This window comes from Flammeovirga sp. AWQ4_249 (genome assembly GCF_056161045.1).
Genome location: NZ_JBSWYJ010000002.1, coordinates 57,672 through 288,357, shown reverse-complemented (window position 1 = coordinate 288,357; position 230,686 = coordinate 57,672). Strand labels below are relative to the sequence as shown.

The following is a 230,686-nucleotide window of genomic DNA, read 5'->3' as shown; positions in this document are numbered from 1 at the left end:
GTTATTGAAAGTTAGTATCCATTGGCTACCTACTTTTTTAAGTTGCCAATCTTGATTATCCATATCGCTGTCCCAACCTCTAAATGAGCCAGTAACCACCACTTTATTTGGATGTTTGTCATATATGTTTTCATCAAAAATAAAGGAAACTTCATCACTGAAAATTGCATAGCCTTGGTTGACTTGCTGACCAGTAAATGATTGTCCAAAACTGAAGTTGGATAGAATCAAAAATAGGAATAGAAAAATGTACTTATTCATTTTCATGTAATTAGTGAAATTGTAACAGGTTAAAGTTAATTGAATTGCAGGATAAATAATGTGGATTATGAATTGTTAAAATCAAAAAAAACATCGCAACCGAGTGCATAGTTTTATTTTGTGAATTTTTAAAATTTAGAATATTAAAATTCTTATTGATCAATAACATAAATGATTTCAGAATTGTTCCTTTTTTTCTAAAATGAAAAAAGACTCAAGTTATAAAACTTGAGCCTCTTGATAGACAGGTTTAACCATATATATTATCCTAATCAATTTATATTTTTTAAGCACCAAACATTTCCTGTCTCAATTGTGCTTTTATTTTCTCTTTTAATTTAAGGTAAGACTTAAACTGTTTTTTTGTCAATACACCTTTTAATTCGTTCTCCTTCGCATCTTCAATAGCATTTATTTTATTCAATTTTGCCAATCCACTCATTGAAGAAGCTTTTGAAATTTTTTCAATTTTTTGAGCGTTCTCTAAATTGATAGCTTGTACAGCAGGAATTTGATCATCAGAAAGTTTCAATACATCTTTCATTTGATCTGTTAGAAAAGTAGCTCTATCTTCTGGAGTAGGAGCTGGAGCTGTATTCTGTGCAAATGCGGCAGTTATTGACAATCCGATGAGAAGGATAAGTGTACTGAATTTTTTCATGAGTTTGTTATTTTGTGTTTCCTAACTATTCTCTATAACGGTCTTTTGATGGGAAAAGAATTTTTGATAGTGTTTACTTCGTTTCATTTTTTGACTAGATAAACGAGGATACTTCTATTAATAAGTTTAGATTTTTTTGGACTTCTTTTTTCTTTTTTGGATAGTACAATCTTTTTTTTGACAGAATATGTATATTCATTACAAACAAAATATATTATGATCACAGATGTTTTAGAGCATTGGAATAAATACTTTAAAGGAAAGATTCACAACGATCAATTGACGTTTGATAATGATATTGGTAATGGCCGTATCGATAGCTTTCAACTGACCGAAAAACTACAACTTTTTAGAACTTTTATCACTTTAAAACAAGAAGTAATTGGTCAAGCTTTACGTTATGAAGATGATGATCAATATGTGACTATAATGTTAGCAGATACTTGTGCTATATTTTTTGAAGCCAAAGAAAACATAAAGTTGAAAGAAGGTGCTTTGATTGGTAATGATAAGACCAATTTACCTTGGCGGTTACCAGCAAAACAAAGTACAAGACTTGTGACATTAAGAGTTCAGAAAAATTACTTTGATAAGATGGTAGAAAGAAGTGAACATCTGAAATCTGCTTTCCCTATAGATCATCCATTCCTTGTCTTTGAAGAGATGAGTCATATTATGAAAGGGACTTACTATCGTATATTAGAAATTCAAGATTCTCCTTATCATCGAGAACTAATTTACTCTTGTGGTTCTTATCTGTTTCATCTTCTATTTGAACAAATGTCATTAAAGGCAAAAGTTAAAGATGAAGGAAAATCAACTTTAAATGTGCAAGGTGTTTTTTTAGCAAGGAATATTATTAATGAAAAAAATGGAGTAGGTGTAAGTATTGAATTTCTATCAAGAGAATGTGGGATTAGTAAAAGTCATCTAAGAGCTAATTTCAGTAAGGCATTCGGCATATCTATGTATCAATATATTTTGGGAGTAAAATTAGCAGAAGCAAAAAAGAGAATATTAAAAGGTGATAAATCTTTATCAAGAATTGCAATAGATATGGAATTTTCTAGTAGTAGTCATTTTACTACTTCTTTTAAAAGAGCTTATGGAATAACCCCAAAAGAATTCCAAAAACAAACCAAATAATGATTTAAAATGTTATAAATATATCATGCTTCACCTCAGTAATCATACTGTTGTGAGGTTTTTTATTTTATAAATTTCATCACAGCAAAATGTATAAATTTTTCATAAGAATATGAAAAGTACTTTCCCAAAAACGATCGTTTGATTAACCATGACATTTAAAAAAAATAGTATGAAACGCACACAAATATTAATCTCATCATTACTAGTATCCAGTTTTTTTATGGGTTGTGATGAAAAGAAAAACACTACAAATACACAAGATGATTTTAAAGAAATCTCTTCAAAATATAATACTAAGGTTCCTGAAGATATTTTGACACCTAATAAGGTTTCTACAAGTATTGGAGAATTAGAGTACCATGATGGAATGCCCTCTGATGCAACTGTTCAAAAATTGTATGACAATTTAGATCATCTAAGAGGGGTGGAGACTTTCTTAAACGGTATCCCTGCCGCTTCTCTAGAAACATTTAGAAGGGGCGTTGCCAGTGTTGGATCTGACGATTATTATAAAGTGGGCATCTTCGAAGATATGATGGGTTCGGATGCTTTCTTCTTAACAGGAAATACAAGTACGGTTTATGCCTCTGTCTTTTTAGATTTAAAGAAAGATGGACCTATAGTCATCGAAGTACCTGCAGGCTGTGGCCCCGGTACCGTCGATGATGCCTTTTTCCGTTATGTAATTGACTTGGGAATGCCCGGCCCTGATAGAGGAAAAGGTGGAAAATACCTGATTCTACCTCCAGATTATAAAGGAGATGTTCCTTCTGAAGGTTATTATGTGGCGAAGTCCAGAAGTTATGTAAACTGGGTAATTCTTAGAGGTTTTTTAGTAGATGGAAAGCCTGATTATTCTAGAGATATGTTTAAAAATGGATTAAAAGTTTACCCATTAGGTAAAAAAGACGTATCTCCAGAAATGGAGTTCATCAATATGTCTGACAAGAAATTTAATACCATTCATGCTAACGATTACCATTTTTATGAAGAGTTGAATGCTGTAATTCAGAGAGAACCTGTCTCTATGTTAGATCCTGAATTAAGAGGGATTTTCTCAAGTATTGGTATTGAAAAAGGGAAAGCGTTTGCTCCTGATGCACACAAAAAAGAAATTTTGACTGATGCTGTAAAAGTAGCCAATGGAACAGCACGTGCCTTAGCTTTTAGCTCAAGAGATAAAGAAGCAAAAGTGTATGAAAATTCGAATTGGGAAAAAGGATTTATAGGTGGAAATTATCAATGGTTAAAAGACAACGGTAATGGAGGTCGTAACCTTGATGCACGTTCTCGTTTCTTCTACATTGCTACAGTAAATACTCCTGCGATGACTTGGAAATTAGAAGGAATAGGTTCTCAATATGCTATAGCAAGTAAAGATAAGAACAACAAATACTTTGATGGAGGAAAAAACTATACGTTAACACTACCAGCAAATGTGCCTGCTAAAAACTTCTGGTCAGTATGTGTTTATGACCCACAAACAAGATCAGAGTTACAAACAGGGCAAGAATTTCCAAGTATTAATAGCCAACGTTCTCCATTGAAGCAAAACGAAGATGGTTCTTACACTTTATACTTTGGTCCTAAAGCACCAAAAGGAATGGAATCCAATTGGATTCAAACAGTTCCAGGAAAAGGATGGTTCACTATCCTACGTTTATACGGACCGCTAAAACCTTGGTTTGATCACACATGGAAGCCAGGTGAGATTACTCCAACAAAATAATTATCCAATTTTAAAATAAGCTTACTAACATGCAATCTTTCAATCTTCAAAAATCCTATGCTTCTTTTTGCGAAGATATAGGTATAGCATCCACGAACTCAGGTTTAACGACTTTAGAATTTAAAGGGCAAGATCCAGTTCTCCCAACAAAATTAAGATTTGGTTCTATTTATGGAATTCCTGCAGCAGCTACAGCAGCACAAGTGGCAGATATATGGAAAATACGAACAGGAGAAACTCAAAATGTAGAAGTAGATATTGAACAAGCCGCACACATGGTGGCAGATATCCCTTACAGTACATTAAATGGAGAACCCTATCACACAAGATTTGCCTTAGTACCAGGAAAATACAAGACTCCTTATGTGTTACAGTTTTTTCCTACCAAAGACCATAAACTTTTTGTTCCCGTTGGTTTTTACCCCAATATGGAAAGAAAATGGAGTGAGTTTTTGGGAGTGCTAGCCACACATGAAGCTGTTGCCGAAGCCATAAAAAAATGGAATGCTGAAGATTTACAAGAAGCATGTAATAAAGTGGGATTAGTGGGTAGTTATGTGCGTACGAAAGAAGAATGGTATGCTACCGATGCAGGGAAAGCACTGATGGAGCAACCTGTAGCCAAAATCACAAAAATCGCAGAAGGTGAACCAATTGCTTGGTCAGAAAATCCTAAACGTCCGCTTAGTGGTATCAAAGTGTTAGGAGATACACATGAGATCGCAGGGCCTATCATCGCAAGATCTTTAGCAGGGCAGGGTGCGGATAGTTTACAAGTAACAGACCCTATGGAATATTGGCATCAAAGTGTCTACCTTCAATGTGCTCAAGGCGTAAGACAAGCTTCAATTGATTTATCAAAAGAGGAAGATAAAGCGACTTTTCATGCCCTAGCGAAAGAAGCGGATGTTTTTGTGGAGAATTATAGAACGACAGGGAAAACAGCACAAGAAAATTTCACCCCTGAAGTTTTAACAAAAAACCACAAAGGCTTGATATATGTAAAAGTACATGGCATTTCTTATGATGGAATGCCTTGGACGGATAGAGGATGCTTTGACCCATTAGCCATTCCAATGACAGGCGTTGCCGCTTTAGAAGGTACAGTCGAAGAGCCAAAATTTCCAGTTGGCGATTTCTTATGTGATAATATGACAGGATTAATTGCTGTTCCTGCAGTATTAGAAGCTCTAAAAAGAAGAGCTACAGAAGGAGGATCGTACATGGTGGAAGTATCACTGGCCAAAACGGCAATGTGGGCAATGGATTTAGGCACTTTTGATAAAACTCCTGAAGACCTTCCTAAAGTGGAAATCAAGAAAATGAAAATCGAGGGAAATTTAGGAACAATGATTCGTCCAGCTTCAGCAGTAAAATACAGTAGCACTGAAGATCAGTGGGAACAAGGAATAAGCTATAGAGGAGCCGATAAGGCCGAATGGCTATAGTTTTAAGGAAAAAATCTTATAAATTTCATAATTGTTTAAAAGTGCTCAATTAATTTCTTCGGAAATCGATTGGGTACTTTTTTTATTTGAGTGAATACATTTAACTTATTTGTTTTATAGGTCACATTTGGTAAAACACATCATTTGATGAAAACAATACAGGTTACAAAAGGACAGATCATACAAAGAAAAGGTGAGCGGAATACGAAAGTATATAAAGTGATTTCAGGCTTACTTAGAAGTTATGTGATTGATGAAAAAGGGAAGGAACATATTTTTATGTTTGCACCAGAAAATTGGAACATAGCAGATAGTGAAGTGCCAGAAGAACCCTGTGAGTTATACATTGATGCCTTAGAAAATTCTGAAGTATTGGTCTTGGATAAAGATCCCTCTAAGGATGGTATTGAAATAGGTCAATTGCTAAAAAGGATACTTATGATGCAAAAAAGAATAATATCACTTATGTCTTATACTGCTTACGAACGTTACGAACAATTTATCACTACTTACCCCAACATTGTCCAAAGAGTACCTCAAAGAATGATCGCCTCCTTTTTAGGTGTCACCCCTGAAGCATTAAGCAAAGTGAAGTCAGAACATCGAAAAAAATTAAACTCTTAATCTAGATTAATGCTTTTCCTTTTTGAGTCCCTGATATTTGTATCATTATCAAAACTTAAAAACACAAAAGATATGAACATTATCGTTACAGGCGGTCACTCAGGAATGGGATTAGAGTTAACAAAGAAGTTATTAGCTGAAGGAAATAAAGTAGGGATTATTGTTAGAAGTGAGCAAAGAAAAGCAGAAGCTCAAAAACTCTTCAATAGTACTGATAAGATAGAGATCTTTATTGCTGATTTAAGTGATAGAAATGAGATTGATAAAGTGGCTACAGAGATTAATGATCAATGGGATCATTTAGATGGTATTTTTAATAATGCTGGTTTGTTATTAGATCAATTATACCTTTCAAAATACGATAATGAGTTACAGTTAGAAGTGAATGGAATTAGCCCTTACCTTTTAACTAAAGCATTAAAACCTTCATTGGATAAAGCAGAAAAACCATTTGTGGTGAATACTGCAACTGGCGGATTAAATAATAAAAAAGAGATTGATATTCCTGCTTTCAAAAAGCCAGAGAAGTTTGTGAAATTAACGGGTTCATACATGGACTCTAAATTGATGCTAGTTTTATTGATGAATCATTTGGATAAAGCATGGGAGAATGTACGCTTCGTAAGTGTTAACCCAGGTGCTATAAAAACAAAAATGACAGCCGGTGATGGAATGCCTTTCTGGTTGAGACCTATCAGAAACTTATTCTTTATGTCTCCAAAAAGAGGTGCTCAAAGTTTATACAATGCCGCCTTTGCTAAGAAATATGTAGGCAGTGGTCTGTTTATCAGTGAAGGGAGCATCAAACCAATGAAATATGAAATTAGTGAGGGTGAGATAGCAGAATTATTAAATTAATGTATCCCTTTTTATATATATGAAATAGCCATTCTATTACAATGTAGAGTGGCTATTATATTAATATTAAATGATTTTGAAAGTTATTGTCTTCTATTATATTAAAAACTCATTATTCGACCGTTTAGTTAGTTATAAGAAACTATTTAGATGGTCTTTTTTTGTTAGTAATTTCTTTAATAACTTCTGAACTTTCTAATATTTTATTTGAATTCAAAGCATGAACAATTATTGGATTAATTAAAAATGAAGCATTGGATCGTTAGACAATAAGAAAATGTATTAAGTATTCTTTTTGGTCAATAACTTGAAAGATATTACATAAAAACTTAATTGTCAATGATTTAACAGTTCATTGTGATTTTTTATTTATATTTGTATAATCATCAAAAAATCTAATTTCACATACCTTTATTATCTAAAAAATCTCATTATACCAATAAATAAAATACATAATCCGATTATTAATTACATACATCTATTAACACTCTTATTAACATACCCAAGGAATCAAAACTATATTAACAATTGAGCTTTTGCTTCAAAATGTTCAATTTAAAAACCTAATTATGAAACTCATTACTACTCGAATTTTTATTCTGATCTGTTTCTGTTTATATCAGAACTTTGATACGATCGCCCAACCCACTTTAAAAGCATCAGATTTAATTGTTATTGGAAGAAATACTGATGGAGATGATGGTTTTGCCTTAGCTGCATTAGCTGATATACCTGCAAATTCTGTCATTTTTATAACTGATGAAGGTTTTGATACAAACGGTTTTACATTTGATGGCAGTGAAGATGTTTTTAAATGGACTATTGGCTCAACAAAAATTAATGCAGGTACAATTATTCGGTTTACTAATGCTTCTACAACTTCATTAACCCTGATAGATACAAACCATGGAACAATAACACATTCAAATGGATCATCTGATATGAATCTTTTAGCAGGAGACCAATTATTCATATACCAAACAAATAATAATTCATATAACGGAACAATGCAAAAATTAAATACCACTAATGGAAACATTGAAGGTGGGTTAATTTATGCATTCAATGCTGATAATTCAACTCCAAGTAGTTATGGATGGCTTTCTCAAGGTAATCATACTTCTGCTACATCTCAGTTTCCCATTCCGTTAAATTATATATTAACTACATATGATGGTACAGGATCAGCAAGTTTTGCTAATGGTAATGGGATGTTAACAGTAGGTCCCTTAAAAAATGATATTCCAGATGAGAAAGACAATTATATATATGACGGTCCAACTACAGCAGCTTCAAAAACTGATTGGATGATAAGAATTCATACCACATCGAACTGGTTAGGTAGTGATACTGAAGAATATGATCTTACGAGTGGTTCTTTATCAAATGACTTTTCTATAATCACAGCTGACAACACACCACCAACAATAAAAACGAACGACACACTTTATGTTGTTTATGGTAGTGAATCAAAATATCATGGTTGGCTCCAAGCAACAGATACCGCTTCTGCTGATTCTCTAATAACTTACAATTTAGTAAGTAATCTATCCTATGGTCACTTCGTTAATGTGGATGATGCTTCAACATCAATTCAAAGTTTCACTCAACAACAACTAGATGAAAATAAAATAATTTACATCACAGACACCATAAAAAGTGAGACTGAAGAGTTCCAATTTACAATTACAGATGAAAATGGAAATACATCAGATTCTCTTGATTTTGTTATTAAAATTTATCATAATCCAATTGTAAATATTATATCAGAAATAACAATCAATGAAGGTGATTCAGTAATTCTTTCTACAACTCACTTCAACGTAAGTGATTTTGATTCACCTGATGATTCAATTACTTTTTATTCACCTTTCGCTAGTCATGGCCAAATTACTTATTCAGTTCCCAATCCTGGTATTATGCATGTTCCTTACAATGATGTTTTAAATAACCAATTTAAATACATACACAATGGAAGTAATACTACAGTAGATTCAGTAGCTATTGCTCCATACGATCATACAGCAGGAACCCTTTCAGATCCAGACTCTGTTAAGTTGGAAAGAACTAGAGCATTTCATGATTTTAATTCTCTTATTTATGTAAAAATTAATATTAATCCTGTTGATGATGATTCTCCAACTCCATCCATAAATACAGGCGTAACAATCAATGAAAATGATACAATAAACATCACCACATCACATCTGTCATATTCTGATTCAGATACCGACAGTACTTTATTAACTTATACAATTACTACTTCACCGGAAAACGGATACTTTGCTCTTGCTAATGACCTAAGTGCAAGTATTTCAAGTTTTACCCAACAAAATTTAATAGACGGAAACTTGTATTACATCAATAATGATGATGCAGCAATTAGTGATTCCATTATTTTTAATGTCTCAGATACCGCATCCAATACATTAGCAAATCAATCTTTCAATATCGAAGTAAATCTAGTAAATGATCTCCCAATAGTGACAACCAATGAAACAGTCACTATAGATGAAGGGGACACTATTCTCATTACTACTGATATATTAAATTTTAGTGATGCAGATTATAATAATGATTCTTTATTTTTCTTTTCTATGATAGGAACAGACAATGGTAAATTTGTCTATGAAGATCTAGAAGAATATAATAATCAAACCCTAAATACTGGTATTCCTTTAAATGAAACATCCCCAATTCCATTTTTTTACTTAAGTTGGATTAAAGAGGGTAAAATACGATACATTCATGATCATAGTAATACAATAACTGATTCAATAGAATTTACCATTATAGATAATATTAATATCGAAGTTTTCTTTGATTCTATGATGAGCGACGATTCTGATTATTTGGAAAACACGTATGGTAATTATTCGTTTAGTGTATTCTCTGTTAATATTAATCCTATTGATGATGATACTCCTACTCCATCCATAAATACAGGTGTTACAATCAATGAAAATGATACAATAAACATCACCACATCACATCTGTCATATTCTGATTCAGATACCGACAGTACTTTATTAACTTATACTATTACTACTTCACCGGAAAACGGATACTTTGCTCTTGCTAATGACCTAAGTGCGAGTATTTCGAGTTTTACTCAACAAAATTTAGAGGATGGAAACTTGTATTACATTAATAATGATGATACAGCAATAAGTGATTCAATTATTTTTAATGTCTCAGATACTGCATCGAATACATTAGCCAACCAATCTTTTAATATTCAAATAAATCCCGTCAATGATCACCCAATAGTGACAACCAATGAAACAATCACTATAGATGAAGGGGATACTATTCTCATCACTACTGATATATTAAATTTTAGTGATGCAGACTATAATAATGATTCTTTATTTTTCTTTTCTATGATAGGAACAGACAATGGTAAGTTTGTTTATGAAGATATGAACGAATTTAATAATCAAACTCTTAATGCTGGTCCCGGTTTTAATGAAACATCCCCAATTCCATTTTTTTACTTAAGTTGGATTAAAGAGGGTAAAATACGATACATTCATGACCATAGTAATACAGCAACTGATTCAATATATTTTACCATTATAGATAATATTAATATCGAAGTTCTCTTTGATTCTATGATGAGCGATTCTGATTATTTGGAAAACACGTATGGTAATTATTCGTTTAGTGTATTCTCTGTTAATATTAATCCTGTTGATGATGATACTCCAACTCCATCCATAAATACAGGAGTTACAATCAATGAAAATGATACAATAAACATCACCACATCACATCTGTCATATTCTGATTCAGATACCGACAGTACTTTATTAACTTATACTATTACTACTTCACCGGAAAACGGGTACTTTGCTCTTGCTAACGACCTAAGTGCGAGTATTTCGAGTTTTACTCAACAAAATTTAGAGGATGGAAACTTGTATTACATTAATAATGATGATACAGCAATAAGTGATTCAATTATTTTTAATGTCTCAGATACTGCATCGAATACGTTAGCCAACCAATCTTTTAATATTCAAATAAATCCTATAAATGATCTCCCAATAGTGACAACCAATGAAACAATCACTATAGATGAAGGGGATACTATTCTCATCACTACTGATATATTAAATTTTAGTGATGCAGACTATAATAATGATTCTTTATTTTTCTTTTCTATGATAGGAACAGACAATGGTAAGTTTGTTTATGAAGATATGAACGAATTTAATAATCAAACTCTTAATGCTGGTCCCGGTTTTAATGAAACATCCCCAATTCCATTTTTTTACTTAAGTTGGATTAAAGAGGGTAAAATACGATACATTCATGACCATAGTAATACAGCAACTGATTCAATATATTTTACCATTATAGATAATATTAATATCGAAGTTTTCTTTGATTCTATGATGAGCAACGATTCTGATTATTTGGAAAACACGTATGGTAATTATTCGTTTAGTGTATTCTCTGTTAATATTAATCCTATTGATGATGATACTCCAACTCCATCCATAAATACAGGTGTAACAATCAATGAAAATGATACAATAAACATTACCACTTCTCATCTGTCATATTCTGATTCAGATACCGACAGTACTTTATTAACTTATACTATTACTACTTCACCGGAAAACGGGTACTTTGCTCTTGCTAATGACCTAAGTGCGAGTATTTCGAGTTTTACTCAACAAAATTTAGAGGATGGAAACTTGTATTACATTAATAATGATGATACAGCAATAAGTGATTCAATTATTTTTAATGTCTCAGATACTGCATCGAATACGTTAGCCAACCAATCTTTTAATATTCAAATAAATCCTATAAATGATCTCCCAATAGTGACAACCAATGAAACAGTTACTATAGATGAAGGAGCATCAATAACTTTAAATAATACATATATTGATGCTGACGACCCAGATAATAATAACAATGCATTATTGTATTGGGTAATGACTCCTCCGGAACATGGAGAGCTTATATATCTTCAAGTTAGATCTGAAAAAATTAATAATGAGCGAATTAATGAAGGATTTAGACCTTATTTAAGTTTTCACCAATCGGACCTTCAACTTGATTTAATTCGATATGTTCATGATGGTAGTAATTCAGAACTTGACTCGATAGTTTTTCATGTTTTAGATAAAAGTACCTTAAATGGAGATCAATATTCTGAAGTAGAGGATGCATACATGGAATCTACTCGATATGTATTATACTTTAATATTAATCCTATTGATGATGATTTACCTTCAATCATATCTAATAATGATGTAATCGTGAATTTTAACGAATCAGCAATAATCACCAATAGTATATTAAATGCCAATGATACAGAAAGTGAAAATCATTTGTTGAGATTTGAAATCACTACACCTCCAAATTATGGACATATAGAAAATGTAGATAATGAAGGAACAAATATTACTTCTTTTACGCAACAACAATTAATTGATAACAAAATCCGATATGAACATGACGGTACAGACAATTTAATAGATTCATTAATTTTTAAAGTAATAGATCTTGCATCTAATGAATTAATTGATCAAGTATTACATTTTACAATAAATAGTCCTACCAGTATTAATAGTTCTATTTTAGATGACATAAACTATTATCCTAACCCAGTTAGTAACACATTAAATATCAAATTTAATGAAATAATTACTGGTGAGATAATGGTATACACTTTAGATAATAGAAAAGTAGTACATGATAGCTTTATAAAAAAGAATCAGGTATCTATTGGATTAGAAGGCTTTAATAAAGGTTTTTATCTAATAGCTATTAATTCTGAAAAGGGTCAACATAGTTTTAAGGTCTTAAAAGATTAGAAATCTTCTATAATTATAAAAAAGAGGCTATCTCATAAAAACAAAAATGACAGCCGGTGGCGGAATGTCATTCTGGTTGAGACCTATCAGAAACTTATTCTTTATGTCTTCGAAAAGAGGTGCTCAAAGTTTATACAATGCCGCCTTTGCTAAGAAATATGTAGGCAGTGGTTTGTTTATCAGTGAGGGGAGCATCAAACTAATGAAATATAAAATAAAGGAAAGTGAGATAGCAGAATTATTAAATTAATGTATCCCTTTTTATATATGATCTAGCCATTCTATTACAATGTAGAGTGGCTATTTTATTAATATAAGTTATTGATATTAAATGATTTTTGATATAACATTGTGCAATCGTACCTTGCGGCTATTACTTAAACACTCAAGATATTATCCATGCGATTCTACCTTTTATCAATCATTATAGCTTTACAAACAGCTTTTACATTTAGCGTATATGCAGAAAATATACCTTCTAAAAAAGGAACTGTAAAGGGAATTATTATAGATCAAGACCTTAATGAAGCAGTGGGGTATGCCACCGTTTCTATCATAAAAAAAACAGACAACAGTATTGCTGGCGGTGGTCTAACAGATGATAACGGAAAATTTATTATCAAAGATGTGGACTATGGAATTTATGATTTACAAGTTCAATTTGTAGGTTATACCACCAAAAATATAGAAGTCAATGTCAACAACTCAACCATCGAATTAGGTAAAATTCTAATTGCTCAGAATGTGGAACAATTGGATGAAGTGGTTGTAAAAAGCCAAAAGCTAAATATCACAAGAAGTATTGACAAGAATGTGGTCAATGTGAGTGATGCTTTAATTGCTGATGGAAATTCGGTCACTGATGTTTTACAAACGGTACCTGAAGTGGGCATTGGAACAAACGGACAAATCAGTCTTAGAGGGGAAAGTAATGTTAGAATACTAATTGATGGTAAACCTACACAGATCGACCCATCTCTGTTATTCCAATCTTTACCTGCCAGCTCAATTGATAAAATTGAAATCATCACCAACCCTTCTGCTAAATATGATCCAGATGGATTATCAGGGATCATTAATGTCATTACAAAGAAAAATGAACTTCAAGGGTTTAATGGTAATGTTAATTTGGCGTTAGGAACAAATGAGAAATATACAGGTTATTTAGGATTGAATTATCGTTTTAATAAATTCAATATCTTCTCACAAACGACATACAGCAGTAATAAATTTGACAATCAACAGAGTCGTAAACGAACATATGATGACCCTACTATTCCGTCATTTGATCAGGAAGGAGAGTCGATTAATGATGGCATGTATGCAACTCAGAAAATAGGAACAGATTATTTCTTAGATTCTACAAATACAATTACTTTTTATTATGAAAAGTGGACCTATCAAGGTGGTACTGAGAATTATTTTAAGAATAATTATAGTCTCAATGATGTAATCACTAATACTCAGAATGAAAGAAGTGGTAATTACAATGAATCTTACGGAAATAACTTTAGCTTAAACCATCGTAAAGAGTTTAAAAAAGGGGTATTAGAGACGGATTTATTTTATGGAAATATTGACTCTGAAATGCCTAATTATTCTATTATAGATGATGCTGGTGAAACGACAACGAATAACCTTTACGATTCATATTGGCATTATTTCTCAGGAAAAATAGATTACTCTCATACCATAGATGAACATTCTTCTTACGAGGTTGGGTATAGAAATGAATATATCCATGCGGATATTGATTTGAGCAATACTTATGGAGGAAATACAGAGGCTTATAACTATAATTATTCTCAGATGATTAATGCCCTATATGGTTCGTATTCTCGAACATTTGGGAACTTTTCAATGAAGCTGGGATTAAGAGCAGAAAGTGCAAATATTAATGGTACTTTAAGGCAAGATAGCAAAGCAGATACAACATACACTATTGACTACCAAAGCTTATTTCCAACAGTTCATTTAAAACAAAAATTGAATGATTTTCAAACCATTGGTTTAAGTTATAGCCGAAGAGTAAACCGTCCAGAGATATTATATACGGTACCTATGGTGACACAATCTAATTCATCTACAGTAACCGTAGGTAATCCAGATTTACAGCCTTCATATACAAATTCAATCAGTATGGATCATAATTTCAATAAGAACAAATTAGGGTTGAATTCAAGTATTTATGTTAGACATAGTACAGACATTGTACGTACAGTATCAGAGTATGATAAAGAACAGGACGTAACAATTTATACGTATGATAATATAGGAACATCAATTACAGCAGGTGCTTCTATTTCGGCTAATTATGCTATTACAGATTGGTGGTCAGTAGATGCTAATGTTAATTTATATTACTTACAGATTCAGGATGAAAATGAAGATTTTAAAATTCCTGATGAAGCAAAACCCATTAATTGGAGTGCAAAGTTAAATACTCAATTTACCTTACCAAAAGACTTCAGTATTCAAGTGATGGGAAGATATGCAGGGCAGCAATATGATGCACAAAACATTATGCAACCTACTTACGGTTTGAATCTTGCAGTGAAAAAGTCAGTCTTAAAAAAGAAAGGAAGTGTATCGTTTAAAGTGGATGATATTATCAATTCAGGTATCACAAATACGGTATATGGAAAGGGCTTCCAAGAGGAGACTTATTTCTTGCAAGAAAGACCTATTTATAGATTCTCATTCTCGTATGCATTTGGAGGTAAATATCAAGGAAGAACAGAAAGAAAACTTTACGGTCAGTAAATAAAATATTATTTATTCTGCCTCATCGCACTCGGTGACATCCCAAAGGCAGCAATGCAACTTTTGGAGAAATGACTGATATCTGTAAAGTTATAATCATAGGCTATTTCTCCAAAAGGTGTATCTGTTTCTACAATCAACTTTCGTATCATCGCTAACCTTTCCTTTTTATAAAAATTGTAGATAGTAGTACCTACTAACTCTTTAAAAAGTAAGGTGAGTTTGTTGACATTCAAACCGTATTCCTTACTCAACTCTTTTAGTACAGGTTTCTCTTTTAAGTTCTGGGTAATATTATCTCTAATTTGATAGATAGCCTCTATATCTTTATGATGAAAAAACTTCTTGTCTTCATCATCTACCTTCAATGCTTTTAAAGAACTATGGAAAAGGATTTCTAACTCTTTAAACTTTAGTTTAATCCAATCTTCACTGTATTTATCTTCTACTTGATCTCTAACTTCTTTTCGGAATGAATTGTGCCAAGCGATAAAAGTATCGTTTCCCGTATAATAGAGATTATCTCCATAACTGTCTATTTTTTTGATCAATTCATCAGACAAACGGTCTTTATTGAAAGAAAGGGCTACTTGATAATTTTCTACATCTTCTTTCAAATTGTAAATCACATGATCACCCTTTTTTAGTATAACATACCCGTTCGGTAAACTCAACTTTAAATCTTTTTGATTCTCTTTTTTGATTACAAAATCCCTAGTGAAAAAGCGGACGATATAATCAAATTGTGTATTCTGAATGGAATCAATACTATAGTCAACTTTAGGAAGGCAACGCACTGCTAATACTCTAAAATCAGGCTTTTCATAAATAAACCAATTGGCATTATTGCTTTCAACATCTACCGAAAATTCATATTCATTGATTTTGGTCCCTTTTAAAGTTCGAATAAGGTAATCGAAGGATTTTTCGTCGGGGTTATAGCGTAATTTTTGGTCAAACATGAATTGATTTTTTATTGAGTTACTTATTAAATATAATCAATAATGCTTATTCAGATGGGTTTTTCACATTCAAAAAATAAATTTTCTACCTAAGGCTCTTTATTTTTTACAAACTACTACAAGCTTTTCATTCAGACCTTTGTTGTATCATATTTCTCAAAAAATCTATTGATCCATGAATGAACGAAAATTAAAAGAAGCTTTTAAAGTAGCATTGGCAATGGTGATTGCTTATGGTATCTCAATGCAATACAATTGGTTTGAACCTGCTTGGGCAGGGATTGGAATATCCATGGTTGCCTTGCCTAATTTAAGTATCAAACAATCCTATCGAAGAGGATTATTACGTTGGGCGGGTACAATTATAGGAGGTATAGCAGGGTTAATCATTTTAGCTTTAGCTCCTCAAAATCGATTTTTATTTATGCTGTTGATCTCTCTATGGGTTGCTGTAACTATTTATTTTATTTCAGCAGATAAGAAGCATGGATTTACTTGGAATGTCATGGGTTTTACAGCTGTAATGATTGTAATGGCTGGGGCTTCTAATTCTGAAAATGCATTTGAACATGCTATGTATAGAATTATGGAAGATGTGTTAGGAGTAGGAATATATACTTTAATTTCTTTTTTAATTTGGCCCGACTTAGATAATAAAGAGAAGAATAGTTCTACCACAAAAAGTCATAAAATCCCTTTGGATAGAGACTATTTACAGGTGGCTCTTTTTGGGTTTGTAGCTACACTTGGTGGATTCTTAATTTGGCTATTTATTAATCCTCCAGGCCATAGCTCTTGGTACTTATATCCCGCTATTTTTGCCATGGCATTAAGTGGAACACCTCAACTGAAAAGTAAGTCTTTGCTGAAATATATTTTTGTCATTAATGCGACAAACTTCTTTATTTATACATTGTTATTGCCATCACTTTCTAGCTTTTATACCTTAGGGATTTTCCTCTTTGTATATGTATTTATTTCTCATTACTTGTATGCAGGGTTTGCCTATGTATTTGCTTCTTTTGCTTTACTTCAATTAGGCATTACAAATACTCAACCTGCCTATAATTTTGAAGCATTTATCAACACCGAACTATTTATGTTTTTTGCTGTATTTTGGATGATTGTCGTTTCTCATATTTTAAGGTCATCCAGACCTGAGAAAGAAGTGATAGCAAAAGTACATCAGATAATGAAAAGTGGAGCTTACTTAATAGCCAAAAACAATGAAGAAGTAAAGTCTTATCAAATTTTTCAAAAGGTTGGTTTATTCTTAGCTAGGCGAGATGTGGAGGTTTTACCTGATAGGTTGATACAATGGATTAATGCAATTGATTTTGATCTTTTTACAGGAGTTGATAAGAATTCTTTACTCAAATTAAGTGAGACCTTAAAAGTTTATGCTCATCATATGATTGATGATTCTAGTATAATCACCGATAAATTTGAGATGGAAAATGATCGTATTTATCAACAAATCAAAGATGAATATGATCAGGTGAATTGGAGTGAATTAAAAGAGGAACGATTTCAGTAAAAAGGCTATAGTTCTCATGGTTATGCTGATAAAAAATAAGAGTCGTATAATCTAATATACGACTCTTATTCATGCTTAATTACTTCTATTTGTTATTGCACTTCTAACATTAAAGCAGAAGTTCCATCAATTGTAATTACACCTGAAGAAAGATCAATTTCTTCTCCCGTTAAAATATTCTTCGCTGAAGTTGCTCCTTTAATCATTTCAAAGAAACGATCTAATTTCACTTCAGTTTTTTCTGTATTCTTATTGAAAATAGACATTACTTTTTTGTCATCATCATATCTGAACATCACATAAGTTTCATCTTGAGGATAGTAATGAACTAATTTGCCATTTTGTAATGCTGGAGTATTTTTTCTGTAGTGCGTAAGTGTTTTGATAAATTTCAATGCATCTTTTTGTTGATCATTAAGACCTTCACCTTTGAATACATTTACTTCATCACCTTCCCATCCACCTGGCATATCAATTCTTAATCCGCCGTGGTCGCCAGGGTTTTCAGGGTATGACATTGTAATCTCTGTACCATAATATACTTGAGGAATACCTCTTAATGTATATAAGTAAACCATCGCCATTTTATATAGATCGTAGTTTTGATTTACTTGGTCGTAAATACGAGCCATATCATGGTTGTCCATGAATGTTACTAAATTAAATGCATCTGTATATAAGAAATCATTCGCTAGCATTTCATAAGCAGCTCCGAAACTATCTTTCCATTGCTCTTCAGGAGTTATAGTTAATGATTTTACGAAAGCTTCTTGGTTAGGGAAGTCCATCATTGACGGCATGTAGCACTTATAACCATCTTTGTTATTTTGACCAACTTGCCATCTTGCTACAATCGCTGGGTTTACTGTCCACTCTTCACCTACAATATTGAAGTTTGGATATTCTTCCATGATGCTTCTAGACCAATCACTCATAAAATCAGCATCAGGATATGAGAATGTATCTTGACGAATTCCTTGTAAACCTGCATACTCAATCCACCAAATAGAATTTTGAATTAAATACTTCGCCAACAAAGGATTTGATTGGTTTAAGTCAGGCATTCTATATACGAACCATCCATCACTGAATGCTTTTTTCTCAGACTCTGTAGAGTAAGGATCCGCTAAAGAGAATCTGTTGTGGTTTGTATATGGCTTTTCTTCTTTGTCTGCATGATGATACCAATCTGCTGTTGGTAAATCTTCTGACCACCAATGGTATAAACCTGCATGATTCTCTACTTGGTCCATAATGATCTTGAGACCTCTTTTGTTGGCTTCTTCAACTAACCTTAAGTAGTCTTCATTTGTACCGTATCTAGCATCAACTTTATAGTAGTCAGTGATCGCATAACCATGGTAAGAATATTCTTTTTGATTACTTTCTAAAACGGGACAAATCCAAACTGATGTGAAACCTAAATCTTGGATATAATCTAAGTTGTCTATAATACCTTGTAAATCACCTCCATGACGTTTTCCATTATCAGAACGGTCAGTATCTTCATACATACCTTCAATATGATCATTTTCAGGGATGCTATTTGCAAAACGATCAGGTGAAATCAAATACATGATATCTTTATTAGAGAAACCTTCTCTTTGTGCTGAATTCTCTTTTCTAGCTTTTAATTCATAATCGTAAGTAAAAACTACTTTTCCTTTTCTTTTGAATTCGATAGGGAATTTACCTGCTTCTACCTCTTTATCTAACGTAAGGTTTAAAAACAGATAATTAGGATTTTCAACACGGATAATTTGTTCTATTGTCACCCCTTCATAAGAAAGAGATGGCGTAAGATCTGTAATATTTTCACCATGTACTAAAACTTGAAGCTCTGGATTAACCATGCCAGCCCACCAAAATGCAGGTTCAACACGATCGATTAAAACTTTTCCTTTAGCATGGGTAAATTGAAGCATTGAAATACACATTAAGAGTGTAAGTACTATATTTTTCTTGTTCATATTAAAATAATTTTAATTTCTATATAAATAATGTATTACCTTTTTTAAGGGGTGTTTTGATGTTAAATTCCACGATCACCGCTAAATGTTTTCTTCATCACAGGATGATTCTCTAACGGTAAAGGAGTACAGAAATGAATGTCTTTAAAAAGTGCATCTGATTGCTGTTGGATGGCTACTTTATTATTATCAATTCCTACATTTCCTGTTTTATCATTCAGTTGGTAACTGAGTTTATTTCCCTCATCTTTTAAAACTAATATGTCTCCTTTTTCAATATTTAAGTTGAGGTCTTGGAATTCGTTAATACGGATAATTACATCTCCTGAAATATTATTAAAGGTGTAATTGTATTCCTTTTCTTTTTCAAGAAAAACACCATCTATAAAGCCATCACCTACGAAAACTTTATACTCTAAATCGCCAACTTCTTGAGGTATATGTGGTGTGATCGTTATCTTTTTATTAATCATATCAGGTTGAATACCTAAAAAGGATTGATACCAAACTCTTAGTTGTTCAGCATTAGACCAAGCCTGTAAATAGGTACCTGTTAGCTTAGGCCAATTTTGACCTTTTCTAGGATAGCAATCCATATTTTCGCCCAATCCACCAACTACACCCATAGTCATGGCTTGGTGATTCATATTTTTGAATAATTGATATGCCACATCTTTTTGACCAGCCTCTATCATTCTTTGCATTGCTATACCATTAAGCCAAAGCCAAATTGTTCCGTTATGGTAACCTTCATCTTTATGGTAGTTCTCCCAACTGTGATGGAAAGGGTGAAAATTAGGATCATGACGATCTAAAGAAGAAACTCCCCATGGGTAGACTAACTCTTCCCAACATACTTTGGTGGCATTTAATTTTAAAGATTCATCATTTACTAAATCATAACTAAATAATTGATTAGGTCTGATTTTGTAATCAGCTTGATTCTTCTGATCTAAACGGTCAGCAATATAATTGTGCTTAGTATCAATGAAATCTTGATTGAAATTTTTATGAACATTTGCCGCAATTTTTTTCCATTTATCTTCACTTTCTTGATCTCCAATTACCTGAGCAAAGTAGATTCCTGAAGAAAGCTGTTTGTACCATAATGCTTGAATATCATTGGCTCTAGAACCTCTTGGCGAATAAGAAAGTTTGTCATAATTTCTTTTTGCATCCATCCAAGTTTCATGATCATCATGTAACAGATATCCTTTTTCATCAGTCCAATTTTCTATTGCTCCATCAATACTTCTTTTCACAACAGGGTATAATTCATTAATGAGAGATTTATCTCCTGAGTAGCGAACAAAATCATATAATTCTCCAATGAAACGAGGTGTACCGTCTGTGGTATGATAATCAATACTGCTTGGGTTAACAATGTTAGGAACCCTTCCGAAGAATTTCGAATTAGGGTCTTTTTGTTGATATTCAGAAAAAGACTTAAGTATATTTTTAGCCCAATCAAACTGACCTGTCACTAAAACAGCACCTGGCATTGAAATAAATTCATCTCTACCCCAGTACTCATTAAACCAAGGTAAGCCTGCATAAATACCATATCCCTGTTGCTCTGAAACTAGCTGATCCATTGTTATCACCATCCAATTCATAGCATTATTAAAATCCTTATTAGATGATTGAAGGAATGCATTTTCGGTCAATAGTTTTTCCATTCTAGAAATTCTATTCTTTTTCCATTGTTCACCATGTTGAACAGCATCGGTTAGTAGTTTTGTAGCCTCCGTTTTTGAATCACCAACCGCAATAAAAAATCCATCATTATCTTTCGACAAGATCATTTTGCCTTTGACATCCAAGTTGGATTTATTCTTATCCATAACAGCAATTACTTTCTCACCTTCCATAGAAGTATAGTAGGCAATTTGATTCGTATTGCTTTCCAGTAGAGTGATATCACCTTTTAACTCAAGACCGATGGAAGTATTTGCATTTTGCACATCAACTTCAAGTAGATTGACAAAATCATGCATCCAAAAAGTCTCTTGAATACCATTTGAATAAGCACGTATCATTTTATAAGGAAAAACATCAACGTTACTATTTTTGATATCAATTTTTTGATCTCCTTCTAGTAATTGGTATCCATGAAATATTCGTTTCTGAGCGATATTCATACCTGCAAAAAACGTAAACTCTTCATGGTTATTATCATGTGATTGAGTGTAGAAATAAGCAGATTTCTTATTGCAAAATGAAATTTCCCTATTTTCATTTTCTGTAACCTGCACCTTCATATCATCTAATAATGAACTTTTAGGCTCATTATATTCAGTCTGCTGAGTGCAACTTGTGAAGAAAATAATTATGGATAAATAGAAGATATTTTTCATACTTTTTGTGATTTGATTTATCACAAAAAGACGACGTATTCATTATAAAAGCAAAAGTTTTGGACAAAGGTCGATTCTATAAGGATGAAGGTTCATAAAATGAATTTGGTCCTTACAGACCTTTCCTTTATCCATAAAAATTGTCTTTAGGAAATTAAATTAATATCATAGTAATTGGGATCATAAACGAATGAAAATAATGAAGATAACGTCACAAGATAAATTTCAATTTTTGAACAATAGTATATTGCAACACTGCTTCTATTGGGTGGTCTATATTCTTTTTTTCTCTTTGGCTTTTGGTGCTTCCAATGAAAATGTTTCCAATACATTTTTAGTCCAACTGATTTATCTTCCTCCTAAAATTTTATTGGTTTATTTTTTTATTGATTACCTATTTCCTAAATATTTATACACTTCAAAATTTCTCACTTTTTCATTATGGGCAAGTGTAGCGTTAGTAATAACAGCAATCATTCATCGCTACACGGATAATTATTATGTATTGGATAACTACTTACCCTTCTTCCAAAAATATCCAATATTTGATGTTACTCAAATTGTAAGTAATCTGGTGGGTTTGGGGTCTGTCTTAGCAATACCTTGTACTATAAGGATAATGCAATATTTATCACAGGTACAACAGCGAGAACAATTATTAGCGAAAGAGAAAGCAGAGGCCGAGTTACTCTTTTTGAAAAATCAAATTAACCCTCATTTCTTATTCAATACACTGAATAGCTTGTATGCTATGATATTAAAAAAATCAGATCAATCGCTTTCTATGGTCTTAAAGCTATCGGAACTATTAAGGTATTTATTGTATGAAAGTAATGCTATGACTGTTCCGCTTCGGAAAGAAATAAAATGTATTCAAAATTTTATAGAATTAGAAAAAATCAGATATGGCAAAAGGGTAGAAGTGAGTACTTTGCTTCCTGAAGAAAATATAGACTTTTTGATTGCTCCCAATCTTCTACTGCCTTTTATAGAGAATAGTTTTAAGCATAGCACAAAAGAAATAAATGAAACAGCATGGATTAGTATTTCTTTAAAAATTAATGAGAATAAGTTGACTTTTTTTGTGGAAAATAATATCCCTAAAAACACAGAAAAATATGCTAAAGAAGTAGGTGGAATAGGTTTAGAGAATGTGAAAAAAAGACTTGAATTATTATATTCACAAAACTTCCAACTTGATATTGTAAATGATCAAGAAACATTTTCTGTTCAACTAGAAATTATATTATGAAAGAAATAAAATGCCTTATTGTTGATGATGAACCTTTAGCCATTGACATCATAGAAAGTTATATCGATCGATTAGATTTTATGAAAGTAATAGGGAAGTGTTCAAATGGTGTAGAAGCACTTTCATTTCTTACAAATAACGAGGAGGTAGACCTGATCTTTTTAGATATTCAAATGCCTGGCTTAAACGGATTACAATTGTTTCGAAGCTTGAAAAACCCTCCTAAAGTAGTATTTACAACCGCCTATGAAGAATTTGCTGTTGAAGGTTTTGAATTGGAAGCATTAGACTACCTGATTAAGCCCATCCCTTTTGACCGTTTCATGGTTTCTGTCAATAGATTTCTGAAGAAACAAGAAAAGACAATAGTTACAAAAGAACCGAATAATCTACCCGAATTTATCTTTGTAAAGTCGGATAAAAAGATGGTGAAAGTAATTATTTCTGAAATTACATACCTTGAAAGTTTAAGAAATTACGTCATCATACATACTACAAAAGGAGAAGAAATAGCTACTCTAAATACTATCGGTAATATTGAAACCAAACTACCTGAAAGTAAATTTATCCGTTTTCATCGCTCTTACATTATCGCCCTAAACTATATAGATAGCTATTCCAATGCATTTATTACAATAGATAACAAAGATCTTCCTATTGGTCGAAATTATAAAGAGGAGGTTTTGAATTTCTTGAATAATCATCTTATTGACTAATTAAAGTATTCATCCTATCTATACATGTGATAGAGGGAAATTAATACCAAGAATAAAGATATTTCAATAAAGATCATACAGCCTTTTATTAGGCTGTATAATTTTAATTTGGTATTACTTAAGAAAATTTTGTAATCACAGTATCAGGTATATTCTTTAAATCTACCATAATAAGTCCATCAAGACAATTATTAAAATTAGGATCTATATTATACCCAATCATCTTACCATTCAATTTAATATATTGACGGATAAGCACGGGCATTTTAAATTTTTTTGAATCAATATCCATTAATAGTTTGTCAAATTCATTAATATCGAAATTTTCTTTGTTTATGATGTTTTCTATGTAGTGTTCGATGTTAGAAGTTATTCGATATTTTTTTCTAGGTTTAACTAAGCGAGATAAATCTTCATCAAAGAAATATTTAAAAGAGTAATAAATAATAGCATCTTTAGAAACATCTGAATAGTCATTACTGATACTAACAGGTCCAAACATATATCTATATTGAGGATTTCTTTTTAAGAAAATATGAATGCCTTTCCATAAAAAAAATAAAGGAAAAGCTTCTTTTTGCTTTTCTTCAATCACAAAAGATCTTCCTAATTCAATACTCTGTTTTAATAAAGGCTTTAACTCCTTTTTAAATTTAAAGAGAGTATTAGTATAGAATCCAGATTTACCTACATGATTAATAATTTCATTACCTTTTCCAACACGATATGCTCCTATTACCATTTCAAGATCTCTGTCCCAAATAAATAAGTGATGATAATATTCATCAAATTTATCTAAATCGATCATTCTATTAGTACCTTCTCCTACTGCTCGAAATGTTTTTTCTCTTAGTCTACCTATCTCTAATAATAAATAAGGGATATTTTCAGGAGGGGTAATAAAAATATCATATTTATTTTTGGAGAATAACAGATTAGACTCATCAAGTTCCTCTATCTCATTTTTGAGTATTTCTTTTGGAATTACTGGAAAAATAGTTTCAGGAGTTTCCTTTCTCTTTTTATTTGGTTTTAGAAATTTTGGTCTTTTTAATCCCTCACCAAGCATATAAGTTTTATTTCTCAAAAAATCACCTAGATCAGTGATTGTTTCATATTTTTGATACTCTTTAGGTGTTACAGGCTGTCCTATTCTTATCTTAATAATGTTGCCTTTTTTCTTTAAGAATTCATTAGGTAATTGAAAAGTTCGAAGTAAAGGGTGTAATTTTCCTAAAAGATGAAAAAACCAGCTATTAGCACCATGAAAATAAATTGGAATAACAGGTACATTTGCCATTTTAATTAAGCGTAGTGATGATTTCGACCATGGCTTATCTTCAATTCTTTTGTTCGAATTATAGAAAGTGGATACCTCTCCAGCTGGAAATAAACCTATAGCATCTCCTTTATCTAATCTTTCCAATACTTTAGTAGTAGCATTCATTGATTTTTTACTGATGGGATCAACACCAATAAAAGAGTTTCTAAAAGGTTTTAAAATTTCTAAATAATGATTAGCAGTTACTTTGAAATCTGGACGTATTTTTTTTACTAAATGAAGAAGAAGTAAGCCATCAAGTAAGCCATAAGGGTGATTTGAAATACTTATAAAAGCACCTTTAAGAGGGATTTTTTTTAAATCTTCATCACTTATTTCAAAAGATATATTTAGTGATTTTAAACCTTCCTCAATAAGTTCCATTCCTTCATAATTGGAAATTTTTTTGTATATCCTATTTAATTCTGAAAGCCCTAAGGCTTTCATGACTAACTCAGTTATCATTTGGTTAGTCCCTAATTCTTGCATTACCTTATTTGTAGGTATAATTTCAGTTTCTACCATTTTTTTTTTTTCAAAGTTAGTCTTCTAATGTTATCTCATTTTTATAAAAAAATAAAATCATTTTTAAACATAAATGAACATTGGGTTACTTCTGCAATAATGTATTCACCTTTAGTTTAACATTAGTTATTAGTACTCAACAGTATTTACTAGTTATGTTCTTTGGAACGGGAATGCTTAATAGAATTCTTATTTTTTTAAAAGGGAATTAAAGTTAAATAATACATAACTTTTGAGAGGTAAAATAAAATACTTGAAAATTCAGGGATAAAAAAAACTATTCTTTTAGAGTCGTTGAATTTTTGTAGAATTGATCAAAAAGGATCGTATGAGGTAAAGTTATGATTGATATAATAATAAAAAAGTATATAATTATTTCCACCCAATTGTTAGGCTGAATCCAATATAAAAGGAATAATAACCCTATGATGGCAATTATGCTAAAGGCTGAAAGGTCAATAATAAATTTTTTAATAGAATACTTTTTCTTTTTCAATTTCATCCAATCAAACTGATGCTTTAAGGTATTTAGGGAATGAAATAAGACAAAATATAATGTAAAGGCCACAAGAAAGGGTAAAACCGAATAAATACTGCAGATTAAAAAAATGAAGCCAATTAGGTAAGATGCCTCTTTTAAGTGGATTACTTTTTTGTGTAAGAGTAAAAGTAAATGCAACAATGCCATAAGAACAATACTCAAAACCAAAAGATTTTTGAAACTATCTGAAAGAATAATTTTTTGGCCCGTGACAATGAATAAAGTTGCTTTTACCTCTTCAAATGATAAAAGCAATGGTAGGAAAAGAATAATAAATCCCCATACCATAGATTCGATAGGTGTTTTGACTTTGATATTTCTGTTTTCCAAGAGTTCTTGTCCAAAGTGATACGCACTCATGATTAGAAAAAAAAGCATTGCTTTAAAGGGAGCAACCATCCACCAAATAATATATCCTATTGCAATCATCACGTAGGTGAAAACGTATTTTTTTATAGAAATGGTAACGTTTAATGTTGAATGAATTTTGTGGTCGATAGCCCCATGTGGAATACCAAATAGTATAATACAGAGTAAACAGATAATATTACAATAATGAATATTAGGTTGAAAAACATTCATCACAATACAAACGAAAAGGATAAATGAAAATTTAGCTATCGAGTATTTTTTTTTCATTGATTTAAGGTAAAAAGAGGAGGTTTTAATTTCCTCCTCTTGATTAGTTGTTAAGCATTTGCTGTTTTATTTTTACTATTTATAGCTAAACTGTATATCACTAAACCAAAGCCTATTTTATTAATGGCATCACCTATATTATAAATGATATCCATTGATTCTAAGGGTAATATTCCACTTAATAAGCCTCCAGGAATTGCCATATATCCGATTGGATAGATTGCCCATCCCACAAAAATAAACCAAGTTAAGGTGTTGAAAGCTTTCTGTAATATAGGGTCGTTTGATTTTCTAGCTAATGCTTTGGCAGAACCAAACCATACCTCATAAAAAATGCCTACATACCCTAAGGTTGAAATTGCACCCCATATTGCACTTGAATCACGGTACACTGTTTCTCCAAGATATCCGGTGACCAGCATCCAAACAGAATAAGCAATCATTTTCCAGAGTAAACCTATTTTTGCTCCAAATGATTTAAGAATAAGATAAAACTCCACACACATCAGAGGTACCGTTAATATCCAATCAATATATCTAAACTCTGTTGGTGAAGTACCATTGGCAACCCAATAATCTCTCATGTAATAATAATGGACTGCGGCGATAAACGTTATCAACCCGAAACAAGTAATGATGTTTTCCACTTGCCTTCTACATTATTCATTTCTAAAAAGAAGAAAACAGTAGAAGCTAACATTGCCATACTTCCTATAAAGAAAGTGAAACCTACGTAGTCTCCAGGTTGTAAAGTTGCTAATAAAGTATTCATAATGTACAATTTATATTACTGAAGTTAGTATGCATTTATAACTGTAAAATTCTTATTTCGTTTAACTTAATATATTTCTTAGTTAAACAAAACATATGATTTATGTAGAAAAGTACAATTTATTTTTTTGAGTGTATTTAATTCTATTGCTTTCAAAATCTTAATTTTTTACAAATTGAAATTTATTTTTTACAAACACTTACCTCTGCTTTTTAAAGACCTTTGTGGCACATAATTACTCAGAAACACAAAACACAAAACACAAAATGAAAAATCTATTCATCTCAGTAATGCTGCTCATCGGCTTAATTAGTAATACTTATGGTCAAAATGTATTTGTTGGATCTAAACATACAACTATAGATAGTTTGGAATACATATTTCCTGCAATGGCACAAAAAATTAAAAGAGCAGGTCATCAAGTACCAATGCCTACAGGGTTTATGTTTAATTATGTATCACAAAAATCGAGTGTGATATTAGATAATTTCCAAATGGGTTTAGATCCTAATAATATGATTCCTGTTGATGTTGTAAAATTTTCACCTGCTGTATCAGAAACGATGGCCTATAATGTAAGATTAGACTTATGGGTATTACCATTTTTGAATGTGTATGGTAACTATGCTTATTCAACTTCAGCAAGTACAATACAGATTGAAGACCCCTTAAATTTCCCTGTAAATACCACTCCTGAAACACATAGTTATGGTTTTGGGTTTACAACAGCTTACGGTTGGAACAATTGGTTTTTAGCAGCAAATTTCAACTTCACATGGTCAGAAAGCCAAGCTTTAGTAAATAATACGACTTCTGAAATTATCTCAGTCCGTTTTGGTCGTAATGTAAAAGTTGGTAAGCATGGACATCTTGCTCCTTCCATTGGTGTTCAATTCCAAAACATGACACCTTATTCGTTAGGCACAATCAAAACAGCAAACATCGCTAAGTTTTTGGACAATGATGCAGTGAACTCTGCCAAAGATAATTTACATCAACATTATGATGATTGGTTAAATCAGCTTCCTTATGGGCAACAGAAAATTGTAAATGAAATCATGGGAAATGTGCAATCAAAAGTAGAAGGTATTGAGGTACCAGAAAAGATTTATTACTCTTTTGATAAGTACAAGCAAAGTAAGTTTGCGGGTATCGTAGGTATCTCATATTTCTATAAAAATAAACACATGTTTAGAGTAGAAACAGCCTATGGAAAGGGGTATTATAACCTTATGTTCTCTTACAATTATCGTTTTGGATTAATGAAAAAAAAACAAAGAGGGCTTTAAGGAATAATTAGGTAGCCAATAATATAAATAACAATAAAATGAAATTAAAAGAAATTACTACTCCTCAATGGATGTTAGATCTATTTAAAGCTATAGATCAGTTGGATTTTTCAGAAGATAAAGGTTTTAAAATCTTTGACAGTGATGTAGAAATGCATTTTGCGAATGATCAGGTGAAAGGACTTGAAAATGTAAAAAGTTATTTCAAAAAAATAGATGAGCCCTTTATTACAAAGCATTATGTCGATCAAGTTTTTAACCTCGGAAAGGTGTACATCATGATAGGATCAGCGGTTTTAACTTCTAAAAATGATACGAACAACAAACCTATAGAAGTTACTCCTTTACTGAACATTCTTTGGCTCAATGACCATGGGAAATTAGAGAGATACACAGTAGATGTTTCTCCATCATTAATCAAAAATATATAATTCAAATCAATCATATTTAATCTATTCAAAAATGAAAAACAATCAAAAAAACATTATCGATTTAATTAGTGACGCATTACAAATACAACCTAATTATGATCAAATTGAAATTATCCAATCTCGTACATTTTTAAGAGAAAAATTAAGTGTTACAGATTTTACAACAGCTGTGATTTCAGCATTAGGTGTGACGATTGATAAACTTGCACAATTGAGAGGGATGTCTCCTCAAAAAATTACTGTAGATAGAAGATTAGCGGCATTAAGTATTAATGGAGGACTTTATAATTACATTAATGGAAATTTAGTGCAAGGTGGAGAAATCGAAGTACCAGTAAATGGTTTCTTTCAAGATAAAAATGGTAAGTGGATGTGTTTAAATGGTGCTTATCCTCATCTTCGAGATGGTATTTTGAAGTACTTTAATGTTCCTCATGATCAAGAAGCATTGATTGAAGCCATTTCAAAACATGATATTTCTCAAATCGAAAAAGACTTTGAAGAAAAAGGTTTGTGTATGGCACCAATGATGACTAAAGAAGAATGGTCTGCTCATCCACAAGGTCAAGAGATGGAGAAGCATCCAATTATCATGATGGATAAAAAAGGAGAAGGTCAAAAAGGAATTCTTCCAGAAATGAAATACAGACCATTAGAAGGAGTAAAGGTAATTGATGTTACTCATGTGGTGGCCGGACCTTGGTCGACAAGAGTATTAGCAGATCATGGAGCGGATGTGATTTCTGTGAGAAATGGCAGCTTTCCTTTCTTATATCCAGCAATTTTTGATGAAAGCTGGGGCAAAAAGCAAGTCTTCTTAAACTTTGCTATTCAAAAAGAGAAAGAACGTTTTATTGAATTAATTAAAACAGCTGATGTCTTAGTTTGGGGTTACGGACCGGGTTCGTTAGATCGTTTAGGGTTGTCAGTTGAAGCGTTGAAAGAGATTAACCCAAATCTGATTTTGACAAATATTTCAGCGTATGGTCCTACAGGTCCTTGGAGAAATAGAAAAGGATGGGAGCAACTTTCACAGACACATTCAGGAATGGTGGAAGTAGCTTCAGAAGGAAGAGATCAAAAACATTTGGTAGGAGCTTTACCTTTAGATTATAATACTGGAAACCTGGCAGCAATCGGAACAATAGGTGCATTAATTCAGCGTCAAATTCATGGTGGTTTTTATGAAGTAAATGCAATGTTGGCAAAAACAGCCATGGAAATCACTAAGTTATCTTTTGAAGAAGAAGAGGTTTTAGGTGTTTCAATGGATGATATGAAAAAGTATTTGATCGATCAGAAAATAGACGATAGAACAATTTTCACAAGATTACAATCTCCACTTTCATTAGAAAAGACACCTTCTTTTTGTGCTTTTGGACCTTCTATAAACGGTACGGATGATGCATGGGAAGTTGAATGGGCAAAGGAAGTTGTAGAAACTAAACCGTCACATTATCCTTCCTTAATTGTAGACCGAGGATTATCCCCATTTGTTTTATTAGGCTATGGCCATGAAGATATTATGTTAAGACCTGAAACTGTATAATGATGTCAATTTTAAAGAAAGTAGAAACTTTACCTGATTGGGTAAAAGAATTATTCACAGCAATAGATCATAAAGAATTTGAAAAATTACCTCACTATTTTTCTTCAGAATTTGTTTTACACTTTTCTCATTACACCCTAAAAGGAGTAGAAAAAGCCATCCATTTTGTGGGAACTTTTGATAAAGGTTTACCAAGTTATGAACACAATATGGAAGAGGTTTGGGTATCAGATGAGCTGATCATGTTTGGCGGAACATTAAAAGTGACTTTAGAAGATGGAACTTCTATCAGTACCCCATTTTGGAATCGATTTTATATCGAAGAAGGTAAGGAACAGTTCAAGGAGGCATACGCGATGTTTAGTATTGCCGCTTTTCCTGAACGTTTTTGGAAAGGTTTATCCCTGTAATTAGTGTATATATAAATAATGAAAACACTCTTCTACATATTAGAATGAGTGTTTTCATTTTTGAATGCCATATGAAATGATTCTCAAAATCTTTCATCATACATCATTGTTTTGTTAATTTCCTCTGTATGTTGAATAGCCGAAAGGCGATAGAGTAATTGGTACATGATAATGAGTATTTTCCCTGATTTCAAAAATGACTTCAATAAATGGGTAGAATGATTCCACATTCATTGCATCAAAATAGGGAGTTGTTTTAAAAGTCAATTTATAAATACCATTTTGATTCTTTTTTTCACTTTTCGATAAGAAATCCTTTACCCTCCCATGGTCATCTGTTTTCTTGTGATCAACCTCTTTCCATGTATTGTCTTTATTCAACTTTGAAAGTACGATTTCTACCCCTTTTGCCGGAGCACCAGTGGTGATATCTAAAATATGACTAGATAATAAGTATTGATCATTTTGGCCATAAGACAAAAAAGGTAGTAAGCTGAATAAAAGAATGATTATTTTTTTCATAAATGATGAGTTAAAAAATTAAGTAAAGATTTACAACCAAGGTAATATTAAATTGTTTCACAATCCCTATGAATTATTCATCCACTTTCTAATATTTAACTATGTTTAAGGTTTATTCAAGTTAACAAATAGTATAAGTAATCTTAAGTGATACTACCAATCTTATCATTAATTCATTATTGTGTATATGCAATAAAGTTGCATTTGCATTATATAATTGCGACATTGTCGCAATAAATTAAAAACTATGAATAATAAATTACCTGTAACCGTTTTAAGTGGGTTTCTTGGCGCTGGAAAAACAACTTTATTGAATCATATTTTACACAACAAAGAAGGTTTGAAAGTAGCCGTCATTGTAAATGATATGAGTGAGGTAAATGTTGATGCTGAATTAGTTAAATCAGAAAACACCCTTTCTCGAACAGAAGAAAAACTTGTTGAAATGAGTAATGGCTGTATCTGTTGTACACTACGTGAGGATTTAATGGTAGAGGTAGAGCGATTAGCTAAGGAAAATCGTTTTGATTATTTACTCATTGAAAGTACAGGGATTAGTGAACCTGTTCCTGTAGCTCAGACTTTTTCTTTTGTAGATGAAGAAAACGGAATTGACCTTTCAAGATTCAGTTACATTGATACAATGGTAACGGTTATAGATGCTTTTAATTTCTTCAAAGATTTTGGTAGTCCAGAAAGATTAGTAGATCGAGAATTGACTGATATTGATGGAGATTACAGAACAATAGTCAATTTACTTACCGATCAAGTTGAGTTTGCGAATGTTATTCTGTTAAATAAAACAGACTTAGTAACAGAAGAACATCTTGGTCTATTGAAAGCATCGATTCAAAAGTTAAACCCTTCTGCTAAAATAATTGAATCTACATATAGTAAAGTCGAACCATCAGAGATTTTAAATACAGGTTTATTCAATTTTGAAGAAGCAGAACAAAGTGCAGGTTGGATTGAAGAGCTTAATAAAGAAGAACATACTCCCGAAACAGAAGAGTATGGAATTTCTTCTTTTGTATTTCGTAATGAAAAACCATTTGACCCTGATCGCTTTTGGAAATATATTCAATTTATGTTCCCAACATCTATCATCCGTAGTAAAGGTTTATTTTGGATTGCTTCTCGTCCTGATCAAGCCTTGGTTTGGAGTCAAGCTGGAGGATCTTTGAAAGCAGATAGTGCAGGAGTATGGTGGAGTAGTATGCACCATGAAAAGCGAATGAATTATTTAGCTTTCATAGAAAATAAAGAAATGATAGAATCCAATTGGGATGATACATTTGGTGATCGTAAAAACGAAATAGTTTTTATTGGTCAAGACTTAGACGAAGTCCAAATTAGAAAAGATTTGGAGGAATGTTTAGCCACTGATGAAGAATTAAAAACAATGCGTTGGAAACTCGGCTATGAAGATGATTGGCCAGTGGAAGAAGCTTATTCTTTATAAAAATATAATGATTGAGAAAATAAACCACTCCGCTTTTAGTGGAGTGGTTTTTCTATTTTGAAGTGTATTGTAAACTGATTACTGAATCAATTTCTTTTTTCCAGTTTTAAAATCTTTGGTGATTTTCATATGGTCATACACTTCACCTAGTACAGTATAAGCAGTATATATTAATGTATTTTCGTCTATTGAAATGACTTGATAGAATTGTGTATTTTCTCCAGATTCATCCAATTCATATCCATCTACTTTGTATTCCTTCATCTGCTTCGTATCCAATTCATATTGTTTTGGACCACTTACTGAAGTAACATATACAGTTTGTAAGTCTTCTGTATTTTCTGTAGTTCTTACAGGAACATGACCTCTAGCATAGGTATGATCATGACCGTTCAAAACTAAATCCACATTATATTTATCCAGAAGTGGTTTCCAATGGTCTCTAGCAAATTGAAAATTACGTCCCTTGGCAGGAGCAAAAACAGAATGATGGCAAACCATAATATTCCATTTTGCCTGAGATTCCTTTAATTGTTTCTCAATATAACTTGTTTGTTCTTCCAACTTGTTAGTAGAATTAAGAACAATAATTCTTACATCTTGATAGTCGATGGTATACACTGTTTCATGTAACTCTGGACTTAATTCTTTCTCGATAGGCAATGTAAATTGAGGCTTCCATTGAATAGAAAGTTGTTTTGGTTCGCCGTCTTTTATAGGTCTAAATTCATGATTACCTACAGCAGGAATAGCAGTCCATTGACTATGAATAAAACCACCTGCTTTGTACCATTCTGCCCATTCTACATCTCTATGTGCTCTATTGATTAAATCCCCTGCATGTATTACGAAAGAAGCATTTGGTGCCGTTTGGTAAGCTTGTCGAATAACTCTAGACCAATGTTCTAACACATCATTTTGAGCATCACCGAAGTATACAAATTGAGTAGGAGAATATGATTTTTTAGCCGTTTTAAATTGAATCCACTCAGACCAATGTTCATTCCCATCACCAACTCTATACACATACAAAGTATTTGGCTTTAGGTCCGTGAACGTAGCACTATGGTAGTTGACCATTAGAGAAGCATTGCCTTTGTATTCTCCTAAATCGAAGGGTTCTGTAATTGCTTCAACATTTTCCGCTTTATCCTTAAATTTTGAATTTACGGTGGCAACAGCAATCTGAGCATATCCTTTTTTGATTGTATTGTCAGTGCGCCATGTTACGGCTCTACTTGTGGCTGGGTCACCATTAAAAGTGAGAATAATTCGGTCTGGATCTTTGCTTGGCATTTCCCAATGATGCAAACCTTTATGATGATCATGATCGTGAGAATGTTGAGCATAAACATTGAAACAGGTCAATAAAAATACCCATAAAGTAGTATAGAATTTCATGTTGTAGTTGTTTGTTTCTTCGTTTAAAATTAAAATGGATTTTTTATGTTACTAAAAAATCCATTTTAATTAATCTTTAATTATTTCAATTCAAATTGAACAATTATAGGGTTGTGATCAGAAACAAGTTCATTCTTTGTTTCTAATATATTGGTTTGAATACTTTTATCGTTTGCTAGATCAGGAGAGACTAAGATATGATCAATCTGTTCGGGTTCACCCTTATAATTATAAGTCCATCTCACATCGAAATTTTTGAAGTATTCACTTCTTCCTGTTTGAATAAGCTCTTGGTAAATATCATTAAAACCTCTGATAGTATATACCGTTGGGCTTTTCTTCTGAGAATTGAAATCCCCTGCTACTATCACATTTCTACCTTTGTTTAATTGTTTGATAATAGATCTTCTTGCGATTTGAGCTTGAGCGATTCTTTTTGCATCACTTTCAAATCCACCACGTTCACTTTTTAGGTGTAAAACGAAAATATCAACTTCTTTACTATCAATTGTTGCTGTTACTTTCAATCCTTTACTTATGCTCGTTTCATATTCATCATCACCGTCTAATTCTTCAAGATAGATTGAAGTTCCTTCAATTTGTGACCAAACCTCTTTTAGTGGATATTTTGATAAAATAGCAACATGTTGTCCTGTATATGTATCTAATGAATTACATACTTCAGAATACTTGTACTCTACATCTATCTTTGTCAATTCGGAGAGGAGGACATCGACATCTTCTCGAGTGCCTACTTCAGTTAAAGTGATGATGTCAGCATTCATTTCCTTGATAAATTGAGCAACATGAGCAGAAGCCTCTTTTAGTTTCTCTGTTCTATATTTATCATCTTCCCATTGTTTCTGATCCTTTTTGTCTGCATCTTTCATGTAGTAAGGAAAGCCAAATTTCATATGCACTTTTTTCTTATTTAGAAATTCAGCATTGAAAGTAGCGATACTTACTTTTTGTGCATGAGTAGTATTAAAAAGTAAAAAGAAGAGTATCGAAAGAGGTAAAAATTGTTTCATGGTTTATACAATTGAATGATTGATTTTAATGATTTGAATATACTATTTATTATTTAAATAGCTCTTTTATGAAGTAAAATAGAGATGTTTAATTGATAGGAAGCAGTACTTACTTATTGTAACAATTATTTTTTGAATGAAATGATTTTTTTCGATTTAATTTTGAAGTGTTATTGATCCAATTGCCCAAAAGAATAAGTATTGCACCTAAAATATAATTGAGCGTGATGATTTCATGATAGAAGAATACCCCAACTAAAAAGATAATGGGTAATCGTAGGTAATCAATGATGAGTACAGAACTTACCTCATCTGTTTTTATAGCTTGGGTTAAAGTGAAATGAGCAGAAATCGCTGCAATTCCCATTATAATAAGTAATATAATTTCTCTAAAATTTGGCACTACAAAGTCTTGAATAGCGAATATAAATGAGAGGGGTAGTTGGACTAAACACATCATAAAAACAATCTGAAGTGCACTGTACTTTACAGAAAGCTTTTTTGTGAAAGCATGTGCAATTGCATAACTTATAGCTGAACCAAGTACATAGAAGGTATTTTCATTAATGGTATTAAAACTTGGGTTGATAATTAGTAAAATCCCAATGAAACTAACTAAAATACTGATTCCTTTTTTGAGTGTAAATCTTTCATTAAGAAATTTCTCTAAAAGAAATAGGATTTAATTTTTTTCTGAAAAATATAACTAGAAAACTAATTCCTACTATAGATCTAAAAAATGTAATCTCAAAAGGATTGATACTTTGACCAATTTCTTTTATTGTAATGGCCATCGTACTAAAGCAGACAACTGCTAATAGCATCCATTGAGTGGCAGATAATTTCATATATATGTTTTTGTATTTGCTGCGAATGTACCATTAAAATTATTAGATCATAGACATTATAGATTTTGATCACTATTAATCTAAATTTATTTTTTAATTATTTATGATATCATCCATTAAAGGACTCTTTGTAATCCTCGAATACAATCTTTCATACTACATATATTCATAGTATTTTATAGAGAAATAGTACTCAATAATGCCCACCCAAAAGTGTCAATTATAAAAAAGGTAAAAACTAAAATTAAGCATTGTAAAATACCCTAATCATTATCAGAACTTTTAAAATAGAATTCATTTATGACCACTTATAAATTCCATAAAAAAAGGCACGACAATTATTTACAATATTATGTTGATATTTTTAAAGCAGTTCCCATAGATGAAAATTTCTTGAAAATAGATAATGAAAACCTTAAAGGACATGCATTTATTTATGAAATAGATGATATGAGAATAGTGATGCTTGATTATCATGCAAGTAATGATTTTTCTATTTATATAGAACATGATGAAAGCCATGATTATTCTATTCATTGTTTTCCATATACTTATCTATATACCAATGAAAAGAGTGAAACAACAGAACTTACAATTCCTTTGGGAGTTCTTCACTTACAGCAAAATGAAATAATTCATGCTGAAATAAAAGCAGGTTATCATGTACAAACCGTTAGTTTATATTTTAGTAAAAAAAATATTTCAGAACATATTAACGGTATTTTTAATCATATAAAAAAATTTAAAGTAGAGGTAGGAGATTCAAATTATATTCAATGGAGAGATAATTTCTTCAACAATTCAAAAGAAGACTTTCATGAGGAATTATATAATGAATGGACAAAATTAAAATTGTTAGAACTTTTCACTATTCTAAAAAATATGATCATTGATAACGATCTAAAAAAAGATTTAGAAACGAATTTTCATGATTATGAAATTGATATCGCAGCTTCTATCAAAAAAATGATTGATAGTGATACAAATTTTAAACCTAATGTTAAAGAATTAGCAGCTGCTTATAATATAAAACAACCAAAACTAAATGAAGTATTTAAGGTGACTTATGGATTATCAATATTCCAATATTATAAGAAAAATAGAATGATAAAAGCGAAAGGTATGGTGAGAAATACGAATAAAACCTTTGGTGAAATCGCGAAGGAATTAAATTTTACAGATATCAATCATTTCTCCAAAAGTTTCATAGAAATGTATGATATGACGCCCACAGATTATAGAAATTCATTAAAGAAATAATATGAATAAGCTAAAGTTTCATAGAGATCGTGGTAAATTAAATTACAAAGAATTTATTGCCAAAAACTTTGGAGGTGAAATAGTTTCAGATCATTTAATTAAGATTGATGATCATACTGCAACAGGTGAAGTATTTGTTCTCGAAAAACCTCAATTAAGAGTTGTCATTTTAGATTATGTCATGCACAGAGATTTAGAAGTTGATTTAATGCATGAAGATATTTATGATTATACATTACATTGTTACCCCGTAAAATGTGAGTATAAAAGAGGTGAGGGGCTTGAAACGACAGCATTAGATATTCCACATGGCTTTGTCATTAATCAAAAGGAAGATATTCTGACGGTAAAGATGGAAGAAAATGATAAGGCTCAATCCGTCATCTTTAGTTTCAAAAATGAATTAATCTCTAATGAAATCATTGAGGTATTAACGAAGATTGATCGTTTTGCTATTAATATAGGTGATAATCGTTTTATAAAGTGGCATAAAACATTCTACAATACTAAGAAAGAACCTTTTAGTGAAGATTTATATAATCAATGGGTTACATATAAAGTACATGAACTCTTTATTTATATTCAACACATTATTTATAGTAATGCACATGACAATAAAAATAAAGCATATCATGATTTTGAGATTGATATAGCCATGAAAATAAAAGAGAAAATTGATCAGGAAAAAAACTTTAAACCCGTTTTAAAAACACTTGCTTTTGAGTACGGAATCAATTCTACAAAACTTGGTGTCGTTTTTAAATTTATTACAGGACATACGATCTATCAATATTACAAACTAGCTCGTATTTTAGATGTAAAGGAGCAGATTACACATACTCAAAAATCCTTTAGTGAAATTGCCTATGAAATGGGATATACAGATGTAAATCATTTATCAAAAGAAATAAAAAAAGCATTTAATGTGAGCCCAACTGAATTACGAAAATCTAGTCAAAATAATGTATGAAAAGGTTTCATTTTGCTAAAAATAGAACGGAAAATTATCAAAAACATATTATTGATAACTTTGGAGGGGAAATTATTAATGAAAACCTCATAAGAGTCGATAGCGATGTCGCGAAGGGTGAAATAATGACCTTCATGAAAGAAGGCAAACGATTGATAGTATTAAATTATATAGCAAAATGTGAGATTGAATCTACAGTCGAACATGAAGATAAGTTTGACTATTCTTTACGATGTTATGGAGCAGGTAAAATCACTTTGCAAAATGAGAATGAATCCATAAAACTAAACTTTCCATTAGGCTTTATTATTAGCAAGAAGAAAGATATTCTAACACTTAATTTTGAAAAAAATCAAGCAGTACAATCTGTTTTTTTCTTTTTTAAAAAATCAGCATTACCCAGTGATATCCTTGAAGTTATTGAGAAACAAAAGAAATTTTCATTCAACCTTGGAGATCAAAGATTTATTCGATGGAAAAAGAGTTTTTTTGTAAAAAATAATCTTTTTATCAATGATGCTTTATATACTGATTGGGTGAAATATAAACTTCGGGAATTATTCGTAATCATAAAAAATATTATTCTTACCAATGCATCGGAACAGGAGAATAAAACCTATCATGATTATGAAATAACAGTAATTATGAAAATCAAAAAAAGAATAGATGAGGAGGAAGATTATAAACCTAATATTAAAGAATTAACCATTGAATATGGAATTAATAAGACGAAAATTAATGCTGTTTTTAGATTTGTTCATGGAGAAACTATATACCAATATTACAAAAAATCGAGAGTTTTCAAGGCGAAAGAATTAGTCAAGAATACTTTAAAAAGCTTATCAGAAATTGCTGATGCAATGGGGTATACTGACACTAATCATATGGCAAAAGATTTTAATAAACATTTTAAGGTTAATCCTACAGATTTAAGAAATACACAAAAGTAATGGATTAATTTACATTTCTCTTTGCTCTTTTTACCGCAAATTAGTTTTCTCATGTGTGATATTTGTAATGCACATATATTACAAACAAAACATGATGAAAATGAAAAATTCATTGCTGCTTAACAAATTCTTCCAAGACAATAACATCGAATATATTTTCGGAAACCCTGGTACTACAGAAACACCTTTTATGAATGCTTTAAACCAGAATAAAAAGGTGAAATATATACTAGGTTTACAAGAAAATTCAGTGATTGGTATTGCAGCAGGCTATGGTTTAGCTAGTAATAAAATACCTTTTGTCAATGTACATACTTATCCTGGCTTGGCGAATTCTATGACAAATATATACACGGCTTTCCAATCAAAAATTCCAATGCTTATCACCGCAGGGCAGCAACATAGAAAACATCTAGCAATAACACCTGTTCTTTCGGGACCGCTAACAACATTAGCGAATACTGCAACAAAATCAGCAAGGGAAATTCATTTTGAAGGTGATTTTCAATATGAATTGCAAAGAGCCTATAACACTGCACAAAAAGCACCGCAAGGACCTACTTTTGTGAGTATTCCAATGGATACTATTGAAGCTCAAATAGGAGATTATAGAAGATTATCACCGCTTCATAATCAGGTAAAATCAACGGTAGATAAAGAAGAATTGAGAGATTGGCTATCGAGTGAAAAAAGCCAATTCAATAAGGTTGGGATAATAGTAGATGGAGTGGCAACAGAAGCAAGTAGTGAGATTATGAAATTTTCTGAATACTTAAATGCTGATGTTTTTACAACACCTTTCCCTGTGAAAATTGCAGTTCCAACAAATCATTATTTGTATAAAGGTGGATTATCAGCATTAGCAAATGAACAAAAGAATACTTTAGCATCTTATGATTTGATCGTTATTATAGGTGATGCACTAGATCATTTTTTGTTCGATGGAATGAATAGTATTCCTGAAGGAAAAAAGGTTATTCAAATTAATAATTCAAATGAAAATGTGGGAGAAAACTATCCTGTTTTATCGACTATCATAGGTGATTTTAATGCTATTTTTAAGACATTGAATGTAATTTTGGAAGAGGAGAAATGGATGAAAAAAGTAGAGGTAATTAAACATCAAAATGAACATAGCCGTCAGTTAGCAAAAGATCGAGAAGCAGTACTAAATAGAGCCGATGATAAATTTGAATTAGATAAAATAACTTATACTATTTTAGATCATCTGGAGAAAGATACCACACTTGTTTTGGAAGCAAGTTCTTATGAGGGAAAACTAGAACAATTAATCAAAAGGAAAGTAGTAGGGAAAACGATAACAGCCCCAAAAGGAGGAGGACTTGGTTGGGCAATGCCTGTAGCAATAGGTGCTAGTTTAGCAACTCAAAAACACAGTGTGTGTTTTGTTGGAGATGGTGGATTTCAATATGCTGTACAAGCGATTTATACGGCAAAAAAATACAAAATACCAGTAATCTTTATCGTCTTAAATAATGAAGCTTATGAAGTACTCAAAGAACTTTGGAAGGTACAATTTCCTGATTCTCATGCTGAAGATTATAAGGAATTAGATTTAAAACCTGAGATTGATATTCTTGGTATTTCTAAAGGTTATGGAGCGTTAACCTTTGAACCAAAAGATATTGAAACATTAAAATTTATGTTGGATGAAGCTCTTTTACACCAAGGTCCTTCAGTGATTAATATTAAGCTATAAAAAGATAAACCCCACAAATAACATCGTGGGGTTTCGTTAATTTATCGAATTAAGATTTTTTTTACTGTGATGACCTCGTTCTGTTTCATTCTCAAATAATAAATTCCTTTCCTTAAAGTAGGAACTATCCAGGACTTTCGATAGGTATCTTCTTCAATCGTAAATGAGTCTAATTTTTGACCTAAGCCATTTAGAAATTGAACTTCAATTGTAGATTGCTGAGGATTACTTAATGCTATCGTTAAAGTATTTCCACTATTTAAAGGGTTTGGAAAAATGGTATATTCTAAGGAAGAATTTGTTTGAAAATTAACCTTTTGAGGATCAAAATAAGTAGTCGTACCATCTAAATCTATTTGTACTAATCTATAATAACTTTCTCCTTGGAAAGGATTTGTATCTGAATATTGATAATCAATTCTAACATTGGAATTACCTGTTCCTTTAATTTTTTCAAGGAATTGCCATTGCTTACCATCTATAGATCGTTCTATTTCAAAATAATCATTATTGATTTCCGTAGCTGTTGCCCAATTTAGAAGAACTTCTTCATCTTTTAGTTTGGCTGAAAATTCAATGAGTTCTACAGGTAAATTAAAGAAGGCATAATCGGTATCTTGAGGTACATAGAGTAAAGCAGTTTGTCCTGGGTTTTGGTCAAATTCTTCAATTCTTAATGCCCCAATATAGGTATACTCTGTATCTTCTTCTCTTTTTGCTTTCAGGATAATTTTACCTTCATTATCCGGGTAAACAAGATCAGAAGAATAAAGATTTAAATTGCCAAATAAATGCCCTGTAGTTCCTAAAGCAGCACCTGTTGTTTGTAACTCACCATTTATCGTATTGCTACCTTCAAAAGAATATTCCGTAATTCTTTCATCATTGACACTGCCTCTTGTTGCAAAAACATTAAAGCGATAACCTTTAGTAACATCAAGATTAGAAATTTCAATAACTACAGAATCTTGTCCTCCATGAACATCAAAACTTGCCGCGAAAGCATAATCTTTTGTAGCACTTTCAATGGCCAAACTACTTAACCCATCAGAAAGTAAAGGATCTGATAAACCTCCATTGGATCCAAATCCTCCTTTTGTCATTTCAATACTATAAAATGAAGGAAGGTTATCAATAGAATTTAAATTAAGTGCAGAGTTAGAAGTAGAAATATTATTCCAATAGCTTCCATTTACATCAGGGCTAGCCGTTTGCTCTACTGTACCAAAATCTACTAAAAACTCTTGTGATGCATTCACAGAAACATACTCTTCCATTTCCAAAGCGTTGATCATTGATTGTCCATTAATATCATTTGAAGAAATGGTTAGATTTATTTCTCCACTTGCATTAGGAGTAATGTAATCAGAATATTGAGCTTCAAGATTAGCTCCTTCAGCAACACTAGAACTCATTATCGAAAAAGTAGAGGTATTCTCACCTACAAAACTAAATTGATTCGTCTGATCTACATTAATATTTCTCGAAGAAAAAACTTTAAAACGATAGGAGTTACTAGTAGTTAAATTAGAAAAGGTCATGGTGAAATCAGGAGGAGCAGCACCACCTCCACCACTTCTGAAAGAATAATCCGAAGTGGCATTGTTTTCAGCTAAGTTGTTGGTATAATAAGTTGTTGAAGCATCACTGATTGCACCAGCAGCCGAATTACCCCAACCTGAAGTAACGGCTAATTGATAACCCGATGATCCATTTTCTGAATCAACCATATCATTAATGGGTTGATAGGAGTAATTTTTATTGTTCCAATAGTTACCACTAGCATCAGGAGAGGTCATTTCAGTATTTCCAAAATCAACCAAGAATGTTTTGTTTACCGTATTTGGACTATACTCTATCAATCTACAAGATCCGACATAACAGAATATAGTAGATGTAGAAGTAACGGTAATATTACCATCTCGGTCAGGAGATAGAGCGTCTAGTGTCAGTAGACCAATATTACCATTTAAATGACCAGATACACCAATATTTAAACCAGAAGTTTGTAGCTGTCCATCTACATTTGTCGCACCATTCACACTGTATAAGGTTGTTCTGCTTTCGCTACTATTACGGGTAGCAAAAATCTGTAATCTATATTTTTTATTGATATCTAAATTCGAAAAGTTGAAGTCCACAGAATTGGAGGAATTTTGATAGAAGTAATCTCTAGTAGCATTATCCTCTGTCATATTTCCTAATTCAGTAGTTAAAGACGCATCTGCCAAAGCCCCTGCATTGATAAATACACCACCACCAATACCATCTGTATTATTTCCTCTTAATCCACTTGTAGCTTCTATTGAAAAACCAGAAGTAACCCCAGTGGCACTTACCAAAGTATAAGATGTATTCAGTTCTTCTACATTCGTCCAATTACCTGTGGATAAGTGGGCATTTCCAAAATCAATTAGAAACTCCTGTGAATATTCATAGCCCGAAGGTACTTGAGCATAACATCTAGTATTTAAATATGAGATAAGCGAAAGAAATAATACAATAGCTGATATTAGTATACTTCTATTATAAGTAAACAATGACTTCATTTCATAGTAGTTTTGATAGTAGAAAAAAAGAGGTTTATAAATAGCTGATTTATAGTATTGTAAAGTTAGTTGGTGAGTAGTTTTAGCTAGTGGATTTTTTTGATGAATAGGTGGAAATTTATTCACTCTATTGTTGATAACTTTTCGATTTAAAGTATTTTGGTGTAAAAATGTATTGAATTCGTTGAATTTTGGGACAAAAAAAGCTCATGACACTTAAATCATGAGCTTAGATGGTTTATTGTTAAGAGCAATCAAAACTATTCTGTTTCAATCGCCATTTCAGTTCTAAGGATAAATTTTTCAACAACCTCTGCGACGCCATCATCATTATTTGAAGCAACAATGGCATTTGCTCTATCTCTCAATTCTGGAGTTACATTGTCTACCCAAACGCCGAGACCAGCATATTCTACCATTGAAAGGTCATTTCCAGCATTTCCAACAGCGATAATTTGTTCTCTTTTGATACCAGTTGTTTCTGCAAGGCGAGCAAGTGTAGCGGCTTTATCAATACCAGTTTGTGTTACTTCTAGGAAGAAGGGTTTTGAAATTGAAATACTCAATTCTGGAAAAGCTGTTTCTACTAAAGGTTTGAATTCTTGTAATCTTGAAGGTTCGTTTAACATAATACATTTTACGGCTTCAAAATCTACTGCTTTTTGGAAATCTTCCACTTGCTTGAACTCCATCTTCGTGATATCCACTTCCACTTGAATGTATTTTGAATTGGTTTCACTAATGATGCTATCAGAAGTATAAGTGATAATATCTAAATTATTTTCTCTTGCATAATTAGATAAAGCATGAATATTATCAACCGATAAACTTTGAGAGAATACAATACTCTCATCAGCCATATCTATCAACGTACCGCCATTATAAGAAATGATATATGAACCGTACTTATCTAGTTCCAAATCTCTTGCGAATTCAAGCATAGCAGGTGTAGGTCTTCCAGAAGCAAGTACCACTTTTATACCTTCATCCTGAGCTTTCATCAGCATTTCTTTATTTCTATCAGAGATGATATGATCGTCATTTAACAATGTATCGTCCATATCAAGGACTAGCATTTTATATCCTAAATTCATGGTATTTTGTAGTTGATTTAATCTCAATTAGCCTACATAAATACGTGAGAAGAATGGAAAAAAGCGTTAACAGATGAAAATGTTCGTTATTAATATTTTATACCATTAAGAGAAGAGTCGTTGTTATTCCATATTTTCGATTAATTACTTTTTTTCATATTGGGATAATTTACCAATATTAATCCCAAAATAATTACTCCAAAACCTATAAAATGACCCATTGAAAAATTATCGCCTTTGATGATAATACCTAACGTAATACCAATAGCAGGAACAAGATAGTTCGTTAAACTAGTAAAAGTAGAACCTGAATTTCTTACTAAAAAAAGGTACATATAGTAGACAATTCCAGAGGCAAAACTCCCAAGAATAATAAGTTCAATCCATAAGGTAGAATCAATGGCACTAAAGTGATTAGAAGTGAATGTTAAAGGTAAAATAATGATTGAAGATGAGATCAATATGGCTCTAGTAAATCGTAAAGAAGAAATGTCTGTAGGAATTTTTGACATTAAGATTAATGCCAATGAAAAACTGAATGCACCAATGAGAATGAAGACAATTGACAAAATATCCATTGCTCCTGAAGTCATAAGATCTTGATAGACCAAAACAATTAAACCTACAAAACCGACAAGAATACCAATTAATTCTATCGCTTGAATTTTTCGCTTGTTAATAATACGTTCCAAGACAATTGTCATCAATGGAATACCTGCCATCAAAACTGAAGTCACAGCACTAGAGACTTCTTGTTGACCATACCCATTCAAAATGAAAGGGACTACACTTTCACAAAAAGTAAGACCAATTAAAAGGATAAATAACTTTTTATTCCACTTGATTTTAGGTTCATTAATTTTGGGTAGACGCAGAATCAAGGTAAGTGTAAGACAACCGAAAAGTACTCTATAGAATGCTAATTCAAAAGGAGAAATAATTTGTAGTGCATCATCATTCAAAACAAATTGACTACCCCAGATTACAGCAATTAAAAACAGTAAAAGAAATTTCATAGATTGAGTACATTGATCTTAAATTGATAACAAAAGAGGGGTTTATAAAATCATAGTATCTTTAAATAATGGAATTTTTCATTTGTAGAATTAAAAAGGAGCCTATTATTTTCTTAATTCAGAAGGAGTTAATTTATAGGCGCTTTTTATATTTTTAGAGAAGTGATATACATCTGTATAGCCATATTCATATGCAATTTCTGTAAATGTTTTCTGAGTATTAATGATGTCATGATAAGCGGCTAGTAAACGAGCATCTTTATAGTATTGATAGACTGTTTGTCCAAAGAATTCTTTGAAAATATGTCCCATTTTTTGGTTGTTCAGTCCATATTTTTTTGATAATTGATTAATACTAGGTATTTGAGTAAGGTTACTAATGATTTCTTCTTGAATCTTGTATGCAGCTTCTATTTCATAATCTGTATAAATAGCTTTTTCTTCTTTACTTACATCTCTCAGAAGAATATTTCTAAGAAGGAAAAAAAGTTCATTAGTTTTTGTCTCAAGCCAATTTTCCTGACTTCATCAACTATTTTATCATAAGAGAAAATAGAATTTTTCCATTGATGTAGCAAGGTATCTCCAGCATAAACAAAGTAATTTTTTATGTTTTTGAAAGGTTCAAATAGATGAAGGTTTATTTCATCTTCATTAAAAAATAAATGAACTCTTTGTACATGTGCTTCCTTTGTATCATGGATATAAATAGTAGCTTCTTTATTCTTTTTTAAAAGAAAACCATTCGACGTTTTAAACGAAAATTGTTCTTGATTAGTCGAAATAAAATGAACTTCTTCACTAAATAAATGACAAGAGGTTTCAAAGTTTGGATTAGAGAAAACTTGGAGTTTGAAGTTTTTTTTTAAGTAAGAATCCAAAACCACCATAGAAAAGAATTTTGTTTAAATAACTAAAAACGTTGAGTCTAATAAATCATTTTCAACATATATTTTATGATCATTTTCTATAGGGACATCATAGTATTCCGAAATAAGTTTAAGGTATCCACCTTCAGGGTAGCCATTTATATCCAATGCAAACATATCCATTTCTAAAAATACTGAGTCTTGACCATTTTAAAATAAAAATAAAAATATAAGTATTGTCCAAAATGTTATCTTTCAAATAGTATTCTTTGATTAGTGAGATGTTAATAATTGGATTATTTTATCTACGACATGTAATGTATTGGTAATTATTTATTTCAATTATAAACTTTCTAATGAATTAAATTTTAGTGTCAAAAAAGAGATTAAATGTGATGTAATTTTTATTAATTTATAGCTATACTTTATCTAAAAACCTAGAAGCCAATTTGTTAAAAAGACCCACAAAAGAAGCCATAAAAGTGGCCTTATCCCTAGTAATTGCTTATGGTATAGCAATGAGTCAGGATTGGTATAAACCCGCTTGGGCAGGGTTTACGGTGACAATTATTGCTATACCTATGTATAGCATTGAACAGTCATTAAAAAAATCAGGATTAAGACTCATGGGGACTGTACCAGGGAGTATTTTAGGGTTAATAATGATTGTGATTGCTCCTCAAAATCGATTTCTTTTCATCGCAATAATTATGATCATCATGTTTTTTTGTACTTACATGATGTTGATTGATAAAAAAAGAAATTATGTCTGGAATGTAATTGGTTTTACAATGCTGATTATCTCGAGTGTTGGAGTAGGAGGAGGTGCTTCATCTGCCGTTTTTAATAATGCAATGTTTAGAATATTAGAGACATTGACGGGTATTTTGGTGTATTCAGCGGTTTCTTTTTTGGTATGGCCCAATAAAAAAGAACATTCTAGTCAAGAAGCATTAGTGGACGTATTGACCATATTTTCCTCTATTTTTAATTATCAAACGGGTTCTTTACAATCAAAGGATATCTTACTTTCAAACTATAAACGAATTGCCCAACTCAGTGATAAAATAAAATACTTCGAAAAGGAAATTGAAGAAGATATTTTTGAAGAGGTGATCCAAAAAAAGAATAAAGAAGAATGGAAGACATTAGTAACTTTATTTGAGAAAATGTCTTTTGCTGTGATGAACATCAACATTCTTAGAAAAGATATTTATCAAAATAACGATACGTTAGTAGAAGAAGATATCCAATATTTATTTACTCTGATAAAAGGTAAAGTAGATCGTATCATTTCTTATTATAAAGAGGGGATCATACCACCGAAAAGTATCTCTGCGATTAATTTATCAGCCCATCAAAACAAGCTTTCAGACTTGGACAAACAATACCTCAAGGGGATAAATTATGAATTTCATCATCTTCAATCCTTATTGGATGATATTAGAGATTGTATAAGAAATATCAAGGATCCTTCTCATTCCAAAAAAGCCATCAAAATAGCTAAAGAGCCTTATTTTAAATGGAATCGATTTGCTTTAAGAAAATCATTTTATGTTGCTTTATCCACGTTAAGTGGCTTTTTGCTATGGATTTATTTTGATCCGCCGGGACATCATCAATGGTATGTGATGGTGGGGTTAAATACCATGATGATTGCCAATATGCCTACTAGTAAACCACGAAATTATTTGCCTCCAGTGTATATAATGATCGTAGGCATCTCTATTATTTATTGTTTTATTTTGCCTCAATTGGATGGTTTTATTGGCTTAGCGATTGTACTTTTTATCTATACTTATTGTCAACATAGATACATGAAAGGGCGAGCCTATATCACAGCCTCAATTGGTCTGATGGCTATAGGAATTTCTATCCATCAGACCTATGATTTTGAAAAGTTAGTCAATGGTTTTGTATTTGATGTGATGTACATGATGTGGCTTATTGTTACAGGTTATTTAATAGATATCACAAGGCTTGAGAAAAAGTATTTGAACTATTTGAGACAATTTTTTAAGAGTGCTCATTATCTTTTTGAAAAGAGTGCTACGAGTCAAAATTCAATTCGAAAAAGGATAGCTATTGAAGATATAAAAGTGATTCCTAATCATTTAAAAAACCTTCAGAAGAGTATAGATTATGCATATTATGATAAAGTAAATAAAGATCAGTTAGAGGAATTGACCGTTTTAGTTTTTAGAATCTCTTATCGTTTGCATTTAATCTTAGAGCAAGAAGTAGATGAACAAAACAGTAAAGCAGATCGTCAAGTCATTGCCTTAATTAAAAATGTAAATACGCAACTGTTAGACCTTTCATTAGGTAAGAATTATGATATTGATAAAATAAAAAAATCGATAAGTGAAATTTATGAAGAAAGAGAGAAAGGTCAGGCAACGTCTTCTTTCGATTTTATCAATAGCTTTAATACATTTTACCAAGCCTTGCATTCTTACTATTTATTAAAGAAAACAATTCCTTTGTCTCAATTAGAAGAAGAAAAATTTTCATAAAAATGAAACTTATAGACTACAGAATATAAGTTTTCGAATCTAATTGAATAGGAATAATAATCATATCAATAACATTGATTATTTTATTTTATAACCCAAAACTAAAACCCTGAAAAATGCCCCATGAAGTAAGTATTGGTGATGTATTTATACCAAGAATATTATTGTCATTTGTGATGGCCTTACTTCTTTCTCAATACACTAGTAAGGTTTTAAATAAATATCGCTTATCGAAATATTTTATTTATACCCCAATCATTTACATGTGTTTCCTTACCATTTATACCATATGGATTGATGAACTATTGGGTATGCTTTAATAAGACTATAGGTATATGAAAAATAAAAAATATATTATCTCTGTCTCCATTCTACTCATTGCTCTCCTTTCGTTAGCTTTTAGATATTATGATTATATCATTCATCCATGGACGAGAAATGGACAGGTACATGCCAATATTATTCAAGTGACACCAAGAGTTTCAGGACCCATTGTGAGAATTTTGGTAAAGGAAAATCAGTTTGTCAATGCGGGTGATGTACTGTTTGAGATTGATCCGAGAACGTATCAAGTCGCTTTAGATAAAGCCAAGGCAAACCTAAATAATACAGGAAATAGTGTCAATGCATTGGAGCAACAAATACGTGTAGCCAAGGCAGAAGTGTATGTGGCAAAAGCGGAAGTGAATTCTGCGGAGGCTTCCATTGAAGAGATTAAAGCAGAGATTCCAAAGTTTAAATTTGAGTTTGAAAGGCAAGAGAAAGCATTGAAAAAAGGAGCAACTTCTAAGCATGATTATGATGCTTCAAAAAGTAATTATGAAGTCATACAACAGCAACTACGAGAAGCAGAAATTGACCTCCTCCAAGCAAAAGTAAATGTAGAAAAAGCCAAAGCAAAATTAGATGAAGAAATAGCTTCTTTGGGGAAAAGTGGACAGGAAAATGCCCTTTTTAGAGCAGCATTAGCTTCTGTAGAGGAAGCAGAATTAAACCTTGAATTCACAAAAGTTACCGCTCCTGTAGATGGGTATATCACGAATTTAAATTTACGTTTGGGAAGTCATACCGTCACCAATCAACCTGCTTTGGCATTGATAGATATCAGTAGCTATTGGGTGTATGGTTTCTTTAGAGAAAACAATATTGAAAATATACAGAAAGATAATTCCGCAGTCGTAACCCTCATGTCCCATGATGATACGCCAATTAAAGGCTATGTGGAGAGTATAGGATGGGGGATTTCACAAACAGATGGCAGTACAGGACATAATTTATTACCGTCTATTGCTCCAACTTTTGAATGGATCAGATTAGCACAACGCATTCCTATCAGAATTAAATTATTGGATCTTCCTGAAAATATAAAATTGAGGGTAGGACAAACGGCAAGTGTATTGGTCAAAACAGATCAGCAGGTGAGTGATGATCATGAAAATGTAGTTTCTGCTCCCATTTTTTTAAGGTAATGTTGTAATATGAAAAAGAGTTTATTGTTGATTATTGCATTTTCAATTTCATACTATGTCAATGCACAAAATAAAGCTTATTTGGATTCAATTCCTGATCATTGGGAAGTAGATACTACTACAATTTCCTTTGTAGATGATGTTTCCAATTGGTGGACTATTTTTGATGATCCTGTTTTGAATGAATTGTTGGAAGAAACAGTACGGAAAAACCTGAATATTAAAATTGCCATTCAAAGAATTGAACAAGGAAGATTACTATACAAACAAAGTAAGGCGTACTATTTTCCATATTTAGCTTTTGACATATCGACCCTTTATCAAAACAATACACCGGCATCAACAACTGATACAAATAATACGGATATTCATTACGATACTGATATCACAATGAATTGGGAAATTGATGTTTTTGGGCGAATTCGAAAGAATGTAAAAGTAGCTCAGTATTCTTATGAACAAGCACAAGAAGATCAGAAAAATGTAATGTTAAGTATGTTAGGCGATGTGTCTTCTGCATATATGCGATTACGTACCTATCAGAATCAAATCATCGTTACCGAACAAAATATTGAAGCACAAGAAAGGGCTTTAAGAATAGCTCAAAATCAATATGAAACAGGAATGAAATCTCAATTAGATGTTTATCAATCAGAGTCCATTTTATATACTACACGTTCTTCTATCAATACATTACAAGCTCAAGTCATTAATGAAATAAACCTTATTCAAGTCTATTTAGGGCAGTTCCCTCAAGGAATATTAAATGCTTTAAATCAACCCAAAGAACTTCCTGATATTCCAGATAAAATGCAGACTTTATTACCCGTTGATGTAGTTCAGCAACGACCTGATATTCGTTCTGTAGAAAAGTCATTAATGGGAATGATAGCTAGAGAAGAATTGGCCAATGCTCAGATGTTACCCGTTTTGGCTATCACCGGACAAATTGGTTTTAGCACTTACAATTCTTCTGATTGGTTTAATTCAGAATCCATGAATTACTTTATAGGTCCAACATTAAGTTGGGATATCTTTCAGGGATTATACAAAAGAAGAAATAAACAGGTAGCTCATGTACAGTTTCAACAAGTGCAGTTGAATTATCAGAATACGGTATTAATTGCCATGCAAGAGGTACAAAATAGTCTGACAAATATTAAAGAGTTGAAAGCATCTTATCAATGGATTGACAAAAGTGTAACGTCCTCCACAAATGCATTTAATCTATCTTTAGATCAATATGAACAAGGCATGATTGACTATCAACCTGTCATCAATTCACAACAATCTTTGCTGAGTGTCCAAAATAAACAAGTGCAGACAAAAGGAAACTTGTTGGGACAGATAGTAGGGTTATACCAAGCACTTGGTGGAAATTGGGTAGAGTAACTTTATATTAATTTATAAAAATCATTTAATAACCAATGAAAAAGCTACTATTAATTAAATACTTACCAAAAGGTGAAAACTCAAATACTAAAGTTCTTTTAGATCACTTTTTACATAAAGCTACAGGAGTTGAGGTCAATGTCATTAATTTATTAGAAGATATACCTGGTTATTTTTCTGAAAGTTCAATGAATGCCTATATCAAAAGAAATTATATGGGACAAAAATTGCCAGAAAAAGAAGTGAATCTTTTAAAAGACATGGATCGTCATACACAACAATTATTAGATCATGATTATATCGTGGTTTGTGCTCCAATGCATAACTTTGGTGTACCCGCAGCTATAAAAGCTTGGATTGATCATGTTGTCGTAAACGGAGTGACTTTTGGAAAGAAAGCGGATGGAACTCCTGCGAAATATCCTGAAAAGAAATGCTTAGGAATTTTTACAAGTGGAGGAAATTGGACGAAAGATTTAGCAACACCTGAGTATCCTAATTGGGATCTCTTTTCTCTGACATTAAAAATCAATTTCTCCTTTATGGGCTTTGGAGCCGTAGAAGTCATCTCCTCAGCAACAAATCCAGCTTTGCCTGTAGAAGAGAACTATGTTAAAGCAAAAGGTGAATTGGACGAAATTATAGATAAATGGCAATTGAAATAATCAAAAAAGACCTCCTTGCCATAGCTTTCAAGGAGGTCTTTTCATTTATGACTTTTTGATCAAATCAGTGATCTGTTCTTCACTAACTTTATAACCGTAAACACCATTCAGTACACCGATGGTATTGTCATGTAATTCTTGATTAAGTGCTGCAGTCCCTTCATCTACAATATACATTGTGAATCCTTTGTCTGCGCCATCTCTAACCGCAGTAGCAATACATTCGTTGGTAAGGACGCCTACAGTAACCAATTGATCGACTCCCAAGTTTCTAAGTACATATTCAATGTTAGTACTATTGAAAACACCAGAAGCAGTTTTACTGATCACAATTTCATCTCCTTTTGGGGCTACTTGTGGCATAATCTCAGCCGCTTTAGAACCTTTTGGAACATGGCAACCGATACGTTTATGTTCTAAACTTCGATCTCTTCCATCTGAGGTTAAAGCCTCAATTCTAGCGTGGATTACCTCTAAACCTTCTGCTCTGAAAAGTTCTTGTAAACGATTGACAGAAGGAAAAACTTTTTCATCTAAGCGATCAAAATAATAAGCATGATCTTCTCTTTTGGCATCTTTAAAGAAACCATATCCGATCGCTGCATCATGATATTGAATATCAATACATAACAAAGCTACTCGTTTTTTATCTAAAGTAGGAAGGTTTTGACCTTCGTACATATCTTCAATAGGATTTTCCATTATCTCTTAATTTACATTGGTCCTAACTGCATCCACGTAGCAATAGCCATGAATATCCAACATACTACATAAGCTAAGACAACATACTTGAATATATATTTTAACCATACTCCATAAGGAACTCTACATAGTCCAAGCATGGCGATCAAACCACCTAAAGTAGGGGTAAATATGTTAGTAATACCATCACCAATTTGGAAAGCTAAAATTGTACATTGTCGTGTTAAACCTACTGTATCACCTACAGGAATCATAATAGGAAGTGTCACTAATGCTTGACCACTACCACCAGGGATAAAGATATTGGTGATCGACTGTGTTACTGTCATCACTATAGAAGAAAGTATAGTCGGAAGTGATTCTAAAATACCAATAAAACTATAAGCAATTGTATCACTAATATGACCAGCATCCATTACTACTTTTAGTCCTTGTGCTGCACCAATTAATATGGCAGCCAATGCACAGGTTTCAAAAGATTTAGACATCACTTGACTTATATCATCAATAGTCATTCGAGAAATCAGACCACTAATAATGGCAATGATGATGAAAATTGCTGAGATTTCATTGATGTACCAACCAAAATTGAATACACCAAAAAGCATCACTAATAATCCACCTAAGAATACTCCCAATACAATTTTATCACGAGTAGACGTTTTATATTCTTCTAAGGGTTTGGATAATTCTAAACCTTTTGTATTCAAATCTTGTCCTAAGCCATCATCAGGATTGGCTAATATTTTTTTGAAATAACGAATGTTATAATATACCAATACTGATAATAGCGTAAATACCATTATACTTCTAAAACCCCAACCTGAAAAAAGTGGCATTTCAGCAATCTTGTGTCCAACACCAACTGTATAAGGATTGAATGGAGCCAAGCCAAAACCTACAGAAATACCACCTACTGCCATACCGGCACCAAGGACGGCATCACCGCCAATCGCTAAACTCACAATTACTGCAATAGGGGCAAGTGCAATGTTATTTTCATACCCAACGAAAATTCCTAGTAAACCGTACATGTAAGTCATCATTGCAACAATTAGGTATTTTCTTTCAAGACCTAATTTTTTGACAAATGAACCTACTACATCTTCTAGCATACCATTCTTTTCGAAAATACCGAACATACCGGCACTGGCAAAAACGATAAATACAATATCTGCAATTTCCTGAAAACCAATACCTATGGCAATTACCGTTTCAAAAAGATTGACAGGTGTTTGCTCAATTCTATGATATGTACCATTGACAACTCTTTCAGCACCATCAATTAATTCACGGTCAAAAGCTCCTGCAGGTACAATATAAGTAAGTGCACAAGCACCAATGAGCATGAAAAATAAAATCGCTAATGGATGAGGGATTTTATCTATCCATGAAGCGTGTTTAACTTCAGACATATTTTAATTAGTTTTTAGGCTTTATATGTTTTGATGAAATCGACAACCACTTGGCAAGCGATTTCTAAATCTTCTTCTGTAACAGATTCTAATGGATTATGGCTAATACCATCTTTACATCTTACGAATAACATTCCCATATCTGTAATGTTTTTCATCTCCTGTGCATCATGACCAGCTCCACTAGGGAATGTATAGACACGTTGACCAGTGTTGGCTACACTATGTTGTAAGCTTGAGATAATATTTTCACTACAAGTTGTAGGAGGTGCTTCATTCGTATTTTCTAAAGTATAAGTTAATCCTCTTTTTTCACAGATTGTCTTTAAGATTTCATCAAACTTCTTGACAGAGTTATGTATTAATTCATTATCCAATGAACGAATATCCATTGTGATTTTTGTTTCTCCTGGTATCACATTGATTGAACCTGGAAGGAATTGACTAATACCAAATGTAGCAACGATGTCTTTGATACTTTCGATGTAATGTGTGAATTCTACCATCGCTTCTGATGCTCCAACACCTGCATCTTTACGAAGTGGCATAGGTACAGTACCGGCATGTCCAGCCATACCTTTAATGTTAATATTATATCGATGTGAACCTTGAATTGCATTTACAACACCCACAGCTAGATCTTCATGTTGAAGTACTGGACCTTGTTCGATATGTACTTCTAAGTACCCTACAACATCGTCTTTTAATTTATCCTCATCGATTTTATCAGGATCAAGACCAAATGCTTTTAATTCATCTTTTAAAGGTACTCCATCTTCACTCAAACGGTTTAATAATTCCTTAGGGAAAGTACCTGCAAGTACTTTTGAGCCTAGATATGTAGTTGCAAAACGGACTCCTTCCTCATCACCAAAAGAAACTATTTTTACATTGTATTCTAATTCTTCATTATTTTCAATGAGATATTTTAATGAGATTAATGGAAGAATAACGCCTAATGCACCATCATATTTTCCACCATTACGAACCGTATCGTGATGTGAACCCAGAACTAAAGTTTTGTTTGTTTTCTTAGGATTAACGTACGTACCAATCATATTTCCGATGTTATCTACTTCAACTTCGAGACCAATATCTTTCATCAATTTTCCAAGATATTCATAAGCTGCCTTATGTTCAGGAGTGAGATAAAGTCGTGTGACACCAGGTCCTTCTAATGAAAACTGTGATAATTCTTCTAATACTTGGTATGTTTCTTTTCCTAGGTTCATATGAGTACATTTATATATTTACGTTTAAGACTGAGAATGATCTTAAATCGTTCGTGTTTCAAAAAAAATAACATTTAAAATGGAATACGGTAAAACTTGAGAAATAGATGATAAACGAGGTGTTGATAAAAGGAATTTAACAGTTATAAATTGAAATCTAAATAAAGTAGATGAATATTAATAGCTATTGAGGCGTTCCTTTTTTATCACTTTGCCTTGTTATTTTTTTCTAATTTTTTTCGGCGTTCTTCTCTATGATTATAATAGTATTCTATATATTCTTTAGGTGTTACATTGTATTTTTTCTTAAAGGCTTGAGAGAAATGACTTGCACTTGAGAAACCGAGTTCCAAAGCAACAAATGATATAGAATTGTTGGGATCAGTTAATAACTCCTTTGACTTCTGTAACCTAAAATCTTGATAATAAGTCATGATTGATATACCGAATGTTTGACGGAATAGATTACGCAAACGACTTTCACTTAATCCTACTTCCTTAGAAATATCATCTATACTAATGGGTTTATCGTAGGCATTATTGACCAAACTTTGAGCTTTTAAAGTAGCTTGTATATTAAAATTATACCTTCCAGAAACTTCGATCTCTTCTCTATTTTCCATTGAAATAAAAAAGTTTGTAATCAGTACTCTAGAAATTACAGAGATGTATTCTTTCTCATAATATTCTCCTTTTTTGATATCAAATAACTCATTGATTATCCATCGTGAATTGATAGGTATTTCTTCATAAAAAAAGATATCTTGATCTAAATTCATGAATTTTTTCAGCTTAGGAGATTTATTGACAAATTCTAAATATAAAGCTTCAGATAACCTAACTTCAACAATACGCAATGCTACATTTTGCTCAAATGTAGCTGCATACCCCAAATTTGTATTTGTACAATACACACCATGAGCATATTTATTGAACTTCTCTAATTCTGTTAATTCATCTAATTCTGTAGAGGTTGAAAAATTGTCATTGTCAGGTACAATAAAAGTGAGTCTTACAAAAGGAAGCTTCACAATTTCAAAGTCCTGAAATTGTATCTGTTCTTTGAGATTTAAATCAAGACGCAAAAGATCATAGTCTTCAAACTCATTCGCTTCAAGTACACCTTCTGCAATGTTATTTTTAATCGTTAAGGTATCTCCTTTGGGTTTTGTATTAAGCTGAATACCCCAATTTTCTAAAGATCTATTTAAAAACTCTCTATCCATAAATTCTGTTATCGATTACTATTTTTAAATTGCTTAGGGGTTTGCTTGAAGTATTTTTTAAATGCTTGTGAGAAGTGAGCAGAACTAGAAAAGCCAAAATCCATGGCAATTTGAGACATTGTTTTATCTGTTTGTAACAATACTTCTTGAGATTTTGTTAATCTTAATTTTAAGTGATAGCTATAAATCGATTCTCCAAAAGCTTCTTTAAATAGTACTCTTAATCGACTTTCACTTAATCCTACTTCTTTACATATTTCTTCTATACTTACTTGTTGTTTAATATTTTGTTCTAAAATCTGATAGGTTTCTAAAATTGGTTGAATAAGGTTTTTTTGATCATCATCCTTTCTTTTCTTTACTTTTCTTCGTGCAACTTTTATCATGAACTGTATCAATAAACCTGAAGAAATATTATAAATTCGATCAAGATCATACGTATTGTCTCCTTTGATATTAATAATTTCAGTTGTAAACCAACGTAGATGAGGATCCAAATCTTCAAATATTAAAAATTCCCTTTCAAGGTTAAATAATATTTTAGTGCTTTCGTATTGATCAATTAACGTTTTGAAATACTTCTTATCAACTCTAATAGCAACAAATTTATGTTCTATATTTTGTGTATATGTCCACTCTAAATCTCCATCAAGATGAATGGAGATGATACCAAAAGACTGGTATAGTTTATTGCGTACAACAGATTCTCCAGAGAGATTTCTTACGTGTCCAGGATTAGAAAATGAGATATTTACAAAAGGTAAATTAATAAGAGAGGACGTTTTGAAATGCACCTTCTTTTTTAGCATAAAGTCAAATACCATGATATGGAATTTATCATCGAATTGATATCCTTTTATTTCTCCTTTCCCATTTTCATTATCAAAATAAAGTCTTTGATCCTCTATTGTACCATTTACATTTTGACACCAAAACTCTAATGTTTGATTGATAATACTGTAATCCATTGATCTATTTTTATTCTATTATTTCAATAACACAATTGAAGGTCTTAGTTTCAAACTGATCCTTAAAATATTCAATAACTAATTAGATAATGTCTAATAATCAAAGAATCAATCTATTTTCTATGAACAATCTTTTTGAGGTGTTCGGTGTAGTATTCTATAAATTCTTTTGGTGTAATACTAAATTTTTTCTTGAAAACTTGAGCAAAATGACTAGTACTATTAAATCCTAAATCTAAAGCTACATTTGAAATAGATACATTCGGTTCACATAGCATTTCTTTTGATTTTTGTAGTCGATAATCTTGATAATAGTTCATGATACTAATCCCAAATGTTTGTCGAAATAAACTTCTCAATCGACTTTCACTCAATCCTACCTCTTTACAAATGTCATCCATACTTAGTACTTTGTTATAGGCATTATTTACCAACTTTTGGGCTTTTAGTGTAGTAGTAATATTGAAGCTATATCGACTTGGTTCATCTATAACTTGTCGATTGTCCATTGACATAAAAAAGTTAGTGATCAATGCTCTTCCAACATTTTCTACTCTTTCATTTCTGTAAAATTCTTCTTTTGTTAAGTCATAAAAATAATTAATACCACAACGAAAAATAATATTGATTTCTTCATAAAAGAAAATAGGGTTGTCCAAAGACATAATTCCTTTAAGAACTGTAGACTTGTTGACTAAATGATTAAAATATTGATTAGATAACCTAATTTCGATAATCCTGACATGTGCCCCTTTTTCAAAATCTGCAGAATAACCAATGTTAGAATTACTACAGTAGGCTCCATATGCATATTTGTTGTATTTCTCTAATTCATATTTTTCATCTAATTCAAGGTCTCTTTGATTATAATCTTGTGTAGGAACTATTAAGGTTAAACGTACAAATGGTAGAATTTCAAAATCCTGATCTTCTAATTTGAAATCCTTTTTTAGATGCATATCTATTTTAATCACCTCTTGTGATCGAATTATCAATATCAAAATAAATACCTTCAGTATCTACATTGATCATTCTTCCCCAATTTTTAATTGATTTTTCTAAATAGGTTCTATTCATACTTATGAGGTGATAAATAACTACGATTTGTGCTCCATTTTGAATGCTTTTGGAGTTTGTTTAAAGTACTTTTTAAAAGCTAATGAATAGTGGGCTGAACTAGAAAAAACTAAAATCCATTGCTACTTGAGAAATAGTTTTATTTCCTTTTAATATGGAATCTTTTGATTTATTGAGTCTTAATTTTAAATGAAAACCATATATAGTATCTCCATATGTTTCCTTGAATAATACTCTTAGTCGACTCTGACTCAATCCCACTCCACTTCTTTACATATTTCTTCTATAGAAATGGATTGATTTAAGTTTTTTTCGAGTAATTGATATGTCTTGATAATAGGCTCAATATGAACTCCTTCCTTTTCGGTTATCTTTGAAATTTTACGCTTTGCAATATTTGCAAAAAAATGAATAGATAGTCCAACAGAAAGATTGATATACCTTTATCCATGGTATGGGTTTGATTTTTTGACACGAAATAACACAATGATAAACCATTTCATTACAGGGTCAAAATCCTCAAAAATAATAAACTCTTTATCAAGATTTAGCAATGCTCGAGTACTATTATATTGAGTAGAATATTCTTTAAACTTCTCTTTTTCAACTCTTAATGCGACAAACTTATGATGCACACTTTTAGTATACGACCATTCCAGTTGCCCATTTATGTGAAAACAGATTATCCCAAATGATTTGTATAAAATGTTATCAACAAATTGATCATGAGCTAATCGCCTTATATTTCCTGGGTTTGCAATAAAAATATTGATGTAGGATCGATCAGTAAAACCATCAGAAATAAATTTTAGGTCTTTATGTAGGATAAAGTCAAATGTAACTAATTGAAAATATTTTGTGACCTGAATACCTTCTATTCTACCTTTTCCATTTTCATTATCAAAAGTCAATACTTCACCATCAATAGATCCATTCCAAAAATGAAGGGCATTATGTATAATACTTATATCCATAAAGACATTTTATCGTTAACACAGTAATTTTATCAAACTTTTTTGGTTCTTCAAATCCAGCAATGAATTGTTCAAAAGAATCTTTAGATAGTAGATACAAAAACATTACGATACTTTTTTACATGAAAGAATAACTAAAATTTAGGTTGATTTTTTATAAAGTTTCAAGGAACCGCCATAATCTGACACGTACCACTTCATAAATGAAACGCTAAATTCACTTTATGGAACGACTGTAATTAAACTAAAGTGTAATATTGAATCATCAGCCAAAAGAGGACTAACTAAAACGATTACCTAGAACTGACTTTTACTTAAATATTACAGTATGAAAATGAAAATTACTAAATGCCTATTGATGCTATTTATAGTATTTACTACAGGAATCAATACGCTTTTTGCTCAGACTGATTTCCGTGAGGAAACAATCTATTTCTTGATGACCACACGTTTTTTTGATGGAGACCCAGGTAATAATGTCCCAAATGAGTGGAGTTCGTATAACCCAGATCCAGAGATCAATCCTGCAATTACAGATCCTAATGATGTAACATGGAAAGGTGACTTTAAAGGTTTGATAGAGAAGTTGGATTACATTCAAGATTTAGGATTTACAGCGATTTGGATTACGCCAATTGTACAAAACTGGAGTCCATTAGATTACCACGGATATCATGCCTATGATTTTACAAAAGTGGATCCCCGACTAGAATCTCCAGGTGCAACTTTCCAAGATTTAATCAATGAAGTACATGCACGAGATATGAAAATCGTATTGGATGTAGTCACAAATCATGCAGGACGTTTTGGTATTAAAGGCTTAGCTGAAATAAAATATAACACGGATACTTCTGCAGTTTGGGGACAGGATTTGAATGGTAATCCATTACAACCTAACCCCAACTGGGAGTATGACGGTATGACACCAAATCCTGATGATGGATTGATATGGAGTAGAGCAAATATTCCTACTCTACCAGCACCATATAATGATAACCTAAAAAATCACAATTGGCCCTCTACTATTTCTTATGTCAATACTACTGACCCAGAATGGTATCATCAAAGTGGCAATGGCTTCGCTCAAGGATGGGATGATACAGAAAACCTATACAATAGAGCATTGGCAGGGGATACACCAGATTTGAATACTAGTAGCCCAGTTGTCAGAGAATATCTGGTCAATGCTTATAAGACATTTATTGAAATGGGAGTCGATGCATTCCGTTGGGATACAATCAAGCATATGTCAAAAGAAGATGTACTTTATTTTTTAGATGCTTTTAAAGCCATCAATCCTGATTTATTTGTTTTTGGTGAAGTAGCACAAAAGCGTCATGAATTACATAGTATTGAAGAAATAAACCCTCACTGGTATACTTGGAGAGGAGCAACAAATGCTTCGGAACCATCAGGAATGGCAGTGATAGATTTTTATGCTGAAGCAAGTTTTCATGGACCTTTTGAATATGGAGAAGGCTTTGGAGGGGTAAAAGCGGCAGCTCGTTATGATCATTTATACGCAGATCCTTCTACTAACTTATTATGGTTAGATAACCATGACTTTGGTCCTAATAATGACTGGAACAAACGTTATGGAGGAACAGATGAAAACCTTGCAGCATGTATGAACTTTATGTTTACATGGAGAGGAATTCCCATTGTTTATTATGGAACGGAAATGCGTTTCATGTCAGGTGCTTTTGCAGATATTCATGATGCTGAAGGAATAAAAAAATCAATCAATGAAACAGGTAGAGCTTATTATGGTGATGTAATGGATCAAGCACCAAGCCATAAAATCTATCAACATATCAAGAAACTTAATGCCATGAGATCAGCTATCCCAGCGCTTCAAAAAGGAGAGTGGAGGTGGAATGGTGATAATGGTGGCAATGGTGTTGGCTATGTGCGCGTTTATGGTGAAAGTGAAGTAGCTGTTGGTTTAGCAAAAGATGGTTCAGCTACCTTCAATTTCACTGGTTTAACAAATGGTGTGTATCGTGATGCGGTAACAGGAGCTGAAACAGTAGTATCAAATGGTACTTTAAATTGTACAGTAGAGTCAGGCTCTGCAGCAATATTTGTACTTAATGGTCCAGGAATGATCGGTGGCAATGGCGTAGGTTTTTTCCAAGCAGGAGAAGGCGGTCCAAGTCTTCCTTTTGTTAGTGCTTCTCCAGCACCACGTCGTTATGATAATCCAGTTGAAGTTAATCTTTCGGCTTCTCTTGGTGCAGGAGGCCCCTATACTATTTATTATACAACTGACGGTTCACAACCGAATGGATCAAGTGCTCAATATAACAATACAAAAATCTCAATAACTGAGGATACAGACATTAAAGCGTACGCTGTAGATACAGATGGTAATACCTCTTCTGTAACAACCTTCTCTTACAGAATTGGGGAAGTGGAAGGTCTTGATGTTTATTTCAAAAAACCTTCCAATTGGAATAATGTCAATGTACATTATTGGCAAGAAACACCAGCAGGAACATTAACGCCAAGTACATGGCCTGGTCCAAATATGACACTATACGAAGGAGATTGGTACAAGTATACTTTTGAAGATACAGAAAGTGTCAATCTACTTTTCAGTGATAATGGAAGCAACAAAACAATAGATCTTTCAAGAAACTCAAATGGATGGTTTGATGGTAATACATGGCATAATGAATGCCCTGATTGTGAAGTTGTACAACCTTCAGCTCCAACTCTTATGTTATCACAATCTGGAAATCAAGTGGAAGCATCAGCGACTGAAAATGGTGTGATTTATTATACTTTAGATGGAACTACACCTACACCAAATGATACAATGTATTCGGGTACTGTATTATTGACTGGGACAGCAGGAGAAACAGTAACTTTTAAAGCAATTGCGGTTAATGAAGTAGGGAGTTCATCTGTTGAATTAGTAAGCTATACAATTCCAGAACCTGTTGAAGGTGGTATGACAGTTTATTTTAAAGCAGGTTGTAGTAATCCTAGTATTTATTATTGGAATGTTCAGAACGGAGCGATGACAACTTCATGGCCTGGAGAATCAATGGTTGCTTCAACAGCTTATCCAGGGTTCTATGAATATACGATTGATGGAACTTGTACAAACCTAATTTTACTATGTGGAGATACAAAAATCACTGGTGATGAAATGAATGTTTGCGGTGATGTGTGGTACGACAATGGATGGATTAATGAACCTGTCAACACTCCTGATACAACACCACCAACGGTATCTATTTCACCCGATGGAAGTAATTTTATTGGATCAGGAAATATTTCAATTCAAGCCTCAGATGATAGAGGAGGAGCAGTAACTATTTATTATACAATAGATGGATCTACACCAACTACAGCATCCTCTTCGGGTATAAACAATGTTTCTTTGACCATTTCAGAAAATACTACGGTGACAGCTATGGCTGTAGATGAAGCAGGAAATGAATCAACAGTTACAACTGCTAGTTTTACTGTATCAGAACCTTCAGGAGGCTTTACAGTTTATGTGAAAGGATATTCAACAATTTACCATTGGAATGCTTCTCCTTCAGGAAGCCAAGCGAATGCTTCTTGGCCGGGAGTCAGTATGACCAGTAATAATGGATGGTATATGTTTACATTCCCCGAAGCTGTACAATCATCGAATATTATATTTAGTAATAATGGAGGTGGACAAACAGCTGATCTTTCAAGAGATCGTGAGGGATGGTTTAAAGATGGACAATGGTATGATACGAATCCAGAAGAGAACCAACCTCAACCAACAGGTCTAACGATTCATTTAAAATCAACATGGACTAATCCTAAATTACATTACTGGAATGCTTCGGATGGAAGTAGTAGTAATTGGCCGGGAGTCAATATGCAAAATGATGGCAATGGTTGGTATAGCTATACAATACCGAATGCAAATTCTACCAATTTATTATTCCATGACGGAAATGGTAATCAAACTTCAGATCTTTCACGTTCAGGAAATGGATGGTACATGGATGGTCAATGGTATGATGAAAATCCAGAATCTAGTGGATCTCGATTGATAAACGAATCATTAAATATAGAAAAAGATATAACACTATATCCAACTTTAGTTGATCATCATTTTGTCTTGAGAGTAAGTACAGAAACGGATCAAAATTTAAGGATTGATTTATATAATCTGAATGGAAAATCGATGATGCCTACTCAAAATAAACCTATCAAAGCAGGTAGAAGAGAAATCATTATTGATCATTTAGATCTGGCTTCAGGCATGTATTTAGTCAATATTATGATTGGAGATCAAAGAGTGATTAAAAAGATAATCAAAAAATAGAGTGTAAACAGTTTAAATGACAAAAGCCCGTGAGGACATTTCTTCACGGGCTAATTTTTTACCCATATATCATTCTAGTAAAGTAGATTTTTTATGAATTCAATTCTACATAATGGAGTATAGACGCTAAACCTAATTTACTTTTACTTTCTTATGAATTTGATGTGATAGATGATGTCCAATTATTGAAAGTAGCCCTCCAAATAAAAAGAGACCTAAAATCTTTGCGAAAATATCTGGATGTTGTACAGTGGAAGGTGTTAATGAATAAATAACAGGCCCAATGACCATGAGCATTCTGAAGTAAAAACTTTTGCTAGGAAATCTAAATGAACAATACATTAGTATTCCAAAAAGAACGCCAATGACAAGTATATAGAGGTAAGGAGAAATGAAACTTGAAGTATGATTTCCTATCCATTTAGTAATAAAAACGCCTAAAGTTGACAAGAAAACAACTCTTATCGTCATCATGATATCTTTCATAGGATTTTTATGAATACTAGTGGCTCCAATTAAAATAGTAAGCATAGTTGCCGCTCCTTGGAACAACTTATCATTGACATAAATATAAATTAATAGAAATAATAAATAAGAAAATACTCCTCTAAGAAAGAACTGTAAATGAGTGACTTCCTCTATTTTACGTTCTTTTTGCTCTGGAAATGCAACATGTTTTCTAAAATACAAATAAGCTATAGTTGGTAAAATTACTGCAATACATCCCAAAATTGTTTCACCAATCCTTTGTGCAATTCCTAATTTTAAATGACTACTATCTGCATTAATGAAATTGCCTAAACCAAAGATGCCTATGGTAATGATGATAATAAAGAAGAAGTAGAAATGTTGCTTATACTTGATGGACAAATGCCCTGTGCCTAAGACCAACGAAACTAATGCAGCATAATAAATAAAAGGATTTTCTATAAATGAGATACTTATCAACATTATAGCTCCTACAACTGTCGCCAAGACTCTATGTATGCTTTTTTGAATGAAATGCGATTTTGTAGGTGAAAATATTAAAGGTAAAGTTAATAATCCCCACTCAGGATGTGGTAATTGGAAATAATATTGAATTACGAGCAAGGTAATTACAATGAAAATATACAGTAGACTTAGAGATTTATATTCTTTATTCATATTGATTCAATGTTGATGTTTTACAAAAGTACCTAACTATCAAATCTTTAAATGGTAAATAAAATTAGAACTGTGGTAAAAAACGCTAAAATTGTTCATTTGGCTAATATATGTTCGTAAGTGAACATTAGTTAATATTATTAAACGAATTGATATTAACTTATGATATTGGTAATCAGCTTTTTATGAAATTATGGCATAACTATGGAATTACTATTGGCATATTAACTAGTGTTCAAATTAATTACATTTACCAAGATGAAAACTTTACTTACTACTCTTATTGTATCGTTATTGACTTTAAACGTTTTTGCTGTTAATCCTTTAGATGGATTAAAAAGTGATGAAGCTTCAAAATTAGCTGCAATTGTAAAGAAAGCAGACAAAAACGATTGGAAGACTTACATGAAAGCAGCTCAATTGTCAATCAATTGGGATACAGATCTTGAGATGGCGAAAGAGTGGATCGATCACGCACATTCTATAAGTGTAAATCCTCATACATTGGAAGTTATGGGAGATTATTATCTCAAGGTGGGTAATGTTGAAAAAGCTTATGCAACATATCAAGAAGCTTTATTAATTGATATTACTAAAGTAGATATGAAGACTAAGGCTAGATTACAGAGAAAACTTATGGTTTATGCTCAAGAATTAAAATAACTTTTCGATTTTTATCAGTTCCCTTTTCCAAGTTTCTGGAAAAGGGACTTTTTATTTTACTACATGATTGAATTTTTATCTCATTGCTCTAAATTCATTAACATCACACTTGAAGATGTTGCTGTACTTCATCAACTATTACCCACTAAGTCACTCTCTAAAAATGCTTTTATCTTAAAAAATGAAAGCCATATAAAGAGTTTTTATTTTATAGAAAATGGAAAGGTATTTATAGAATCGAAATGGAGTGACCAAACTGAAAATCAGATTATAAATAAGGGATCTTTTATTAGTACCTATCAGTATAAACGAGTTGAAAAACAACATTTTACTATTCAGTCTATTGAAGACCTAATATATGTAGAACTTTCTTTAGAGAACCTTTTAAAGCTTTTTGAATATCATGAAAAATTTAAAATTCTCCCCTCATTAATGTTACAAAAAGATATTGTTGAAAAATATGATTTAGAATTTTACACCGGATAACAACACGCATACTATGTACAAGTTTTTAAACTTCCTTACTAACTATGTCGACCTTGATGAAAAGGATGTCGATTTTCTAATTAATACATTAAACATTAGAAGTTTCCAAAAAAGTGAATATCTCTTGAAAGAAGGAGATGTTTCCACAAAGTTTTTCTTTATTGAGAAAGGGCTTGTTCGACTATTTTATAATCACGATGGTGAGGAAAAAACAGCCTATTTTTACAATAAAGATTACTTTGTTAGTGCTTATGCAAGCTTTATTAAAAAAGAAGCTTGTCAATTTAATCTTCAAGCTTTAGAAGGTACTACTTGTGTCGAAATTTCACTTGAAGCTTCAATTGCTTTATTGCAATACCATCATAAATTCGAATTTTTAGCAAGAGTAGCAATGGAAGAGGAACTGATGAAGCACCAAGAAATTATCGCTTCTTTATTAATGTTGAAACCAGAAGAACGCTACAACGAATTATTACACAAAACTCCTGATCTTTTTCAACGTGTTCCTCAACATATGATTGCTTCTCATTTAGGTGTAAAACCTGAGTCATTAAGTAGAATCAAAAAACGACAAATGGCATCATAATCTTAACTAAAGTCAATAGAAAAAAAGAGCTTTCTGATGAATTTTAAAGTAGTCAATTTTTGTCATTTTAAAACATCAGAACATGAAAAATGTATTATTGATTTTTTCGATTGTAGGTTTTTTAGTACCTAACTATTTTGTCTTGTTAGAGAGCATAGAAACGGGTAATATTTTACTTTATACAGATCCAATTTTTACTATGAAAACAATGTTTTCAAGTAGAATAAATACTATATTTTCCTTAGACTTATTGATAACAGTATTAGCATTTTTTTATTGGACGTTCAACGAAAAAAGAATAGTAAACAAGAGTCTTTTTACACTTTGGTTAGTAACTATATTATTTGGTTTGGCAGGGGGATTTCCGTTGTATTTATTTATTAGAAATAGAAATGTAGAAGATGATTTGTAATGTATTTTGTATGACAATGAGAAAAAAGAGTCACACATCGTATATTTTAAATGAAACCCTAAAGACCTAGATCCTTAGGGTGTTCAAATAATCAAATTGGAAGTTTTTGTTCTTGAATATAGTCTATTAAGGTTGCTTTTTCATTTCTAATTTTGCCTTTCTCTAGATCAATTTGTAGAGAAGGTTTAGCATGGAAAGGAAAGTTATCTAACATTTTACATGCATTTTCAATGTCTTGATGTGTAAGCTTAACATTTTTGGAGTTGGCAATTGAAACAATCTCAGACATGGTAACACGAAGCATATCCATAGAACTTTCATTTTCTCGAAGTTGTCCCATAGTTACTCCTAAGTTGTACGTCACTTGACTGACAGCAGAAACAAAAAGAAACTTTCTCCAGATTACTTCTTTAATATTTTCACAGTAAGAAATGTTCAAACCATTATCTTGTAAAAGGTCTACAACCCAATTTAAATCTTGTTGATAGGTATTGCCAATAATAATATTTCCAGGTCCTCCTAAATGTCTAGCAACTCCTGCTTCTTCAATATTTGAAATGATATAAATACTACCATCAAAAATATTAGAAACTGGATGCTGGGTATATTTAAAAATTAGTTCTTTAATATTTACTCCATTTAATAATGGAATAACCAATGAATTTTGTTTTAAACAGGATTTATATTGGGTTAAGGCTTCAGAGAGATCACACGATTTTACAGTGACAAATAAGAAATCTAATTTTCCTATTTCCTCTGGATTATCTGAAACGAGGTGAGGAGTTACATTGATAATTTCATCACTCGTTTTTAATGTTAAACCATGTACTAGTAGTTGTTTTTTGGTTTGACCTCTGCTGATACAGATTACTTCTATATCATCGTCAGCATTACGAAGAAGTTGAGTAGCAATAAAGCTACCTACTCCTCCCATACCTAAAATACCAATACGTATTTTCATGTGTAATTAAGTTAGTTATGTGAAATTTATTTAGAGCTTTGAGTTAAATCTTCTAGTTGATTTGCTAATTCAATTAAGTCATTAACGATATAATCTGGCTTTTCTACTAATGGATATAATGCTTTTCCTGGTCTTGCAATAAATGCAGTATTTAATCCCGCTTCTTTTGCTCCAGCGACATCCCAACCATGTGCAGCTACCATTAAAGTCTGATCAGCAGAAACTCCTGCTTTTTCTAACGCCCATTTATAACTGTCTACATGTGGTTTATATATTTTAATGGTTTCAACGCTTAACATTTCATCGATGTAAGAAGTTAAGCCAGCGTTGGCCATTTGAGTTTTTACACCGGTATATGATGAATTGGTAAAAGTAATTACTTTATAACCTTTAGCTTTTAAGATTCTTAATCCTTCTTCTACATCCTTATGTGCAGGTAATGAACGAAGTGGAGTTACGATTGCTTTTTTCGCATCTTCTTTTGATAATTCAATATTATGATTTTCTGCGACCATTAGTAATGTAGCTGTTCCAATCGTTCCGAAGTGTTCATAGCGATTGATGTCAGTGGCAACTAATGAATAATGTAACATCTTTGAAAACCATAATTCTAATAAATCACTTCGTCCACCCAATGCCTGAGTGACAGAAGATCTCATGTTATTCAGATCAAGAATAGTCTCATTTACATCTAAGAAAATCACTTTTACTTTAGGTTCTTCTGTATTTGGTCGTGTCTCTTTAAAAGAAAATAATAGGAAAGATGCTAAGGTTAATAATAAGATCTTTTTCATCAGTTTGGAAGTTATTTGATTAATAATTTGTTATTGAAATAATAGGTTACAACAGGAAAAAACTTAAAGTAAAGTTGATGTAATAGCTGTTGTTGTTTTCACAAATGTATATAATATTTAAAAACATTCCAAGTGGTATGTTTTTGTTGTATATAAAAAAATGTCTCTATAACAGGGTACAAGCAATCTAATTATTTACATTAAACTGGTTTTTTATTCAAAAGAAAAAGAAGCTGGAACTATACACCACTGCAGATTTGGTAAAGTATGCTTTAAAAAACAGTCTCATAGCTTTATAAAAATTTAAGGCATTGAATTTTAACATCAATGCCTCTAAAATTATTTTTTACCTTCCCACTCACCATAAAACTGAGTTAAGAAATCTTCCATATATTGATGTCGTTCTTCAGCAATTTTCTTTGCTGTTACGGTATGAATTCTATCTTTTAAAAGAAGTAATTTTTCATAAAAATGAGCAACTGTAGAAGATTCACTTTTATGATAAGCATCAAAGGAGTCATGCATTTCATATTTTTCTTTTGGTTCATATAGAGCACGATGTTTACTTCCTCCATAGGCGAAAGCTCTCGCAATGCCAATTGCACCAATAGCATCTAAACGATCTGCATCTTGTACTACTTGCCCTTCAATTGTAGGCATGTCATCTTTTACATTTGCGCCTTTGAAAGAAACTCTTTTGACAATTTCTGCCACTTTTTCAATAGTGTCTTCATCAGCTCCAACCTCTTCAAGCCAAGTTTTGGTTTGTCTACTTCCTTCTAATAAATCACCATCATAAAATTTATGATCAGCAATGTCATGAAGTAATGCAGCTAACGCAACAATATAGGGGTCACAATCTTCAGTTTTGGCAATATTTTCTGCAGATTTCCAAACCCTATAGATATGATGCCAATCGTGACCTGTACCTTCTCCTTCAAATTTTTTTTGAATAAAATCTGCTGTTTTTTGAACAATTTCTATCTGATGTGATTTCATTTACGATGGAACTATTAAATTGTAGTTGTATTGAAAATTTCACGAATTTATCAAAACTTTTAAACGCTAAAAAAAATGGCAGAAATTACTTTAAAAGGAAACCCAATTCAAACTTCAGGTGAATTACCAGCTGTAGGTTCAGTAGCACCAGCATTTACACTAGTAAAAGCAGATTTATCAGAGGTTTCTCTTGCTGATTTAAAAGGAAAAAAAGTAATCTTAAACATCTTCCCAAGTGTTGATACAGGTACTTGTGCAACATCAACTAGAACTTTTAATCAAAAAGCTTCAGGCTTAGAAAATACTGTAGTAGTATGTGTATCTAAAGATTTACCATTCGCTTTTGGCCGTTTCTGTGGTGCTGAAGGAATCGAAGATGTAATTACTGGATCAGCATTCAGAAGTACTGACTTCGAAGATGCTTACGGTTTAAAAATTACAACTGGACCATTACAAGGATTATGCTCAAGAAGTGTAGTTGTGATTGATGAGGAAGGAAAAGTTACTTACACTGAACAAGTGAAAGAAACAGTAGATGAACCAAATTATGACGCTGCTATTGCTGCCTTATAATTAAGGATTTTAATATAAAAAGAAACCTTTCCACAAGTTTAAGAGAGAGCTTGAGTGGAAAGGTTTTCTTTTTTCGTATTACCAAGTTAAGGTAATATTTTATAATATCGTTAAAATTTTATAAAATATATTGAATAGAATTAGTTGTCCTCATTTTGATCTTCTTCTTCCTGTTTAAAATGTAACCTCACCATGTCAATTCTAGCACCATCCATGGTTACAATTTCAAAACTCATATGATCAATTTCAATGATTTCTTCTGTAGAAGGTATGTTTCTATGATGATATAAAATAAAGCCACCTAGGGTATCATATTCACCCTCTTCATCAATTTCCCAATTGTATTTTTCATTTAAAGAATCTACTTCATGGCGTGCTGTTAGAAGGTAAGTAAACTCATCTTCTTTAAAGAATGGAAGGTCATCTTCATCATGCTCATCTTCGATCTCCCCAACAATTTCTTCAGTGACATCTTCTAATGTAGCTATACCTGCTGTACCTCCATATTCATCGATAATACAAACCATACTTTTTTGTTCTGCCATCATAAAATGCATCATTTCATCTGCCGCTGCAGTTTCTGGTTTTGAAGGCATTTCACGAATAATCTCCTGAATAGTTTGTGGTTTTTTGAATAATTGTCGAGCATGACAATAACCAACAATATCATCTAAATCATCTCTGTAAATAGGGATTTTAGAATGACCACTTTCAATAAAAAGAGTCTTTAAAGCATCTATATCTTCTTCAATATCTAAGGCTACAATTTCTTTACGTGGAATCATTACATCACGAGCTTTAGCATCTTTAAATTGAAGTGCATTTTCAAAATACTTTTTATCTAAACTATCATTGTCCGCATCATCATCATTAGTGGAAGCAAGCTCAATATCATTAATATATTGACTTAAATCTGTTAGGTTAAATGGTGTTTCTTTTTCCTCCGTTTTTATGCCCATGAGGTAACGAATAGAAAACTGAGATAATTTTTCTACCGTCCAAGTAATAGGGTACATCAACATGTAGATAACATTCATCGGTGGAGCTGCAATGTTGAAAAATAAATCAGGATTCAACATTGTTAAACTCTTAGGTAAAAACTCAGCAGTAATTAAGACAACTACAGTAGAAATAATGGTTTGTGAAAGTAAAACGGCAATTTCTAATGACCCAGCGTCTAATGATGGAAAATTGTTAAGGTAAAAAGCTTGTAACACAGGATCCAAAACGTTGGATACAAAAACACCATACATGACAAGTGCTGTTGTATTCCCGATTAAAATCGTCGTGATAAAAGTAGATTTATTTTCAAAGAATTTATTGATCAATCTTCCCACTAGAGAATCCTTCTGACGCTGTACTTCAATATGTAAACGATTAGCAGAAACAAATGCAATTTCTGTCGCAGAAAAGAAGGCAGAGAACAAAAGACAAAGACCAATATAAATCAGGTTTTCATTCATAATTAGCTCCGAATTTTTAACAAATATCAAAAAAAGTCCTTAAGAGTTGCACAATTTTCGAAATAATAACTCACAATAGTACAAATGTATCTATATTTACTGATACATTTTTACATCGCAAAAAATTGTTAGTGCATTATTATGAAGAATTTGACATTAGACATTAGAATAGAGAAGACGAAAAACTCTCGTTTAAGCTCAGTTGATTTCAATAATATCCAATTTGGTAAGACTATGTCTGACCATATGTTTGTGGCTGACTACCGCGATGGTAAATGGCAAGACTTAAGAGTCGTCCCTTACGATTCATTCCAATTAAGTCCTGCAACGTCATCATTGCACTATGGACAAGCAATATTCGAAGGTTTAAAAGGTTTTAGAAACGCCCAAAATCCAGAGGAAGTATTAGTTTTCCGTCCTAATGAAAATGCAAAACGTATGAACGTATCTGCGGAACGTATTTGCATGCCTTCTATCCCTGAAGAAATCTTCATGGAAGGACTTAAGACATTAATTGATATCGATAGAGATTGGGTTCCTAACACACCAGATAGTTCGTTATATATTCGTCCATTTATGTTTGCTACTGATGAGTTTTTAGGGATGCGTCCTTCAGAAACTTATACTTTTGCCATCATTACAGCACCTGCAGGAAAATATTATTCTAAAGCACTTAGAGTTAAAGTAGAGAAAGAATTCTCTAGAACAGCTCCAGGTGGAACAGGTTTCGCTAAAGTGGCAGGAAATTACGCAGCATCATTATTACCAGCAAAATTAGCTGCTCAACAAGGATATGACCAATTACTTTGGACGGATGCTAAAGAGCATAAGTACATTGAAGAGTCAGGTACAATGAATGTAATGTTCGAAATTGATGGAACATTCGTTACAGCGCCTACAATTCCTGTTGAAGATACAATCTTGCGTTCAGTTACACGTTTAACTGTAATTGAGCTATTAGAGGAGATGGGTAAGAAGGTGGAAGAGCGTCATATTTCTGTTGAAGAAGTGATCACTGCAATCAAAGAAGGTAGATTACAAGGTGCATTTGGTATCGGTACTGCCGTTACACTTGCTCCATTTGCTACTATTTCCAATGATGGCGAAGATTTTGATCTTCCTGAAAACTATGTTTTTGCTCAAGAGTTAAAAGCAAGATTCCAAGGAATCCAAAAAGGAGAAATCGAGGATTCTAGAGGTTGGACTTACAAAATCTAGTGAAAATATTAATCTAAATTCCAAAGCACTTGTAATACATTTTATAAGTGCTTTTTTTATATTTAAACTTTATTTCTATTCGTTAGATCACGATATAGAATTTTTTTGTGACTTAACTTAAAAAACAAACAAATGAATTTTAGCAAACTACTCTTTCTAGGTACACTATGTTATCTATTTGGTTTAACTTCCTATGCACAACAAAAAAGTGAGAACTACGACTCACCAATGTTTTTTAATGCAAAAATTGGTCTTGGCGTTGGCCTTGGTAGTGTTGAACTACCATTTGACGAATATACAGTAACAGAGCCTTATGGTGGTGGTTTTGTGATTGAAATTGGATTAGGCTATTATTTGGCTGAAAATCTCTCTGCTGTAGCCAATATTGGTTATGCAGTAAAGTTTTCTTACAATTCTCATACTTCTACATATGGAGGTTCTTCAACGAATTCTACCTCTTTTGCGAAATTAGGTTTACGTGGCGGTTTACAGTATGAAATCATCACAAACCAAAATGCAAAAATGAAAGGATTCAGAATTGGAACTGGTTTCTTATTTGAAAATCCAGGAGGATATAGCATGACCGTAGATAGTGAAGACTATGGTACAATTGATTTTGAGTCAAACTTTGGATATTATGTTGAGGTAGGAATGCCTATTCATTTTTCTAAGAAGTTTAAACTTATTCCATTCTTAAGGTATAATAGTATGAAAACAACTTATGCTACAGCTGTATCTGGTGGAAATAATATCAATGGTAGTTCAATTGATTTTGGAGCATCAATTGATTTACATTTGTAATCAGTTAATGATAAAAAAAGAAACCCCTCAAATTTATCATGATTTTGAGGGGTTTCTTTATGATTATTTTTTCTTCTTTTTCTTTTTACTTGTGACTTCAGGGTGAGCTTTTAAATATTTATCCCAAAGGTCAGGTCTTCTTTCCTGTGTTCTTTGCATGGATTGTTCTAATCTCCATTCGTCTATTTTAGATTCATGTCCTGAAAGTAGTATATCAGGAACTTCTTGCCCCTTCCATTCTCTAGGTCTTGTATAAACTGGAGGAGCTAATAATCCATCTTGAAAAGAATCTGTCAATGCAGAAGTTTCATCTCCCAGTACACCTGGAATTAGACGAATAATTGCATCAGCAACAACTGCAGCCGCTAATTCACCACCTGATAAAACAAAATCACCAATTGAAATTTCACGTGTAATTACTTCATCTCTTACTCGTTGGTCGATGCCTTTGTAATGCCCACACAAAATGATAATATTCTCACAGCTGATTGAAAGATGATTGGCTATTTGTTGATCAAAAACTTCACCATCAGGAGTCATGTAAATAACTTCTTGATAATCTCTTTCTTTCTTTAAATCATTAATGCAATTATAGATAGGATCTGCCATTAAGACCATTCCCGCACCATGCCCGTAAGCATAATCATCAATATGACCATGTTTATTGACTTTATATTCTCTTAAATCATGTACATGTACTTCTGATAAAGCTTTATCATTTGCTCTCTGTAAAATAGAGTGGGAGAAAGGACTATCCAAAAGTTTTGGAACACATGATATGATATCTATACGCATAAATTAATAAGCTTATGAAATGAAAATTGCTTTACATTTTGTGGTTTGAACAAAGATACAAACTATGATCTGATTTCCTTTTTATAATTTGAATGACATTCACAACTATTTGTATTCTTGATAATTTGGTAAATAAATGTTAACTTTACAATTGTAGTTGGTCACGCTCTACATACTATTAAAAAAATAACACGAACATGAAATATTTTAAACTCTTCTTAGCCGGAGTTTTCTTACTATCATTGACAAGTTGTGTCTCTTATAAAAGCCATGTTAAAGCCGGTTATAACCCTAATGACAATGACAACGTTTATCATCTCGTTCACGAGTAAGATATAAAGATATTTTAGTATGAAATGAATTGAAATGTAGGCCTTTCCTAATTGGGAAGGTCTTTTTTTGTACGTTATAAAAAGTTGTTATAAGTGATAATTTTAAGTTTTGTCTGAAAAAGATTTGTTCCCGTTTTTAGTAATAAGTAACCTAATTATAAATTTAAAATTTTTACGAAGATGAAAAAGATACTTTATTTAATTGTCTTGACTATCACCCTTTTTATGTCATCATGTGCTACTCAAAAAGATATGATACAAGCACAACAAAACAAAGCTAGTATTTATGAAAAGATCTACGAATAAAAAAAGTAAGTAACAAGATGAATGTTACTGACTTTTTGTTTATTCAACTGGATAAGTGCTTTTCCAATTTTCCTGTTTTTCATTAATTATTGCAACAATAGCCTCATGTAACCTTTGTCTAAATGCTGTAGCTTCTTCAGGATTTTGATTAAATTCATCGGGAATATTATCACCTCCAAAGACAAGATTGCTAATTTTTAGGTCTACGATATGTATTCCCTTTTGATTAAAAGAGGCATTTGCACCCTCAGCAAAATTTCGTATAAAGGCTTTGGCAGTTGACCCAAATTGAGCATTAAAATCAACGGCGTAAGCACCATTATCTGCAAAACTACCTCCTGACATCATGAAAATACCTTTTTCAGTTTTTTGCCAATCTTCAAGGCAGCAAGAAAAGAAAGTCCATATTGATCCGAAATTAATATTGAGGCCTGCTTGAATTGCTTTCGTATCTTGTGTAAAAGGTAAGGAGAATAAAGCGACATTATTGTAGCATAAATCAATTTCTCCACCCATTTCCTTTTTTATCTTTTGATATAAATCAGGAATTCCATCCAGAGAGGATAAATCATAAGAGTATCCTTTTACATCGTACCCTTTTGAAGTGTATTTTTCAACTTCTTGGTTTAATTTAGTTTGATTTCTTGCAATTAATCCAACAGCGAAGTCAGCGTCTAATAATGCCTCTAAAACCACATTACCGACAGCTCTTCCATAACCAACTATAATAGCATTTTTATTAGATGTACTCATACTAAAAAAATTAATAGATTTTTTAAAAGAACATCAGAAGTGTTATTAACGTGATTAAAACAGCAAATCATTTTAAATCTTCTTACTTTATTCACATTTCATTTGCTTTAAAGGTTGAAAAATAGAAATTTGCTGTTGATTCAATTAAACAGATATACATGCTTTTTGCACAAGTACCAGGAGCCTCAGATGTAAAAGAGGTATTATTAAAAGCTGCTCAGAAAAATCAGGTAGCACATGCACAATTATTTATTGGAAAAGAAGGTGGTGTTCAATTACCCTTAGCTTTGGCGTATGCAACTTATTTAAATTGTGAAGCACCTACACCTACAGATGCTTGTGGACGCTGTAAATCATGTAAAAATGCAGCTAAACTAATTTATCCAGATCTCCATTTTGTGGTGCCAACGGTTACAACAAAGAAAGTAAGTAAGAGAGAGGATGCCGTTACAGAAAAATTCCTTCCAGATTGGAGGAGCTTTTTATTAGAAGAAAACGGTGGCTATAAAAATATCAGTGATTGGGTAAATTTCATTGGTGGAGAAAATAAACAAGCTATGATCTCTAGACAAGAAAGTAGAGAAATTATTAAAAGCATGTCTATTAAATCACATCAAGGAGGTTACAAAATTGTATTGATTTGGATGCCAGAAGTAATGCAGGCGCCAGCAGCAAATGCAGTTTTGAAAATCTTGGAAGAACCACCAGAAAAGACATTGTTTTTCATGGTAAGCAATGATCCAGAAAAGTTATTAATCACTATTCTTTCTAGAGCACAGAAAGTATACGTACCTGCTCCAAATGATGAAGAATTAACAGTTTTGTTAGAAAATCAAGGGGTGGAGCCTTCTAAAGCTCAAAAGGTCGCATTTCTGGCTGATGGTAATGTTAGAGAAGCTTTAAGGATTGCTTCTGATGTACCAGATCAAAGTGAAGAACTGTTCAAGCAATGGATGCGTTCATGTTTTAAAAGTAGTTTTACTGAAATCATCACCCAATGGTCTGAAGAATTCAATAAATTGGGAAAAGAAGGACAAAAGAACTTCTTCAAATTTGGACTGACCCTTTTCCGAGAGGCAATGTTAATAAAAAACAATGCTGAAGCAGTCATCCGTTTAGATGAAGAAACACGTGACTTTGTCAATAACTTCGCAAAAGTACTTACAGAAAAGAACTTACCGGAGTTAGTAAAGAGCTTTAATGATGCCTTTTATTATATTGAAAGAAACGGAAATCCAAAAATCACTTTTGTGTCTTTATCCATAAAAGTTGGTAAAGCCTTTGGTCGTATTACATATTAAAGGAATTAGACGAAAAAAAACGAAAATTGAAGACGATTTTTCTTCTTTCGTAACAGTATTATTTTATATTTGTATAGGAGAGCAGTGTGATTGATTGAAAACACTGCTCTTCTTTATAATATATAGTCTAAATACTAATAGGCGTTAACTCATAAAATTGATAAACTATGGATTTAAAGAACGAATTTAAAAAATTTGCCATGAAGGATCAGGGTATCTCTAGCCTTCATATGGATAGCTATATTGGTAATTTTGAAAATATGACACGTACAGTAATTGAAGAACGTGATCGTAGATTTGCTGAAATCGATGTATTTTCAAGATTAATTGCTGACAGAATTATTTTCATGGGTACGCAAGTAGATGACAATATCTCTAACATCGTTATTGCTCAGCTATTATTTTTAGAATCAATCGATGCTAAAAAAGATATTTTGATGTACATCAATAGCCCAGGAGGATCTGTATATGCAGGTTTAGGGATGTATGATACAATGCAATATGTACGTCCTGATGTAGCTACAATTTGTACAGGTCTTGCAGCTTCAATGGGTGCTGTTCTTTTAGCAGGTGGTGCAGAAGGAAAAAGAGCTGCTTTACCTCACTCTAGAATTATGATTCACCAACCATTAGGAGGAGCACAAGGTCAAGCATCTGATATTGAAATCACTGCAAGAGAGATTCAGAAGTTGAAAAAGGAACTTTATGAAATTCTTGCAAGCCACTCTGGTCAACCTTACGATAAAGTATGGCAAGACTCTGACAGAGATTACTGGATGAGAGCACAAGAAGCAAAAGAATATGGTTTAGTTGATGAAGTATTAACTAGAAACCCTACAAACGAGAAATAATTTTTATAGGATGATTCTATTTTGAAGTTAGATTTATCTAATGATTGTGAAATTACGATCAAAAATCGCTTCATTCTGTAAAACATTGACATTGAGAGGGAAATGAATCTACATTTCCCTCTCAACTATATAATAAAGTGCAAAAATTAATGTAACTTGCAACTCTAGTATTTAGTTGTGAAACTTAAAATAGTAGAACAACGTAAAAATACGGTTCAGAAGTACAATACTTCTAGATTTAAGAAAGAAGAGTAAAGGCAAGGAGAGAATAAATGAAAGGAAATTTCTGTTCGTTTTGTGGAGCACCTAAAGATACGGTGGAATTAATGGTTTCAGGTCAGAATGCTCAGATCTGTAACAATTGTATTGAACAAGTACACCAAATCCTTATGGAGGAAAGAAAACCTCGTAAAAAGGATATGGAGACTTCTTCATTTGATTTGAAAACACCTGCTGAGATGAAAAAACATCTTGATGAATATATCATAGGGCAGGATAAAGCAAAACGAGTACTATCGGTTGCTGTATATAATCACTATAAACGACTTAATCAAAAACAAACTTCAGATGATATCGTGATTGAAAAATCAAATATCATTATGACGGGTAATACAGGTACAGGTAAAACTTTACTAGCAAAAACTTTAGCAAAAGCATTACAAGTACCATTCTGTATCGCAGATGCCACTGTAATTACTGAAGCAGGTTATGTAGGTGAGGATGTTGAAACAATCCTTACACGTTTATTACAAGCTGCAGATTATAATGTAGAACAAGCCGAAAGAGGTATTGTATACATTGATGAAATCGATAAAATCGCAAGAAAATCTGATAACCCTTCAATTACAAGAGATGTAAGTGGTGAGGGTGTTCAGCAAGCATTATTAAAATTATTAGAAGGATCTATCGTAAATGTGCCGCCACAAGGAGGTAGAAAGCATCCAGAGCAAAAATTAATCTCAGTGAATACAGAAAACATCTTATTTATCTGTGGTGGAGCTTTTGCAGGAATTGCTGATATGATCGCTTCTCGTTTAAATACACGTCCAATTGGTTTTGCAGGTAAAGAAGAAGACCTTCCTGAATTAGATAAGGAAGAGTTATTAGAATTCGTAACTGCTCAAGATCTAAAACGTTTTGGTATTATTCCAGAATTAATCGGACGTTTACCACTAGTGACTTATTTAAAGCCATTAGACAAAGCTGCATTAAGAAATATTCTTACAGAGCCTAAAAATGCTTTAACGAAGCAATACAAAAAGCTTTTCTCAATGGAAGATATCAATTTGATTTTCCAAGATGATGCTTTAGATTATATTGTTGAAAAAGCATTAGAATATGACTTAGGAGCTAGAGGTTTACGTAGTATCTTAGAAGCTATTATGTTGGATGCTATGTATGAATTACCTTCTTCTGAAGAGAAAGTAACTGAATTTATTATCGATAGAGCTTATGCGAAAATGAAATTCGAAAGTTCTTCACACGCTAAAAATTTACGCGTAGCATAATTTCAGACTAATGATAATTTCTAACAAACAGCAAAGTTCTTCATGAAGTGCTTTGCTGTTTGTGTTTCAAATTTCATATAAACATACTATTATGGATTTCAGTAATATGTTTGGACAACTGAAAGAAGTCCAAGAAAAATTAAAACAAGCACAAGAAGACCTTGTAAACGTAACTGCTGAGGGAGATGCTGGCGGTGGAATGGTTAGAGCTGTTGCAAATGGTAAGAAACAAGTAATTAAACTTGAAATTGACCCATTACTTTGTAAAGAAGAAGACAGAGAGATGCTTCAAGATTTAGTTGTAGCTGCTGTCAATCAAGCAATCAAAGCTGCTGACGAAAAAGGTCAGGAAAGATTGATGAAGACAACGAAAGGCATGATGCCAAATATTCCAGGAATGGATTTTGGAAACTTAGGTTAATCATTAAAGAGAGTTGTTGATTAGAACTGCAGCTCTCTTTTTTATTTTTTATATGTTATTATTGTTGACATGAAGCCAACAAGTGAACTTCCCTTTGAGGAAGTAGCTATTGTAATCCTAAATTATAATGGCAAAAGATTTTTAGAACAATTTTTACAAAGTGTAATTGATAGCAGTAAAGGAGCTAGAGTAATTGTTGCTGACAATGCCTCTACGGATGATTCTGTCAATTACTTGGAAGAAAATTTTCCTTCTACTGAAATAATAAAGCTTTCTGAGAACTTTGGATTTACAGGAGGATACAATAATGCATTGAAACAAGTAGATGCAAAGTATTATGTCTTACTGAATTCAGATATTGAATGTCCCAAAGATTGGTTGACTCCACTACTTCAATTGATGGAAAGTGATGAACAAATAGCAGCTTGCCAGCCTAAAATAAAACTACATGCCAATAAAGAATCATTTGAACATGCTGGAGCGGCAGGAGGGTTTATAGATTATATGGGTTATCCTTTTTGTAGAGGTAGAATAATGCATGAATTGGAAATGGATCATGGCCAATATGATGATACAATTGATATTTTTTGGGCTACAGGAGCGTGCTTATTTATTCGAGCAGATTTATATCACAAATTTGAAGGGTTAGATGATCGCTTTTTTGCTCATATGGAGGAAATTGATTTGTGCTGGCGATTAAAAAGTGAAGGTTACAAGATCAAGGCAGTTGGTAATGCTGAAGTTTATCATGTAGGGGGAGGTACATTGAGTAGAGAAAACCCTAAAAAAACTTACCTGAATTTTAGAAATGGACTATTTCTTTTATTTAAAAATTTACCATCATCGAAACTATTAAATGTGATCTTTTTTAGAATGGTCTTAGATGGGGTAGCAGGGATACGTTTTTTATTAAAAGGTGAAAGTGAAAATCTTTTAGCTGTACTAAAGGCTCATAGAGATTTTTATCTAGCCTTTCCTTATTTAATTCGTGCCAGAAAGAAAGTGAAAAAACATAGAATAGACTTCCCTGAAGTTTATCAAAAATTGATTGTTAAGGAGTTTTTTTTAGAAAAAAGAACAATTTTTTCAGCTCTGAAAGGTTTTGTAAATAGTTAGTTCCACTAATTATCTTACTTTAATCAACTTCACACCTATCTTAATTCTTAATTTTTGTTAATCTTTGATAATTAAAATTAGCAGAAGAAGTTACTTATTTGTATTCAGTTATCTTTGGAAACTGAAAATTCACGTGATTATAATGCAATATTCATTTGATGTTATACTAAAAATGGATTTAAACTTCTAAAAAAAGTTAAGATTTGTACTGCAAAGGTGAACAATTGAGTATAGGCAAGTAAATTGCGAGATCTAGAAATAGAAAAATTGGATGACGATTATGAACAAATACACTAAAGTTTTATCTACAGTTCTTGCTGCGGGTACATTGTGCTTCACAAACTGTAAAAATGTTGACGTAAATAGAGCTGCAGAAGAGCAGAATCTTACGGTTAACCCATCACCACTACAATTACACGGTGACTCTGTTGTTTTTGATATTGACACAAAACTTCCAGCAGACTTATTACACGAAGGTTACACTTATGATTTAGTAATTCAGTTTAACCCTAAAGAAGCTGAACCAATCGAAGTTGGTGTTGTTAGCTTTAACGGTGATGACTATGCTGATGCTGAAAACGCTACTCCTCAAATCAAAGAGCATATGGCTTTTGCTTATAGAGATAAGTATAAAAGAGGTCAGTTAGAGTACTTAGGTCGTGTGACTAAAGTAAAATCACAAAAAATTAAAGAAAGTAATGACGGTGCATTTGCTGGTTTACCAAACGGTATCGGTCAAGGTGTTGTTACTACTGCTCAGAATGTTCAACCAACTTTCATCGCAAACTTTGCTGATCACGGTTACAACAATTCTGAAGAATATATTCCAACAAATGTAGATTTCTTCTTCTTACAAGGATCATCAGTATTACGTTCTTCTGAGAAGAGAGGTGCTGAAGGTAAAGAATTAGCAAACTACGTTTCTGCATCTAACCCTACTAGAACTGTAACAATCACTGGTTCTCACTCGCCAGAAGGTTCTACTGAGGTTAACACAAAATTAGCGAACAAGCGTCCTGAGGCTGTTCAAAAGTACTATGAGTACTTATTAAAGAAATATAAGGTTGAAGAGGGTGATGCTCCTCAATTTGTAACTAAGCCAGTAGTTGAAAACTGGACAGCTTTCAAAGCAATCTTGAAAGATTCAGATAAATTTACTGATGCTGAGAAAGATGAAATCATGTCAGTAGTAAACGGTTCTGGTGACTTCGTTTCAAAGCAATTGAAATTACAGTCATTAGCTTCTTACAAGAAGTTATTCCGTTACGTTTATCCTCCATTACGTAATGCTAAATCTGAGATCTTACAGATCAAAGCGAAGCTTACTGATGCTGAAATACAATCACGTGCAGCTTCTATTTCAGAAGGTCAAATGGGCTTAGACTCATTATCAACTGAAGAGTTATTATATGCTGCTAACTTATCATCTGATTTAGATGCTAAAGTTAAAATTTATGAGGCTGCTATCCGTAAGGATGATTCTGCAATCGCTCACAACAACTTAGGTGCAACTTACTTCGCTCAAGCGAAAGAAGGTGATGCTGACGCTGCGATGGCATTAATCGACAAAGCAATCCCTCACTTTGAGACTGCTGCTAAGTCTGGAAACGTTCCTGAAGCTTCTGCTAACCTTGCTGGTGCGAAGTTAATGAAAGGTGACGTTGAAGGTGCTCAAGCTGAGTTAGAGAAAGCTTCTGCTTCTAGCAATCCTCAAGTAGCTGCAACTACTAACGCTGTTAAAGGTTATGTTGCGATTACTGCTGGTGACTATGACAGTGCTATCCAATACTTATCTTCTGCTGGAGATGATGCAACTGTTCTTTACAACAAAGGTTTAGCTTACTTATTAAAAGCTGAAAAAACTGGTGCTACTGACTTCGGTCAAGCTGAAGGAGCATTCAACGAGTCTATCTCTAAAAAAGACAACGCTTGGGCTCACTACGGTTTAGCAATCATCGCTGCTAAGAAATCTGATACAGCTACTGCTGTAAAAGAAATCAAAGCTGCTGGTGACTTAAACACTAAAGCTGCTCAAGACTTAGAATTCTATGGTCTTTGGAATGATGCAGATTTCCAAGCTGCTACAAAGTAATTTGTAACAGATAAAAATATAAAGCGCCTAACCTTGAAAAAGGTTAGGCGCTTTTTTATTTGTAGAATTTTGTGAAGAGATGATAAAAAATCATCATACTTACTAGTACGTAGTGATGAATGTTCTTTTTTATACAAACCTTTTATTGTTTAACTAAAAAAATAGCGTAAATCTTCTTATCTTGGCATCCGAAAACGAAAATACTGATATTATTAGCAGAACTTTTAATAAGTAATGAGAGAAATTCAATTCAGAGAAGCTCTTAGAGAGGCGATGCAAGAAGAAATGCGTCGTGATAAGGATGTCTTCATCATGGGTGAGGAAGTTGCAGAGTACAATGGTGCTTACAAAGTAACTCAAGGTATGTTAGATGAATTCGGTCCAGATAGAGTGATCGATACACCAATTGCAGAACTTGGATTTGCTGGTATCGGAGTAGGTGCAGCAATGAACGGTACTCGTCCTATCGTTGAGTTCATGACATTCAACTTCTCACTTGTAGCAATTGACCAAGTTATCAACAGTGCAGCGAAAATCCTTTCTATGTCAGGAGGACAATATTCAGCACCAATGGTATTCCGTGGTCCAACTGGTAATGCAGGACAATTAGGTGCTCAGCACTCACAAAACTTTGAAAACTGGTATGCAAATACTCCAGGTCTTAAAGTAGTTGTTCCTTCAAACCCTTATGATGCAAAAGGATTATTAAAAGCTTCCATCAGAGATAATGATCCAGTTATCTTTATGGAGTCTGAAGTAATGTATGCTGATAAAGGTGAAGTACCAGAGAGCGAATATATTATTCCTCTAGGTGTTGCAAATACTATTCAAGAGGGTACTGATGTTACTTTAGTATCTTTTGGTAAAATGGTACACGTAATCACTAAAGCTGCAGCAGAATTAGAAAAAGAAGGTATTTCATGTGAAGTAATTGACTTGCGTACAGTAAGACCAATTGACTATGATGCAATCATCAATTCTGTTAAGAAAACAAACCGTTTAGTTGTTGTTGAGGAGGCATGGCCATTAGCGTCAATCTCTTCTGAGATTTCTCACCATATCCAATTACACGCGTTTGATCACTTAGATTCTCCAGTAGTTAGAGTAGCTTCTAAAGATGTTCCTCTTCCATATGCTCCTACATTGATCGAAGAGATCTTGCCAAACGTAGAGCGTACTGTAGATGCAGTTAAAAAAGTAATGTATAGAAAGTAATCTATTTGATTATTTTACATAAATAAAAGCCTCAAGTTTTAAGTATAAACTTGAGGCTTTATTTATATAGTCATTTTGCGTGGACAGAATTAATTCTCAATTTTTTTGATAAATGTTTCTTCTGGGTACAAAACTTCAGATAGGAATAAGCCTTGAGCAGGTGCTAAAAATTTAGCTGCTCTTTCTCTACTCATTAAACGTAAAGTTTCTCTCATGTAATCCACTGTCATTCTACCCATTCCTACTTCCATCATATTACCTACAATTATTCTAATCATCCCTCTAAGAAAACGATTGGCTTGTATATGAAATGAAAGCTTATTTCCATCTTTTACCCAAAAAGACTGCATGATATCACAAATATGTGTATGAACATCTGCATGTTTTTTTGAAAATGCAGTAAAATCCTCAAATTCCAATAAGACCTTAGCAGCTTCCTGTAATTTATCAAAATCAGGAGTTCTAAAGTATTGCCAAACTAAACCTTGTTGAAAAGGAGATTTTCCAAGAACTATATCATATCTATAGCTACGCTTAGTTGCATCAAACCTGGCATGAGCATCTTCCTTGACTTGCCATAGGCTATTTACTGCGACATCATTTGATAGAAAAGAATTAATACGATGTAACATATTCTTTCCATTTAATTCTCCATCAAAGTCAAATTGTGCATATTGTTGTGAGCAGTGTACTCCAGTGTCGGTTCTACCACTTCCTATTGTATTTATCTCTTGACCTAAAAGTGTGCTTAAAACATAGTCCAAATGTCCTTGTGCTGTCTCAGCATTAGGTTGTACTTGCCAACCATGATAATTTGTACCTAAATAGGCAATTTCAGCAAAATATCTCATTTTCGTACTCTTTCAGGATTTATAATACAATACATTATAAACAAAAAAAACCGCAAATTCTATTCAGAACTTGCGGTTGTTGCACGGGCAGTAGGATTCGAACCCACGACCTGCGGTTTTGGAGACCGTAACTCTACCAGCTGAGCTATGCCCGTGTGTCTTTCTCTTTAAGACGTTACAATATTAAGGGTAATTTTATTCTAATACAAATCCTAAATAGGATAATTTTTATAATAAAATTTTAAATAATTCATTTTGAGGAAGAAAAAAATAGGTGCTATTCGAAATTAACACCTATTTATAAAATATAATTCTGTTTTTAACTCAGAAATTGGAATTATTTTAATCCTAAAACTTGAATACCTTGATTAAAGACAACATCTGTAGGAATATTTGCATCATCAATTTTATCCAAATCTTTTTGAAGATCAAATGTGATTTTACCTTGGGCTTTTACCAATTCAGTAACACCTTCATAATCTCCATTTCCTTGAAGTTCTAAAATTTTAGCAGATAAGGCATTCATCGCTTCTTCCATCTTTTCATAGTTGACTTTATAATATCCTGTAGAAAGATCTTGTTCAAAAGCACCATATTCTTTGAAGAAGTTGAAACGAATCATATTAGCCACACCATGTGCAGAGGCAGCACCAAAACGAACCGATCTGAAAATACCAGCTAAGAAAGTTGTATAATAATCTTTCATGTCTCCTTGAATTTCTCCTTTTATATGTAACTGAGAAACCATATAAAGACCTAAAATATCAGCTTTACCTTCTTCTAAAGCTGAAGCATGTTCTTTTAATGCTTTTCTTACTGTTCCTTTTCCATTTATTGTTTCTTTAATACCCAAACCATGTGCTACTTCATGGAACATTGTATTGGCAAAGAATGCATCAAAAGTGATATGTTGACGTTGTGAAGGGTCAATTAATACTTCTGAAATTGGTACTAAGATTTTATCGAACTTTGCACGCATGGCATTTTTTAGCTGAAGACGTCTTGAACCTTTTTGGTCTTGAACTCTTTCATCATTAGGAAGATTGATAGCAATTGTTTTACTACCTGCATTACAGTCACCAGCATAATAAACTACGTCATATGCATTTAATTGAGAATCTGTACCTGGCATTTCATCCTTGTACTTGTTTTCTACAGGTAAGCCTTTTTGTAGTTCAGGTAAAAATGATGCATATTTTTCTAACTTTTTCGACCAATTCATGTCTTTTACTAAGACATAAGCCTCAAAAGAAGTTTTATACCCAAATAATTTATCTTCATAATTTTCAATTGGCCCAACGACGAAATCGATTGGATTCGTTTTCATATCCATCCAAGCCAAATCAGAAGTGAAATAATCATTTGAGATTAAAGCTTTAGAACGTAGTTCAAGGTATTTTTTAAGACCTGGGTCATCTGCTAATCTAGAACATTCTAAAAGTAAAGACGATGCTCTGTCTAATTCTGCTTCGTATTCTTTTGAATAAGGAACTACTTTTAATTCACCCCTTTGATCTCTTCTTATAACAGTGTATAAACTCGTTTTTTCTTCGTTATTAAGACTACTAAATTCTTCTTTTGTCATATCCTGAGGATAGAAATTGGCCCCCAGTGGTTTGTTAGGAGTATTATCAACAAAAGGTTTATTGTCTTGTAATCTATCCCAAGGTCCATAATTGATAGCAGCATATCTCTTTAATTCTTCAGTAGGTAAGCTTTCCATAAGAGATACTTTATCACCATAAGCTTGCTTCCAGAAGATATTATCCATGATTTTAGAAACCTCGATCATTTTAATAATCATAAGTTTCTGATCACTACTCATATTACTTAGATCTGTAGTAAGTGTAAAATCAGTGTAGTCGACAAGATGATTAACTTTTTGTGCGGCAATCGCTTGCTTTGTTTCTTGTTTATGTGGTTGCTCAGCACATCCTATAAGTAGGGAAGCACATAAAGAAGCACCAATAATCAAAGACTTTTTCATTTGTATAATGTGTTTAATTTTAATTATTCGAATTTATCTACTTTTTTAATACAAACATATCAAAAAAGCATACTTAACTATCAGTTTCCGATTGAAATTTCAGAAATGATAGGGTAATGATCAGAAGCTTTTATGGATCTATCTGTTTTAAAGCTATTGATTTTAAAATAATCATTATCATAAAATAGCTGATCTATTCTAAAAGGAAGGTCTCTTAATGAAATGCCAAAACCTTTTCCTTTTGCTTCAAATGCATTACTCAATAAGGTTTTTAATGTAAAATAACCATAGCCATAAGGAGGTTCATTAAAGTCACCACAAAGTAAAGTAGGATAGGGACTTTTTTTGATGATATCAGTTAGTATATCAATTTGTTTTTCTCTTACTACAGCTCCTCTATGAATTTTTAAAAGTGTTTGAGTCCATCGATCAAATCGATTTTTATACTGTTTTTCTCCGTTATCCAAGATGATAGATTGAAGATGACAATTAATGACTCTTATGGTATCTTGTTTTACTTTGAGATCTGCAATTAAGATTCCATTGGTAGCAGAACCACCTATTTTTTTAAAAGATATAGCTTCTTTATGGAGTATTGGAAACTTAGAGAAAATTGCGAGACCAAATGTGGCGTTAATATGATTTGTTAGAAAAGGAGGTGCATAAACATTATACCCCTTTGAATTTCCTAAAATATCTTTTGTTTTATGAATTCCATTAGGGTTATGTTTAGGGCTACTAATATCATTATTATAATATTCTTGAAAACAATAAATATCATTATCAGTGTTTTTGATCCAATCTATTAGTTCAATGCATTCTTTCCAATCATGATGCATGTATTTGTAGATATTAAATACAGATACATTATAACTCATAATTGAAAAATCACTTTTTTGATCATTTGTAGTGCTCCATTGAAATGTTTTATTGAGGATCAAAAAGAAAAACAAAAAGTATAACGTAATAAAATGTAGGTAGTATCTTTTTCTGAATATTAATTCCTCAATGATAAGTGGAAGAAATAAAATACTAATAAAAGATGTAATTAAGGCCCAAAAAATTGCAGTTGGAAAAACACTTTCAGGTAAAGTACCGATTTGTGATAATATCACTCCAAATAGTCCAAAAATGCGAAATTTATACTGCTTTAAAAAAAATATCATATCTAGTTTTTGTCACCTTTTTCAATCGAAAAAAAAGTTAAATTGAATGTATATCACGCAAGATATAGGAAAATGTGAGATAAGTCATATTTGATCTTTGATTCTTTATTGATCAGGATTTTAAGGTTCAATAAAAAGTTGACGAAAGTCAATGTTTTCGTTGATCATTGTCATGAAATACCGTTTCGGAGGTCAATTATATTTGTGTCATATTAGTAAAGGACTCTTTTATATTTTAATACCTTATGAGTGCAATCATCGTATTGATCGGAATCAGCTTAATCGTTGCCTTAATTTTCTTAGGCATCTTCATTTGGTCTGTCAAATCCAATCAGTATGAAGATACCTACACTCCAAGTATCCGAATATTATTCGAAGAAGATGATCGACAACGAACAGCAACACAATCAAGGGACGACGAGCGCTAATTTAGAGCATTTCTCGTATGATAATGTGATTGTAAAGAATTTTGCAATTGCAACAATGTTTTGGGGCGTAGCCGGTATGGTCGTTGGACTTATCGTGGCTTTGCAGTTGGCAAACCCAATTTTCAACATAGGTGAACAAGCCTGGTTGACTTTCGGTAGACTTAGACCACTTCATACAAATGCAGTGATTTTTGCATTTGTGGGTAATGGTATGTTTGCCGGTATTTATTATTCATTACCTCGTTTGGTAAAGGCTAGAATGTACAGTGACTTACTTGGAAAAATTCATTTCTGGGGTTGGCAGTTAATTATTTTGTCAGCATTAATCACTTTACCTCTTGGTTTTACGCAAGGTAAAGAATATGCAGAGTTAGAATGGCCAATCGATATTGCAATTGCGGTAATTTGGGTAGTTTTTGGTCTTAATATGATCATGACATTGGTCAAAAGACGTGAAAGACACTTATATGTTGCGATTTGGTTTTACTTAGCAACTTTTGTAACTGTAGCTGTTTTACATATTGTAAACAGTTTATCATTACCATTATCATTCTTAAATTCTTACTCTGTTTTTGCAGGTGTTCAAGATGCATTAGTTCAATGGTGGTACGGTCACAATGCCGTAGCCTTCTTCTTGACAACACCTTACTTAGGCTTAATGTATTATTTCGTTCCTAAGGCAGCAAACAGACCGGTATACTCTTACCGATTATCTATCATTCACTTCTGGTCGTTGATATTTATCTATATCTGGGCTGGACCTCACCACTTGTTATATACAGCGTTACCAGATTGGGCTCAATCTTTAGGAACAGTATTCTCAGTGATGTTGATTGCACCATCTTGGGGTGGTATGTTGAATGGTTTATTGACACTTCGTGGTGTTTGGGATAAAGTAAGAACAGAACCAGTTTTAAAATTCATGGTAGTTGCACTTACCGCTTATGGTATGGCGACATTTGAAGGACCAATGTTATCGTTCAAAAATGTCAATGCAATTACTCACTATACAGATTGGACTATTGCTCACGTTCACGTTGGTGCACTAGGATGGAATGGATTCTTGACATTCGGTATGTTATATTGGCTCTTCCCTAAGATGTACAGAACAAAACTTTATTCATTGAAGTTAGCAAATGTGCACTTCTGGTTGGGTACTTTAGGTATCGTATTCTATGTAGTACCTATGTATTGGGCAGGTTTGACACAATCTTTAATGTGGAAAGAATTTACACCTGATGGTTTCTTGAAGTATTCTAATTTCCTAGATACCGTAACGCAGATAGTTCCGATGTATATGTTGAGATCTGTAGGTGGAGCATTATATGTTGTAGGTGCTTTAGTGGGTGTTTATAACTATTATATGACTGCATCTTCTGGTAATTTATTAAGAGAAGAAGAGGCAAGTGCTCCAGCATTACAAGGATCTCATACTGTTAAGAGATGGCATGAATGGATTGAGGCTCGTCCTATCCAAATGACAATTTTATCATTTATTGCAATTTCAATTGGTGGTTTAGTAGAATTCTTACCAACCTATTTTGTAAAAGAAAATACACCTACTATTTCAACTGTAAAACCATATACACCTCTTGAATTAAAAGGTCGTGATATATATATCAGAGAAGGATGTTACTTATGTCACTCTCAAATGATCCGTCCTTTCCGTTCAGAGACTGAAAGATATGGTGATTATTCTAAGTCAGGAGAATTTGTATATGATCATCCATTCCAATGGGGTTCAAAACGTACAGGTCCAGATTTAGCGAGAGTAGGTAAAAAATATCCGGATTCATGGCACTACAATCATATGTTAGATCCTGAATTAGTATCACCAGGTTCAATTATGCCAAAATATTCTTGGTTATTGGAAGATGAATATTCTGTGGATGAAGTTCCAGCTCAAATTGCATTGATGAGAAACTTAGGAGTTCCATATGAAAAAGGTTATGAAGATAAAGCAGTAGGTGATCTTGATAAACAAGCACAAGAAATTGTGGAAAGTTTACAAAAAGATGGATCTGAAACTGCTCCTCGTAAAGAAATTGTAGCCTTAATTGCTTACTTACAGCGTCTTGGTGTTGATGCAGGAAAAGCAAGTAATCTACCATTAAAATAATTACAGTTATGTTTACTCTGGAATTAATTTTTCAGAGTAAACATTCTGAATAACATTTAGTTATGTATAAAGATGTACTTAGGTCTATAGAAGGAATCGATATATTTCCAGTGATTGGATTTCTGATTTTCTTTACCTTTTTCATAGTATGGAGCCTCTATGCTATGAATATGAAAAAAGAAACAGTATCAGAAATTTCGAATTTACCTTTAGACTTAGAAGAAGAGCAAGAAAATAGCAGCACAAATGAATTTAAGTAAACTTTCAAAGTCTTTATTGTCATTTGTCTTGACAATTGGAGCAATTGTATTAAACGCAACTTCATCATTTGCAGAATCTTCATTACAGGATTCTATCAATACGATGAATGCTAGTGAATGGGCAGTAACATTGTTAGGTTTTGCGATTATAGTTTTTTTCTTAATCTTCCTAGTATTGGCATTGGTCTTTTATACTGTAGTAGTTACAAAAAAAAATTCGGCTGAATAGTTTTCTATTCGTCAAAAACTGAACAAGGTCATGAAATCTGCAAATAAAAAATTACTAGCGTTTTTATCGCTTACTCTTACGGGCAATGCAGCTTGGGCTTCTGATCAATTAATTCATGGTTTGGATAACTTTGATGTTTTGATCTATGTCTTAGGAGCTGCGTTAATCCTATTATTTGTTGCCATTATGATAGTAGCTTTAGGTCTACTATTTATTGTCAAAGAAAGCTTAGCGAAAGCTCCTAAAACTTCTGAAGAAGAAGCCTATGAGAAATCAGGAGAAACAGGATGGCAAGCGTTATTGGCAAGAATTAATGCTGCAAAACCAATTGCATTAGAAAGTGATATCATCATGGATCATAATTATGATGGTATTCAAGAGTTAGACAATGATCTTCCGCCTTGGTGGAAAGCATTATTCTATGGTTGTATTGTTTTATCATTTATGTATTTAGGCTACTACCATTGGTGGACAGAAGATTATGATGAGCCAGTATCAATTGCTGAATATAACGATACAATGAGAGAAGCTGAAATCGCTAAAAAAGAATATTTAGCTTCAATGGCAAATGCAATAGATGAAACAAATGTTGAGGCAGTAACTGATGCAGGTAGTCTCGCAGCAGGTAAAGCAACATTTGATACAAACTGTAAAGCATGTCATGGTGCTCAAGGTGAAGGTGGAATTGGTCCTAATTTAACAGATGAATATTGGCTACACGGAGGAGATGTAAAAGATATCTTTAAAACTATTAAATATGGTATTACAGCCAAAGGTATGGTAGCTTGGGAAGCTAAACTTACTCCATTAAAAATGCAAGAAGTATCAAGTTATATCTTGTCACTTCAAGGCAGCAATCCACCAAATGCGAAAGCACCTCAAGGTGAAAAAGTAGCAATGTAATATTGCTTTAGAATATAGGAAGGGTAGCCAAAAGGTTACCCTTTTTAACCTAATTATATATTAAAATATCATCATATATACTATAGTTAATAGATGATATTTTCTTCGTTCAGAATTATCCAAATACTGAGCATCATTAACACAAAGTAGTCATGAAAAAAGACCTACATTCACAAGCACCTGATTCGTTTAGAGATAGTATATCGACAGTTGATGCAGATGGAAAAAGGGTTTGGCTCTATCCCAAAAAGCCAAGCGGTAGACATTACAATGCACGTAAATGGGTAGCTTATATCCTTATTGCTTTTTTCTTTATTGGACCTTTTATTAAAATAAATGGTCAGCCTTTCTTTATGATGAACATATTAGAAAGGCAATTTGTAATCTTCGGTAGGCTTTTCGTTCCGCAAGATTTCTTTGTTTTTGTATTGATAATGATTGCTTTAATCATCTTTATTGTACTCTTTACTGTGGTCTATGGTAGGGTATGGTGTGGATGGACGTGTCCTCAAACCGTATTTATGGAAATGGTTTTCCGAAGAATTGAATATTGGATTGAAGGCGATGCAAACCAAAAAAGAAAACTAGATCAAGCTCCTTGGACAAAAGAAAAAATCCTTAAGAAAGGAGCAAAACATACAATTTTTATCATTTTCTCCTTAGCAATTGCCAATATGGTATTAGGCTATATTGTTGGAGGTGATGCTTTGGTAGAAATGATCACACATCGACCTAAAGAAAATTGGCCTGTCTTCCTAGCACATGTTGGCTTTGCAGGTATTTTCTATTATGTATTTGCAAAATTTAGAGAGCAGGCATGTACCCAAGTCTGTCCCTATGGTCGTCTTCAAGGAGTATTTTTAGATAAAGATTCTATCGTAATTTCTTATGATCATGTTAGAGGTGAGCCAAGGGGAAAATTGAAAAAACAAAAAAGAGCTCAGCCTTCTGGATGTGGAGGTTGTGGAGAAGGTGCTTCTGTGAAGCCAATTGTTGGTAAACCCAAACCAATAAAGAAAGATCCAACTCCATTACCAGAAATAAAAAAGAAAGAGGTGGAGCCAATCAATGAAGAACCTAATGAGGAAGTAAAGAAAATGACTTTATCAGATTTAAACTCTTCTGTTTCTGATGAAAAACCTTTAGGTGATTGTATTGATTGTAAACTTTGTGTTCACGTTTGTCCAACAGGCATTGACATTCGAAATGGTACACAGTTGGAATGCGTCAATTGCACAGCTTGTATAGATGCATGTGACGAAGTAATGGATAAAATTGACAAACCTAGAGGATTAATTCGTTTCGCTTCTGCCAATGATATCGAGAAAGGACAACCTTTTAAATTTACAACAAGAATAAAAGCCTATACTGTAGTTTTATTGGTGTTAGTCATGGCAATTTCCTTCGCTTTAGTAAAGAGAAGTGATGTAGAAGTAACTGTTCTAAGAGCTCCAGGTATGCTTTATCAAAAGTCTGATAATGGTGATATTCGAAACTTATATACGATTCAATTGGTCAACAAAACAAATGAAGATTACAATAATCTAGAAGTGATTTTGGTCGCTCCTAAAGGTAAATTGACCATTGCAGGTGGAACGATGACACTTAAAAAAGGAGGGCATTTAGATGGTGCTTTCTTTGTTGAAATCCCACCGAATGAATTAGAGGGTTTAAAAAATGAAATTACCTTAAAAATCATGAATGGTGACAAACTTATCGATGAGGTGAGCACCAATTTTATGGGACCAATGAAGAAAAAATAAACTAATAAATTAGACTGCTATGAAAATAAATTGGGGATGGGGAGTTGTGATCACCTTCACTATTTTTGGGATTACAATGATCAGCTTAGTGATTAAAATGTTTACAGTACCTGTTAATATGGTATCAAAAGATTACTATGCCGAGGAGCAACGTTTTGAAGAAACATTAGCGAAGAAAGAAAATTTAAAAACATTATCTGCTCAGCCTGTTTTGATTTTAAATAAAGAAACAGGAAATGTAGATTTAATATTACCGCCAGAATTAAAAAATGTTACTGGTGGAGTTCGTTTTTTCAGACCTGCTGATTCAAGATTAGATTTTAATGTTGATCTTAAATTGACAAATGAAAATGAACAACAAATTGATGTTAGTCGAGTAATTAGAGGTAGATGGATCTTGCAAGTGAACTTTTCTAGTGAAGGAAAAGACTATCTTTTTGAAAAACCTTTAATCATTTAAAAAATGACACAGTTGTATCTTACAGCATTAGGGTTAGGATTTGCAGGAAGTTTTCACTGTTTAGGAATGTGCGGACCTATAGCATTGGCAATACAAGGAGGAAAATCATCTGGATCTCAGTTAGTTTTTGATCGTTTATTGTATAATTTAGGTAGAGCATTTACGTATGGATTATTAGGTGCATTTGCAGGATTAATAGGACATGGTTTATCTTGGTTAATAGGCTATCAAGTGTATTTAACTTTGTTTTTAGGAGCGATGATGATCGCTTTCGGAATCTTTACGGTGAACCCTGATCGACTATTAAAATTAGTGCCTTTTCTTGGAGAATGGTTTCAATTTGTACGTAAACAACTAGGAAAGTATATGCGTCAAGCGAAATGGCATACCTTTTTTAGTATTGGAATAATGAATGGATTTCTTCCATGTGGTTTGGTATACATGGCTATGTTAACAGCTCTTTCTACAGGAAATGTTACTGAAGGGATGGGGTATATGTTTGCTTTTGGTTTAGGAACCATACCAATGATGTTTGCAGTAGCAGTAGCAGGTAAATTTGTAGAAACAAAAGTGAGAAATAATGTTCGAAAAATTTATCCAATTCTTTTCCTTGCTATGGGAGGATTATTAATTTGGAGAGCTTATAATATCCAACAATCTTCACAAGGAATCGATGATAAACCTGCAGATCAGGTTGAAATGAAATGTCACTAAAAGATATATTAGTTATGCCAAAACATGAAATCAAAACTTGTCAAAAATGCGGTAACTCATTTGAATGTAAAGTAGGTAACATTACTCAATGTCAATGTTATGAAGTCAAAATGACATATGAAGAGACACAGAAAATGAGAGAACAATATGATGATTGTTTATGTGCTGCATGTATGTTGGAATTTCAGCATCAACTAAGAAAAAATGTAATTGCAAAATCGTGAAATTACAATAAAAATAATAAGTAATAGATAGCCATAGAGATACATTTCTATGGCTTTTTTATTAATAATGAACTTTTATTCAATTTTTTGAAAAAAAATGCGATTGTATATTCTCTAGTTTTTTTATAGAGAAAATAGGAGTACTTATTTTTTAAAATGTGTATGGAGCGTTATTCGATTAAATGACATGGAGTAACGTTTTACTTGTATTTGTTATAACATCTACGTAATAAATTTTGTAAAAATAATGATATTTTAAAATTGTATTTTAGGTAGATTGTTTAGCCTGTACCTGTTGATTATTAGACAATTAAAGTTGTGATTTAAAAATCAACTTCAATATATTTGTAAACAGCTATTAAGTAAATCAAAATATTCTAATTACTAACTACTAATAAGTAACGCCCTTGTCCAAAGGGTTTAAATTCAATCCAATTCAATAAATAAACAAGAATGAAAAAAGTTCTACTCGCTGTCTTTCTCTTAGGATTATTCAGCACAACTAACTTAACAGCTCAGGAGCTAATACGTCTAGATGAGTCTAGTAATGATCGAAAACAAAAAATCACTATTCAACAAGCTGAAAGTGTACTCCGAGACCAGTTAAAATTGGGGACACCAATTAGTTTTAGACAAATTGAAACCAAAACAGATGAACTTGGAATTAGTCACAGAAGATTCCAAGAGTATTACAACAATGTAAAAGTGGAGTATAGTGGATATACTTTAAACTTTAAAGGGCAAAGCCCTTTGTCTATTGTACACCATGCAAGAGCTATTAATCTTCCTTCTGTACAGCCTCAATTATCTGAAAATGAAGCTTTAAATAAGGCTTTACAGAATGTTGGTGCTACTAAGTATATGTGGCAAAGAAGCGATGAAAAAGAAATTGCCTCTAAGATGTCACATGGAGAACAAACTACATTTTTTCCTAAAGGAGAAGTAGTAATAGTTCCCAATTATGAAGCTAAAGAAAAAGATAATCGCTTCAATTTTGTTCTAGCATATAAGTTTGATATTTATGCTGAAGAACCATTAAGCAGAGCTTATATCTATGTTGATGCAACTTCTGGTGAGGTAGTTCATATCAATCCAATTATTAAGCATGCTACTTCTGAAGGAACATTTGCTACTCGTTATTCAGGGTCAAGAGCAAGTAACACAGATTCATACAACGGCAGTTACAGATTAAGAGATTACTCAAGAGGTAATGGTATCGAAACTTACGATATGAATGAAGGTACTAATTACAATTCTGCAGTTGATTTTGTAGACAATGATAACAATTGGACTTCTGCAGAATGGAACAATGGAAATAAAGATAATGCAGCATTAGATGCTCATTGGGGTGCTCAGATGACATATGATTACTTCTTGGCTGAGCATAGTCGAGATAGCTGGGATGGAAATGGTGCTGCAATCCGTAGTTATGTTCATTATAGCAGTGCTTATGACAATGCATTCTGGAATGGTTCAGTAATGACATACGGTGATGGTAGTGGTACTTACTTTGATGCATTAACTTCGTTAGATGTAGCAGCCCATGAAATCGGACACGCTGTATGTGAAAGAACAGCGAACTTAGTTTATCAAAGAGAGTCAGGTGCTTTAAATGAAGGTTTCTCAGATATCTGGGGAGCTTGTGTTGAAGCTTATGCTGCTCCTGAAAAAGATATTTGGTTAATCGGAGAAGATATTGAAAGAAGATCTACTAGTCAATCTTTACGTTCAATGAGTAATCCAAACGCAGAAGATCAACCTGATACATATGGTGGTTCATTCTGGTATAATCCAAATTGTGGAACACCTACACAAAATAATGATTACTGTGGAGTACATATCAATAGTGGTGTATTAAACTATTGGTTCTACCTTTTAACTGATGGAGGTTCTGGAACAAATGATGTTGGTGGAGTATTTAATATAGCAGGTATCGGTATAGATAAAGCAGGTAAAATAGCTTACAGAACTGAAGCAGTTTATTTATCATCAAATTCTACATTTGCGAATGCAAGAACTTTCTCTATTCAGTCAGCTGAGGATTTATATGGAGCAGGATCAAATGAAGTGATCCAAACTACAAATGCATGGCATGCAGTAGGTGTTGGAGCAAAATATGGTGAAGCTTCAGCTTATTGTGATTCAAGAGGTAGTGATGCTTCCTATGAATGGATTGCAAATGTTACTGTTGGAGACTTAAACAACACAACAGGAACAAATGGTGGATACTTTGATTTCTCTGGTTCTCAATCAGTAACTATGGAAGCTGGTGGTACTTATAATGTATCATTATCTCCTGCCTTTTCAGGTCAAACATATAACGAGTATTGGAAAATCTGGATTGATTTAAATGCTGACGGTGATTTTGAAGATGCTAATGAATTAGTATTTGATGGTGGTGGACTTACTTCTGCTACTGAAACTGGAAGTATCACAATTCCAGCAGGAACAGCTGCTACAACTACTCGTATGAGAGTTTCAATGAAATACAACGGTGAACAAACTGTTTGTGAAACATTTAGCTATGGTGAAGTAGAAGATTATGCTGTAGAAATTACAAGTGGAGCACCAGAGGTATGTTCTGTACCAACTGGATTAGCAGTAGGAACAATTACTTCATCAACGGTAGATTTATCATGGGATGATGTAAGTGCTGCAAATGATTTCACTTTAAGATTAAGAGAGCAAGGAAGTGCTTGGGGAACTTACACTGCTACAACAAATGGAGCTTCATTTACTGGTTTAGCAGCAGCTACCACTTATGAGGTTCAAGTAGCTTCAAACTGTACTTCAGGAAGTTCGGCATTCTCATCAACAGTTTCATTCACAACAGAAGCTGGAGGAGGAATACCTGCAAACTACTGTGCTACAAATGGTAATAATGTCAACTTCTTCTGGATTGATAGAGTACAAGCAGGAGGGCAAAATAATACAAGTGCAGCAGACGGTGGATATGGAGATTATACCTCACTTACAGCAGGAACTTTAGTAAAAGGAAATAGCGAAACAATCTCATTTAGTGCAGGTTACAGTGGTACAAGATATACTGTTTATTGGTCAGTATGGATTGATTATAACCAAGATGGAGATTTCGAAGATAGTGGAGAATTGTTTGTTCAAGGTTCTTCAAGAAGTGCAAACCTATTATCAGGTACGCAAACAATACCAACTTCAGCTTTAAGTGGATTAACGAGAATGAGAGTTTCAATGAAATATGGAAGTGCTTCTACTCCATGTGAATCATTCACTTATGGTGAAGTTGAAGATTACACAATCAATATTGCAAATAGTGCTAGCTTAAATGCTCCACTTCAAACGCTTTCAAATATTCGAGGAGAATCATTACACGATGAATTAGTTAGTCCTGAAATGAATGTTTATCCTAACCCTACTAGAGCATTTATTAATGTCAATGCAGCTTCATTCGTTGAAAATGGATCAATTTCAATCTTCAATATTAATGGGCGATTGATGTTTACTCAAACAGTAGACGAGAATAAAATATCTATACCTCTAGAAGGATTTAATAAAGGGATTTATTTATTGAAAGTAAGTAATGAACTTGAGACACAAACCAAGAAGTTTATTGTAGAATAACCTTCTTACCTAGTAGTTAGTAAATTAGAATAAAATGATAAATTAGTAGCTAAAGCCATCTCAAGTTGAGGTGGCTTTTCTTTTTTAATTTGGATCAACATCCACACTTACCCAAACTCTTTTGAATGGTTTTTCTTCTCTTAAATTTTGAATAGCATGTTGGATGTAAAGTTTTGCCTTTTTCAAATCAAAGTTTTCACGTTCTAACTTGATCATGATCTCTGATAAATAATAATTCCTGATCTTATTGATGACAGGTTCTTGAGGCCCTAATATTCTTTTTTCACCAATCCAATGTACTAGTCGTTGAGCTAACCATTCTGCAGATTCTCGAGTGAGATCTTGTTTTTCACTTCGAATAGTTAACTTTATCAATCGTGTAAATGGAGGATAATGGTATTGTTGACGTTCTTGGATCTCTTTTCGATAAAAATTAGCATAATCATGATTTACTACTTTTGCAAAAAGCGTTTCCTTAGGCATTGTTGTTTGTAAAATAACCATACCTTCTTCACCTCTTCTTCCTGCTCGACCACTAACTTGTGTCAATAATTGAAAGGCACGTTCATGTGCTCTAAAGTCAGGGAAAAATAATAGACGATCCGCATCCAAAATTCCAACAACTCGAACATTACCAAAGTCTAAACCTTTTGTAACCATTTGAGTACCCACTAATACATCAACATGACCTTGTTCGAAATCCGTTAGAATTTGCTCGTAGCTATGCTTTTTTCGTGTGGTATCTAAATCAAGTCGACCAACTCTTAAATCGGTAAGATAAGTTTTCAGACCTTCTTCTACTTTTTGTGTACCAAGTCCTACTGTTTTAAGGTGTGTACTGCCACAAGAAACACACGTTTTAGGTACATGCTCTTTATGTCCACAATAATGACATCTTAATTCATTTTTATAAATATGATAAGTAAGATTTACAGCACAATCAGGACATTCAGGGACCCAACTACAGACTTCACAACTTACATAAGGAGAGTATCCTCTACGATTTTGAAATAATATAGCTTGATAACCATCTTCTGTAGTTTTATGTACTGCTTGCAAAAGATCATCCGAAAAATCATCTTTCATTTTCTTTTGCTTACGCATTGATTTTATGTCAATAATCTTGATTTCCGGAAGTTTAGCATTTCCATATCTTTCCGTTAATCCTGCGTAAGCATATTTCTTTTTTACCGCTAAATAAAATGATTCAAGTGATGGTGTAGCAGACCCTAATACTACTTTTGCATGGTGAAGATGTGCCAACACAAGTGCGACATCTCTACCTTGATAACGTGGGGCAGGGTCTTGTGCTTTATAGGATGAATCATGTTCTTCATCCACGACAATTAATTCTAAATCAGAAAAGGGTAAAAAGAGAGAAGAACGAGTGCCCACAATGACCTGAAATTCCCCTTCTTGTACACCTTTCCATGTTTCTACTCTTTCATTATCAGAAAACTTAGAATGATAAATTCCCAATACATCACCAAAATAAACTTTCAAACGGCGAACCAATTGACTTGTCAATGCAATTTCAGGAATCATAAACAAGGCCTGTCCTCCATTATCAATCACATTTTTGATGAGCTTAAGATAAATCTCTGTTTTACCACTACCCGTTACACCATGTAGCAAACAGGTACCTTTATCAGTTAAGCCTTGTACTACTTTCTGAAGGCAGTCATTTTGAGCTTCTGAAAGTTCTGGCGTAGGCATCATTTTATCAGCAATACTCAGTTCAAATCGAGGAACTTGTCGTTCAAATTCTTCAAAAATACCATTTTTGGTCATGGTGCCTACTGAACTTGGTGAAAGGGCTTTTCCTTCATGAATAAAGTCTCTTTTGCTGACACCATGATAATTTGTCATGTGATTTTCATAAACAGGTACCATTGATAAGTATTTCAATAAGGCATCTTCCTGTTTCGCTTTTTTTGCAATGATATCAAAAACACCATCGAGTAGAGAAGTATTATCAACCAAACTTTGATGGAGGCGAATACGTTTTTCCATCTTTGGCTTATACTTTTCTTTAATTTTTTCGATTAATAAAACCGCATCTTTGGCAATTAGGTCTTTAATCGCTTTATAAGGGTTTTTTAATTTTAATATTGAACCAATCTGACTGTAGGGGATAGTCTGTTCTTTCTCTAATAATTTTAAGAAAGAAAATTCACGGTCAGAAAGTAATTCTAAGTGATCATCTATAATAAAATTGGGATGGAGCTGAACTTGTGATTGACTACTTAATTTTAGTCCTGATGGTAAGGCAATATTCATTACTTCACCGATAGAACACATGTAGTAATCAGCAACCCATTTCCAAAGCTTAATTTGATCAGCTGTTACAGATGGATTTTCTTCTAATACCTCTAATATGGGTTTAGGATCGTAATCTTCGGGTCTTTTTTGATGTATTTGAGCAACAATACCGGTGTAAATCTTTCTATTACCAAATTCCACAAGGACGCGTTGTCCTACTACTACTTCTAAATCCCAAGCAGGAGAAATAAAATAGCAAAATGTCTTAGGAACAGGAACAGGAAGAATGATTTCAGCAAATTGATGTTGCTCTTCAAATAAAGACATGAATAAATATTACGAAGTAAGTAGTGATTATAACCTTTTACGAGGAGTAGTCGCTTGGAATTCCTTTAAATATTCTGGTTCCCAATAGGCTACATCTTTAAAATCTTCTTTTTTAAAAAGTTTTAAAGCTAACTCCCCAATAAACTGTGCTGAAGGTACAATATTTTTAATCAATTTAGTTTGTCTTCCTTCAAATAATGGAGTACATTTTTCAGCACCATTTCCAAAGTAAACTAGTCGATTGGTGACATCTTTTAAGCTGTTTTCATCCATGACCATCGGCTGAGGTGCCAATTGCTCAACCATGTCTGAAGAATAAAGTGCTGTATAGACTTCCATTCTTCTAGCATCTAACATTGGGCAAATAATATCTTCTTTATCCACAGTAAATGAAATCTGAAGAGCCATCGACTCCAAAGTACTTACACCCATTAATGGAATGTCCAACGTATAACACAATCCTTTTGCGGTAGAAGCACCAATTCTTAATCCTGTATAAGAACCCGGTCCTTCAGATACGGCTATACCTTTTAACATAGACATTTCTATACCTGCATTTTCGGTAATATTTTGAATCATAACTGCCAAATATTCAGAATGCGATTTGTCGATATGTTGTTCATAATAGGAAACTAATTCTCCTTCTAATGTATGTAATGCTACTGAACAAACAGTAGTGGAAGTATCTATACTTAAAATCAAAACGCTATGATTTATTCCTTATTTATTTTTCGATATACAAAGTAACTATACTTATCATTAAGATAGAAGATTGGTTAAAAATAATTAGATAAAAGTGACTTTATAAAGGTTCACCACAATATAAAAAAGAGAAAATCTTATTTATCCTTTAAATAAAATGTATAAAAATTGGATTTGTAAATAATTGTAAATTAATGTTTTGTGAATTTTGAAACATATTTTATAATCATTGAAACATAATTTAAAGCCTTATTTTAAGCAATGATGCACCTTTACATTATCAGCAACACAAACACTGATACAAAAAGAAAAGTCTTTGAATAGGCGAGTCATTTTAAACTAGATTACTAATTTTTTATGTCACTATTAATAACCGCCAGTTCAATTATAAAATAGAGTTATTCCCGTAAAGTGATCCTATACTTTTTAGAAATTGCTCAAAATATTTGAACTGTTAATAAACATTCTTCCAACAAATACATTGGGCTATCATTTTTTATGATAGGATTACTTATCGGAAAACTCATAAGATATTTACTTACAATGACTGCTTTATCAAAACAGAAAATACATAGAATAATAGAAAGGTAACTAAATAGATTACTAGGAATTTGTAGGATTTACAAACAGGCTGTAAATGAAACTGAAAATCCCCTTAAAAAATTTTTAAGGGGATTTTGTTTTTTATATCACTATTAATTTTGTCTTACTTATAATGCTTTTGCATTTTGATTCCTTACTTCTGATGGAGAAAGTGAATATTCGTCTTTAAAAGTCTTTGTAAAGTAACTCAAACTATTGAAACCATACTTATCAGCTATTTCACTTATTGGAAGATCACTTTCTTTCACTTCTTTATAGGCTTTATTTAATCTATATTTTCTTAGATAAGCACTCGTACTTTCATTGATCAACCCCTTTAATTTTCTGTGTAGTTGACTTCTACTGACTCCTACTTCTTGTGCTAGTTCTTCAACACCAAAATCTGGCTGATCTATATTTCCATCAATAGCTTTATTGACTCTTTCAATAAATTGTTGTTCTACTGATGGTAATTCAACTGCTGCTTCTTGATTAAGAGCGAAATTGGCAAACTTCCTAAACAACCTTTTCTTGAAGTTGAGTTTATTCTTGATATTATGTAGAATTTCTTCACTACTGAATGGCTTATTAATAAAGTTATCAGCTTGTAATTTTAAAGACTCAAGACGAGTCACATCATCTCCTTTTGCTGTGAGCATAATGACAGGGATATGAGATACCAATTCATTTTCTTTTATGCGAAGCAATAATTCATGTCCATCCATTTTAGGCATCATCAAATCCGTTAGAATAATATCAGGTTGGTATTTGATCGCCTTATCTAGGCCTTCTTGACCGTTGATCGCAAAATGAAGTTTGTAATGATCATTTAATATATGCTTAAGGTAATTTCGAATATCCGCATTGTCATCAATGACAAGAACCACATCTCTTATAGCATCATTATTTGACAAATCGGTAACTGTCTCTTCCTGTTTTTCATCAACAATATTTGATATCAGAGTAGTTGAAACAACATCATTAGCCATTACATATTCTATTTCTTTTTCCTTAAAAATAGAAGGGTTTGAAGGAAGAATAATGGTAAATTCAGTACCAAAATTCACTTCACTTTCCACTGAAATACTACCTCCCATTTCATTACAAAGTTCTTTACAGATCGCTAATCCTAATCCGATAGAAGTACTCTTATTCTTGTCATTATAAAATTCATCAAAAATATGTTTTAATTTTTCTTTTAAAATACCTTCACCTGTATCAAGTACTTTAATTGTAAGATGATCAATACTACTTTGGAATGTGATTTTAATACCTCCGGTATGGGTATATTTTACTGCATTATGTACTAAATTATTTAATATTGTTTCAAGGTGCTCTAAGTCAAAGTAACCTACATCTACATTTCCTTCTTGTTTAATTGTAAATCCTAAGTTCTTACCTTTTACAAGTGATTCATAATTAGACTTAAATTTTTTCAAATACTCACTGTAGGTTATTTGTGATAATTGAAGTGCATTTTTACGATTACGAATAGAGGCTAGGTTTAATATTTTATTGATCAATGTGAGCAATCTATTAGAATGCTTAATGATGATTCCCATACTTTCTTTTTGATGGCCTTCCAATTCTCTTTCTAGATCTTGAGCAGGACCTTTGATAAGCGTAAGTGGTGTTCTAAACTCATGAGAAATTTGAGCAAAGAATTTGTTTTTCATTTCATCTAAAGAAGCTAATTTTTCGTTTTGCTCAGCGATAAATGCTTTTTGCTTTTCAATTTCTAATAAAGAGGCCGCAGTCTTATCTTTTGCTTTTTTTATAATGTAGCTGAAATATATTAATCCAATAACAACGATAAATAAGAATACACTCAGATAAATATATTTCTCTCTTTTTTGTTGTTCTTGGAGTTTCTTTTCTTCAAAGAGACGATCTGAATATTTTTTATCCATCACAAATTGTTGTTGTGCTAGCTTTTTGACATCATTATTTTTGATGTAATTGGATCTATTATTAATAATGTATTCAGCTACTGCCAATGCTTCATCTTTTTTACCTTCTTTTTTAAAAACCTCTAAGTGTGTTTTATAATTTGAAAGTGCATCATCTTTGTCATTATTACTGATATATCTATAAGCCTCTAAAGAATATTTTAATGCATCCTTCGTATTATTTTCTGCTAGTAGAACTTTAGCTTTAATAGAGTAAGCAGCAGCGAGATATTTATTCATCTTTGGGCGATATAAAAGAGAAATAGCTTTATCTGCATAATAATTTGCAGAATCTAGTGCTTGATCTCTTATATATTTATTTGATAATTCTATCAGTGTTAATGAGAGAATTATTTTATCGCCGGATTTTGTGAGGTAATCTTTACTTTTATACAATAAATCAACTTCATCTCTATTTAATTGAAGCCTTAATAAATTGTATTTATGATAATAGGCTTGCCCAATGATATAGTTATGTTCTATTTCACCTTCATATGTTAGTACTTCATTGTAGATTTTTAAAGTTTCTTCAGGAGTGTTGACTAGTTTACTAATATCAGACATCAATAATAAAGCCTTATATGTCATCATTGTTTTCTTTTCAAAGGATAATGAAATAGATAAACAACTATCGGCATAACTCATTGCTTTACCATAGTCAAACTTTTTTGTTTGTGCACAAGCAATTGAATAAAAAAGATTCATCTTGAAAACTGGGTTCTCAATATCATCAACAAAAGAAAGTGCTCTATCATAAATAGCAATACTGGAATCATACATGGATAGATTTTCATAAACTATCCCAATGGTATTTAAATAGATAAGGTGTGAATATGGATTGTTATTGATAAGTGCCGGATTATTTTCGATACTTTTTAAAGTTGTAAGTGCAGTGTGTGTGTCTCCCGATCGATCTTGAATTATACCTTTATATCTTACAGCTTCTAAGTATACATTGTCATTTTTCTTCATTGATATAATGGGATCGATATAATTTATGGCACTATCATATTTACCATGTAAATAATAATACATCCCTATTATAAAAAAGGTGTCATCTTTTTTGTCTTTATAGAGTTCTTTTTTCTTGTACCAATTACCTAATACATCATATATCTGATCTTTGTCACGAACAACATTATTTAATTCATAGATACGGTAATCTGCCTTTTTTTCAAGTCCAAAAGAAACATTCTGAATGAGCAGTAGAACAGCAATAAAAGTGATAATTTTCATTTTGTAGTAAGTAGTAATTTGAAATCCTAGTGTAGAGTAGTGTGTGTATTTTAAATAGACTTAATTGAAGTTATCGATTTATTTTGAATTAATCCAAGGTAATATTGGAATATTTAGAAAAGCAAAAAAATAAAAAAGCATAACAGTAAAAAACTATTATGCTTGATTTAAAGAAGAAGTAAAGCGAATTGATTATTCTATCACTTTTACTTTCATATATATCGCATCAATAGGCCAATCGCCATCGTCTACAGGAACATCACATATTTTGTCCACTACATCCATACCAGATATTACTTCTCCAAAAACAGTATGTTGACCATCTAAATGTGGATCACCACCATTTTTTCTATATTCATTTTTTTGAGCATCAGTATAGGTAAGTCCATTATCTAATTCTGACTGTACCATATCACCTTCTGTCACTTCACGACCTTGAACAATAAAAAAGTCAAAAGGAGTGGACCTTCTAGTAGGGTTGTTTTGGTAAGACCTTGCGGCAGATAAAGCACCTCTTTTATGATAGAATCTTCTTGGATCAATTTCATTAGGCACATAGTATTTACCAATTGCTCTCTTTTTCTTTCTAAAATCAGGATCATCAGAATCTCCACCTTGAGCAATAAAATTCTTCACAACTCTATAAAATTGAGCATCTGTAAAGTATCCTCTTTTTGCTAGCATTATAAAACTCGCTCTATGTTTCGGTGTGTCTTTATATAGACGAATTCTGATATTACCGAATTTAGTTTCTATTTCTACAACCGTTTCAGGGTTTTCAGGTCCATACCATGCTAATTCTTGAGCTGAGTTCTCCTCTGTTAACTTTGGTATCTTCCTTTTAACTTTTTTTACTGTAACCTTCTCTTTTTTCTGATTAGACTCATTTTTATTGCCTTCGCATGATAAAAGGATAAAACCTAGAAAAAATAGAAATAATTTGAGTTTATACTGACTTAACATTACCTTATTTCTTATAAAAAGTTCATTTATAGATCACAGAGCAAAGAAAATTAAAAAAAATGAATGGGTTGATATTTTTCACAAACATTTATTACTACCCTTTGTAACATTGCGTTCATTTTACCCCTTGTTTATTTAACATCAAGTTTAAGATTTCTAAAATACTACAACATATACGACCTGTACATTTGTGATGTGATTTGGTTAACACAGTTTTAGTATTAAAAGATTTAAACTATACAATGAAACATTATTTCATTTCGTTCGCATTAATTTTAACATCATTTGTTGCTTTTGCACAAAAAGGTATCGTCAAAGGTAATGTAAAAGACGCCGATACAGGAGAAGATGTAATTGGTGCAAGTGTTTCTCTTCAAGGAACAACAACAGGTGCTTCAACAGATATATTTGGTAACTTCCAATTCAATGCTGATGCAGGTACTTATACATTAGTTTCTTCATTTATTGGTTATAAGAAAACAACACAGGAAATTACGGTTGTTGCAGGTGAAGAAACAGTTATCAACTTTTTATTAGCAACAGATGCACAAGAGCTTGAAGCAGTAGAAATTGTAGCTAAAGCAAATACAGAATCAGCAGGTGCTTTAATGGTAGAAAGACAAAATGCTGACGTAATGATCCAAGCGATTGGTGCTGAGGAGATGTCAGTAAAAGGGATTTCAGATGCTGAAGATGCAGTTGCAAATGTTACAGGTGTAACTAAAGCAGAGAAAGGTGGATTATTTGTAAGAGGTTTAGGTGATAGATATAATAATGCTACTGTAAACGGATTAGTAGTACCATCTACAGATCCAAATAAGAAAGTAATTGACTTAGGTTTATTCTCTACAGATGTGGTGAGAAACATTGATATCAATAAAACTTTCAACCCTACATTATATGGTGACTTCGCAGGTGCTACAGTTGACATCGTAACAAAGGATTATCCAGATGAAGCCTTCTTTACTATAGGTTTATCAGGAGCTTATAACTCTTTAGCAACTGGTAATGGTTTCAAAACTTTTGAAGATGGAGATATGGAAACATTTGGTTTCACTGGTGGAGGAAGAGCTTTACCATCTGAAATGAATGATAGACAAGTTCCAAACGCTTATGATAATTCATTCTCTCCAACTTACAAAACAGCAGGACCTAATATGAGCTTCAATGCCGCGGGAGGTAATTTATATGAATTTGGTGCTGAAAGTGCATTTGGTTTTATTGCTTCAGCTTCATTTGATAATGACTATCAAATTAGAGAAGGTGTAAAGAGAACATACAGAGCAGAAGGTTCAACAATCAATAATTATGACTCTAAAGAATATATTTACTCAACAAATACTACTGCAATGGGTAATATGTTCTACAAAATAAATAATAGAAATGAGATCTCATTCAACAACATTTTTATCAATGAGTCAGCAAATAGTGTTTTAGACTTACAAGGTAAACATGAAGAATTAGGTAGAGAAGAGCCAATTTTCAGAGAGCGTAATACATATACTCAAAATACAGTAAATATTCATCAGCTAATTGGTGATCATAAGTTTCTTGAAAATGATAGATTAAAATTATCTTGGGGTGCTGGTTACTCTAAGTCTCATTCTCAAGAGCCAGATAGACGTCAGTTAACATACAGAGATTTAGAATACAGTGACAATGAGTTTTCAGGTAAATTATTTGCTAATGCTCCTGATGATTCACATAGATTCTGGTCAGATATGAATGAAAATACTTGGTCAGCTAGAATTGGAGTAAACTATGGTTTAGGGCAATACTATGACAACAGTGATTCATACAGACATAACTTATCTTTTGGTTACAACGGTTCATTTAAAGACAGAACTTTCGAATGGTGGATGTCTACAATTAGTATTCAAGGAGTACCTCCAAGAATCGATATTGATAATCCTCAACCAGATTTAAATTCAAATTTTGCAGATGGTACATTGGTTTATAAACCAATCGTAAGATATGATACAGAGTTTAATGCAGTGATGAATGTAAATGCTGTTTATGCAGATTACGGATTCCAAATTATTCCTGAAGTATTAAAATTAAATGCAGGAGTTAGATTTGAAAACGGTCATCAAGAGGTAAGTTATAAAGAAGAAGGTACAACTGATCCAAATGCTGAATTTAAAACAGAGGTAAAGGATACTTTTAATGCACTTCCTTCATTTAGCTTAAAATATTCAATGAATGAGAAGTCAAACTTAAGATTAGCAGCTTCAAGCACACTAATTCGTCCAATGATGTCAGAGTTGATTCCATTCCGTTTCACATTCGCAAATGGTCAAAAAATCGTTGGTAACCCAGACTTAGAGAACTCACAGGTGTTTAACTTCGATTTAAAATATGAAATCTTCCCTAATGCAGGCGAATTAATTTCAGTAGGTGTTTTTGCTAAGCAAATTAATAATACAATCGAATTAGTGACTAAAGCATCAGCAATTACAGAATTTACTTATGTAAATGCAGGTACTTCAAAAGTTGCAGGTATTGAAATTGAAGTAAACAAAAGATTATCAAACATCTTTCAAAGTGGTGGATCATGGTTAGAAAGATCAAATGTTGGTTTCAATACTACATTGTTAGCTTCAGAAACAGATTTATCAGGTTCTAATGGATTATTTACAAATGAGCAAAGAGCAATGTATGGAGCATCTCCATATATGATCAATGCAAATGTATCTCATGAAGCAAATATTTTTAGTGACAATGTAACTTCGATTTTCACAGTTACTTATAACACATTCGGAGATAGAATCATTGCAGCAGGTTCTCAAGGAGCTGGTGATATCTACGAAAGATCTTATGGTACATTAAACTTCATCTGGAAAAACAGAATTGGAGAAAATATCAGCTTAGATCTATCAGTGAAAAATATCTTAAACCCAGATATTACACTTGAGCAAGAATTTACAAATGGTACAACAGGTGTAGTAGAAACTTACCAAAGAGGTATCGATGCTAAATTAGGATTCAAGTATAATTTCTAATAAAAAAAAAGAGGACGTAAATGCGACTTACGACCTCCTCATAAAATTAAATAATTTTATTCTCGCAACAAATTTACAACTTTTAATTATGAAAAAGCAATTTAAAACAGCAGCATTTATCGCTCTAGTCGGATTATTTACAGTTTCATGTGATTCTGAGGACCCTACAGGACCAGTTGTTGATATCGAAGATCCTGATGGAAATGGTAATGGAGGTACTAGCGATAGACTTCAAGATCAAGCTTATGCTGAAAATAAAATTGTTGCTAACGGTACAGGTACTGGAGCAGGTGACCTTCCTTCATGGGCTAAAGGTATAGAATACGCAGGTACAAATGTTGATGGTGAATTTGATTTAGTTATCTCTGCAGGTGATTTATCAGATAATGAATTAAACTGGTCTGGTAACGTATCAATTTCTGGTGCAGTAAAAGTTCCAGCAGGAAAAACATTGACAATTGCTGCAGGTACTGTTGTAGAGGCACAAACTGAAGATGCTTTTTTAATGGTATTGCAAGATGCTAAAATTGAAGCAAGAGGTACTGCTGATAACATGATTGTTTTCACTGCAAAAGATAAAAATCCAGGTGCATGGGGTGGTATCCTTGTCAATGGACGTGCTACAATTAATAATGGAGATAGTGCTGGAGAAGCTTCACCAGAAGTAGATTCAGGTGTAAAATATGGTGGTACAAATGATGCAGACGATTCAGGTGTACTTTCATATGTTCGTGTTGAATTCTCTGGTTATAAATATAATGATGAGTCAGAACATAATGGTTTTACTTTCTCAGCAGTAGGTTCTTCTACAGAGCTTTCTTACTTACAAGCTTTCAAAGGAACTGATGATGGTTTAGAGTGGTTTGGTGGAACTGTAAATGGATCAAACTTGGTATCAGTAGGTTGTGAAGATGATTCATTTGATTGGGCTCATGGTTTTAATGGTCAATTAGAGAACTTATGGGTAATCCATGATGCTTCAAGACCATTTGACAAAGGCTTTGAAATTGACAATAACTCAAAGGCAAACTCTGCAGAACCTTACACTAATGCGCGTGTAGAAAATGTTACAGTAATGGGTGTAGCTAGTGAAACTACTGCATTTAGAGTTAGAGAAGGTGCTAAGGGTACTTTCTTGAATGTGAAAGTTGTTGATGCTAAAAAAGGTTTTGATGTACACAACGATGTGACAATCAATAATGTAATTAGCAATGAAACTACAGTTTCTTTATTCACTGCTGAAAATGTGGATACTGAAGTTGCATACGTAGACGATTGTGAAGATTGTGAATAATCTTTTAAGATTTATATATCAGGATAAGTTATTTCACTAGCTTATTCTACTAAAAACTCGCAATTACCAAATCCGTGAGTACCCCTAGGTTGTTATACCAATCTAGGGGTTTTTTTATTGTACAATTTTAGTAAAGATTTGAAAGAATAAAGTAAATGTTTTTAATGAAGTAGTATTCTGTTGTAGACCTTTGAACTCATCATTACATTATACTATGAAAATAATTCAATACCTCTTATTTTTCTCAATTATTTCTCTTTCTATCTCCTCTCACACTCAAGGTCAAATCTATTTAGGTGTGGGTGGAGGAATGGCATATATTCAACAAAATAACATTGAGTTTCTGAAACAGAATTATTCGATGGAAGGAAGATCATTTACTAGAAAAATGGTTTTAGGGTATCAAACAAAATATTTTGATATTGAGTTTGGGCATAGATTGTTAGGTACACTTCGCCAATCTACAGATGTATATGTTTTAAATTCAGATAAAAAAGGTTGGGAAATGTCTTTAAAAGGAAAATATGGATTTGGCAAAATTACAACCTATGGAAAAGCTGGAATGCTATTTATTAGTAATCGAAATAATTATACTTTAACGTATAATTATAATAAAACATATCGTCAAAAGAGTAATTCTCAAGACCTTATTTATGGGGTGGGGGTAGATTATGCATTGATGAAAAGAATTAATATAAGAGTAGAATATGAGTCAATTATTCAACAAAATATATCTAATTACGGAATAGTTTCATTGGGTACAATATTAAATATTAGTCCAAAAAAAATGGAAGATTAAATATATTTAACCTTCCACCTTTTTGACCTTTTGATAACAAAGTATCGAATTAGCTCTTCATTGCACCAGTCAATTGAATTGTTTGTCTAGTGATATATGTTGACATATCTGAAGCTAAGAATACGCAAAGATCTGCTACTTCTTCTGGCTTACCACCACGTTTCATAGGGATATCTGCTAACCACTCGTCTTTTACTTTTTGATCTAAAGTAGCTGTCATTTCAGTTTCGATGAAACCTGGAGCAACAGCATTAACACGAATGTTACGAGGTGCTAATTCTTTAGCTACTGATTGAGTGAAACCAATGATACCTGCTTTTGAAGCTGCATAGTTTGCTTGACCAGCATTACCATATACACCAACAACAGAACTCATATTGATGATAGAACCGCTACGTTGCTTTAAGAAAGTTTTTGTAGCTGCTTTCGTCATGTTGAAAACAGAATTCAAGTTTACTCTGATTACATCGTTGAACTGTTCTTCAGACATACGCATTAAAAGTGTATCTCTTGTGATACCTGCGTTGTTGATCAGCGCATCTAAAGAATCAAAATCTGAGTTGAAATCAGCGACTAACTTTTCAGCTGCTTCCATTTGAGATGCATCTGAGCGGTAACCTTTTGCTTTAATGCCATAAGCTTCAAGCTCAGCTACTAATGCTTCACCTTTTTCAACACTTGAAAGGTAAGTGAAACCTATATTTGCGCCATGCTCCGCGCAACGAATTGCGATTGCACGTCCAATACCTTTAGACGCACCTGTAATCAAAACGTTTTTGCCTTCTAGCAGTTTCATGGTGTGTGTATTTCTAAGTTGATAGAATAAATTCAGGTCGCAAGTTACAAAAAAGTCAATATCTTCTAGTTTAAATCTTATTTATCCTTCATAAAAGCTCATTTTTTTTTAAAGTTTTATCAACTATTGTAAATTCAGCTTACCATAAATGCCTACATTACGTTAGAATGTAGAGATATAGACATATTTATTACAAAAAGATTCATGGAAAAACTATTAGAAAGATTTTTACGCTATGTGAAAATCGATACGGAGTCTGTTCCTGGTATTGAGCAAATTCCGAGTACAAAAAAACAATTCAATTTAGCAAACTTACTAGTTGAAGAATTAAATGAAATAGGTATGGAAGATGTCACTATTGATGACAACTGCTATGTAATGGCAACGCTTCCTTCGAATATTGATAAAGAAGTACCTACAATTGGTTTTGTAGCACACGTAGATACTACTCCTGATTTAACTGGAGCAAATGTAAACCCAATTGTTTGGAATAATTATGATGGTAATGATATTGTTTTAAATAAAGACAAAAATATCGTATTGTCAACAGAGGAATTTCCTGAAATCAAAAAGTATAAAGGACAGCAGATTGTCACTACAGATGGAACAACTTTATTAGGAGCAGATGATAAGGCAGGGGTTGCTGAGATTGTTTCTGCTATGGATTACCTAATACAACATCCAGAGATTAAGCACGGTAAAATTAGAATCTGCTTTACTCCAGACGAAGAAGTAGGTAAAGGTGCTGATTTATTTGATGTTGAAAAGTTTGGTGCTGAGTGGGCATACACTATGGATGGTGGCCCAATGGGAGAATTTGAATATGAAAACTTTAATGCAGCTTATGCTGAAGTAACATTTAAAGGACAAAATGTTCACCCAGGTACAGCCAAAGGAAAAATGGTGAATTCAATGAATATTGCAGCTAAGTTTGCTACAAAATTCCCAGATAATGAAACGCCTGAGACAACAGATAAATACGAAGGTTTCTTCCACTTATTGACAATGTCAGGAAGTGTTGAAGAATCAAAATTACAATATATCATCCGTGACCATGATGGGAAATTATTCCAATCTAGAAAGGATCATATGGAAAGCTTAGTCAAAGATTTCCAAAGAGAATACGGTGAAGATAAAGTTCAACTTTCTATGGTAGATCAATACTATAATATGAAAGAAAAGGTTGAACCTAATATGCACATCGTAGAGGTTGCTTTGGAAGCAATGAAAGCATTAGAAATTGAACCTGACGTTAAAGCAATTCGTGGAGGTACAGATGGTGCAAGATTATCTTTTATGGGGTTACCTTGTCCAAATATCTTTGCAGGTGGACATAATATGCATGCTCGCTATGAATATGTACCTGTTCCAACGATGGAAGCGGCAACAAAAGTTATTGTAAAAATTGCTGAAATTGTAGGTACTCGCTAATCAATGGGTAATCATAATAGAAAAGACTTAATGGTGTATGCTATTAGGTCTTTTTTTATTTTAATATTTTTTTCCATTCAATGGTAGGGCAAAACTGTGAAATTCGATCGATTTCTGTAATGGATTCAATCTCATTTTCACAAGCATTATTACCTTTGTAATTGACTTGAATGTATGTACCGTCATAATTATACAATTCGAACTTTTTACCCATTTTATACATTGATGTTAAAAAGTCAGAGAAGTATTGGACGATTTCAGCCTTTTGTATAAGGCTTAATTTGTTGAAAGTTATGTGTTGGAGTCGTATCATTAGTACAATTGAGATGGTTGTTAAGTCTTATCCTTAAAGTTAGTAGTTATCTCAAATATATAATTACTATTTGCATTTATTTTTGTTAACATATGAAGGAATTAATATTACTTAGAGGATTACCTGGAGCAGGTAAGTCAACTATTGCACAAATGATGGGAGGTTCAATCGAAGCAGATGATTTTATGATCAATGAGAAAGGAGTATATGAATTCAATACTAATTTACTAACTTTTGCGCATAGGCAGTGTGAAGCTATGGTGAAAATGTGTATGCAAAGAGGGCAGGATAAGATTGTTGTCTCTAATTCCTTTACAACTGAAAAAGAATTAAAACCCTATCAAAATTTAGCTAAAGAATTTGGGTATCGTGTTTCTTCACTTATCGTAGAAAATCGTCATCAAAGTGAGTCAGTACATAATGTACCTAAAGAAAACATTAAAAGAATGAGAGAGCGTTTTGAAATTAAACTATAATTGTATTTTTAAATGTCATAACGAATATACATCTGAATCCTTCCTGCATCACCTCTTTGAGCATCTTTATTCGTTCTTGCTCCATAAACTAAACTAATCCCTGTTCTACAACGATCAAAAGGAAACCAAAATAAATTAGCACTAGTATAATAACTGCTCTCAAATGTATCATCAGGTTGCCAATCAGAATTATCAATCCATGAAGCACCATTTACAAAATTGATAAATAAGTTCTTTTTGAAATAATATTCATAAGCAAAGTAACCACCACTAAAGAATGGAACATAAATATCATTTTCAGGGCTAGGAACAGCATCTAGATTGTAGGATGAAAATGCATTAATATATCTTGTCGTACCTCTACCACCTGTAAATTGATAATAAATTTTATGTTTTTCACGAAAAGTATTTTTACCAGAAAGCATTAGTCCATATCCGATTTTAGAAATTACTTCATCATTAGGATTATGTTGAGAAAGGACTCTAAATAAACCTGCGATCTGAAATTGACCTGTAGGTAAAATAAACTTAATTCTAGAGGAAATATCAGGATACAGTTGACGTTGATCTACAGCAACACTGTCTGTAAAAGTTCTTGTGGGAGTCTCTATACTGACCGCAAACTCATTATCATTGGTTCCAACTTTTTTCTCGAATCGTATAATCCCTTGTCGAGTAGTTGATGAACTACTTGGTCCTTCATTATCTACAGTTAGAGGAGTGGAATATAAATCAGTAAATGTGGTCCAAGATTGACCAACAGTAAGGTAGCCGTACTGTACATAAGCATGCCTTAATCTAAAGTAATCTACAGAAGTCCCCCCTCCAGCAAAATCAGCTTCGAAGTAAAATTTAATATATCCTTTTTCAGAAGTAATATTAGAGGAAATACCCAATCTAGTTTGTCGAGCATCCAAGAAAAATCCTCCTTCTCTTTCGTTGGCATCTCCCACTGGAATACGATAGGGAACGAAACCACCTGTACTTGTTAAACCTTTTCCATCATACAAACCATTTAGTTTTATATAGCCTCTAATATCAAAAGGGGTTTGTGCCATTTCAAGGTCTTGAGGGTGTTTATTGTCTACAATTTTGGTCGTATCTATATTAATATTAGGAAAAAACTTTACTGTATTTTGATAATGAGACTCTATGATGAGTTTGTCTTTAACATGAGGAATAGGTTCAATATTAGCTGTAATGACATCTTCATCTTCCGTAGTTTTGATTTGAATAATATATTCAGAACTATCTTTTAATTGAATATCACCCCAAAATGGTAAAGCTCCATCTCTATAACACCACATACCATGGGTTCCTTCTTGAAGTGTAAGACTAATTTCATTGTATGGTCCGATTTCATAAGGGACTTGATCGATTTCTACAATAATGGTGTGTTCTTCAATATTTTCGAGTTGAAGAATGGCTTCGTTTCGTTGGATATGTCCTTGAAAATTAGGAACGAATAAGTCAGCTTTTGCTAATGTGTCGATATGTACAAGTTCTCTTTTTTCAACAAAACCTCTTTTACCTGTTTGGTAATCCCATACTCTAACGAAATTACTTTTTTCATCAAGGGGTAAAGAAAGAATATCTCTTCCTTTATCAAGACGCATTAAAATTGGACTATTGATACTTCGGTGATCTCTAAGGTAAGTCGTATGCTCAACTGTTGATCGCATCCATTGTGCAAAAAGGTGAGATGGGAAGGAAAGTATTCCCATTATTAGCAGTATTCTTTGTAAAGTATAGATATTCTTCATGTTTCTCCAATGTTTAAATATCATACCTTACATACATTTGAAAACGAGAGGCATATCCCGTATTATTATCTTTATTTCGTCGAATACCATAGATATACCCGACGCCTAATTGCATTCTATCGAAAGCATTCCAATAGGAATTCACGCTACCATAATAACTACTTTTATAACTATCAGCAGCTTGCCAAGAATCATTTTCCAACCATGTTACACCTCCTGTTATGTTACTAAAGAACTTGTCTGTCCAATGATGTTCGAAAGAAATATATCCACCAGCTGTACGTGGAACGAATACACTATTATCATCAGGGTTGACGAAAGCATCCATAGAATAATTTCTAAAAGCCCTAACATAACGGCTAATTCCTTTACCGTAAACTACTTGATAGTAGAGTAGATTATTTTTATTGTTCAGAATATTTTTTCCACTGATCATCACACCATACCCTGGTGTATTTTTCGTGTCATTAGAAGCTTGGTCTGAGTAGGATAATAATCTGAATAAACCTGAAAGCTGAACCTGTCCTTTATCATGTTTAATCTTAAATCGGGAAGCGATATCAGGGAATTTTTGTCTTTGATCAATAGCGACGGAGTCTGAAAAAGTAAGCGTTGGCGTTTCAACAGCAATACCAAATTCATTATCTTGAGTACCTACTTTTTTCTCATATCGAATCATACCTTGTCTTATGGCAATAGAACTGTTAGGACCTTCTCTATCGACAGTTAATGGCAAGGCTTCAATGTTCGAAAATGTCGTCCACGTTTGACCCACGGTAAGAAAGCCATATTCCGCATAAGCTTGCCTTAGTCTAAAATACATATTACTAGTAGAACCACCGGCAAAATCAGCTTCGACGTATATTTTTAAATACCCAGTTTTCGCTTTAATATTAGAAGAAAAGGCCAAACGAGTTTGACGAGCTCCCATATAAAATCCACGGTCTACAGTATTTCTTTCACCTACTGGAATTTCGACAGGAACAAAACGGTCAACATCCGAAAGACCATTAAAATCATAGATCATGTTTAATTTTACATAACCACGAATACCTACAGTTGATTTTGACTTTTCTAAATCTTGGGGGTGTTTATTGGTTACAATTCTGGCAGTATCAACTTTGACTTTTGGCGTTACATTTATCGTGTCAACATGATGATATTCCATCCGCAATGTATCTTGAATAGAGTAGACAGGGTCTAGTTCTCCAATTAAAACTTCTTCTGTTTCATCGATTTTTAATACATATTCTGCACTATCTGCTAATACTAAACTACCCCAAAAAGGAAATGCACCATCTCTACTGATCCAAATACCATGTTCTCCTTTTTTTACCCTTAAAGTCAATTCTTCTAAAGGTTGAAGAGCATAAGGGATTTGATCTAATTCAAAGTGAATATCTTTATTGTATAGGTTTTCTAGATGTAAAGTAGTGCCGCCTCTACCTAATGTCCCTTGGTTTTTTAATTCTTCCAGATTTACTTTTGTCAAAGTATCAAATAAGGTGATATTCCCTTTATAGGCAAATCCTCTTTTTCCACTTTGATAATCCCAAACTCGTATGTAATTATTTTTATTTTCTAGTGGAAGAGCAAGAATCTGTCTCCCTTTTTTCAAGGTCATGATAACATGTTCATCACTTCCATAACCATCACGCATAAAAGTTTGTTGTTTGACTTCAGCAGTCATCCATTGAGCAAAAATGTTATTATTGCTTATTAATAAAAAAAAGAGAGTAACGAAGGTATATAGTTTAAGAGAGAATCTCATTGATAACGAGGTAATTCAGATTTTTGATTGCTTTAGAGAAAAAAGTACTAATTAAAAATACATCATTTTGAATAGAATTTGAAAAAAACTTGGTTGTTTGAGCAACTTAGAGATAGTATATTCGCAAAATAAAATAATATGGCTCCATAGTACAACGGATTAGTACGTAAGCTTCCGGCGCTTAAGATCTGGGTTCGATTCCCGGTGGGGCTACTTGGTATTAAAATAAATACCCCCTTCATTTTATCATAACCGCTTTTTCTACTGAAGAAGGCGGTTTTTCTTATTTATGGACTTTCTATGTTTACACTTTTTATATTAAGTATATGATAAATGTCCTATCCTTTTACGTTTAACACACAAAAGGAAGGTAAAACGATTAAATTCGAAATTGGAGATTGAACCAAAGTACTGGGATAAAACGAAAGCGTATGATCCTATTATGATATCTACTTCAGAAAAGAAAAAAGGTGTCACTACTACTCTTACTAACTATAATTTCCAAGGGTGCTAAAGGAACTGTAAGAGCTTTTAGGTCATAAAGATTATAGAAGTACTTTGATTTATGCTCATCTTCTTCTGGATAAGAAAATGGAAACGATGAAAAATTTTGATGATTAATTCATAGGAGGCTACTATCAAAAATTGGGGGTAGCTTCATTTTAATAAAGTTTGTTTTTACCTACACTTTCTTCACTAATTATACTGTTGAGAAAAAGTGTTACCTTCATAGAAGATAAATTTAAGATTGAAAAGTAATGGATTTAGTATCTAATAAAGAGTATTTAAACTGGTATAAAGAAGTAAAAACTCAAATTCAAAATGCTCAAATAAGGGCTATTTTGGCAGCAAATAAGGAGCTTATTATTTTCTATTATACCTTGGTGAAATTATTTTTAAAAAAATAGAGTCATCAGCATGGGGTGATAAAGCTTTAACCCAGTTAGCGAATGACTTAAAAAATGAATTTCCAAACCTCAAAGGGTTCTCTCGAACAAACCTTTATTACATACGTCAATTTTATACTTACTTTAATAATATAATTGTCCCCCAACTTGAGGGACAAAATAAAAGTCAAGAAATTGTCCCTCAGTCTGGGGGACAATTAGTCAAACAATTAATATGTCAGTTACCTTGGGGGCATATTAAAGTAATCATTTCAAAAATTAAATCTCCTAACGAAATGATTTTTTATGTAAATGAAATTATTGAAAATCATTGGAGTAGAGATACTTTTGAGCTTCAATTAAAATCCAACTTATACCAACGTAAAGGTAAAGCAATTACCAATTTTTCAACTACCTTACCTGCTCCTCAATCTGATTTAGCGAAACAAACTATTAAAGATCCTTATCTATTTGATTTTGTTACTTTAAGTGACCCTTATGTAGAAAGAGATATTGAAAACCAATTGGTGAGTCATATTTCAAAATTCTTATTGGAATTGGGTAAAGGTTTTGCATTTATGGGAAGGCAATACCATCTAGAAATAGCTGAGAATGACTATTACTTAGATTTATTGTTTTATCATGTGAAACTGAAAGCTTATGTTGTAGTCGAGTTAAAAAACACGAAGTTTATCCCTGAATATGCAGGAAAGATGAATTTTTATCTTTCAGCAGTTGATAGCTTGGTAAAAGTAACTGATGACAATCCTACCATTGGTATTCTTCTTTGTAGAGATAAGAATAACCTTGAAGCAGAGTTTGCATTAAGAGGCATCAATAAGCCAATGGGAATAAGTGAATTTCAATTTACCGAAGTTGTTCCAGATAATCTGAAAAGTGATTTACCTACTATTGAAGAATTAGAACGAGGATTGAACTTAGGTAATGAAGATTAGAAAAAGAAAGTGTAACCTTTTTACAAACTTCTATTTTTTCAAAGCAAACTACTAACACCACATACATCTGATCCGTTTTCTTTGAAAAACGCTTAAAAACCAAGAAAACAGCACTAAAAAAAATAATTGAAATACAGTTTTTATTGTTTTTATACTATCTTCATAAACCTATATAACAAGCCAAAAAATACAATAGATATATAGATATGAACCATTCTTCCCACAACAAAATCGTATCCTTAATTTGGTCGATTTTATACGACTGTCTTAGAAATGTTTATGTACGAGGAAAATATAGAGATGTAATATTACCCATGACCGTTTTGAGAATTAATGTTCAAAATTAGGTCAGTTATGTCGAAGATCTAATTATTGTTTTTTAATGGATGTTTTTGGTTCATAAATAAAAGTTCACTTTTTAGGTAGTATCATTTTTCTCTTACAGATCACTGAATAATAGTCGTTTAAACAAGGATTTATTTGTTTAGGAATATTCACAATCGATGAAAATTAGCTGTAAGTGTTTGATTGTAAATACGATATATCGTCACTTTGGTCTGTTATTTATATTAAGTCTAAATAAAGTGAGTACCGTCATTGCTATGTATTAATAATTTAAGCATTTTCGCGTCACTATTTGAAATTAGTCTAAATAAGAGATGACGCTAAACAAGTACTACCTGGTTTTATTGAACTTAATGTTCGTAACGCAAGCTTTTGGTCAAAACATATCTGGAACTGTCGTTAATCAATCGACAAACGAAAGTTTAATCGGAGTAAACATTTACTCAAAGACATTAAACATCGGTACAATCACTGATACCAATGGTGAGTTTATCTTACAGTTACCAAAATCATACAAAGAGACTTCCGCTGAATTTGAAGTTTCCTATGTAGGTTTTACAACAAAAACAATTACTTTATCAGAAGGTAAAAACAAGAAAATCTTCTTAGAAGAAGATGTTGTATTGGAAGAAGTGACCGTACAAGCAAGTATTGTTGGTTCAAAACCCCTAGAACAATTAGCTACTTCTTATAATAAAATTGATTCGGAAGGATTAACAGAGGATCAATCTTTTACTTCTATGTCAGATCTATTAAATGGTCGTAGTGGAAGTATGCAAGTGTTTAATTCAAATGGTAAAGTTGGTACTTCACCACGTTTCAATATTCGTTCAAGTGCGACATTTAGTTTACAAAGAGATCCATTAGTATTTGTAGATGGAGTAAGAATGAGTACTTCTAATATTTCTGATGTTTCATCTGCACAAGAATCTTTAGGTGGATTAAATGACTTGAATCCTAATGATATTGAATCAATTGAAATCTTAAAAGGACCAGCGGCAAGTGCTTCTTATGGTGCTGAAGCTGCCAATGGTGTTATTATTATTAAGACAAAAAGAGGGACTTCTGATAAATTAAAAGTTGATTTAAAATACTCTCAAGGGGTTAATCAGTTAGCGAATGACTATGATCAGTATGTAAACAATGATCCTATCAACGACTTCTATCAAAAAGGAAAAGTACAAAACTATTATGCATCAGTAAGTGGTAAATCAGGTGAAAATGGTCGTTTCCATATGGGATTTGATCAAAGAAACAATGAAAGCCACGTTCCTGGTAACAAAGAATTAAGAAGTACTTTCAATGGTACTTATGATTATACAAAAGAGAAATTCAACTTTGGTTTCTCTGGACAATATTCTATAGGTGAAGTGATCATGCCTCCAACAGGTAGTGGAAAGTATGATGCCACTTGGAACTTAGTAAAAGACCAAACACCTTGGCCTTATTTAACGGAAGAAGCATGGGCTGCTCAACAAGTCCAGTACAACAATAACCGTTTTATGGGTAGCGCTTATTTAGGTTTTAATCCCATTGAAAATTTGACGATTAAGTCATTGGTTGGTTTGGATCAAAATGATGTAGATGGTGTTAATTATAAGCCTTATGGTCAAACATACGGTGACATTAAAGAAGGACAAAAGACACTTTCCAATAGAAGAAATACGAACTTAAACTGGGAAAACTCAATTCGCTACGATTGGAAAATCAATGAAAAGCATCAATTGAGTGTGGCAGGGATTACACAATTGAACCAAGAATTATCAATTAGTAATTCAGTTACAGGTCAAAATTTCCCTTCAGCAGAAATTGACAATATTGGAGCAGCAGGGATTATTACAAATGCAGGTGAAAATCAATTTGAAAAACGTTCATTTGGTATTTATGGTGAAGCAACATATGCTTACGATGAAAAATTGTTTGTTACAACTGGTTTGAGAAGAGATATGTCCAACTTAATGGGTAGTAATGTAAGTAGCATTTTATATCCACAGGTGTCAGTAGCTTATAACTTAGACAAAGAAAACTGGGCAGAAGATATCTTTGATGCTTGGAAAGTAAGAGTGGCTTATGGCGAGTCAGGTCGTTTGCCTCATCCATTAGATGCACAAACTTCCTACTTAGCAACACAAACTGCAACAGGGCCAAGTTATGAAGCATATGTACTAGGAAATCCTGATATCAAACCAGAAAGAACTAAAGAATTAGAATTAGGAACGGATTTCACATATAAAAAATTAGATGTTTCATTTACATATTACCAACAACATACTGTAGACGCTATTATTTATACGGATTTGCCACCATCAGAAGGTTGGGTAACTTCGAGTGCAAAGTATGCTCAAAATGCGGGTGAGATTAAAGGTTCAGGTATTGAATTGAGTGTCAACTATAGAGTTTGGGAAACTCAAAACAGACGATTTGCGATAGACTTATTTGGTAATGTCAATTGGCAACAAAATGAAGTGATTGATACAGGAGGTGAGGAGTTCACTTATTTTGCTTCAACTATCCAAGAAGGTTACCCAGCGTATGCTTTCTATAATCCTAAATCAGATGGAGCAAAGTTTGATGAGAACGGTGAATATGCTGGAGAGATCGTAAGTGATTATCAATATTTAGGAAAACCTTTCCCTGATTATCAAGGATCATTTGGAGTAAACGTTACTTTATTCAAGAACTTAACAGCATCTGCATTATTTACGTATGCAACGGGATTCCAAGTGTATAATATTTCAAGTAGAAATGTTGCTCGTCAAGGTGATAACTTATATGCTAAAGAATATGCTTATGAAAATATGACGAGCTACCCAATCGGCTCACCCGAATATATCCAATGGGCAAATGAATTATCAACGTATGAATCTTCAAGAGGTAACTTCGTAGAAGATGGTGATTTCTTACGATTAAGTAATGTAACATTATCTTACGATTTAACAGACCTTACAAAGTCATTTATCGGTCAAAATGGAATCAATAGTTTAAGAGTTTCTTTCTCAGGAAGCAATTTATGGATGATTACAAAGTATAGTGGTCCTGATCCATTAGTTGCTGGAGAAGGTGGTTCAAGTGCAAGTAGAGGTATGTCACATATCGGTTCAGATTGGACGAGTGTTCCTCCTCCAAAGACGTATATGTTTACTGTTCACTTAGGAATTTAATCTTTCTACTTTATCGAAAACCATTTATAAAAAAAAGAAATTACGACATGAAACATATATTAATTTTTGCTTTATTTATTTCACTAACATCATGCTCAGGATGGGTGAGTGATGCATTGACTCCAAATGATATTTTGGACTATGAAGAAATGAATAAACCAGAAGCTTTTGGTAAAATTGATGACCAAGGAAACTTTTCAGTTGGTCCTAATCTATCATCTATTTTACATGCAGGAGCAGAATATTACCAATCAGTTTATACTTACGCAGGTGTAATGACAGATGAGTTTATCTGGGTAGAAGGTGGAAACGTTATTGTTTATAGAGAGATCGAAGAAGATGATCTTACACCACAAAACAGTAGTATCAAAGGATTTTGGTCAGACGCTCATAATTATAGAGCAAGAGCCTTAGAAAATATCACTAGAATAGAAGAAACTTCATGGAATTCTTCTTCTGATGAAGAAATGACAATTCGTCAAAATGCACTTTGGTATACTCATTTACATCATGCAAATGCACTAGCGAACTTGACTTATTATTTTAATACTGATGGTCACGGTAATGGTACTATTTATTTGAATGGTGAGGAGCAATCTGTAGAATATGTAATGGAATTGGCAATTGAGAATTTTAATCAAGCAATTTCATTTGGAGATGATTATCAAAAGAAAATAGCATATACATTATTAGCAAAATCGTATTTGGTTTGGGGTAACTTATCAGAAGCTGAAACTGCAGCTGCTTCAGGTTTAACAGCAAGTGATGCGAATTTTGGTTTTGATTACCAAAATGGTGTAATGAATAATGGTATTGGCGATGCTGCCGGAATTTACGGAAGAGAGCTTTCAGTACCTTCATATTTTGAAAACATCTTAACAACAGAAGCTTCAAAGACAAGATGTCCAATTGTCAAGCATACAGAACAAGATCGTCAAGTACAAGGGCTTTATGAATTGTATGATAGAACAGTTTTGACGGACTTTGTTGAAAATAATTTGATTCTAGCAGAAGTAGCTGCCAAAAAAGGAGAGAATGTAGATCAATACATTAATGAAATCCTTACTTATTTTGATACAAGTGCTGAAACAGTTTCTGGAATAACATTTAATGAGGTCATCGAGTATCGTAGAATTTATCTATCTTGGCGAGGTACAAGAATGTTAGACCTAAGAAGATTACAATGGGATGGTGAGAAAACGTCACCTTCATTTACTGAAAGACAAAATCAGTATTTCCCAATTCCTGATATAGAGTGGATGTAATATGTTGACGCAAACAAAGAAACCTAATAAAGTCATAAAGCGAAATACGATTTGGTATAAACTCCATTTGTGGTTGGGATTGATCAGTGGTATTGTAGTATTCAATACTTGCCTTACAGGGTCGATCTTAACTTTCGAACATGAGTTAGAGCCATTTGTATATCCACAGCGATTTGCATTTGCAGAAGGTGACTCTAGAGTTTCTTTGGAACAAATCCGTCAACAATATCAAGGGCAATATAACATTACAGGCTTCCGTATTTTTGAAGATATGGAAGTACCTATTCAACTATTTATCCGAGAAGGAAAAACATCTAAAGTAGGGTATGTAGATCCTTATTCAGGAGAATTATTGGATATTGGCATTCCCAAAGAAAGCATTTTTAAGACAATAGAAATGCTACACAGGAATTTACTTTTAGGAGATATTGGAAAACAAATTGTAGGAGCTTCTACATTGATTTTCTTATTCTTGGCTATTTCTGGACTTTACCTTTGGTGGCCTAAAAGAAACAAATTCAAAGGTAAATTTGGAATAAAAACCAAGGCAAATATTCGTAGAGTTCTTTATGATGTTCACGCTAATATTGGTATGTACTTAGTCATTGGCGTAATCATTTTTAGTGCTACAGGTTTAGTATGGTCCTATTCTTTTATTCGTAAAGGAATTAAGTCAATTGAAAAGCCCGAGGTAAAAGAAGAAAGACCGATTTCAACTGTTATTGAAGGTAAAGAAACATTGAACTGGGATACTATCTATGGGAATATCAATCAAATATTAGGTACTCCACACAGAAGTACTGTACGAATTTCTTCCAAAGCGGAAGGTACTATTTCTGCTAATATTACAATGCCTGGAGATCATGAAAACGCTTATCATTCTTTGTATTTTGATAAGTATTCAGGAGAGCTTTTAAAGAAAAAAATGTTTAGCGAGGTATATCTCGGAGATTATATTTACCGCTATATCTATCCAATACATAAAGGAAGTATTTATGGACTTCCCTCTCAAATTTTTGCATTTATAGTCTGTATATTTTCTTGTTCTCTACCTATTTCAGGATTATACATGTACTTATTGAAAAAGAAAAAATAACTATTCGTTTGACCTTTTTCTAAAACATCTAGAGATTTGAATTATTCTCTAGAGGTTTTCTTTTTTAAACAAAAAAGACTTTTATGGGTTAAATGAAAGAATCAAAACTAATCTCTAATGCTATACTCTCTCAAAAAAATCATTTCACCGGTTGTATTTGACAATTGGCTGGCGAATATCATGATCGCCTTTCCAAGAATAATAGGAGGGCTACTTTTGTGCCTTGAATTTGGGGCAAGTAAGTTTGGAATGCCATGGTCTACCACTGAAGAAATGGGACTGTTTCAAGTGGCATCTTGGTTTCCTGAAGATGTTGCAAAATTTGGATTCCCATTTAATATATCTCCTTTATTATTTGCTTGGTTAGGAGCTGCAACCGAGGCGATTGGTGGTTTATTTTTAGTACTCGGATTAGGAACTCGTATTTGGAGTTTCTTATTATCGATGACGATGTTTACTGCTATTTTCCTTCAAAAATGGCCTGATGCTATGGAATATGGAAGTAGTTGGCCTTTGTTGCCTGCAGCAGGATTCCTATGGATATCTATCTACTTGATGGTAGTTGGCTCTGGTAAATTGGGTTTAGATTACTTAATTGTGAAGTCTAAGAAAACAATGTCTTCAACTCTACCAGAACCAATAAATTAAAGAAAAATAAAAACCCTCAGCTTTAGTCAAAGACCAAAGCTGAGGGTAGTAGGTAAAGTTCTACTTAACTAAAACTAATCGATTTTCATTTTATTAAATCCTACCATTTTATTACCAACGGTAAGCGTATAAATGTATAAGCCATTTTGTAAATGACTGAAATCTTTTTGAATTTTATTTTCACCGATTGTAGTTCTTTCAATAACAATTCTGTCTACTAAAACACCATTGATATTGAATACATTGATAGTTGCCGTTGCTGAAACTTCCGAAGTAAAAGAGAATGTTGTTCCATTCACTACTGGATTTGGGAAGTTTTTCAATGAAGAAGTATTAATTGCATCATCAAAAACACTCGTTACTTCTTCATCAATTACTTCAACATTTACAATTTTCAATGTAGAAGCGCCATGACTATCCGTTGCCATTAAGGCTACTTCTGTAGTACCTGCTTTTAATGGAGCAAATACAAAGCTATCGTCTGCCATACCTACTAATACTACGCTTGAGTTTGTAGCTGCAATTGAGTATTCCATCATATCTAAGTCTTCATCTTCGAATACTTCATCAATGATTTGATAGAATGCCTCATCACCAATTGTCATTTGAATAGTTTCTACTTCAGCAGCAATTGGAGCTCTATTGACATTATTGATCATTACTTTTATTTCATGTATTGCTTCAACACCATGCTCATCCATTACTTTAATGTTTAAAGTATGCTCACCTGCCATATCATAGTCAGGGTTGATACTGATGTTCAACATTCCATTATTGCTAGAAGTAATTTCTGCATTGATAGCTTCTAATCCTTCTACTTCGAATGAAATCATGTCATCTTCTTTATCTGAAGCTTTCAATTCCAATACATTTTTAGTGCCCTCATTGTACGTTAACATTGTAGGGATTTCCATAAATGTAGGTGCTTGGTTATTGAATAATGCAACTTCAAATGAAGCAGGAGCAGCGAAAGGATCATTTGAGATAACATTTACTGTAGCACTTACTTCTGGTAATGTTTCAACTGAAGATTTTACAGTAGCTGTAATTGTTTGCTCAGCACCTTCTTCTAATGAACCATTTAAAGCATCAAGTGTTAACCAGTATTCACCAGCTTCCTCTTTTGCTAATGCTCTTGTCATCCACTGTACAGTTCTAAAGTTATAACCAGCTGAAGTTATGTCCATCCATCCATCTTCTGTTAAGTAGAAGAAAATATTTTTCATAGACTCTTCACTATTTACATAACCTTGAGGGTGTGTAAGACCTAGATCATATGAGAATACGACATAGAAAGCTTCGTTTGGATAGATACTTTGTGTTTCCTCTAATGGTAGTGTAAATAAATCACCAATGTTATCAAAACCATTTGATTCTGGTCTCATTTCTTCTTGATAAATAATATTAGAAGTGTTGATTTCATTACCGACCATCACCGTAACAGTAATTTTACCATTTTCTAAACCATAAGGTCTGTACCAAGTTTGAACATGAGATAATTCAAATCCATCTACTGGAGCAATAAACTTAGTGGCTGCATGGAATACATTACCACCAAATCCTAAGAAGTTATTTGCTGAAGTTTCATCATCATGTTTTAAGATTGCATGATACATTTCTTCTTCACCTTCTTCAGTTACAGATTGATTTGGAGCATTTTCAATAACATTTTCTAGTGTATTCTTTTCAGTGCTCATTGGAGAAGTCATGATATGATCAGCATCTCTCTTGTAATCAATCACAACATTGTAATCCAATACAGAATTACCTGCTTTATTGTCTACAGTAAATGTATAGTTTGATTCATGAGAGGCATCATCAGCATATACCATGATATCTTCTGAAACAACATTTAGTACAGGAGGCAAGAAAGCGTCTAATCCAAATGCAATACTTGCAGTATCACCAATAGCTGAGACCATATGAAGTGAATCAATGAATGATAATGAATTCTCATTAGGTGTTACAGTCGCTTTCATTTCAAATACTTGACCAGGTTGAATTGTTGTCGATACAACTCCATAATCAACATACAATTGGAAATCTGAAATCGGTACCCAATAAATCATTGGTCCCCAGAATCCAGCTTCTTCATATTTGAAAGTAACATCTACGTTACCTGCATTATTCATCACTAACTCAGCAATATCAAAGTCATCTGTTCCTTTGTTTGTCAAGTAGAAATCTTTTACGATGGCTTGACCATCTGCCATGCGACGACCATAGTCTAATGAATCTTTGTTGAAAGTGGCCTCCGGAACACCCGTTACATTTAAAGTCACAGGAATTGAAATAGCCTCTTTGTTTGGTGTTACATTTCTAAAGATTAAATCAGACATATATTCTCCACCTGGCATTTCAGTAGCATCTACAACAAAGTCGATTGTTTTTGATTCACCTGCAGGAATTGTAATTTTTTGAGAGGGAACAAATTCAACCACTGCTCTATCTTCAACAAAACTTGTATAACCAGCAACTTCTACAAAGTTTGACGCATCATGGTTTTCAATACCAATAACCATTCTATCTGCCCAAGAATCTACTCCTGACTGATTCTCTGTAGTATATTGGAATTTAATTTTTCCATTTTTGTAAAGAACAACTTGAGCAGAAACTTTGCCACCGAAGATAGCTTGGAAGTGTAAGTATCTGTTGTAAGAAATTACTACTTTTTCTTCATCAGCATAGTACCAAGGACCTTTTGTAGGATCTTCATCATAGTAATCCCATCCACCTAGCATCCATAATGGAGCGATAATGTTGTTTATGTCATCATCGATACCCATTCTTTCACTAAATGAACCAAATTTTAAATCATCAAATGACATATAGCCATTATCTGCTACATAGATTGTATTGTAATCATTTCCGAAATAATTGAAAGTAAAAGGAAGTTCATACGCTTTAGTAAATTTACCTTCTTCCATTTCAATTTTTTCACCTTCTCTTGTTGCATCAATCCAAGCAAAAGTTGGTGCTGAAGCATCTCCTTCACCACTTAATACTTTCTTATTATCTCTCCATGAATAAACAAAATCTGGAATTTCATTTGCAGGAGCCGCTTCTTCTGCTCTATACATCCAACCATTTACAACAGGAGAAACTTCTAAATCTACAGGACCATCAACATTTGAAATTTCAATTGATGTTGTTAATGACTCACCAGAATTTAAAGCAAATGATAGAGGAGTAGTATCTAACGCAATGGCAGGAGCTTCTGCAACTGTACCCGAAAGATTAACAATAAACTCTTCACCTTCTGCATTCGTTAACGTCAATACGTCTGTTTTATCACCTAATGTACTTCCTTCTAAAGTAATCTTTAAGTCTGTAGTGTGTCTAGGTGTGATTTCAAATGAAGTTTTATCTAGTGTATAGTGATCATTTTCTAAGACAGCACTTACAATATTGGCTGTTTTAGCACCTTTATTTTCAATTCCTAATGTAATTGATTGTGCTCCACCAATAAATACAGTACCGAAATCAAACTCGTTTCTAGTTAACTCAAGTACTTCTTCAGCACCAGAAGTTATATCTAATTTTACAGTAAAGTGAGATAAAGGTGTTTGTGGATCATTACTGCTGATAGAAATATTTTGAACATTTTGTCCTTCAATAGCATAGTCTGTAATGACATCAAAAGTAATATCTATAGATTCACCCACAGGAACTAATCCATTTGTAGAACTTAAGTTACTGATTAAATCAAGACCAGGATTATTAAATTTCACACGAACATTTTCAAATTGATCAAAGAAAATTGTTCTTCCCTGTACATACCAAGGATCTAATAATGTGATACCATCTTGTTTATCTGGATTTTCAAGAGCTAAGAATACACTTTCTGCATAACTATAATACCCACTAGGACTCCAAGGATCTTCAACTAATAAGCCATTTAGATCTAAGTAACGGAATTCGATATTACCATTATCAAAAAGAACAATTTGGAACGTGACATTACCACCATCTATTCCTTTTACATAACAATTTTTGTATTCAAGAATAGCATAAGTGTCTCTCTTCGCAAAATAAATATCACCATTTTTTGCAATATCTAATTCATAGTATAATGCTGAAATAAATCCATTTGCCATCCAGTATTTACCAAGACCAGGAGTAGATCCATTCAATGGGTCATTTTGGTCTAAAGTAATCATACCAAAAGTTGTTGCATATAAGTTCTCAGCATATTCACCATAATAAGGAAAATCAAAACCAAGATCCAATTCATAATACTTATTATCACCATTGATTTTAAATGCTTCACCAATGTCAATAGTTCCTTCTTCTCCTTCAATTTCTTCCCAGAAAGTAGCATCAGTTTCATTTGTTTTATCCCATGAATAACCAAATCGATGTACACCTTCTTCCACTTGATCAGAGAATCTAGGGATAGAGTATTGTAGAGGATAATCTCCAGTATTATTGATGGTTACACTACCTTGAGTAGTTTCGTTATAAGCTAAAGTATGTAATTGTTCTTCAGGAGATACATCAATTTTCGAAGGAGTAGCAGCTACACCAAAGAGATTGATATGATGTTCCATACCTTCTACATCTACTAATGTCAATACAGTATTTGTATTGCCAGGAGTTTTTGGATGATAGGTTACAATAATATCTGATTTCGCTCTAGTTGGTAAAACTGAAGGTGATTCTTTGATTGAAAAATTAGTATCATCATTGACAGAAGCACTTGCAACAACAAAATTACCATAACCATAATTGGCTAATTCAATGACCATATCCTTTTCAGCATTAACGAAAACACTACCAAAGTTGGCAATTTCTACCGATTTGATACTTGGCTTTTGGTTAGAGACATTGAAGGTAACAGGCAAACGAACTTCTTCTTGAGTTTGGTCATTTGTTTCTAAAACAATATTAGAACCATAGCTACCATTACTTAATTTTGATGCATCTAATGTTACATTAACTTCTTGAGAACTTGCAACATCGATATCACCACTGTAAGGAGAAAGTGTTATATACTCTCCAACATGTTCATTTAAAGAAGCAATAGCTGTTACGAAAGCCCAACCTTGTCCTTCAGTAGCCATTGCAGTTGCAAGAGAAGTGAATGTTTGGTTATTATCAAAACTAAACCATTGATTACTCTCGTTAATTTCAATCTGCTCAGGTGTTAAACTCCAAGCTCTATTGACACCAATAGGGAAGATATTTCCTGCTTCAAAACGAGCATTTAACCATACAATAGAACCAGCAGGAACTAATATATTTTCTTCAGGATGCAATTGCTTATATCCTTCATAAGATGCATTTGGAATCACACCATTATAAATTACCTCCGCTTGCGTAAAGATATTACCTACTCTGATTTCAATAATTGGTTCACCCACTGTGATACCATTGATATAAATACCTAAATCTGTAATATTGAAATCCTTATCTTGATCAACATAAAATGCTTGAATTACTGAATTTGGTAAAGTCTCATCCGTTTCTCCAATTACATATTGTGCCCAAGTAGCATCAAAATAAGAAAGAGAACTTGATTCGAATGGTGCTAAATCTTCTTCAGAAGAAAGTACTTTATTATTCGGAACCATTTTTCTTCCCATAGTAGGAATAGTAGATGAATGTGTTCCAGGATTAGCTTGTGAAAGTGCATTATTTGTATCAATGTTGAACCAACTTTGACCTACTGAAGCCATCCATCTTAATAATCCTTCACCAATATTTTCGATAGTAAAAGTTTCTTCATTTGAAGTCCCCATTTCAGTATCAATATCAGAGATTATCTCTGATGTACTTAATGAAACTTCAGGACCATTATTCGTCGCTGTGATGATGATGTTTGATAATGCAGAAGCATTTGTCCATCTATCTCTGGCAACTACTGCAATATGATATTCCGTAGTTTGTGATAAACCATGCAATTCATAAGTTACAGTTTCACCTGCTTCAAGATTTGATTTTACATACATTGAAGCTGCCTCCATATAGTTTTCAGCAGTGATTTCTTCTGTAGAATAATATATATCAAATGCACTTGCTCTTGAATCATCTTCATCCGTAGGTACTGACCAAGAAAGTGTAATGAAATCATGTGAGCTATTGACAACCAATAGATCAGCAACAGCATTTGGAGCTACACCTTCATTAACTTGCATCGCAAGACCGGCATCAATGATACCAATACCCATCATTCCTTGGAAATTAGGATTAGCATCATAGATTTCACTTGTTGAATTGGTCAATTGAGCCCAAAGTGCTTCAGAAGTATATTCTGCATTTCCGAATTGTGATAACACAAGACCGGCAATACCTGATACGTGAGGACAAGCCATTGAGGTACCTTGTAAATAGCCATATTGGTCACCAGGTAAAGTACTCAATACACCATCAATGTTACTTAATGACACATCACCACCTGGAGCAGTAATATCTACCCATTCACCATAGTTTGAATAATATGCTCTACGATTAGCAGGACCAGTAGAAGCTACGGTCATGATTCTATCGTAGTAGCCCGGGTAGTATTTATCATCGTTATTGTCATTACCAGCTGCAAAGATGACAATACCTCCCTTCATTGGGCTACCTTCATAGTTACCCGCTTCTTCAATAAAGTAGTCAATAGCGTCCATAACCGATTGTTCATAAACTCCAGCAGCAGTATATCCCCATGAGTTTTGAGAAATTACTGCACCGTTGTTTGCGGCATAGACATAAGAAGCAGCTGTGTTGTTTTTGGGACCACTTAAAATAGGTAAAGCCATAAGGCGGACTCCATTTCCAGAGCCATCACCACCAGCAACGCCAGCTACACCGATTCCATTGTTGTTTGTGGCAGCAACAGTACCGGCTACGTGTGTACCGTGAGGTTGAGGAACGATTTCTCCTTGTCCATAAGAGAAGTCATAACCATGAATATCATCAACATATCCGTTTCCATCGTCATCAACACCTTCTTCACCGTTGAGTTCGATTTCGTTTACCCATACATTGTCTTTTAAATCTTCGTGACCAACGTCTACACCTTCATCATGAATAGCGATGATCACTTCCTTTTTACCTGTAGTAACAGCCCATGCATCAAATAAATTAACATCTGCATTTTCTACCCAATTATCACCACTACCATCATTTTCATAATGCCATTGTTTTGATAAATAAGGGTCATCTGTAGGAAGTTCATTAATTCCATAAGTCGATGTTGCAGGTGAAGCTACTTTTGGTTGTCCTACAGGATCAATTAAAGTTTTTTCTAAAATTGGTTCAGCAATGCTCACATTTTCTAATGAAGCATACGCTTGAACAGCTGCAACAGCCTTTCCATTGTCTACATCGATTTCATACCATAAATGAAGTCCATGTTTACGCAATTTTTCTTCATTTTTAGCATCAAAAGGGAATACTCTCCTTAGGTTATGTGCATGAAATTGTGAGGAAACAGCGTCAAACTTTGAAAGTCCGATAGATAGAGTGCCAGTAGAATTTGTTCTAGCATTGGAAATTTGTTGTAGGCCTTCATCCGTAAACTTAATACGAAGAACACCTTGTCCTACACCTTGACTAAAGGTGGTTGGAGTCTGTGCCATCGCTGAGTGGCTAGTGGTCATCAATGATGATACCCCTAACATTGCTCCCAGCATAACACCTCGTAGTGTTTTAGTCATGTTAATTAGAAGTTATAAATAATTTGAATGGTCCTCTACTTTTTATTAAAAGCAGAATAGAGCTTTTTAAGAGCGTCGATCTCCTTATCTCTTTCTCTGATCATTTGGATAATCTTTTTATTCTCGATATCCTCTTGACCAATATCTTTGTCTTTTTTACTGTTGGACATTTGATGAAAAAATTATCCTTTTCAATTATTTACAATTGTATAAGTTGATGAGAATGAATAAGAATAATCAACCTCTATTCAACTCCTACATCATCAAGAATCAACCTCTACTCAACCACTATAGGTTTTTTAATAAATTGATAGTCAGTATTTTGAGCTTTTATTTTTTTAAATGATTTTATAAGGAATCAAATAAAAAAAGCTAAGTTTAAAGTATAATTAAAATGAAGTATTGACGAAAAATCACTCTATAGAATGTGAATAGTATTAATAAGTATCAACGAAGTTTAATGTATTTTATGGAACGATGTTACTTTTTAAATGTTTAAGGTTAATCAAATATATTTGTAGATGTTTGAATACAAACTAAAATAAACTCTTGATGTCTATAACCATCTATTTGGTTATTAATTCCAATAAAAATGAAATTGCTACACCTAATTTTAATACTGCTCACAGCTTCACAATTTTCTATGGCTTCGGGTCAAAGTGATCAAGAAAAGATCGAGGAATTATATTCTTTGGTCAATGAGTTTTCTACTAAAGATATTGACGTAACTTTTGGTTATTTAGATCAAATCGAGTTTTTGATCAAGGATAAAAAATCAGAAGAGTATGGAAAGTATTTATTTGAAAAAGCTAAATATGATATCATCAATGATAACATCATGGAATCCTTAAATAATCATTTGCTAGCTTTGCAAATTTTTGAGGCACATCACAATGATGAAATGATTTGTTCTTGTCTTGGGAATTTAGGAATTGTGTATATCAAAACGGGGCAGCTAAATAAAGCTTCAGAGTACTTGAATAGAGCCTTGAAAATCACTGAAATTCTACCGGAAGTGAAGGTTCTGAAAATCAAACCTGCAGTACTTTCAAACTTAGGTGTCATTGCTTTTGAACAAAAAAAGTATGAAGAATCAATTAATAGAAATAAGGAGTTAATTTCATTTGCTCATAGTATTAATAACAAATACATAGAAGCAAAAGCGTATCATAATTTGGCTTATACCTATGAAGTTTTAGGTAAAATCAATCTTGCTATTGAGAATTATGAAAAAGCACTTCAATTGAAATTAGAAATAAAAGATATTGAAAGTAGTATCAGAACGTATGTTGATGTAGCTATTTTATATGGACAGAAAAAGAATTTTTCTAAAGGAGATGAATATATCAATAAGGCTATAACGATTGCTAAAGATCTTCATTCAGACGCAATGTCTAAACATGCCAATGAAACAGCATCAAGATATTATACTTACAAAGGGGATTATGAAAAAGCCTATACATATCTAAAAACTACCCATGCTATAGAAAAGGAGATGACTACAAAAGAATACAATGATTATGTATCCTCAATTGAAGATAAGTTTGAAAAAGAGAAATCATTTTTACTTCAAGAAAAACAGCATAAGAAGAATTTATTTATTGCTTGGGTTGTAGCGATTATCTTTTTTGCGGCTTTAATCATCTTCTTTTTATTATATCGCCTTTCTCGTCAAAGAGTAAAAATTAAGGTAATAGAAAATCAGAAGTTACAGCAGAATGAGGTTTTGTTACAAAAGGATATTGAACTTAAAAATAAAGAATTGACCACTTCAGGAATGAACTTGATTCAAAAAAATGAATTAATCAATGAAGTAACAGAACAACTCCTTTCTATCTATAGTTCAGTGGGTGAAAAAGAACGAAAAACAATTAAATCTGTTTTGTATGATTTACAAAATGCAGATAATTCAGAGTTATGGAAAGAGTTTGAACTAAGATTTAATCAGGTACATACGGAGTTTTATAAAACATTGAATGAAAAATTTCCTAATCTTACACCGAATGAGAGAAAGCTATGTGCCTTCTTAAAATTAAACATGACGTCAAAAGATATTTCATCCATTACTAAGCAAAGTGTAAAAACAATTGAGCAAGCTCGGTTTAGACTACGAAAAAAACTTGGATTAACGGGTGAAGATGTTGATTTGAGAGATTTCTTAGAAAATATATAAAGTAAAAACCCCTCCAACTTTTGAAATTGAAGGGGTTTATTTTTATTTCTTTGGTTCAACCAAATAGGGATTGACACCCAATTGCTCAATGATATATTTAATAGCTAATCTAGCTTTTACACTATTACCTGCAGCATCAAGAGGAGGAGAAATGGCTGCAATTCCGAACTTTCCAGGAATCACTGCAACGATTCCACCACCCACACCAGATTTGGCAGGGGCACCAGTATTAAATAACCATTTACCAGCATCGTCATATAAACCTGAAGTCGCCATGACTGACAAGGCATGTTGAGCTGAAATAGGAGCAATTACTTCTTCACCTGTCATCGGATTAGTTCCTCCATTGGCTAAGGTAGATCCCATTACTGCAAGGTCTTTTGCATTTACATTTAAAGCACATTGTTTTGTGTAGACATCCGTAGTTTCTATTGGATCAAAATACATACGGTTGTAAGAATGTAATAACATAGCAATGGCTTGATTTCTCTTATTGTCATTTGCTTCACTTACATAAACAGGCCAATTCATCGTCAAAGTTCGCCCAGCAAAAGCACTTAAAGTTCCTTTAATATTGATCCATTTTTCAACGGAATCTTTTCCAGTCATTAAACTAGTTGTTGCAATTGCACCTGGGTTTACCAAAGGATTAATTTTCTTTCCTTTTGAACGTTCAATAGCGGTAATCGAATTAAAAATCTCACCTGTTGGTTCTACACCCACTTTATCAGCAACGCTATCAGGGCCAATATTATCGATGACCTTAGCCATTACAAATGCTTTAGAAACACTTTGAATAGAAACTTGAGATTCAATATCTCCGATTGAATAGCTTTTTCCATCCGTTGTCACGATTACAATTCCAAAAATATCTGTGGGTACTGTTGCTAATTCTTTAATATAATCAGCATTCTTTCCTTCTTTAACACCTTTGAATTTTTCATAAGCTTTCGAAAGTGCTTCTTCATATTCTTTAGGTTTAATTTTTTGAGCAAAAGCACTTATCGATACTATTCCAATTAACAAGAGAGAAATTGAAATTTTTAGAGCTTTACTATTCATAAATTATAGTGTAATTGGTTATGTCTTCATTTGAAAATAGGTAAATGCTAAGTTATTAAAATACAGAGTATTAATGTATTATTGTTTGATGGAATTTCTGTATTATTTGAAGTGAAAAAAAATCCCTTCACCGAAATGAAGGGATGTATAGAAAACTAAAATTTGTTTATTTGATTAGTTTAATGAAATGAGATTCACCGGAAGAAGTGGTTATTTTGTAGATATATAATCCATCTTCCCATTGAGTGGTATTAATTTTATGTTCAATAATTCTTTCGGTATCATTATTATTTTCCAGCTCTAAAATAACTTTACCGTTTATTGTGATAACTTCTGCTGTGAATGATTCTCCAATATCTAATCCATTAACTCTGACAAAAACTTCATCATCTTGGATAGGGGTAGGATAGGCAGACAGCACTATTTTTAATTTTGAATTCATCTTAGTAGTTACTTTTATGGGGTCATATATTGTGAATGATCCATCAAAATCAACTTGTACTAATCTGTAGTAGTTTGTTGTATTTTGATAAGTATCTGTATATTCATATTGTTTTAGTGTAGAGCTATTTCCTGAAGCTTTTTTTCTAATTATTTCATTAAAGTCTTTACCATTCATTGATTTTTCTAAAATGAAATGTGAAGCATTTACTTCTTGGGCTGTTTCCCACTGTAAAAGAACATTTTGGTTTTCATAATCTACTTCAGCACGGAATGAAATCAACTCAACAGGTAGGTCATTATTACTGTCAACCATAATACTTTTTTCTATAGAAGCTGGTGCAAACGTTGAAAAAGAATTAATTAAATCTGTTTCACTTGTTTCCAGATAATAAACCGATGAAGCATTTTCTTGATTCCAAGAAGATGAGATACTATGCCAAAAATTAGCATTCATAATGCCCAACTCTTAAGTAATTTTCATCTCCACTAGATAAAGTGAAGTTGGTAGAAGGATCTTCTAAGTACATTCGAATTTGTACACCATTGGATAGTACAGCATCAGTATGAAAATCCCAACCACTTACTTTAGAAACATACAATTCAGCACTATTGTCGTCAGTAATTGAACTTGCATGTGAATTGCCTAAGTATTCAACATAATAATCAGCAATGTCACTGTTTTGACTTACCTTAATTGCCGCTCTTGCATATTCAGAAGTACTGCCTATTGGGAAAATGTAAAACCCGTCAGCCGGTGCTAATTGTTTTTTTGTTACTTTACCAATAACATAAGAACTAGATGAAGAATTTATTTGACCTACATTTTCCTCTAGTATTAAATGAGGAACTGTAAGTAAACCATTCGACAATAAAAGGTTATTTTCAATCCTAATTTCTGAAGTTGATGTAACACCATTAAGGTTATTAATTTCTAATTGGTAAAAGGATTCTGTTACATTACCCTCTATAGTTTGGTTTGATGAACCAATGAAATAAACTTTAAATATACTGGTTTATAGAGTGTTATTGCTAAAATTAGGCCAATTTCCTTCGATAGCTAAATTAGCTTCCAATTCTACATTACCTGTTCCAGTGAAAGCAATAGAATGAATAGCTCTATTAATATTGACACGTTGAGTTGTATTTCCGTTGAATTCTAAAGTGAAATTATTACTGAAAATAGCATTTTCTCCAATAGATACATTTCCTTTGATGATTAATTTTTCTTCTGTATAAATTAGATTTCCTTCATTTAAAATGAAATCCCCCATTATTTTTACATCATTTCCATTACCATCAATAGTAATTGAAGCATTAGAAGATACATAAGTAGAATAAGCTAAAATTGTATTATAATTCGAAATAATAATTGATTTTCCTTCAGGAATTACAATTATTGCAGAAGATTCATGACCTGAAATCTCACCAGGATAATTTGTCGGTATTCCCAAACCATCAATGTCCCAGTTATCTTTATTTTCCCAATTATTATCTATTGCCCCTGTAAATGTGTAGATATTTCCATTGGGATAAACTGTAATATTAATTTCATCGGAAGCATATTGATCTCCTCTTGTTGCAGTAAATTGAACAGTATAAGTCTTTGCTTCAGTTAGTGTTTCACTACAAGTAATGTTCATCGTTTTTTGATTAGTAGAGGTGAGTGTTAACACTTCAGGCGCATTCCAATTATAGATAAATTCATTTGATGAATTTAGAGTTGGAGTTAAGGTGATGGATTGATCTTTTGTCGTAATAAGATCTTCACCTAAGTCAGCAGTAAGCGTAACATCATATTCTGTCATACTGATATCATCCAAATAAATGACAGCATTCGTTGAGTTTGGAGAACCTTGAAGGAAAAGTTTAGTACTCACAATATCTACATTTACAGCACCATTTATAAAACCTTCTTGAACTGTTGTATTTTGTTCCATTACACCAATGATGCCACCGACTCTAGAAGTATTATCACTTTTTACATTGATAGAGATATTCGTTATGCCTAGATTTTTAACTGTACAGTTTTGACCATAGCCAATAAACCCGACTCCTAAAGTTTCTTGATCAGGATGCTTTGTTATAGTTAAGTTATCAATCGTATGAAAATTTCCATCAAATGAACCTGTAAAAGTAGCAGAAGAATCATTGTCAGCTTGTTTGATACCAATAGGATGAAATATTTGTCTTGACATATCGATATCGGCTGTCAATTGATAATGATAACCCCAATACGTTTTGTTATTATCCAATTCTAATAGATTGGCAACGGTATTAATTTGGTAAGGATCCATTGTAGTTCCTGATCCACCAGAAAACGTTTGAGCTAATAAAGTAGGTGTGACAATACTGTAAAAAAGTACTGTCAAAAGTAGCTTGTAGTAATAATTCATATGTAGTGTAAAAGATTAAAAAGTAGTAATAATCTTATATTTAAATATGTAAAAAATACACTATTTAAATAGGTGTTAAAATTTATGGTTTGTAGGGTGTGTTTTTTGATTTTGTTCGATTTTAAGCCCGAATCAAAGTTTATAAAGAGTTTTTTGAAAATAAATGGGTGTTTTGAGGATATTACTTGACACTTATATATTCCAATTCTATTTATTTATTATATATTGTGAATCACATTTAATACAAAAGACTAAATAAAACATTGATGAGCAGACGATACTTACTATTGGTGACTGTCTTTACACTATTATCTACCTTTACTTTTGCACAAAAAAAAGTTGACTTGAGTAAAGCCACAGTAAAGAAAGGACTATGGCATGGTGAATTTATTTATAATTCAGGTTTTACTTTTCCTATTACTATAGAAATTACAAAATCCAAAAAAGGAGGGTTTGAAGGAAGTTTATATTGGTACAATTACTTTAATACTAAATGTAAAATTAAAGGTGATTTAACTAAATCAAAACCAGAGTTTATTGAAACAAATTTGATCTATGGTAAAGCCATGGATTTTGGAGAGTATGTCATTGAATCTGTTGAAAATAATGTAATCACAGGCTACAGTGAAAATGATGAAACAGGTAAAAAAGATGCCTCTTTTCGTATAGTCCATGAGAGTGATTATTCTTCAGAAGAACTTGTAAAGATTGAAAAAGCAATCAAAGCAAGCCAAGAAAAATATGGAGAGCAAAAGTTTACAATCATCAATGATGAAAAATTACAAACGGATGTACTTCAAAATATAAAAGATTACTCTTTAAAAGATACAATCTATAATAAGCCGCTTACTTTCACTGGAAGTATGACACAAGGACCTCAATTAAAAGGAGAACTTGAAGGAACATTTGAATTACCAAACAATTTCTATATGGTCATAAAAATTATGGGATTTGAAGTAATTTCAGGACGTAATGAGAAAGAAAGTTGGACCTATTCTACAGTCGATAAGAAATTGAATATTAAGGATCTTAATAAGAAAGACGATGATATGTCGATGTGGGAAAGTGATATTCATGCAATGTTGGATAGTGGTTTTCAGGTACGTAATTTTGGAGAAGGTGTAGTCAATGGTCAAGATTGTTATAGAATTGTCATTGAAAAAGGCATGGATTATAAAGGTTATTACTTTTCAAAAGAGCATTATCGTATTGTAAAAGAAGAGTCTAATAATGGGTTAGAATTTACAAAAGGTTATATCAAAGATGACATTTTCATTCTTCAGTCTGTAGAGGAAGTAGGAATGGATAGTAAGACAAAGATGACTTTTGATGAATTTAAATTTAACCAAACAATTGATTCTACAATTTTTTATCCTTCAGCAGAAATGTTGGAAAATGTAAAAGAAGAAGTAGCTGACCAAGTAAAAGGAGCCGATTATTTTAATGACTTAGGTATCGAACATTATAAAAATGGTGAATTTGAAAAAGCAAAAGCACAGTTTGATAATGCCATTCGTAAGTCTAGAAATAATGCAACATTCTTCGCTAATAGAGGAAGAGCAAATCTTGAATTACAAAATTATTATGAAGCGATTTCAGATTATAATCAATCGAATCAACTACATACAGAAGTAGATTATGCTAACTATTACTACTTAGGTTTAGCGAAGTATAATTTAAAGGATTTTAAATCTTCTGTAATAGACTTCAAAGAAGCATTGAAAGGTGATAAAAAAAATATCAATCGTCTTAACTATAATTATGTTGGGATGAGTTACTATCATATGAATGAAATAGATAGTGCTTTGGTTTATCTTAAACTTTGCTCTGAACAAGAAGATGCTATTGGACAAGATTATTATAATTATGCTTACATATTAAGAGAAGCAGATCAATTAGAAACCTCTGTGGCTTTCTTTAAAAAAGCAACTGAATTAGATCCTGAAATGCCAGGTTTCCACAATCATTACGGTATTACTTTATACCGTTTGGGAGAATATGAGAAAGCAAAAGATGCATTTACCAAAGCCGTTGAGTTAAATGATGAAGTTTTAGACTTTACAAATAATTTAGCGAACTCTTATATGGAAATGGGAGATACTGAAAATGCATTAAAATATTTCTTAAAAGTAGAAAAAAGAGTGGATGAACCGAATGCTTCTTTGAGCTATAATATAGGACAATGTTATCATCATTCTGGTGATTACATAAAAGCAATGGAATATTATAACAAAGCAATTTCATTGAACTCTTCTAAAGCAGAGTTTTACGATGCGAGAGCTTACTTGAAAAAGATCAATAATGATAAGAAAGGTGCAATTCAAGATTTTACAACGTCTATTAATTTATACGACAAAGATCCAGTCATCTATTACGAGAGAGGTTTATTACAACAAGAATTGCATAATAAACAGTCATCTTGTGAAGACTTTAATAAGGCAGCAGAATTAGGCCATAAAGAGGCGAAAAAAATGGTAGAAGAAAACTGTAATTACAAAGATCAGTAATTTTAAATACCACTTTATTCAAATCCCTTTAGGAGCTAATTCTAAAGGGATTTTTTTATGCCCAATCCTAGTCTTTTATAAATAAATAGATATAATTATTATCCACATACTACAATTTTAAATAAGCTATGTTAAACACACTATCCTCTTTTTTCAATAACTTTTTAAATATTTACCGGGGGATTCAAAGAGAAATATGGATTCTTTCATTTGTATCACTTATCAATAGAATAGGTGCTATGGTGATTCCCTTCTTGTCACTTTATTTATCTGATAGCAAGGGATTTACTTTCACTCAAGTAGGATGGGTGATGTCTGCTTTTGGAGTAGGTTCTCTAGTTGGTTCATGGCTAGGAGGTAAGCTGACAGATAAAATCGGTTTTTATCCTGTGATTGTTGTGAGTTTATTTACGTCAGGCATCGGACTTATTTTACTTAAAGAATTAGACACTTTATGGAGTATAAGTGTAGGCTTTTTTTTAGTAACGGTCTGCACTGATCTTATTCGTCCAGCCATCTTTGTCGCCTTAGATAAATTCAGTAAACCTGAAACGAAAACAAGGTCGATAACTTTATTGCGTTTGGCCATTAATTTAGGCTTTGCTTTTGGTCCAGCATTAGGAGGTATCTTGATCTCAGGATTAGGCTATGCATCATTATTTTGGATCGATGGGTTAAGTTGTCTTGTCGCTGTGACTCTATTTATTATTTCTTTACCCAAAAGGAATTATCATCATGTAAATAAAGAAAAGAAAACACATGAAGAAAATATTAAAATGTCACCTTACAGAGATGTTACATATTTAATATTTATTTTATCACTAACTTTATTTGGGCTGATTTTCATTCAATATTTCAGTACGGTTCCTTTATTTTATAAAGATGTACATCAATTGGATGAGGCAACCATTGGATTGATTCTTTCGAGCAATGGATTTGTTATTTTTCTAACAGAAATGCCCCTAATGCATTGGGTTGAGAAACAAAAGAAATGGTCGAATATGCAGGTGATGATGTTGGCCATTATATGTATCATCCTTAGCTATTTATTGCTGATATTTGGTGGTAATATTGTTCTTTTAATTATTGGAATGATGCTTTTGACAGTAGGAGAAATGTTGATGTTTCCCCTTTCAAATACAGAAGCTATGAAAAGATCATCTGGTAAAAAACAAGGTGATTATATGGCGTTGTATGCAATTTCCTTTTCAATAGCTCACCTTATTGGTCATAATTTAGGGATGCAGTCTATTGATCAGATCGGTTTTAATATTACTTGGTCAGGAATGATTGGTGGGTTATTTATTTGTCTTTTTTTATTGCATAGATATAACACCATAACAAAGAGAGAGACTGAAAAAGTTTTGGAGAACTTATCCATTAATGAAAATTAATTAAAAACTTACATAATAAGTTAACAATGTTATGAGTATGGTTCATATGAGTTAGAAAATCACTAATTTGTATGAACCAAACTCTGTTTGATTTTTTAAGGTATAGTACAGCTATGTATACCTACAAACGTATTTGATTCATTCTAAAATTAACAACAAAACATGAAGAAATTCATCTTTGCCTTACTAACAATGTGTGCACTTTTTTTATTCTGGAAACAAAGTAACAGTCAGCCTAAGATTCTGAATGAAGACATCATTTTGAGTCAGAGTAGAAGTCAGTGGTATAACAAAACGGTGAAAGCATTTTTCCAAAATAAATCGGATGTCCTGTTTACAAAATGGGATGATGGTGTAGTGAAAATAAAATTAAAAAGTCCATTTGAAGAAGTTACTGACAAAGTGATTGCTGATCAATTATATAAAATGACAGACTCCCTAAAAACTTCTAGTATTGAAAACCGAATTGCATTTTTATTTATTGATGCTGAAGGTGTAGAAATGAAAATTACTTATTTTGATAAGAATAATGCAGAGGCACATTTATCATCTCAAAAAAGTACTTCAAAAGCTTTGTAATGCATTTCGAAAGAGTTCAATTTATCATACCATCATTAAATTATAGTTGATTAATTTGCTGTAAGTAATTTTAAAAATGAGATTAATAAGACGAATACTACTCGCTTTTTTATTGTTATTTATTTGTGTTTTGGGGAGTTTACATACCAAAATAATAATCATAGGTGGTATAATTTTATTACTTAGAAAAGAATCATTTTTTAGGAACCAATTCAAAGTAAAGAAAAGGTGGGTTTTATTATCGACATTATTTCTATATCTAATATGTTACCCTAATCGCTCATTTCAGAAAGAAGACCAATTCCAAAGTATTTACTTGGATAAAGACTTTGAAACGATTTCAATGCCTTGGATACCTTATTTAGGTAGTATAATCTCAGAAGAAGATGGCCAATCTATGGCTGTTTTTGTATTAAAATACTTTCCTGAAGATGCGATAAAGTTTATCATGCAAAAAGGATTTCATTTACCTTATGGTTCAGCATTTAAAGACATGGTGATTTACTCTAAAAAAACACCATTGTGGGATAACTTCTTATTCCATAATAAAGCACCTTCTTCAAAATTGCCTTCCAATCTTTATTTACAATTTTTGCATGATAGAGGCTTATACAAAGACATATCACATTATTTTATGTATGTACCTGAAGGGAAAAATCTAGAAGAATGTGAGGTAACTCTATTTTGTCATGGCTTTTTAGGGAATTGGCTTTTATATCCCAAAGTATTCCAGCAATATTCAGATCATATCGTAATTTTTGCTGAAACAGATGGATTAAGTGGGATTTTTTCAAATGCTGCAATGAAGAAAATTAATACGAAAATTCTTCCTCATGCATTTAGGAGATTAGGAATTAAACCAAAGAAAGCACATTTAGTAGGGCTTTCAAATGGATGTTCAGCCATTAATACCGCTTTAAAAGTACTGCCTAATCAGTTTAAAACATACACCATCTTATCTGGAGGATTACATACCAATCCTTTTCCTTATCAAAATACAAATATTATCTATGGTACTTTAGATAGGAGTGGAGGAGTATCTTCATTTATTCCTAAATCAAGATATAAAAGATATGTCATTAAAGGGGAGAATCATGTGCTTTTAATTAGTAATCCTGATACTGTTTTTTCTCTTTTGGAAAATAAAATACAACACTAGACTACTTGCCATGAAAGGGTATAAGTAGTTACCTAACCTTTTCAATTCTAGCAGGTAAAAAGCTACCAAACATTAACCAATTGTGTGCACTATAAAGAAGTGCAAGTAATAGGTGAATAAAGCAACTTATAAAACATTCATACGATATAATGAAAAGTTGACCAATGAATATAATACTTACCAAAGGTGTTTTTTTTTAATTATAAAGAAATAATCATACTATTGCTGAATGTATTTCTCTAAAATAGAGAATGGAACATTTCCAAATTGTAGGATATCCTCATGAAATTTCATTAAATCGAATCCCTCATTTTGTTCTGCTTTCTTTTTCCATGAAAGAATTTTACCTCCACCATATTTGTAAGTAATAACTTGAGCAGGCCAACGTTTCATTCTTGCAATTTCTCGATATGCAATAGCATCTTGACCTTGAATATATTTTTGCCAAAAAGTTAATGCTTCTTCATCAGACCAATTATAATAATTCAAACCTACATCCATACTTACTCTAACAGATCGGATAAGATCCCATTCCCATTTTCCGTATTCATCATACATGGTTTTGTAAGCACCTAAAGTAATGCCTAGTTCTTCCACATAAGCAGCATAACCTTCCATGTATCCGAAGTATTCAAATGCTTTTTGGATATCAGATCGATCCGTTACTTTTTCCAGACTATTTTGATAATGATGTCCAGGAACCGCTTCATGAAGATATATCCAAGCGATTTGACGTTTGTTGTAAGGCTGATCAAAATAATTGTAAAAGAATGTACCAATTGATCCCATGTAAAAAGCAGGTGCTATGGCCATTCTTTTGTCTGTCCCTTTTTTGATGATCACTTCAGGCAATTCTTTTACTTTTGGGAAATATTGAGCAGCATTTTGTCTCATCTCTATTTTCAAGTTTTCAAAAGCCAATTGGATAGAATCAACGTCATTGTAGAAAAACTCATAAGATTGTAAGTGCTTTTCGAACGTAAGACTATCCATACCTGACTTTTCTTGAATAGCTTTCATATTTCCTTTTACTCTAGCTATTTCTTCTAAACCAAAAGCAAACATTTCATCTGGAGTAGCCGATTGATCAACCCATTTTTTGAGAAAATAAACATACCAACTTTTTCCATTCGTTAATGTTGATAAACCGTCTCCTTGTGTTAGTTTCTCTTTATTTTTTTGCCATTTTTCTTCTAAAGTCAACCTTTCGAGGTTTAATTCCACCTCATAAGTGATTAAATCAAAATTTAATTGTTCCTTTTTTGAAAAGTTATTCACATTCATTTGTGAAAGCTTGTGTTGAATGTTAGTGAAAAAGGTTTTTTGCACAGCAATAGAATCTAAACTCTTACTGTTTTGAATATTTTGTTGATAACTTAATTGAAGATTGGGGATATTCAAACTATCATAGTTGATAATGAATTCTTTTTTCACATTTTCCCATTGATTAAGGTCATTTTGTTGTGAACAACTTGTCGATAATCCAAAAAGGAAGGCAATAATTAAGTATTTCAAGGAGGTAAAATTATGTTTTAAAAATGGATTGCAAACATAATGAACTTCAGAGGATTCTCACAGTTAACGATACTAAAATATATCTAAAAAAAGCCTTATGCTCCATTGGAAGTAATCAAAAAAAAGAGTTTTGAAAAGTATATACCTTCCAAAACTCTTTCTATTAAGAATATCTATATTTTATTCCTCCTCATCTTCTTCCGTATATTCAAAATTTTCACGGATTAAAGTCAATGTTTCCTCGTCAGGATTAAGCCCTTCCATCGCTTTTTCATTGACAGATACATTGGACATATGCCCACTTCCAAGAGAAGTTTTATAATCATATCGCAAACTCGAAAAGTGCTCTACATAATCTCCAATGTCCTCGCCTCTGGCATTAATCATCTTAATAATTGCTTTAATGGCTTCAGCGGCTTGTTCATGCGTGGGTTTCATTTTAAGTGTCTTTAATTGGGGTTAAACAATTTGATTTTTTGGTTTATAAAAGATAATCAAAAAATCACTTCAAGACCTTCAAAACATTACTTCAATTCTAAGGATTCAATGTATAATTCTATTCGATCTTAATTATTGAATGATAATTTTCTTGTTCGTAATCGTCTTATTTCCATTTGTAATTCTCAAAACATAGGCACCTTTTTCTAGAGAAGAAACATCATACTTCGATACGTTGTTTACTTGATGAATTAAATTTAATGCTACTGTTTGTCCAGTTGAAATACTGACTAAATTGTATTCTATTACATCACTAACATCATTTTTTTTAATGTGTAAAACTTCTGAAGTGGGGTTTGGGAAGATATTGATTTCCAATTGATTTTCTGTCACATTATTTCTCACTTCACGTATCCATGAAGTTATCTTACCATCAAAATCAACTTGCGTTAATCTGTAATAAACATGTTTGTGATTTTCCTCTTTCACTGCAAATTCATAATCTAAAGTTACATTTGAATTACCATGTCCTTTCACTTTTGAAAGTACTTCAAAGTGTTTATTATCGAATGATCTCTCTAGAATAAAATGACTATTATTGATTTCTTGTGCTGTAGACCAAACGAGGTAATTCGTATGTTCTTCTTTTTCAATTTCAAAGGCAATTAATTCAACGGGAAGATCATTTTCTAAATAAGGTAATAAGCGACTCAGTGATTGATGTTGAAAATTACTAGAGGATGTCTTTGTCAAATTATGGAATGTAGAAGGTGCTTTATGTAAACGACTGATAATCTTATCTTTTTCTTTACCTTCAATTCTTTGAGCATAAGTAAAATCGTAATTTTTTGTATAATAAAAGGCTTTATTTTCTTTCATTGAATTTGGTCCTAAATGAAAGTGAAAACCAACACTACCTTGAATAGCAATATATCCATCAAAAGAGACACCATGTGGATGTTTCCCTACTAAATTTCCTCTTACTAAAAGGTGCGCATGTTTACAGTTTGTAAATTTTACTTTTTGTGGTGAAGTTTTACCTTTATATGCATTTCCAATATGTAAATCACCTTTGATGACTAAGTTACCATAGTTGGTTAGGGTCGCTTCAGTTGCTACCCATAAATCACCATAGATCACTAAAGTATGATGGCTATTAATTGTTAATTTCCCATTTTTTTGAATGTGAACATCTCCTTTGATTAATGTATAAGGTGAATTTGTTTTATTATTTTTTTGAATGAAGAATGCACTATTAATTTTTGGTAAATCAAATCTTTTAAATGTTTGATTCTCATTCGTATTCTCAAATTGATAATTAAATACTAAAGTAGAGGAAGGAGTATTTTTAAAACTTAATGTCGTATTTTTTCCTTGTGCAAATAATGCGATATTAATAAATAAAACCATTTGAAAGGTTAATAAATAGACACGAAAATTAGATGGAATGTTTTTCATAAGTAGTTAATTGAGACAATGATAAATAGGTTAATTTCAATAGTAAGACAGTACAGTATAAAGGGTCGCCGATATTGTTCGTTTTCGTTAACAGAAAGCTGATTTTCTTGATATTATAAAAAAAGAGTTGCTCTTAGATGGAACAACTCTTTACTGATTTAGATCTTTTGTTTTTCTTTTAAATGAATAACAGTATATGGGGATGAAATATAGGTCTTCATTTTTTGATGCTCTATTTTAATGGTTTTCCCAAAGTTGGCAAAGAAGTCAACTGTCTCAATTCCCTTTGGAATTTTTAAGGTCACTTCCCAAATGCCTTTCACCTTACTTTCTTTCAAAATTTTTATATTCTCTTCGGGATATTTTTCTTGAAGATATCCTATTGTAGAAGAAAAGGGACGATCAAACATCCAATACAATTGTACATTTTCAGCCACTTCATTTTGTGCCACTTCAAATCGAATATGCAATTGATTGCCATCAAGTTCTGTAGTGACTTTCGGTCTTGAAAGAAGTTCATCTTTAGTACCTAGAAAATGTTTGAGAATGAAAGCGTCAGCATTACGAATATCTTTTTCTTTACGTTCTGGTTTATGTCCATGACCGGCATTTACTTGTAAATAAACAGGAATATTTTCACAGTTTTTATCCACTAAAGGAATATCATAACATACAAAATCATGTGTGCCAGGATGAAATAATAAATCTACATTTCTCTTTTGTAAAGCGTCAAGATTGTCTGCAATAAATACTTCTTGACCTAATGTCTGTGCAAAAGTTTGAAGGTCTTGCCAAGAATGACTGTGATTTAAAAGAAGGTCAACAAAGGAAGGACCAAAGTATCCTCCTAAAAAATGATGCTTTTTCTTTTTGACTTCATGTGTTGAAACATATTCCTTATTCGCTTTCTCTACCTTTTTCCATATAACTTCATTTCGCATTCTGATATCTGATTTAGCATAAGGTGAGACAGTAGCAAAGAGTGCTGTCATACGTGTATCATGGATTAATGCCACAGAAGGAGATGCCCCATTTTTTGAACCTCCAGAAGCCAAAACTTTACCTTCTTCAAAATAATCTTTATCAGCATATGCAGCCGTAATACAGCGCATTAATTGAGCAGGCCAACCATAATACTGAACTGTAGATTTAGGATCCATTGTTTTCGCAAAATAGGCATCAATACGTTTTTCCAATGCTTTATTTTCCCATGAAGAAAGCTTTTGTAAAACTGTTTGTACCAAGCCATGCCCATTTTCAATGAGTTGTTGATCTGTAGAACGCTTAATGATATAATCGTTTTGAATTTTCTCTAATCGATGCCCACCCGTAAGATGGAATCCTTTTGCTTTTCGATCTTTAGGTACAATTAATCTGACAGGTACTCGAAAAGCTTCTCCTTTGTAAAATTCTCCTACATGAATTTCTATCAATTTTTGTCGAGTAGGGACTTTTCCTTCTACAATATGCCAATCCTTCAGGATTTTGACATTGAGTGTACTTTCATCTAAAATCTCTTCCATATCGAAGAGTTTTGAGTCTTTAATTTGTGCTTTACTTGGTAAAATAAATAGCCCACACAAGAAAAATAAGACCGTAAAAAATGGTAATCTCTTTTTCATTTCAATTCGTAGTAAGATGTTAATTAGTGTCTAAATATACTTCTTTTTTAGAGATGAATAGATATAAAAAAATGCCTAAGAGGAATAGAAATCTTCCTCTTAGGCATTAGGTCAAAACATCTATATATTTTTAAATATTCTCAGCTAAAGCAACAACCAATGGATGATTGGGATAAAATTCTTTCAAGATTACTTTTAATACTGTATAAAAAGGTACAGCGATGATCATACCCACAATTCCAAACAAAACACCAAAGACAAAAATGACAAGGAAAATTTCCAAAGGATGAGAGTTGACGCTTTTTGAAAATATGTAAGGTTGTGAGATATTATTATCGATAAATTGAGCGACTCCATACATAATTGCAATTTGAGAAACTAAAGGAACCAGTTGTGTTTTAAAATCTAATCCCAGGTTTTCACTCAAAGCAAGTACAACCATTAGGCCTAAACCGATTAATGGCCCTACATAAGGAATCAAATTAAGGATAGCACATAGAAAGGCAATAACTAGTGAATTATTCACGCCAATGACCATCAATGAAAAGAAATATATAATAAAAATGATCAATACTTGAAAAGCCAAACCCACAAAGTATCGAGACAATAATCGCTTAATTTTCAATAAGGATGACATGACTGCTTTTTCTTTATGAGTAGGAATTATAGACGTGAAGAAATCACCAATAAATTCACTTTCTTTCATAAAGAAAAAAGCAATGAAGGAGACCGAAAAAACACCTACACTTAAAGTGCCAATAGTATTAATAATACTAGAAAAAGCAATAGGTGTGGAATGGATTTTCTGCTGAATTAAGTCTCCTACATTAATAATTGACAAGTCAATTCCGTACTTCAGCGTGTACTTGTTGATCGACAAAAATGTTTCGTCGATATTGGCTTCGAATTCAGTTAAGTTGCCTAGAGAGAGATTGTGTGCCTCTTCCATGATCAATGGAATAAAGAGACTGATAAATAAGGTTAGAATTACTGCAAAACCGCCAATTACAGCGGCTAATGCAGTATTCTTGGATAAACGAAATTTCTCTTTCAAGTATAGTTTTATGGGAAATGCCATTAAGGCAATTACTGCAGCGATTGTAACATAAATCAATACAGATCTCAATAGGTATAAACCATAAATTCCAATGCAAATAAATGTCAGTTTTATTATTAAATCTAGAAGTCCTTTACTGATGATTTTATGATCCATTTTACTGAAAATAGTTAAAGGTATTGTATTAACAAATAGAGCTTATAGTGGTTAAAAACGGGTAATTTGAAAGATTTTTATTTAAAAACCTTCTATAAAATTATATAATCTGTTTATCTAAAAAGTAAAATGTATCGTATTACGTAATTATAGGAAAATGGTTTTACCTAGAAAGTTAAAATATATTGAAATACTTAATATATGACGATATTTATTTCAATTTAGAGAATAAAAAGTTGGAAGAATTTTTCTGTCTTTCAAATAATGATATGCTCTAATTTATTTGTATTTTAATGGTATTGTCAACGTACATTCGAATATCCTATTATGATTAGAAAAACCTACTTAATCGTTAGCTTATTATTATTACCAATTATCGTTCTTGCTTATATTGAAGAACCTGATCAATTGGTTATACTTACAGTTATTTTAGCTGTGATGGTGGTAGGTTGGTATGATGCCTTACAGAAAAAAGATGCAATTCTTAGAGACTACCCAATTGTTGGTCATTTAAGGTATATTCTTAGAGCTATTTCTCCTGAACTCCAACAGTATTTTGTGGAGAGAAATACAGATGGAACACCTTTCAATAAGAACCAAATCAGCCTTATCAAATCAAGAGCAGAAGATAAAGAAATATTTCACCCTTTTGGAACTGAATTAGATTTATATGATGAGCACGCAGAATGGTTAGGACATTCGATGTTTCCTGGTAAAAAATTAGCTCAACCACCAAGAGTTGCGATAGGAGGAAAACATTGCAAACATCCTTATTCAGCTTCTTTATTCAATATCTCCGCTATGAGTTTTGGAGCATTGAGTGCAAATGCAATCAAAGCACTTAATGAAGGAGCCGCTAAAGGTGGATTTTATCATAATACGGGTGAAGGTGGCGTTACACCTTTTCATTTGCAAGGAGGTGACATTGTCTTACAAATTGGTACGGGCAATTTTGGTTTTAGAAATGAAGAAGGGACTTTCAATGATGAACATTTTCAGCATAAGGCAACAATGGATGAAATCAAAATGATCGAAATAAAGCTTTCTCAAGGTGCCAAACCTGGTCATGGAGGAGTACTTCCTGCTGCAAAAAATACAGAAGAAATTGCTAAAATTCGATTAGTAAAACCGCATACAGATGTACTTTCACCTCCTTTAAATCCTGAAATCAAAGAGATGACGGATATACCTAAATTCGTGGCAAGAGTTAGAAATTTGTCAGGGAATAAGCCAGTAGGTTTTAAATTGTGTATTGGGATTAAAAAAGAGTTTGAGGATTTGATTGATAAATGTATCGAAGAAGACGCTCTTCCAGATTTTATAACTGTAGATGCTTCTGAAGGTGGAACAGGTGCAGCACCTTTAGAATATTCAGATTATATTGGAATGAAAGGAGATGATGCATTGAAATTTGTTCATCAAACATTAATTGATAAAGGTGTTCGTCAAGAAGTGAAGATTATTTATGCTGGAAAAGTATCTAATGGTTTTACCATTTTCAAAGCATTATGTTTTGGAGCAGATCTTTGCAACAGTGCTCGTGGATTTATGTTTGCTTTAGGTTGTATTCAATCTTTACGTTGTCATACAGATACCTGCCCTACTGGTGTAGCAACTCAACGAAAAGAATTACAAAAAGGATTGGTTCCAGAGGTGAAAAGTGTGATGGTTTATAATTATCATAAAAATACCATCAAAGGATTCTTAGATATTCTCAGAACTTCTGGACATAGTTCTGTAGATACCTTATCTTCGGATTTAATCAAAGAATAATTACCCAATTAAATGAAAAATTTTACTACTGACAGATTAAAACTAGAACGCATTGAACCCGCTGATTTTAATGAAATTATGGTGATGTTCGGTGAAAAAGATATTTTTAAATACATAGAACCTCTACAAGATTTATCGCGTGCAGAGCATATATTAAAACTTCATCGAAAAGTAAAAGAGGCGGAGGAAGGAGTCGGGTTTATATGGGCGGCAAGATTAAAGAAAGATGATGAGTTAGTAGGTTTAATCAACTTGAACCCAATTCCTGATACGCATGATATTCAAATTGGATGGATACTGAGTGAAAAATATAGAGGGAAAGGGTATGCTTATGAAGCTTCAAAAGTAATTTTTGATTTTGGAAAAAATGATTGGAAGGTCAATCCTATTTTTGCTGTGATTGAAGAAGGGAATTATCCATCAGAAAAAATAGCCTTGAAATTGGGTCTTGATTTTAGACATTATTTCACACAATTCGGTGTAAAGCTCAAGATGTTTAGTTATGTCCAATCAGAGGCAATAGTATAAAAAAAGGACGAAGCTTATTTAATTAAACTTCGTCCTTTCTTATTATTTACTCTTTATTCTTTATCCGCTACATTTTCTGTTCCTTGTACTACTATTTGATCTCTATGACTTACATTTTCATTTAGTCTCACGATCAATGTGTAACTTCCAGGAGGAATTCCTGAGAAATCTATTGTGGCTTTACTGCCATCATAGGTAGGAGTAGGAAGTTCTTTTACTTGATAGGTTTTTGTACATATAAGCTTAAAAGTAGGTGTCTCATTCGGTAATAATTTTAATATTACATTTACCTCATCCTGCACTAATTGAGGATAAACACTCAATACCTCTCCTTGTTGTTTCTTACCAAATTCAATCACCTCAATCCAAGTTTCTTCCTTACCAGTTCGATCAACTTGTGTCAAACGATAATACGTTTTTCCTCTTTCTCTTTGTTCTTTAGGATCTTTGACTTTGTATTGAGTGGCTCTATCAGAATTTCCAGCGGCTTCTATATTATCAAAAATTACTTTGTACTTTTTTCCGTCAAATGATCTTTCTAATATAAAATGACTACTATTGATTTCTTTGGTTGTTTCCCAAAAAGTGACAATTTTACCATCCTCCACAGCAACACTAAAGTAAGTAAGTTCTACTGGTAATTGATCTGCTGTAGTAGGATCATTACTTAAAAATTGAATAAGATGATAGGAAGGTAAATCATCAGGAACTCCGCCAACAAAGTTTCTATACTTTGCTGTTTTAGGATTCTCTTTCATGGCTGTCAGATATTCATCACCTAAATTATTGATATCTTGATATTCGGGAATGACTTTAGTAGTATTTCCAAATGCCATGATTATATCCATATTCTTAGGATCTTCAATCTTACTTTTAAATGTAGTAACAGAATTTGAACCATAGAAAAATGACTTATTATCTTTTAAATCATTGCCTTTAAAACGAACTCTTACTTCATTATTAACAATGATATTTCCTCCAAACTTACATTTTGTAGGGTGAGGGCCATGCATATTGTTACCTACCAATAAACTAGCTTCAGGAGTATTAAAAAAGGATACCATTTTATCTTTTTCAGATTTACCGAGTATTAGATCATTTTCAATTACAATACTTCCTTTATTCACTAAAAAAGAATGATTTTCTACATATATAGAACCGAATACAATAAGAGTATCGCCATCATTGACCACTAAGGTTTGTTTACTTCCTATGGTCAGATTGCCATTGATAAATGTCCTCTTAGTACTTGTTTTATATTTATCATCAATTTTTACGTCCGACTTGAAAATCGTATTGAAATTATTCATCGGACTAGGTTGAATAACTCCACTAATTTCAGTTAATGGTTTTTGTGCATAACATTGAATTGATATGAGAAAAAATAACGTTGCTAAATATATTTTCGATAAAGAATGCATAGTAATAATTAATTAATCAAAATCTATGGATTAAGCCAATTAGGTTTTAGTACTACGTAAGATACTGATATTTAGTATGAAAGCAGAATAAATTTAACAAGAAAAGATATATCATACAAAGTGTTATAAGAATAGTAATATGTAGTAAAAAATATGCCCTTGATTTAACTAAAACCAAGGGCAATGTATTTCTTTTCGGAGAAGGTAAACTTTTACTTCTTTTTCTTCTTTTTACCTTTACCTAATTTAATTTTAAAATCTTCGGTATTTCCTTCAATTCGAACAGCAACATATTTGCCTCCTTCATCTTTTTGGATCTCATCAGGTTCATCCTTTTTCTTTTTCTTTCCTCCACCAGTCAAGGTATTCCAGGCTACAGATCTCACTAATTTATAAGGAACTTCTACAGTATACGCCATATTCATGTCCAAGTGCTGTTCACCTGAAATGTACAATTGTCCAATAGTAGAGGCAATACTCATTCTTGGTATATAGAAAACACCTTTTTCTATCGTGAACTTATTTTGAAGTGTATCAAAGCGAATATTATTCATGTCTTTGTTCCCAAAATAAGTTGCCATCGCTTCTAATGGAGCAAAATCAACCACTCTACCATTCGTCAAAGTCATATCAATTTGAGCAGTTGTATTACCAATATCTACAGAAAGATCTTCATTGATTTTTGCTTTCGCAGTCATTGTTGAATTCAAAATACCATCAAAATTCTTGGAAACATTAATAACATCACCTTCATAATCGACTTCAAAATCTACTTGTGAAAGGTCGACATTAATCAGCTTGGCTTTGCCATCCATCATCACATTTTTTGGATCTTTTAGATTGGCTAAACCTGACAATTCTAAAGTACCTACATCACCCAATCGAACAGAAACATCATTTAGCGCAACTGTTTGTTTAGGAGAAGTCTTTACTTCACCTTTGAAATTCTTGATGTTCATTTCCATCAACTTCATATGATCCACATTTACATCCAATTCGAGGTTTGGAAACTTGATTGCAAATAAATCAACTGGCTCTTCTTCCTCAATTTGTTTTGCTCTAGAGGCAGAACTAGATTCATAAGTTTCCGCAGGCAAGGTCAATAACAATAACTCATTAAAATTAATCATTTTGGCATCTACCTGGAATTTACCATAAAAATCTTTTCTTGTTGAATCAGTGATATTGTAAAGTTGTGCATTAAAAGTCATATCACTTTCACCTACTTTACCTGTAAAGTCATTAAGAAGAATATTATTGTCATTTTTCACTAATTCGAATTTGAAGTTTCTAAAAATTAGTGGTGAAATACTTAATCTCCATTTCAAACCTTTCATCCAAAGACGGAAGTTAGGTACTTTTTTACCTGAGAATAACTCTTGATTTACAACATCAACTCCTCCTGCTATTTGGAAATTATTCATCCTTTCGTTCTCAAACGTTTTTGGAACTAATAAAGAATCTCCATACGTAAAGAAATCTACTACACGCATTGAGTTGGATTGGATATTGAACCCAGATTTTATCGTAATGACAGAGTCTTTGAACACTATACCATCGTAATCTTCAAATCCACCTTTAAAGGTAAAATCACTCTCACCAATATTCCCTTTTAAGTATTTCACACCAATATGTTTAGGTGTAATTCCCATTAAGCCAGTGACATTATGGATCGATTGGAAATTATCAAATGAGGTTTGTAGGTTATTGATTTCTAAGGATCCGTAAGGAAGTAACTTATAGTGATTCAATCCATCCGTTGTTGTTTTTAAAGTAAAATCAACTTTGATGTCATGTAAATTATCGACTAAATCAACATTAGCAGAATCTTTATATTGGAGTAATTCTTTTGCTAAAAAATGCTTAGATTCCAATTTTACTTTGGCAATAATATCTGTTTGCATTCCTAAAGCATAGAATAATACATTGTCTATATTGCCATTAAACTTAAAATCACTTCCATCCACTTTTGCGGTTAAATTTTGTACACCCAAGTGATTATCCCAGATATAAAAAACACCGCCCATTTCACGTGGTTTCATTCCTGAAGGAATATGTTTGAAATGTAAGTCTTTTACAGTTAATGCAATACGCTGTGAATTATCACTGATGTTTAATATTTTCTTTTTCTTGAGGTCAATATCATAGGCTACATCAGCTTGGAATTTAATATGTCCTCCAAGGCTATCAATGGGTACGTTCGTCAATAATTCATTAAAATTATCGAGTCCTAAATCGGCTTTCCATTTTAAATCGATATGCGGCTGTTCGATACCATTCGTCACTTTTAATGATCCACCTGTACTTCCATTTGTTGTTTGAATATTGAATTTACTTAAATCAAATTCTAATTGGGAAAGGTCAGTAGAGTCACCTGTATTTAAGTAAGCTTTAAAACTAAAATCATGAATAGCATAAGGAGTTTTTTTACTTTTTAAGGTAAATTTATTGAGTTCGACAGTAGCTTCTACCTTAGGTAAAGTAGTTGCAGATTTACCCGTTACTTTGGCATCGAAATTCAATCCGTCCAAAGTACTCGTAAAGTTTTCCTCCATCTTTTTGACATCTAATTTCCCATTTGCAAGGAGATTGACAATATTTAAATCTTTTTGTGATGCATGGATATCTAAATCTAGATACATGTCATTAGGAATATCAATCGCTCCCGATAAAGCAAATGCCGCACCTTCCAAACTAATATCACAAGTATCAATGTTCAATATTTTGTGCATGCGGTCAAATCGCAATTCAGAAGTAAATTCAAGATGTTTATTTTTCCATAATATTTTTTTCTCTTTTAGAATGCCTAATAATTCAACATTCACTAAAAGATCATTTCTTATTTCTTCTTTAGCATAATCTAATGAAGTGGTCACTTGATGAATTTGTAGGCCAGCACCCACTTCTGTGATCGCATTATAGGCCGTGACTTTGATATTTTTTAAGGTTAATTCATCCAATGCAATATTAAATGCAGGAGGAGCTTTCTTCGTTGTGTCTTGAGGTTCTTCTACTTGAGTAGTATCCGTAAGATCAATACCTAAGGCATTAGTCAGGTTTAGGGTACTGTCTTTGTAATAGCGAATATTGACTTCGCCATCTTCCAATTTTATAGCACCTACATGAATATCTCCTTTGATCAATTTGACGATATCAATAGAAACATAGAAATTACCTAAAGCAGCTATGGGCTTGTTGAGATCTTCAGTAATACGATCAGCTTCTTTCTTTTCGTAGAATTCTATATCCTGAAGTTGTAAGGTAAAGTTGGGGAAATCTTCAAAAGGAGCAATACCAATTTGTCCAATTTGAAGGTCACCTTTCTGCTCTTTATTGGCCGCTTCCATCACTTTATTTTTGATGGTTTCTCGATTAGCATAAAACAGTATAACAGCAATAAGACTAATACCAATAAAAGCAACAAATAGATAGACAATCCATTTTAATAATTTCTTTCCAATAGGAGTTTGATCTTTCACGTTGTAATAATAATTATTTAGGGAATCTATAATGTAATACTAGAATGATAATTACATTTCATTTAATACGGGAAAAATAATAGTTAGATTTCTTCCAAAAATTTAAAAAATATTTCGAACCCTTAATTTATCTAAAATATCAGAATTTAAGAAGTTGTGAGTTGTATTAAATTACTCATTAATAGGATGATAAGACATATTTTGTTATTGGTTTGTGTTTAAGCAATTTCTTGTTAACATTTCAGAATTTTAAATCATATATGAAGATGGAAGTAAATATTAAACAGATAGTACTATATGTTTGATCAGAAGAAAGTAAACTTTAACTTTAGTGAAATCTATTTGTGTGTGACCTAATACTATTATTAAAAACCAATTGAAATATGGAAAATAATAAGAAAGAAATTTCTGCTGCATTCCCATTTGAATCAAAATATGTTGAAGTCAATGGAAGAAAAATGCATTATATAGACGAAGGAGAAGGTGATCCTATTTTATTCCTTCATGGTAATCCAACATCATCATACTTGTGGAGAAATATCATTCCTTACTTAAAACCTTATGGTAGATGTATTGCTCCTGACTTGATCGGAATGGGGAAATCAGATAAGCCAAACATCGATTAATCTTATAAAGATCATAGTTATTATCTCGCAAAGTTTATTGAGAAACTTGGCTTAAAAAATATTACACACGTTCTTCATGATTGGGGGTCAGGAATAGGTTTTCATTATGCGAATACACATCGTGAAAATATCAAGGCATTGGCATTTATGGAAGCGATGGTAAAACTTATTGAACCATCACCTGAAATGCAAACAGCTTTTAAGATGATGAGGACTCCAGGTATTGGATGATTGATGATTTGCGTAGGTAATATGTTCATTAAAAAAATGTTGCCTAGCATGATTGTAAGAGATTTAACGGAAGAAGAATTCTATCATTATAAGGCGCCTTATCCAACGATAAAAAGTAGAAAAGTACTGAAAGCTTTTCCACAATCTATCCCAATTGGAGAAGATCCAAAATCATCATATGATAAAATTAAAGCGTATGGAGAATGGTTGACAGAAACGGATTTACCTAAATTGTTGATTTACGTTTCTCCAGGTGCATTAATTAGAGAAAATGATGTGACCTTTATCAAGGAAAATTTTTCAAACCTTAAAGCTGTTGATAATGGAGAAGGATTACATTTTATTCAAGAAGATAATCCACATAGAATTGGGGAGGAGATCGCTACTTGGTATCAAGAAATATAATTTAATAAATATATCAACTGGAGGGAGAGTCCAACTTAATCATGTGATTAAGTTGGATTTTTTTATGTTGAAGTTTACCAATATATAATAGATAATTATCAAAATTCGATTAATTAAGGATAGAACTGAATCTTTATTCTTTGATATTTCGTATTTATGGTTTAAATTATTTCTAGAAAATGAAATAATGAAATGAACTACTATAAACATGAATAATATCAAAACAATACTTGGTACGACACTTTGGTCTATTGTAATGCTTATCTGTATTCCGATTGTATTACTTTCTTTTAGAGAAAAAGATACAACTGAACAGAAAGATGAAATCAAAGTAGAGAAAAAACTTATAAAACAAGACCAAGCTGGGGATGAAAAAGAAGAAGTTCTCGAACTGAAAAAATAATAAAGGCTACCAATTGGTAGCCATTTTTGTCTTTTACTATTTTTAGTTGACTTCTACACCCTTCCAAAAGGCAACATAATCTTTGATTTCCTTGGCAGCATCTTTTGGTTGTTTATAAGACCAAGCTGCATCTGTATTTTCTTTTCCATTGACAGAAAGAGTATAGTAGGAAGCAGTACCTTTCCAAGGACAAGATGTACTTTTTTGAGTGGGTTTAAAAAACTCCATTTTCAAAGATGAAGGAGGGAAATATTGGTTTCCTTCTATTTCTATGGTTTGATTACTTTCTGCAATCACTTCACCATTCCAAATTGCTTTTTTCATGACAGATAATTTTTGGGATGAATTTTCTTTCTTTTAATTTAATGATACATTTAAAAACACAGTAATTCTTTATTTGTTTAAAGTAAATAAAAGTTTAACTATTGTATTCTCAAAATAAGAAAAAGCTCAATGGATTATTCTTCAACGACTTACACTGATTATGCGACACCAGAACCCAAAAGAGAATTCTCCTTCAAACGGTTGCTGATTAAGTTTTTTCTATGGTCAAATGTATTTCTAATCATTACAGTACTTCCTTTCACATTGATGATCCGTACGGCGATTTATATGTATCATCAATATAACTTACCATCTAGTCTAGGGTTAACGGCGGGTGTTATTGTGCTTACATTTGTATTATTAACTTATCTATTAATTGGTTATTTACTTTTCTTTCGAAAATTTAAAGTCAGTTTTGTAGCAGTGAAAAGAGTGACACTATCCGTATTTTTACTGGTGGTTGGATATACAGTTTTTGCACTATTCTCATTTACAGGTGAAAATGCAAAATCAGATAAAGTCAAACAAGAATACACGGAGTTACATCCCTTTCTTAAAATCAGTCTCAGAACACTACTTTTTTTAGACAATGATGTATTAATAACTTCTTTGAGCAGAACACCTGAGGATTATACTAAAATGGGATTATCTACAAAAACACGATCTTTACATTATCCTCAAAATACAGGATATGTACATGCAATGGATCTCAGAACACAAGGAAGACCATTTTGGATGATTTGGTTTAGTCAAATTTATTTTAATACTTTGGGGTTTAATATTGTACGACATGATGGTACTGGCGATCATCTTCATGTTTCATTATCGACTTACGAAAGGCAGGGTTCATGGTAAATTGCCTTAAAACCAAATAATTGTGATTTTTAAATTACTACTACATCTTTTAAATATTAAAGTAAAACAAACGAAAAGGACATTAGCTGAACTGGGTATCTTACGTTTAGTTATTCTATTCTTTTTCTATTGTTACTATCAATTTTTCCTCATCCATATAGAGAAACAACTCCATGCATTGTTTGTGAGTGCAGCACTATTATCCATTTTGACTGCAGTACAATCTAATCGTAAGGATGAAAAAATAGTACTACAATTACTAAAATTTCCATTTTTATATTATGCTTTAGAGAATAGTATTTGGATGTTTTTATTTACATGGGGAATTATCTTTTCAGAAGCCTATACATTATATCCAATTGTAATGTTGATACCTATTTTGGCTAGTATTATGCCTACGAATCGTTCTATTGAGAATCAAGGATTTGTCTTACCACTACCTTTTTCACAAAGTGCATACGATTGGAAAGCAGGAATGAGAAATGGAGGGTCTTGGAGCCTTATGTTGAGTTTCATATTATCAATCGTAGGGATATTTCGATTTGAATTTTTGTTGGTGAGTATTGTAGTAGCAAGTATTAGTGTTGGAGGATTTTATACAACCAATGAACCAAGAATATTACTACACGCAATAGCCGATTCACCTAAAGTATTTTTAAAGAAAAAGGCATATAATATGATGCGGTTATTTTCTTTAGTCAATGCTTTTTCATTAATTATTGGAGTCGTTTTTTACTTAGAATTAAGTTACATTTTAACCTACTTGTACCTTGCTTCTATGTTCGTACTCTTTTTAATTATCCTTCAGAAATATGTTACTTATGAGCCTGAGACTACATTTAAGGCAAATTCTGTATTAAATGTATTTTATTATATCAGCATTTTTATTCCTTTCTTACTTCCATTGCCTATTTTTGTGGCTGTTAGATCTTGGAAAAAGGCAAATAAGCAATTATCCTATTATTTTTAAATGATAAATGAAACAATGTTAGAGTTAAAAGACATAGCTTTTTCATATGGTGAGAAAAAAGTTCTCAATGGTATTTCATTGTCTATTGATGAGGGCAACATTATTGGTGTTCTTGGAAAAAATGGAGTGGGAAAGACGACTTTATTTGAAATTATAGCCCAATGGAAGAAACAATATGAAGGCGAGATATTGTTTAATAATGATCCTATTGAGCGTAATCAAGTAGGTTACCTTGAAGCAAAAACACCTTTTTATTCTAGAATAACAGGTAAAGAACACTTGGAAGTTTTTAAAGTAAGATACCCTGATTTTGATATCGAAGGATGGAATTCAATATTTGGATTACCATTGGATGAAATGGTTGATCATTATTCTACAGGGATGAAAAAGAGATTGGGGCTAATGATGTTATTAAGTACCAATTCTCCTATCATATTATTAGATGAACCATTCCTAGGATTAGATGTAGAAGCTTCCATTGATCTGGAAAAAATTATTTTCACTCTAAAAGAAAGAGGGAAAATAATCCTAATTGCTTCCCATACACTTAGTGCTTTACAAAAACTATCAGATAAAATATACCATTTCTCTAATGGTAAAATAGAAAATACCTTCAATAGAACACAGTTTGACCTATTAGAAGGTTATTTAAAAGAATACTTCCAGAATAATCATCAAGATATTGTAAATAAGCTTTTATAATTTCTACTCTTACTTCTTCATTCACAAATAGTTGACTTTCCAATTTATTATTTCCATATTGTGATCAACTATTTAGTATGCATGCATACTATTTTTAATCAATACAACAACACACTATGGAAAAAATTTCCACACCACTAACTCAAATGTTGGGTATAGACTATCCAATTATCATGGCGCCTATGTTCTTAGTCTCTAATGTAGATATGCTTATAGCAGCTGCAAAAAGTGGGATTACGGGTGCTGTTCCTGCTTTAAACTATAGAACCGATAAAGAATTTAGAGCTGCTATTACTGAAATTAGAACTGCAATTGGGGAGAAGCCTTTTGGAGTGAATTTAATTGCCAATAAATCCAACGTGAGATTGACGGAACAGTTGAATACTTGCGTAGAAATGAAAGTAGATTATATCATCACTTCTTTGGGATCACCTAGAAAAATCATAGAAAAATGTAAGCCTGCAGGCATCAAAGTTTTTTGTGACGTCGTGGACATTAAATATGCACTAAAAGTACAAGAATTAGGGGCAGACGGTGTTATTGCAGTAAACAAAGAAGCAGGTGGACATGCAGGACCTACTCCTGCTCATGAATTAGTTCCTGCTCTTGTAGAAGCATGTGATATACCGGTAATTTCTGCTGGCGGTGTAGGAAATGGTTATCAATGGAAAGAAAAACTGGATTTAGGAGCTGTCGGTATATCAATGGGAAGTCCATTTATTGCCACGGTAGAAGGTGGGGTAAATGATGCTTATAAGCAAGCTTGTGTAGATTATGGTGCGAAAGATATCGTGATGACTACAAAACTTTCCGGTACACCATGTACAGTGATCAATACACCTTACATGCAGAAAATTGGTACTAAACAAAACTGGTTAGAATCTTTATTGAATAAGAATAAGCGATTGAAAAAATTTGCGAAAATGCTGACCTTCTACAAAGGAATGAAGATGCTAGAAAAATCAGCTTTTGGAGCTACTTACAAAACAGTATGGTGTGCAGGACCTTCTATTGAATATGTAAAATCTATTCGCTCTGTCAATGAAGTCGTCGAAAGTATGGTTCAAGAATACCGAGAAAAGGAAGGGAAAAAAGAGGAAATAAAAGGTTAATCCTTTAAATATGAAAATAATAGGCCTATCAGAAATGATGGGCTTTTTTATGAGCAACCAAATTTTGATGCTTTTTAGCCAATATTGATATTTAATAGAGTATCAATGCCTCGTTAGTTTTTATAGCTGTAAATAATTACAACAAACTAAATTAATATGATTCGTTTAAGCTATAGAAACCTGATGCTGTTTTTAGCATCATTGGCAGTAATTACCCTAAATTCATGTTCTTCTAAGGAGAATAACATTAACCCAACAGTTGAGAAGCATTCTCTTACTATTAATTTCTCAGGAATTTCATCAGCAAACTCAGGCATGAGAGCAGCTGTATCTCATAACTATATTACGGATGGTTATACGATCAAAGTAAATGGTGAAGATTACATCCGCGATTCAGTAGATTTAACAGGTTCTGTAACAATTGAAAACGTAACTTCAGATTTAAAAATCGAAGTTTTCCATGGTACATTTAAACAAAATCCTGAAGATATTTCAGAAGGAGCATATTACGAAAGTGGCGTAGTTACTATTCCTGGTTCAGCTTTAACATCAGAAGTTTACATGAGCCTTATCCAAGGAGCAGTACTTCTAAATGCATCTCCTGCTATCGAAGAAGCAACTTTATCAACTGAAAAGCAATCAATGGCTATCGAAACAAACAAGTATTACTATGTACTTGGAAATAACGAATACCATTTAGATATCACAACAAATAGCGACCAATTACAAGCAATTGATATTGCTCATAACGGTCAGTCAATTGCATATACTGTTTCAATGAACTCTGAGTTAACTTTCATCTTACAGCAATTTGACGAAGATAAAGAAGGTAACTTAGAAAGTGCAGGAGTAGCTCCAGTTATCCCGTTAGAAAATATCACTGGTGCAGAAAATAAAAAAGCAGATAAATTTAATGGAGCAGTTTCAGGTAATGCTTATTACTACAAACTTCAACAAGGTTACTTAGTTTCAGCTTACAAATATGTAGATATGGATACTTTACAAGCTGTATCTTTTTCAAGAATGAAACAACCAACTTACAGTGCAACAACTGAAGGAACAGATATGTATTTAAATATCTACTTATCTGAAAGTGAGGATGGAAAAGGTTCTTACGCTAGAATCGATATGCTAAGCGATTACAAAGTACCTTCTGCGAAAACTTTCCAAGTGAATGTAAATGATAAGTGGGTAGCTGAATTCAATACATGGGAAGAAGTAAAAAACTACTTCGATAACCAAGGTAAAAAATTATATCTTCAAACAAACCGTATAGATGGTGTAATGAAAAACGCGAACTATGTTATCCGTTTCAAAGGTGAAGATGAATTTAACTTCGAAATTACTGCATTTAACATTTAGGATTTTAAATGAAAAATGCATAGTTAAAAGTGAAAAACTAGATTAGTAATAGTCGGTTTTTCACTTTTTTGTTCTTAGAGTTAAAGACTAACTCATTATTTACCTTAACAAATTTAGTTTTTCATTCTTCGGAATTAAGTGAAAAATGCATAGTTAAAAGTGAAAAACTAGATCAGTTTATGGTCAGTTTTTCACTTTTTTTTGTGCTTACAGTTAAAGACTAAGTCAATATATTATCATCAATCACAAACAAATTTAGTTTTTAACTCTTCATTCTTCACTTTTCATTAATTCTACCAGTTAGGTGTCTATCTTGGTCTTAAAAAATACAAAAATTACAAATGAATGTAAATTTGTTTAAACAATTAATAATAATAACGGACCTTGCAAAAACTTAATTATCAACCCTAACAGAAAACGAAAGATCGTCATGATCAAGAATATTTTAATTCTCTTATTATCATTCTTAGTATTAGCATGTAATAAAAATGAGAAAGTAGCAAACAGCAAACCTTTACACCCATATAAAGTCGTAGAAGCTGAAATTAGAGACGTGTCTTATGAGAAATCTTATCCTGCAAGTGTACAGGGAGAGATTAGTAGTGAAGTGCGTGCAAAAATTAGTGGATATATTGATGCAGTGTATGTAGATGAAGGTCAAAAGGTCCGCAAAGGCCAAAAATTATTTCATATCGAAACAGCTTCTTTAAGTGAGGAAGTACAGACTGCAAAGGCACAGGTAGAAGTAGCTGAAGTGGAAGTAGCACGTCTACGTCCGTTAGTGGAAAAGAAAGTAATTTCAGAGATTCAGTTGAAAACAGCTGAAGCGAAATTAGCAGAGATGAAAAGTAATTTAAATACGATCTATGCTAACATCAGCTATGCTACAATTACAAGTCCTGTAAACGGTGTTGTAGGTTCTATTAATTTCCGTCAAGGTACTTTGGTAGGTCCTAATACAGAATCTTTAACTGAAGTTTCTGATATCAAAAATGTTTATGCTTACTTCTCAATGAACGAGAAGGATTTCTTGTCATTCACAAAAGATGTAGAAGGGAAGGACATGAACGAAAGAATCAAAAATTTACCAAAGGTACAATTACAATTAGCAGATGGATCAATGTATTCTTCTGAAGGTGAAATTGTGACAATCTCAGGTAGCATCGACCAAGCGACAGGTTCTGTTTCATTTAGAGCTAAATTCCCAAATGAAAAAGGAATCTTAAGAGATGGTAGTAGTGCTCGTGTTATTGTAAAAAATAAAGTAGATGATGCATTAGTCATTCCTTACCAATCTACTTTTGAGCAACAAGGTGAAACAATTGTTTACAGAGTATCAAAAGAAGATTCTTTATACACGAAAAAAGTAAAATCTACAATCAAAACAGATCATTTATTGATCATTGATGAGGGTATCGAAAAAGGTGATAAAATCTTGGCGGAAGGTGTTAATATCGTACGCTCAGGTCAAAAAATCATCTCGAAACCTGCTACTGTAGATGAAGTATTAGGTTCATACGAAGCAGCTTTCAAATAAGAAATTCTCCCTTATCATGTTACAAAAATTTATTGACAGACCAGTATTGTCAACAGTAATCTCTGTAGTGATTACATTGTTGGGTATACTAGGTTATATGGATCTTCCGGTGTCCCAATATCCGGATATTGCTCCTCCAACTGTAGCGGTAACGGCTAGTTATCCTGGAGCGAGTGCACAAACAATTCTTGAAAGTGTGATTGTTCCAATTGAAGAACAAGTCAATGGTGTAGAAGGCATGACGTACATGACTTCAAGTGCAGCCAATGATGGTTCTGCTTCAATTACTGTATTCTTCGAACAAGGTGTTGATCCCGATGTTGCTGCGGTAAACGTACAAAACAGGGTAGCAAGAGCTAATTCTAAATTACCTGCCGAAGTAATTCGTGGTGGTGTAATTACAGAAAAGAAAGAGAACTCTGCCTTAATGTACATGGCGATTTACTCTGAAAATAAGGATTACAACGAAACATTCGTTTCTAACTACTTAAACATCCATGTAAAACCTGAATTACAAAGGGTAAAGGGTGTGGCTTCAGTAAGTATTTTTGGTGCTCGTGATTACGCAATGAGAATTTGGTTAGACCCTGCAAAGATGTCCACCTATTCATTGACAACAACAGATATTCAAAATGCAATTAATGAGCAAAGTTTAGAAGCAGCAGCAGGAGCCTTAGGTCAAAACTCAGGTTCACCATTCGAATTTGTGATCAAATACAAAGGTCGTTATAAAACGGCTGAAGAGTACAAAGATATCATTATCCGCTCAGAAGGAAATGGTAAATTTTTACGTTTAAAAGACGTTGCAGAAGTTGAATTAGACGCCTTCTCTTATGATACAAAGTCTATTACTTTAGGGCATCCATCTGTAAGTTTTGGTATCTTCCAAACTCCAGGTTCAAATGCACAAGAAGTAATTAGAAACTTACACTCAGAATTAGAACGCCTACAGAAAACATTCCCTGATGGTGTGAAATATGTAGTCAATTACGATACAAACCGTTTCTTAGAAGCTTCGATGACTAAAGTACAACATACTTTGATTGAAGCATTTATCTTGGTATTTATCGTAGTATTACTCTTCTTACAAGATTTTAAATCTACTTTAATTCCAGCAATTGCAGTTCCTGTAGCCATTATTGGTACCTTCTTCTTCTTAGGTATTCTTGGTTATTCATTAAACTTATTGACATTATTCGCCTTAGTACTTGCGATTGGTATTGTAGTGGATGATGCAATTGTAGTAGTAGAAGCGGTCCATGCGAAAATGGATGCAGGAGAAACAGATTCTCATAAAGCAACAAGTACAGCAATGGGTGAAATCTCAGGTGCAATTATCTCTGTTACTTTGGTAATGGCCGCTGTATTCGTTCCAATTACTTTTATCAAAGGACCTTCAGGAGTATTCTATGAGCAATTTGGTGTAACACTAATTATATCAATCTTAATTTCAGCAGTCAATGCCTTAACGTTAAGTCCAGCACTTTGTGTGATGTTCTTGAAAAAGCATGATGATGATAAGAAGAAAAATTTATTAGATCGTTTCTATGAAGCATTTAATATTGCTTTCGATATTGGCGTAAGAAAATACACAAGAACTTTAGAGGTATTCTTAAAGCATAAGTGGTTGACATTAGTAGCATTAGTCTTCAGTTTTGGAGGAATCTATTATTTTGATGCAAATACACCAACAGGTTTCGTGCCTTCTGAGGATAGAGGTGTAATTTTCATCAACATGGAATTGCCGATTGGTTCATCTATGGATAGAACTTTTGCAATGACAGAAGAGATGTTAGCTTCAGTAAAAGATATTCCGGGAGTTCACTCTGTGTCTATGAGATCAGGATCTAACTTCTTCTCAGGTGCAGGTAGTTCATATGCTTTAGGTTTTGTTCTTCTTAAAGGTTATGAAGAAAGAACAACACCTGAGACTAGTTTAGATGGGATTTTAGCTGAATTAAGAAAGCGTACAGCTCATATTAAAACAGCAAAATCAATCTTTTTTACGCCTGCAAGTATTCCTGGTTTTGGTAATTCTGACTTTGAATTCCAAATATTAGATAAAGCTTCAGGAAAGTTAGCTGGATTGGATGAGGTAGCGAAAAAATTCACGCAGGAGATTCAAAAGTCAAATATTATTGCATACGCCTCTAACTCATTTAATGTGAATTTCCCTCAATTAGAAATGGAAATTGATGTTGCTAAAGCTAAAGAATCAAAAGTATTGGTTGGAGATATTTTCCGTTCAATGCAAGGTTTTATTGGCGGTTATTATGTCGCTGACTTTACTCGATTTGGTAAGCAGCTAAGAGTTAACATGCAAACAAAACCTGAGGATCGTAAGAACGAGGGAAGTTTGGATAATATGTTCGTTCGTAATAGCGAAGGAAAAATGGTTCAAATTTCAGAATTCGTGAAATTAAAAAGATCATATGGTCCTCAATCTATTAAGCGTTTTAATCTTTATAATGCCGTTTCAGTTAGTGGTGGTGTAGTACAAGGACATAGTTCGGGTGAAGCAATTGAAGTGATTAGTAAAATCGCTGAGGAGACGCTACCATTGAATTATGAGATTGCTTATTCTGGTATTACGAGGGAAGAGATCAGTTCAGGTGGTCAGTCAATCTATATCTTTATGTTGAGTATTCTATTTACTTACTTATTCTTAGCAGCTCAATACGAAAGTTATATTTTACCATTTGCGGTATTATTCTCACTTCCATTCGGGGTATTTGGTGCGTATAGTTTTACGAGCTGGAGAGGATTAGAAAACAATATCTATTTCCAAGTAGCCCTAATCATGTTGATTGGTTTATTAGCCAAAAATGCCATCTTGATTATTGAATTTGCTTTGCAAAGAAGAAGGGAAGGATTGTCATTATTTGATGCTGCAATTGAAGGGGCAAGAGAACGTATTCGTCCAATCTTAATGACTTCATTTGCATTTATCTTAGGACTTATTCCATTAGTATTAGCAACAGGTGTTGGTGCTGCAGGTAATAAATCAATTGGTACAGGTGCAGTAGCAGGTATGTTAGTGGGTACTTTATTAGGTTTAATATTTATCCCTGTATTGTTTGTCGTGTTCCAAGGAATTCATGAAAAATTATTCCCTAAGAAAATCGAAAAGCAACCTAAAAAAGAAGAAGAATTAGAAAATGCAGTATACTAAATATATAGTGATGAGTGTGCTTTTGAGTACACTCTTCTCTTCATGTCTAATTCGTAAAGAATACAATCGTACGGTTGAAATCGATAACGATCATCTTTACAGAATTGACAATGATAGTGTTTCCGAAGAACAAAATTTTGGTCAGATCCAATGGTCTGAATTTTTTAAAGATACTTTACTAACGAACTATATCGATCAGGCAATCCACAACAATTATGATGTGAGAATTGCTCTTGAAAATGTAGAAATCGCAAAGTCTTTATACAAACAAGGTAAAAGTGTCAACATTCCAAGTATCAATGGAACGATCGATGCTGGATATTCTCATAACTCTGCCAATACACCAATAGGAAATGCTTTTGGTAATCAACAACAATACAATCTTGGTGTTGGATTATCATGGGAAGCAGATATCTGGGGTAAACTTAAGGCGACTACTGAGGCAACAAGAATGAATTTACTGACGCAAGAGGAAGTAAAAAAAGCGATTGTTTCTGATTTAGTAAGCCAAGTTGCTTTCAATTATTACCGTTTAATTGGTTTTGATAAGCAAAGAGAAATCTTATTGAAAACAATTAAATCGAGAGAAGAAAGTTTAGAAGTAACACAAGCTTTGTATAAGTCTGGTGAACTTACTTTAGTGGCTGTAAAGCAAACAGAAGCGTTGTTATACAACTCTAAAGTTCTTTTAGTTGAAGCAGAAAAGAATATTGAAATTGCTGAAAACGCAATCTCATTCTTGATGGGAGAGTCGAGTCACAGTATTCAAAGAGATTCTATTTTTAATGATCGATTTGATTTTAAATTGGATGTCGGTTTACCTGTTCAATTATTAGAAAATAGACCAGATGTAAAAGCTGCAGAATACAACTTGATCAATGCTTTTGAAAGAGTAAATATTGCGAAAGCGAATTTCTATCCTTCTGTTAGTATTTCTGCAACAGGTGGTCTTCAAAGTACTGCAATTTCAGATTGGTTTAATCCATCGTCATTCCTTTTCAATGTAGTGGGGCAAGCAACGCAACCGATTTGGAATCAACGTCAGATCAAAACACAGTATGAAATCTCTCAAAGTGAAGAAAAAATTGCTCTTCATAACTTTGAAAGACAGATCCTAATTGCTGGACAAGAAGTGTCAAATTCTGTGATGATTATAGGAAAACAACAGGAAGCAATCGTCAATTCTGAAGCTGAATGTGATGCTTATCGTTTAGCAGTAGAATACTCACAAGACTTACTTGTGTCTGGTTCTGCCAACTATCTAGAGGTAATCACAGCACGTCAAAATTTACTACAAGCTGAACTTGTTTTGGTGAATAATAAATTAGTAAAAATCACAGAGCTAATTCGTCTTTACAACGCATTAGGTGGTGGCTGGAGCTAAGCATAATTGCATTTCGCTCTAATAAAAAAGGAGATGATCTACAAGAATTAGATCATCTCCTTTTTTCTTTAATAGAGATTTTTATTATTCAATGATTAATTTCTCACTGAACCCTTCTCCATCTTTATTGATTTTAATGAAGTAAATACCTTTGCTTAATCCATTAATATCCACTTGAATACTTGATGTATCTTGACTAGAGATAGTTTTTTCTAGTTGACCCAAGGAATTATAAATATCAATTGAAATACTAGAAGCAGTTGTTCCTAAATCAATCGTTATATTATTTCCTGAAGTCGGATTAGGGTATATAGTTATGTTTTTCTTATGCTCAAGGGAAGAATTCAAACGAGCACTGCTTGATGATGTATTAAAAGCATAAGCAGAAGTCCAAGCTGAAGCAGATGTACTATTAAATGCTCTCATTCTTACTACATAACTTGTATTTGGAAGTAAATCAGAGAATGTTACTTGATCAATACCATCATTAATTTGATCTTCAAAATTTATCCAACCTTTGCCAACCATTCTATATTGAACTTTTTGATATGTAGAATTTGAACCTCCAATAAATGAAACGGTTGCAGAAGTAGAAGAAACATCTACATCAGTAATGACAGGTTTTCCTACATTGCCATTTGACATGGATGTAATCAATGCTGAAGCTGAAGAAGCATACTCATCTAAAGTAACAGTAATTGTAGCAATACCACCTCCAACAGCTGTAATAACACCATTTTGATCTACTGAAACGGCAGCTGGGTTATCACTTGACCAAGTTAAATTAGCTTCAGATAGTGAAACAGGAGTGATATACGTAACCAATTGATATTCTTCTCCAACATTTAACGTTAATGTAGAAATATTTAAAGCCACTTCAGCGTCTACATTTGCTTGATTTACTTGAAATGAAATGGTTTTTGAGGCAGGGTTAAATGAATTGTTACCTTCTTGATTCGCCGTAATTGTCACTTCCCCTTCTTCACCAGTTAAAGAAACCGTAGTTCCGTCTAGGGTAGCAGGTCCAGTTATACTATAGTTTAATGGAAGACCTGAAGTTGTACTCGCGATGATATCAAAATCTGCAGCATCACTCCATTTATCTTCTATCGTTTGAATAGAAATCTCTTGCTCTTGTTTTGGAGTGAAACTACCCCCCATATCACCATAGAAGTAAACTCCATTCAATTGGATACTCCAAGCATTATCGCCTTTGACAACAACTTTCAAATATTTTGCTGAAAGATCTAACGCTTGATTAGCTACAATAGCAAATTGATGAGCATGACGATAAAGTTCAGGATTGCCATTGCCATCAATTAAATCATCCACTCGTAATGAAACTGATCGTGTACTTACTTTTTGGAAGGTAATATTATCTGTAGATGTATAAATTTCAATATCTCCATCAACCAATACGGTATCTGAATTCACAACATTTTGAGCAGAATGATGCTCTGTCACTTCAATTCTAAAGTTATGCAGTTCTGAAACTTCATATGTTAAATATGCATCTGAAACGACTCCTCCAACTTCATTTCTTACTAATCTCTGACCATCTCCATTGAATCCATTTCCAGCATCATTAGTTAAATAACTATTACTTGACTTTTCAAATGTTTTAGCTGAACTGAAATCGTCAGCAAAAACAGGTAGAATAGCTCCACTAGTTCTCATTCTTGAAGGATCAATATTGAAAATAGAAGGATCAACATCAACAGGAATAGCATCAAGGTTTAAGGTAGAATTAGTGGTTTTAGGAGCATAGATATATACTTTTCCTAAAACAGCATCTGAGAAATCAAGACCATCACCTTCTATGGCAACCTTGACATATTGAGTGCCCATTGGGAATATAGTCGCATTTTGATAGGTAGCGATATTATTCCCCCAAGTATAATTACCGATAAATTCATTTGTAGTCAGCTCCACCCAATTTTGATTATCTGTAGATGAATAAATCTTTAGTGTTCCAAAATCTTGAATGGCTTGTCCACTTGCATTGCCCCAAACTTCTACGTTGATATCTCCAGGGTTTTCGACTTGGTAAGTAACATACGCATCTCCAGAAGCAGAACGATGTATGAGTGAGTGATCTTGACTGTAATGATTTCCCCAATTTTGAGTAAAAGTTTGCCAATTATCACTACGGTCAAACACTAAATCAAAAGTATCTAACTCATCAGCAACAATTGTAGCAGGACGACGAATATTGTCTAGTTTTGCTTGAAAAGCCGCTCTTACTTCAGCATATGCAGGATGATCGATTACATTGATAAATTCATCTTGATCATACAAACGGTCATATAATTCATCTTGATTATTGTGATAATCATTAAAAGTGAAACGCTTACTCTTTATACCATAGTTTTGTTGATCTTTTGTTTTATAAAACCAATTGCCAATAGTAGACAAGGCAACTTCATCTCCAGCATACTCAGTAGAGTTTACATTCGATAAGAAAGGTTTTAAACTATGTCCATCTAAATCAGCTCCAGCTTCACTAAACTTTGTATCTCCAGTCAAATAACATAAATCTTGTAACGTAGGGTAGATATCAACCAAAGAAACAGGATGTTCTACTTTTTGACCTTTTGTATTTTGATGTAGTGGAGATTTAATAATTAGAGGAACACGTGTGCCATGTGTCCAAAGGTTATTTTTATGTGAGTAATCTTTTTCCCCCATATTATAGCCATGATCACTAAAAAGCATTATCACTGTATTATCTGCATATTGAGAATTCTCAACAGCATCTACCACTCGACCAATCATTTCATCAGCAAAGGCAACACTTGCAAGATATCCTTGTAAATAACGTTTGATACCTTCGTTTTTATCAATGTGACTATGCTCCAATACATCTACAATTTCATGCCCTCGGCTTGTACGATTGTAAGTGAAATCATCTCTATCATCCAAGAATATTTCAGGTAATTGAATGTCTTCCAATGGAAACATATCGAAGTATTTATCGGGAACGACAAAAGGAGAGTGAGGGCGAATAATACCCACAGCCATAAAGAAAGGATCATCGCTGTTTTGTGCCTCTAAATTTTGAATATTATTGATCGTCCAAGCCACATTTTCTTCATCAGGCATTAGATCTCTATCTTCTTCATTGACATATCTGAAAGGTTGGTTTTTAGTCGTACTGTACCAACCTTCATAATACCTTGGTCCAGTAGTATTGTTGGCGTCAAAGGCAATTCTTGCTTTTGGAATTGAAGAAAGACGTCCATAAACACCATCTAAAGCACCACCTGCATCATGCATTTGATGTGCTGAATTTTGATGTACAGCAGCACCTTTTCCATTATACGCTACAGGTCCATAATCTTGAGACAATTCATGAACAACATCCCACCATTTGTCTTCACCATTTGTAGAGTGCGTGATCTTTCCTGTTTTGTATGTGGTATAACCATTTGCCATAAAATATTCAGAAATCATCTTCGTTTCTGACAGAATAGGATTGTTTCTCCAATTTTGATAACCTGTACCAAAATGTTGAGAAGTCATTGGTAGCACACCATTCATAAAACTTGCTCTAGAAGGATCACAAAGTGGAGCATTCGAATGAGCATTCATAAAGGAAACACCTTCAGAAGCTAACTTATCAAGGTTGGGTGTTTTGGTTTGTAAATGTCCTCCCATAAAACCGATATAGTCATTCAAGTCATCCAAGACGATCATTACCACATTCAATTTTGCTCCAACAATACTAAGTTGAAATAATTTTGATGATGATAAACTCCGATCACTAACTGTCAATTCTACTTCATAGGTATTATCTTGGTTAGCATCATTTGCAACACCTAATAATGGTTGTGTTTTGAATGATAAATTGCCTGATGTACTTACAGTAAATGCATTTTGATCTGCACCTCCAGTAATACTATAACTTATATTCTCTTCAGTAGCTAACGTTTCTAATTGTAATGTTTCTTTGTTCTCTGGATAATTTTGAAATGCATCCGTAATGAAAATAGGAGGTAAGGAAATAGCATCAACACTTAGGTGTCCAATATCTGCATTACTTTTTACCGTTCCTAAAGCATCTGAAGAAGTTCCATTCGTTAAATTACCACTGCCGTCTGCAATGGAAGTAGGATAAATAGGGAGAATATATAACCCATTTTCAGCTTGCTGAATTTCCCCAAATTTCACTTTCTCTTCACTAACTTCATTTTTCAAGATTAGATTTCCATTGCCTTCAAAAGGTACTCTAGAAGCAGTGCTATGAATATAAGCAACAATATTTGAAGTCGCATTTACAGAGATTACACTTAAATCTCCTAGGTTTAAATCCTCTCCATCGCCTCTTTCATTTCGTCCTCCTTTATTATTCAAAAGGATATTATTATGCAGCTCGATAGTTCCTGAACTACCATAAAAATTAATTCCTTCAATTTTATTGGCAGCCACTGTATAATTGTCCACAATAGTATTATTCAAAATACTAACATCTTGTGAATTAGTTCGAATTGCTCCACCTGTTCCTGTACCGTTAGTACTATTGTTATAGAATAATGAGTTTTCTACCGTAAATGCTAAAGCTCCTGGATTACTATTGACGGCACCAGCATGAGTACCACTTTCATTTCCAATAAATGACGAATTTTGAATAACTAATTCCTTGTTGGTAGAAATAGCACCGCCTTGTTGTCCAGCATAATTTTCAATGAAATTACAGCCAATAACTTCTACAGAAGAAGATGTTTTATTATTGAAGATACCACCTCCTTGAGCAGCCTCCATTCCATATTTAATCGTTAGATTTTGAAACTTCACATGAATGCCTGTCACATCAATCGTGAAGATTCTATTATTGGAAATTAATGTTGGAGGAGTACTTTGATTCATCAAAACAATCGGAGAAGTTGTGCCTCCCATTACAACAGATTGCATTGGATTCGTTCCTTGAATTGTCAATGATTTATTAATCTTAATTTGATTTTCATAAATCATATCCAAAATATGAATGGTGTCATCTGTACTTGCAACACTGATAGCATGAGCTACCGTTTGGAAAGGATTACTCTGATCTCCTGTATTAGAATTATTTCCATTTGAACTTACATACCAAGTAGCGCCGTACGTAAATCCTGCATAGCAAAAAAGCAGAGCTAAAGCTAATAATAGTCGTTTCATTTCAATATCATTATAGTTTGTGTTAAGTGTCATTTAAACACTGCTGGTGATATGAATGTCGACTAATTTTTGGGAAATCAACTAAAAATCAACTTTGATAGGTGTATTAATGCTTAGTATATGTCAAAATATGATTTATGTAAATGGTAAAATTAATATTTCCTTTAACTGAGATTCTTAGCAATAGAGATGATTGCAAAACCTTATTGGAAAGTACAGTTGACAGTTCTGGACCTATTTTGACAAAAAATAATAATTAATAAAATACAAAAACCGCTATCTTGCATTATATATAAATCAACAAGCAAAAATGGATAAGAAAATCATTCAAATAGGAGCTATTTTTTGTGCCTTAGCAGTAGCAATTGGAGCGTTTGGAGCACACGGCTTAAAAGGAACTTTAGAAGAGTTTGGTCGAGTAGCAACTTTTGAAACAGCGGTAAAATATCATTTTTATCATGGTTTAGGTCTTCTTTTAGTAGGAGCTTTAGCGAGTAAAATGGAGACAACTTGGTTGAAATGGTCCGCAGTTTTTATGGTGTTGGGAATCCTTATTTTCTCAGGAAGTTTATATATCTTATCAGTAACTGGAATTACTTGGTTGGGTGCAATAACACCAATCGGAGGAGTTGCTTTTATTGCAGCTTGGGTAGCAATAGTTTTTGGTATAAAGAAATAAGAACATGGAGAAGAAGTGGGTCATTAATCCAGAACCGAAAGAAGAGTATGTACAGGCTTTATTAAAGCAACCAAATGTGCCAAGAATTGTAGCATCACTTCTCGCACAAAGAGGTGTACATTCAATACATAATGCAAGAGATTATTTTCGTCCAACATTAGAAAAGCTACATGATCCATTCTTGATGAAAGACATGGACATTGCTGTGGCTCGATTGACTTTAGCCATTGAAAAAGGAGAGAGAATCCTTTTTTATGGAGATTATGATGTGGATGGAACAAGTGCTGTTGCTTTATTTATGCATTTCTTTCAAGATTTTTATCCCAATATCGACTTTTATGTTCCAGATAAATATACAGAAGGGTATGGTGTTTCTCTTCGAGGAATAGAATACGCTGCTACAACCAATTGCCAACTGATTATTTCATTGGATTGTGGTAGTTTAAATCATGAAGAAATTCAAGAGGCAATCCATAGAAATATTGATTTTATTGTTTGTGATCACCATCAAGTAGGAGAGGAATTACCAAAAGCGACGGCTTTATTAAATCCGCAAAGAAAAGACTGTAATTACCCTTTTAAAGGGTTAGCAGGTGTAGGTGTTGGCTTCAAATTACTTCAAGGTTTTTGTCAGAAACATGGTATTGATCCTACTCCTTTATGGCAACATTTAGATTTAGTTGTTTTAGGAACAGCATGCGATGTAGTGCCAATGCTAGACGAAAATAGAGTTTTAGCAAAACAAGGTTTATCATACCTTCAAAATACAACAAAAGAAGGTTTGAAGGCGATTTTTACTATTTTGAATCTAACGCCAGCAGATCTAAAATTAAATGATATTGGCTATAATTTTGGTCCACTAATTAATTCTGCTGGACGAATTGCTCATGCACAAATTGCTGCGGAATTACTTTCATCAATTGATCCTAAGGAAGCATTAGAACAAGCAAGAGAATTAGGTAGAATTAATGATTTAAGAAAGAAATACGATGCCCAAAATACTGAAGAAGCGATAGCAATGGCTGAAAATGATACGAATGCTGCATTGGTATTATTTAGTGAAAACTGGCATAAAGGAGTCTTAGGAATTGTAGCCTCTAGATGTGCAGATAAATTTGGTAAACCTACCGTCGCATTGACACTGTCAAGAGATGAAATCACAGGTTCTGCTCGTGGTGTAGGTGATTTTGATATATTACAAGTGCTGACGAACTGTCAAGATTTACTGACAAAATTTGGTGGACATCACTCTGCAGCAGGAGTTTCACTAAAAGCAGAAAAATTGTCAGATTTTAAACAAAATTTTGTCAGAGAAGTTGACAATATTACGAATGGAAAGGATTTTGTTTCTGAAATTAAAGTTGATCTAACAGTAAATCTGTCGGATTTAAATTTGGCTACTGCAACCATAATTGAAAAAATGAGTCCATTTGGACATGAAAATGGTATGCCACTTTTTAAAGCGACAAATGTACTTGTTGAAGGTACGCCAAGAGTGTTAAAAGATAAACACCTTAAAATGAAAGTATATCAACAAGTAGGAGATCAGAAGGTAGACGCTATTGCCTTTAACAAGGTGGAAAAAATAGACTTATGTGTAGGAGGAAAGATCGATATTCTATTTCGATTAGAAATCAATGAATTTCGAGGAAATAAGACCTTACAATTAAATATTAAAGATATTCAACAGTCAGTGGAGTGAATTTAAAATAACAAAAGCTGACTATAACTACTAAAAAATTAACATGGGACAAAACTTAACACCATACGTAAAAATCTTATTGATAATTAATCTAGTAATCTTTGCTATTATTAATTTGGGAAATATACCTTTGGATTTAATATTAGGTTACCATTATCCAAAATCAGATCTTTTCCAGATTTATCAACCTTTTACGTACATGTTTGTCCAAAGAGATTTTTCTCATTTATTCGGTAATATGTTTGCCTTATTTATGTTTGGTCCTATTCTCGAGAATTTTTTAGGATCAAAGAAATTCTTAATTCTTTATATGTTTACGGGCTTAGGTGGAGGTTTCTTATATGGAGTATCCAATTATGTGGAAATTACAGAAATGGAAAAGCATGCAGCAGCATACTTAATGGACGAAACTCCTGAAAACTTTATCAATTATGTGAATGAAGAAATACCTTATGCTTACGGATATGACCAAAATGTCACAATGCTGTATCAAAATTTTCCTGATGATCCAGAAAACCCGTATTTAAAAAGTGCAGCAGCTGATCAGGTTCGTAAGTTTTCAATGAGTGAAATAAATCAAGGAATGATTGGTGCTTCAGGTGCTATTTTTGGAATTTTATTCACATTTGCGTTCTTATTTCCAAATCTTCAATTGTTCTTATTATTCGTACCTTTTCCTATCAAAGCAAAGTATCTAATTGGTGGTTATATAGGATACGAAGTATATTTATTGTTGCAAAACAATCCGACTGACTCTGTGGCTCATTTAGCCCATTTAGGAGGAGCATTATTTGCTTATATATTATTAAAACACTGGAAATATCATAGTGTCCAATAAGGAAAGAAATTCCTTTAACTATATACTGATGTTGTGAAACTTAGGAAGACTTCATCTATCTAATAATAAAATGCAATTAGGCGGTGAATCCATAAAATGATTTTTAAAAGTAATCGAATTTATGTAAATTAAATTACCTAATTAATAACCTTAATGATTAAGGCAGGGTTCTTTAATTATCACCCATTAAACCATTATTTTAACTTCTTATGAACGGTTTTATCTCTGATCTAAAATACACATGGAACAAGCCTGGAAGTGGACTACTTCGACTTATCATTGTTAATGTCGTGGTGTATGTTTGTATGAGTTTACTGATGCTTGTATTCAAATTATCAGGAATTCAAGAAATTTACAATCTCTACATCTTCGATAATGTAGCCTTAAATACAGAAATTACTGAGGCAGTCCTCAAACCTTGGACTATAGTGACCTATTTCTTCATGCATAGTATGAATGATTTCTTTCATATTTTATTCAATATGCTGATAATGTATTGGTTCGGGATTATTTTTGCTGAATTTCTTGGGGATAAAAAATTAGTTGCTCTCTATTTTCTAGGTGGTATTACTGCAGGTTTAATGGTGCTTGTAGCTTTTAGCGTTATTCCATATTATAAACCAATGGCAGGTGCTCCTCTTGTAGGTGCTTCTGGAAGTGTTTTGGCTATCGTGGTTGGTGCCGCAACAATAGCACCTGATTATAGGATTAATTTATTATTTATAGGACCGGTAAAAATTAAATACATGGCATTGGCATATGTTTTAATTTCATTGTTACAATCGGCAGGTGGTAATGCAGGCGGTCAAATCGCTCACTTAGGAGGAGCATTAATGGGATATACTTATGTTGCTTTATTAAAAAAAGGTACAGACTTAGGAGCTCCATTATATGCAGTAACACGCTTCTTTAACAACTTAACGAGCTCGAATAGAAAATTGAAAGTAGTTCATCGAAATAAAAAATCGAATAAGAATACAAAAAATACAACTAAAAATTCAGGTCAACCAACACAAGATAATGTGGATGAAATTTTAGATAAAATCTCTGAAAGAGGATACGAAGGCCTTTCTCAAGAAGAAAAAGAAATTCTATTTAAGGCAAGTCAACGTAAACATTGAAAATTCTTAGTGTAATTGCCTTTAATTTATTAATATTGTAATGAAATAGCTTAAAAGTCATTTTTTCTTTAAAAGAATGACTTTTTTGTTTTTAAAATACTAAAGTAACCAACAAGCAAGATCGAAAAGTATAGATATAATCTAAACTACGTCACTACACTGCTTATAATTGATAGATACAAGACATATGGATAAGGCAATATTAGATAAATATGAACTTGTCGTAGGATTGGAAGTTCATTCTCAACTACAAACAAAAAGTAAAATTTTTGCTTCAGACCCGACTACTTATGGTCAAGATCCTAATGTAAATGTAAGTTCTATTACACTAGCATTACCTGGAACATTACCCAAAGTCAATAAATCTGTGATTGAATATTCTATAAAAATGGGATTGGCATGTCACTGTAGAATCTCTGAATATCAATTCTTTGATCGTAAGAATTATTTCTATCCAGATTTACCAAAAGGATATCAAACTACTCAAGATAAAACACCCATCTGTATTGGTGGACATGTAGATGTTGTGACCAAAACAGGTGTAAAAAATAAAGTAATCCTTAACCGTATTCATATGGAAGAGGATGCAGGAAAATCAACACACTTAGAAGGCTCAACAGATACCTTAGTGGATCTAAATAGAGCAGGTGTTCCTTTGATGGAAATTGTAACAGAACCATGTATTCATGATTCTGCAGTTGCAGCAGCTTTCGTAGGTGAAATCCGTAAAATCGTCCGTTATTTAGAAGTATCAGACGGTAATATGGAAGAAGGTTCTCTACGTTGTGATGCCAATGTTTCTGTTCGCTTAAAAGGAGAAACAAAGTTTGGAGAAAAATGTGAAATCAAGAACATGAACTCCATGCGTAATATCCAAAGAGCAATTGATTATGAAATGCAACGTCAAATTGAACTCATTGAAAAAGGGGAAACAATTATTTCTGAGACTAGAACATTTAATGTTGATACGGGCAAAACATATGGTATGCGTACAAAAGAAACATTGAATGACTATAGATATTTCCCTTGTCCTGACCTTCCTCCGATGATTGTAAAACCGGAATGGGTTGAAAAAATTAAAAAGGAAATGCCAAGTCTTCCGTATGAATTGGTAGAGAAGTTTACAGCAGAATACAACCTTTCGGAAGCAGATGCTTATCAATTGACGGAAACACGTGCAACAGCAGCCTATTTTGAGGCACTTTGTAAGGGCACTAAAAATTATAAAGCGGCAGCCAATTGGATGAACGGCCCTTTGAAATCAATGGTCAATGAAGGTGGAATCTCTTATGATACATTGTCAGTAAAACCTGAACAAGTTGCGGTAATAATTGGATTAGTAGATGATAAAAAAGTAAGTCATGCTGCTGCCAATCAACAATTATTGAAAGCTGTAGCACAAAAAGAAGGAAGTAATCCTGAAGAAGTTGCCAAAGAAATGGACCTTATTCAAGATAGTGGTGATGACTTCTTGGTTCCTCTTATTGAACGGGCTATTGCTAAATTCCCTGATAAGGCGAAAGCTTATAAAAAAGGAAAGAAAAACCTATTAGGTCTTTTTATGGGAGAAGTGATGAAAATGGCAAAAGGAAAAGCAGATCCACAAAAAACAAATCAGTTATTACGTGAAGCTTTAGAGAAATAAGAAAGCTCATAAATCTCTATATTTATTCTTACACCTTGTCTTATAACACAAAAGACAAGGTGTTTTTTTATTTGAAAAGCATATTTTACGAGCATTTATTTTTCAGTCTATAATGTATTTTACATCTTTATACTATTAATATTAATATCTTGCTAAAAGAGATTCGTTAGCAACAAGTAAACATATAATAGTGAAGACATTACACAATATTTTTTTCCTATTACTTACAATTTTAGTTGTAAGTTGTGGTGGTACTAAAGAAAATGATGGTACATATCCTGCATCAGTGACAATTTCTGGTACTTTAGATGGTCAGCCAGAAGGTACGAAAGTTACACTTTACTCAATCCAAAAAGTAGGAGGAAAGAAAAATGTAGCAGAAACAAAAACAGACAGCAAAGGTGCTTTTAAAATAAAATATACTGTTCCTAAAATTGGTTTATACACAGTGAACATGGGTAACCAAGCTGAAGAACTAATGGTTTTAGAAACAAAAGATCTTCAAGTTGTCAAAGAAGGAGATACCTACAAAGTAACAGGTTCTAGAGAGAATGATCTTTTGACAGAACTTAAAAATTTAAATATTTCATTTTCTGAAAAAGGTAACGCTTTACAGCAAGAATACGCACAAGCTGAAGATAAAGAGGCAGTACTAGAAAAGTTTAAGGCTTTACAAGCAGAACAAAAGAAAGAAGTAGCATCAATGCTTAAAAAGCTTGATGGTGCTTATGTAACTCTTGTGGCATTAAACTTCATCCAAGATAAAGAAGGAAATTTTGATGTGATTTCTCAATCAATTGAAAAATTAGAAACAAACTTCCCTCAAGATACTTTAGTAATGGAAGTAGCCAAAAGCTACAATGCTTTAAAAGCAACAATGGTAGGTGCTCAAGCAATACCAATTACATTAAATTCTCCTGAAGGAAAAGCAGTTGCTCTTGATTCTTTCAAAGGTAAATATGTAATGATTGATTTTTGGGCATCTTGGTGTAGACCTTGTCGTATGGAAAATCCTAACGTATTAAGAGCTTATACTAAATACAAAGAAAAAGGATTCGAAGTGTACGGTATTTCTATTGATAGAGATGCTGATGCTTGGAAAGGAGCAATTGAGCAAGATCATATTTCTTGGACACAAGTATTAGATGCTGATGGAAAAGTTGCAAATCAATACGGTGTACAAGGTATTCCTTTTACTTTATTGTTAGATAAAGAAGGAAAAATCATTGCTAAAAATCTTCGTGGAGATGCTTTAGAAAAGAAATTAGAAGAGCTTTTAGGAAAATAATCTAAAAAGGTTCTTACAAAAAGCCTGATATAGATCACGTATCTATATCAGGCTTTTTTTATATCTATTAGTAGTGTATTGTACAATGTTGTGTGTATTGATGTATTTATGGTGTTTAAACAAGTTTTTTAGAAGTTAATTGGTTTAAGTTGTTGTTTTTGAGTAAATTAATGGAAACCTAATTGTATAAATATGAAATTACCAGCATTAATAAAAGGCATTAGTAATCTATCTAATCCTTAAAGCACTACTTAATATTATTATATCAAGACCGATCACCTAAAACCAATTAATACCAGATCGGATCACTCTCTATTATCTTATATAGCTTATTTCTTCGCTCTGTTAAACCTAATACCTAATGAGTGAAGCCTAAAAACCTAATTGACCTAATTATCACTCATGATGCAACTTACTATCAAAATTCAGTTTCTGAAGAGACGGGTTTTCTTGCTATCTCTTGTATTCTTTACATCCTTATCAATTTATGGACAGATACCAAACCTCATGGAAGAGAATCAGGTATACCATAAGTTTAAAAGATTAAAAGATGATCCCATAGCACGTCAGCAGTTTGAGCACCAAATGTTGGAAGATCCTGTGACGCATCAAATCCCTTCAAATATATTTCAAAGGGAAAAAGCATTCATGCAAAATATTCATTTTCAAAATGCAAGACTATTAGATTTAAATATCACTAACGGAATGCATACCCCTTGGTTAAAAAGAGGGCCATTCAATGTTGGTGGTAGAACAAGAGCATTGGCTATTGATAAAACCAATGAAGATATCATCTTGGCAGGTGGTGTTGCAGGCGGATTATGGAGATCTATCGATGCAGGTAAGTCATGGACAAAAGTGACAACACCTACAGATCGACAAAGTATTACTTGTGTCGCTCAAGATCCAAGACCTCATTTTTCAAATGTATGGTATTATGGTTCCGGTGAAATCTATGGTAATTCTGCTTCAAGTGTAGGTGCAGCTTACAGAGGTGATGGTATTTATAAGTCTACTGATGGAGGTGTAACTTGGAATACATTGGAAGCAACTTCTTCAGACCCTACAGTATCAGGAGGAGATTTTCAATACGTATCGTCAATAAAAGTAAGTGAAGATGGAGATGTTTATGTAGGTCATTATGGTGGTGTCTCTAAATCAATAAATGGTGGTGATACTTGGGAGAAAGTAATCGATAGTCCAAATTCAGGATTTGTAGAATTGTCAATCGCTTCCACAGGGAAAATCTATGCGACACTTTCTGAAAATGGTTTTTATAAATCTGATGATGGGTTGGTATGGGAAAATATTACACCTTCTGTTTTAGATGAAGTACTGATCAATAGAACAGTATTAGATGTTGCACCCTCTAACCCAAATATTGTTTACTTTTTTGCAAATACACCTGGTGCAGGTAAAACACATCATATGTTTTTAAGATATGATGAAGCACAAAATTCATGGGTCAATAGAACAGATAATCTTCCTGAGTATGGAGGTTATGTAGGGAATTTAGCTCAAGGTAGCTATAATCAATATGTAAAAGTAAAACCTAATGATGAAAATACGGTATTCATCGGAAGTACAAATTTATATCGATCAACGAATGGTTTTTCTTCTGCTTCACAAACAGATTGGATTGGAGGATATGCACCTATCAATAATGTAAGTCAGTATGAAAATCATCACCCAGATAATCATTCAATGATTTTTCTACCATCTAATGCTGATGTAGCCATTACAACACACGATGGCGGTATCTCAAAAACACATAATATATCATCAACGGAAGTTGAGTGGGAATATCTAAATAATGGATATTACACTACACAAGCTTATGCTATTGCAATTGATGAAAAAACGAGGAATGATGCTAGAATTTTAGCAGGGTTTCAGGATAATGGTAAATGGTATACAAATTCATCTGCACAAAATGTGGATTGGATGGAAGAATATGCCGGTGGAGATGGCTGTTATGTTGCAATTGTACCTGGTGAGCATACAAGATATACAAGTACTCAATATGGTAAAATATTAAGGTTTAAAGGGGATGATCCTAGAAGCCCAACAGATTCTGATGGTATTCAACCTTCTAATGCTTCAGGTCAGTTATTTGTTCATCCGTATATTCTTGATCCCAATGATGCAGATGTAATGTACTATCCGGCCAGTACAAAATTATGGTACAATTGGAATCTATCAAGTATCAATTCTGGTTATACTTTTTCAGGAACAACATCAGGGTGGAATACCTATGATAATGTCAATACATCTGGTAAAATATCAGCTTTAGCTGCATCAACAATACCTTCTGATATCGTGATATTAGGAACACAATATGGACATGTATATAGAATTAATAATGCAAGGTCAAAATCTTCTTCTGTGGATTTCATTTCTTCTGGAGATGGATTACCGAATGCCTATATATCATGTGTCTCAATGAATCCAAAAGATGCTGATCACATTATTGTTGTTTATTCGAATTACCAAACGAAAAGTATTTTTGAAACTAAGGACGGTGGACACACTTGGGTACATATATCTGGTAATTTAGAGGAAAATGCAGATGGTTCTGGTGCTGGTCCTTCAGTACGTTGGGCTGAATTTCATCAACCTGAAAATGGAGAAGAAGGGTTATTCATAGGTACAAGTGTCGGTTTATATTATGCACCATTATCACAAATCAATAGTAGTACACAATGGATTCAGCAAGCGGAAGAAACGATCGGTGATGCTGTTGTTTCAATGATAAAAACACGTGAAGACGGTTTGGTTGTAGCTTCGACGCATGCAAATGGGATCTTTTCAGCCTATTATGGAGTTTCTGCTGTGCCACCCTTGATTGTTGAACAGATAGAAAATAAAAACTATAGTCTTGGTGATATAACTGAAGCTATCGCCTTAAATGAGATTTTTAGTAGCCAAAGTAATAATGAACTTACATTTTCGTCTAGTTCATCCAATACAGATATTATTCAGGTCAATATCAGCAATGATACCCTTTATATTGAAACGAATACTGCTTTAGGAGAAGCTGAAATTATTGTTGATGCATTTGATGGAGATGAATTTTCAAGACTTAAATTTAAGGTATCAGTTAGTACAATTATACCTTCATTACACGCTCAAAAAGAGGCAAACGGGAATAATTACCGCTCACAATTTTTCTTAGATTTTGATAAACCAATTTACCTGGCAGATGATTTTACTGTACCGGAAGGAAGTGTATGGAATTTATCTAAAGTAAAAGCTTATGGTTACAGTACTACAAATAATGTCCCTGATGTTGAAGTATTTATTTACAAAGACAATAATGGAGCTCCTTCGGATTCATTAATCTATTCGTCGGGAAGAGTAGCTACTGATAATTATGAATTAGGTGATATTGAACATTATTTTAATGATGATGTGACATTAGAAGCAGGTACTTATTGGATTACCGTTGCTGCAGTGATGTATTATAGTTCTCAAGGAAGTTGGTTTTGGAAAGGAACAGGTGATAATGAGTTAATTGGAAATCAATTTTACTTAATTGATCCTTCTAATTTATTTGGAAAGGGTTATACATCATGGACTTCACCAGAAGGAATAAGTGCAGCAGATGTCAATTTAGCATTTGAGTTGTCCGGTGTTTCTATTGGGAATAGCGATGTTGAAGAAATTACTACGATAAATGCGTTATTAAAGCCTTCAACGAATATTGAAGTCAATTGGGAAACCATTGAAAATGTTTCAGGATATAAAATCGAAAGAGCATTGAATATGGAAGGGCCTTACGAAAAAGTAGCAATTGTAAACAATGAGGAAAACAGTTGGATAGATGGGTCTCTAAAAACAATGGATAGTACGTATTACTATAAAGTGAAAGCATTCAGTACTCAAGGAGAAGCACAAAATTCACCTATCGCTTCTGTGACTATAAATACAGTTCCTGATCCAGTAGAAAATTTGGAGATTTCTTTAGAGAATACTTCTAGACATTTGGTGGTGACTTGGGAAGATGCAAGTGAAAAAGAAGATGGATTTTATATTGAATATTCCTTAAATGGATCTGATGGTTTCGTTCCTTTAGCAATAGCTGATAGAAATGCAGAAAAGTATGTCTTTACCAGCAATACTTTAGGGTCAATTGAGTATTTTATTAGAGTGACTCCTTTTAATGGTTCAGGTAAAGCAGAAGCAAAAACTGCCTCAATCTTTACGAAGTTAGAAGCACCTGACAATGTAAGATATGAGGAACTAAGCCCTTCGTCTTTATTAATTTCTTGGGATGATATTTCTGCCTTGGAAACAGGGTTTCAGCTAGAGTATTCTATTGATTTAGGAAAAACTTTCCCATTCTCAATTACGACAGATGTTAATCAAGAGTCTATTCAAATTGATAACCTTCTGCCTGGAAAAACCTATTATTTTAGATTAAAGTCAATCAACGGTTTCTTTAGTGGACAATTGAATAGTAATATACTATTGTTTGTACATACGATGACAGGAGGAACAAAGCCAGTGGGAGTTGAAAGTGTAGAAGCAATCCCAGATTTTTCACAAATTGAGATTAATTGGAAGGATAATGTAGAAAATGAGTTAGGGTTTGATGTATTAAGAAAATCAGAAAGTGAAGAAGAATTTTCATTAATAGCTGCTCTTGAATATAATGATACTACTTTCGTGGATACACAAGTAGACCAAGGAGTATTATATGAATATACTGTAAGAAGTTATAATTCATTGGGAGAATCAAGAAGTGATACGGTAGAATCTCAATTATATATTAATCCACCATCAATTACAAATCTTTCAAGAAATGAATATGGTATTAATCTAGATTGGAATGATAACTCTGAGTTTGAACAGAATTACAATGTGTACAAAAAGGTTGATGATGGTCAATTCGAACTTTTGGAAACTTTAATAGCATCATCGACGACCTATTTTGATACGGCTGTATATGAAAATCATGTTTATTCCTATCAAGTTTCAGCAGAATTAAATGGATATGGTTACTTCTCAGGGACGGAAGAGTTGTCAACAGTTCCACCTGCTCCTATAGGATTGACAAATTTTAGAGTTTCATTAAAAGAAGAAAATAGTATTACGATCTCATGGGAAGATTCTCAAGAGGATGAACATGGCTATAAAATTTATCGAAGAAGAAGTAATGAAAGGTCAAATACATTGTTTTTAAATTTATCAGCAGAAAGTAGATCATTCATAGATAGTACTTTGGTGGAGGAAGTAAATTATGTCTACACTATCGTTCCTTATATCTATGATGTTGAAGGTGAAACATTAGAAACAAATGGAGCTTTAATTCCAAGAGTTGTGAGAAGGCCTTCCGTTCCTTTTAACTTCTCTATTGATTCTCTTCAAGGTACAATGGATTTGTCATGGAGCGACTCCACTTTAGTAGTTGATAATTATGAAATATATAGAAGTGTCAATGATAGTGATTTGGCATTTTTGGTTGAAATTCCTTCGGATAATTTATTTTACACTGATCATTCCGCCTCTTTAGACTCCAACTATGTTTATAAAATAAGAGGAGTCAATGAATCTGGAAGTTCTATGATGGCGATGGTAACATATACTGCTCCTGAAAAAGAAGAAGAGGATAATGATGACGACGAAGACGATGAGGATTCTGATCCTGACCCCGAAAATAACCCGGATACAGATGATAGTGATACGGATAGCAATGATGATGAACAAGATAGTGTAAGAGTCATTCAATCTCCATCTGATATTGAAACTTCAATGATCAATGATTATCTAAGAATTACATGGAGTGATAACTCTGATAATGAACAAGGTTTTAATATTTATTACTATGATTCTATTGCTAATGAAAAGCAATTAATAGGAATGACCACTGAGAGTCATAATGTATTTAGGGATAGAAGAATATTTACCGAAGGTACTTACAGATATTACATTCATGCATTTAATGATGAAACAGTAAGTGAGGAGATAATGTTTGAGTATGAACACATATCAACAACTATTTTACAAGTATATTCAGGTAAAGTTGAAGCTAAAATTTATCCGAATCCAAGTACAGGTATATTTACGATCAACCTTGATCAGAAATGGAGTAAAGGTGTACAAATAGATATCTATAATTTAAGTGGACAAAAGGTATATCAAGGTAACTTCTTGAGTAACTTCATTCAATTAAACTTGTCACATTTATTCTCTGGACAATATATTATTCACTTCTCTGATAAAGAGAAAACAACAAGTAAAGTAATTGTTAAAAATTAAAGTAAATAGAAAGGTTAAATATTCTGTTTAACCTTTCTATTCTATTTTCTTAAAGTTTAATTATTAATATTCTTAAAAGAAGGAAGAATTAAAAATCAGTCTTTTAACTTCGCTGTATAGATTTTTCAAATGTTAAGCATACAAAGCCAAATGAAAGCACTTAATTACCTTTTATTCTCAGTTTTTATCCTTTTATTTTCTTGTAAAACACAGCAAGTACAAATTATAGGAGGTGATAGTGATGGGCAAGTAGTTGCGGATGATGACGGTCTAAGAGTTACACCAGGAACATGTGTATTTTATGGTGAAGTTTTAGCAATCGATGGCGGAGGAATTATGTTCTTCGTAAAGTCACTTGATGGGTGCGGTCCAGGAGTGACACGATACCCAAAAATTGGAGCAAAACTATCTGCAAGATTTAAAGGAGATGTTCCTTGTCAAGTAGGAGAGTCAGTCCATGTAAAAGTTTCAGAATTTGAAAAATCCTACTCTATTTTAGACGTAGTCCCCTTATAAGAAAACACATACCACATACATATATACTAACCATTATTTATTATGCTAAAAAGTATATCAGAACTTGTTGATATCTTAAAAACACAATCAACAAAGCGAAGATTAGTACTTTGTGCAGCAGCAGATGACAATGCTCTTGAAGCTGTACATAAAGCGTACAAAGCCGATATTATTGAACCCGTACTTGTAGGAAATAAAGATGATATCCTTCAAGTCTGTGAAGAATTGAATATTTCTTTTGGAGATGAGGTTGAAATCTTCCACGCAATTGAATTAAAGGAAATGGTGAAAATTTCTGTTTCATTAATTCATAATGGAAAAGCAGATTTCTTAATGAAAGGTCATATCTCCACCGCTGAACTTATGCGTGGTGTTCTTAACAAAGAATGGGGATTAAAGAAAAGTAGAGTAATTTCTCACTTGGCATTATTTGACCTTCCGGCGTATCATAAGCCTTTAGCTCTGACAGATGTAGCAATGAATATTGCTCCTGATCTCGATACAAAAATTGGTATTCTAAAAAATGCCATTGAATTCTTAAGAAAGATCGGTATTAAAAAACCAAAAGTAGCAGCCTTAGCAGCTGTGGAAATGGTAAACGAAAAAATGCCAGCAACTCTTGATGCCGCTTTGTTAACCATCATGGCTAATCGTGGTCAAATCAGAAATTGTGAAATTGATGGACCATTAGCTTTTGATAATGCAATTAGTCAAGAATCATCTTCTCACAAAGGGATTAAGGGTGCGGTTGCAGGAGATGCAGATTTATTATTAGTTCCAGATATTGAGGCGGGGAATGTTTTATACAAAGCCTTTGTTTTCTTTGCAAGTGCAAAAGTAGCATCAATCATATTAGGAGCGAAAGCACCAATAGTTTTGACTTCAAGAGCTGATTCTATGGAGACAAAACTAAATAGTATTCGTTTAGCAGCGGCTTCCATTGAATTTTAAGAGCATGAACCAAAGAATATTAGTCATCAACCCAGGATCAACTTCTACGAAAATTGCAATTTACGAAGGAGAGGATGAGTTATTTGAGCAATCATTAAGACATTCTGCCGAAGAATTACAACAGTTCATAGAAGAAGAGGAACAACTGAATTTTCGTAAGGAGAAAGTATTATCTTTTTTAAAAGAAAAAGGAATAGAACTTTCTTCATTGGATATTGTAATGGCTAGGGGCGGATTGAGCAAACCTATTCCTTCAGGTGTCTATCTTGTGGAAGAAAACTTACTTCATGATCTGAAAGAAACACCTAAAAAACATGCAAGTAATTTTGGAGCTAAAATCGCTCATGACATTGCAACTCCATTAAAAATAAAAGCATGTATTGCTGACCCTGTAGTAGTAGATGAATTATCAGATGTTGCTCGACTTTCTGGTCACCCTAAGTTCCCTAAATCGTCTATTTTTCATGCATTAAACCAAAAAGCAATTGCTCGACAATACGCGAAAAATGCAGGAAAGAAATACGAAGAAATTAATTTAATCGTGGCTCATTTAGGTGGAGGTATTTCTGTAGGAGCACACGCAAAAGGACAAGTGATAGATGTTAATCAAGCATTAGATGGTGCAGGTCCTTTTTCTCCTGAAAGAAGTGGTAGTTTGCCTGTTGGAGATATAATAAGAGCAGCTTTTAGTGGTGCCTATACGCAACAACAAATGATGGAAATGTTGGTAGGTAAAGGTGGAATTTATGCTTACCTAGGAACAAATGATGCTAAGAAAGTAAGAGAAATCGCCGAAGAAAAGCCTTCTAGAGAGAGGGAAATTATGGAAGGATTAATTTATCAAGTCGCTAAAGAAATTGCTTCTATGGTTGTACCTTTGGAAAATAAAGTAGATGCTATTCTTTTAACAGGTGGTTTGGCTTATGGTCAATGGTTGACGGATAATATTCAGAAAAAGGTTGGACATATTGCTCCTGTATATGTCTTCCCTGGCGAAGATGAAATGAAAGCTTTAGCACTTAATGGATTAAGAGTTCTCAATAACGAAACAGTTCCTCAAGAATACGGAGATACAATTTTCTAAACATGATAAATCAAGCAACAAGGCAATTTATACAAGAGCATGAAAACGAGGATGCTTCTAAAATCATCTTCAAAGCAGCTACTCTCTCAGAGGTAGATGGAAAGTTAGCAGCTCAACAAATTACTGCAAGACAAAAAGCAAAGAAGAAATTGCCTGCTTGGTATGCTATTAATGATATTGTTTATCCTTCAAAAGTACCTTTAGAGCAAAGTTCTTCCGAAATTACTGCAGAGTTTAAAGCATCTATTCTAAATGGTGAATCATTAGCAGATCTTACCGGTGGAATGGGGATAGATGATTGGGCTTTTTCTTTTGAATTTGACCAAGTCTATTATTGTGAACGACAAGAAGATTTAGCAGAAATTGCCAAATTCAATTTTCAACAATTGGATAGAAAGCATATTAATGTTCATGCAGGTGATAGTATTGAATGGCTAAAATCATTTTCTGAAAAATTATCAGCAATTTATCTTGATCCAGCAAGAAGAGATGCTCAGAATAATAAAATGGTGAGTATTTCGGATTGTGAGCCAAATGTAATAGAACTAAAAGAACTTCTTTTTCAAAAAACAGATAAAGTACTGGTGAAATTGTCACCTATGATTGATATAAAGCAAGCAGTACGAGAACTAGAAAATATCACAAGTGTTTGGGTAGTATCAGTGGAAAATGAATGTAAGGAAGTATTATTTCTACTTGAAAATATAGAAAAAGGAAAAACAGAAATTCATTGCATTGATTTCAAAAAAGAGAATTTACAAACTCCATTTACTTTTCTTTTAGAAGAGGAAGAATATTTAGAGGTTTCGCTGGCAGATACACTTGAAGATTTTCTTTATGAACCAAATGCTTCCATCATGAAGGCAGGGGCATTTAAAAGTATTGCTCAAAAGTATAATTTGAAAAAACTGGAAATGAATTCTCATTTGTACACATCAAATGTGTTAATAGAAGATTTTCCAGGTAGAAAATTTAAAATAAAAGGAAAGTCTCAGGTTCAAAAGAAAGCAATTAAAAACTTGGTACCTTCTTTGAAAGCTAATTTAACAGTGAGAAATTTTCCCCAAACTGTAGATCAAATAAGGAAAAAACTCAAATTAAAGGAAGGTGGAACGGATTACCTATTCGCGACCACAATAATGAATAACGAAAAAGTGTTATTATTGTGTGATCGAATTAATTAATAAACTACTACTAGATATGTACAAGACTGTTCATTTAAAGACAAAAAAGGAATCGAGAAGAACGACATCAGATAGACTTCGTTCAGTAAAAGTGAGTGGAGACGAAACAGCTCAAGTATTAGATGAGTGTTTACAAGAACATGCAGCGGAAGGATACAAGTTAGTAAGTATTACTCCATTAGCATCAGCAAGCTCTAGTAATGTTGGTACAGGTGGCTGGGGATTCAGCTATACTGATGGTATTATTGTCGTTTTTGAAAAATAATGATCTGATTAATTAGTCAATAAAAACTGATTATTAAAGGCATAAATCCGTGTTTAAACGGTTTTTATGCCTTTTTTATTGAGCATTTCCTAAAGGTTTTAAATAACTTTTAACAACTTCTTGTTTACTTTAAACATCTTAGTAAATTTGCACCCTAATGAGCGTAGGTTCGCTCAAACAATAAAAAGATAAGACAATGTCAGTAGCACAAAAAGGTCATAAAGTAAAAGTACACTACGTTGGTACATTAAACGATGGTTCTCAATTTGATTCATCTGTTGAGCGTGGTGAGCCTATCGCATTTACAATTGGAGCAGGTCAAATGATTCCTGGTTTCGATGCAGCGGTAGAAGGTATGACAGTAGGTGAGAAAAAGACGGTAAATATCCCTAGCGATCAAGCTTACGGTCCAGCTCGTGAGGATTTAATTATCGAATTCAAGCGTAGTGACATTCCTACAGACATGAACCCTAAAGTGGGTGACCAAATCGGTCTTCAAAGCCCTCAAGGTCCTATCCCTGCAACTGTTGTTGAGTTAACTGAAGAAATCATCAAAGTTGACGCTAACTCTCCAATGGCAGGTAAAGATCTTAACTTCGACATCGAATTAGTAGAAGTTTGTGAGGATGAGAATTGCGAAGACGGTAACTGCAACTGCTAGTTTGTAGTCACTTAAAAATAATAACCCTTAGGGTGAAAACACCTTTTCAAGTACTTGGAAAGGTGTTTTTTTGTTATCAATTGGAAACATATCTATAAATTTTACAGAATATTGCGTTTTTCTGATTTTCCTCGTGTGTTAGGTGAAGAAAGTTATTAAATTTGCAGATTGAAAAGAAAGAGATTTATCTTTCTATAGAAATAGATTATATATGGGGAATACCCATTGTCAATATATTTAGAAATTATGCTTGAGCAGATTAAAAAAATCGAAGAACAAATTGAGAAAGCAACAGCTCAGACGAAAGAAGAGTTAGAGGCATTCCGTGTAGGTGTAGTTGGTAGAAAAGGTATTATTGCAGATCTTTTTTCAAAAATGAAAGAGGTAGCTCCAGAAGAAAGAAAAACTTTTGGACAGACTGTCAATGCTTTGAAAAATGCTGCTCAAGAAAAGTTCGATGAATTACAAACAGCCTTAGAAGATTTACAGGCAAGTGATATTCAACATCAAGACCTTACTCTTCCAAATATTCCTAATGAAATGGGAGCTGTTCACCCTATTACTAAAGTTCGTGAGGAGATTAACCGTATTTTCGAAAGAATCGGTTTCAATATTTCTGAAGGTCCTGAAGTAGAAGATGATTGGCATAACTTCTCTGCATTAAACTTCCCTCCAAACCACCCAGCGAGAGAAATGCAGGATACGTTCTTCATTGAAAAAAATCCAGATATCGCTCTTCGTACACACACATCTTCAGTACAAGTTCGTGTAATGGAAAATCAAAAGCCTCCTTTCCGTACTTTATCTCCAGGTAGAGTATACAGAAATGAGACAATCTCAGCTCGTGCACACTGTATCTTCCACCAGGTAGAAGGTTTGTATGTAGATAAAAATGTGTCATTCAAAGATTTGAAAGATACTCTTTACTACTTCGCAAAAGAATTCTTTGGACCAAATACAAAAATCCGTTTAAGACCATCTTACTTCCCATTTACTGAACCTTCAGCGGAACTAGATGTATCTTGTTCAGTTTGTGGTGGTAAAGGATGTAACATCTGTAAGTACTCTGGATGGGTAGAAATTGGTGGTTGTGGTATGGTAGATCCCAATGTACTAAAAGCATCAGGTATTGATCCTGAAGAATACACAGGTTTTGCTTTTGGTATGGGTATCGAAAGAATGACAATGTTGAAATATAAAATCAACGACCTTCGTTTATTCACAGAAAATGACCTACGTTTCTTAGGACAATTCAAAGGATTGTAATAAGAAAATGATCAATATATAAAGCCTCCTCATTTCGTATTAGAAGTGAGGAGACTTTTTTATAAATAACTAGATGAGTTTTTTATTTTAATTATTTACTATCTTCTTCACTCTTCATATCTCTCATAATCTTATGAAGTGAGGTAGCATCTTGTGGCTTAATTCTTCCAGCCATCATAAGTCTTACTTCACGACGCTGTAAGGCTTCATTATAAAGCTTTTTTTCTACAGCAGTTTCAGGCTTTAGTTTAGGAACAATAATAGGTCGTCCAGTTTGATCAACAGCGACAAAAGTAAAGAAAGCTGTATTCGTTTCTATTTTAGTGCCATTAGGAATATTTTCTGTCCATACACGGATATATACTTCCATGGAAGAATTAAAAGCTCTAGTTACTTGAGCTTCCAATGTGATAGTATCACCCATTTTTGGAGAATGTTTAAAGGAAACTTGATCGACAGAAGCGGTTACAACAACTCTATTTGAGTGCTTTTGAGCAGAGATTGCAGCCACAACATCCATCAAATGTAATAATCGACCACCCATTAAATTGTTAAGTGGGTTCGTGTCATTGGGAAGTACCATTTCAGCACTCGTTACAAAAGATTCCTTTGCAAACTTTTCTAATTTCATAAATTCTGATCTTATGTTTATATGTTCCGAAATTTAAGCATAATTTAAATATGTGTTTTATAGATACTTAAATTTTATTTACAGATTTTTTTATTAAATTGTTTTGCAGGTAAAAATTCATGTATTACTTTTGCAACGTCTTAAAGAAAAAGGGTGCCATGGCCGAGCGGCTAGGCATCGGTCTGCAAAACCGCGTACGGCGGTTCGAATCCGCCTGGCACCTCTAAAAGGTCAAGATTATTATTAATCTTGGCCTTTTTTTATGCAATTTCAACTCAGTATGGAATATTGAATTAATTATATTTTTGATTAATGTTGAATGTTATTTGATTGGTCTTTTTGTGAGTTTTATGTTTAAAATGGCTTGCTCTTCTTATTGTGATTCTGACTCTCGTCTTTAAAAAGTTCAATTTTTATCTATCTGTTTGATAATAGTTTTTTTTCTGATCTCTACTATCCATAAAATCCATTATTTCTATTAAAAAATAAATGAAAAATTAAAGTGGAAAATAGTAGTGTCTCGATAGTGTTTTGGTACTTGAAATTTCAGAAAAAAGAGATCTTAATTGATAAATGTAAGATCATGATCTTAGCTAATTTTAAAGCTTCTAAATAGCCTTATTTTTCAGACTTTAATACCTATGAAAATTGAAAAGTAATACGAGAAATATTATAAGTAATTTCCATTAATTAAAGTCTCCTAATTGTCTAAAATGTCTGTTTTTAGCCCTCTAATACTACTTTTTTAAGTTTCCTATTTTTTCATTTGTTTGCAACTTTCACACCCGTTAAAATATTATGCTGACGTAGGTTGAGGTCAAAAAGATGTCTAATGTCACTTTTTTTTGTAATTTGGAATTATTCCAAATAAGCTTTTATTGAATTATATCTATATTAAATTACTGATATATAGATAATTGTGTCATTATTTTCAGATTTTTTAATAGAAATGTCCTTTTGCTGATAAGTTTGAAAAAAGTCTATCCCGTATTAGCTTTGCATCTGAATGTACAATTGCATATTTCATCTAATTTTTTAGTATACAAAACTTCAATGGTATGAGTATCGGCAGAAGTGTATTAAGGTTGCGCTACACATTGGCTGTGGTGTGCGGTTTACTGCTAACAAGCGTAGCAACGTTTGCGCAGGAAGGAGACGGCATTCCCACTGATGAAGCGTCGATCTCGGCCGGGATGGAGCTTTTCGATGGCAACTGCTCTTCCTGTCACCAAGTACACGAAAAAGGCGTCGGGCCGGCGCTTAAAAATGTTTATGAGCGTCGTGACGTTAAATGGTTAACGAACTTTATTAAACATCCAGGTAAAACTATTCAAAGTGGTGATGCTTACGCAACAGCACTATATGAAAAGTTCAAACCTACAATTATGCCTAACCAAGATCTTTCTGATGAAGAGATCTTACAGGTTTTAGCATATGTAAAGGATGCGACAATTAAAGGTCCAGCAAAACCAGAAGCGGCAACAGCTGACGCAGGTGGAGCAGCAGCTCCACAACAAGGTATGATGGTAAGCTCTAACCTATTGGTTGGTGTTATTGTCGGCCTATTAGTTCTTTTAGGTGTTGTATTAATCGTATTAGTAGTTTTAGCTAATGTATTAACACAATATTTAAGACAACAAAAAGGACTGGATGCAGAAGATGAGGCTTACATCAACGAAAAATTCAGCTTAGCTGCAATTTTCAAGAGCCAAGTATTCATCGGAATGTCATCTTTTGTATTCGTAATGATTGTAGCTAAAGTAACTATTGATTCTTTATTCTCAGTCGGAGTACAACAAGGATACGCTCCAGACCAACCTATCCAATTCTCACATAAGCTTCACGCAGGGTATTACGAGATTGATTGTAAATACTGTCACACAGGTGTAGAAAAGTCTAAGAATGCGAACATTCCTTCTGCGAACATCTGTATGAACTGTCACAACAGCATCCGTCAGAATTCTCCAGAAATTCAAAAAATCTACGCAGCAATTGAGAATGACGAGCCTATCCAATGGGTACGTGTTCACAATTTACCAGATTTAGCGTATTTCAACCACTCACAACACGTGAAAGTTGGTGGAGTTGAATGTCAAACATGTCACGGTGAAATTGAGAAAATGGAAGTGGTACAACAACACTCATTATTAACAATGGGATGGTGTATCGACTGTCACCGTAAGACAGATGTTAACGCAAAAGGTAATGCGTACTATGACAAAATGGTAGAAATGCACGATGCTACTTCTAAGGATCCAATGAAAGTAAAAGACATTGGTGGTTTAGAGTGTGCTAAATGTCACTATTAATTTGTCGCTTTTTGAACCTTTTGTTCACTAAGCTTTCAACAATTTTCTACATATAGAGAAATGGCAAAGAAAGAATATTGGAAGGGTGTCGAGCAATTAACTAACGACCCTGAGTTTGTAAAATATGCGGAAAAAGAATTCCCTCAGCACCTTACTATTAAGGATGCGTATGGAGATAATACAGAGGGAGATTTCAAAAGCAACAGACGTGACTTCTTAAAAGTGATGGGCTTCTCTGTAGCTGCAGTTTCTTTAGCAGCTTGTGAGGCGCCAGTTAAGAAGGCAATTCCTTACTTAAATAAGCCAGAAAACATTGATCCAGGTGTAGCAAACTATTATGCTTCTACATTCTACAATGGTTCTGATGCAATGCCTGTAGTAGTGAAAACAAGGGAGGGTAGACCTATCTTCATCGAAGGTAACACTTTCTCAAAGTACTCTCAAGGTGCTATCACTGCTCGTGCTAATGCTTCTATCATGGGCTTATATGATGAGGAGAGAGCAAAAGCTCCTTCTAAAGGTGGTAAAGCTACTACTTGGAAGAAAGTGGATGCTGAAATCATCAAAGGCTTAGCAGCCGCAGGAAAAGTAGCAGTAGTATCAAATACTATTGTATCTCCATCAACAAAGAAAGTTTTAAATCAATTTGCAGGTAAATACAATGCTGACTTGGTAACTTATGACCAAGACAACAACTCTGCAATCATTGAAGCAAATAAAACACAGTTCGGTAAAGCTGTCGTTCCATCTTATGCTTTTGATAAAGCGGATGTAATCGTAAGTTTTAATGCAGATCTTTTAGGTAACTGGATCGCTCCAGGTATCTTCTCTCAAGATTTCGCTAAAGGCAGAAAAGTAGGTCCTAATAAAAAGAAAATGTCTCAAGTATTCAGTTTTGAGACAATGCTTTCTATTACAGGTGCTGCTGCTGATTACCGTTCTCCGTTAAAACCTTCTCAAGAAGGTGTGGCTGTTGCAGCATTATACAATGCAATAGCGAAAGCAACTGGTAATGCTACTGTAAAAGGTGCTATCAAGGATGCTAATATCGCTCGTGCAGCTAAAGCATTATTAAATGCAAAAGGTAAATCAGTTGTTGTTTCAGGTATTAACGATGTGAACGTTCAACTTTTAGTGAACGGAATCAACCAAATGCTTGGTAACTACGGTAAGACAATTGATTTAAATACTCCTCTTTATACTCGTCAAGGTTCTGATGTTGAAATGAATAAATTCGTTGATGCATTAAAATCAGGTCAGTATGGTGCAGTAATCTTCTATAACTGTAATCCAGTTTATGATTACGCAAGAGGAAAAGAAATTGCAGCTGGTATCAAGAAAACGAAATTGTCTATCGCGACAAATGATCGTTTAGATGCAACTGCAAAAATTTGTGGTTTCAATACTCCTGATAAGCACTTCTTAGAGTCATGGAATGATGCAGAGTACAAAAGAGGTTACTTTAGTGTAGCTCAACCAACAATTAATACAATCTTTGATTGCCGTCAAGCACAAGATTCTTTCTTAGCTTGGGCAGGTAGTGAAGAAGAGTATGATGAAGTAGTGAAATCTTTCTGGCAAAAAGAAGTTTTTGCTTTAGGTTCTAAAGAAGCAACTGCTCAAAAATTCTGGGTGAGATCATTACACAATGGTATCTACGAAACAGAAAATACAGGTAGCTATAAGTCAATCCATGATGCAGGTGTAGCAAACGTTGATTATTCAGCGTCATTTGATGCAGCTTCAGCAGGTGTTAAAGTAGCTTCTAAGTATAAAACTACTTCTGAGTGGGAATATGTAGCGTACCCTGCAACTATTATGGGTTACGGTACTTTAGCAAACAACCCATTCGTTCAAGAAACTCCAGATCCAATTACAAAAGTAACTTGGGGTAACTTTGTAGCAATCACTCCTGAGGACGCTCGTAAATTAGACGTTCATAAAGAGTTTGAAACAAAGAAAAGAGTTCTTAAAGTAGCAACTAAAAGTGGTAGCTTTGAATTACCAGTAATCATGCAGCCAGGTTTAGCTAAAGGTGTTGTTGCAGTTCCTCTAGGATACGGACAAAAATCTTTAGGTAAAGTTGCTGAAGAAGCTGCTGGTTTCAATGCAATGTCTCTTTTAGATGCGAAAGGATTAACTAATTATTCAATTACTTCGGGTGTATCTGTTGCTTCTGGTGATGCTACAGTGGACGTTGCTCAAACGCAAACACACGAAACAATCATGTCACGTGAGTCAATTATCCAAGAGACGACATTAGCACAGTATGTAAAAAATCCTGCTGCTTCTAGACATGACGTAATGATTAATACGTACGAAGGTCCTGAAAAAGCGACAGACATCTCAGCTTGGGATATCAATAATGATGGTTACAAAAAAGATGAACATGAAGTAACAGCCTCTAAACCAGGTGCTGCTTTATTATGGAACTCTGTAACTGGTATTCAAGCAGATGTTCATGAATATCCTAATCACCACTGGGGGTTAGCGATTGACTTGAACTCTTGTGATGGATGTTCTGCTTGCGTTACTGCTTGTCATATTGAAAACAATGTGCCAATCGTAGGTAAGCAAGAAGTAATTAACCGTCGTGAAATGCACTGGTTGCGTTTAGATCGTTATTACAGCCAACGTCCAGAGGATGAGTTCTCAGAAGAAGAAAAAGCATCAATGACGGATTACGAAATGATGGAGCGTGCAGCTGAAAATCCTGAAGTAGTATTCCAACCAATGATGTGTCAGCACTGTAACAATGCTCCTTGTGAGACTGTATGTCCAGTAGCTGCAACTTCACACTCTTCTGAAGGTCTTAACCAAATGACTTACAACCGTTGTATCGGTACGAAGTATTGTGCGAACAACTGCCCTTACAAAGTACGTCGTTTCAACTGGTTCAAATATCATAACAACGAGGAGTTTGATTATCACATGAACAACGATTTAGGTAAGATGGTATTAAACCCAGACGTTACTGTTCGTTCTCGTGGTGTGATGGAAAAATGTTCTATGTGTGTACAAAGAACACAAGCTGGTAAATTAAACGCTAAAAGAGAAGGCCGTCCATTGGTTGACTCAGACGTTTCTACTGCATGTGCTTCTGCTTGTGCGAGCGGTGCGATCAAGTTTGGTGACTTGAACAACCCAGAATCAGAAGTTCGCCAATTATTAGAGGGTGAATTACATGAACGTGCATACAATGTGTTAGATGAAATCAACACTCGTCCAAACGTTTATTACTTAGGTAAAGTAAGAAACAAAGACGAAAAGAACGCATAATTAAGGATGCCTTAAGAAGTAATTCAAAAGGTATCCACATTAAAATTAGTTATTCATACTCTACATAAGATAAAATGCAGATAGTATCGAAAGTCCGTGAACCACTGGTAACTGGTGGTAAAACATATAAGGACATAACAGAAGATGTCTGTCGACCAGTAGAAGCGAACCCTACAATGGGATGGTTTGCAGGAATGGCGTTATCGTTATTCTTACTTCTTGCAGGTGGTTACTATTTAGGTGACTTGCTGTGGAATGGTATTGGTCGTTGGGGTCTTAACAAGACAGTTCAATGGGCGTGGGATATTACCAACTTCGTATGGTGGGTAGGTATCGGTCACGCAGGTACACTAATCTCAGCGGTATTGTTGTTATTCAGACAAAAATGGAGAACTTCAATTAACCGTGCAGCGGAAGCAATGACAATCTTTGCCGTAATCTGTGCCGCTATCTGGCCAGTAGTACACATGGGTCGTCCTTGGATTGGTGGTATTTGGGCTTTACCGTTACCAAACACTTACGGTTCTTTATGGGTGAACTTTAACTCACCTCTACTTTGGGACGTTTTCGCGATCTCAACGTATTTCTCAGTATCGTTAGTATTCTGGTTTATTGGTTTAGTTCCTGACTTTGCAACAATTCGTGACCGTGCAATCAAGCCGATTCCTCGTTTGATTTACGGAGCTCTTTCTATGGGTTTCAACGGTTCAGCAAAAACTTGGATGCACTACGAAGCAGTTTCATTGATCTTAGCAGGTTTATCAACACCTCTAGTACTTTCAGTACATACAATTGTATCAATGGACTTTGCAACATCAGTAATTCCAGGATGGCATACAACAATCTTCCCTCCATACTTCGTAGCTGGTGCGATCTTCTCAGGATTCGCTATGGTATTAACGTTGATGTTGGTGACGCGTAAGTTGTATAAATTAGAAGATTATATCACAATGGAGCACATCGAAATGATGTCACTTGTAGTAACAATTACAGGTTCTGTTGTAGGTATCGCTTATATTACCGAATTCGTAATCGCATGGTATTCAGGTGTAGAATACGAACAATATGCATTCGTAAACCGTATGACAGGCCAATATTGGTGGGCGTACTGGTCAATGATGGCATGTAACGTAATTTCACCTCAAGTATTCTACATGAAGAAATTAAGAACAAACATTCCGTTTATCTTCTTTATCTCTATTGTAGTAAACATTGGTATGTGGTTCGAACGTTTCGTGATTATCGTAACGTCACTTCACCGTGATTATTTACCATCATCATGGTTGTACTTTAATCCTACAATCACTGACGTGATGTGTTATGTATTTACTTTTGGTTTGTTCTTCACGTTGTTCTTAGCATTTGCGAAGTACTTCCCAGTAGTAAACATGGCAGAGGTGAAATCAGTATTGAAAAGTTCTGATACTAAAGTGTACAAGTCTCGTCGTACTATTTCTAACGATGATGTACCTGAGGCAGACAGAGTTCCAGTTGATCTATAAAAAAGCATTTAGAGATGGAAAAAAACACAAATTATTTAGTAGGCGTTTTTGGTGATGAGGATATCATGATTAAAGCTGTAAAGGCTTTAAGAAAGAAAGGTGTTAATATCTATGAGGTATTTACTCCGTATCCTGTTCACTTTTTAGAAGATGCATTAGGTTACAAGCGTTCTTGGATGCCAAGAGCAGCTTTCGGATTTGGAGCTCTAGGTACTACTTGTGCGATTTTATTACAATCGTGGATTATGGGTTATGAGTGGCCGATGATCATTGGTGGTAAAGGATTTATTGCAATTCCTGACTTTGTGCCAATTACTTTCGAATTAACAGTTTTATTCTCTGCATTCGGAATGGCGGGTTCATTCTTCGTTTCACAAGATTTGAAACCACACAAAGTTCCTCAAATCTTCGACCGTCGTCAATCAGATGACAAGCATATTATGGCTATTGATTTAGCTAAAAATAAGCTTACAGAAGAAGAGCTTAAAGCTTTATTGCAAGAAGTTGGTGCTGAAGAAGTAAACAACAAAAGTTTCACAGAAAGAGAAAAGAAAGCTTCTTTCTTCGATTATGTGTCAGACTTGTTTACTAAAGGCGTAACTGATTCAGCAAGAGAGTTAAAAGGTTAATGATCTTATCACGAAAAAACATTACGCAAAATGCGAGCAAATAAAGTTGTAATGAAAGCAATCGCGATAGGTGCAGCTGCATTGGCAATGACAGGATGTAAGATTCAAGGTGACGGTAATTTTACTGGTCTTGAATATGCTCCTCAAATGTACCATTCAGTACCTTACGAGCCGCTTTCTCAGTTTTCAGATGAGGACATCGCCAGTGGTGTATTAGAGCAATTCTATTACCCTGACTTTGTAAACTCAAACCCTTACAATGATTACTTCTCAGAAGGTGAGAAGAGAAAAATCAATGTAAAGGATCCAGTACCAGGTACTGTAAAGCGTCAAAACTTTACGCAAGTGACAGGTCATGAAGCAGCTACTGCTGACCAACCTATCTTATATTACATGGAAGTGTCTAAAGATTCTTTAGAGTGGGCAGCAGCCAACTTAAAAAATCCTTTAGAAGCAACTCCAGAAGTAATTGCTCAAGGTAGACACTTGTTTACTGCTTACTGTATGCCTTGCCATGGTGCAGAAGGTGACGGTAAAGGTAAAGTAGGTAAAGTCTATGGCGGTGTAGCGAACTTAAAAAGTAGAACGATTAAGAAAGCTACAGACGGACATATTTTCCACGTGATTACTCATGGTAAAGGAAATATGTGGCCTCACAAAACTCAAGTAAACCCTGAGGAACGTTGGGCAATTGTAAAGTATGTTAGACAACTTCAAGGAAACTAGATCGTCCCAACGATCTTAACTATATTAAATATAGAGATATGGCACACGTAGACGTAGATCTTAAAAATGTTCAAGAACAGTTTACATTCGGTGGTAAACTGAAGAAGAACGTGTTGCTCATCGGCGGTATCGGAGTGGTATTGTTCGTGTTGGGTGCGATCTTCTTGATGATGGGTGGCGGTCACGATGACCATCACGCAGCAGTACAGCATGCAACTGAGGTAGCTTCTGTTGCTTCAGATGGTGCTCATGGTGACGCTCATGGCGGAGGACACCACGGTGAATTCCACTGGTATCAGCGTATTATTGTAGATTTCTGGGTAGGTGGAGTATTCTTCACTGGTATTGCCCTTTTAGGATTCTTCTTCTTTGCTCTTCAATATGTAGCTAACTCAGGTTGGCCTACATTAATCATGAGAGTAATGTTGAATTTCCGTAATTTCATCCCTGTAGGTGGTATTATTTTGTTAATCACTTTCTTAGTTGGTTCTCATACAATTTTCCACTGGACACATGATGGAATTGCTGATCCTAACTCACCTACATATGATGCTATTATTGCAGGTAAGACAGATTTCTTAAATACAAAATTCTTCTTGTTTAGAATGGTACTTTTTGTTTCAGTTTGGACTTTCTTCGGATGGGCACTAAACAAGATTACTAAAGCAGAAGACGAAGATATGTCAGGTACTACAAAGTACTTTAGAAAAGCACAAAGAATCTCTGTTGCTTTCCTTATCTTCTTTGGTATTTCAGAATCAATCACTTCATGGGATTGGATCATGTCAATCGATACGCACTGGTATTCAACATTATTTGGTTGGTATATCCTTGCTGGTTGGTTAGTAACAGCTGTGGCTTTCATGTCATTGTTTGTATTGATCCTTCAAGACATGGGACATTTGAAATTAGTTAACGAGAACCACTTACATGACTTAGGTAAGTTCTTATTTGGTTTCTCTATTTTCTGGTCGTACTTATGGTTCTCTCAATTCTTATTGATTTACTATGCGAACCTTCCAGAAGAGACAATTTACTTTGTTGACCGTTTGAAGAGTGATACATATTCACCATTATTCTTCGGTATCTTAGTAACGAACTTCTTATTCCCATTCTTTGTATTAATGACTCGTGACGCTAAGCGTAAGACAATCATGATGAAAATTGTAGCAGTAGTTGTAATTTTCGGTCACTTCATGGAGTATTGCTTACTTATCGTTCCAGGTACATTAAAAGAAAATGGAGGTTTTGGTTTAACTGAAATTGGTACTGGTTTAATCTTCTTATCGATCTTCTTATACTTGTACTTTACAGGTTTAAGCAAAGGCGGTTTGATTCCACAAAACCACCCAATGTTAGAAGAATCAGTTCATCACCATACTTAGAAAGTGAGGAACTTCAAAATATTAAAACCTCATATCCGAAAGGGTATGAGGTTTTTTGTTATTCTTATGTTATCATAATTTTTAATGTAAATTAATAGTGTACTTACTACAACTAAAATTTTCTAATACAATGTCATATTATTAATATTTAAAGATATTGATCATATAATTATATTTAATATTAATCTATTAATAAAAACCCCTTTCTGTTTTCAAAATTGTAATTTAAAAACTGCTTTTTGACAGTTAACGATCTGACTAAAAGATTATATAATGGTGCTGTACTACATTTTTATCCTTTGAATGACCTCATAATTTTGTAATAACTTCAATACTGATAGATCTATTCATGAAGTGTGTTGATTGTGTTTAAACATAACTTTTAAAATTTTCCCTAATCAAAACTTTACTATGATGAAAAATATATTGCTATTTCTATACCCAGTCTTATTGGTACTATTTGTAAACATCAATGCTTTTACTGCTAATAAGGTGTATTTACCTTTTAATGGTATTTCTTATTATTTTACTACCTCTTCGGATGGTACATCTATTTCATTAGTCTTTGAAAATTTAAAAGGGGAAGAGGTATATTTTAGAATAATAAATGAAAAAGGAAAAATCTTCAAAGAGAAATCAATAATTAGTTCAGGTAAGGTTAAAGAAAAGATAGACTTATCAAGATTACCTTTTGGTAAATATCATTTTTTAATGAATTTTGAAGATAAAATCATGAATAGAGAATTTTTTGTGAGTCCACAGAAAACTATTTTATTTCTAGATTCAAATCTATCAAGCCATCAAGATAAATTTGAAATAGCAGTAAAAAATGAAGATTTATTTTTGCTAATGAAAAATAGTTTAAATGGTTTTATCGATCTAAAAATTGCAGATTACTATGGAAATATTTTATTTAAAAGTAGGTTTTTAGCTGGTGCAAAAAAATATAAAAAATACGAACTAGATAGTTTCCCTCCCGGTCAATATTCTGTGATTTTAGAATTTGATAATAGAAAATATCTTGACTCATTTTCAATTTTAGAATAAAAAAACTCATTAAACGTATTAGTTAATAAAGGTTGCAAGTAGATTTGTAACCTTTTAATTAATTCTTAGCCCTGCACTAAAACCAATCATATTATAAAACCCTCCAGAATTTCTATCATGAGAGATATTTGATAAGGCCCTTTGTCCAAGATACATATTAAATGTAGGTGTAATGGGTAATTGATCAATTTGAAAATCTACACCAATAGTTATTCTGTACATAATGCCTTCAAAATATTGATCCATCAAAACACCTCCTAAATCAAGTTCAATATATTTAGAGAATTTGGAGTCGAAATCATCTCCTGTTCTAAAATGAAGATAATAGGTGTTCATGGGTGCATACATATCTGTTCCAGTAAAACGTTCATATTGATATCCTAAACCTAACATAGCAGCACCATCTATCATATAGTTTAATTGTAAATCAATTCCATTTGCAAAATAGGTGTGAGGTCGGTCTTCTTCTTCACGTAATTCAGTAGGTAGGTTATAATATTGATCTTCTTCTTCCTCAAAAGGTTTCCATTGACCAGCTATTTCACTAATCCCATTAATAGAGAATTTGATAGAATTAAAAAATGAATTTTTCTTTTCTTGACCAAAAAGAGGAGTAGTAATTAAAGCGAAAAATAGTAATAAAATAGTTTTCATCTTGAGTTATTAAAAAGTGAAGAGTATCACCTTTAAGACAACTCATAAAGCTAGTTAAGCAAGTGGAAATTCATAAAAAAATAAAAAGCGACTAATATATTCTTAAGAAGTTGTTTTTGTTTTGTTCATGTATCTTAGCAATTTTATCTCATCTTCTGATTTTTTGATTTCATCAATTAATTCTTGAAGTTGATGTTCATACTTTTCTTTTTCGTTATGTACTCTTTTAATATCGTATTGAAACCAATCTTGAGTAGGATATTGCTCGACAATGTTATGATAATCTTCAAGTTTGTTTTGGTATTGTGCGATTAATGAGGTGGTCTTCTTTCGTCCGTGAATGGGTTTAATGTATTTAGTATTAATCGTAAGGTTTTCATCATCATTAATATAAAGAGTGTATGTTTTTTGAGAATGGTTGATTAATTGAACAGTATCACCTTCATCAAAGATATGGTTGTTTTGATTTTCTCTATTTGTGATACTTATATTTTTCTTTATTATTCCATATACATAATTTGTTGGTTTGATTGAATTTAAAAATTCTTCAACAGAATCTTTTTCAGATTCTAATTTTAAAATCTGTTTATCTAAACCATAAATAATACTAGTAAATGTTGTAGAATCAACTTCAAAGTTTTTCTCAAGCTTAGCTAATTGATTTTCTTTTTCTGTTATCAATTTACTATTTGAAGTGTAATCCTGTGAAAATCCTGTGAATGTAAACGTTGATAATAGTAATGACAAAAGATACTTTTTCATATACTTTAAGTTAATTGTAATGAATAATTAAGCGGAATAAAAAATCCCTTTTATTACACAAAATAACGTAATAAAAGGGTTAAATGTTTGAATTGAAACTTATTTTTTCTTAAAAAACAGTTCAATAGCAAATGGAAACCTTTTCGCCCAATCACCTTCAGAATGACGAGCATTTTTATCTATAACAACAAATAGATCTTTGCCTTCTTTATACCCTTTTTGTTCTAATTCTTTTTTCATTTTTTCTACACCTTCTTGTAGAATAATATCGACTTGTTTACCACCATTATCAATATATAATAGTAGATCTTTTTTAGGGTCCTTTTTGATGGAATTAATATAGTCAAAGTCTTCATATTTAAAAGCAGGAGACATACATATAGCTCCTTTGTAGATCTCAGGATATTCCCATGCTAACATAAAACTAACTAATCCTCCCATTGACGATCCTGCTACTACTGTATTTTGCTTATCTTTCTTTGTTCTGTAATTATGATCAATAAAGTTTTTTAAGTCAATAGCGAAAGATTTACGGTATAATTGACCTTTTTCAGTATCTCCATAATCGTCTGAGCGATCTTGAGTACAGTAAGAACCAACAATAATTATTTCATCTAATTGTTTATCCTCAATTAATTTATTTACCGTTTCATCTACCTGCCAATCCACGCCAAATGATGAAGTTTTTGGATCAATGATATTTTGACCATCATGCATATATAAGACAGGATACTCTTTATTTACATTTTTAGAATAGGAAGGAGGGAGCCAAACAATTATATCTCGATCTATTAATCCATTAAAGTGAAAATTTTTATGGTAGGCTACATTTCCTGTGATTTGCCCTTTAAACATTGTATTGATTTTACTGGTCCAATTTTCAACTTTTATATTAATTACAGTATCTTTTTTGGGAGTTATAAATTCAAAATTACTTAAATCAAGACCATCCTCATCTGCCATCTGAATTTCCCATGAACCTTGTGATATTTTATATTCTACTAGCTTACCTTTTTCAATGGTATGCTTAAAGGTCCAGTGTAAGCTATCTTCTTTTTGCATGAGTACTTTTCCAGGATCCCAGTTACCTAAAAAATCTTGATTACCTACAATGTAAACTTTGTTTTTGACTGGGTTGTCCAGTGTAATATTCCATATAACATTTATTTCATTACTTGATTTTCCACAACTTGTGATAATGAGTAATGATATTAGGTAGATATAATATTTCATGATTGTAAAAATTATTCAATAAAAAAGCCCTATACTTTTTTCAAGTATAGGACTTTTGTAGTCAATATTCAATTGAACTATGGACGAACTCTTAAAGTAGTTGATCCACCAATCCAACATCCAACTTGTAATGCTTTACCTTCAGCATAACCTTTTGCAGCTAATGTAAATACATCAGATTTAGAAGGGAATTGCTTTTGAGCAGCTGCCATCTTCGAAGAAGCACCAGCTTTAGCGTACATATCATATGCCGCTAAGTAACAAGCTCTTTCGTGAACGTTATCTTCAGAAGAATCGAAACATTGTTTGTAAGAACCCATGTAAAGGTCACCAATGAATGTATAAGCTTCTTTAGATACTTCGCTATCAAACTCAATTGCTTTATAAGCTTGAGCACGAGCTTGAGATTTTAAACCTTTTTTGTTGTATAATTTAGCAAGGTCGATAGAAGTCTCAGCTTGTTTGTGCGGATCTTCAGCATATAATTCAATCGCTTTTTCTTTCCACTCAATAGCTTTGTCGATATCGTCTTTTTTGATGTATTGACCAGCAATTACACTTGCCATTGCAGCTTGAGGATCTGCTTCATAAACTACTAATGCAGCGTCTAAGAAGTAAGGACCATCAGTACATTTTTTACGGATAGAGTAACCGAAGATTTTCTTAGCAGTTGCAATATCAGTAGGATCAGCTTTGAATTTAGCACCTAACTTCTCGTTGATAAAGTCACAGTCGATATCTAACATACCCATGATGTACTTATCAGCCATAGTTTGGATACGAGTCCAAGACTTCACATCTTTCTCTTTTTTAGCAGCTTCTGCAGTAGCAATATTTTTACCTGCGATTTCAGAAACATAATCGTACTCATCCATTAACCAGTTTTCGTCATAAGCTTTATACTTTTTGAATTCTGGATCATTTGTTTCGAATTGAGTAGAAAGGTTTTCTAATTCTTTTTCAGCAGCAGCTTTTTTTGCTGTATATTCTTTGATTTGATCATCAGTATACTTTCCATCTTTGTTCTCAATTACTGAGTTTGCAGTAAGGATAGCAGACTTTTGAGCTTTTGTCTTAGGATCTTTATTGAATGCTTGAACAGCTTTCTTATATTTAATATGAAGCTTAGCGACAATTGCAACATAAGCAGACATGTTAGAATCATCAGTTTTAACACCGTCTCTATCTGCAATTTTTCTGTAGAAGTTATAGTACTCAGGAAGTCTATCTTCAAAATCAGGACGATCTTTTACATATCTGTAAAGATATTTACCTTTTTGAGATTCCCACTTATCAGCTTCACCAAAATATTTACCTCTGTCATCATAAAGTTTAAGTACCATATCTTCGTACTTAATCACAAGTTCTTTATCTGCAGCATCTTTTTTCTTAGACTCTGTAGTAACTAAAGCTTTGTATAATTTTAAACCGTAGATATAAAGGTTTTTATGAACATATGGAGCATTAGCATATAAGTAATTAAATGCGTCAATTGTCTCCTGACCATAATTCTTAGCTTTCATATTATCAGAGAAGAAAGTGTACTTAGACTTCGTCTCTTCTACATTTTCACCCCAGCAATACCCTCTTGCATCACATCCTTTTTTCACGCTACCATCAGCAGCTTTTTGTTCAGTTAAACCGTTGTCCTTAGCGGCCTCTGATCCTTCTTCTTGTGCTTGAGCGATACTCGCTACAAACATTAGTCCTAATAGAAAGGTTGCTAACTTTTTCATTTTTTGAAATATGATTGATTAGTTGATTTTTCGCCTTACAAACCAGCGATCGTTGATTGTTACACCTATATTTAATTGATAGCGACGATCTTCAAAAGTATTACTTGTTTGAATTTCAGACTTCATCCATCCGTATTCCCCTGACAAAGATAGGGATGAAAAGCCCATTGGAAATTCAATACCAGCTGTCACTATATATTCTTTAATTTTTTGACCATAGGCAGCATAAGGAGTGTCTCCAAATGAAAATCCTGCTCTATATGTAATTCTATCTAAATAACTAGTAGATAGGTAATCGCTTGTATATTCCATACCTATACCTACTTTGTATGAGTCACTCAATCCACCAGAACCATCATAGTCTTCGAATTGTGACCATTTTTGTGTCTTATAATCAATTGCAACAGCAAATTTACCTACTAATTCGTAACTAAGACCAACTGCGATTTCTTCTGGCATAATTGCATGCTGAGAATGATCAATCATAATTGTATCTCTGTTAAGAACAAGATCCGTTGTAGAACGCGTTTGAATATCTTCTAAACGTTTTACATTGATTTGTTGCTCAAATGTATATGTTGCACCAAAGTTTATTCTAGAACCTCTTTCTTTTGCACCGAAGTGTTTAGAATAATAAATACCTGGCTTATAAACTAAACCTGTATAGTTTAAACGAAGACCTCTCGCTGAGATGAAATCACTTGAACCATCCAATAATTCAGTTTTTGTTACTTTTTCAATAATACCAACATTATACGCTAATTCTAAACCGATCGATAAGCCTTTTGCAACACGAAACGCATTTGAGAAGTAAACTTGGTTAATACCTCCTGATCCTTCGTTTTGGATACCGTAGTATTTTGCTGGTGTCATTTGCCCATTTACAGGAATACTTAAAGTATCCTTTTGAGAAAATCTATAATTAACTACTGTGTAAGGTTTGAAACCTACACCCATAGTCCAACGTTGACTTACAGGGAACGCAAAAGTTAAATAACTCAAACCTCCACCATATTCGGCCTGAGTTTGAGTATCTGCGACCAACGTTCTTTGTTCGGTATATAAACCGATTTCAAAAAGCGTAAGGTTGTTGTAAGTTAATGTAGCAGGGTTTAGCAAGTTGGAATGACCATAGCTTGCAAGTCCTACACCTGTATATCCCATACCTTTGTTACGTACAGAGGCAGCGTCTACAGGATTTCCGACTCCAATCGCTGTGAATGGAGCATTGCCTTGTTGTGCGATTACTGTTGATGTAAAAGCTAAAATTGAAAGGCAAGTTAGAATGATATGATTAATTTTTCTATACATGTAATCTCAGGATACTGTCGATTCCCTTGAGAACCAAATTTCGGTCTGCAAAGATGCTTGAATTTAATTTAGATTCAAAAGTATTTGCAACTCCACCGCATAGTAAATTATTAATTCTACCATATTTTGCTTCATATTGACCAATTATACCGTCAATTTCAGCGGTTATTCCATTTACAGCTCCCGATAACATACATGAATTGGTACTATCACCGATTAGATTAATATCGGTTCCATTCCATTCTAGTAAAGGAAGATTAGCAGTAAATGAATGCATCGCTTTTAATCTCATATTTATTCCCGGTGATATTCCACCACCTAAATATTCATTGTTTTTATTGACGAAATCATATGTGACACAAGTGCCGATATCAATTACAAGACAGTTTTCATTTGGAAATATTCCCATTGCACCTACAATAGCAGCAATGCGATCTACACCCAAAGTCTTAGGAGTTGCGTAACGATTGATGAACGGTAATTTCAAATCCGATGTAATAATAACAACATCAAACTCTTTTTCTAATTCTTGGACTAAATTATTTTCAATTTTGCCCACATTTGCAATACCAATACATTCACAAGAGTAGTCTTTTAATGCTTTAATAAGTTCTTTTGCTTCATTAAAGACACTAACTTTAACTAAATCGTTGTCTTGAAAAAAGCCAACTTTCATTAAAGTATTGCCTATATCTATAGCTACTCTTCTCTTCATTCTTACTTATCCTACTATCTATGATAACTTCACATTATCATCATATTAATTACATAAATAATGTTAGTCTAAAATTTATCAAAATATTTTAGCTTTAATTAACCTAAAATGTGAGGATTTGTTATTCATTAAAGTCTATATACACAATTTCGTCTCCTTCAGTCACTTCTGTGATAGAGTCTGTTATTGGAGATATGTGATTATTCTCATGGATAATAAATAATGGAAGGTCTAATTGATCAAAAAATTCATGAGATTCTTCTTGATCCATAGTCTTTTCTGCTTTTACATTTTTGACATGATGTTTTTTACGAATTAAGTTGGATAGTCCAATGAAATCATATTTACCCCTGAATAATAAATGTTGTGGACGCTCAAGGGGATGCATTTCTACTTCTAATTTAGAAGCAAGACGAAATACTTTATTCATCCCTAATTCTTGAGATACCGTTCTATTACCCAAAATATTGATTTCATTGTTGGAGGTAGTGGAAAAAAGTTGACCATATGCTGAAAAATCCACTGATTCTAAAGCTCCGTCTGATAAAATACTACCTTCATATATTGGAATTCTTGCTTTGTTGGCTTCTCTTAAATTATGTTGAGAAGTATCTGAAACCATAACAGGAATATGGTATTGCTGTAAAATTTCTGCTAAAAATAAACCTATTTCACTTGCACCTAAGAACAAGATACCATTTGGTTCTTGACGTGTAACTTTTAATACTTTAGCTAATGTTTTAGCAGTTAAACCTTGCAAAACTACAGTACCTACAATGATCATAAAGGTCAATGGTAATAATAGTTTTGCTTCTTCAACTTGTGCATCAGTTATAGGTGCTAATCCTTGTGTTAACTTTAATGTAAATAAAGAAGCAACACCAGCCGCTACAATACCTCTAGGAGAGATATATGAAATAAAAACTCTTTCTTGCCACGATAAAGTAGTGCCAAGTGTACTCAAGAATACTATTATAGGTCGAATCACATAAATGATCACTACAAAAAGCAATAAACTATCTAAGTTCATTAATGCTTTTAAATCACTAATGTTCATTCTAGATGATAACATCACAAATAGAAAGGATATTAATATTAAAGTAACATCTTCCTTAAAATGTAAAATAGATTTTAAAGAAGTGACCTTTGTATTGGCTAATATCATCCCATAAACGGTTACTGCTAACAAACCTGATTCTGCATGAAGAACATCAGAAAGTGCAAAAGTTGCAATAACAAAACCTAAGATTACTGTATTTTTTAAATGATCAGGTAAGAGTTCTTGATTTAATACTTTTGTGGTAATAAATGCAGCTACACCACCAACAAATAGTCCTGATAAGGTCAAAAGAATAAATCCTTTTAAAGCAAAAAGACTTAATTGTTCATTAGGTTGGCCAGATATAATGAAATCAAAAATTAAAATAGCAGTTAATGCACCAATAGGGTCTATAAGAATTCCTTCCCATTTTAAAATCGTATTTATTCTAGCATTTGGTTTTATATTTCTCAGTAAAGGTCCCACAACAGTAGGTCCACTTACAATAATTAATGCACTAAAAAGAAACGCGATACGATAACTCATTCCCATGATTTGGTGTGTCGCAATAGCTCCTCCAATTAGAGTTATAACAGTGCCAAAGAAAAGTAATCTCCATATAACACTACCAATATTTTTAGTTTCTTTCAGTTTTAAAGTCATTCCTCCTTCAAAAAGAATTAATCCAACAGAAAGGTTAACTACATCAAAAAGTAAATCACCATGGAATATTTTATCACCATCTATAAATTTACTTCCATCAGATGTTAGATAAGTCGAAAAAGGGCCTACTATAAGACCAATAAGTATTAAAGGAAGGATTGCAGGAATTTTAATTCTCCATCCTAACCATTGTGCAAAAAATCCTAATCCGATAAGTCCGGTAAGCTCGATCATATAGTTTAAGGCGTATTTCTAATTGTTTTTTTTGTATTCTGTAATACGAGTTTTTACTTGACAAAGATAAGGATATCTGTATTTCTACCTTTATCATCACTGCATGAAATTTTATTTTCTCCTACCTTAGGTTTGTAGAAGAATGTTTCTTTCTTGCTAATTTTTCCTCTAAAAATATCATTTACATACCAAAAAACATAATCTACATCGTTGGAAGTGATGGCTTTTAGTTCTAATTCAGCATTACTCACTGATGTATAATAAGTTCTATTGTCTAATGGAGAGATAATTTCTGGTGGTTTTCCGGTAATCGTATTACCACAATTTTTATTATGAGGAGGAGGTGAGTCAAATGGAATATTTTCATCCAAATAATACCTTACCAATGCCTCAGGAGGGTTTGGATATTCATTCTTTATATAACCACCGTCTTTGGGCAAGCACTTAGAACAGTAAGAAAATGTTTCATTTTGATCAATAAATACGACTTTACTGTGTGTGCATTTTGTGGAAGAGGAAACCAAAGGAATATACCAATCTGTAATGACATGTTTACAAGAATTTTCCGGAATTAAACCTGTAACAGAGCAGACACTTCTCTCAAATAAATTATCAGGAAGTTCTAATTCTTCTTGAATAACATTTTTTGATGGATAAAGACTTCTAAAAACAGAAAACAATAGTGGTGTTGCTATTTCAGCACCAGTAAGCTTTTGTATGCCTTCATTTGAAAAATTTCCACACCACACACCAACAGTATATTCTGAATTATAACCAATGCTCCAAGCGTCCTTTCGACCATAGGAAGTTCCTGTTTTCCATGCAATTTGAGGAGTGTTAATGCTATTCTGAGGATTGTTAGGTAAATCAGGGCGTTTTAAATTTGATAATATTTCATGAATTAAAAATGCACTTTCTTCACTTAATAATTCAGCACTATCTTTATGTATTTTTTCATCATTAAATAATGGAATAGGTTTATAAATACCTTTAGTAGCAAAAGCTGAATATAGTTTTGTAAGCTCTTCTAGTGAAACACCACATCCACCTAAAATTGTAGATAATCCTAATCGTTTTTTTTGAGCTTGGACTTTTTGAAAATCAGCTTGAATTAACTTATCAATAAATAGATGAAGTCCAATTTCATTTAAAAGGTCTACTGCAGGAATATTTAGTGATTGGGATAATGCCTCTTTTACTGTTACTGCTCCTCGAAACTTTTGATCATAATTAAGTGGACTATAAGTACCGAAATTCATAGGAACATCTAATACAACTTCTTTTGGAGTAATATAACCTAAGTCAAACCCAAGTCCATAAACTAATGGCTTTAAGGTGCTTCCTGGAGATCTGATTGCTTTAACACCGTCTACTTGTCCAGCTTTGGAATTATCATTAAAGTCCTGTGAGCCAACATAAGTGATAATTTCTTTTGTTTTATTATCAATCACTAAAACTGCAGCATTTTCAATACCTATCGATTGTGTTTTACGTGCATAATTTTTTACTATCGAAGAAATTTGGACTTGATGATTTTCTTGTATTGAAGTGTTGAAATTTAACTGATTAGGGTGATTTTGAAACAACCTCTGATTTAAATGAGGAGTGATAACATCAAACTTTTTTCTTTGCAGATAGATAGGTTCAGTTTGTGCTGTTGATAAAGCTTCTTTGGATAAGACTCCAAGCTGATGATATTTAAATAACCATTTATTTCGTTCTTCTGTTAAGGTCTTTTTAGAACTATTAATTGCTAATGATGTAGGACGATTAGGGATGATTGAGAGTAAAGTAGCTTCAGCCGGACTCATTAAAAGAGGTTTTTTTTGAAGATAAAGTAAAGACGCCGCACGAATCCCTTCAATATTTCCACCAAATGGTATGTGATTTAAATAAAGGTTTAATATCTCTTCTTTAGAAAAGGTAATTTCTAGTTGGATAGCTTTAAATGCCTCAATGATTTTGTTGCTATAAGTTCTTTCTCTTGGTTCTAAAAGTCTAATCACTTGCATGCTGATTGTAGATGCACCAGAAGTTCTTTTCCCAGAAAATACATTGTTAAATGCAGCTCTAGTGATTGCTATTGGGTTGATTCCGAAGTGATAATAAAACCATTTGTCCTCTTTTTCTATAATCGCCTTTTTGAAAAAGGGTGAAACGTTCTCATTTTCTACATATAATCTCCACTTATCAGTTTTATTCAGTTTTGCACCTATAATATTTTTCTCAGAAGACATAACAACTTGACCATATGAAGTATGTACTCGATATGGAAAAAGGATCTTGATAATTATGAAAAATAGAAATAGGACAAAAAAAAGATAACTTGAAGTTATTAAAAGTTTTCTTGTTAAGTAGTTGATATTTATATGTTTAAGCTTCGTTTTATTCAAAATCGTTTTTTAAATTGTAATAAACCATTATTGGAGAAGTACTATATATAAAAGTTTTTGTACTTAACGGTGATGGATACGTTTGTTAATAGCCCTGAAAGATCAGTATTATTCTTCTATATGAAAAAAATTAAACCTTCATCAAAAAAGTAATACTACAAAAGTACATTATTTCGATTAACCTAAATTAAAGAAGTGTACTATTTTCTATGACTCATTAATATAGACCTAGTTATTATACTTCACTTTATCAACTATCAATCTCATGAAAACAGAATATTATCGTACCCTAATTTGTCTTATTGCATTGCTTAGTGTTTCTATTTTGAGTTTTTCCCAAACTTTTGAAGAGAATACTATCAAATTCCCTATGCTTCATGAGTATGATGGAAATTATCATATCAACCCAATGGGAGATCAAGGTCTACTCGTACTGAGAAATAGATATGCTGGTGAAAAAAGAGATATTATTTCTGAGTTGGAAGTCACTTACGTGAAGTCTAATTTCCAAAAGAAATGGGTAAAGGAAATAACATTAAGTCATTATGGAGACATCATTCGTGAAGACTACGATGAAAAATATGCCTATTTCTTAATGCAATCCTCAAAGAGAACGTATCAAGTTTTAAGAATTCAACTAGATAATGGTTTTCATAAAGTTTTCTATTACAGAAATGTTGAGAAAATGGTTGTTCATTATTTTGAGATTGAAGATAATATCTGTTTTCTAGGTGGTGCAGCTGAGCAAAGACCTTTTATTTCAAGATGGGAACTTGATACGGGGAAAAGAAAAATACTTCCTTCAATAAATCAATTGAAAGGTGGAATTGTTTGTATGAAATGGGATCATAAAGTTGATTTATTAACGGTAGTGATCAAAGCAGAGATGTCTAGCGAGCATAGAGGAGTTTATATTAATGACTACAACAGTGATGGTCAGTTGGATAAACAATATTTTGAAGAACATCAAAGAAAGTATAGCTATTTAACTTTCAGACCCTATCATAATACAAATGGAGAATTAATGCTAATTGGTACATATGGTCTTGGAAATTATGAACAAGATGCTCAAGGCGTTTACACTATGGCAGTAGGTAAAAAAGGATATCGTTTAAGACCTAAATTCTATGATTTTCTATTTTTCAATAACTTCAATAGTCATTTAAGCGAAAAACAACAAGAGCAGATTCAACAGCGTTTTGACAATAAAAGAGAAAAAGATAAAGTCATTCCTCATCATTTATCATTACAAGAACATAACCTTCAATTTATGAATGGACAAGTTGTTTTTGTAATGGAAGAGGTTGATTTTATTTATCCTTACTCAAGTGATGCCAAGTACAGTACTGAAAGTTTCTTTTCAAAAGCTGAGGTTCCACCATTTAAAAGCTTTGTTCAGAATTATGAAAATCAAATCGTAAGAAAAGGAGAGTATATTCCTTATGCAATGAATGTAGATAAATTACCAATTGGATCTCCTTTCCCATTGGAATGTAAATATAAAAGAGTAATTGCTTGTGGGTTTGATCCTGAAACAGGGCAAATGCAATGGGATAATACTTATTCTGCTCGAAATTTACGAAATGACTTACCTGTAGAAAATATTCAAGCCTATGCAGATCATAAAAAAGTGGCATTTATTCATGTGAGTAGAGATAGTTTCTTCTATAAAATTTCAGATAGATTAAAATATAAAGATGACTGTGAAGTCGTTGTATACAAAGATTATTCGCCTGCTTTAAACATTGAAAAATATAGAAACGGTGGAATAAGTCACTGGTATGACAATCATTTCATTCATACTGGCACCAAAAAAGTTACTTCTGCAATCAATGAAAGTGAGTCTTCACAATTCTTCTTTTTGACTTGTTTATCTTACAGCAATCGGCAATACTCCGAATAGATGATTTTTTATACTATTGATTGTAAATAGTTTGCATTTTTTTTGAAGATGATTTCAATTGAAATATTTGGTTATTTAAAACCTTTTTTAGGTATTTGTATTCATAAACGTAATTTTTACATTTAATATTTTGTAAGATGGGGTACATTGAACCTGCACCAATTACTGATAAGGAGAATCCGTTCGAGTCTATGATGGAGCGATTTAATATCGCAGCGGAGAAATTAGGACTAGATTTAGAAACATATGAAGTTCTAAAAAGTCCAGCTAAACAAGTCATTGTTTCATTACCAATTGTAATGGATGATGGTCATAAAAAGGTTTTTGAGGGTTATCGCGTGATACACTCAAATACATTAGGTCCTTCTAAAGGTGGTGTTCGTTATGATATGGATGTAAACCTAGATGAAGTGAAGGCTTTAGCAGCTTGGATGACATGGAAATGTGCCGTAGTGGATATTCCTTATGGGGGTGCTAAAGGTGGGATCAAGTGTGATCCTGCAAGTATGTCAAAGGGAGAATTAGAAAGATTAACCCGTGCATATACCGTAAAAATGTACGAGATATTTGGTCCTGATATCGATATACCAGCACCAGATATGGGAACTGGCCCTCAAGAGATGGCTTGGATTATGGATGAATATTCAAAAGCTCAAGGTAAAACTGTTCAGGCAGTAGTAACGGGTAAACCTCTCGTATTAGGTGGCTCGTTAGGTAGAGTAGAAGCAACCGGACGAGGAGTGATGGTTTCTGCTATGGAAGCTTTGAGAAAAATGAAGATTAATCCAAATGGAGCAACTGCAGCAATCCAAGGCTTTGGAAATGTTGGTAGTAATGCAGCTAAACTTTTAGCACAAAAAGGGTTGAAAATTAAAGCAATTTCAGATCACACTGGAGCCTTTTTTAATCCTGATGGTATTGATTTACGAGAGGCTAGTGAATATAGAGCCACTTATAAAACATTAGAAGGTTTTACAGGTGGTGAAAAGATTTCTAATGATGAATTATTAGAATTAGATGTAGACGTTTTAGTGCCTGCAGCAAAAGAAGATGTTATTAATAACAAAAATGCTGATAAGATTAAAGCGAAATTAATTGTTGAAGGTGCAAATGGTCCTACAGGTGCGAAAGCGGATAAAATCCTTCATGATAAAGGTATTGTCGTAGTGCCAGATATTTTAGCAAATGCTGGTGGTGTAACAGTTTCTTATTTTGAATGGGTTCAAAACCGTTTAGGTTACAAATGGACGAGAGATAGAGTAAATAGAAGAAGTGACCGTATTATGAAAGAAGCTTTTGAAAGAGTTTTTTCAATCGCAGAAAAGCATAATGTTTCATTAAGGATCGCTTCTTATATGGTAGCAATTACAAAAGTTGCTGATACCTATAAATTGAGAGGATCATTTTAATAACGACCAATTATATTATTAATATTAAGAGAAGGACATTTATTGTTTCTTCTCTTTTTTATTGTGTTTACCAAATACAGCATCTAATGTATTATTAATAAAACTGTTGGTCCATTTTACCGTCCTACTAAGTTGTGGTCCCATATTAAAGCGATAACCGCAATTGATTTCAAAGTTGGTGAAATAACTTATAGCTAAGAATTCTTGTTCTATTATGGAAGGGAATACCGTGTAAGTAATCTCAGAATTTAATTGAAGTGTAATAAACATTCTCTGTGTATTATATCCTGCTGATGCTTTAACATCAAGAGCAGGAATAAAAGAAAATCGACCACCTGAACCATCATCTAATAGGTAATTTTGATATTGGGCACCAGCACCAATACCAAGCATTCCTCCAATATAAAAACCATTTTTTACTGCAGTTGCGGCTACCCCACCAAGTAGAGTAAGGTCGTTCATATCCAATCTACTCATTGTTCCATACTTTGACGTTGGATTTCTTGCTAGTGGAGGTAGGAAAGGCTCTGCAGCATTATAATTTTCGGATCTAAACCTGACCTTAAAATAGGTTGTAAATGCACTTCTTAATTGTATTTCTTTTTGTTTGAATATCGCTTTATAGCTAAATTTTTTATTAGAAAAACGAATACCAGTGAAGTTCAAAGACCTTGTGATAATATCTTCTCTGATTAATTTTCTAGGAGAATTCCATGTACTATCATAAACGGCTACATTTGAATCTGTAAACCCAGAATATCGATAGTATTCTGCATCTAAATACCATTTTTTTATAAAGCCATCGACCCTAAGTCGAAATACACTAGAACTACCATATAGTTCTTCATCATATTCTGAAATAGGTGTTTCTATACTGGCTCTCACTCCTAAGTTACCAAAGCTGATTCCTAGACCTATCAAATAACTATTGTTAGGAACGTACACAACATCTTTAGGTCGTTCCCTTCTAATTAGTGCATCATTATCCCACCAATTTGTAGGCGGATAATTATTAAATAACAATGTCAATTTGGAATTTGATAGATAGATACTACCAGAAATTTTGTCATTGACATCTCTAACATATCTAGAAAGGTCTAGACTATCTTTACGATGTTGAGCAGAAATTGAAGAACAATAAAATGATAAGAGTAAGGTTAAAAAATAATGTGTGTATCCTCTCATTCAAGATTAAATAATATACTTATGGAAAAATAACATTTTTTACAGATAAAGAATATAAAAACTGCTTCTTTCGATAAGAATTTTATAAATTACCCTTGATATGATCCAAAAATTTTAACAATATGAAAATCAATAGTATTTAAAACCTAAAAAATATTTTTTGATTTATTTCGTTAAACAAATGACATATTAAGTAAGTTATCAAAAAGAGTAAAGAATAGTATACTCATTCGTCTCTTTTGTATTTATCTATATTTTTTGTGTATTCACACTGACTAATTATACAATTATGTACACTTCCTTGAAAGTTAAAAGGCCTGTTGAAACAACTAATATTCTAAAATTAATTTCAGCATTTATTCTAATTGGACTAACTTCTACTTTTTCATTTGGTCAAGAAGTTCCTACAACGGCTCAAGATATTTCACCTTTGCTTATTGGTGAATATATTCCAGATGATATTATCCTTCGTGATGTTGAAGGAAATGAAGTCAACCTAAAAAAAGAAATGAAAAAGAAACCAACTATTTTGGTTTTTTATCGTGGAGGATGGTGCCCTTATTGTAATCGTCAATTATCTGGCTTAGGTGAAGTTTCTGATTATTTGGTGAGTATTGGCTATCAAATAATTGCCATTTCTCCTGATACTCCAGATCATTTATCCATGACGTATGACAAGCATATGATGAATTATGCGTTGTACTCAGATAGTGATATGAAAGCGGCAAAAAGCTTCGGCTTAGCTTTTGAATTATCAGAAAAAGAGTTTAATAAATTCTCTAATCTTGGGATGGATATCGTAATGTCAACTGGTGGTACACATAGAATGTTGCCAGTACCTGCCGTTTTCTTTGTTCGTCAAAATGGAGAAATTAATTTTGAGTATATCAATCCCAATTTCAAGAAAAGAATCAGTTCTTCATTATTGATATCAGCTGCAGAGACAATGTCATCTGAATAAAAAAGCTGAAATATCATCTTTAAATGGTGATTTACATCAATTGAATCGATTCAGTAAGTGTTTAAATTACAATTAATAAAAATAACCAATTAAACACTTTACTTATGGATGCAAAAATCTATTCTCAGCTTGTCAAAAATATTGAACTTCAATTCAAAGCACCTCGAGTAAAACAAGGACAGTATAAAGGTCTTGTTGTTGCTTTGTCAAGAGGTTATGGAACAGGGATAAGAGATGTTGCAAAACATTTAGTTAGAAAGCTGAATGCTCAACAAATCGGCTATGATCTACATCCGAAACCATGGATATTAATAGATACAAATGTCATAAAAGATTTGTCGATAAAACTAAAGTTAGAATCGAGTATCATTGAACATTATATCCCTTTAGAAAAGAAAAGTTTTTTTGAACAAGTGATTCATTCTTTTGGTCCTGATTATAATAAACTAGATACTCAACTTACGGAGAGTTTAAAAGCTATTATGCACTCTTACTTTAAAAGAGGAAATGTAGTAATCTTAGGGAAAGGTGGGTGTCATTTTGCTGAAGAATTAGACAATGCATTGAAAGTAAGAATTAATAGTTCTTTGGAATACAGAATCTCCAAAGTGATTCAAAATCATAATCTTGGCTATTCTGAAGCTAAAGAAAAAGTTCTTTATTGTTCTAAATTAAGAGAAGACTTTCTAGAACATATTAGTAAAGGCAAAGAGATTATATATGATACTGAAATAGATAGATCACGATTAAGTGATGAAACATTGTCAGATTATCTACTTTCGTTTACTAATGCAAAATTAAGGGATGTAAAACGTCATATTACTAAGAAAGTTGAAGCATAAAAAAAGCCTTCCAAAGTGAAAAAATACTCTGGAAGGCTTCTTTAGTCAACTAAATTATAGTTTAGTTTCTTCATATTTCGAAGGACATTTCATCAAGATTTCACTTGCAAGGAATTCTTGATTTTTTCCTTTTGCTCTGCCAATCACAACAACTTTTTCAGATTTTTCAAAATCTCTCATAGAAGCTGGAGGAGAGTAACAAACCACTTTTTTAGCGACATTCTTATCATCGACAAGAGTGAATGCTAAGTAGTTTGGATCTTTTGCAGGATTGTAATCAATACCAATTACATTTCCATTTTTATCTTTTTGAAGTTCACCAATAACGTGAACCTTAGCATCATTTCCATCAGCAGCAAGATTATACGCTTCTTTAAAATCAACATATTGACTTGCATCTCCTGCTGTTACCACAAGGATACTTATCATAATGCCAATGATTACTAAACCAAAGATGTGAGACTTTTTCATATTTTTATATTTTATTGGTCTTCAATCAATTTTTCTAATTTCGTCACTTTTTTATCTACCATAAAAAGATAAATAGTCATACCTAACCATAAAGCCACGATAACAGCAACAACTACCCAAATTTTACCATCTTGACGAAGGATATCTGCCATTTCTACAGAACTATTTGTATAATCATCTTGCGTAATCGGAGTTTTATTTTGAGCTACTGCAGCAATCACTGTCATTAAAAATAACGTGATAGTTGAAAGTATCTTTTTCATAATATATAAAGTTTACTCGTTTTCTAATAGTTTATTTTCTACAATTCTAGTTCTCACTTTTAGACTTGTGTACCAAACACCAAGTAGTGTCCAACCAATAATTGCAGGATAGAATACTAATCTTAACTTACTGTCAAGATCATAGGCATTAAAACCAGGGTTACCACCGTTTCCTGGATGTAATGAATCTGTAAGACGGGGCAAAACAAAAATCAAAGGGATAAATACGGCAAAAGCAAAAATATTAAAGATTGCTCCAATACGTGCTTTTTGCTCTTCATCTTTAAATGATCCTCTTAATATAATGTATGCGAAGTAAAACATTAAACCGCCTGCTGCTCCATTTTGTTTAGGGTCACCACTCCAATAAGCTCCCCAAGTAAATTTAGCCCAGATCATTCCTGTTACAATACCAAGTATACCAAAAAGAATACCTGTATTGGCCAATTCAACCGCCCAAAGATCATGTTTTAAATCATTAGATCTTAAATATTTGATTGAATAAATCATAGATGCTAATAACACTAAGATCATCCCAAACCACATCGGAACATGGAAATACAGATTGCGAATTGTCTCATTCAAGATATCCAATCTTGGTACTTCTAATAGCATGCCTCCAATCAGAGTATATGCTAGTAATACTAATGCGGTTATTTTCCACCAAGCACCTTTCATTGCTTTTATATTTAATTATAGTTTAGCTCCTCCATAAATAAGGGAAGAGAAGAAATGAAACTGTTATTACAATAACATCAATAGCTAGAATAACCATTATTTCATCCAATGTTTGACTTCTTGCTAATCCATCCATAGCATTTTTGGATGCTTTGATTAACATTAAAATCATTGGTAAAATTGCCGGCAATCCTAGAATAGCCATTAAAGTATTATTTCCTTGTGCTTTTGAAGCAATTCCAGCAACCATTGTAAGAGAAGAGGAAAAGCCTAATGCCCCAAGTCCAACACATAAAATAAACATACTTTGATCCTGAATTGGATTACCCAAAACGACACTGTAAACTCCTAATCCTAAAAATGCTACTAACACCATTAATAATGCATTGTAGATAATTTTTGATAAGATAATGGATTGAGGACTGACCATTTGATAATAATAAAAGTGTCGACCACCGCCTTCTTGTGTAAAACTTTTTGAGGCTCCATTTAGTGCTGTGAAAAGTTGGATGATCCAGAATAAAGTATTCCATGTTATAGGAGATAGTTCAACTTTTCGTTGATTGAAACTAAGGTAACAAACGAAAATGGTACTTATGGTGTAAAGAATTAATCCATTCAAATTGGATCTTTCTCTCCACTCTAAAGCGATCTCCTTACGGACTAAAACATTTATTTCTGAAATAATTGACTTCATATTAATGCGAATTCGGTGCAAAATTACCAAAAAATCATGAATAGATCCAATTGATTATAATCTTAACTTTTTTTGGCACTTTATATGTTTGTATCCTATTGATTTATAGAGAGTATGGTTCGTACTCAGATTAAAATAGTGAAGATCAATAATTGAATAAAATTACATTTTCTTTTTTTGATCTAATTGGAAGTAGTATATTCAAATTTATAATTAAACTACAACGGTCTATTTTAAGCTATTGAACTATAGATTTCATATATCATAATTGTTATAAATAGATTATTCACGTTTAGAAATTAAATTATTTAGACCTATGCAACTTGATAACACTCAAGGTGATAATTGATTTATGAAACAAACTTTTTTATATATAATCTTATTAGCTATTACGTTCTTACTCGATGGTTGTGTGCCTAAAGTTTGCCCTGCTTACATAAGTTCCTTCTACCAGAAAGACGATCCCAATAGTTTATATTATGTAAAAAGTACTCCCGATACCTTAGAAGATTTTTTTTATGGTCTTGGAGATACCACTTATACTGTAAAAGGTAAAGTAAGTTACATAAGCTATTACACGGATGATGATTCGGTAGAGGTAAAAGAAGAAGAACTATTTGCTTCTAGAGATAAAGATTGGACGGGTTTATTAGAGCAAAGAGGAGGTCTTTATGGTAAATTGACCAATAAAGATAGAAGATTAGCAAATTCAAATTACCCTAATAATATAATAGGTCTTCAACATAATCCGTATCCAGAA

180 protein-coding genes, 3 tRNA genes and 1 pseudogene (2 of these 184 only partly in view) are annotated in these 230,686 nt (G+C 32.9%); 109 read left to right on the top strand and 75 right to left on the bottom strand.

The features are described 5' to 3' along the window. Both ACXAHM_RS03120 and ACXAHM_RS03115 read right to left on the bottom strand, forming a co-directional pair. A protein-coding gene (locus tag ACXAHM_RS03120; protein ID WP_474958935.1) for an alpha-amylase family glycosyl hydrolase crosses the window boundary here: on the bottom strand, window positions 1–261 show its 5' portion. Its footprint begins 2,412 nt before the window's first position; the window shows 261 of its 2,673 coding nt (coding positions 1–261); the start codon lies at window positions 259–261; its stop codon lies beyond the left edge, outside the window. A 286-nt stretch (window positions 262–547) separates the two neighbouring features. Then, complete coding sequence (locus ACXAHM_RS03115) at window positions 548–922, bottom strand: hypothetical protein (RefSeq protein WP_474958934.1); 375 nt, start codon at window positions 920–922, stop codon at window positions 548–550. Between the two features lie 216 nt (window positions 923–1,138). Here ACXAHM_RS03115 and ACXAHM_RS03110 point away from each other — a divergent pair, with 216 nt between their 5' ends. The 8 genes from ACXAHM_RS03110 (at window position 1,139) to ACXAHM_RS03075 (ending at window position 15,330) form a co-directional block, all read left to right on the top strand. Continuing rightward, complete coding sequence (locus ACXAHM_RS03110; protein ID WP_474958933.1) at window positions 1,139–2,068, top strand: helix-turn-helix domain-containing protein; 930 nt, start codon at window positions 1,139–1,141, stop codon at window positions 2,066–2,068. Window positions 2,069–2,240: 172 nt separating this feature from the next. Then, a complete protein-coding gene (locus ACXAHM_RS03105) occupies window positions 2,241–3,800 on the top strand; it encodes a DUF1254 domain-containing protein (RefSeq protein WP_474958932.1) in 1,560 nt (519 codons plus the stop codon). Between the two features lie 29 nt (window positions 3,801–3,829). Beyond that, window positions 3,830–5,248 (top strand): CoA transferase, encoded by a 1,419-nt coding sequence (locus tag ACXAHM_RS03100; RefSeq protein ID WP_474958931.1) that lies wholly within the window; start codon window positions 3,830–3,832, stop codon window positions 5,246–5,248. A 147-nt stretch (window positions 5,249–5,395) separates the two neighbouring features. After that, window positions 5,396–5,872 carry a Crp/Fnr family transcriptional regulator gene (locus tag ACXAHM_RS03095; RefSeq protein ID WP_474958930.1) on the top strand — a complete coding sequence of 159 codons (477 nt, stop codon included), beginning with the start codon at window positions 5,396–5,398 and terminating at the stop codon, window positions 5,870–5,872. A gap of 72 nt (window positions 5,873–5,944) precedes the next feature. Continuing rightward, complete coding sequence (locus ACXAHM_RS03090; RefSeq protein ID WP_474958929.1) at window positions 5,945–6,730, top strand: SDR family NAD(P)-dependent oxidoreductase; 786 nt, start codon at window positions 5,945–5,947, stop codon at window positions 6,728–6,730. 569 nt (window positions 6,731–7,299) lie between these two features. Then, complete coding sequence (locus ACXAHM_RS03085) at window positions 7,300–12,567, top strand: cadherin-like domain-containing protein (RefSeq protein WP_474958928.1); 5,268 nt, start codon at window positions 7,300–7,302, stop codon at window positions 12,565–12,567. 46 nt (window positions 12,568–12,613) lie between these two features. Continuing rightward, window positions 12,614–12,817: a hypothetical protein gene (locus tag ACXAHM_RS03080; protein ID WP_474958927.1), complete on the top strand. Its 204-nt coding sequence runs from the start codon at window positions 12,614–12,616 to the stop codon at window positions 12,815–12,817. A gap of 149 nt (window positions 12,818–12,966) precedes the next feature. Further along, window positions 12,967–15,330: a TonB-dependent receptor gene (locus tag ACXAHM_RS03075; protein ID WP_474958926.1), complete on the top strand. Its 2,364-nt coding sequence runs from the start codon at window positions 12,967–12,969 to the stop codon at window positions 15,328–15,330. Between the two features lie 8 nt (window positions 15,331–15,338). Here ACXAHM_RS03075 and ACXAHM_RS03070 read toward each other — a convergent pair whose 3' ends face one another. Beyond that, window positions 15,339–16,292, bottom strand: a complete 954-nt coding sequence (locus tag ACXAHM_RS03070) for a helix-turn-helix transcriptional regulator (RefSeq protein ID WP_474958925.1) — start codon at window positions 16,290–16,292, stop codon at window positions 15,339–15,341. Window positions 16,293–16,467: 175 nt separating this feature from the next. Between ACXAHM_RS03070 and ACXAHM_RS03065 the strand changes: the two genes are divergently transcribed. Beyond that, the gene (locus ACXAHM_RS03065; RefSeq protein WP_474958924.1) at window positions 16,468–17,829 is read left to right on the top strand and encodes an FUSC family protein; all 1,362 of its coding nucleotides are present in this window, start codon (window positions 16,468–16,470) and stop codon (window positions 17,827–17,829) included. 92 nt (window positions 17,830–17,921) lie between these two features. Here ACXAHM_RS03065 and ACXAHM_RS03060 read toward each other — a convergent pair whose 3' ends face one another. Together ACXAHM_RS03060 and ACXAHM_RS03055 are read right to left on the bottom strand one after the other, a co-directional pair. Next, window positions 17,922–19,799: a glycoside hydrolase family 13 protein gene (locus ACXAHM_RS03060; protein ID WP_474958923.1), complete on the bottom strand. Its 1,878-nt coding sequence runs from the start codon at window positions 19,797–19,799 to the stop codon at window positions 17,922–17,924. Between the two features lie 62 nt (window positions 19,800–19,861). After that, entirely contained in the window at window positions 19,862–22,156 is a 2,295-nt protein-coding gene (locus ACXAHM_RS03055) for an amylo-alpha-1,6-glucosidase (RefSeq protein ID WP_474958922.1), read from the bottom strand. Between the two features lie 199 nt (window positions 22,157–22,355). Between ACXAHM_RS03055 and ACXAHM_RS03050 the strand changes: the two genes are divergently transcribed. Then, complete coding sequence (locus ACXAHM_RS03050; RefSeq protein WP_474958921.1) at window positions 22,356–23,408, top strand: sensor histidine kinase; 1,053 nt, start codon at window positions 22,356–22,358, stop codon at window positions 23,406–23,408. Next, on the top strand, window positions 23,405–24,124 hold the full coding sequence (locus ACXAHM_RS03045) for a LytR/AlgR family response regulator transcription factor (protein ID WP_474958920.1): 720 nt from the start codon (window positions 23,405–23,407) through the stop codon (window positions 24,122–24,124). Before ACXAHM_RS03050 ends, ACXAHM_RS03045 begins: the two co-directional genes overlap by 4 nt. A gap of 118 nt (window positions 24,125–24,242) precedes the next feature. Here the strand turns inward: ACXAHM_RS03045 and ACXAHM_RS03040 are convergent, their stop codons facing one another. From ACXAHM_RS03040 to ACXAHM_RS03025, 4 genes are all read right to left on the bottom strand, one after another. Beyond that, window positions 24,243–25,970: a lysophospholipid acyltransferase family protein gene (locus tag ACXAHM_RS03040; protein WP_474958919.1), complete on the bottom strand. Its 1,728-nt coding sequence runs from the start codon at window positions 25,968–25,970 to the stop codon at window positions 24,243–24,245. 277 nt (window positions 25,971–26,247) lie between these two features. Further along, a complete protein-coding gene (locus ACXAHM_RS03035) occupies window positions 26,248–27,150 on the bottom strand; it encodes a Brp/Blh family beta-carotene 15,15'-dioxygenase (protein WP_474958918.1) in 903 nt (300 codons plus the stop codon). A 50-nt stretch (window positions 27,151–27,200) separates the two neighbouring features. Continuing rightward, complete coding sequence (locus ACXAHM_RS03030) at window positions 27,201–27,734, bottom strand: bacteriorhodopsin (RefSeq protein WP_474958917.1); 534 nt, start codon at window positions 27,732–27,734, stop codon at window positions 27,201–27,203. Window positions 27,735–27,766: 32 nt separating this feature from the next. After that, on the bottom strand, window positions 27,767–27,922 hold the full coding sequence (locus ACXAHM_RS03025; protein WP_474958916.1) for a hypothetical protein: 156 nt from the start codon (window positions 27,920–27,922) through the stop codon (window positions 27,767–27,769). 266 nt (window positions 27,923–28,188) lie between these two features. Here ACXAHM_RS03025 and ACXAHM_RS03020 point away from each other — a divergent pair, with 266 nt between their 5' ends. The 4 genes from ACXAHM_RS03020 to ACXAHM_RS03005 are packed head-to-tail and all read left to right on the top strand — an operon-like array spanning window position 28,189 to window position 31,601. Beyond that, window positions 28,189–29,211, top strand: coding sequence for a hypothetical protein (locus ACXAHM_RS03020; RefSeq protein ID WP_474958915.1), 1,023 nt, complete (start codon window positions 28,189–28,191; stop codon window positions 29,209–29,211). Between the two features lie 38 nt (window positions 29,212–29,249). Continuing rightward, the gene (locus tag ACXAHM_RS03015; protein WP_474958914.1) at window positions 29,250–29,642 is read left to right on the top strand and encodes a hypothetical protein; all 393 of its coding nucleotides are present in this window, start codon (window positions 29,250–29,252) and stop codon (window positions 29,640–29,642) included. 31 nt (window positions 29,643–29,673) lie between these two features. After that, window positions 29,674–31,191, top strand: a complete 1,518-nt coding sequence (locus ACXAHM_RS03010; RefSeq protein WP_474958913.1) for a CoA transferase — start codon at window positions 29,674–29,676, stop codon at window positions 31,189–31,191. After that, entirely contained in the window at window positions 31,191–31,601 is a 411-nt protein-coding gene (locus tag ACXAHM_RS03005) for a nuclear transport factor 2 family protein (protein WP_474958912.1), read from the top strand. Before ACXAHM_RS03010 ends, ACXAHM_RS03005 begins: the two co-directional genes overlap by 1 nt. A 114-nt stretch (window positions 31,602–31,715) precedes the next feature. Here the strand turns inward: ACXAHM_RS03005 and uraH are convergent, their stop codons facing one another. After that, complete coding sequence (gene uraH / locus ACXAHM_RS03000; RefSeq protein WP_474958911.1) at window positions 31,716–32,123, bottom strand: hydroxyisourate hydrolase; 408 nt, start codon at window positions 32,121–32,123, stop codon at window positions 31,716–31,718. A 247-nt stretch (window positions 32,124–32,370) separates the two neighbouring features. On the opposite strand from uraH, the gene ACXAHM_RS02995 reads away from it, so the two are divergent. After that, window positions 32,371–33,585, top strand: coding sequence for a GTP-binding protein (locus ACXAHM_RS02995; RefSeq protein ID WP_474958910.1), 1,215 nt, complete (start codon window positions 32,371–32,373; stop codon window positions 33,583–33,585). A gap of 78 nt (window positions 33,586–33,663) precedes the next feature. Here ACXAHM_RS02995 and ACXAHM_RS02990 read toward each other — a convergent pair whose 3' ends face one another. From ACXAHM_RS02990 to ACXAHM_RS02975, 4 genes are all read right to left on the bottom strand, one after another. Continuing rightward, entirely contained in the window at window positions 33,664–34,986 is a 1,323-nt protein-coding gene (locus ACXAHM_RS02990) for a purple acid phosphatase family protein (RefSeq protein ID WP_474958909.1), read from the bottom strand. Between the two features lie 80 nt (window positions 34,987–35,066). After that, window positions 35,067–36,017: an endonuclease/exonuclease/phosphatase family protein gene (locus ACXAHM_RS02985; protein WP_474958908.1), complete on the bottom strand. Its 951-nt coding sequence runs from the start codon at window positions 36,015–36,017 to the stop codon at window positions 35,067–35,069. A 109-nt stretch (window positions 36,018–36,126) separates the two neighbouring features. Next, window positions 36,127–36,585 carry a DMT family transporter gene (locus tag ACXAHM_RS02980; RefSeq protein ID WP_474959032.1) on the bottom strand — a complete coding sequence of 153 codons (459 nt, stop codon included), beginning with the start codon at window positions 36,583–36,585 and terminating at the stop codon, window positions 36,127–36,129. 85 nt (window positions 36,586–36,670) lie between these two features. After that, entirely contained in the window at window positions 36,671–36,865 is a 195-nt protein-coding gene (locus ACXAHM_RS02975) for an EamA family transporter (protein ID WP_474958907.1), read from the bottom strand. Between the two features lie 300 nt (window positions 36,866–37,165). Between ACXAHM_RS02975 and ACXAHM_RS02970 the strand changes: the two genes are divergently transcribed. The 4 genes from ACXAHM_RS02970 to ACXAHM_RS02955 all read left to right on the top strand — a co-directional run bounded on the left by ACXAHM_RS02970 (window position 37,166) and on the right by ACXAHM_RS02955 (window position 41,765). Next, on the top strand, window positions 37,166–38,125 hold the full coding sequence (locus ACXAHM_RS02970) for a helix-turn-helix domain-containing protein (protein ID WP_474958906.1): 960 nt from the start codon (window positions 37,166–37,168) through the stop codon (window positions 38,123–38,125). A gap of 1 nt (window position 38,126) precedes the next feature. Beyond that, window positions 38,127–39,095, top strand: coding sequence for a helix-turn-helix domain-containing protein (locus tag ACXAHM_RS02965; RefSeq protein ID WP_474958905.1), 969 nt, complete (start codon window positions 38,127–38,129; stop codon window positions 39,093–39,095). After that, on the top strand, window positions 39,092–40,045 hold the full coding sequence (locus ACXAHM_RS02960) for a helix-turn-helix domain-containing protein (RefSeq protein WP_474958904.1): 954 nt from the start codon (window positions 39,092–39,094) through the stop codon (window positions 40,043–40,045). The genes ACXAHM_RS02965 and ACXAHM_RS02960 overlap by 4 nt, the downstream gene beginning before the upstream one ends. A 100-nt stretch (window positions 40,046–40,145) precedes the next feature. Further along, window positions 40,146–41,765, top strand: a complete 1,620-nt coding sequence (locus ACXAHM_RS02955; protein WP_474958903.1) for a thiamine pyrophosphate-binding protein — start codon at window positions 40,146–40,148, stop codon at window positions 41,763–41,765. A gap of 41 nt (window positions 41,766–41,806) precedes the next feature. Here ACXAHM_RS02955 and ACXAHM_RS02950 read toward each other — a convergent pair whose 3' ends face one another. The 6 genes from ACXAHM_RS02950 to ACXAHM_RS02925 form a co-directional block, all read right to left on the bottom strand. Further along, window positions 41,807–44,314: a T9SS type A sorting domain-containing protein gene (locus ACXAHM_RS02950; protein ID WP_474958902.1), complete on the bottom strand. Its 2,508-nt coding sequence runs from the start codon at window positions 44,312–44,314 to the stop codon at window positions 41,807–41,809. 260 nt (window positions 44,315–44,574) lie between these two features. Then, entirely contained in the window at window positions 44,575–45,408 is an 834-nt protein-coding gene (locus ACXAHM_RS02945) for a Cof-type HAD-IIB family hydrolase (RefSeq protein ID WP_474958901.1), read from the bottom strand. A 140-nt stretch (window positions 45,409–45,548) separates the two neighbouring features. Then, window positions 45,549–46,424, bottom strand: coding sequence for a DMT family transporter (locus ACXAHM_RS02940; protein ID WP_474958900.1), 876 nt, complete (start codon window positions 46,422–46,424; stop codon window positions 45,549–45,551). Between the two features lie 105 nt (window positions 46,425–46,529). Further along, on the bottom strand, window positions 46,530–46,778 hold the full coding sequence (locus ACXAHM_RS02935) for a helix-turn-helix domain-containing protein (protein ID WP_474959031.1): 249 nt from the start codon (window positions 46,776–46,778) through the stop codon (window positions 46,530–46,532). A 104-nt stretch (window positions 46,779–46,882) separates the two neighbouring features. Continuing rightward, a complete protein-coding gene (locus ACXAHM_RS02930) occupies window positions 46,883–47,314 on the bottom strand; it encodes a hypothetical protein (RefSeq protein ID WP_474958899.1) in 432 nt (143 codons plus the stop codon). Window positions 47,315–47,329: 15 nt separating this feature from the next. Continuing rightward, window positions 47,330–47,476 (bottom strand): hypothetical protein, encoded by a 147-nt coding sequence (locus ACXAHM_RS02925; protein WP_474958898.1) that lies wholly within the window; start codon window positions 47,474–47,476, stop codon window positions 47,330–47,332. A gap of 299 nt (window positions 47,477–47,775) precedes the next feature. Here ACXAHM_RS02925 and ACXAHM_RS02920 point away from each other — a divergent pair, with 299 nt between their 5' ends. From ACXAHM_RS02920 to ACXAHM_RS02900, 5 genes are all read left to right on the top strand, one after another. Next, a complete protein-coding gene (locus tag ACXAHM_RS02920; RefSeq protein WP_474958897.1) occupies window positions 47,776–49,809 on the top strand; it encodes an FUSC family protein in 2,034 nt (677 codons plus the stop codon). A gap of 116 nt (window positions 49,810–49,925) precedes the next feature. Beyond that, window positions 49,926–50,129 carry a DUF1656 domain-containing protein gene (locus ACXAHM_RS02915; protein WP_474958896.1) on the top strand — a complete coding sequence of 68 codons (204 nt, stop codon included), beginning with the start codon at window positions 49,926–49,928 and terminating at the stop codon, window positions 50,127–50,129. Between the two features lie 15 nt (window positions 50,130–50,144). Next, window positions 50,145–51,278: an HlyD family secretion protein gene (locus tag ACXAHM_RS02910; RefSeq protein ID WP_474958895.1), complete on the top strand. Its 1,134-nt coding sequence runs from the start codon at window positions 50,145–50,147 to the stop codon at window positions 51,276–51,278. Between the two features lie 9 nt (window positions 51,279–51,287). Further along, window positions 51,288–52,670, top strand: a complete 1,383-nt coding sequence (locus ACXAHM_RS02905) for a TolC family protein (protein ID WP_474958894.1) — start codon at window positions 51,288–51,290, stop codon at window positions 52,668–52,670. 35 nt (window positions 52,671–52,705) lie between these two features. Next, entirely contained in the window at window positions 52,706–53,335 is a 630-nt protein-coding gene (locus ACXAHM_RS02900; RefSeq protein WP_474958893.1) for an NAD(P)H-dependent oxidoreductase, read from the top strand. Window positions 53,336–53,380: 45 nt separating this feature from the next. Here the strand turns inward: ACXAHM_RS02900 and ACXAHM_RS02895 are convergent, their stop codons facing one another. The 7 genes from ACXAHM_RS02895 to ACXAHM_RS02865 all read right to left on the bottom strand — a co-directional run bounded on the left by ACXAHM_RS02895 (window position 53,381) and on the right by ACXAHM_RS02865 (window position 60,929). Then, a complete protein-coding gene (locus tag ACXAHM_RS02895) occupies window positions 53,381–54,037 on the bottom strand; it encodes a cysteine hydrolase family protein (RefSeq protein WP_474958892.1) in 657 nt (218 codons plus the stop codon). Window positions 54,038–54,048: 11 nt separating this feature from the next. Then, window positions 54,049–55,452 carry a YfcC family protein gene (locus tag ACXAHM_RS02890; RefSeq protein WP_474958891.1) on the bottom strand — a complete coding sequence of 468 codons (1,404 nt, stop codon included), beginning with the start codon at window positions 55,450–55,452 and terminating at the stop codon, window positions 54,049–54,051. Window positions 55,453–55,466: 14 nt separating this feature from the next. Next, the gene (locus tag ACXAHM_RS02885; RefSeq protein WP_474958890.1) at window positions 55,467–56,684 is read right to left on the bottom strand and encodes a M20 family metallo-hydrolase; all 1,218 of its coding nucleotides are present in this window, start codon (window positions 56,682–56,684) and stop codon (window positions 55,467–55,469) included. 206 nt (window positions 56,685–56,890) lie between these two features. Then, the gene (locus ACXAHM_RS02880) at window positions 56,891–57,910 is read right to left on the bottom strand and encodes a helix-turn-helix transcriptional regulator (protein WP_474958889.1); all 1,020 of its coding nucleotides are present in this window, start codon (window positions 57,908–57,910) and stop codon (window positions 56,891–56,893) included. Between the two features lie 8 nt (window positions 57,911–57,918). After that, window positions 57,919–58,878, bottom strand: a complete 960-nt coding sequence (locus ACXAHM_RS02875; protein ID WP_474958888.1) for a helix-turn-helix domain-containing protein — start codon at window positions 58,876–58,878, stop codon at window positions 57,919–57,921. 113 nt (window positions 58,879–58,991) lie between these two features. Continuing rightward, on the bottom strand, window positions 58,992–59,837 hold the full coding sequence (locus ACXAHM_RS02870) for a helix-turn-helix transcriptional regulator (RefSeq protein ID WP_474958887.1): 846 nt from the start codon (window positions 59,835–59,837) through the stop codon (window positions 58,992–58,994). Window positions 59,838–60,398: 561 nt separating this feature from the next. Beyond that, entirely contained in the window at window positions 60,399–60,929 is a 531-nt protein-coding gene (locus ACXAHM_RS02865; protein WP_474958886.1) for a hypothetical protein, read from the bottom strand. A gap of 334 nt (window positions 60,930–61,263) precedes the next feature. Between ACXAHM_RS02865 and ACXAHM_RS02860 the strand changes: the two genes are divergently transcribed. Beyond that, on the top strand, window positions 61,264–65,250 hold the full coding sequence (locus tag ACXAHM_RS02860; RefSeq protein ID WP_474958885.1) for a starch-binding protein: 3,987 nt from the start codon (window positions 61,264–61,266) through the stop codon (window positions 65,248–65,250). A 132-nt stretch (window positions 65,251–65,382) separates the two neighbouring features. Here the strand turns inward: ACXAHM_RS02860 and ACXAHM_RS02855 are convergent, their stop codons facing one another. Beyond that, the gene (locus tag ACXAHM_RS02855; RefSeq protein WP_474958884.1) at window positions 65,383–66,396 is read right to left on the bottom strand and encodes an FUSC family protein; all 1,014 of its coding nucleotides are present in this window, start codon (window positions 66,394–66,396) and stop codon (window positions 65,383–65,385) included. Between the two features lie 258 nt (window positions 66,397–66,654). On the opposite strand from ACXAHM_RS02855, the gene ACXAHM_RS02850 reads away from it, so the two are divergent. From ACXAHM_RS02850 to ACXAHM_RS02835, 4 genes are all read left to right on the top strand, one after another. Further along, on the top strand, window positions 66,655–67,059 hold the full coding sequence (locus ACXAHM_RS02850; RefSeq protein WP_474958883.1) for a hypothetical protein: 405 nt from the start codon (window positions 66,655–66,657) through the stop codon (window positions 67,057–67,059). Window positions 67,060–67,122: 63 nt separating this feature from the next. Next, entirely contained in the window at window positions 67,123–67,545 is a 423-nt protein-coding gene (locus ACXAHM_RS02845) for a cyclic nucleotide-binding domain-containing protein (RefSeq protein ID WP_474958882.1), read from the top strand. Window positions 67,546–67,558: 13 nt separating this feature from the next. After that, the gene (locus ACXAHM_RS02840) at window positions 67,559–68,131 is read left to right on the top strand and encodes a Crp/Fnr family transcriptional regulator (protein WP_474958881.1); all 573 of its coding nucleotides are present in this window, start codon (window positions 67,559–67,561) and stop codon (window positions 68,129–68,131) included. An 82-nt stretch (window positions 68,132–68,213) separates the two neighbouring features. Further along, on the top strand, window positions 68,214–68,543 hold the full coding sequence (locus ACXAHM_RS02835; RefSeq protein ID WP_474958880.1) for a DUF2834 domain-containing protein: 330 nt from the start codon (window positions 68,214–68,216) through the stop codon (window positions 68,541–68,543). A 91-nt stretch (window positions 68,544–68,634) separates the two neighbouring features. Here ACXAHM_RS02835 and ACXAHM_RS02830 read toward each other — a convergent pair whose 3' ends face one another. From ACXAHM_RS02830 to ACXAHM_RS02820, 3 genes are all read right to left on the bottom strand, one after another. Continuing rightward, the gene (locus ACXAHM_RS02830; protein WP_474958879.1) at window positions 68,635–69,504 is read right to left on the bottom strand and encodes a ketopantoate reductase family protein; all 870 of its coding nucleotides are present in this window, start codon (window positions 69,502–69,504) and stop codon (window positions 68,635–68,637) included. Window positions 69,505–69,530: 26 nt separating this feature from the next. Then, window positions 69,531–70,298, bottom strand: a complete 768-nt coding sequence (locus ACXAHM_RS02825) for a haloacid dehalogenase type II (RefSeq protein ID WP_474958878.1) — start codon at window positions 70,296–70,298, stop codon at window positions 69,531–69,533. A gap of 339 nt (window positions 70,299–70,637) precedes the next feature. Next, on the bottom strand, window positions 70,638–71,297 hold the full coding sequence (locus ACXAHM_RS02820) for an HD domain-containing protein (protein ID WP_474958877.1): 660 nt from the start codon (window positions 71,295–71,297) through the stop codon (window positions 70,638–70,640). Between the two features lie 75 nt (window positions 71,298–71,372). Here ACXAHM_RS02820 and tpx point away from each other — a divergent pair, with 75 nt between their 5' ends. Beyond that, window positions 71,373–71,870, top strand: a complete 498-nt coding sequence (tpx, locus tag ACXAHM_RS02815) for a thiol peroxidase (RefSeq protein WP_474958876.1) — start codon at window positions 71,373–71,375, stop codon at window positions 71,868–71,870. 140 nt (window positions 71,871–72,010) lie between these two features. Here the strand turns inward: tpx and ACXAHM_RS02810 are convergent, their stop codons facing one another. Continuing rightward, the gene (locus ACXAHM_RS02810; protein ID WP_474958875.1) at window positions 72,011–73,333 is read right to left on the bottom strand and encodes a hemolysin family protein; all 1,323 of its coding nucleotides are present in this window, start codon (window positions 73,331–73,333) and stop codon (window positions 72,011–72,013) included. Between the two features lie 141 nt (window positions 73,334–73,474). Here ACXAHM_RS02810 and ACXAHM_RS02805 point away from each other — a divergent pair, with 141 nt between their 5' ends. After that, on the top strand, window positions 73,475–74,551 hold the full coding sequence (locus tag ACXAHM_RS02805; RefSeq protein ID WP_474958874.1) for a branched-chain amino acid aminotransferase: 1,077 nt from the start codon (window positions 73,475–73,477) through the stop codon (window positions 74,549–74,551). 132 nt (window positions 74,552–74,683) lie between these two features. Then, entirely contained in the window at window positions 74,684–75,352 is a 669-nt protein-coding gene (locus tag ACXAHM_RS02800; protein ID WP_474958873.1) for an outer membrane beta-barrel protein, read from the top strand. A 63-nt stretch (window positions 75,353–75,415) separates the two neighbouring features. Here the strand turns inward: ACXAHM_RS02800 and trmD are convergent, their stop codons facing one another. Further along, window positions 75,416–76,147, bottom strand: coding sequence for a tRNA (guanosine(37)-N1)-methyltransferase TrmD (gene trmD / locus ACXAHM_RS02795; RefSeq protein WP_474958872.1), 732 nt, complete (start codon window positions 76,145–76,147; stop codon window positions 75,416–75,418). Window positions 76,148–76,659: 512 nt separating this feature from the next. Here trmD and ACXAHM_RS02790 point away from each other — a divergent pair. Further along, window positions 76,660–76,785, top strand: a complete 126-nt coding sequence (locus tag ACXAHM_RS02790; protein WP_474958871.1) for a hypothetical protein — start codon at window positions 76,660–76,662, stop codon at window positions 76,783–76,785. A gap of 39 nt (window positions 76,786–76,824) precedes the next feature. Here ACXAHM_RS02790 and ACXAHM_RS02785 read toward each other — a convergent pair whose 3' ends face one another. Continuing rightward, on the bottom strand, window positions 76,825–77,538 hold the full coding sequence (locus ACXAHM_RS02785; protein WP_474958870.1) for an SDR family NAD(P)-dependent oxidoreductase: 714 nt from the start codon (window positions 77,536–77,538) through the stop codon (window positions 76,825–76,827). Window positions 77,539–77,696: 158 nt separating this feature from the next. Here ACXAHM_RS02785 and ACXAHM_RS02780 point away from each other — a divergent pair, with 158 nt between their 5' ends. From ACXAHM_RS02780 to ACXAHM_RS02750, 7 genes are all read left to right on the top strand, one after another. Beyond that, window positions 77,697–78,839 carry a DNA polymerase III subunit gene (locus tag ACXAHM_RS02780; protein ID WP_474958869.1) on the top strand — a complete coding sequence of 381 codons (1,143 nt, stop codon included), beginning with the start codon at window positions 77,697–77,699 and terminating at the stop codon, window positions 78,837–78,839. A 167-nt stretch (window positions 78,840–79,006) separates the two neighbouring features. Then, a complete protein-coding gene (locus ACXAHM_RS02775; RefSeq protein WP_474958868.1) occupies window positions 79,007–79,690 on the top strand; it encodes a ClpP family protease in 684 nt (227 codons plus the stop codon). A 272-nt stretch (window positions 79,691–79,962) separates the two neighbouring features. Next, window positions 79,963–81,198 (top strand): ATP-dependent Clp protease ATP-binding subunit ClpX, encoded by a 1,236-nt coding sequence (gene clpX / locus ACXAHM_RS02770; protein ID WP_474958867.1) that lies wholly within the window; start codon window positions 79,963–79,965, stop codon window positions 81,196–81,198. Window positions 81,199–81,289: 91 nt separating this feature from the next. After that, window positions 81,290–81,619 (top strand): YbaB/EbfC family nucleoid-associated protein, encoded by a 330-nt coding sequence (locus ACXAHM_RS02765; RefSeq protein WP_474958866.1) that lies wholly within the window; start codon window positions 81,290–81,292, stop codon window positions 81,617–81,619. Between the two features lie 69 nt (window positions 81,620–81,688). After that, a complete protein-coding gene (locus ACXAHM_RS02760) occupies window positions 81,689–82,735 on the top strand; it encodes a glycosyltransferase family 2 protein (protein WP_474958865.1) in 1,047 nt (348 codons plus the stop codon). 280 nt (window positions 82,736–83,015) lie between these two features. Beyond that, window positions 83,016–84,827 carry a tetratricopeptide repeat protein gene (locus tag ACXAHM_RS02755; protein ID WP_474958864.1) on the top strand — a complete coding sequence of 604 codons (1,812 nt, stop codon included), beginning with the start codon at window positions 83,016–83,018 and terminating at the stop codon, window positions 84,825–84,827. A gap of 234 nt (window positions 84,828–85,061) precedes the next feature. Beyond that, window positions 85,062–86,042 carry a pyruvate dehydrogenase complex E1 component subunit beta gene (locus ACXAHM_RS02750; protein ID WP_474958863.1) on the top strand — a complete coding sequence of 327 codons (981 nt, stop codon included), beginning with the start codon at window positions 85,062–85,064 and terminating at the stop codon, window positions 86,040–86,042. An 89-nt stretch (window positions 86,043–86,131) separates the two neighbouring features. On the opposite strand, the gene truA is transcribed toward ACXAHM_RS02750, so the two are convergent. The 4 genes from truA to ACXAHM_RS02730 all read right to left on the bottom strand — a co-directional run bounded on the left by truA (window position 86,132) and on the right by ACXAHM_RS02730 (window position 89,758). Continuing rightward, on the bottom strand, window positions 86,132–86,893 hold the full coding sequence (gene truA, locus ACXAHM_RS02745) for a tRNA pseudouridine(38-40) synthase TruA (RefSeq protein ID WP_474958862.1): 762 nt from the start codon (window positions 86,891–86,893) through the stop codon (window positions 86,132–86,134). An 82-nt stretch (window positions 86,894–86,975) separates the two neighbouring features. After that, a tRNA-Trp gene (locus ACXAHM_RS02740) sits at window positions 86,976–87,048 on the bottom strand. Window positions 87,049–87,230: 182 nt separating this feature from the next. Next, window positions 87,231–88,880 (bottom strand): dipeptidyl-peptidase 3 family protein, encoded by a 1,650-nt coding sequence (locus ACXAHM_RS02735; RefSeq protein ID WP_474958861.1) that lies wholly within the window; start codon window positions 88,878–88,880, stop codon window positions 87,231–87,233. A gap of 80 nt (window positions 88,881–88,960) precedes the next feature. Continuing rightward, entirely contained in the window at window positions 88,961–89,758 is a 798-nt protein-coding gene (locus ACXAHM_RS02730; protein ID WP_474958860.1) for an endonuclease/exonuclease/phosphatase family protein, read from the bottom strand. Window positions 89,759–90,291: 533 nt separating this feature from the next. Between ACXAHM_RS02730 and ccoS the strand changes: the two genes are divergently transcribed. The 9 genes from ccoS to ACXAHM_RS02685 all read left to right on the top strand — a co-directional run bounded on the left by ccoS (window position 90,292) and on the right by ACXAHM_RS02685 (window position 100,743). Continuing rightward, a complete protein-coding gene (gene ccoS / locus ACXAHM_RS02725) occupies window positions 90,292–90,474 on the top strand; it encodes a cbb3-type cytochrome oxidase assembly protein CcoS (RefSeq protein WP_474958859.1) in 183 nt (60 codons plus the stop codon). Next, window positions 90,428–92,593 (top strand): cytochrome-c oxidase, cbb3-type subunit I, encoded by a 2,166-nt coding sequence (gene ccoN, locus ACXAHM_RS02720; RefSeq protein ID WP_474958858.1) that lies wholly within the window; start codon window positions 90,428–90,430, stop codon window positions 92,591–92,593. Before ccoS ends, ccoN begins: the two co-directional genes overlap by 47 nt. Before the next feature lie 246 nt (window positions 92,594–92,839). Next, window positions 92,840–93,082: a hypothetical protein gene (locus ACXAHM_RS02715; RefSeq protein WP_474958857.1), complete on the top strand. Its 243-nt coding sequence runs from the start codon at window positions 92,840–92,842 to the stop codon at window positions 93,080–93,082. 30 nt (window positions 93,083–93,112) lie between these two features. Further along, on the top strand, window positions 93,113–93,985 hold the full coding sequence (locus tag ACXAHM_RS02710; protein ID WP_474958856.1) for a cbb3-type cytochrome c oxidase N-terminal domain-containing protein: 873 nt from the start codon (window positions 93,113–93,115) through the stop codon (window positions 93,983–93,985). Between the two features lie 152 nt (window positions 93,986–94,137). Continuing rightward, the gene (locus ACXAHM_RS02705; protein WP_474958855.1) at window positions 94,138–95,748 is read left to right on the top strand and encodes a 4Fe-4S dicluster domain-containing protein; all 1,611 of its coding nucleotides are present in this window, start codon (window positions 94,138–94,140) and stop codon (window positions 95,746–95,748) included. Window positions 95,749–95,767: 19 nt separating this feature from the next. Continuing rightward, window positions 95,768–96,208: a FixH family protein gene (locus tag ACXAHM_RS02700; RefSeq protein ID WP_474958854.1), complete on the top strand. Its 441-nt coding sequence runs from the start codon at window positions 95,768–95,770 to the stop codon at window positions 96,206–96,208. A 3-nt stretch (window positions 96,209–96,211) separates the two neighbouring features. Continuing rightward, a complete protein-coding gene (locus tag ACXAHM_RS02695) occupies window positions 96,212–96,922 on the top strand; it encodes a sulfite exporter TauE/SafE family protein (RefSeq protein ID WP_474958853.1) in 711 nt (236 codons plus the stop codon). Further along, window positions 96,913–97,146 (top strand): cysteine-rich CWC family protein, encoded by a 234-nt coding sequence (locus tag ACXAHM_RS02690; protein WP_474958852.1) that lies wholly within the window; start codon window positions 96,913–96,915, stop codon window positions 97,144–97,146. The genes ACXAHM_RS02695 and ACXAHM_RS02690 overlap by 10 nt, the downstream gene beginning before the upstream one ends. Window positions 97,147–97,599: 453 nt before the next feature. Next, a complete protein-coding gene (locus ACXAHM_RS02685) occupies window positions 97,600–100,743 on the top strand; it encodes a M4 family metallopeptidase (protein WP_474958851.1) in 3,144 nt (1,047 codons plus the stop codon). 84 nt (window positions 100,744–100,827) lie between these two features. Here ACXAHM_RS02685 and priA read toward each other — a convergent pair whose 3' ends face one another. The 4 genes from priA to ACXAHM_RS02665 all read right to left on the bottom strand — a co-directional run bounded on the left by priA (window position 100,828) and on the right by ACXAHM_RS02665 (window position 108,764). Then, on the bottom strand, window positions 100,828–103,332 hold the full coding sequence (gene priA / locus ACXAHM_RS02680; protein ID WP_474958850.1) for a replication restart helicase PriA: 2,505 nt from the start codon (window positions 103,330–103,332) through the stop codon (window positions 100,828–100,830). A gap of 27 nt (window positions 103,333–103,359) precedes the next feature. Continuing rightward, the gene (gene tsaB, locus ACXAHM_RS02675; RefSeq protein WP_474958849.1) at window positions 103,360–104,034 is read right to left on the bottom strand and encodes a tRNA (adenosine(37)-N6)-threonylcarbamoyltransferase complex dimerization subunit type 1 TsaB; all 675 of its coding nucleotides are present in this window, start codon (window positions 104,032–104,034) and stop codon (window positions 103,360–103,362) included. A gap of 710 nt (window positions 104,035–104,744) precedes the next feature. Then, window positions 104,745–107,801: a response regulator gene (locus ACXAHM_RS02670; protein ID WP_474958848.1), complete on the bottom strand. Its 3,057-nt coding sequence runs from the start codon at window positions 107,799–107,801 to the stop codon at window positions 104,745–104,747. A gap of 192 nt (window positions 107,802–107,993) precedes the next feature. Next, on the bottom strand, window positions 107,994–108,764 hold the full coding sequence (locus tag ACXAHM_RS02665) for a peptidylprolyl isomerase (RefSeq protein WP_474958847.1): 771 nt from the start codon (window positions 108,762–108,764) through the stop codon (window positions 107,994–107,996). A gap of 242 nt (window positions 108,765–109,006) precedes the next feature. On the opposite strand from ACXAHM_RS02665, the gene ACXAHM_RS02660 reads away from it, so the two are divergent. From ACXAHM_RS02660 to ACXAHM_RS02650, 3 genes are all read left to right on the top strand, one after another. Continuing rightward, a complete protein-coding gene (locus ACXAHM_RS02660; protein WP_474958846.1) occupies window positions 109,007–111,766 on the top strand; it encodes a TonB-dependent receptor in 2,760 nt (919 codons plus the stop codon). A gap of 88 nt (window positions 111,767–111,854) precedes the next feature. Beyond that, on the top strand, window positions 111,855–113,060 hold the full coding sequence (locus ACXAHM_RS02655; protein WP_474958845.1) for a hypothetical protein: 1,206 nt from the start codon (window positions 111,855–111,857) through the stop codon (window positions 113,058–113,060). A gap of 214 nt (window positions 113,061–113,274) precedes the next feature. Continuing rightward, window positions 113,275–113,859 (top strand): outer membrane beta-barrel protein, encoded by a 585-nt coding sequence (locus ACXAHM_RS02650; protein ID WP_474958844.1) that lies wholly within the window; start codon window positions 113,275–113,277, stop codon window positions 113,857–113,859. A gap of 49 nt (window positions 113,860–113,908) precedes the next feature. Here ACXAHM_RS02650 and fabG read toward each other — a convergent pair whose 3' ends face one another. Beyond that, window positions 113,909–114,655: a 3-oxoacyl-[acyl-carrier-protein] reductase gene (gene fabG, locus ACXAHM_RS02645; protein ID WP_474958843.1), complete on the bottom strand. Its 747-nt coding sequence runs from the start codon at window positions 114,653–114,655 to the stop codon at window positions 113,909–113,911. A 204-nt stretch (window positions 114,656–114,859) separates the two neighbouring features. Between fabG and pepT the strand changes: the two genes are divergently transcribed. After that, on the top strand, window positions 114,860–116,086 hold the full coding sequence (gene pepT / locus ACXAHM_RS02640) for a peptidase T (protein WP_474958842.1): 1,227 nt from the start codon (window positions 114,860–114,862) through the stop codon (window positions 116,084–116,086). A gap of 55 nt (window positions 116,087–116,141) precedes the next feature. Here pepT and ACXAHM_RS02635 read toward each other — a convergent pair whose 3' ends face one another. After that, the gene (locus tag ACXAHM_RS02635) at window positions 116,142–116,300 is read right to left on the bottom strand and encodes a hypothetical protein (RefSeq protein WP_474958841.1); all 159 of its coding nucleotides are present in this window, start codon (window positions 116,298–116,300) and stop codon (window positions 116,142–116,144) included. Window positions 116,301–116,491: 191 nt separating this feature from the next. Between ACXAHM_RS02635 and ACXAHM_RS02630 the strand changes: the two genes are divergently transcribed. Next, the gene (locus tag ACXAHM_RS02630) at window positions 116,492–116,875 is read left to right on the top strand and encodes an AAA family ATPase (RefSeq protein ID WP_474958840.1); all 384 of its coding nucleotides are present in this window, start codon (window positions 116,492–116,494) and stop codon (window positions 116,873–116,875) included. A gap of 8 nt (window positions 116,876–116,883) precedes the next feature. Here ACXAHM_RS02630 and ACXAHM_RS02625 read toward each other — a convergent pair whose 3' ends face one another. Further along, complete coding sequence (locus ACXAHM_RS02625; protein ID WP_474958839.1) at window positions 116,884–118,638, bottom strand: DcaP family trimeric outer membrane transporter; 1,755 nt, start codon at window positions 118,636–118,638, stop codon at window positions 116,884–116,886. Window positions 118,639–118,651: 13 nt separating this feature from the next. Continuing rightward, the gene (locus tag ACXAHM_RS02620; protein ID WP_474958838.1) at window positions 118,652–120,409 is read right to left on the bottom strand and encodes a DcaP family trimeric outer membrane transporter; all 1,758 of its coding nucleotides are present in this window, start codon (window positions 120,407–120,409) and stop codon (window positions 118,652–118,654) included. A gap of 140 nt (window positions 120,410–120,549) precedes the next feature. On the opposite strand from ACXAHM_RS02620, the gene ACXAHM_RS02615 reads away from it, so the two are divergent. From ACXAHM_RS02615 to ACXAHM_RS02580, 8 genes are all read left to right on the top strand, one after another. Beyond that, a tRNA-Arg gene (locus ACXAHM_RS02615) sits at window positions 120,550–120,622 on the top strand. Window positions 120,623–120,749: 127 nt separating this feature from the next. Continuing rightward, the gene (locus ACXAHM_RS02610) at window positions 120,750–120,923 is read left to right on the top strand and encodes a hypothetical protein (protein ID WP_474959030.1); all 174 of its coding nucleotides are present in this window, start codon (window positions 120,750–120,752) and stop codon (window positions 120,921–120,923) included. A 244-nt stretch (window positions 120,924–121,167) separates the two neighbouring features. Then, complete coding sequence (locus tag ACXAHM_RS02605; RefSeq protein ID WP_474958837.1) at window positions 121,168–121,317, top strand: hypothetical protein; 150 nt, start codon at window positions 121,168–121,170, stop codon at window positions 121,315–121,317. Then, window positions 121,299–122,252 (top strand): PDDEXK nuclease domain-containing protein, encoded by a 954-nt coding sequence (locus ACXAHM_RS02600; RefSeq protein WP_474959029.1) that lies wholly within the window; start codon window positions 121,299–121,301, stop codon window positions 122,250–122,252. The genes ACXAHM_RS02605 and ACXAHM_RS02600 overlap by 19 nt, the downstream gene beginning before the upstream one ends. A gap of 698 nt (window positions 122,253–122,950) precedes the next feature. After that, window positions 122,951–125,758: a TonB-dependent receptor domain-containing protein gene (locus ACXAHM_RS02595; protein ID WP_474958836.1), complete on the top strand. Its 2,808-nt coding sequence runs from the start codon at window positions 122,951–122,953 to the stop codon at window positions 125,756–125,758. A 47-nt stretch (window positions 125,759–125,805) separates the two neighbouring features. Next, window positions 125,806–127,023, top strand: coding sequence for a RagB/SusD family nutrient uptake outer membrane protein (locus ACXAHM_RS02590; RefSeq protein ID WP_474958835.1), 1,218 nt, complete (start codon window positions 125,806–125,808; stop codon window positions 127,021–127,023). 1 nt (window position 127,024) lies between these two features. Next, entirely contained in the window at window positions 127,025–128,119 is a 1,095-nt protein-coding gene (locus tag ACXAHM_RS02585; protein ID WP_474958834.1) for a PepSY-associated TM helix domain-containing protein, read from the top strand. A gap of 117 nt (window positions 128,120–128,236) precedes the next feature. Continuing rightward, entirely contained in the window at window positions 128,237–128,767 is a 531-nt protein-coding gene (locus tag ACXAHM_RS02580; RefSeq protein ID WP_474958833.1) for a DoxX family protein, read from the top strand. 74 nt (window positions 128,768–128,841) lie between these two features. On the opposite strand, the gene ACXAHM_RS02575 is transcribed toward ACXAHM_RS02580, so the two are convergent. Together ACXAHM_RS02575 and ACXAHM_RS02570 are read right to left on the bottom strand one after the other, a co-directional pair. Continuing rightward, a complete protein-coding gene (locus tag ACXAHM_RS02575) occupies window positions 128,842–136,413 on the bottom strand; it encodes a S8 family serine peptidase (RefSeq protein WP_474958832.1) in 7,572 nt (2,523 codons plus the stop codon). A gap of 35 nt (window positions 136,414–136,448) precedes the next feature. After that, window positions 136,449–136,583 carry a hypothetical protein gene (locus ACXAHM_RS02570; protein ID WP_474958831.1) on the bottom strand — a complete coding sequence of 45 codons (135 nt, stop codon included), beginning with the start codon at window positions 136,581–136,583 and terminating at the stop codon, window positions 136,449–136,451. Between the two features lie 422 nt (window positions 136,584–137,005). On the opposite strand from ACXAHM_RS02570, the gene ACXAHM_RS02565 reads away from it, so the two are divergent. Continuing rightward, window positions 137,006–138,586: a tetratricopeptide repeat protein gene (locus tag ACXAHM_RS02565; protein WP_474958830.1), complete on the top strand. Its 1,581-nt coding sequence runs from the start codon at window positions 137,006–137,008 to the stop codon at window positions 138,584–138,586. Window positions 138,587–138,628: 42 nt separating this feature from the next. Here ACXAHM_RS02565 and glsA read toward each other — a convergent pair whose 3' ends face one another. From glsA to ACXAHM_RS02545, 4 genes are all read right to left on the bottom strand, one after another. Continuing rightward, window positions 138,629–139,648, bottom strand: a complete 1,020-nt coding sequence (glsA, locus tag ACXAHM_RS02560) for a glutaminase A (protein ID WP_474958829.1) — start codon at window positions 139,646–139,648, stop codon at window positions 138,629–138,631. A 166-nt stretch (window positions 139,649–139,814) separates the two neighbouring features. After that, window positions 139,815–140,546, bottom strand: a complete 732-nt coding sequence (locus ACXAHM_RS02555) for a T9SS type A sorting domain-containing protein (RefSeq protein WP_474958828.1) — start codon at window positions 140,544–140,546, stop codon at window positions 139,815–139,817. Next, window positions 140,536–140,961, bottom strand: coding sequence for a hypothetical protein (locus ACXAHM_RS02550; RefSeq protein WP_474958827.1), 426 nt, complete (start codon window positions 140,959–140,961; stop codon window positions 140,536–140,538). Before ACXAHM_RS02550 ends, ACXAHM_RS02555 begins: the two co-directional genes overlap by 11 nt. 144 nt (window positions 140,962–141,105) lie before the next feature. After that, the gene (locus tag ACXAHM_RS02545; RefSeq protein ID WP_474958826.1) at window positions 141,106–142,485 is read right to left on the bottom strand and encodes a hypothetical protein; all 1,380 of its coding nucleotides are present in this window, start codon (window positions 142,483–142,485) and stop codon (window positions 141,106–141,108) included. Between the two features lie 266 nt (window positions 142,486–142,751). On the opposite strand from ACXAHM_RS02545, the gene ACXAHM_RS02540 reads away from it, so the two are divergent. From ACXAHM_RS02540 to ACXAHM_RS02525, 4 genes are all read left to right on the top strand, one after another. Then, window positions 142,752–144,992, top strand: coding sequence for a tetratricopeptide repeat protein (locus ACXAHM_RS02540; protein WP_474958825.1), 2,241 nt, complete (start codon window positions 142,752–142,754; stop codon window positions 144,990–144,992). Between the two features lie 128 nt (window positions 144,993–145,120). Continuing rightward, window positions 145,121–146,386 (top strand): MDR family MFS transporter, encoded by a 1,266-nt coding sequence (locus tag ACXAHM_RS02535; protein WP_474958824.1) that lies wholly within the window; start codon window positions 145,121–145,123, stop codon window positions 146,384–146,386. A 162-nt stretch (window positions 146,387–146,548) separates the two neighbouring features. Beyond that, window positions 146,549–146,965: a hypothetical protein gene (locus tag ACXAHM_RS02530; protein ID WP_474958823.1), complete on the top strand. Its 417-nt coding sequence runs from the start codon at window positions 146,549–146,551 to the stop codon at window positions 146,963–146,965. A 316-nt stretch (window positions 146,966–147,281) separates the two neighbouring features. Beyond that, window positions 147,282–148,124 carry a hypothetical protein gene (locus ACXAHM_RS02525; RefSeq protein WP_474958822.1) on the top strand — a complete coding sequence of 281 codons (843 nt, stop codon included), beginning with the start codon at window positions 147,282–147,284 and terminating at the stop codon, window positions 148,122–148,124. Between the two features lie 219 nt (window positions 148,125–148,343). Here the strand turns inward: ACXAHM_RS02525 and ACXAHM_RS02520 are convergent, their stop codons facing one another. The 5 genes from ACXAHM_RS02520 to ACXAHM_RS02500 all read right to left on the bottom strand — a co-directional run bounded on the left by ACXAHM_RS02520 (window position 148,344) and on the right by ACXAHM_RS02500 (window position 154,370). Beyond that, the gene (locus ACXAHM_RS02520) at window positions 148,344–149,639 is read right to left on the bottom strand and encodes a DUF885 domain-containing protein (protein ID WP_474958821.1); all 1,296 of its coding nucleotides are present in this window, start codon (window positions 149,637–149,639) and stop codon (window positions 148,344–148,346) included. A 180-nt stretch (window positions 149,640–149,819) separates the two neighbouring features. After that, complete coding sequence (locus tag ACXAHM_RS02515; RefSeq protein WP_474958820.1) at window positions 149,820–150,077, bottom strand: hypothetical protein; 258 nt, start codon at window positions 150,075–150,077, stop codon at window positions 149,820–149,822. A gap of 132 nt (window positions 150,078–150,209) precedes the next feature. Then, on the bottom strand, window positions 150,210–151,535 hold the full coding sequence (locus tag ACXAHM_RS02510) for a T9SS type A sorting domain-containing protein (RefSeq protein WP_474958819.1): 1,326 nt from the start codon (window positions 151,533–151,535) through the stop codon (window positions 150,210–150,212). Window positions 151,536–151,693: 158 nt separating this feature from the next. Next, window positions 151,694–153,157, bottom strand: coding sequence for a hypothetical protein (locus ACXAHM_RS02505; RefSeq protein WP_474958818.1), 1,464 nt, complete (start codon window positions 153,155–153,157; stop codon window positions 151,694–151,696). A gap of 130 nt (window positions 153,158–153,287) precedes the next feature. Beyond that, complete coding sequence (locus tag ACXAHM_RS02500) at window positions 153,288–154,370, bottom strand: AI-2E family transporter (protein WP_474958817.1); 1,083 nt, start codon at window positions 154,368–154,370, stop codon at window positions 153,288–153,290. Window positions 154,371–154,697: 327 nt separating this feature from the next. Here ACXAHM_RS02500 and ACXAHM_RS02495 point away from each other — a divergent pair, with 327 nt between their 5' ends. Both ACXAHM_RS02495 and ACXAHM_RS02490 read left to right on the top strand, forming a co-directional pair. Beyond that, window positions 154,698–156,143 (top strand): FMN-binding glutamate synthase family protein, encoded by a 1,446-nt coding sequence (locus ACXAHM_RS02495; RefSeq protein WP_474958816.1) that lies wholly within the window; start codon window positions 154,698–154,700, stop codon window positions 156,141–156,143. 12 nt (window positions 156,144–156,155) lie between these two features. Continuing rightward, complete coding sequence (locus ACXAHM_RS02490) at window positions 156,156–156,671, top strand: GNAT family N-acetyltransferase (protein WP_474958815.1); 516 nt, start codon at window positions 156,156–156,158, stop codon at window positions 156,669–156,671. A gap of 53 nt (window positions 156,672–156,724) precedes the next feature. Here the strand turns inward: ACXAHM_RS02490 and ACXAHM_RS02485 are convergent, their stop codons facing one another. Together ACXAHM_RS02485 and ACXAHM_RS02480 are read right to left on the bottom strand one after the other, a co-directional pair. Then, window positions 156,725–158,092, bottom strand: coding sequence for a hypothetical protein (locus ACXAHM_RS02485; RefSeq protein WP_474958814.1), 1,368 nt, complete (start codon window positions 158,090–158,092; stop codon window positions 156,725–156,727). 212 nt (window positions 158,093–158,304) lie between these two features. Beyond that, the gene (locus tag ACXAHM_RS02480) at window positions 158,305–161,571 is read right to left on the bottom strand and encodes a hypothetical protein (protein ID WP_474958813.1); all 3,267 of its coding nucleotides are present in this window, start codon (window positions 161,569–161,571) and stop codon (window positions 158,305–158,307) included. Window positions 161,572–161,954: 383 nt separating this feature from the next. On the opposite strand from ACXAHM_RS02480, the pseudogene ACXAHM_RS02475 reads away from it, so the two are divergent. From ACXAHM_RS02475 to ACXAHM_RS02465, 3 genes and pseudogenes are all read left to right on the top strand, one after another. Next, window positions 161,955–162,428 (top strand): annotated as a pseudogene (locus ACXAHM_RS02475) (alpha/beta fold hydrolase). A 48-nt stretch (window positions 162,429–162,476) separates the two neighbouring features. Then, a complete protein-coding gene (locus tag ACXAHM_RS02470) occupies window positions 162,477–162,833 on the top strand; it encodes a hypothetical protein (protein WP_474958812.1) in 357 nt (118 codons plus the stop codon). Between the two features lie 208 nt (window positions 162,834–163,041). After that, complete coding sequence (locus ACXAHM_RS02465; protein ID WP_474958811.1) at window positions 163,042–163,236, top strand: hypothetical protein; 195 nt, start codon at window positions 163,042–163,044, stop codon at window positions 163,234–163,236. A 42-nt stretch (window positions 163,237–163,278) separates the two neighbouring features. Here the strand turns inward: ACXAHM_RS02465 and ACXAHM_RS02460 are convergent, their stop codons facing one another. Further along, window positions 163,279–163,560: a DUF427 domain-containing protein gene (locus tag ACXAHM_RS02460; protein ID WP_474958810.1), complete on the bottom strand. Its 282-nt coding sequence runs from the start codon at window positions 163,558–163,560 to the stop codon at window positions 163,279–163,281. 129 nt (window positions 163,561–163,689) lie between these two features. Here ACXAHM_RS02460 and ACXAHM_RS02455 point away from each other — a divergent pair, with 129 nt between their 5' ends. From ACXAHM_RS02455 to ACXAHM_RS02420, 8 genes are all read left to right on the top strand, one after another. Next, a complete protein-coding gene (locus ACXAHM_RS02455) occupies window positions 163,690–164,415 on the top strand; it encodes a hypothetical protein (RefSeq protein ID WP_474958809.1) in 726 nt (241 codons plus the stop codon). Window positions 164,416–164,599: 184 nt separating this feature from the next. Continuing rightward, on the top strand, window positions 164,600–165,385 hold the full coding sequence (locus tag ACXAHM_RS02450; RefSeq protein ID WP_474958808.1) for a hypothetical protein: 786 nt from the start codon (window positions 164,600–164,602) through the stop codon (window positions 165,383–165,385). A 15-nt stretch (window positions 165,386–165,400) separates the two neighbouring features. Further along, complete coding sequence (locus ACXAHM_RS02445; RefSeq protein WP_474958807.1) at window positions 165,401–166,087, top strand: ATP-binding cassette domain-containing protein; 687 nt, start codon at window positions 165,401–165,403, stop codon at window positions 166,085–166,087. Window positions 166,088–166,203: 116 nt separating this feature from the next. Next, on the top strand, window positions 166,204–167,199 hold the full coding sequence (locus ACXAHM_RS02440; RefSeq protein ID WP_474958806.1) for an NAD(P)H-dependent flavin oxidoreductase: 996 nt from the start codon (window positions 166,204–166,206) through the stop codon (window positions 167,197–167,199). Window positions 167,200–167,355: 156 nt separating this feature from the next. Continuing rightward, on the top strand, window positions 167,356–168,561 hold the full coding sequence (locus ACXAHM_RS02435) for a hypothetical protein (protein ID WP_474958805.1): 1,206 nt from the start codon (window positions 167,356–167,358) through the stop codon (window positions 168,559–168,561). 430 nt (window positions 168,562–168,991) lie between these two features. Then, on the top strand, window positions 168,992–170,098 hold the full coding sequence (locus tag ACXAHM_RS02430) for an efflux RND transporter periplasmic adaptor subunit (protein WP_474958804.1): 1,107 nt from the start codon (window positions 168,992–168,994) through the stop codon (window positions 170,096–170,098). A 16-nt stretch (window positions 170,099–170,114) separates the two neighbouring features. Continuing rightward, on the top strand, window positions 170,115–173,270 hold the full coding sequence (locus ACXAHM_RS02425) for an efflux RND transporter permease subunit (RefSeq protein ID WP_474958803.1): 3,156 nt from the start codon (window positions 170,115–170,117) through the stop codon (window positions 173,268–173,270). 10 nt (window positions 173,271–173,280) lie between these two features. After that, a complete protein-coding gene (locus tag ACXAHM_RS02420) occupies window positions 173,281–174,654 on the top strand; it encodes a TolC family protein (protein WP_474958802.1) in 1,374 nt (457 codons plus the stop codon). Between the two features lie 84 nt (window positions 174,655–174,738). On the opposite strand, the gene ACXAHM_RS02415 is transcribed toward ACXAHM_RS02420, so the two are convergent. Next, window positions 174,739–179,808, bottom strand: coding sequence for a sulfatase-like hydrolase/transferase (locus tag ACXAHM_RS02415; RefSeq protein ID WP_474958801.1), 5,070 nt, complete (start codon window positions 179,806–179,808; stop codon window positions 174,739–174,741). Window positions 179,809–180,118: 310 nt separating this feature from the next. Here ACXAHM_RS02415 and ACXAHM_RS02410 point away from each other — a divergent pair, with 310 nt between their 5' ends. The 15 genes from ACXAHM_RS02410 to ACXAHM_RS02340 all read left to right on the top strand — a co-directional run bounded on the left by ACXAHM_RS02410 (window position 180,119) and on the right by ACXAHM_RS02340 (window position 199,269). Continuing rightward, window positions 180,119–180,487, top strand: a complete 369-nt coding sequence (locus tag ACXAHM_RS02410) for a DUF423 domain-containing protein (protein ID WP_474958800.1) — start codon at window positions 180,119–180,121, stop codon at window positions 180,485–180,487. Window positions 180,488–180,491: 4 nt separating this feature from the next. Then, window positions 180,492–182,189: a single-stranded-DNA-specific exonuclease RecJ gene (gene recJ / locus ACXAHM_RS02405; protein ID WP_474958799.1), complete on the top strand. Its 1,698-nt coding sequence runs from the start codon at window positions 180,492–180,494 to the stop codon at window positions 182,187–182,189. 43 nt (window positions 182,190–182,232) lie between these two features. Further along, window positions 182,233–183,027, top strand: coding sequence for a rhomboid family intramembrane serine protease (locus ACXAHM_RS02400; protein ID WP_474958798.1), 795 nt, complete (start codon window positions 182,233–182,235; stop codon window positions 183,025–183,027). A 209-nt stretch (window positions 183,028–183,236) separates the two neighbouring features. Then, on the top strand, window positions 183,237–184,148 hold the full coding sequence (locus ACXAHM_RS02395) for a rhomboid family intramembrane serine protease (RefSeq protein ID WP_474958797.1): 912 nt from the start codon (window positions 183,237–183,239) through the stop codon (window positions 184,146–184,148). Between the two features lie 187 nt (window positions 184,149–184,335). Then, window positions 184,336–185,793, top strand: coding sequence for an Asp-tRNA(Asn)/Glu-tRNA(Gln) amidotransferase subunit GatB (gene gatB / locus ACXAHM_RS02390; RefSeq protein ID WP_474958796.1), 1,458 nt, complete (start codon window positions 184,336–184,338; stop codon window positions 185,791–185,793). Window positions 185,794–185,983: 190 nt separating this feature from the next. Beyond that, window positions 185,984–187,081, top strand: a complete 1,098-nt coding sequence (locus ACXAHM_RS02385) for a redoxin domain-containing protein (protein WP_474958795.1) — start codon at window positions 185,984–185,986, stop codon at window positions 187,079–187,081. 365 nt (window positions 187,082–187,446) lie between these two features. Beyond that, window positions 187,447–187,614: a hypothetical protein gene (locus ACXAHM_RS02380; protein ID WP_474958794.1), complete on the top strand. Its 168-nt coding sequence runs from the start codon at window positions 187,447–187,449 to the stop codon at window positions 187,612–187,614. Beyond that, window positions 187,589–193,342 (top strand): fibronectin type III domain-containing protein, encoded by a 5,754-nt coding sequence (locus ACXAHM_RS02375; protein ID WP_474958793.1) that lies wholly within the window; start codon window positions 187,589–187,591, stop codon window positions 193,340–193,342. Before ACXAHM_RS02380 ends, ACXAHM_RS02375 begins: the two co-directional genes overlap by 26 nt. A 150-nt stretch (window positions 193,343–193,492) precedes the next feature. Continuing rightward, the gene (locus tag ACXAHM_RS02370) at window positions 193,493–193,858 is read left to right on the top strand and encodes a hypothetical protein (RefSeq protein ID WP_474958792.1); all 366 of its coding nucleotides are present in this window, start codon (window positions 193,493–193,495) and stop codon (window positions 193,856–193,858) included. 42 nt (window positions 193,859–193,900) lie between these two features. After that, window positions 193,901–194,809, top strand: a complete 909-nt coding sequence (locus tag ACXAHM_RS02365; protein WP_474958791.1) for a bifunctional enoyl-CoA hydratase/phosphate acetyltransferase — start codon at window positions 193,901–193,903, stop codon at window positions 194,807–194,809. A gap of 4 nt (window positions 194,810–194,813) precedes the next feature. Next, window positions 194,814–195,893 (top strand): butyrate kinase, encoded by a 1,080-nt coding sequence (gene buk, locus ACXAHM_RS02360; RefSeq protein ID WP_474958790.1) that lies wholly within the window; start codon window positions 194,814–194,816, stop codon window positions 195,891–195,893. Between the two features lie 2 nt (window positions 195,894–195,895). Next, complete coding sequence (locus tag ACXAHM_RS02355) at window positions 195,896–197,077, top strand: THUMP-like domain-containing protein (RefSeq protein ID WP_474958789.1); 1,182 nt, start codon at window positions 195,896–195,898, stop codon at window positions 197,075–197,077. A gap of 16 nt (window positions 197,078–197,093) precedes the next feature. Further along, window positions 197,094–197,342 carry a DUF4177 domain-containing protein gene (locus ACXAHM_RS02350; protein WP_474958788.1) on the top strand — a complete coding sequence of 83 codons (249 nt, stop codon included), beginning with the start codon at window positions 197,094–197,096 and terminating at the stop codon, window positions 197,340–197,342. Between the two features lie 196 nt (window positions 197,343–197,538). Beyond that, a complete protein-coding gene (locus ACXAHM_RS02345; protein ID WP_474958787.1) occupies window positions 197,539–198,003 on the top strand; it encodes an FKBP-type peptidyl-prolyl cis-trans isomerase in 465 nt (154 codons plus the stop codon). A gap of 243 nt (window positions 198,004–198,246) precedes the next feature. After that, window positions 198,247–199,269, top strand: coding sequence for a phenylalanine--tRNA ligase subunit alpha (locus tag ACXAHM_RS02340; RefSeq protein ID WP_474959028.1), 1,023 nt, complete (start codon window positions 198,247–198,249; stop codon window positions 199,267–199,269). A 91-nt stretch (window positions 199,270–199,360) separates the two neighbouring features. Here the strand turns inward: ACXAHM_RS02340 and ACXAHM_RS02335 are convergent, their stop codons facing one another. Further along, a complete protein-coding gene (locus tag ACXAHM_RS02335; RefSeq protein WP_474958786.1) occupies window positions 199,361–199,900 on the bottom strand; it encodes an acyl-CoA thioesterase in 540 nt (179 codons plus the stop codon). A 152-nt stretch (window positions 199,901–200,052) separates the two neighbouring features. Between ACXAHM_RS02335 and ACXAHM_RS02330 the strand changes: the two genes are divergently transcribed. The 8 genes from ACXAHM_RS02330 to ACXAHM_RS02295 all read left to right on the top strand — a co-directional run bounded on the left by ACXAHM_RS02330 (window position 200,053) and on the right by ACXAHM_RS02295 (window position 210,777). Further along, window positions 200,053–200,123, top strand: a tRNA-Cys gene (locus tag ACXAHM_RS02330). An 883-nt stretch (window positions 200,124–201,006) separates the two neighbouring features. After that, window positions 201,007–202,209, top strand: coding sequence for a c-type cytochrome (locus ACXAHM_RS02325; protein WP_474958785.1), 1,203 nt, complete (start codon window positions 201,007–201,009; stop codon window positions 202,207–202,209). Window positions 202,210–202,269: 60 nt separating this feature from the next. Then, window positions 202,270–205,488, top strand: a complete 3,219-nt coding sequence (locus ACXAHM_RS02320) for a TAT-variant-translocated molybdopterin oxidoreductase (RefSeq protein ID WP_474958784.1) — start codon at window positions 202,270–202,272, stop codon at window positions 205,486–205,488. Between the two features lie 74 nt (window positions 205,489–205,562). Continuing rightward, window positions 205,563–206,990 (top strand): NrfD/PsrC family molybdoenzyme membrane anchor subunit, encoded by a 1,428-nt coding sequence (gene nrfD, locus ACXAHM_RS02315; protein WP_474958783.1) that lies wholly within the window; start codon window positions 205,563–205,565, stop codon window positions 206,988–206,990. 14 nt (window positions 206,991–207,004) lie between these two features. Continuing rightward, window positions 207,005–207,619, top strand: a complete 615-nt coding sequence (locus tag ACXAHM_RS02310; RefSeq protein WP_474958782.1) for a DUF3341 domain-containing protein — start codon at window positions 207,005–207,007, stop codon at window positions 207,617–207,619. Between the two features lie 30 nt (window positions 207,620–207,649). Continuing rightward, window positions 207,650–208,345, top strand: coding sequence for a c-type cytochrome (locus tag ACXAHM_RS02305; protein WP_474958781.1), 696 nt, complete (start codon window positions 207,650–207,652; stop codon window positions 208,343–208,345). A gap of 38 nt (window positions 208,346–208,383) precedes the next feature. Beyond that, window positions 208,384–209,730, top strand: a complete 1,347-nt coding sequence (locus ACXAHM_RS02300; protein WP_474958780.1) for a quinol:cytochrome C oxidoreductase — start codon at window positions 208,384–208,386, stop codon at window positions 209,728–209,730. 492 nt (window positions 209,731–210,222) lie between these two features. Then, entirely contained in the window at window positions 210,223–210,777 is a 555-nt protein-coding gene (locus ACXAHM_RS02295) for a hypothetical protein (RefSeq protein ID WP_474958779.1), read from the top strand. Between the two features lie 54 nt (window positions 210,778–210,831). Here ACXAHM_RS02295 and ACXAHM_RS02290 read toward each other — a convergent pair whose 3' ends face one another. The 8 genes from ACXAHM_RS02290 to pbpC all read right to left on the bottom strand — a co-directional run bounded on the left by ACXAHM_RS02290 (window position 210,832) and on the right by pbpC (window position 221,517). Then, complete coding sequence (locus tag ACXAHM_RS02290) at window positions 210,832–211,431, bottom strand: hypothetical protein (RefSeq protein ID WP_474958778.1); 600 nt, start codon at window positions 211,429–211,431, stop codon at window positions 210,832–210,834. Between the two features lie 102 nt (window positions 211,432–211,533). Next, window positions 211,534–212,193, bottom strand: coding sequence for a hypothetical protein (locus tag ACXAHM_RS02285; RefSeq protein ID WP_474958777.1), 660 nt, complete (start codon window positions 212,191–212,193; stop codon window positions 211,534–211,536). Window positions 212,194–212,292: 99 nt separating this feature from the next. Beyond that, on the bottom strand, window positions 212,293–213,426 hold the full coding sequence (locus ACXAHM_RS02280; protein WP_474958776.1) for an alpha/beta hydrolase-fold protein: 1,134 nt from the start codon (window positions 213,424–213,426) through the stop codon (window positions 212,293–212,295). A 77-nt stretch (window positions 213,427–213,503) separates the two neighbouring features. Continuing rightward, the gene (locus ACXAHM_RS02275; protein WP_474958775.1) at window positions 213,504–215,162 is read right to left on the bottom strand and encodes a tetratricopeptide repeat protein; all 1,659 of its coding nucleotides are present in this window, start codon (window positions 215,160–215,162) and stop codon (window positions 213,504–213,506) included. An 18-nt stretch (window positions 215,163–215,180) separates the two neighbouring features. Continuing rightward, window positions 215,181–216,473: a BamG family beta-barrel-assembly machinery protein gene (gene bamG, locus ACXAHM_RS02270; RefSeq protein WP_474958774.1), complete on the bottom strand. Its 1,293-nt coding sequence runs from the start codon at window positions 216,471–216,473 to the stop codon at window positions 215,181–215,183. Beyond that, entirely contained in the window at window positions 216,466–217,188 is a 723-nt protein-coding gene (locus tag ACXAHM_RS02265) for a type III pantothenate kinase (protein ID WP_474958773.1), read from the bottom strand. The genes bamG and ACXAHM_RS02265 overlap by 8 nt, the downstream gene beginning before the upstream one ends. A 121-nt stretch (window positions 217,189–217,309) precedes the next feature. Beyond that, the gene (locus ACXAHM_RS02260) at window positions 217,310–219,124 is read right to left on the bottom strand and encodes a cation:proton antiporter (RefSeq protein ID WP_474958772.1); all 1,815 of its coding nucleotides are present in this window, start codon (window positions 219,122–219,124) and stop codon (window positions 217,310–217,312) included. Between the two features lie 53 nt (window positions 219,125–219,177). After that, window positions 219,178–221,517, bottom strand: a complete 2,340-nt coding sequence (gene pbpC / locus ACXAHM_RS02255; RefSeq protein ID WP_474958771.1) for a penicillin-binding protein 1C — start codon at window positions 221,515–221,517, stop codon at window positions 219,178–219,180. 265 nt (window positions 221,518–221,782) lie between these two features. On the opposite strand from pbpC, the gene ACXAHM_RS02250 reads away from it, so the two are divergent. Next, window positions 221,783–223,420, top strand: coding sequence for a hypothetical protein (locus tag ACXAHM_RS02250; protein WP_474958770.1), 1,638 nt, complete (start codon window positions 221,783–221,785; stop codon window positions 223,418–223,420). Window positions 223,421–223,557: 137 nt separating this feature from the next. Next, window positions 223,558–224,829: a Glu/Leu/Phe/Val family dehydrogenase gene (locus tag ACXAHM_RS02245; RefSeq protein WP_474958769.1), complete on the top strand. Its 1,272-nt coding sequence runs from the start codon at window positions 223,558–223,560 to the stop codon at window positions 224,827–224,829. Between the two features lie 39 nt (window positions 224,830–224,868). Here the strand turns inward: ACXAHM_RS02245 and ACXAHM_RS02240 are convergent, their stop codons facing one another. After that, the gene (locus ACXAHM_RS02240; protein ID WP_474958768.1) at window positions 224,869–226,014 is read right to left on the bottom strand and encodes a DUF4421 family protein; all 1,146 of its coding nucleotides are present in this window, start codon (window positions 226,012–226,014) and stop codon (window positions 224,869–224,871) included. Between the two features lie 289 nt (window positions 226,015–226,303). On the opposite strand from ACXAHM_RS02240, the gene ACXAHM_RS02235 reads away from it, so the two are divergent. After that, the gene (locus ACXAHM_RS02235) at window positions 226,304–226,975 is read left to right on the top strand and encodes a peroxiredoxin-like family protein (protein ID WP_474958767.1); all 672 of its coding nucleotides are present in this window, start codon (window positions 226,304–226,306) and stop codon (window positions 226,973–226,975) included. Between the two features lie 104 nt (window positions 226,976–227,079). Next, a complete protein-coding gene (locus ACXAHM_RS02230; RefSeq protein ID WP_474958766.1) occupies window positions 227,080–227,817 on the top strand; it encodes a cytidylate kinase-like family protein in 738 nt (245 codons plus the stop codon). Window positions 227,818–227,871: 54 nt separating this feature from the next. On the opposite strand, the gene ACXAHM_RS02225 is transcribed toward ACXAHM_RS02230, so the two are convergent. The 4 genes from ACXAHM_RS02225 to ACXAHM_RS02210 are packed head-to-tail and all read right to left on the bottom strand — an operon-like array spanning window position 227,872 to window position 229,926. Then, window positions 227,872–228,288, bottom strand: coding sequence for a cytochrome c maturation protein CcmE domain-containing protein (locus tag ACXAHM_RS02225; protein ID WP_474958765.1), 417 nt, complete (start codon window positions 228,286–228,288; stop codon window positions 227,872–227,874). Window positions 228,289–228,299: 11 nt separating this feature from the next. Continuing rightward, window positions 228,300–228,551 (bottom strand): CcmD family protein, encoded by a 252-nt coding sequence (locus tag ACXAHM_RS02220; RefSeq protein ID WP_474958764.1) that lies wholly within the window; start codon window positions 228,549–228,551, stop codon window positions 228,300–228,302. A gap of 12 nt (window positions 228,552–228,563) precedes the next feature. After that, a complete protein-coding gene (gene ccsA / locus ACXAHM_RS02215; RefSeq protein WP_474958763.1) occupies window positions 228,564–229,229 on the bottom strand; it encodes a cytochrome c biogenesis protein CcsA in 666 nt (221 codons plus the stop codon). A 22-nt stretch (window positions 229,230–229,251) separates the two neighbouring features. Continuing rightward, on the bottom strand, window positions 229,252–229,926 hold the full coding sequence (locus ACXAHM_RS02210; protein ID WP_474958762.1) for a heme exporter protein CcmB: 675 nt from the start codon (window positions 229,924–229,926) through the stop codon (window positions 229,252–229,254). A gap of 352 nt (window positions 229,927–230,278) precedes the next feature. On the opposite strand from ACXAHM_RS02210, the gene ACXAHM_RS02205 reads away from it, so the two are divergent. Further along, window positions 230,279–230,686 carry the 5' portion of a hypothetical protein gene (locus tag ACXAHM_RS02205; RefSeq protein WP_474958761.1) on the top strand. The gene runs 657 nt beyond the window's last position, so the window shows 408 of its 1,065 coding nt (coding positions 1–408); its start codon is at window positions 230,279–230,281; the stop codon falls past the right edge of the window.

Excerpts from the sequence above, each read along its gene's own strand:
- ACXAHM_RS03115 (WP_474958934.1), bottom strand. The coding sequence starts at position 922 with ATGAAAAAATTCAGTACACTTATCCTTCTCATCGGATTGTCAATAACT.
- ACXAHM_RS03110 (WP_474958933.1), top strand. The coding sequence starts at position 1,139 with ATGATCACAGATGTTTTAGAGCATTGGAATAAATACTTTAAAGGAAAG.
- ACXAHM_RS03105 (WP_474958932.1), top strand. The coding sequence starts at position 2,241 with ATGAAACGCACACAAATATTAATCTCATCATTACTAGTATCCAGTTTT.
- ACXAHM_RS03100 (WP_474958931.1), top strand. The coding sequence starts at position 3,830 with ATGCAATCTTTCAATCTTCAAAAATCCTATGCTTCTTTTTGCGAAGAT.
- ACXAHM_RS03095 (WP_474958930.1), top strand. The coding sequence starts at position 5,396 with ATGAAAACAATACAGGTTACAAAAGGACAGATCATACAAAGAAAAGGT.
- ACXAHM_RS03090 (WP_474958929.1), top strand. The coding sequence starts at position 5,945 with ATGAACATTATCGTTACAGGCGGTCACTCAGGAATGGGATTAGAGTTA.
- ACXAHM_RS03085 (WP_474958928.1), top strand. The coding sequence starts at position 7,300 with ATGAAACTCATTACTACTCGAATTTTTATTCTGATCTGTTTCTGTTTA.
- ACXAHM_RS03080 (WP_474958927.1), top strand. The coding sequence starts at position 12,614 with ATGACAGCCGGTGGCGGAATGTCATTCTGGTTGAGACCTATCAGAAAC.
- ACXAHM_RS03075 (WP_474958926.1), top strand. The coding sequence starts at position 12,967 with ATGCGATTCTACCTTTTATCAATCATTATAGCTTTACAAACAGCTTTT.
- ACXAHM_RS03070 (WP_474958925.1), bottom strand. The coding sequence starts at position 16,292 with ATGTTTGACCAAAAATTACGCTATAACCCCGACGAAAAATCCTTCGAT.
- ACXAHM_RS03065 (WP_474958924.1), top strand. The coding sequence starts at position 16,468 with ATGAATGAACGAAAATTAAAAGAAGCTTTTAAAGTAGCATTGGCAATG.
- ACXAHM_RS03060 (WP_474958923.1), bottom strand. The coding sequence starts at position 19,799 with ATGAACAAGAAAAATATAGTACTTACACTCTTAATGTGTATTTCAATG.
- ACXAHM_RS03055 (WP_474958922.1), bottom strand. The coding sequence starts at position 22,156 with ATGAAAAATATCTTCTATTTATCCATAATTATTTTCTTCACAAGTTGC.
- ACXAHM_RS03050 (WP_474958921.1), top strand. The coding sequence starts at position 22,356 with ATGAAGATAACGTCACAAGATAAATTTCAATTTTTGAACAATAGTATA.
- ACXAHM_RS03045 (WP_474958920.1), top strand. The coding sequence starts at position 23,405 with ATGAAAGAAATAAAATGCCTTATTGTTGATGATGAACCTTTAGCCATT.
- ACXAHM_RS03040 (WP_474958919.1), bottom strand. The coding sequence starts at position 25,970 with ATGGTAGAAACTGAAATTATACCTACAAATAAGGTAATGCAAGAATTA.
- ACXAHM_RS03035 (WP_474958918.1), bottom strand. The coding sequence starts at position 27,150 with ATGAAAAAAAAATACTCGATAGCTAAATTTTCATTTATCCTTTTCGTT.
- ACXAHM_RS03030 (WP_474958917.1), bottom strand. The coding sequence starts at position 27,734 with ATGAGAGATTATTGGGTTGCCAATGGTACTTCACCAACAGAGTTTAGA.
- ACXAHM_RS03025 (WP_474958916.1), bottom strand. The coding sequence starts at position 27,922 with ATGAATACTTTATTAGCAACTTTACAACCTGGAGACTACGTAGGTTTC.
- ACXAHM_RS03020 (WP_474958915.1), top strand. The coding sequence starts at position 28,189 with ATGAAAAATCTATTCATCTCAGTAATGCTGCTCATCGGCTTAATTAGT.
- ACXAHM_RS03015 (WP_474958914.1), top strand. The coding sequence starts at position 29,250 with ATGAAATTAAAAGAAATTACTACTCCTCAATGGATGTTAGATCTATTT.
- ACXAHM_RS03010 (WP_474958913.1), top strand. The coding sequence starts at position 29,674 with ATGAAAAACAATCAAAAAAACATTATCGATTTAATTAGTGACGCATTA.
- ACXAHM_RS03005 (WP_474958912.1), top strand. The coding sequence starts at position 31,191 with ATGATGTCAATTTTAAAGAAAGTAGAAACTTTACCTGATTGGGTAAAA.
- uraH (WP_474958911.1), bottom strand. The coding sequence starts at position 32,123 with ATGAAAAAAATAATCATTCTTTTATTCAGCTTACTACCTTTTTTGTCT.
- ACXAHM_RS02995 (WP_474958910.1), top strand. The coding sequence starts at position 32,371 with ATGAATAATAAATTACCTGTAACCGTTTTAAGTGGGTTTCTTGGCGCT.
- ACXAHM_RS02990 (WP_474958909.1), bottom strand. The coding sequence starts at position 34,986 with ATGAAATTCTATACTACTTTATGGGTATTTTTATTGACCTGTTTCAAT.
- ACXAHM_RS02985 (WP_474958908.1), bottom strand. The coding sequence starts at position 36,017 with ATGAAACAATTTTTACCTCTTTCGATACTCTTCTTTTTACTTTTTAAT.
- ACXAHM_RS02975 (WP_474958907.1), bottom strand. The coding sequence starts at position 36,865 with ATGAAATTATCTGCCACTCAATGGATGCTATTAGCAGTTGTCTGCTTT.
- ACXAHM_RS02970 (WP_474958906.1), top strand. The coding sequence starts at position 37,166 with ATGACCACTTATAAATTCCATAAAAAAAGGCACGACAATTATTTACAA.
- ACXAHM_RS02965 (WP_474958905.1), top strand. The coding sequence starts at position 38,127 with ATGAATAAGCTAAAGTTTCATAGAGATCGTGGTAAATTAAATTACAAA.
- ACXAHM_RS02960 (WP_474958904.1), top strand. The coding sequence starts at position 39,092 with ATGAAAAGGTTTCATTTTGCTAAAAATAGAACGGAAAATTATCAAAAA.
- ACXAHM_RS02955 (WP_474958903.1), top strand. The coding sequence starts at position 40,146 with ATGAAAAATTCATTGCTGCTTAACAAATTCTTCCAAGACAATAACATC.
- ACXAHM_RS02950 (WP_474958902.1), bottom strand. The coding sequence starts at position 44,314 with ATGAAGTCATTGTTTACTTATAATAGAAGTATACTAATATCAGCTATT.
- ACXAHM_RS02945 (WP_474958901.1), bottom strand. The coding sequence starts at position 45,408 with ATGAATTTAGGATATAAAATGCTAGTCCTTGATATGGACGATACATTG.
- ACXAHM_RS02940 (WP_474958900.1), bottom strand. The coding sequence starts at position 46,424 with ATGAAATTTCTTTTACTGTTTTTAATTGCTGTAATCTGGGGTAGTCAA.
- ACXAHM_RS02930 (WP_474958899.1), bottom strand. The coding sequence starts at position 47,314 with ATGGTGGTTTTGGATTCTTACTTAAAAAAAAACTTCAAACTCCAAGTT.
- ACXAHM_RS02925 (WP_474958898.1), bottom strand. The coding sequence starts at position 47,476 with ATGGATATGTTTGCATTGGATATAAATGGCTACCCTGAAGGTGGATAC.
- ACXAHM_RS02915 (WP_474958896.1), top strand. The coding sequence starts at position 49,926 with ATGCCCCATGAAGTAAGTATTGGTGATGTATTTATACCAAGAATATTA.
- ACXAHM_RS02910 (WP_474958895.1), top strand. The coding sequence starts at position 50,145 with ATGAAAAATAAAAAATATATTATCTCTGTCTCCATTCTACTCATTGCT.
- ACXAHM_RS02905 (WP_474958894.1), top strand. The coding sequence starts at position 51,288 with ATGAAAAAGAGTTTATTGTTGATTATTGCATTTTCAATTTCATACTAT.
- ACXAHM_RS02900 (WP_474958893.1), top strand. The coding sequence starts at position 52,706 with ATGAAAAAGCTACTATTAATTAAATACTTACCAAAAGGTGAAAACTCA.
- ACXAHM_RS02895 (WP_474958892.1), bottom strand. The coding sequence starts at position 54,037 with ATGGAAAATCCTATTGAAGATATGTACGAAGGTCAAAACCTTCCTACT.
- ACXAHM_RS02890 (WP_474958891.1), bottom strand. The coding sequence starts at position 55,452 with ATGTCTGAAGTTAAACACGCTTCATGGATAGATAAAATCCCTCATCCA.
- ACXAHM_RS02885 (WP_474958890.1), bottom strand. The coding sequence starts at position 56,684 with ATGAACCTAGGAAAAGAAACATACCAAGTATTAGAAGAATTATCACAG.
- ACXAHM_RS02880 (WP_474958889.1), bottom strand. The coding sequence starts at position 57,910 with ATGGATAGAGAGTTTTTAAATAGATCTTTAGAAAATTGGGGTATTCAG.
- ACXAHM_RS02875 (WP_474958888.1), bottom strand. The coding sequence starts at position 58,878 with ATGGATTACAGTATTATCAATCAAACATTAGAGTTTTGGTGTCAAAAT.
- ACXAHM_RS02870 (WP_474958887.1), bottom strand. The coding sequence starts at position 59,837 with ATGCATCTAAAAAAGGATTTCAAATTAGAAGATCAGGATTTTGAAATT.
- ACXAHM_RS02865 (WP_474958886.1), bottom strand. The coding sequence starts at position 60,929 with ATGGATATAAGTATTATACATAATGCCCTTCATTTTTGGAATGGATCT.
- ACXAHM_RS02860 (WP_474958885.1), top strand. The coding sequence starts at position 61,264 with ATGAAAATTACTAAATGCCTATTGATGCTATTTATAGTATTTACTACA.
- ACXAHM_RS02855 (WP_474958884.1), bottom strand. The coding sequence starts at position 66,396 with ATGAATAAAGAATATAAATCTCTAAGTCTACTGTATATTTTCATTGTA.
- ACXAHM_RS02850 (WP_474958883.1), top strand. The coding sequence starts at position 66,655 with ATGAAAACTTTACTTACTACTCTTATTGTATCGTTATTGACTTTAAAC.
- ACXAHM_RS02845 (WP_474958882.1), top strand. The coding sequence starts at position 67,123 with ATGATTGAATTTTTATCTCATTGCTCTAAATTCATTAACATCACACTT.
- ACXAHM_RS02840 (WP_474958881.1), top strand. The coding sequence starts at position 67,559 with ATGTACAAGTTTTTAAACTTCCTTACTAACTATGTCGACCTTGATGAA.
- ACXAHM_RS02835 (WP_474958880.1), top strand. The coding sequence starts at position 68,214 with ATGAAAAATGTATTATTGATTTTTTCGATTGTAGGTTTTTTAGTACCT.
- ACXAHM_RS02830 (WP_474958879.1), bottom strand. The coding sequence starts at position 69,504 with ATGAAAATACGTATTGGTATTTTAGGTATGGGAGGAGTAGGTAGCTTT.
- ACXAHM_RS02825 (WP_474958878.1), bottom strand. The coding sequence starts at position 70,298 with ATGAAAAAGATCTTATTATTAACCTTAGCATCTTTCCTATTATTTTCT.
- ACXAHM_RS02820 (WP_474958877.1), bottom strand. The coding sequence starts at position 71,297 with ATGAAATCACATCAGATAGAAATTGTTCAAAAAACAGCAGATTTTATT.
- tpx (WP_474958876.1), top strand. The coding sequence starts at position 71,373 with ATGGCAGAAATTACTTTAAAAGGAAACCCAATTCAAACTTCAGGTGAA.
- ACXAHM_RS02810 (WP_474958875.1), bottom strand. The coding sequence starts at position 73,333 with ATGAATGAAAACCTGATTTATATTGGTCTTTGTCTTTTGTTCTCTGCC.
- ACXAHM_RS02805 (WP_474958874.1), top strand. The coding sequence starts at position 73,475 with ATGAAGAATTTGACATTAGACATTAGAATAGAGAAGACGAAAAACTCT.
- ACXAHM_RS02800 (WP_474958873.1), top strand. The coding sequence starts at position 74,684 with ATGAATTTTAGCAAACTACTCTTTCTAGGTACACTATGTTATCTATTT.
- trmD (WP_474958872.1), bottom strand. The coding sequence starts at position 76,147 with ATGCGTATAGATATCATATCATGTGTTCCAAAACTTTTGGATAGTCCT.
- ACXAHM_RS02790 (WP_474958871.1), top strand. The coding sequence starts at position 76,660 with ATGAAAAAGATACTTTATTTAATTGTCTTGACTATCACCCTTTTTATG.
- ACXAHM_RS02785 (WP_474958870.1), bottom strand. The coding sequence starts at position 77,538 with ATGAGTACATCTAATAAAAATGCTATTATAGTTGGTTATGGAAGAGCT.
- ACXAHM_RS02780 (WP_474958869.1), top strand. The coding sequence starts at position 77,697 with ATGCTTTTTGCACAAGTACCAGGAGCCTCAGATGTAAAAGAGGTATTA.
- ACXAHM_RS02775 (WP_474958868.1), top strand. The coding sequence starts at position 79,007 with ATGGATTTAAAGAACGAATTTAAAAAATTTGCCATGAAGGATCAGGGT.
- clpX (WP_474958867.1), top strand. The coding sequence starts at position 79,963 with ATGAAAGGAAATTTCTGTTCGTTTTGTGGAGCACCTAAAGATACGGTG.
- ACXAHM_RS02765 (WP_474958866.1), top strand. The coding sequence starts at position 81,290 with ATGGATTTCAGTAATATGTTTGGACAACTGAAAGAAGTCCAAGAAAAA.
- ACXAHM_RS02760 (WP_474958865.1), top strand. The coding sequence starts at position 81,689 with ATGAAGCCAACAAGTGAACTTCCCTTTGAGGAAGTAGCTATTGTAATC.
- ACXAHM_RS02755 (WP_474958864.1), top strand. The coding sequence starts at position 83,016 with ATGAACAAATACACTAAAGTTTTATCTACAGTTCTTGCTGCGGGTACA.
- ACXAHM_RS02750 (WP_474958863.1), top strand. The coding sequence starts at position 85,062 with ATGAGAGAAATTCAATTCAGAGAAGCTCTTAGAGAGGCGATGCAAGAA.
- truA (WP_474958862.1), bottom strand. The coding sequence starts at position 86,893 with ATGAGATATTTTGCTGAAATTGCCTATTTAGGTACAAATTATCATGGT.
- ACXAHM_RS02735 (WP_474958861.1), bottom strand. The coding sequence starts at position 88,880 with ATGAAAAAGTCTTTGATTATTGGTGCTTCTTTATGTGCTTCCCTACTT.
- ACXAHM_RS02730 (WP_474958860.1), bottom strand. The coding sequence starts at position 89,758 with ATGAGTTATAATGTATCTGTATTTAATATCTACAAATACATGCATCAT.
- ccoS (WP_474958859.1), top strand. The coding sequence starts at position 90,292 with ATGAGTGCAATCATCGTATTGATCGGAATCAGCTTAATCGTTGCCTTA.
- ccoN (WP_474958858.1), top strand. The coding sequence starts at position 90,428 with ATGATCGACAACGAACAGCAACACAATCAAGGGACGACGAGCGCTAAT.
- ACXAHM_RS02715 (WP_474958857.1), top strand. The coding sequence starts at position 92,840 with ATGAATTTAAGTAAACTTTCAAAGTCTTTATTGTCATTTGTCTTGACA.
- ACXAHM_RS02710 (WP_474958856.1), top strand. The coding sequence starts at position 93,113 with ATGAAATCTGCAAATAAAAAATTACTAGCGTTTTTATCGCTTACTCTT.
- ACXAHM_RS02705 (WP_474958855.1), top strand. The coding sequence starts at position 94,138 with ATGAAAAAAGACCTACATTCACAAGCACCTGATTCGTTTAGAGATAGT.
- ACXAHM_RS02700 (WP_474958854.1), top strand. The coding sequence starts at position 95,768 with ATGAAAATAAATTGGGGATGGGGAGTTGTGATCACCTTCACTATTTTT.
- ACXAHM_RS02695 (WP_474958853.1), top strand. The coding sequence starts at position 96,212 with ATGACACAGTTGTATCTTACAGCATTAGGGTTAGGATTTGCAGGAAGT.
- ACXAHM_RS02690 (WP_474958852.1), top strand. The coding sequence starts at position 96,913 with ATGTCACTAAAAGATATATTAGTTATGCCAAAACATGAAATCAAAACT.
- ACXAHM_RS02685 (WP_474958851.1), top strand. The coding sequence starts at position 97,600 with ATGAAAAAAGTTCTACTCGCTGTCTTTCTCTTAGGATTATTCAGCACA.
- priA (WP_474958850.1), bottom strand. The coding sequence starts at position 103,332 with ATGTCTTTATTTGAAGAGCAACATCAATTTGCTGAAATCATTCTTCCT.
- ACXAHM_RS02670 (WP_474958848.1), bottom strand. The coding sequence starts at position 107,801 with ATGAAAATTATCACTTTTATTGCTGTTCTACTGCTCATTCAGAATGTT.
- ACXAHM_RS02665 (WP_474958847.1), bottom strand. The coding sequence starts at position 108,764 with ATGTTAAGTCAGTATAAACTCAAATTATTTCTATTTTTTCTAGGTTTT.
- ACXAHM_RS02660 (WP_474958846.1), top strand. The coding sequence starts at position 109,007 with ATGAAACATTATTTCATTTCGTTCGCATTAATTTTAACATCATTTGTT.
- ACXAHM_RS02655 (WP_474958845.1), top strand. The coding sequence starts at position 111,855 with ATGAAAAAGCAATTTAAAACAGCAGCATTTATCGCTCTAGTCGGATTA.
- ACXAHM_RS02650 (WP_474958844.1), top strand. The coding sequence starts at position 113,275 with ATGAAAATAATTCAATACCTCTTATTTTTCTCAATTATTTCTCTTTCT.
- fabG (WP_474958843.1), bottom strand. The coding sequence starts at position 114,655 with ATGAAACTGCTAGAAGGCAAAAACGTTTTGATTACAGGTGCGTCTAAA.
- pepT (WP_474958842.1), top strand. The coding sequence starts at position 114,860 with ATGGAAAAACTATTAGAAAGATTTTTACGCTATGTGAAAATCGATACG.
- ACXAHM_RS02635 (WP_474958841.1), bottom strand. The coding sequence starts at position 116,300 with ATGGGTAAAAAGTTCGAATTGTATAATTATGACGGTACATACATTCAA.
- ACXAHM_RS02630 (WP_474958840.1), top strand. The coding sequence starts at position 116,492 with ATGAAGGAATTAATATTACTTAGAGGATTACCTGGAGCAGGTAAGTCA.
- ACXAHM_RS02625 (WP_474958839.1), bottom strand. The coding sequence starts at position 118,638 with ATGAAGAATATCTATACTTTACAAAGAATACTGCTAATAATGGGAATA.
- ACXAHM_RS02620 (WP_474958838.1), bottom strand. The coding sequence starts at position 120,409 with ATGAGATTCTCTCTTAAACTATATACCTTCGTTACTCTCTTTTTTTTA.
- ACXAHM_RS02605 (WP_474958837.1), top strand. The coding sequence starts at position 121,168 with ATGGATTTAGTATCTAATAAAGAGTATTTAAACTGGTATAAAGAAGTA.
- ACXAHM_RS02595 (WP_474958836.1), top strand. The coding sequence starts at position 122,951 with ATGTTCGTAACGCAAGCTTTTGGTCAAAACATATCTGGAACTGTCGTT.
- ACXAHM_RS02590 (WP_474958835.1), top strand. The coding sequence starts at position 125,806 with ATGAAACATATATTAATTTTTGCTTTATTTATTTCACTAACATCATGC.
- ACXAHM_RS02585 (WP_474958834.1), top strand. The coding sequence starts at position 127,025 with ATGTTGACGCAAACAAAGAAACCTAATAAAGTCATAAAGCGAAATACG.
- ACXAHM_RS02580 (WP_474958833.1), top strand. The coding sequence starts at position 128,237 with ATGCTATACTCTCTCAAAAAAATCATTTCACCGGTTGTATTTGACAAT.
- ACXAHM_RS02575 (WP_474958832.1), bottom strand. The coding sequence starts at position 136,413 with ATGACTAAAACACTACGAGGTGTTATGCTGGGAGCAATGTTAGGGGTA.
- ACXAHM_RS02570 (WP_474958831.1), bottom strand. The coding sequence starts at position 136,583 with ATGTCCAACAGTAAAAAAGACAAAGATATTGGTCAAGAGGATATCGAG.
- ACXAHM_RS02565 (WP_474958830.1), top strand. The coding sequence starts at position 137,006 with ATGAAATTGCTACACCTAATTTTAATACTGCTCACAGCTTCACAATTT.
- glsA (WP_474958829.1), bottom strand. The coding sequence starts at position 139,648 with ATGAATAGTAAAGCTCTAAAAATTTCAATTTCTCTCTTGTTAATTGGA.
- ACXAHM_RS02555 (WP_474958828.1), bottom strand. The coding sequence starts at position 140,546 with ATGAATGCTAATTTTTGGCATAGTATCTCATCTTCTTGGAATCAAGAA.
- ACXAHM_RS02545 (WP_474958826.1), bottom strand. The coding sequence starts at position 142,485 with ATGAATTATTACTACAAGCTACTTTTGACAGTACTTTTTTACAGTATT.
- ACXAHM_RS02540 (WP_474958825.1), top strand. The coding sequence starts at position 142,752 with ATGAGCAGACGATACTTACTATTGGTGACTGTCTTTACACTATTATCT.
- ACXAHM_RS02535 (WP_474958824.1), top strand. The coding sequence starts at position 145,121 with ATGTTAAACACACTATCCTCTTTTTTCAATAACTTTTTAAATATTTAC.
- ACXAHM_RS02530 (WP_474958823.1), top strand. The coding sequence starts at position 146,549 with ATGAAGAAATTCATCTTTGCCTTACTAACAATGTGTGCACTTTTTTTA.
- ACXAHM_RS02515 (WP_474958820.1), bottom strand. The coding sequence starts at position 150,077 with ATGAAACCCACGCATGAACAAGCCGCTGAAGCCATTAAAGCAATTATT.
- ACXAHM_RS02510 (WP_474958819.1), bottom strand. The coding sequence starts at position 151,535 with ATGAAAAACATTCCATCTAATTTTCGTGTCTATTTATTAACCTTTCAA.
- ACXAHM_RS02505 (WP_474958818.1), bottom strand. The coding sequence starts at position 153,157 with ATGAAAAAGAGATTACCATTTTTTACGGTCTTATTTTTCTTGTGTGGG.
- ACXAHM_RS02500 (WP_474958817.1), bottom strand. The coding sequence starts at position 154,370 with ATGGATCATAAAATCATCAGTAAAGGACTTCTAGATTTAATAATAAAA.
- ACXAHM_RS02495 (WP_474958816.1), top strand. The coding sequence starts at position 154,698 with ATGATTAGAAAAACCTACTTAATCGTTAGCTTATTATTATTACCAATT.
- ACXAHM_RS02490 (WP_474958815.1), top strand. The coding sequence starts at position 156,156 with ATGAAAAATTTTACTACTGACAGATTAAAACTAGAACGCATTGAACCC.
- ACXAHM_RS02485 (WP_474958814.1), bottom strand. The coding sequence starts at position 158,092 with ATGCATTCTTTATCGAAAATATATTTAGCAACGTTATTTTTTCTCATA.
- ACXAHM_RS02470 (WP_474958812.1), top strand. The coding sequence starts at position 162,477 with ATGATTGTAAGAGATTTAACGGAAGAAGAATTCTATCATTATAAGGCG.
- ACXAHM_RS02465 (WP_474958811.1), top strand. The coding sequence starts at position 163,042 with ATGAATAATATCAAAACAATACTTGGTACGACACTTTGGTCTATTGTA.
- ACXAHM_RS02460 (WP_474958810.1), bottom strand. The coding sequence starts at position 163,560 with ATGAAAAAAGCAATTTGGAATGGTGAAGTGATTGCAGAAAGTAATCAA.
- ACXAHM_RS02455 (WP_474958809.1), top strand. The coding sequence starts at position 163,690 with ATGGATTATTCTTCAACGACTTACACTGATTATGCGACACCAGAACCC.
- ACXAHM_RS02445 (WP_474958807.1), top strand. The coding sequence starts at position 165,401 with ATGTTAGAGTTAAAAGACATAGCTTTTTCATATGGTGAGAAAAAAGTT.
- ACXAHM_RS02440 (WP_474958806.1), top strand. The coding sequence starts at position 166,204 with ATGGAAAAAATTTCCACACCACTAACTCAAATGTTGGGTATAGACTAT.
- ACXAHM_RS02435 (WP_474958805.1), top strand. The coding sequence starts at position 167,356 with ATGATTCGTTTAAGCTATAGAAACCTGATGCTGTTTTTAGCATCATTG.
- ACXAHM_RS02430 (WP_474958804.1), top strand. The coding sequence starts at position 168,992 with ATGATCAAGAATATTTTAATTCTCTTATTATCATTCTTAGTATTAGCA.
- ACXAHM_RS02425 (WP_474958803.1), top strand. The coding sequence starts at position 170,115 with ATGTTACAAAAATTTATTGACAGACCAGTATTGTCAACAGTAATCTCT.
- ACXAHM_RS02420 (WP_474958802.1), top strand. The coding sequence starts at position 173,281 with ATGAGTGTGCTTTTGAGTACACTCTTCTCTTCATGTCTAATTCGTAAA.
- ACXAHM_RS02415 (WP_474958801.1), bottom strand. The coding sequence starts at position 179,808 with ATGAAACGACTATTATTAGCTTTAGCTCTGCTTTTTTGCTATGCAGGA.
- ACXAHM_RS02410 (WP_474958800.1), top strand. The coding sequence starts at position 180,119 with ATGGATAAGAAAATCATTCAAATAGGAGCTATTTTTTGTGCCTTAGCA.
- recJ (WP_474958799.1), top strand. The coding sequence starts at position 180,492 with ATGGAGAAGAAGTGGGTCATTAATCCAGAACCGAAAGAAGAGTATGTA.
- ACXAHM_RS02400 (WP_474958798.1), top strand. The coding sequence starts at position 182,233 with ATGGGACAAAACTTAACACCATACGTAAAAATCTTATTGATAATTAAT.
- ACXAHM_RS02395 (WP_474958797.1), top strand. The coding sequence starts at position 183,237 with ATGAACGGTTTTATCTCTGATCTAAAATACACATGGAACAAGCCTGGA.
- gatB (WP_474958796.1), top strand. The coding sequence starts at position 184,336 with ATGGATAAGGCAATATTAGATAAATATGAACTTGTCGTAGGATTGGAA.
- ACXAHM_RS02375 (WP_474958793.1), top strand. The coding sequence starts at position 187,589 with ATGGAAGAGAATCAGGTATACCATAAGTTTAAAAGATTAAAAGATGAT.
- ACXAHM_RS02370 (WP_474958792.1), top strand. The coding sequence starts at position 193,493 with ATGAAAGCACTTAATTACCTTTTATTCTCAGTTTTTATCCTTTTATTT.
- ACXAHM_RS02365 (WP_474958791.1), top strand. The coding sequence starts at position 193,901 with ATGCTAAAAAGTATATCAGAACTTGTTGATATCTTAAAAACACAATCA.
- buk (WP_474958790.1), top strand. The coding sequence starts at position 194,814 with ATGAACCAAAGAATATTAGTCATCAACCCAGGATCAACTTCTACGAAA.
- ACXAHM_RS02355 (WP_474958789.1), top strand. The coding sequence starts at position 195,896 with ATGATAAATCAAGCAACAAGGCAATTTATACAAGAGCATGAAAACGAG.
- ACXAHM_RS02350 (WP_474958788.1), top strand. The coding sequence starts at position 197,094 with ATGTACAAGACTGTTCATTTAAAGACAAAAAAGGAATCGAGAAGAACG.
- ACXAHM_RS02345 (WP_474958787.1), top strand. The coding sequence starts at position 197,539 with ATGTCAGTAGCACAAAAAGGTCATAAAGTAAAAGTACACTACGTTGGT.
- ACXAHM_RS02335 (WP_474958786.1), bottom strand. The coding sequence starts at position 199,900 with ATGAAATTAGAAAAGTTTGCAAAGGAATCTTTTGTAACGAGTGCTGAA.
- ACXAHM_RS02320 (WP_474958784.1), top strand. The coding sequence starts at position 202,270 with ATGGCAAAGAAAGAATATTGGAAGGGTGTCGAGCAATTAACTAACGAC.
- nrfD (WP_474958783.1), top strand. The coding sequence starts at position 205,563 with ATGCAGATAGTATCGAAAGTCCGTGAACCACTGGTAACTGGTGGTAAA.
- ACXAHM_RS02310 (WP_474958782.1), top strand. The coding sequence starts at position 207,005 with ATGGAAAAAAACACAAATTATTTAGTAGGCGTTTTTGGTGATGAGGAT.
- ACXAHM_RS02305 (WP_474958781.1), top strand. The coding sequence starts at position 207,650 with ATGCGAGCAAATAAAGTTGTAATGAAAGCAATCGCGATAGGTGCAGCT.
- ACXAHM_RS02300 (WP_474958780.1), top strand. The coding sequence starts at position 208,384 with ATGGCACACGTAGACGTAGATCTTAAAAATGTTCAAGAACAGTTTACA.
- ACXAHM_RS02290 (WP_474958778.1), bottom strand. The coding sequence starts at position 211,431 with ATGAAAACTATTTTATTACTATTTTTCGCTTTAATTACTACTCCTCTT.
- ACXAHM_RS02285 (WP_474958777.1), bottom strand. The coding sequence starts at position 212,193 with ATGAAAAAGTATCTTTTGTCATTACTATTATCAACGTTTACATTCACA.
- ACXAHM_RS02280 (WP_474958776.1), bottom strand. The coding sequence starts at position 213,426 with ATGAAATATTATATCTACCTAATATCATTACTCATTATCACAAGTTGT.
- ACXAHM_RS02275 (WP_474958775.1), bottom strand. The coding sequence starts at position 215,162 with ATGAAAAAGTTAGCAACCTTTCTATTAGGACTAATGTTTGTAGCGAGT.
- bamG (WP_474958774.1), bottom strand. The coding sequence starts at position 216,473 with ATGTATAGAAAAATTAATCATATCATTCTAACTTGCCTTTCAATTTTA.
- ACXAHM_RS02265 (WP_474958773.1), bottom strand. The coding sequence starts at position 217,188 with ATGAAGAGAAGAGTAGCTATAGATATAGGCAATACTTTAATGAAAGTT.
- ACXAHM_RS02260 (WP_474958772.1), bottom strand. The coding sequence starts at position 219,124 with ATGATCGAGCTTACCGGACTTATCGGATTAGGATTTTTTGCACAATGG.
- ACXAHM_RS02250 (WP_474958770.1), top strand. The coding sequence starts at position 221,783 with ATGAAAACAGAATATTATCGTACCCTAATTTGTCTTATTGCATTGCTT.
- ACXAHM_RS02245 (WP_474958769.1), top strand. The coding sequence starts at position 223,558 with ATGGGGTACATTGAACCTGCACCAATTACTGATAAGGAGAATCCGTTC.
- ACXAHM_RS02240 (WP_474958768.1), bottom strand. The coding sequence starts at position 226,014 with ATGAGAGGATACACACATTATTTTTTAACCTTACTCTTATCATTTTAT.
- ACXAHM_RS02235 (WP_474958767.1), top strand. The coding sequence starts at position 226,304 with ATGTACACTTCCTTGAAAGTTAAAAGGCCTGTTGAAACAACTAATATT.
- ACXAHM_RS02230 (WP_474958766.1), top strand. The coding sequence starts at position 227,080 with ATGGATGCAAAAATCTATTCTCAGCTTGTCAAAAATATTGAACTTCAA.
- ACXAHM_RS02225 (WP_474958765.1), bottom strand. The coding sequence starts at position 228,288 with ATGAAAAAGTCTCACATCTTTGGTTTAGTAATCATTGGCATTATGATA.
- ACXAHM_RS02220 (WP_474958764.1), bottom strand. The coding sequence starts at position 228,551 with ATGAAAAAGATACTTTCAACTATCACGTTATTTTTAATGACAGTGATT.
- ccsA (WP_474958763.1), bottom strand. The coding sequence starts at position 229,229 with ATGAAAGGTGCTTGGTGGAAAATAACCGCATTAGTATTACTAGCATAT.
- ACXAHM_RS02210 (WP_474958762.1), bottom strand. The coding sequence starts at position 229,926 with ATGAAGTCAATTATTTCAGAAATAAATGTTTTAGTCCGTAAGGAGATC.